Source organism: Sporomusa sp. GT1 (assembly GCF_014634905.1).
GTDB classification, from domain to species: Bacteria; Bacillota; Negativicutes; order Sporomusales; family Sporomusaceae; genus Sporomusa; species Sporomusa sphaeroides.
The window spans coordinates 115,343-346,028 of record NZ_BMBX01000002.1; the positions used below are offsets into that span (position 1 = coordinate 115,343).

At 48.7% G+C, this 230,686-nt stretch carries 183 protein-coding genes, 1 pseudogene, 1 riboswitch and 1 other annotated feature (1 of these 186 only partly in view); of the genes and pseudogenes, 125 read left to right on the top strand and 59 right to left on the bottom strand.

Annotated elements, in window-relative coordinates; all coding sequences use genetic code 11:
• On the top strand, nucleotides 1–375 hold the 3' portion of the coding sequence (locus GT1_RS04180; RefSeq protein WP_223226046.1) for a heavy metal translocating P-type ATPase. Its footprint begins 2,061 nt before the window's first position; the window shows 375 of its 2,436 coding nt (coding positions 2,062–2,436); its start codon lies beyond the left edge, outside the window; its stop codon occupies nucleotides 373–375.
• 66 nt (nucleotides 376–441) lie between these two features.
• On the opposite strand, the gene rbr is transcribed toward GT1_RS04180, so the two are convergent.
• The gene (gene rbr, locus GT1_RS04185; RefSeq protein ID WP_075757869.1) at nucleotides 442–1,026 is read right to left on the bottom strand and encodes a rubrerythrin; all 585 of its coding nucleotides are present in this window, start codon (nucleotides 1,024–1,026) and stop codon (nucleotides 442–444) included.
• Nucleotides 1,027–1,292: 266 nt separating this feature from the next.
• On the opposite strand from rbr, the gene GT1_RS04190 reads away from it, so the two are divergent.
• The 21 genes and pseudogenes from GT1_RS04190 (at nucleotide 1,293) to GT1_RS04290 (ending at nucleotide 26,485) form a co-directional block, all read left to right on the top strand.
• A complete protein-coding gene (locus tag GT1_RS04190) occupies nucleotides 1,293–2,222 on the top strand; it encodes a multidrug resistance efflux transporter family protein (protein WP_188397666.1) in 930 nt (309 codons plus the stop codon).
• A 266-nt stretch (nucleotides 2,223–2,488) separates the two neighbouring features.
• Nucleotides 2,489–3,235, top strand: a complete 747-nt coding sequence (locus GT1_RS04195; RefSeq protein ID WP_188397667.1) for a class I SAM-dependent methyltransferase — start codon at nucleotides 2,489–2,491, stop codon at nucleotides 3,233–3,235.
• 38 nt (nucleotides 3,236–3,273) lie between these two features.
• On the top strand, nucleotides 3,274–4,263 hold the full coding sequence (gene nikB, locus GT1_RS04200) for a nickel ABC transporter permease (protein WP_223226072.1): 990 nt from the start codon (nucleotides 3,274–3,276) through the stop codon (nucleotides 4,261–4,263).
• Nucleotides 4,260–5,108, top strand: coding sequence for a nickel transporter permease (gene nikC, locus GT1_RS04205; protein ID WP_223226047.1), 849 nt, complete (start codon nucleotides 4,260–4,262; stop codon nucleotides 5,106–5,108). The genes nikB (GT1_RS04200) and nikC (GT1_RS04205) overlap by 4 nt, the downstream gene beginning before the upstream one ends.
• A gap of 20 nt (nucleotides 5,109–5,128) precedes the next feature.
• Nucleotides 5,129–5,899: an ABC transporter ATP-binding protein gene (locus tag GT1_RS04210; protein ID WP_188397668.1), complete on the top strand. Its 771-nt coding sequence runs from the start codon at nucleotides 5,129–5,131 to the stop codon at nucleotides 5,897–5,899.
• Between the two features lie 32 nt (nucleotides 5,900–5,931).
• Nucleotides 5,932–6,900 (top strand): ABC transporter ATP-binding protein, encoded by a 969-nt coding sequence (locus GT1_RS04215; protein WP_188397669.1) that lies wholly within the window; start codon nucleotides 5,932–5,934, stop codon nucleotides 6,898–6,900.
• A gap of 13 nt (nucleotides 6,901–6,913) precedes the next feature.
• Nucleotides 6,914–8,449: an ABC transporter substrate-binding protein gene (locus GT1_RS04220; protein WP_188397670.1), complete on the top strand. Its 1,536-nt coding sequence runs from the start codon at nucleotides 6,914–6,916 to the stop codon at nucleotides 8,447–8,449.
• Nucleotides 8,450–8,471: 22 nt separating this feature from the next.
• A complete protein-coding gene (locus GT1_RS04225; RefSeq protein WP_188397671.1) occupies nucleotides 8,472–9,164 on the top strand; it encodes a bifunctional 2-polyprenyl-6-hydroxyphenol methylase/3-demethylubiquinol 3-O-methyltransferase UbiG in 693 nt (230 codons plus the stop codon).
• 62 nt (nucleotides 9,165–9,226) lie between these two features.
• On the top strand, nucleotides 9,227–10,186 hold the full coding sequence (locus GT1_RS04230; protein WP_188397672.1) for a hypothetical protein: 960 nt from the start codon (nucleotides 9,227–9,229) through the stop codon (nucleotides 10,184–10,186).
• A gap of 242 nt (nucleotides 10,187–10,428) precedes the next feature.
• Nucleotides 10,429–11,064: a MotA/TolQ/ExbB proton channel family protein gene (locus GT1_RS04235; RefSeq protein WP_188397673.1), complete on the top strand. Its 636-nt coding sequence runs from the start codon at nucleotides 10,429–10,431 to the stop codon at nucleotides 11,062–11,064.
• Nucleotides 11,051–11,461, top strand: a complete 411-nt coding sequence (locus tag GT1_RS04240; RefSeq protein ID WP_188397674.1) for a biopolymer transporter ExbD — start codon at nucleotides 11,051–11,053, stop codon at nucleotides 11,459–11,461. Before GT1_RS04235 ends, GT1_RS04240 begins: the two co-directional genes overlap by 14 nt.
• A 4-nt stretch (nucleotides 11,462–11,465) precedes the next feature.
• Nucleotides 11,466–12,152, top strand: coding sequence for an energy transducer TonB (locus GT1_RS04245; RefSeq protein ID WP_188397675.1), 687 nt, complete (start codon nucleotides 11,466–11,468; stop codon nucleotides 12,150–12,152).
• Between the two features lie 98 nt (nucleotides 12,153–12,250).
• A complete protein-coding gene (locus GT1_RS04250) occupies nucleotides 12,251–12,844 on the top strand; it encodes a class I SAM-dependent methyltransferase (protein ID WP_188397676.1) in 594 nt (197 codons plus the stop codon).
• A gap of 156 nt (nucleotides 12,845–13,000) precedes the next feature.
• Complete coding sequence (locus GT1_RS04255) at nucleotides 13,001–13,660, top strand: redox-sensing transcriptional repressor Rex (protein ID WP_188397677.1); 660 nt, start codon at nucleotides 13,001–13,003, stop codon at nucleotides 13,658–13,660.
• A gap of 678 nt (nucleotides 13,661–14,338) precedes the next feature.
• A pseudogene (gene cobN, locus GT1_RS22495) lies at nucleotides 14,339–18,121 on the top strand (cobaltochelatase subunit CobN).
• 53 nt (nucleotides 18,122–18,174) lie between these two features.
• Nucleotides 18,175–20,178 carry a putative cobaltochelatase gene (locus tag GT1_RS04265; protein WP_188397678.1) on the top strand — a complete coding sequence of 668 codons (2,004 nt, stop codon included), beginning with the start codon at nucleotides 18,175–18,177 and terminating at the stop codon, nucleotides 20,176–20,178.
• Nucleotides 20,179–20,267: 89 nt separating this feature from the next.
• Nucleotides 20,268–21,320 carry an ATP-binding protein gene (locus GT1_RS04270; protein WP_188397898.1) on the top strand — a complete coding sequence of 351 codons (1,053 nt, stop codon included), beginning with the start codon at nucleotides 20,268–20,270 and terminating at the stop codon, nucleotides 21,318–21,320.
• Nucleotides 21,321–21,531: 211 nt separating this feature from the next.
• On the top strand, nucleotides 21,532–22,533 hold the full coding sequence (locus GT1_RS04275) for an iron ABC transporter permease (protein ID WP_223226050.1): 1,002 nt from the start codon (nucleotides 21,532–21,534) through the stop codon (nucleotides 22,531–22,533).
• A gap of 24 nt (nucleotides 22,534–22,557) precedes the next feature.
• Nucleotides 22,558–23,340 (top strand): ABC transporter ATP-binding protein, encoded by a 783-nt coding sequence (locus GT1_RS04280; protein WP_188397679.1) that lies wholly within the window; start codon nucleotides 22,558–22,560, stop codon nucleotides 23,338–23,340.
• Nucleotides 23,341–23,392: 52 nt separating this feature from the next.
• The gene (locus GT1_RS04285; protein WP_188397680.1) at nucleotides 23,393–25,351 is read left to right on the top strand and encodes a TonB-dependent siderophore receptor; all 1,959 of its coding nucleotides are present in this window, start codon (nucleotides 23,393–23,395) and stop codon (nucleotides 25,349–25,351) included.
• Between the two features lie 78 nt (nucleotides 25,352–25,429).
• Nucleotides 25,430–26,485, top strand: coding sequence for an ABC transporter substrate-binding protein (locus GT1_RS04290; RefSeq protein WP_188397681.1), 1,056 nt, complete (start codon nucleotides 25,430–25,432; stop codon nucleotides 26,483–26,485).
• A 2-nt stretch (nucleotides 26,486–26,487) separates the two neighbouring features.
• On the opposite strand, the gene GT1_RS04295 is transcribed toward GT1_RS04290, so the two are convergent.
• The 8 genes from GT1_RS04295 to GT1_RS04330 all read right to left on the bottom strand — a co-directional run bounded on the left by GT1_RS04295 (nucleotide 26,488) and on the right by GT1_RS04330 (nucleotide 36,896).
• The gene (locus GT1_RS04295) at nucleotides 26,488–28,224 is read right to left on the bottom strand and encodes an ABC transporter ATP-binding protein (protein WP_188397682.1); all 1,737 of its coding nucleotides are present in this window, start codon (nucleotides 28,222–28,224) and stop codon (nucleotides 26,488–26,490) included.
• A gap of 80 nt (nucleotides 28,225–28,304) precedes the next feature.
• On the bottom strand, nucleotides 28,305–30,341 hold the full coding sequence (locus GT1_RS04300) for a TonB-dependent receptor (protein ID WP_188397683.1): 2,037 nt from the start codon (nucleotides 30,339–30,341) through the stop codon (nucleotides 28,305–28,307).
• 4 nt (nucleotides 30,342–30,345) lie between these two features.
• Nucleotides 30,346–32,121 carry an ABC transporter ATP-binding protein gene (locus GT1_RS04305; protein WP_223226051.1) on the bottom strand — a complete coding sequence of 592 codons (1,776 nt, stop codon included), beginning with the start codon at nucleotides 32,119–32,121 and terminating at the stop codon, nucleotides 30,346–30,348.
• Complete coding sequence (locus GT1_RS04310; protein WP_188397684.1) at nucleotides 32,093–32,959, bottom strand: ABC transporter permease; 867 nt, start codon at nucleotides 32,957–32,959, stop codon at nucleotides 32,093–32,095. The genes GT1_RS04305 and GT1_RS04310 overlap by 29 nt, the downstream gene beginning before the upstream one ends.
• Nucleotides 32,956–33,981, bottom strand: coding sequence for an ABC transporter permease (locus GT1_RS04315; protein ID WP_188397901.1), 1,026 nt, complete (start codon nucleotides 33,979–33,981; stop codon nucleotides 32,956–32,958). Before GT1_RS04315 ends, GT1_RS04310 begins: the two co-directional genes overlap by 4 nt.
• Complete coding sequence (locus tag GT1_RS04320; protein WP_223226052.1) at nucleotides 33,938–35,512, bottom strand: ABC transporter substrate-binding protein; 1,575 nt, start codon at nucleotides 35,510–35,512, stop codon at nucleotides 33,938–33,940. The genes GT1_RS04315 and GT1_RS04320 overlap by 44 nt, the downstream gene beginning before the upstream one ends.
• Nucleotides 35,513–35,518: 6 nt before the next feature.
• Complete coding sequence (locus tag GT1_RS04325) at nucleotides 35,519–36,043, bottom strand: FmdE family protein (protein WP_188397685.1); 525 nt, start codon at nucleotides 36,041–36,043, stop codon at nucleotides 35,519–35,521.
• A gap of 25 nt (nucleotides 36,044–36,068) precedes the next feature.
• Nucleotides 36,069–36,896, bottom strand: a complete 828-nt coding sequence (locus tag GT1_RS04330) for a class I SAM-dependent methyltransferase (RefSeq protein WP_188397686.1) — start codon at nucleotides 36,894–36,896, stop codon at nucleotides 36,069–36,071.
• A 652-nt stretch (nucleotides 36,897–37,548) separates the two neighbouring features.
• On the opposite strand from GT1_RS04330, the gene GT1_RS04335 reads away from it, so the two are divergent.
• The 11 genes from GT1_RS04335 to GT1_RS04385 all read left to right on the top strand — a co-directional run bounded on the left by GT1_RS04335 (nucleotide 37,549) and on the right by GT1_RS04385 (nucleotide 49,266).
• Nucleotides 37,549–37,686 (top strand): hypothetical protein, encoded by a 138-nt coding sequence (locus GT1_RS04335; RefSeq protein ID WP_188397687.1) that lies wholly within the window; start codon nucleotides 37,549–37,551, stop codon nucleotides 37,684–37,686.
• Between the two features lie 723 nt (nucleotides 37,687–38,409).
• A complete protein-coding gene (locus tag GT1_RS04340; protein ID WP_188397688.1) occupies nucleotides 38,410–40,341 on the top strand; it encodes a TonB-dependent receptor in 1,932 nt (643 codons plus the stop codon).
• A 194-nt stretch (nucleotides 40,342–40,535) separates the two neighbouring features.
• Nucleotides 40,536–41,558 (top strand): radical SAM/SPASM domain-containing protein, encoded by a 1,023-nt coding sequence (locus tag GT1_RS04345; RefSeq protein ID WP_223226073.1) that lies wholly within the window; start codon nucleotides 40,536–40,538, stop codon nucleotides 41,556–41,558.
• Nucleotides 41,516–41,800 carry a PqqD family protein gene (locus GT1_RS04350; RefSeq protein ID WP_188397690.1) on the top strand — a complete coding sequence of 95 codons (285 nt, stop codon included), beginning with the start codon at nucleotides 41,516–41,518 and terminating at the stop codon, nucleotides 41,798–41,800. The genes GT1_RS04345 and GT1_RS04350 overlap by 43 nt, the downstream gene beginning before the upstream one ends.
• A 21-nt stretch (nucleotides 41,801–41,821) precedes the next feature.
• Nucleotides 41,822–43,336 carry an ABC transporter substrate-binding protein gene (locus GT1_RS04355; protein ID WP_188397691.1) on the top strand — a complete coding sequence of 505 codons (1,515 nt, stop codon included), beginning with the start codon at nucleotides 41,822–41,824 and terminating at the stop codon, nucleotides 43,334–43,336.
• A 14-nt stretch (nucleotides 43,337–43,350) separates the two neighbouring features.
• Entirely contained in the window at nucleotides 43,351–44,610 is a 1,260-nt protein-coding gene (locus GT1_RS04360) for an MFS transporter (protein WP_188397692.1), read from the top strand.
• On the top strand, nucleotides 44,591–45,529 hold the full coding sequence (gene nikB, locus GT1_RS04365; protein ID WP_188397693.1) for a nickel ABC transporter permease: 939 nt from the start codon (nucleotides 44,591–44,593) through the stop codon (nucleotides 45,527–45,529). Before GT1_RS04360 ends, nikB (GT1_RS04365) begins: the two co-directional genes overlap by 20 nt.
• Nucleotides 45,530–45,533: 4 nt before the next feature.
• Nucleotides 45,534–46,358 (top strand): ABC transporter permease, encoded by an 825-nt coding sequence (locus GT1_RS04370; protein ID WP_188397694.1) that lies wholly within the window; start codon nucleotides 45,534–45,536, stop codon nucleotides 46,356–46,358.
• A gap of 20 nt (nucleotides 46,359–46,378) precedes the next feature.
• Nucleotides 46,379–47,482, top strand: coding sequence for an SPASM domain-containing protein (locus GT1_RS04375; RefSeq protein ID WP_188397695.1), 1,104 nt, complete (start codon nucleotides 46,379–46,381; stop codon nucleotides 47,480–47,482).
• The gene (locus GT1_RS04380; protein WP_223226053.1) at nucleotides 47,479–48,486 is read left to right on the top strand and encodes an ABC transporter ATP-binding protein; all 1,008 of its coding nucleotides are present in this window, start codon (nucleotides 47,479–47,481) and stop codon (nucleotides 48,484–48,486) included. Before GT1_RS04375 ends, GT1_RS04380 begins: the two co-directional genes overlap by 4 nt.
• Nucleotides 48,487–48,498: 12 nt before the next feature.
• Nucleotides 48,499–49,266, top strand: a complete 768-nt coding sequence (locus tag GT1_RS04385) for an ABC transporter ATP-binding protein (RefSeq protein ID WP_188397696.1) — start codon at nucleotides 48,499–48,501, stop codon at nucleotides 49,264–49,266.
• Nucleotides 49,267–49,447: 181 nt separating this feature from the next.
• On the opposite strand, the gene GT1_RS04390 is transcribed toward GT1_RS04385, so the two are convergent.
• The 10 genes from GT1_RS04390 to GT1_RS04435 all read right to left on the bottom strand — a co-directional run bounded on the left by GT1_RS04390 (nucleotide 49,448) and on the right by GT1_RS04435 (nucleotide 60,242).
• Nucleotides 49,448–51,373: a TonB-dependent receptor gene (locus GT1_RS04390; RefSeq protein WP_188397697.1), complete on the bottom strand. Its 1,926-nt coding sequence runs from the start codon at nucleotides 51,371–51,373 to the stop codon at nucleotides 49,448–49,450.
• An 18-nt stretch (nucleotides 51,374–51,391) separates the two neighbouring features.
• Nucleotides 51,392–52,993 carry an ABC transporter substrate-binding protein gene (locus GT1_RS04395; protein WP_188397698.1) on the bottom strand — a complete coding sequence of 534 codons (1,602 nt, stop codon included), beginning with the start codon at nucleotides 52,991–52,993 and terminating at the stop codon, nucleotides 51,392–51,394.
• Nucleotides 52,990–53,769: an ABC transporter ATP-binding protein gene (locus tag GT1_RS04400; protein ID WP_188397699.1), complete on the bottom strand. Its 780-nt coding sequence runs from the start codon at nucleotides 53,767–53,769 to the stop codon at nucleotides 52,990–52,992. The genes GT1_RS04395 and GT1_RS04400 overlap by 4 nt, the downstream gene beginning before the upstream one ends.
• Nucleotides 53,762–54,703, bottom strand: a complete 942-nt coding sequence (locus GT1_RS04405) for an ABC transporter ATP-binding protein (protein ID WP_188397700.1) — start codon at nucleotides 54,701–54,703, stop codon at nucleotides 53,762–53,764. Before GT1_RS04405 ends, GT1_RS04400 begins: the two co-directional genes overlap by 8 nt.
• 3 nt (nucleotides 54,704–54,706) lie before the next feature.
• A complete protein-coding gene (locus tag GT1_RS04410) occupies nucleotides 54,707–55,540 on the bottom strand; it encodes an ABC transporter permease (protein ID WP_188397701.1) in 834 nt (277 codons plus the stop codon).
• Nucleotides 55,541–55,552: 12 nt separating this feature from the next.
• Nucleotides 55,553–56,524, bottom strand: a complete 972-nt coding sequence (locus GT1_RS04415; RefSeq protein ID WP_188397702.1) for an ABC transporter permease — start codon at nucleotides 56,522–56,524, stop codon at nucleotides 55,553–55,555.
• A 240-nt stretch (nucleotides 56,525–56,764) separates the two neighbouring features.
• Complete coding sequence (locus tag GT1_RS04420) at nucleotides 56,765–57,514, bottom strand: energy-coupling factor ABC transporter ATP-binding protein (RefSeq protein WP_188397703.1); 750 nt, start codon at nucleotides 57,512–57,514, stop codon at nucleotides 56,765–56,767.
• A 2-nt stretch (nucleotides 57,515–57,516) separates the two neighbouring features.
• Entirely contained in the window at nucleotides 57,517–58,323 is an 807-nt protein-coding gene (gene cbiQ, locus GT1_RS04425; RefSeq protein ID WP_188397704.1) for a cobalt ECF transporter T component CbiQ, read from the bottom strand.
• Nucleotides 58,324–58,347: 24 nt separating this feature from the next.
• A complete protein-coding gene (locus GT1_RS04430) occupies nucleotides 58,348–59,382 on the bottom strand; it encodes an energy-coupling factor ABC transporter permease (RefSeq protein ID WP_188397705.1) in 1,035 nt (344 codons plus the stop codon).
• Between the two features lie 278 nt (nucleotides 59,383–59,660).
• Complete coding sequence (locus tag GT1_RS04435) at nucleotides 59,661–60,242, bottom strand: FmdE family protein (RefSeq protein ID WP_188397706.1); 582 nt, start codon at nucleotides 60,240–60,242, stop codon at nucleotides 59,661–59,663.
• 354 nt (nucleotides 60,243–60,596) lie between these two features.
• Here GT1_RS04435 and GT1_RS04440 point away from each other — a divergent pair, with 354 nt between their 5' ends.
• From GT1_RS04440 to GT1_RS04460, 5 genes are all read left to right on the top strand, one after another.
• The gene (locus tag GT1_RS04440) at nucleotides 60,597–61,967 is read left to right on the top strand and encodes an MATE family efflux transporter (protein ID WP_188397707.1); all 1,371 of its coding nucleotides are present in this window, start codon (nucleotides 60,597–60,599) and stop codon (nucleotides 61,965–61,967) included.
• Between the two features lie 301 nt (nucleotides 61,968–62,268).
• On the top strand, nucleotides 62,269–62,793 hold the full coding sequence (locus GT1_RS04445; RefSeq protein WP_188397708.1) for an ECF transporter S component: 525 nt from the start codon (nucleotides 62,269–62,271) through the stop codon (nucleotides 62,791–62,793).
• 126 nt (nucleotides 62,794–62,919) lie between these two features.
• Nucleotides 62,920–64,938, top strand: a complete 2,019-nt coding sequence (locus tag GT1_RS04450) for a TonB-dependent siderophore receptor (protein ID WP_188397709.1) — start codon at nucleotides 62,920–62,922, stop codon at nucleotides 64,936–64,938.
• Nucleotides 64,939–65,217: 279 nt separating this feature from the next.
• The gene (locus GT1_RS04455; protein ID WP_188397710.1) at nucleotides 65,218–67,080 is read left to right on the top strand and encodes a TonB-dependent siderophore receptor; all 1,863 of its coding nucleotides are present in this window, start codon (nucleotides 65,218–65,220) and stop codon (nucleotides 67,078–67,080) included.
• 20 nt (nucleotides 67,081–67,100) lie between these two features.
• Nucleotides 67,101–68,237, top strand: a complete 1,137-nt coding sequence (locus GT1_RS04460) for an FmdE family protein (RefSeq protein ID WP_188397711.1) — start codon at nucleotides 67,101–67,103, stop codon at nucleotides 68,235–68,237.
• Here GT1_RS04460 and GT1_RS04465 read toward each other — a convergent pair.
• The 5 genes from GT1_RS04465 to GT1_RS04485 are packed head-to-tail and all read right to left on the bottom strand — an operon-like array spanning nucleotide 68,224 to nucleotide 73,951.
• Nucleotides 68,224–69,900 (bottom strand): ABC transporter ATP-binding protein, encoded by a 1,677-nt coding sequence (locus GT1_RS04465; RefSeq protein WP_223226054.1) that lies wholly within the window; start codon nucleotides 69,898–69,900, stop codon nucleotides 68,224–68,226. The genes GT1_RS04460 and GT1_RS04465 overlap by 14 nt on opposite strands.
• 2 nt (nucleotides 69,901–69,902) lie before the next feature.
• Nucleotides 69,903–70,745 carry an ABC transporter permease gene (locus GT1_RS04470; protein ID WP_188397712.1) on the bottom strand — a complete coding sequence of 281 codons (843 nt, stop codon included), beginning with the start codon at nucleotides 70,743–70,745 and terminating at the stop codon, nucleotides 69,903–69,905.
• Nucleotides 70,729–71,736 carry an ABC transporter permease gene (locus tag GT1_RS04475; protein ID WP_188397713.1) on the bottom strand — a complete coding sequence of 336 codons (1,008 nt, stop codon included), beginning with the start codon at nucleotides 71,734–71,736 and terminating at the stop codon, nucleotides 70,729–70,731. The genes GT1_RS04470 and GT1_RS04475 overlap by 17 nt, the downstream gene beginning before the upstream one ends.
• Before the next feature lie 8 nt (nucleotides 71,737–71,744).
• Nucleotides 71,745–73,343, bottom strand: a complete 1,599-nt coding sequence (locus GT1_RS04480) for an ABC transporter substrate-binding protein (protein WP_188397714.1) — start codon at nucleotides 73,341–73,343, stop codon at nucleotides 71,745–71,747.
• Nucleotides 73,343–73,951: an FmdE family protein gene (locus GT1_RS04485; RefSeq protein WP_188397715.1), complete on the bottom strand. Its 609-nt coding sequence runs from the start codon at nucleotides 73,949–73,951 to the stop codon at nucleotides 73,343–73,345. Before GT1_RS04485 ends, GT1_RS04480 begins: the two co-directional genes overlap by 1 nt.
• A 499-nt stretch (nucleotides 73,952–74,450) precedes the next feature.
• Here GT1_RS04485 and nikB (GT1_RS04490) point away from each other — a divergent pair, with 499 nt between their 5' ends.
• From nikB (GT1_RS04490) to GT1_RS04540, 11 genes are all read left to right on the top strand, one after another.
• The gene (gene nikB, locus GT1_RS04490; RefSeq protein ID WP_188397716.1) at nucleotides 74,451–75,386 is read left to right on the top strand and encodes a nickel ABC transporter permease; all 936 of its coding nucleotides are present in this window, start codon (nucleotides 74,451–74,453) and stop codon (nucleotides 75,384–75,386) included.
• Between the two features lie 22 nt (nucleotides 75,387–75,408).
• Entirely contained in the window at nucleotides 75,409–76,290 is an 882-nt protein-coding gene (locus tag GT1_RS04495; protein ID WP_188397717.1) for an ABC transporter permease, read from the top strand.
• Entirely contained in the window at nucleotides 76,283–77,068 is a 786-nt protein-coding gene (locus GT1_RS04500; protein WP_188397718.1) for an ABC transporter ATP-binding protein, read from the top strand. Before GT1_RS04495 ends, GT1_RS04500 begins: the two co-directional genes overlap by 8 nt.
• A gap of 20 nt (nucleotides 77,069–77,088) precedes the next feature.
• Nucleotides 77,089–78,033, top strand: a complete 945-nt coding sequence (locus GT1_RS04505; protein WP_188397719.1) for an ABC transporter ATP-binding protein — start codon at nucleotides 77,089–77,091, stop codon at nucleotides 78,031–78,033.
• A 22-nt stretch (nucleotides 78,034–78,055) separates the two neighbouring features.
• On the top strand, nucleotides 78,056–79,681 hold the full coding sequence (locus tag GT1_RS04510) for a nickel ABC transporter substrate-binding protein (protein ID WP_223226055.1): 1,626 nt from the start codon (nucleotides 78,056–78,058) through the stop codon (nucleotides 79,679–79,681).
• Nucleotides 79,682–79,703: 22 nt separating this feature from the next.
• On the top strand, nucleotides 79,704–80,447 hold the full coding sequence (locus GT1_RS04515; protein WP_188397720.1) for a class I SAM-dependent methyltransferase: 744 nt from the start codon (nucleotides 79,704–79,706) through the stop codon (nucleotides 80,445–80,447).
• Nucleotides 80,448–80,814: 367 nt separating this feature from the next.
• Nucleotides 80,815–82,428, top strand: a complete 1,614-nt coding sequence (locus GT1_RS04520; RefSeq protein ID WP_188397721.1) for an ABC transporter substrate-binding protein — start codon at nucleotides 80,815–80,817, stop codon at nucleotides 82,426–82,428.
• Nucleotides 82,429–82,525: 97 nt separating this feature from the next.
• Nucleotides 82,526–83,533 (top strand): ABC transporter permease, encoded by a 1,008-nt coding sequence (locus GT1_RS04525; protein ID WP_188397722.1) that lies wholly within the window; start codon nucleotides 82,526–82,528, stop codon nucleotides 83,531–83,533.
• Nucleotides 83,526–84,392, top strand: coding sequence for an ABC transporter permease (locus GT1_RS04530; protein WP_075757841.1), 867 nt, complete (start codon nucleotides 83,526–83,528; stop codon nucleotides 84,390–84,392). Before GT1_RS04525 ends, GT1_RS04530 begins: the two co-directional genes overlap by 8 nt.
• 12 nt (nucleotides 84,393–84,404) lie before the next feature.
• Nucleotides 84,405–85,340: an ABC transporter ATP-binding protein gene (locus tag GT1_RS04535; protein ID WP_188397723.1), complete on the top strand. Its 936-nt coding sequence runs from the start codon at nucleotides 84,405–84,407 to the stop codon at nucleotides 85,338–85,340.
• An 11-nt stretch (nucleotides 85,341–85,351) separates the two neighbouring features.
• The gene (locus GT1_RS04540; protein WP_188397724.1) at nucleotides 85,352–85,981 is read left to right on the top strand and encodes an ABC transporter ATP-binding protein; all 630 of its coding nucleotides are present in this window, start codon (nucleotides 85,352–85,354) and stop codon (nucleotides 85,979–85,981) included.
• Here the strand turns inward: GT1_RS04540 and GT1_RS04545 are convergent.
• The 4 genes from GT1_RS04545 to GT1_RS04560 all read right to left on the bottom strand — a co-directional run bounded on the left by GT1_RS04545 (nucleotide 85,959) and on the right by GT1_RS04560 (nucleotide 90,806).
• A complete protein-coding gene (locus tag GT1_RS04545) occupies nucleotides 85,959–87,650 on the bottom strand; it encodes a methyl-accepting chemotaxis protein (RefSeq protein WP_188397725.1) in 1,692 nt (563 codons plus the stop codon). The genes GT1_RS04540 and GT1_RS04545 overlap by 23 nt on opposite strands.
• A 44-nt stretch (nucleotides 87,651–87,694) precedes the next feature.
• Complete coding sequence (locus GT1_RS04550; RefSeq protein ID WP_188397726.1) at nucleotides 87,695–88,678, bottom strand: PdxA family protein; 984 nt, start codon at nucleotides 88,676–88,678, stop codon at nucleotides 87,695–87,697.
• 157 nt (nucleotides 88,679–88,835) lie between these two features.
• The gene (locus GT1_RS04555) at nucleotides 88,836–90,347 is read right to left on the bottom strand and encodes a tripartite tricarboxylate transporter permease (RefSeq protein WP_188397727.1); all 1,512 of its coding nucleotides are present in this window, start codon (nucleotides 90,345–90,347) and stop codon (nucleotides 88,836–88,838) included.
• Nucleotides 90,348–90,362: 15 nt separating this feature from the next.
• Nucleotides 90,363–90,806, bottom strand: a complete 444-nt coding sequence (locus GT1_RS04560; RefSeq protein ID WP_188397728.1) for a tripartite tricarboxylate transporter TctB family protein — start codon at nucleotides 90,804–90,806, stop codon at nucleotides 90,363–90,365.
• A gap of 675 nt (nucleotides 90,807–91,481) precedes the next feature.
• Between GT1_RS04560 and GT1_RS04565 the strand changes: the two genes are divergently transcribed.
• From GT1_RS04565 to GT1_RS04590, 6 genes are all read left to right on the top strand, one after another.
• The gene (locus GT1_RS04565; protein WP_188397729.1) at nucleotides 91,482–93,395 is read left to right on the top strand and encodes a sigma 54-interacting transcriptional regulator; all 1,914 of its coding nucleotides are present in this window, start codon (nucleotides 91,482–91,484) and stop codon (nucleotides 93,393–93,395) included.
• 335 nt (nucleotides 93,396–93,730) lie between these two features.
• Nucleotides 93,731–94,453, top strand: a complete 723-nt coding sequence (locus tag GT1_RS04570; RefSeq protein ID WP_188397730.1) for a 4Fe-4S dicluster-binding protein — start codon at nucleotides 93,731–93,733, stop codon at nucleotides 94,451–94,453.
• 2 nt (nucleotides 94,454–94,455) lie between these two features.
• Complete coding sequence (locus tag GT1_RS04575) at nucleotides 94,456–95,082, top strand: hypothetical protein (RefSeq protein WP_075757833.1); 627 nt, start codon at nucleotides 94,456–94,458, stop codon at nucleotides 95,080–95,082.
• A gap of 133 nt (nucleotides 95,083–95,215) precedes the next feature.
• Nucleotides 95,216–96,208, top strand: coding sequence for a tripartite tricarboxylate transporter substrate binding protein (locus GT1_RS04580; RefSeq protein ID WP_188397731.1), 993 nt, complete (start codon nucleotides 95,216–95,218; stop codon nucleotides 96,206–96,208).
• A gap of 34 nt (nucleotides 96,209–96,242) precedes the next feature.
• Nucleotides 96,243–97,112, top strand: a complete 870-nt coding sequence (panB, locus tag GT1_RS04585; protein ID WP_188397732.1) for a 3-methyl-2-oxobutanoate hydroxymethyltransferase — start codon at nucleotides 96,243–96,245, stop codon at nucleotides 97,110–97,112.
• Nucleotides 97,113–97,558: 446 nt separating this feature from the next.
• Nucleotides 97,559–97,780, top strand: a complete 222-nt coding sequence (locus tag GT1_RS04590; protein WP_188397733.1) for a hypothetical protein — start codon at nucleotides 97,559–97,561, stop codon at nucleotides 97,778–97,780.
• 90 nt (nucleotides 97,781–97,870) lie between these two features.
• On the opposite strand, the gene GT1_RS04595 is transcribed toward GT1_RS04590, so the two are convergent.
• Both GT1_RS04595 and GT1_RS04600 read right to left on the bottom strand, forming a co-directional pair.
• On the bottom strand, nucleotides 97,871–99,802 hold the full coding sequence (locus GT1_RS04595) for a cation-translocating P-type ATPase (protein ID WP_188397734.1): 1,932 nt from the start codon (nucleotides 99,800–99,802) through the stop codon (nucleotides 97,871–97,873).
• Nucleotides 99,803–99,804: 2 nt separating this feature from the next.
• Complete coding sequence (locus GT1_RS04600) at nucleotides 99,805–100,224, bottom strand: MarR family winged helix-turn-helix transcriptional regulator (protein WP_075757828.1); 420 nt, start codon at nucleotides 100,222–100,224, stop codon at nucleotides 99,805–99,807.
• Nucleotides 100,225–100,550: 326 nt separating this feature from the next.
• Here GT1_RS04600 and GT1_RS22715 point away from each other — a divergent pair, with 326 nt between their 5' ends.
• Nucleotides 100,551–100,598, top strand: coding sequence for a hypothetical protein (locus tag GT1_RS22715; RefSeq protein WP_376741999.1), 48 nt, complete (start codon nucleotides 100,551–100,553; stop codon nucleotides 100,596–100,598).
• 290 nt (nucleotides 100,599–100,888) lie between these two features.
• Here the strand turns inward: GT1_RS22715 and GT1_RS04605 are convergent, their stop codons facing one another.
• The 6 genes from GT1_RS04605 to GT1_RS04630 all read right to left on the bottom strand — a co-directional run bounded on the left by GT1_RS04605 (nucleotide 100,889) and on the right by GT1_RS04630 (nucleotide 107,585).
• Nucleotides 100,889–101,518: a B12-binding domain-containing protein gene (locus tag GT1_RS04605; RefSeq protein WP_188397735.1), complete on the bottom strand. Its 630-nt coding sequence runs from the start codon at nucleotides 101,516–101,518 to the stop codon at nucleotides 100,889–100,891.
• Nucleotides 101,519–101,571: 53 nt separating this feature from the next.
• Nucleotides 101,572–102,375, bottom strand: a complete 804-nt coding sequence (locus GT1_RS04610; protein WP_075757771.1) for a methyltetrahydrofolate cobalamin methyltransferase — start codon at nucleotides 102,373–102,375, stop codon at nucleotides 101,572–101,574.
• A gap of 75 nt (nucleotides 102,376–102,450) precedes the next feature.
• Nucleotides 102,451–103,272: a methyl-accepting chemotaxis protein gene (locus tag GT1_RS04615; RefSeq protein ID WP_075757772.1), complete on the bottom strand. Its 822-nt coding sequence runs from the start codon at nucleotides 103,270–103,272 to the stop codon at nucleotides 102,451–102,453.
• A 108-nt stretch (nucleotides 103,273–103,380) separates the two neighbouring features.
• The gene (locus tag GT1_RS04620) at nucleotides 103,381–104,808 is read right to left on the bottom strand and encodes an S-layer homology domain-containing protein (protein ID WP_188397736.1); all 1,428 of its coding nucleotides are present in this window, start codon (nucleotides 104,806–104,808) and stop codon (nucleotides 103,381–103,383) included.
• An 80-nt stretch (nucleotides 104,809–104,888) separates the two neighbouring features.
• On the bottom strand, nucleotides 104,889–106,094 hold the full coding sequence (locus GT1_RS04625; RefSeq protein WP_223226056.1) for an MFS transporter: 1,206 nt from the start codon (nucleotides 106,092–106,094) through the stop codon (nucleotides 104,889–104,891).
• 126 nt (nucleotides 106,095–106,220) lie between these two features.
• The gene (locus tag GT1_RS04630; RefSeq protein ID WP_188397737.1) at nucleotides 106,221–107,585 is read right to left on the bottom strand and encodes a uroporphyrinogen decarboxylase family protein; all 1,365 of its coding nucleotides are present in this window, start codon (nucleotides 107,583–107,585) and stop codon (nucleotides 106,221–106,223) included.
• Nucleotides 107,586–107,791: 206 nt separating this feature from the next.
• Between GT1_RS04630 and GT1_RS04635 the strand changes: the two genes are divergently transcribed.
• The 9 genes from GT1_RS04635 to GT1_RS04675 all read left to right on the top strand — a co-directional run bounded on the left by GT1_RS04635 (nucleotide 107,792) and on the right by GT1_RS04675 (nucleotide 118,058).
• Nucleotides 107,792–108,685 carry a LysR family transcriptional regulator gene (locus tag GT1_RS04635; protein ID WP_188397738.1) on the top strand — a complete coding sequence of 298 codons (894 nt, stop codon included), beginning with the start codon at nucleotides 107,792–107,794 and terminating at the stop codon, nucleotides 108,683–108,685.
• Between the two features lie 252 nt (nucleotides 108,686–108,937).
• Nucleotides 108,938–110,119, top strand: a complete 1,182-nt coding sequence (locus GT1_RS04640) for an MFS transporter (protein WP_188397739.1) — start codon at nucleotides 108,938–108,940, stop codon at nucleotides 110,117–110,119.
• 42 nt (nucleotides 110,120–110,161) lie between these two features.
• On the top strand, nucleotides 110,162–112,000 hold the full coding sequence (locus tag GT1_RS04645; protein WP_188397740.1) for an ASKHA domain-containing protein: 1,839 nt from the start codon (nucleotides 110,162–110,164) through the stop codon (nucleotides 111,998–112,000).
• A gap of 372 nt (nucleotides 112,001–112,372) precedes the next feature.
• Nucleotides 112,373–113,992 (top strand): nickel ABC transporter substrate-binding protein, encoded by a 1,620-nt coding sequence (gene nikA, locus GT1_RS04650; RefSeq protein WP_188397741.1) that lies wholly within the window; start codon nucleotides 112,373–112,375, stop codon nucleotides 113,990–113,992.
• A gap of 25 nt (nucleotides 113,993–114,017) precedes the next feature.
• Nucleotides 114,018–114,959 (top strand): nickel ABC transporter permease subunit NikB, encoded by a 942-nt coding sequence (gene nikB / locus GT1_RS04655; protein ID WP_188397742.1) that lies wholly within the window; start codon nucleotides 114,018–114,020, stop codon nucleotides 114,957–114,959.
• Nucleotides 114,956–115,801, top strand: a complete 846-nt coding sequence (nikC, locus tag GT1_RS04660) for a nickel ABC transporter permease subunit NikC (RefSeq protein ID WP_188397743.1) — start codon at nucleotides 114,956–114,958, stop codon at nucleotides 115,799–115,801. The genes nikB (GT1_RS04655) and nikC (GT1_RS04660) overlap by 4 nt, the downstream gene beginning before the upstream one ends.
• A gap of 80 nt (nucleotides 115,802–115,881) precedes the next feature.
• Nucleotides 115,882–116,724: an ABC transporter ATP-binding protein gene (locus GT1_RS04665; protein ID WP_188397744.1), complete on the top strand. Its 843-nt coding sequence runs from the start codon at nucleotides 115,882–115,884 to the stop codon at nucleotides 116,722–116,724.
• On the top strand, nucleotides 116,699–117,526 hold the full coding sequence (locus tag GT1_RS04670; RefSeq protein ID WP_188397745.1) for a dipeptide/oligopeptide/nickel ABC transporter ATP-binding protein: 828 nt from the start codon (nucleotides 116,699–116,701) through the stop codon (nucleotides 117,524–117,526). The genes GT1_RS04665 and GT1_RS04670 overlap by 26 nt, the downstream gene beginning before the upstream one ends.
• 16 nt (nucleotides 117,527–117,542) lie before the next feature.
• Nucleotides 117,543–118,058 (top strand): GNAT family N-acetyltransferase, encoded by a 516-nt coding sequence (locus tag GT1_RS04675; protein WP_075757782.1) that lies wholly within the window; start codon nucleotides 117,543–117,545, stop codon nucleotides 118,056–118,058.
• Between the two features lie 126 nt (nucleotides 118,059–118,184).
• On the opposite strand, the gene GT1_RS04680 is transcribed toward GT1_RS04675, so the two are convergent.
• The gene (locus GT1_RS04680; protein WP_188397746.1) at nucleotides 118,185–119,816 is read right to left on the bottom strand and encodes an L-lactate permease; all 1,632 of its coding nucleotides are present in this window, start codon (nucleotides 119,814–119,816) and stop codon (nucleotides 118,185–118,187) included.
• Between the two features lie 212 nt (nucleotides 119,817–120,028).
• Between GT1_RS04680 and GT1_RS04685 the strand changes: the two genes are divergently transcribed.
• The 3 genes from GT1_RS04685 to GT1_RS04695 are packed head-to-tail and all read left to right on the top strand — an operon-like array spanning nucleotide 120,029 to nucleotide 122,887.
• A complete protein-coding gene (locus tag GT1_RS04685) occupies nucleotides 120,029–120,757 on the top strand; it encodes a (Fe-S)-binding protein (protein WP_075757784.1) in 729 nt (242 codons plus the stop codon).
• Complete coding sequence (locus tag GT1_RS04690) at nucleotides 120,754–122,166, top strand: LutB/LldF family L-lactate oxidation iron-sulfur protein (RefSeq protein ID WP_188397747.1); 1,413 nt, start codon at nucleotides 120,754–120,756, stop codon at nucleotides 122,164–122,166. The genes GT1_RS04685 and GT1_RS04690 overlap by 4 nt, the downstream gene beginning before the upstream one ends.
• A gap of 13 nt (nucleotides 122,167–122,179) precedes the next feature.
• On the top strand, nucleotides 122,180–122,887 hold the full coding sequence (locus GT1_RS04695) for a lactate utilization protein C (RefSeq protein WP_188397748.1): 708 nt from the start codon (nucleotides 122,180–122,182) through the stop codon (nucleotides 122,885–122,887).
• Between the two features lie 89 nt (nucleotides 122,888–122,976).
• Here the strand turns inward: GT1_RS04695 and larA are convergent, their stop codons facing one another.
• A complete protein-coding gene (larA, locus tag GT1_RS04700) occupies nucleotides 122,977–124,272 on the bottom strand; it encodes a nickel-dependent lactate racemase (protein ID WP_188397749.1) in 1,296 nt (431 codons plus the stop codon).
• Nucleotides 124,273–124,526: 254 nt separating this feature from the next.
• Between larA and GT1_RS04705 the strand changes: the two genes are divergently transcribed.
• From GT1_RS04705 to pdxA, 8 genes are all read left to right on the top strand, one after another.
• Nucleotides 124,527–125,888: an MATE family efflux transporter gene (locus GT1_RS04705; RefSeq protein WP_188397750.1), complete on the top strand. Its 1,362-nt coding sequence runs from the start codon at nucleotides 124,527–124,529 to the stop codon at nucleotides 125,886–125,888.
• A 4-nt stretch (nucleotides 125,889–125,892) separates the two neighbouring features.
• Entirely contained in the window at nucleotides 125,893–126,813 is a 921-nt protein-coding gene (locus GT1_RS04710) for a DMT family transporter (RefSeq protein ID WP_188397751.1), read from the top strand.
• 27 nt (nucleotides 126,814–126,840) lie between these two features.
• Nucleotides 126,841–127,641, top strand: a complete 801-nt coding sequence (locus GT1_RS04715) for an AraC family transcriptional regulator (RefSeq protein ID WP_188397752.1) — start codon at nucleotides 126,841–126,843, stop codon at nucleotides 127,639–127,641.
• Nucleotides 127,642–127,765: 124 nt separating this feature from the next.
• Entirely contained in the window at nucleotides 127,766–128,740 is a 975-nt protein-coding gene (locus GT1_RS04720) for a DMT family transporter (RefSeq protein ID WP_188397753.1), read from the top strand.
• Nucleotides 128,737–129,990 carry a Zn-dependent hydrolase gene (locus GT1_RS04725; RefSeq protein ID WP_188397754.1) on the top strand — a complete coding sequence of 418 codons (1,254 nt, stop codon included), beginning with the start codon at nucleotides 128,737–128,739 and terminating at the stop codon, nucleotides 129,988–129,990. Before GT1_RS04720 ends, GT1_RS04725 begins: the two co-directional genes overlap by 4 nt.
• Before the next feature lie 320 nt (nucleotides 129,991–130,310).
• Nucleotides 130,311–131,162 carry a MurR/RpiR family transcriptional regulator gene (locus tag GT1_RS04730; protein WP_223226057.1) on the top strand — a complete coding sequence of 284 codons (852 nt, stop codon included), beginning with the start codon at nucleotides 130,311–130,313 and terminating at the stop codon, nucleotides 131,160–131,162.
• Nucleotides 131,163–131,195: 33 nt separating this feature from the next.
• Nucleotides 131,196–132,479: a four-carbon acid sugar kinase family protein gene (locus tag GT1_RS04735; RefSeq protein WP_188397755.1), complete on the top strand. Its 1,284-nt coding sequence runs from the start codon at nucleotides 131,196–131,198 to the stop codon at nucleotides 132,477–132,479.
• A gap of 7 nt (nucleotides 132,480–132,486) precedes the next feature.
• Nucleotides 132,487–133,506, top strand: coding sequence for a 4-hydroxythreonine-4-phosphate dehydrogenase PdxA (gene pdxA / locus GT1_RS04740; RefSeq protein ID WP_188397756.1), 1,020 nt, complete (start codon nucleotides 132,487–132,489; stop codon nucleotides 133,504–133,506).
• A gap of 221 nt (nucleotides 133,507–133,727) precedes the next feature.
• Here the strand turns inward: pdxA and GT1_RS04745 are convergent, their stop codons facing one another.
• Nucleotides 133,728–134,609 (bottom strand): DMT family transporter, encoded by an 882-nt coding sequence (locus GT1_RS04745; RefSeq protein WP_223226058.1) that lies wholly within the window; start codon nucleotides 134,607–134,609, stop codon nucleotides 133,728–133,730.
• A gap of 230 nt (nucleotides 134,610–134,839) precedes the next feature.
• On the opposite strand from GT1_RS04745, the gene GT1_RS04750 reads away from it, so the two are divergent.
• Nucleotides 134,840–135,865: an ROK family protein gene (locus tag GT1_RS04750; RefSeq protein WP_188397757.1), complete on the top strand. Its 1,026-nt coding sequence runs from the start codon at nucleotides 134,840–134,842 to the stop codon at nucleotides 135,863–135,865.
• A gap of 188 nt (nucleotides 135,866–136,053) precedes the next feature.
• Here the strand turns inward: GT1_RS04750 and GT1_RS04755 are convergent, their stop codons facing one another.
• The 4 genes from GT1_RS04755 to GT1_RS04770 form a co-directional block, all read right to left on the bottom strand.
• Nucleotides 136,054–136,497 (bottom strand): universal stress protein, encoded by a 444-nt coding sequence (locus GT1_RS04755; protein WP_188397758.1) that lies wholly within the window; start codon nucleotides 136,495–136,497, stop codon nucleotides 136,054–136,056.
• Between the two features lie 59 nt (nucleotides 136,498–136,556).
• Nucleotides 136,557–139,658: an efflux RND transporter permease subunit gene (locus GT1_RS04760; RefSeq protein ID WP_188397759.1), complete on the bottom strand. Its 3,102-nt coding sequence runs from the start codon at nucleotides 139,656–139,658 to the stop codon at nucleotides 136,557–136,559.
• Nucleotides 139,655–140,782, bottom strand: coding sequence for an efflux RND transporter periplasmic adaptor subunit (locus tag GT1_RS04765; protein WP_188397760.1), 1,128 nt, complete (start codon nucleotides 140,780–140,782; stop codon nucleotides 139,655–139,657). Before GT1_RS04765 ends, GT1_RS04760 begins: the two co-directional genes overlap by 4 nt.
• A gap of 335 nt (nucleotides 140,783–141,117) precedes the next feature.
• Nucleotides 141,118–141,732: a TetR/AcrR family transcriptional regulator gene (locus tag GT1_RS04770; protein WP_188397761.1), complete on the bottom strand. Its 615-nt coding sequence runs from the start codon at nucleotides 141,730–141,732 to the stop codon at nucleotides 141,118–141,120.
• 309 nt (nucleotides 141,733–142,041) lie between these two features.
• Between GT1_RS04770 and GT1_RS04775 the strand changes: the two genes are divergently transcribed.
• From GT1_RS04775 to ade, 3 genes are all read left to right on the top strand, one after another.
• Entirely contained in the window at nucleotides 142,042–142,791 is a 750-nt protein-coding gene (locus GT1_RS04775; protein WP_075757798.1) for a GntR family transcriptional regulator, read from the top strand.
• 146 nt (nucleotides 142,792–142,937) lie between these two features.
• Nucleotides 142,938–144,326 (top strand): NCS2 family permease, encoded by a 1,389-nt coding sequence (locus tag GT1_RS04780; protein WP_188397762.1) that lies wholly within the window; start codon nucleotides 142,938–142,940, stop codon nucleotides 144,324–144,326.
• Nucleotides 144,327–144,344: 18 nt separating this feature from the next.
• Nucleotides 144,345–146,108 (top strand): adenine deaminase, encoded by a 1,764-nt coding sequence (gene ade, locus GT1_RS04785; RefSeq protein ID WP_188397763.1) that lies wholly within the window; start codon nucleotides 144,345–144,347, stop codon nucleotides 146,106–146,108.
• 206 nt (nucleotides 146,109–146,314) lie between these two features.
• Here the strand turns inward: ade and GT1_RS04790 are convergent, their stop codons facing one another.
• A complete protein-coding gene (locus GT1_RS04790; protein WP_188397764.1) occupies nucleotides 146,315–148,246 on the bottom strand; it encodes a sigma 54-interacting transcriptional regulator in 1,932 nt (643 codons plus the stop codon).
• A gap of 202 nt (nucleotides 148,247–148,448) precedes the next feature.
• On the opposite strand from GT1_RS04790, the gene GT1_RS04795 reads away from it, so the two are divergent.
• The 5 genes from GT1_RS04795 (at nucleotide 148,449) to GT1_RS04815 (ending at nucleotide 152,810) form a co-directional block, all read left to right on the top strand.
• On the top strand, nucleotides 148,449–149,612 hold the full coding sequence (locus GT1_RS04795) for a UxaA family hydrolase (protein WP_188397765.1): 1,164 nt from the start codon (nucleotides 148,449–148,451) through the stop codon (nucleotides 149,610–149,612).
• Nucleotides 149,613–149,628: 16 nt separating this feature from the next.
• Nucleotides 149,629–149,919, top strand: coding sequence for a UxaA family hydrolase (locus GT1_RS04800; protein WP_075757803.1), 291 nt, complete (start codon nucleotides 149,629–149,631; stop codon nucleotides 149,917–149,919).
• A 67-nt stretch (nucleotides 149,920–149,986) separates the two neighbouring features.
• The gene (locus GT1_RS04805) at nucleotides 149,987–150,952 is read left to right on the top strand and encodes a 2-keto-3-deoxygluconate permease (protein ID WP_188397766.1); all 966 of its coding nucleotides are present in this window, start codon (nucleotides 149,987–149,989) and stop codon (nucleotides 150,950–150,952) included.
• Between the two features lie 224 nt (nucleotides 150,953–151,176).
• Nucleotides 151,177–151,899 (top strand): transposase, encoded by a 723-nt coding sequence (locus GT1_RS04810; protein ID WP_255430407.1) that lies wholly within the window; start codon nucleotides 151,177–151,179, stop codon nucleotides 151,897–151,899.
• Nucleotides 151,900–151,973: 74 nt separating this feature from the next.
• Entirely contained in the window at nucleotides 151,974–152,810 is an 837-nt protein-coding gene (locus GT1_RS04815) for a site-2 protease family protein (protein WP_188397768.1), read from the top strand.
• Between the two features lie 56 nt (nucleotides 152,811–152,866).
• On the opposite strand, the gene GT1_RS04820 is transcribed toward GT1_RS04815, so the two are convergent.
• Complete coding sequence (locus tag GT1_RS04820; RefSeq protein ID WP_188397769.1) at nucleotides 152,867–153,697, bottom strand: class I SAM-dependent methyltransferase; 831 nt, start codon at nucleotides 153,695–153,697, stop codon at nucleotides 152,867–152,869.
• 426 nt (nucleotides 153,698–154,123) lie between these two features.
• Nucleotides 154,124–154,268, top strand: a riboswitch (FMN riboswitch).
• Between the two features lie 113 nt (nucleotides 154,269–154,381).
• Here GT1_RS04820 and ribB point away from each other — a divergent pair.
• A complete protein-coding gene (ribB, locus tag GT1_RS04825) occupies nucleotides 154,382–155,029 on the top strand; it encodes a 3,4-dihydroxy-2-butanone-4-phosphate synthase (RefSeq protein WP_188397770.1) in 648 nt (215 codons plus the stop codon).
• A 150-nt stretch (nucleotides 155,030–155,179) separates the two neighbouring features.
• Here the strand turns inward: ribB and GT1_RS04830 are convergent, their stop codons facing one another.
• The 3 genes from GT1_RS04830 to GT1_RS04840 all read right to left on the bottom strand — a co-directional run bounded on the left by GT1_RS04830 (nucleotide 155,180) and on the right by GT1_RS04840 (nucleotide 159,766).
• Nucleotides 155,180–156,922, bottom strand: a complete 1,743-nt coding sequence (locus tag GT1_RS04830; RefSeq protein ID WP_188397771.1) for an ABC transporter ATP-binding protein — start codon at nucleotides 156,920–156,922, stop codon at nucleotides 155,180–155,182.
• A complete protein-coding gene (locus tag GT1_RS04835) occupies nucleotides 156,900–158,699 on the bottom strand; it encodes an ABC transporter ATP-binding protein (protein WP_188397772.1) in 1,800 nt (599 codons plus the stop codon). The genes GT1_RS04830 and GT1_RS04835 overlap by 23 nt, the downstream gene beginning before the upstream one ends.
• 110 nt (nucleotides 158,700–158,809) lie before the next feature.
• Nucleotides 158,810–159,766, bottom strand: a complete 957-nt coding sequence (locus GT1_RS04840; RefSeq protein WP_188397773.1) for an AraC family transcriptional regulator — start codon at nucleotides 159,764–159,766, stop codon at nucleotides 158,810–158,812.
• 226 nt (nucleotides 159,767–159,992) lie between these two features.
• Between GT1_RS04840 and GT1_RS04845 the strand changes: the two genes are divergently transcribed.
• The 6 genes from GT1_RS04845 (at nucleotide 159,993) to allD (ending at nucleotide 166,907) form a co-directional block, all read left to right on the top strand.
• Complete coding sequence (locus GT1_RS04845) at nucleotides 159,993–160,772, top strand: amino acid ABC transporter substrate-binding protein (RefSeq protein ID WP_188397774.1); 780 nt, start codon at nucleotides 159,993–159,995, stop codon at nucleotides 160,770–160,772.
• 122 nt (nucleotides 160,773–160,894) lie between these two features.
• Nucleotides 160,895–161,380: a DUF134 domain-containing protein gene (locus GT1_RS04850; RefSeq protein WP_188397908.1), complete on the top strand. Its 486-nt coding sequence runs from the start codon at nucleotides 160,895–160,897 to the stop codon at nucleotides 161,378–161,380.
• 206 nt (nucleotides 161,381–161,586) lie between these two features.
• Nucleotides 161,587–162,840 carry a C4-dicarboxylate transporter DcuC gene (gene dcuC, locus GT1_RS04855; RefSeq protein WP_075756934.1) on the top strand — a complete coding sequence of 418 codons (1,254 nt, stop codon included), beginning with the start codon at nucleotides 161,587–161,589 and terminating at the stop codon, nucleotides 162,838–162,840.
• Nucleotides 162,841–162,889: 49 nt separating this feature from the next.
• Nucleotides 162,890–164,194, top strand: a complete 1,305-nt coding sequence (locus GT1_RS04860) for an amidohydrolase (RefSeq protein WP_188397775.1) — start codon at nucleotides 162,890–162,892, stop codon at nucleotides 164,192–164,194.
• Between the two features lie 116 nt (nucleotides 164,195–164,310).
• Complete coding sequence (locus GT1_RS04865) at nucleotides 164,311–165,540, top strand: aminopeptidase (protein ID WP_188397776.1); 1,230 nt, start codon at nucleotides 164,311–164,313, stop codon at nucleotides 165,538–165,540.
• Between the two features lie 287 nt (nucleotides 165,541–165,827).
• The gene (gene allD, locus GT1_RS04870; protein WP_075756936.1) at nucleotides 165,828–166,907 is read left to right on the top strand and encodes an ureidoglycolate dehydrogenase; all 1,080 of its coding nucleotides are present in this window, start codon (nucleotides 165,828–165,830) and stop codon (nucleotides 166,905–166,907) included.
• 168 nt (nucleotides 166,908–167,075) lie between these two features.
• Here allD and GT1_RS04875 read toward each other — a convergent pair whose 3' ends face one another.
• The 3 genes from GT1_RS04875 to GT1_RS04885 are packed head-to-tail and all read right to left on the bottom strand — an operon-like array spanning nucleotide 167,076 to nucleotide 171,170.
• Nucleotides 167,076–168,710: a PucR family transcriptional regulator gene (locus GT1_RS04875; protein WP_188397777.1), complete on the bottom strand. Its 1,635-nt coding sequence runs from the start codon at nucleotides 168,708–168,710 to the stop codon at nucleotides 167,076–167,078.
• The gene (locus GT1_RS04880) at nucleotides 168,689–169,549 is read right to left on the bottom strand and encodes an alpha/beta hydrolase (protein ID WP_188397778.1); all 861 of its coding nucleotides are present in this window, start codon (nucleotides 169,547–169,549) and stop codon (nucleotides 168,689–168,691) included. The genes GT1_RS04875 and GT1_RS04880 overlap by 22 nt, the downstream gene beginning before the upstream one ends.
• Nucleotides 169,542–171,170, bottom strand: coding sequence for a PucR family transcriptional regulator (locus GT1_RS04885; RefSeq protein WP_188397779.1), 1,629 nt, complete (start codon nucleotides 171,168–171,170; stop codon nucleotides 169,542–169,544). The genes GT1_RS04880 and GT1_RS04885 overlap by 8 nt, the downstream gene beginning before the upstream one ends.
• A gap of 141 nt (nucleotides 171,171–171,311) precedes the next feature.
• On the opposite strand from GT1_RS04885, the gene fdrA reads away from it, so the two are divergent.
• The 4 genes from fdrA to arcC all read left to right on the top strand — a co-directional run bounded on the left by fdrA (nucleotide 171,312) and on the right by arcC (nucleotide 176,888).
• Nucleotides 171,312–174,311, top strand: coding sequence for a DUF1116 domain-containing protein (gene fdrA / locus GT1_RS04890; RefSeq protein WP_188397780.1), 3,000 nt, complete (start codon nucleotides 171,312–171,314; stop codon nucleotides 174,309–174,311).
• A 112-nt stretch (nucleotides 174,312–174,423) separates the two neighbouring features.
• Nucleotides 174,424–175,155 carry a DUF2877 domain-containing protein gene (locus GT1_RS04895; RefSeq protein ID WP_188397781.1) on the top strand — a complete coding sequence of 244 codons (732 nt, stop codon included), beginning with the start codon at nucleotides 174,424–174,426 and terminating at the stop codon, nucleotides 175,153–175,155.
• A gap of 2 nt (nucleotides 175,156–175,157) precedes the next feature.
• The gene (allE, locus tag GT1_RS04900) at nucleotides 175,158–175,943 is read left to right on the top strand and encodes a (S)-ureidoglycine aminohydrolase (RefSeq protein ID WP_188397782.1); all 786 of its coding nucleotides are present in this window, start codon (nucleotides 175,158–175,160) and stop codon (nucleotides 175,941–175,943) included.
• A gap of 9 nt (nucleotides 175,944–175,952) precedes the next feature.
• Nucleotides 175,953–176,888, top strand: coding sequence for a carbamate kinase (gene arcC, locus GT1_RS04905; RefSeq protein ID WP_188397783.1), 936 nt, complete (start codon nucleotides 175,953–175,955; stop codon nucleotides 176,886–176,888).
• A 192-nt stretch (nucleotides 176,889–177,080) separates the two neighbouring features.
• Here arcC and GT1_RS04910 read toward each other — a convergent pair whose 3' ends face one another.
• Entirely contained in the window at nucleotides 177,081–178,739 is a 1,659-nt protein-coding gene (locus tag GT1_RS04910) for a PucR family transcriptional regulator (protein WP_223226059.1), read from the bottom strand.
• 427 nt (nucleotides 178,740–179,166) lie between these two features.
• Between GT1_RS04910 and allC the strand changes: the two genes are divergently transcribed.
• From allC to GT1_RS04945, 7 genes are all read left to right on the top strand, one after another.
• Complete coding sequence (gene allC, locus GT1_RS04915) at nucleotides 179,167–180,402, top strand: allantoate deiminase (protein ID WP_075756945.1); 1,236 nt, start codon at nucleotides 179,167–179,169, stop codon at nucleotides 180,400–180,402.
• Between the two features lie 41 nt (nucleotides 180,403–180,443).
• Nucleotides 180,444–181,802 (top strand): allantoinase AllB, encoded by a 1,359-nt coding sequence (allB, locus tag GT1_RS04920; protein ID WP_075756946.1) that lies wholly within the window; start codon nucleotides 180,444–180,446, stop codon nucleotides 181,800–181,802.
• Between the two features lie 19 nt (nucleotides 181,803–181,821).
• The gene (gene allB, locus GT1_RS04925) at nucleotides 181,822–183,174 is read left to right on the top strand and encodes an allantoinase AllB (RefSeq protein WP_188397785.1); all 1,353 of its coding nucleotides are present in this window, start codon (nucleotides 181,822–181,824) and stop codon (nucleotides 183,172–183,174) included.
• Between the two features lie 23 nt (nucleotides 183,175–183,197).
• Complete coding sequence (locus GT1_RS04930) at nucleotides 183,198–184,592, top strand: NCS1 family transporter (protein WP_188397786.1); 1,395 nt, start codon at nucleotides 183,198–183,200, stop codon at nucleotides 184,590–184,592.
• 222 nt (nucleotides 184,593–184,814) lie between these two features.
• Nucleotides 184,815–186,407 carry an L-lactate permease gene (locus tag GT1_RS04935; RefSeq protein WP_188397787.1) on the top strand — a complete coding sequence of 531 codons (1,593 nt, stop codon included), beginning with the start codon at nucleotides 184,815–184,817 and terminating at the stop codon, nucleotides 186,405–186,407.
• 4 nt (nucleotides 186,408–186,411) lie between these two features.
• A complete protein-coding gene (locus GT1_RS04940; RefSeq protein WP_188397788.1) occupies nucleotides 186,412–186,573 on the top strand; it encodes a hypothetical protein in 162 nt (53 codons plus the stop codon).
• A 205-nt stretch (nucleotides 186,574–186,778) separates the two neighbouring features.
• Nucleotides 186,779–188,848: a methyl-accepting chemotaxis protein gene (locus GT1_RS04945; protein WP_075756949.1), complete on the top strand. Its 2,070-nt coding sequence runs from the start codon at nucleotides 186,779–186,781 to the stop codon at nucleotides 188,846–188,848.
• Between the two features lie 147 nt (nucleotides 188,849–188,995).
• Here the strand turns inward: GT1_RS04945 and GT1_RS04950 are convergent, their stop codons facing one another.
• A complete protein-coding gene (locus GT1_RS04950; RefSeq protein ID WP_304626358.1) occupies nucleotides 188,996–190,411 on the bottom strand; it encodes a DEAD/DEAH box helicase in 1,416 nt (471 codons plus the stop codon).
• 155 nt (nucleotides 190,412–190,566) lie between these two features.
• Between GT1_RS04950 and GT1_RS04955 the strand changes: the two genes are divergently transcribed.
• Nucleotides 190,567–191,571, top strand: a complete 1,005-nt coding sequence (locus GT1_RS04955) for a GNAT family N-acetyltransferase (RefSeq protein WP_188397789.1) — start codon at nucleotides 190,567–190,569, stop codon at nucleotides 191,569–191,571.
• Between the two features lie 85 nt (nucleotides 191,572–191,656).
• Entirely contained in the window at nucleotides 191,657–192,514 is an 858-nt protein-coding gene (locus GT1_RS04960; protein WP_075756951.1) for a 4Fe-4S dicluster domain-containing protein, read from the top strand.
• A gap of 99 nt (nucleotides 192,515–192,613) precedes the next feature.
• Here GT1_RS04960 and GT1_RS04965 read toward each other — a convergent pair whose 3' ends face one another.
• Both GT1_RS04965 and GT1_RS04970 read right to left on the bottom strand, forming a co-directional pair.
• Nucleotides 192,614–194,074 (bottom strand): sigma-54 dependent transcriptional regulator, encoded by a 1,461-nt coding sequence (locus GT1_RS04965; protein WP_188397790.1) that lies wholly within the window; start codon nucleotides 194,072–194,074, stop codon nucleotides 192,614–192,616.
• On the bottom strand, nucleotides 194,071–196,638 hold the full coding sequence (locus GT1_RS04970; protein ID WP_188397791.1) for a PAS domain S-box protein: 2,568 nt from the start codon (nucleotides 196,636–196,638) through the stop codon (nucleotides 194,071–194,073). The genes GT1_RS04965 and GT1_RS04970 overlap by 4 nt, the downstream gene beginning before the upstream one ends.
• A gap of 214 nt (nucleotides 196,639–196,852) precedes the next feature.
• Here GT1_RS04970 and GT1_RS04975 point away from each other — a divergent pair, with 214 nt between their 5' ends.
• The 3 genes from GT1_RS04975 (at nucleotide 196,853) to GT1_RS04985 (ending at nucleotide 201,205) form a co-directional block, all read left to right on the top strand.
• Nucleotides 196,853–198,751, top strand: coding sequence for a [Fe-Fe] hydrogenase large subunit C-terminal domain-containing protein (locus GT1_RS04975; protein ID WP_188397792.1), 1,899 nt, complete (start codon nucleotides 196,853–196,855; stop codon nucleotides 198,749–198,751).
• Nucleotides 198,752–198,930: 179 nt separating this feature from the next.
• On the top strand, nucleotides 198,931–200,238 hold the full coding sequence (locus GT1_RS04980) for a uracil-xanthine permease family protein (protein ID WP_188397793.1): 1,308 nt from the start codon (nucleotides 198,931–198,933) through the stop codon (nucleotides 200,236–200,238).
• A gap of 4 nt (nucleotides 200,239–200,242) precedes the next feature.
• Entirely contained in the window at nucleotides 200,243–201,205 is a 963-nt protein-coding gene (locus tag GT1_RS04985) for a P1 family peptidase (protein ID WP_188397794.1), read from the top strand.
• Between the two features lie 262 nt (nucleotides 201,206–201,467).
• Here GT1_RS04985 and GT1_RS04990 read toward each other — a convergent pair whose 3' ends face one another.
• The 3 genes from GT1_RS04990 to GT1_RS05000 all read right to left on the bottom strand — a co-directional run bounded on the left by GT1_RS04990 (nucleotide 201,468) and on the right by GT1_RS05000 (nucleotide 205,641).
• Complete coding sequence (locus GT1_RS04990) at nucleotides 201,468–202,634, bottom strand: aminotransferase class I/II-fold pyridoxal phosphate-dependent enzyme (protein ID WP_188397795.1); 1,167 nt, start codon at nucleotides 202,632–202,634, stop codon at nucleotides 201,468–201,470.
• Nucleotides 202,631–203,110, bottom strand: a complete 480-nt coding sequence (locus GT1_RS04995; RefSeq protein WP_188397796.1) for an Lrp/AsnC family transcriptional regulator — start codon at nucleotides 203,108–203,110, stop codon at nucleotides 202,631–202,633. The genes GT1_RS04990 and GT1_RS04995 overlap by 4 nt, the downstream gene beginning before the upstream one ends.
• A gap of 49 nt (nucleotides 203,111–203,159) precedes the next feature.
• Nucleotides 203,160–203,369 (bottom strand) — a binding site (T-box leader).
• Nucleotides 203,370–203,469: 100 nt separating this feature from the next.
• Complete coding sequence (locus tag GT1_RS05000) at nucleotides 203,470–205,641, bottom strand: UvrD-helicase domain-containing protein (protein WP_188397797.1); 2,172 nt, start codon at nucleotides 205,639–205,641, stop codon at nucleotides 203,470–203,472.
• Nucleotides 205,642–205,795: 154 nt separating this feature from the next.
• Between GT1_RS05000 and GT1_RS05005 the strand changes: the two genes are divergently transcribed.
• The 3 genes from GT1_RS05005 to fliB are packed head-to-tail and all read left to right on the top strand — an operon-like array spanning nucleotide 205,796 to nucleotide 208,612.
• Complete coding sequence (locus GT1_RS05005) at nucleotides 205,796–207,220, top strand: MFS transporter (RefSeq protein ID WP_188397798.1); 1,425 nt, start codon at nucleotides 205,796–205,798, stop codon at nucleotides 207,218–207,220.
• A 60-nt stretch (nucleotides 207,221–207,280) separates the two neighbouring features.
• Complete coding sequence (locus GT1_RS05010; RefSeq protein ID WP_223226060.1) at nucleotides 207,281–207,670, top strand: YkvA family protein; 390 nt, start codon at nucleotides 207,281–207,283, stop codon at nucleotides 207,668–207,670.
• 30 nt (nucleotides 207,671–207,700) lie between these two features.
• Nucleotides 207,701–208,612: a flagellin lysine-N-methylase gene (gene fliB / locus GT1_RS05015; protein WP_188397799.1), complete on the top strand. Its 912-nt coding sequence runs from the start codon at nucleotides 207,701–207,703 to the stop codon at nucleotides 208,610–208,612.
• Nucleotides 208,613–208,630: 18 nt separating this feature from the next.
• On the opposite strand, the gene GT1_RS05020 is transcribed toward fliB, so the two are convergent.
• Complete coding sequence (locus GT1_RS05020) at nucleotides 208,631–209,878, bottom strand: hypothetical protein (RefSeq protein WP_188397800.1); 1,248 nt, start codon at nucleotides 209,876–209,878, stop codon at nucleotides 208,631–208,633.
• Nucleotides 209,879–210,066: 188 nt separating this feature from the next.
• Here GT1_RS05020 and GT1_RS05025 point away from each other — a divergent pair, with 188 nt between their 5' ends.
• The 14 genes from GT1_RS05025 to GT1_RS05090 all read left to right on the top strand — a co-directional run bounded on the left by GT1_RS05025 (nucleotide 210,067) and on the right by GT1_RS05090 (nucleotide 230,555).
• A complete protein-coding gene (locus GT1_RS05025) occupies nucleotides 210,067–210,393 on the top strand; it encodes a DUF1904 family protein (RefSeq protein WP_075756963.1) in 327 nt (108 codons plus the stop codon).
• 34 nt (nucleotides 210,394–210,427) lie between these two features.
• A complete protein-coding gene (locus GT1_RS05030; protein WP_188397801.1) occupies nucleotides 210,428–212,176 on the top strand; it encodes a sigma 54-interacting transcriptional regulator in 1,749 nt (582 codons plus the stop codon).
• A gap of 336 nt (nucleotides 212,177–212,512) precedes the next feature.
• Entirely contained in the window at nucleotides 212,513–213,721 is a 1,209-nt protein-coding gene (gene dpaL / locus GT1_RS05035; protein ID WP_075756965.1) for a diaminopropionate ammonia-lyase, read from the top strand.
• A 34-nt stretch (nucleotides 213,722–213,755) separates the two neighbouring features.
• Nucleotides 213,756–214,946, top strand: coding sequence for a YgeY family selenium metabolism-linked hydrolase (locus GT1_RS05040; protein WP_188397802.1), 1,191 nt, complete (start codon nucleotides 213,756–213,758; stop codon nucleotides 214,944–214,946).
• A gap of 8 nt (nucleotides 214,947–214,954) precedes the next feature.
• The gene (locus GT1_RS05045) at nucleotides 214,955–216,538 is read left to right on the top strand and encodes an amidohydrolase family protein (RefSeq protein WP_188397803.1); all 1,584 of its coding nucleotides are present in this window, start codon (nucleotides 214,955–214,957) and stop codon (nucleotides 216,536–216,538) included.
• Nucleotides 216,539–216,582: 44 nt separating this feature from the next.
• Nucleotides 216,583–217,935, top strand: coding sequence for a nucleobase:cation symporter-2 family protein (locus tag GT1_RS05050; protein WP_188397804.1), 1,353 nt, complete (start codon nucleotides 216,583–216,585; stop codon nucleotides 217,933–217,935).
• Nucleotides 217,936–217,960: 25 nt separating this feature from the next.
• The gene (gene hydA / locus GT1_RS05055; RefSeq protein WP_188397805.1) at nucleotides 217,961–219,346 is read left to right on the top strand and encodes a dihydropyrimidinase; all 1,386 of its coding nucleotides are present in this window, start codon (nucleotides 217,961–217,963) and stop codon (nucleotides 219,344–219,346) included.
• Nucleotides 219,347–219,349: 3 nt separating this feature from the next.
• Nucleotides 219,350–221,905, top strand: coding sequence for a selenium-dependent xanthine dehydrogenase (gene xdh / locus GT1_RS05060; protein WP_188397806.1), 2,556 nt, complete (start codon nucleotides 219,350–219,352; stop codon nucleotides 221,903–221,905).
• Nucleotides 221,906–221,957: 52 nt separating this feature from the next.
• Nucleotides 221,958–222,335, top strand: coding sequence for a RidA family protein (locus GT1_RS05065; protein WP_188397807.1), 378 nt, complete (start codon nucleotides 221,958–221,960; stop codon nucleotides 222,333–222,335).
• Between the two features lie 87 nt (nucleotides 222,336–222,422).
• Nucleotides 222,423–225,533 (top strand): putative selenate reductase subunit YgfK, encoded by a 3,111-nt coding sequence (ygfK, locus tag GT1_RS05070; protein WP_188397808.1) that lies wholly within the window; start codon nucleotides 222,423–222,425, stop codon nucleotides 225,531–225,533.
• A 12-nt stretch (nucleotides 225,534–225,545) separates the two neighbouring features.
• Entirely contained in the window at nucleotides 225,546–226,877 is a 1,332-nt protein-coding gene (gene ssnA, locus GT1_RS05075) for a putative aminohydrolase SsnA (protein WP_188397809.1), read from the top strand.
• 126 nt (nucleotides 226,878–227,003) lie between these two features.
• Nucleotides 227,004–228,029 carry a molybdopterin-binding protein gene (locus tag GT1_RS05080; RefSeq protein ID WP_223226061.1) on the top strand — a complete coding sequence of 342 codons (1,026 nt, stop codon included), beginning with the start codon at nucleotides 227,004–227,006 and terminating at the stop codon, nucleotides 228,027–228,029.
• Between the two features lie 137 nt (nucleotides 228,030–228,166).
• A complete protein-coding gene (locus tag GT1_RS05085; RefSeq protein ID WP_188397810.1) occupies nucleotides 228,167–229,456 on the top strand; it encodes an amidohydrolase family protein in 1,290 nt (429 codons plus the stop codon).
• Nucleotides 229,457–229,964: 508 nt separating this feature from the next.
• On the top strand, nucleotides 229,965–230,555 hold the full coding sequence (locus GT1_RS05090) for an amino acid synthesis family protein (RefSeq protein ID WP_188397811.1): 591 nt from the start codon (nucleotides 229,965–229,967) through the stop codon (nucleotides 230,553–230,555).
• Nucleotides 230,556–230,686: the final 131 nt, after the last annotated feature.

Consider the following 230,686-nt stretch of genomic DNA (forward strand, 5'->3'; position numbering starts at 1 on the left):
ACAACCCTAAAAGACATGGCAGGCCAATATGGCAGTGTGGCCATGGTGGGTGACGGAGTAAATGATGCTCCGGCACTGGCGACAGCCGATGTGGGTATCGCCATGGGGGTTGCCGGTTCGGATACGGCGCTGGAAACCGCAGATATTGCGCTGTTATCGGACGATTTGAGCAAGCTTTCCTATGTCATGAGACTCAGCCGCAAAACAGTGTCAATTATCAAACAGAACATTAGTTTCTCCCTGGGGGTTAAGCTGCTGTTTGTTGTTGCTACCTTCTTCGGCTTTGTCAATCTCTGGCTGGCCGTGCTGGCCGATACCGGGGCGGCTTTGCTGGTAACGCTGAACGGCATGCGTCTGGTACGTGAGATCAAGTAATTGGAGCAAATAAAACAACCGGCACCCTGATCAGGGTGCCGGTTGTTATTTGGCTGGCTAAGCCGATTAGTAGGTTTCCACAAACACTTCAAAGTGTGCTTGCGGATGGGCGCAGGCCGGGCACAGCTCCGGAGCCTGTTCGCCTGTATGAATATGACCACAGTTGTTGCATTTCCATTGAACGGCAGCAGGCTTTTTGAAGACAGTGCCTTCTACGATGTTGTTATACAGTTTTTTGAAGCGGTTTTCATGGTGTTTTTCCACTTCGGCGATATTGCGGAAAATCGTGGCAATAGCCGGGAAGCCTTCCTGGTCGGCCACATCGGCAAAGGCGGGATACAGGTCGGTCCATTCTTCATTTTCGCCTTCGGCGGCAGCCTTAAGATTGGCTTTGGTGTCACCCCAGGCTACCGGATAGTCGGCCTGGATGTTAACCATTTCACCGTCTAAGCATTCCACCAGAAACTTAAAGAAACGCTTGGCATGTTCTTTTTCGTTATCGGCAGTCTCGGTGAAGATGTTGGAGATTTGTACATAGCCTTCTTTTTTGGCAGTGGAAGCATAATAGGTGTAACGGGTTCTGGCTTGTGATTCACCCGCAAATGCTTTCATCAGATTTTCTGCAGTTTTGGTTCCTTTTAATGATTTCATACGGATCCTCCTTATATTTTGGCACTAAGATGGTAGAAAACCGCCGGAATTCTTATTGCCAGCATGGTTTTCTAGTTAATAATTACTACAAAGTAACCGGAAATCCTGCCGGCAGCCTGAAAAATAATCTGGCAGCCAAACGGGAGGAGAACCAGGGATGGGCAGCGAATCCTTCTGGAATTCGCTGAAAATAGGTTTGCCGGATAAGTTTAGCCGGAGTATCTTGCTGTGATCCTGCAGTTGGCAGCTATAAGGAGTGATCATTAATGCAGGCGATCGTTATTGGGATTGCAGCCTCACTGTTTTTTGCGTCCACTTTTGTACTGAACCGGTCAATGGACCTGGCCGGTGGCAGCTGGATATGGAGCGCTTCCTTGCGCTATTTGTTTACAGTGCCGTTTTTGCTGCTGCTTGTTTTGTCCAGGCAAAATCTGCAGGCATTGTTTGCCGAGATGAGAGCCCGGCCTGGCGCGTGGCTGCTATGGAGTACCGTCGGGTTCGGGCTGTTTTATGCGCCCTTATGTTTTGCCGCCGCCTACGGCCCGGCCTGGCTGGTGGCGGGAACCTGGCAAATCACCATTGTTGCGGGGTGTTTGCTGGTACCGGTCTTCTTTCAGAAAGCGCTACCGCAGGGGGCCGGTCGTTTGGGTTTACCGCTAAGGGAACTGGCGACATCCCTGTTTATTTTACTGGGGGTTGTGCTTATTCAAATGCAGGCGGCCCGCCATACCGCCCTGGGTGATTTGGCGGCAGGTTTTTTTCCTGTCCTTATTGCTGCCTTTGCCTATCCGCTGGGTAACCGGAAAATGATGGCGGTGTGCCGGGGCAAGCTGGATGTGTATCAGCGGGTATTAGGCATGACCCTTGCGAGTATGCCATTTTGGCTGCTGTTGTCTGCTTACGGTACTGTCACCGTCGGTTTGCCGGACTGGAATCAGATAGTACAATCGCTGCTTGTTGCCGTGTGCTCGGGGATTATTGCAACAGTACTGTTTTTTTACGCCACCGACCTGACTAACGGGGACGCTAAAAAGCTGGCCGCTGTTGAAGCCACCCAGGCAGGTGAAGTGGTGTTCGCTATTTTGGGAGAGGTAGTGTTTTTGGCGGCGCCAATACCTTCAGGCTTCTCTTTGGCAGGCATTGCCGTGATCATTGTCGGCATGGTGGCACATAGCATCAATTCTCATAAACAGTAAAAACGGCAATGATGTGTTAATTTAGAATTTTTTCATAATAGGCTATTGCGCTGCCGTCCGGAATACGTTATACTTTTAACAAATGCCGATCCGAAGATTGGTTTTGTTAGTTATAGGACTATTATCAAAGAATTGAATAAGTAAGACATATCCACGAAGGGTAACCGGACTACAGTGTCCTGCCCTTCGTGGTTTTTTATTGCCGGGAGTGTAAAGGATACTGCATTTTATTTTTGAAAATAACAGCAAAAAAGGGGAGAGGCGCTATGTTGGAACAACGTATTGAAACTTATTGGGATGGACGTGCTGACAGCTACAACGAAGTGGTACAACGGGAAATGGCCTGCCGGAAAAAACAGGCATGGGAATCACTTTTGCGTAAGTATGCCGGAGACCAGGATAATCTTAAGGTATTGGATGTGGGAACCGGCCCTGGATTTTTCGCCATCTTGCTGTCCGGACTTAATTATTCGGTTACTGCTGTTGATAAATGTGAGGAAATGCTGAGACAAGCCCGGAAAAATGCGGCATTGGCAGGAAAGATCATAAAATTCCTGAAAGCCGATGTGCATGCCGTTGATTTGCCTGAAGGGAGTCTGGATTTGATTGTATCCCGAAATGTAACCTGGCTGCTGCCTAACCCGCTGGAGGTATATCAGGAATGGCACCGGCTGTTAAAACCAACAGGCAAAGTACTGGTTTTCGATGCCAATTGGCATTTGCGTCTAAGTGATCCGGAACTTCAGGCTGAGCATGACAAGTATGTAGCGTTAGCCATGGCAAAAGGCTACAGGCACAATACTTCACCCGCGCAGCAGCAAGAGAATGAAGCCATTGCCCGCAAGTTACCGCTGACTTATGAAAAGCGTCCGTTATGGGATGAGCAGGCTTTCCGCCGGTGCGGTTTTCAGCAGGTAGTAATTGAAGAAAATATCAGTCCCCTGGTTCATGACGAAATGGAACAACTGCTGTATACGCCCACCCCGATGTTTGCTATTTGTGCTTCGAAGTAATCTGGTTTTGGACTTAGAGACAAGGTGTGAGCCCTTTGGTGGAAGGGGAAAGGGCTGTCAAGGGAGGGGAAGCAAGGGTTGTGCCGGTAAATTTTTTTATTGATCGGGGTATTTCCTTTATTATTTTATTGTTTGGCATTTCCCTGGTGGCTTTTGGCCTCATGGCGCTGGTGCCTGGGGATACACCGGAAATGGTACTGACCTCTATCGGGGTGGAGGCGCCGCCGGAGACTGTAGAAGCCCTGCGGCAACAACTACAGCTTGATGATCCGGTATATATCCGCTATGGGCGCTGGTTATTCCGCGCGCTTCACCTGGATTTGGGCATATCCTACCGGACAGGCTTACCGGTTGCGGAAGAACTGGGCAGTAGACTGGCGGCTACTGTTCAACTGACCTTGGCTTCACTGGCGTTTGCATTGCTATTTTCTGTGCCGCTGGGTGTGCTTACGGCACTGTATCCTAAAACCTGGCTTGATCTAATCGGGAGAATTACGGTACTGACAGGTTCGTCTATTCCGAACTTTTGGCTGGGGCTGCTCCTGGCCTATGTGTTTGGCGTACGATTGCAGTGGCTGCCCATCGCCGGTGCCGGTGGCTGGGAAGGTTTGATTCTGCCGGCAGCCACGTTGGGCTTCGGCATGCTGGCGGCATATACCCGGCTATTGCGAGGCAGTATGCTGGACGCCCTGTCCCAGGGCTTTATCCGGGTGGGCAGAGCCAAGGGGCTAAAGGAAAAGTGGCTTATCGGCCGCCATGCGCTCCGGTATGCCTTGCTGCCGGTTTTGACCTGGTTTGGTATCAGTATTGGGCAGTTATTGGGCGGCAGTGTTGTGGTGGAGACTTTATTTTCCTGGCCGGGATTGGGGCGGTTTGCGGTGGAGAGTATCCAGGGACGTGATTATCCGGTGATTCAGGGGTATGTTCTCTTCTCGGCCCTGGCAGTTGTTACCGTAAATGTAGTGGTCGATTGCCTCTATTCCTGCCTTGACCCGAGGATTCGCTTAGGAGGTGGGCAGGAGCAATGAAACAAAACCTTTGGTCTATGTATTGGCAGCGTCTAAAACAGGATAAAGCAGGTATCTGCGGCTTGCTGATACTGCTGGTTTTTGCCGGTATGGCGTTAACGGCTCCGTATTTATCCTTGCATGATCCGCTGGCAGTGCAGCTTGGCGCCCGGTTGCAAAATCCCAGTGCCCAATATCCTTTCGGCACCGATCATCTTGGCCGCTGTATTTTCAGCCGGGTGGTCTATGGTGCGCAGGTTTCCCTTGCGGCGGCAGGTATTGTGCTTGCCAGTGTGCTTGTCATCAGTCTGCCGGTGGGCATGTTTTCCGGTTATACCGGGGGGATGGCTGATCAAATCTTTATGCGCATTGTCGACACTATCCTGGCTTTTCCGCTGCTGATATTAGCCCTGGCCATTGCCGGTTTTCTCGGAGCCGGCCTGGTTAACGTTATGCTGGCACTGGCGGCTGTATGGTGGGTCAGTTATGCCCGCATTGTGCGCGGTTTGACGCTGGCAGCCAAAGAAAAAGATTTCGTTATGGCGGCCAGGGCGGCAGGGACCAAAACAATACCCATCTTATATCAGCATATTTTGCCGCATGTTCTGGGGACGGTGATTGTGCTGGCAACTCTTGATATGGGAAAACTGATTATGGCGGTAGCCGGCCTTTCTTTTCTGGGACTGGGAGCCCAGCCGCCAACACCGGAATGGGGCAGCATGCTTAATGACGGCAGACCTTATTTTCAGGCGGCGCCGCATGTCATGCTGTTTCCGGGGCTGGCCATTGCCACGGTGGTATTATCCTGTAATCTTTTTGGCGACGCACTCCGGGATGCGCTCAATCCCCGGGGCATGACGGAGTAGGCCGGGAAAGGAATGGGGCTATGGCACTGGTTGTTGAGGATTTACGAACTTATTATTTTCAGACAGGTAAGGTGACTCCGGCCGTTGACGGGGTAAGCTTTGCCGTGTCGCCGGAAAAAACGGTATGTTTGGTAGGGGAAAGCGGCTGCGGCAAATCGGCGGTAGCGTTGTCCCTGCTGGGACTTATTGAGCCGCCGGGAAAAATTGTGACAGGCCGGATCAGCCTGGACGGGCGCAATCTTTTAACCCTGCCGCCGGAAGAACTGAGGTTGTTGCGGGGACAGGATATTTCTATTATTTTTCAAAACTCGTGTTATTCGTTAAACCCCTCGCTGACCATCGGCATTCAGCTTGCAGAGACGGTACTGTCACATCGGGAGGTCAGCCAGTCTGCCGCTAAGGAAATGGCTGTTGATGTTCTGCGGCGTGTCCGTCTGCCCGAACCGGTTAAACTATGCAACCGTTATCCCTTTGAGCTAAGCGGTGGTATGCAGCAGCGGGTAATGATCGCCATGGCGCTGTTGCTGAAGCCGCGGTATCTGATTGCCGATGAGCCAACCTCTGCATTGGATATCACTACCCAGACCCATATTCTTGACGAATTAATGGAACTCAAAGAGCAGTACGGTGCAGGCATGCTGTTCATTACCCATGATTTGGCGGTAGTTGCCGAGATTGCCGATGAAGTGGCAGTCATGAGGCAGGGAAAGATTGTCGAATACGGATCAGTCTTTGAGGTGTTTCAAAATCCTGCGCACCCCTATACCAGGCAGTTATTGCAAGCCGTTTAAGTGCAGGGATGATTGCTTGGAGGTGAAAAAATGTGAGTCAGCCTTTATTGAAAGTGTCTAACTTAAAAAAACATTATATCGTCCGGGATTGTCTTTTTGCCAAAAGGAGAGTACTGGCGGCGGTAGACAATGTTTCGCTTGCGGTTGGCCGCCGGGAAACCCTGGGAATTGTGGGCGAAAGCGGCTGTGGCAAAAGCACTTTGGCACGCTGTCTTGTGAGTCTGGAGAAAACCACAAGCGGTCAAATTCAGTTTGACGGCGTAGAGCTAACTACCGCCGGACGGGAAGAACTGCGGCAGCTGCGCCGCAATTTGCAAATTGTCTTCCAGGACCCTTATGCGGCGCTCAATCCACTCCGGACGGTGGGCGAGAGTATTATCGAGCCGCTGCTCAATTACCATCCGGGGGATAGCCGGGAACTGGCGGAAAAGGTAGAACAGCTGCTGACTGTGGTAGGACTTAAACCGGAATACAAAAGCCGCTATCCCTATCAATTCAGCGGCGGGCAGCTGCAGCGTGTGAATATTGCCCGCGCCCTGGCGCTCAATCCGGCTCTGGTGGTATGCGACGAGGCGGTATCCAATTTGGACAGCATTGTGAAAACGCAAATTGTGGAGTTACTCCTGCGGCTTCAGGACGAATTTAACATGTCGTATATTTTTATTACCCATGACCTGCATGTGGTCAGGCGGATAGCCGACCGTGTGGCCGTTATGCTGGGAGGGAAAATTGTTGAAGTATTACCTGCCGGCGAATTAGCTGCGGCCATTCATCCGTATACCCGTTATCTGCTGTCATCCACGCTTTCCGGCGACCCTCGAAGACGGCGGCAGCGCAAGCAGGGGACTCTGCTTACCGGGCCGGCAGGCAATGGCAGCGCCGTCTCCGGCTGCGCGCTGCAACACCGGTGTCCGGAGTTTTGCGAGCAATGCCGTGTCGAGGAACCGCTCTTAAGAACCATTGGTTCCATCCATCAGGTGGCCTGTCATTTAATTGGATAAAGGAGGAGATAGCTTGTCAACAACAGCGATGCAAAAGAAAATGTGCTTATTCGTACTGCTGGTATTTGCGTTAACCGCACTGGCCGGCTGCGGCGGCAAGCCGGCCAGCGCCCCGGCCAATACCACCTTAAAGGTGGGGTGGGATTTTGAGATGCCAATTGCCGACCCGGTTAAATCAGGGTATTTTCTGGTTCGGAGCGGCATTATGGAAACTTTGGTTGCGGTGGATTTTGACGGCAGGCTGGTGCCGGGGCTGGCATTGGAGTGGCAGGCCATTGACGCCACCGCCTGGAAGTTTACGCTTCGGCCAAATGTGAAATTTCATGACGGTTCCCTGATGACTGCCAAAAGTGTCAAGCTGGCGGTGGAACGGTTTGCCGAAACCGCTAAAACCATTCCCCTTGACAGTATTGAGATTGTTTCCGACCATGAAATTCTTATAAAAACCCGGAAGCCTGTGGTGGCATTGCCTGCTTATCTGGCTACGCCGGAGGCGTCAATCTATGGCGAGAAAGCCATGGTGGACGGGAAATTTATCAGCCTGATCGGCACCGGCCCCTATAAATTCATGCAGGTGGCGCAGGACAAAAGCATTGTCACCGAAGGGTTTACTGAATATTGGAAGGGTGCACCGCACATAAAGCAGGTCATTAACCGTCATTATCCTGATGCTCAAACCCGGTTCATGGCGCTGCAGTCCGGTGAAGTTGACTTCATCCGCAATGTCCTTCCGGCCAATGCCAAGCTGCTTCAGGACAAGGCCGGCTATCAGGTGGCAGTCAGCCCTGTGGGGCGGGTGCGGGTCATCTATTTTAATACTGAGCAAGCCGGGCTGGCCGACCGGGAGGTGCGTCTGGCAATCAACCATGCTCTTGACCGGGAGGCTATTGTTAAAGACGTTTTGGGGGGATATAGCAAAGCCGCCGCCGGGATGTTCCCCGACAATCTGCCATGGGGCAATCCTGCCATCAAAGCCGGTGAACATTCTGTCGCCACAGCCAGGACCTTACTGGATAAAGCAGGCTGGGTGGACAATGGCAGCGGTATCCGGGAAAAGCAAGGCAAAAAACTGGAATTAAATCTGATTACCTATAGCAGCCGCCCGGAGCTTCCCGATATAGCCCTGGTTGTCCAGGCACAGCTTGCCGCTGTGGGCATCAAGCTCAATATTCAGGTGGCTGATATCGGTGCTGTGGAAAAAGCCATGGCATCTAAGAATTTTGATATGGTGCTGGTGGCACGCGGACTGGCCTTTACCCCGGACCCGTCCATTGCCTTTGAGGATTTCCGTTCAACCAGCATGTCGAAATACCGGCCCAACTACGTGAATAAGGAACTGGACAGCTTGCTGGAAGGTGCTTTAAGGGAAACCGACCCAGCCAAACGTCAGGCTGATTATTATCAGGCGCAGGAGATTATTGACAAGGAGATTCCGGCCATCTTCTTGAATTATTATGTACATGTGGATGCGTATAAGAAAACATTGCGGAATTTCCGTATCCATCCCACGGAAGCTCATGTATTGACAAGTGATTTGCAATTTCAATAATATAAATGGGAGGCGACATTCCATGATACAAGAGGACAAGCTTTATAATGTATGGTGGCAGAATCGCACCGAGGGCGAGCAGCAAATGGAAGACCGGCATCTGCGTGGCTGGCGGGAAGTGATTCACCTGATCCAGGAACAGGATCTGTCCGGAATGACGGTACTAGATTTTGGCTGCAATCAGGGCGGCTTTTTGCGGCACCTTTACCAGGTCAAGCCGTTTAAGGAGGGCATGGGCATTGATTTGGCGCAGGAATCGATTGCTGTTGCCAACGCGCGCAAAGGGGATTTGCCGTTAACCTATGTTGCGACAACTACGCCGGAACAGTTTGTCAACCGGTTTGACCTGGCTGTCAGCCAGGCTGTTATCTACCTGATTAAAGACCTGAAAACCCATGCCTGGAAAATCAAGCAGCTGTTAAAGCCGGGCGGGGTCTATTATGCCACCTACACGGATTTGAACGATAATCCCAGTTTGCAGCGTTTTACTGAATGGATTAACCGGAACAGTCTGGTAGAATCCAATGCCCATACCCTGGATTTTATTACCCGGACTTTTGCCGCCGAGGGATTCCGGGTGGAGCTTCAGCGCCGCAGAACACAGGGATTTATTGACATTTCCCGTGAAGAAGACGGCTTTTTATGTATTGCCGACAAAATGAAGGCATCTTATGAGCAGTCGTATATCTTCCGGTTTGTATTGACGGAGAAGTAGGCAATCCACCCCTGGCAGGTGGCCGATGATTGGAGGATATGATATAAACGATCATGCTCACTATGGATATAATGTTAGCATTAACCGATGTTCTTTCTATGTGGAAAATAGCTCTGCCGGCCATGTTCCTGGGGTGTTATTGCGGTGTTGTGCTTAGAACCGGCAAGTTTTTCCGCTTTTTCAGCAAACTCACGCGGCCGATGACCGCCCTGGGGAAATTGCCGGAAGCACTTGGACCGTTTTTTATGTTATGCTTGTTAAACCGTTTTGCCGCCAATGCCATGCTGGCCGATTTTGGCAAAAGCGGCGCGATATCGAAAAATACCCTGATGGCTGTGTATGTAATGGGCTCACTGCCGACAAGCATCTATTTTTCGGTTTTCTATTTTAGTCCTGTTCTGGTTACCTCACTGGGGTGGGAGCTGGGGCTGTCGTTTTTTTTCATCAATATTGGGATAAGCTCCCTTGCTACCATAAGCGGCTTTGTCTGGAACAGGCTGCTGGCCAAGAAAAACGGGGCAGATCAGTGGCAGGAGCAGCAGGAAAACTGCGCCGCAGCGGCAGATGAGACTGACCTGATTGCCGCAGGCAGAAAAGCCTTCCAGCAGTTCTGGGATATTGCCGTGGTGTTTATGCCCATTACCCTGGCCTTCGGCTTCCTCATGCATACAGACTTTATTAAAGACCTGATAAGCGGGCTTGACCCGTTCCTGCGCTGGTTTAAGCTTACGGCTGCCGGGGTGCTGGTCATTATCGCCGGGATACCCACCATGATTGCCGCCATTGGTGTGGCCGGAACCTTGCTGCACAGTGGGGCGCTGGCTTCTCAGGATGTTATCTTTGTCCTGCTGGTCGCCTCGTTTTTTCATAATGTTTACTATGGTTTATCGCAGGTATTGCCTGCTAACCTTTCTATTTTTGGCGCTAAAAACGGGACCACGGTTACCCTTGTGGGGACAGGCATTTATCTGGCCATGGTGGTAGCGGGGGCCGGGCTTGCGCTGTATCTGAAAGGCAGTTGACAAAGTGGTATTTTTTTCAGCTGATTTGTCTTGTCAAACCAATAAGAATTATGTTATTATTTTAACAAATGCAGCTAAGAAAGCTGTGCGGTAACTATTTTAAGTAAAGTGGCATACTGTGAACCAATAACCATGAAGGTATTACGGTTAAGAACCGTAGTTCTTTGTGGTTTTTATTTTTTGGGGGTGGCGCTTGAGTTATTTGCAATAAGTTTGAGTATAAGATAATCTGTGGAGGTATTATGGAACTTATTATTAGCAGCATTGAGTTATTCAAAAAAGGCGGTCTGGTAATGTATCCGCTGCTTGTATGTTCGCTCATGGTCGTAACCATTGCTGTTGAACGCTATCTGTATTACCGTAAAGCGGCTACAGACATCAACATACTGTTGACTGAAGTGACGCCCAAACTTGACAAATATGATTGGACGGGAGCGCAGTGCGTGTGTGAAACTAGCGGCGGTGTAACGGCTGCCATGCTGGCGCGTGGTTTGAGCAATATTCACTTTGATGCCTGTGATTTAGAAAGTACCATGACCGGTTTTGCAGCTCAGACTGCTTCTAAACTAAGAGAAAAGCTTGGTTATCTTGATACCATTGTTACTTTGGCGCCGCTTTTGGGTTTACTAGGTACCGTTGTCGGGATGATTTCATCCTTTAACATCATGACAATTCAGTCAGGCCAGCCGCATGCCATTACCGGCGGGGTGGGCGAAGCGCTCGTGGCTACCGCAGCCGGGCTGTGTGTAGCCGTTATGGCACTTATTGTACATACCTGTTATACTCACTGGCTTGATCGGATTATTACCGGCATGGAGCAGGGCGGTACCGTATTGACTGAGGCTAAGAGACGGAGTGACCGACGTGAAACTGCGTAGTCTGAGAGTAGAGCGCCAGCCCAAGCTGATGATTATTCCGATGATTGATATTATTTTCTTTTTACTGGTGTTTTTTATGATGAGTACTTTGTACATGGTGGAGCAACGGACCTTGCCTGTTAGTTTGCCCCAGGCTTCGGCAGCGCAGGCAGATGTGGCGAAAAATGTCGCGATTACCATTGCGCGGGACGGTGCGGTTTATGTTGAACAGGAACAGATTCCGCCTGAGCTGTTTAAAGTCCGTATCCAAGCCCAGTTAGTCCGCCAGGCAGATTCTGCGTTTGTTTTGCGGGCAGATAAACAAGCCGAATATGGCAGGGTTGTCCAGGTTCTTGACGAGCTTAAGGCGCTGGGTGTGAAAAAAGTAGCCGTAGCTACCGAACAGGCACAGAGGTGATGTTATGCCAGAACAGTTATATTGGCGGCGTGCCCTGATGGTTTCCTGCTTTATTCATTGTTTGATTTTTGTCGGGGCCGGCTGGCTGGGAACCAGTGTATTCAGCAAAGTGGCAGAACCTGAGTATATTGAGATGGAACTTATCAGCAGTGTGACTGCCCCGGAGCAGGCTGCCGCAGTACCGGTGGCTATGCCGCAGGAGGCTAATACTGCCGTTAAGCCCACGACCCCGGTTGACGTTCGTCCGGTAGTTGCCGCTCAAAAGCCGGTAGCAAATGTGGCTGCCAGCGAGGTTGTAACCGAAAGCTTTAGTCCGGCAGCCGCAGCGGCTGCGCCGGCAGGCACCGGTTCAGGCGAGGCGGCGCCTGCGTTGGCTGCGTCCGGGACCGGCGTATCGGCTCCGGCACCCAGAAGGATATCAGCGCCACAGATATTAAGCAAGGTTGAGCCTGCCTATCCGGATGATGCCAGACAAGACGGATTTACCGGCACCGTGGGCGTAAAAATTGAGGTGTTGGCAAATGGCCGGACCGGAGAGGTTCGCCTGGCGCGCTCCTCCGGCCGGGGCTCTATGGATGAAGCAGCCCTGCAGGCTGTCCGTAAATGGCGGTTTGTTCCTGCCAAGGACGAAGGCAGCGGACAGGCTATTCGGTGTTTTACTACATTGGCGGTTGTGTTTAAGCTGAGATAAGTAAAGCCTTTCAAAGATGGTTATACAATTACTATTTGTCCCGTTGCTTGTCAAGAAGCTGGAAGCAGTCCCGGGGGCGTTTAGGAGAGTGAAGGTACATGAGTAACGAATGCGAGTTTTTTAATAAGATTGCTGATAAATGGGATAATACACGAGCAGTGGATGTTGACAAGATTGCCGGGCTGGTAGCAATGATTGACTTAGAGCCCGGGTTTGCGGTGCTGGATGCCGGCAGCGGCACAGGTGTACTGCTGCCTTTCATCAAAGAAGCGGTTGGCCCTGCCGGACAAATTACGGCAGTAGATTTTTCCGCCAATATGCTGGCTAAGGCTAAAGAAAAATACGGCCACCTTGGTGATATTACTTTTGCTGTTGTCGATATTATGGAGTTTGTACCTGAGAACGGTTTATTTGACGCTGTAATATGTTTTAACTTTTTTCCGCACATCAAGGATAAGCAAGGGTTCATGACTCATATGCAAAGTCATCTGCGGCAAGGCGGATTTTTGGTCATCATGCACGATATTTCCAGGCAGCAAGTCAATGCTATCCACAAGGACAGTGAGGCTGTCAAGAATGACCGCCTGGCGTCGGGAGAAACGGTAGGCTCCTGGCTGACAACTGCCGGATATCAAGTGACACAGATAGTTGATACCGGGGATCGTTATTTTATTAGAGCGGTGAAACCTTAGTTTAACCGTGATGCATAAGTTGGAAATTTATGTATTGCAGCATCTTTTTAGAAAAAAATTATAGGTATATAAACGTGGGTATGAAGCCAACGGTAATTTGCCGCGGCTTCATGCCTTTTTCTTTTATTCAATCAAAAAAGTAAAGGAGATGATTGGGTGACTAGAGCACGGGAAACTGTATCGAAAAACACAATTGCAAGAATGGTAGTATACTATAATACTTTAGAAAAAATGAAGGAAGAGGGGGAAAGGATTTGCGCTTCTACCCGGCTTGGTCAGCGTACCGGCATTGCTTCGCCGCTTATTCGCCGTGATTTAGCCTGCTTTGGTGGTTTTGGCAAAAAAGGAGTCGGTTATGAGGTGAACTTTCTCTTGTCCTGGATTAAAGAAATTCTTGGTTATAATACGGAATGGAAGGTGTTATTTGTCGGTGCAGGTATCTCTTTAAAGGGAATAGTAAACTCGTATGGCTTTTTGCCGCCTGGCTTTAAAATTGTTGCTGTTGCTGATTTGGATAAAAACAATCATGGTTACAAAATTCCTGAACTTAATGTAAAAATACAGCCGTTAGAAACCTTGTCCAGCTTAATAAAACAGCAGGATATATCCATTGGACTTGTTAATGTGCACCCAAAGCAAGCGCAAAAAGTGGTTAATATTTTAGTTAAAGCAGGAATAAAAGGAATTGCCAATTTCTCACCTATATCGGTATTTGTGCCAAAACATATTTCACTCAGCCAGATCAATGTAAGCTCTTGTCTCAGCCAATTGTCATATAATCTAAGTGACAGATTACAGGAAAGCATCCTTGTTTAGGGCAGAGCATTAGGCGGTTTGTTTATTCTTTTGCTGGCTAGAAAACTGGAACGGTCTTAAAATATTGGCACTGCATTAGAAGCAATTTCTCTATTTTTTGCAAAAAGCTCAACAGATGAATGAAAGTAATCTCTGATAAAGCCACTACCGTTTGCTACTTATCTTTTTATATTGACAGAAAAAACAAGTATGTGTAAACTATAACATAGTTAGTAGCTGAAGCTGCTATTACGGTTGCAGAAGATATCAGTGCTAAGGGTATTTTGGTAAATAACCTGGGAACATTGCGTAACTTGACCATGAAGGTTATTGTCTCAGAGATGGGACTGTAATTTTCGTGGTTTTTTTGTTGGGTTTCTACGATTAAAAACAGCTAAGTTAGGGAAATCTGCACCCTATTCAGGCAATAATTGAAAAATAGTGGGATTGTTTTAGCCATGAAGGTAAACAGCACCCGCAGCAAGCGGGTATGTTTATTTGTTATGGCTATTTTTTATCCGGTATAAGGGTTTTGCGACGACTGCTTTTGCAAGTTTGTAAGGTCATAGTAATAAGGGGGAGATGTGGGTGAAAATCGGAGCTGTTATGTGGGCAAGCTATATGCCGGCCTTAGCGGCGGCGGTGAAAGATATCGCCGGCCTTGAGCTAAGGATGTGCAGCATTCGTGAGTTAGAAGCTATGAATTACCGGCAGGCCTTTTTTGATTATCTGCGCTTAGAAGCTGATGTACTGTTTTTGTTTCCTGCCACTAGTGGTGTGTGGGAAGAAATCGCTAAGGAAGTCGGCGACTTAACCAAGCAAAAGCCGGCAATCGCTTTTGGTTATGATCCGGCCCTTCTTGTTTATAATACTGTTGGCGCCAATGTGGCCTTAACTGTACAGCATTATTTAACCTTAGGCGGCGTAGGAAATGCCAAAAATGCACTTTTATATATTATGAAAGAAGTGCTGGGTGCCAATGTTGCCGTGTTAGCGCCGGAAGAAATTGCCTGGCAGGGGATTTTTTATCCTGGCAGTGAGCGTTTATATATAGATGCGGTGGATTTTATGGAGAACTGCCCCGCCTACCGTCCAGGCAGGCCGACAGTGGGCATACTTTTTTACCGGCATTTGTGGGTTAATCATAACACCGAGGTGATTGAAGCGCTTGTACGGGAATTGGATGAAATGGGGTACAACGCACTGCCTGCTTTCAGCACCGGACGGCAAGATGTCGAAACAGGTTCGGAAGATAATGCTTTTGTCATACATAACTATTTCATGATGAATCACAAGCCGGTGATTGATTGTTTAATTAATCTCCAGTCCTTTCTGCTCGTTAAACAAGGCGAATCAGAGCGAACAGCCAGACCTGGCGGTGATGCTTTACTTCGATGTTTGGATGTACCCATTATCAAGGGGCTGCTGACCTACAGTAAAACAGAGACAGAGTGGCGGGCTGATCCTTATGGGATTTCCGGTCCCACTATGGTGATGTCGGTAGCCATGCCGGAGTGCAATGGTGTTATTGAACCTATTGTCATTGCTGCGCTGAGCCGGGTTGAGGAGCAAAGCATCGGCGGAACCCTGGATTTTTATCTGCCCATTCCGGGGCGGATTAGGTATTTGTGCCGGCGGATAAAAAAATGGATTGCGCTTAGGGTGAAGCTGCCGTCAGAGCGGAAAGTGGCCATTATTTTGCATAATAGTCCCTGCCATGGTACAGAACTGGCGGTTGGCGGCGCCGCCAACCTGGATTCCCTCGAGAGCGTGGCCCGTATTATGTCAGCTATGCGGAGCGCCGGCTATTCTGTCAATAATCTGCCGGAATCGGGCAAAGAGATTATTGACCGCATCATGGAAACAAAGGCCATATCGGACTTTCGCTGGACGCCGGTTGAAGAAATCGTGGCAAAGGGCGGGGTTATCAAATACCTGAGTGAAAGTGAATACCGCCGATGGTTTGATAAGTTTCCGGCCAAGGCGCAAGCTGCCATGATTGGAACCTGGGGTAATCCGCCGGGCGAAGAAAAAGACGGTGTGCCTGCCGCCATGGTTTATCAAGGGAAAATATTGATTACCGGGGTGGAATACGGCAATGTCGTTATCTGCTGTCAGCCCAAACGGGGTTGTGCCGGGCCGCGCTGTGACGGTCAGGTCTGTAAGCTGCTGCATGACCCGGAATGCCCGCCTACCCACCAATATGTCGCCACCTACCGCTATTTAGAAGATATGTGGGGCGCCGATGTCCTGGTACATGTCGGCACCCATGGCAATCTGGAATTCCTGCCAGGCAAATCAGTAGGACTTTCAGAAACTTGTTTTCCGGAGCTTGCTTTAGGGACAATCCCTCACCTGTATATCTACAACACAGATAACCCGCCGGAAGGGACAATTGCCAAACGGCGTGGCTATGCAGCGCTTATCGGGCATATGCAGACCGTTATGGTGGAGGCTGCAACTTATGGACAGATAGCAGACCTGGAGAGCTTTTTAGATCAATACATTGAGGCAAAACATACCGATCGCGCCCGCAGTCATGAACTGGAGCATCTGATTATGGACAAAGCGGTGGAAGCCAGGCTAATGGAAGATATCGGCCATAACCATGATGATTTTGCCGGAGTAGTGGAAAAATTGCATGGGCTGATCACCAGGCTGAAAAACCGGATGCATCAAGACGGCATGCATATATTTGGTGACATTCCCGCAGGCGAGCGCCGGGTAAGCTTCATCCAGGCAGTACTTAAGCATGATGCCGGCGACCGGGGTACCTTGACCCGCTTGGTGGTAGACCTCATGGGTCTTGATTATGACCGGGTAAAGGACAACCCGCATGAGTGGCATGAAGGGTTTGGCAAGAATTATGGCGCATTGCTGGATGATGCCAACAGCTATGTCAAGGAATTTGTCCGGAAATTGCTGGTTAATTGATTGATATTGCAGAGAGGTGGCAACATGGCGGTGAGTGGTGTAGACATTAAATTGCTGGCGTTGGCTAAAGCGGTGATGGGAACTCATTTGGTCAATCTGCCAAAAGTTGAAGAGCTGGGGTACTGGCAGGAGAAGATAAAGAACATTGATGCCAATTTAACTGCATCAAAGGAAATAGACAGTTTATTGCATGGCTTTGACGGCGGCTATATTCCCGCAGGACCGTCAGGACTGATTACCAGGGGGCGGGCTGATATTCTGCCGACAGGGCGGAATTTTTACAGTGCCGACCCTGAGCGGATTCCGACCAAGGCGGCCTGGAAAGTGGGACAGAAACTAGCCGATGCCTTGATTGCCCGGCATGAGCAAGACACCGGGCGGGTGCCGGAAAACTGCGGCATGGTGCTGTTTGCGACTGACTGCATGTGGACAGACGGCGAACAGGTAGCCCAAATTCTGGCTCTGTTGGGAGTAGAACCTCAATGGATTGCCGGTGGGCGGGTAAAAGGATTTCGCATTATCCCACTCAAAGAACTGGGGCGGCCACGGATTGATGTGACACTCCGCATCGGTGGTGTGACCAGGGATTGTTATCCGGGAATTATCGAATTTCTGGATGAGGCAATCCGGGCGGTAGCCGGGCTGGATGAATCCTGTGAGCAAAACTATGTACGCAAACATGCGCTGGAGCAACTGGAACAAGCTGGGGCAAATACCCCTGAGGCGTGGGAACAGGCCACAGCCCGGATTTTTGGCAGCAGGCCCAATACCTATGGCGCGGGAGTAAGTCTGGCAATCCATGCGTCAGCCTGGAAAACCGAGAACGACTTAGCCGATATCTTCATTGCCTGGAGCGGTTATGCCTATGGCAAAAACCGCGGCGGCCAGTCGGCGGCCGAACAGTTCAAGCGTCAACTGACCACCGTGGATTTGACTTACAACAAGGCGGCTACTGATGAATATGACATTTTTGGCTGCTGCTGTCACTTTTCCTACTACGGTGGTTTGACGGCCGCCGCCCGGACGCAGACCGGCGGGGAAGTTAAGACCTACTTTGGCGATACCCGCGACCCGGAACGCCCGGCGGTTACCAGTTTGTCAGAGGAAATCAACGGTATCGTCAGGACCAAGCTATTAAATCCTGAGTGGATTGACAGCATGAAACGGCACGGCTACAAAGGCGCCGGCGATATGGCTAAGCGCGTTACCCATGTATATGGCTGGGAAGCCACCACCGGCGAGGTTGCCGACTGGGTGTTTGATGATCTGGCCAGGACCTATGTATTGGATCAGGAAATGCGTGAGTGGTTTGAGGAGAATAATCCCTGGGCAATGGAGGAAATCAACCGCCGTTTGTTAGAAGCGGCTGAACGGGGATTATGGGAGGCTGACCCCGAAGTGCTTGACAATTTGAAAGATACCTATATGGAGATTGAAGGCTGGATGGAAGAACGGATGGGCGATGTAGCAGGCGATTATCAGGGGGGAAGCGTGGATATTATTACGGCCGATGATGTGCCGGCGTGGAAAGCAAAGCTGGCTAAATGACTAACACATTGCCGGTGCCGTCCATGTACCGATAATGAAGTTGAGGCGAGAACATGAAAAAATTAAGTAAACAGCGTAGAATTATATATCCGTTTGCGGCCTTAGCCGGGCAGGAAAATTTACAACTGGGACTGCTGCTGCATGCGGTAAACCCCCGGCTGGGCGGGATACTCATCAGGGGTGAAAAAGGCACTGCCAAGTCGACGGCTGTTAGGGGATTGGCGGAAATACTGCCAGATATGGAAGCTGTGGCAGGCTGTCCGTATCATTGCGACCCGCAGGATACCGGCAAAGCCTGCGGCGGCTGCCGCAGCCGAGCGGCAGAGCCGCAGATTTTTACCATGCCTGTGCCTGTTATCGACATCCCGGTATCGGCTACCGAAGACCGGGTGGTTGGCAGCCTGGATTTTGAACAAGCCCTTAAAGCCGGCCGGCGGGCATTTATGCCTGGCCTGATGGGAGAGGCTAACCGGGGCATTATCTATATTGATGAAATTAACCTCTTGGATGATCATATTGTGGATGTGCTGTTAGATGCGGCTGGCAGTGGTATTAATGTAGTTGAACGTGAGGGGATCAGCATCACCCATCCGGCAGACTTTATCCTGGTAGGAACAATGAATCCCGAAGAAGGTGACCTTAGACCGCAGTTATTGGACCGTTTTGCCTTATGCGCAGAGGTTGCCGGCTTGACAGACCGCGAGGCGCGGGTGGAGATCATGAAACGCCGGGAAGCTTTTGAGGCAGATCCGGCTGCTTTCCGTGAGGCCTGGCAGCAAGAGCAGTCGGCTTTGCGCGCGCAGGTGATTACAGCCCGAAAACTGTTGCCTGAGATCACATTGCCGGAGCAACTATATACAAAGATTAGCCGGCTGTGTATTGAAGCGTATGCAGCCGGCCACCGGGCTGATATTATGCTGGCGCGGGCTGCGGTTAGCCTGGCGGCCTGGCGTGGACACCGGGAAGTGACAGAAGAAGATGTGAATGATATTGCGCCCATGGTGCTGGCGCACCGCCGCCGTGAACCGCCGGAAGAATCCGCAACACCGCAGCAGCAGGAACAAGAACAGCCTGCCCCGGCAGAGAAAGCGGATGAATCGCCGGAGGCGCAGGATAAACAGTCTCTACCGCCGCCTGCTGTCCGGCAAGAGGAGGCGCAGCAGGAAGATACCGATGCGGACAGGGACAGTAACGGTAAAGCCAAGCCGTCCACCGAGATGGTCTTTGCCATTGGCAGGCCTTTTGCCATCAAACGGATTACGATGGATAAAGACCGCCAGGCACGCCGGGGCTCCGGCCGCCGTTCACGCACCAAAACCAATGCAAGTGTTGGCCGCTATGTGCGCAGTACCAGCCGCCGGGAACGGGACGATCTGGCTATTGATGCCACCATTCGCGCAGCGGCCCCGTTTCAGCGCAGCCGTAAGCAGAATGGCATGGCACTGGTTATTGAAACAAATGATATCCGTGAGAAAGTGCGGGAGAAACGCATTGGTAACTTTATGCTGTTTGTTGTGGATGCCAGCGCTTCCATGGGGGCCAGACAACGGATGATTGAAACCAAAGGCGCTATTTTATCCTTGCTCCAGGACGCGTATCAAAAACGGGATAAAGTAGGTATGGTGGCTTTCAAGGGCGACCAGGCCGAGGTGTTATTGCCGCCAACTAACAGTGTGGAACTGGCGCAAAAGTGCCTGGTGGAAATGCCGGTCGGTGGCAAAACGCCGCTGGCGGCAGGGCTGATGAAGGCGCAGGAAGTGGTCAGGCAGCAGTTGAAGCGCAGTCCTCATATGTGTCCCATTGTCGTTATTTTGTCTGACGGCAAGGCCAATGCCGCCATGGCGGCGGATAAGCCGCTGGCCGAAGCGTACCGGGTGGCTGAGAGTATGCGTGAAGAATTCAATAGTAAATATATTGTTATTGATACTGAAAAAAAGGGACTGCTGTCCTTTGGTAAGGCTCAGGATTTGGCCGCCCATCTTGGCGGGGAGTGCTATACTATCGAACAGTTAAAGGTTGACAGTCTGGTGGATATTGTTCGGGGAGCGTTAGCTTAACCTGATATTATTTGGTAGGGGAGATAATTACTGTGCACAATCATAAACCAAGAAATTATCCGTTTTCTGCTATTGTTGGTCAGGAAAACATGAAAAAAGGGCTGATGCTCAATGTCATCAATCCCCGTCTGTCCGGCATACTCATCCGCGGTGAAAAAGGAACAGCCAAATCAACGGCTGTCCGGGCGTTAGCCGAACTTTTGCCGGAAATTGAGGTAGTCGCCGACTGTTCTTATCATTGTGACCCGGATCAGCCGCTGACCTATTGCCCTGAGTGCCATGAACGCTATGAAAATGGGGAAGAACTGCCACGGGCTAAACGGCCGATGAAGGTGGTCAATTTGCCGGTATCGGCGACAGAGGACAGGGTTGTAGGTACTTTGGATATCGAACATGCCATCAAATATGGCGAAAAGAAATTTGAACCCGGTGTGCTGGCTGAGGCCAACCGGAGCATTCTGTATGTCGACGAAGTTAATCTTTTGGACGACCATATTGTGGATGTGCTTTTAGATGCCGCCGCTATGGGGGTTAATACCGTAGAGCGGGAAGGTGTGTCATTTTCGCATCCGGCCCAGTTTATTCTTGTCGGTACGATGAATCCGGAAGAAGGTGAGCTCAGACCGCAACTCTTAGACCGGTTTGGTTTGTGTGTCACCATTGAGGGAATTGCCGATCCGGAAAAACGGGTAGAGGTTATCAAACGCCGCACCGCTTTTGAAGATAATCAGGAGGAGTTTGCCGCAGCATGGGAAGCCGAGCAGGGGAAACTCCGGGAAAAAATGGTGGCGGCGCAACGGCTTTTACCTGCAGTCAGCTATGATGCCGAAGTCCTGTATAGTATCGCCGATATTGCGATTCAGATGGGGGTAGACGGCCACCGGGCTGACTTAGTCATGCTGAAAGCCGCTAAAGCGCTGGCAGCATTACATGGACGGAATAAGGTTGAGCAAGCTGATGTTGCCGAGGTAGTTGAGCTTGCGCTTATGCACCGCATGCGGAAGAAGCCCTTTCAGGAAGTTGGTTCCGACCGGAAAAAACTGCAAGAGGTTATGTCACATGCGCATGCCCATAAACATCCGCATGAACATAGTCATAGCCACAATCACCAGCACACCCACCACTTCAAACCGGCACGCTAGGGGAGGGGTGGTGAAGAAGTTCGGAGAGCGAACATTCACTGTGCCCAGGACAGTTTTGTAAGATCGGTTTGCAGGTGTATACAGATAAGCAATCAAAGGGAGGTGGGGAGTTCTGTCAGAACCACACAGCAACTATTCTTGTGCCGATACAGCAACACTCAAAGCTATATATACCAGGCAGACAGGAAAAAAATATTTTATTATTGCAACTTTGTTTTTGCTGCTGACAGCACTGGTCGTGCTTTCTATTTCGATAGGTACAGCCTCCATCAATGTTGGCGATGTAGTTAAGGCTATCAGCAACAAGCTGTTTCAGACCCGGTATGAATATGCTAACAGTCTGGCTGATACGATTATAATGGAAATCAGACTTCCCCGCGTACTACTGGCTGTCCTCACCGGTATCAGCCTGGCGGGGGCTGGTGCTGTTATGCAAGGTATTCTTCATAACCCGCTGGTAAGCCCATATACTTTAGGAATGTCAGGGGCAGCATCATTAGGCGCAGCTGTTGCCATTGTATTGGGAAAAGGGTTATTTGGGAGCAGTTTTGCTAGTTTAGGTCCCTGTTTTATTGCTTTCAATGCCTTTGCCTTCGGTTTTATTACGATTTTCGTTATTATTGGTTTTGCCCGAATGAAAGGCAGTTCGCCGGCGACATTGGTGCTGGCCGGGGTTGCCTTAGGATACATTTTTTCTGCAGGGGTATCGGCGTTAAAGTATTTTTCCAACAATGAAGCGTTAAAAGATCTTGTAATTTGGCTTATGGGAGGTATGTGGGGAGCAACCTGGCAAGCGGTGGGATTGTTAGTGCCCCTTGTGAGCATTTGTATGCTGATTTTGTTGAGCTATGCCTGGGATATGAATGCTCTTTCGGCTGGTGAAGCCGTAGCAGCCAATCTGGGGGTAAATATAAAACGCCTGCAGTTCATCTGTCTTTCGGTGGCAACGCTGGCTGCTTCAGCCACAGTGGCCTTTACCGGTATTATCGGGTTTATCGGGTTGGTTGCGCCCCATATATCCCGGATGATTATTGGTAGTGATAACCGCTTCTTACTTCCCTGTTCCTGTATTATGGGTGCACTCATCCTGCTTTGTGCAGATACGGTAGGCCGGACGATTGTTTCACCGGTGGAGATTCCGGTAGGCATTGTGACCGGTTTACTGGGAGGTCCGTATTTTCTCTATATGCTTTTGAGGAAAAAAGTTTACTGAAAATCCCAGATAAAGGTGGATGCCATGAATATTGCTGTACACAATGTCTGTTTTTCCTATAATAGTCATCCTATATTACAGGATGTCAGTTTAACTGTGCAACAGGGGCAGGTTGTCAGTATCGTTGGTCCTAATGGAGCTGGAAAATCAACGCTGCTAAAATGTATGGTTCGATTATTGAAGCCGCAAGCCGGGATTGTACATTTAGACGGTGAGGATATTGCCAGGAAGAACTCACGCAAATTAGCTAAAGCCCTAGGCTATGTTCCGCAAAACACCAACGATGTTTTTTCGTCCACTGTACTGGAAACGGTATTAATGGGCAGAAAACCGCATGTAATCTGGGAAGTGGGTGATGAGGATTTTCGGGTGGTTACGCAGGTTATGAATTTTTTAGGAATAGCGCATTTGGCCGAAAGACCGCTTAACCAGCTAAGCGGCGGGCAAAAACAAAAAGTATTTGTAGCGCGTGCGTTAGCCCAGCAGCCTGCGATATTTCTATTTGACGAACCGACAAGCAATCTTGATGTCAGACACCAACTGGAGGTTTTTGCAACTATTAAGCAATTGGCTGAGACCGAGCAGCGGACAGTTATTGTGGTTGTACATGACCTAAATCTGGCAGCCCGCTTTTCCGATACCTTGGTAATGCTGAAGCAGGGGAGCATTTATGCGGCGGGAAAGCCAGAGCAAGTGCTTACTGAAGACAATATGCGGGAAGTGTATAATATTTCTGCCGCTGTTATTGAGACTAAACACGGTCATTATGTGATACCAATTGAGCCGCTTGGAGAGCCGGCAGGTTAAAAAAAGCAAGATAATCGCGCTTATAAACGTTGAAAATGATGGAGGAGAAATAATGAGAAAGAAATGGGAAAAGAACAGTTTGGCCTTAGCATTAACAGTAGGTTTGGCACTGTCATCTTTGAATCTTGTATCGGCAGCAGCAGAAGAGGAATACAACTTTGCTTTGGAACAAGTGGTAGTTACCGCTACTAAAACAGAGAAGAAGGTAAAAGAAGTGCCGGCAGCGGTAGAAGTTATTACCAAAGAGGAAATGGATAAGAAAAATATTAAAAGAGTGGACGATGCGCTGAGAAGTATTACCGGTATCTATGTGCGCCAAAGCAAAGGTGTTATGGGCAATACCGATATGATTGGCATGCGGGGATTTGGCAAACAAAAACAAGTGCTTGTCATGATCGACGGGCAACCCATTAATGATGGATATAATACCGGGGTTAACCTTGCTAATATTCCTACCGACAATATTGAGCGAATTGAGGTAATCAAAGGCTCGGCATCTGCGCTGTATGGCTCTAACGCTATGGGTGGTGTTATTAATATCATTACCCAAGATAAAGCCAGGCAAGAATCCGCAGTTCGCCTCGGTATCGGAGGGCAGGGAACCGGTAGTCAATCTTTTTATACCAGCGGCAGTAGCGGTAACTTTGATTATTTTATTACAGCGCAAAAAAGTTCTGTTGATGGTTATGTCATTAATCCTAATAAACCTCAGGACGGCGACAATGGAATGAAGCGGGAATTATATAACGGCAAACTGGTGTATCACGTGGATGATAAGAGCAAAGTAAGCTTGTATGGAGGAAGCAACGATTTTAAATATTTCTACACCGGCAATAAAGACCACGGCGAAACAAATGAAGACAACTGGGGCTTGAACTATGAAAATCAATTAAGTGACACGAGTTCTTTAAAAGTAAGTTATGGAGAAAAGAAAGTAGATTATTGGTATGTATCCAGCAATAAACATACCAGTAACCCTTCTAAGACTACTCAGGGAGAAGTGCAGTATAATTTTCAACAAGGGGATAAAGACCTTATAACGGTTGGCTATTCGCGCAGAGCAGAGAAGGGAGATTCTTTTGCCAGCAATGTGGATATTGGGGGAAAAACGGAAACCCACTCGTTCTATATCCAGGATGAACATAAGATAAGCAATAATACTACCGTTTATTTAGGTGGACGATATGATGACTGGCGCTTCTATGATGGGTATACTTCTTCTGCCGGAACTACTACACGAACACCGGAAACTAAAGCAAATAGTTTCAATCCTAAAATAGGCGTAGTTCATCAGATGAACGATAAACTTACTCTCCGTTCTTCTATCGGCAAGGCATTCCGGGCACCCAATATATATGAATTAGCTAAAGACTGGGAAGATCACAGCAACAATACTATTTATAAATGTAATCCGAATCTGAAACCCGAAGAAGCTACAAATTATGAGATCGGCTTTGATTATCAGGCAGATAAGACGGTATTGGCTCAAGTAAATATTTTTCATAGCGATGTATCTGATGCGGTCGATCAAAAAACATCTAAAGTGGCAGGCACACAAGTCAAACAATTTATCAATTCCGGAAAGTCAAGAATCAACGGATTTGAAATTGGATTAAATAAGCGTTTTGACCATGCCTGGAGCAGTTTTGCTAATTATACATATACTGATGCAAAAGTAATAAGCAGCGATGTAGCTCCTGAAAATGAAGGACATCAAATTAGTGGTGTTCCCAGGCAGTTATTTAAAGTTGGTGTTAATTATGAAAAAGACCGTTGGCAAGCTGGCCTGAGCGGTAATTATGTGAGTGAGACCAATGACCCTGTTAAACGAGGTAAAAGCGGGTACGGCTACTATGGATCTTATTTTACGGTAGATACTAAAGTATCCTATAAGATGACACAAGACACAACGATTTCTCTGAGTGTGGACAACGTATTCGATCGAGAATATTATAGTTATTATCTGACTCCTTCCCGGACGGTTTATCTGGAACTGGCCCACAAATTTTAGAGATTATCGTTGAAGCATTTATTCAGTCTGGAACTATTGTTCAATTGGGACATCAGAACCTTGGAAAGGATATAAAAAATGACTAAGAAAACACTCTGGACAGTTCTGATGATGGTTATGGCTGCCATGCTGCTGGCCGGCTGTAACCGGACAGAGATGGCTAAACAATCTGCCGGCTCTCTGGCAACTGGTGCAACAATCAAAGATTCAGCCGGCAGGGAGATCACAATCCCGGCAAAAATGGAACGAGTGATTGTCCTTAATTCTTCGACCTTTAATATGATTACAGCCGTAGGCGCTGCCGATACCGTTATCGGTGTGAATGACAGTACTCAGCAATTAGAGCCTGCGGCAGCCAGTAAGGCGGTTTTTGGGACATTCCGCCAGCCTAATGTGGAAAAGATTATTGAGGCAAAACCGGATGCTGTAATTGGAGACAGTAATATGAATCCGGCGCAGATAAAGCAACTGGAGGGCGCTGGGATTAAAGTGTTTTTTTTCGATTTTTATCTGCCCTCGATATTGCCAGACCAGATTCTTACATTAGGGAAACTGTTTAAGAAGGAAGTGCAGGCGCAAAAGTATGTTGATTTTATCATAACGTACCGGAAGCTTATTGAAGACAGGGTAAAAGACATTAAACCCGAGGATAAGGTTACTGTGTATTTTGAGGGTTATAATGATTACGGCACTGTAGCGCGGGGCGCAGGTGGCGATGAAATGGTTACCAGAGCCGGTGGACTCAATATTGCCGGCCAGGAAAATGTAAAATACCCAAAAGTCAGTGCAGAATGGGTGCTGCAAAAGAATCCACAGGTTATTGTAAAAACGGTTTCCGGCAACACTAAGGCAATGGGAGAAGGACATACAGACAATACAGCCGTAAAGGCCATTTATGACAATGTAATCTCCCGGCCTGGCTGGAGCCGGTTAACTGCAGTTAAGAACAACAAAGTAGTATTACTGGCATCAGATATTGGTACCACTCCGGAGGGCAGTATTATTGGGATGCTATATATGGTAAAAGCCATGTATCCCGATAGATTCACGGATATTAATCCATATGAAATTTATAAACAAATGAAAAAAGAGTTTTATCATATTGAGGCCAATGGGATCATTGTATATCCCTGAATTTACGCAATTGTATCAGGCAAATTCCCGTTAAACTGGGCGGCGTACAGGCGGGCATACAATCCTTCATTTTTTAGTAATGCCATATGTGTGCCCTGCTCGATAATGCCTTCATCGGTAAGCACCACAATCCTGTCCGCATTCCGGATAGTAGCCAGTCGGTGAGCAATTACCAGAGTTGTCCGGTCGCGGGATAACTTGTTCAGCGCCTGCTGAATCACATATTCCGCTTCATTATCCAGGGCGGAAGTGGCTTCATCCAAAATGAGGATGGGCGGGTTTTTCAAAAACATCCGGGCAATGGCAATACGTTGTTTTTGGCCGCCGGAAAGCTTTACTCCCCGTTCACCAATGTAGGTATTATATCCCTGTTCCAGTTCTGTGATAAATTCATGAGCATTTGCTTTTCTGGCAGCCTCGATAATTTCCTCATCGCTGGCATTAATCCGTCCATAGGCAATATTGGCCCGGATAGTGTCATAAAACAAAAACACATCCTGCTGCACAATACCAACATTTTCCCGTAATGATTTTTGTGTTACTGTCCGGATATCCAGACCATCAATCAGGATAGAGCCCTGCTCCACTTCGTAAAAACGGGGAATCAGGCTGCACAGGGTTGTTTTGCCGCCGCCGGATGGGCCGACAAACGCTACCGTTGTCCCCGGTGGCACTGTTAAACTGATATTTTCCAGTACCTGTTTCTTGTCATTATAACGGAAAGTTACATTTCTGAATTCAATTTTTCCTTTGACATTGCCTAACTGCCGGGCGTCCGGCGCATCGACAATATCCGGTTCCAGATCCATAACTTCTGTAAATCGCCGGAAGCCGGCCATGCCCTTTTGATACATTTCCGTCAGCAGCGCAATCCGGCGGATGGGATTGAAAAAGAGGGCAATATAAAGTAAGAAACCAATAAATTCACCGACTGTCAGGCGCCCAAGATAGATAAAGCCGGCACCGGCGATCAGCACCACCAGATGAATCAGATTGGTCATAAAATTTATCCCGCTGTGGTATGATCCGAAAATCCGCAGGGCTTTTTTCCGCACAGTAAACACATCGTTGTTTCGCTGCATGAATTTTTCCTGCTCATAGGCTTCATTCGTATAGGCTTTGACCAGCCGGATACCGGTAATGCTGTCTTCCACCTGAGCGTTGATATCTGCTATGGTAAGCCGCATAGCCTGAAAGGTCTTCTTTAACTGCTTGTTGCGCACCAGGGTAAACCACAGCAAAAACGGTACAAACAAAAATGTAATCAGACTTAGCTGCCAGTTGATGGTGAGTAAGATCAGAAAGCTGCCAAGCATGGTGACACAAACAATAAAGAAGCCTTCCGGGGCATGATGGGCAAACTCCGAAATCTCAAATAAATCATTGACTACTCTTGACATAAGATGGCCTGTCCGGGTATTGTCAAAATAGCGGAATGAAAGCTTTTGCACATGTTCGAATAATTCCCGCCGCATATCATATTCTATTTTGGCGCCAAGTACATGCCCGTAATATTCAACAATATACTGGAGTCCGAAGTTCACCAGGTACATAACCAGCAAGCCGGCACCGGCCCACAGCAAGAGGGCAATATCCCCGGCAGGCAGAATATCGTCAATTACCTGCCGCACGGCCAGGGGAAAGACCAGATCCAGGACTGACATAAGAACCGCACAGAAAAAATCCAGAAAAAACAGCGGTAAATGCGGGCGATAATATAAAGCAAAACGACGCAGCATACTTTCTCCTTCCTGCGCAAAAGGTCAGGAACGCCATTAACGGTGCAAGGCGTTCCTGATCTTTTGCTGCTTAACTGAATTTAAAACCCGATTTGATAGGACAGGCTGTAATTTCTTCCCGGCATAGGGAAGCCGTCTGTTTGCTCATAATCGGTGTCAAACAGGTTATTAACGGCCAGGGCAACGGTTTGGTCCTTTTTCATAGTATATGACATGCCCAGGTTGAATACCGTATAACTGTCTGTCTTTGTATTCCGGGCCGGCTTGATTCTTTGTCCGTCCAGGGCGGCCCGGAACCCCTGATAGTCATTGTAGCGCAGCCCCAGGTTCACAGTTCCTTTCGGGATGCTGTCAAGCTTTGTACCGGTTGGGTCAAAGCGGTCGCCGCTCTTCTTGCCATTTTGGGTGGTATAGCTGAAGATCAATCCCAGGTTTTTTGAAAACTGATAATCATTTGTCCATTCCAGTCCATGGATTTTTGCGTTGCCCAGGTTGTAGGGAGGCGGCTGTGAATTTATGCTGCCACCCATATAAGATGTTACATAATTGTCAATATCATAATAGAAGCCTGTGACCTTAGCGCCGAATCTGTCGTCAAACTGCTTTTGCCAGCCCAACTCATAGGCCATGCCGCTTTCTGTATCCAATACACCCATCTTTTTTTGCCAGTCGCTTAGAGTAAATTTGCTTGCGTCTCCTCCATAATTATCGTTTACGTATTTATTGTAATTGTCACTCCCTGTCGCGAAATAATTACTCGCCCATTTCGAAAACTCAGACAGGGGAGGGGCCTTAAATACCTGGCTGGCGCTGGCATACACCGATTCATTGGATGCCAGCTTATAGGTTACATTCAGCTTGGGGCTTACCTTCGATTTATCCGCATAATTAGTTGATGTGAGCGTATTGTCGGCTTCAAAGTGGTCATAACGCAAACCTAACCCCAGCAGCACCCTGTCGTCCATTTGCCAGTTGTCCTGAATGTAATACCCGTTAAGCTCTGTTTCAAACCGGCTGGTGGTGGTTTTATATTTCAGCTCTCTGGAATCCAGGCCGAAGGTCAGCTTATGGTTTCCCAGCTGGCGGCTTTGCTGCCAGTTATACCCGGTATTTTCCGTCGTCATAGTTGAAATACTTGTTGACTTCAGAGTCCGGAGATGATCGGTCCGGTCCTGGACATTTTTATACAAGCCCAGCTTCCAGTTGCCTTCATAATAATTTACAGAATAGTTCCTGGTATCAAACTCCCGGAAGCTGCCGTCCAAATATTGTTGCGCAGGGGCCATATTGTTGGAGGGAGCTATCGGCACTGTCGGATAATGAGGATTCCAGCCGTTAATGTTATTCGGGTTTGCATTGTTGCCAACCAGGGTTCCTTCTTCCCGGTGGCTGTCGGTTATCGCTACCGACAGCCGTTGGTTGTCGGTAAAACGGTATGTCAGATTCAGATTTATATCATCACTGTCCTTGAAGTTGTTGCGGTAAAATCCGTCGCTTTCCTTCTTGTCGGCGCTGACAGACCAGGAAATTTTCCTATTATCGGTGGTCCCCTGATTGCTTATACTGGTTTTCCTGTCGCCATAACTGCCAAAGCTGGATTTGAGATAGGTTTTATTTTCGCCCGGCGTATCGGTTGTCACAATATTGATGACCCCGCCCAGGGTGCCGCCATATTGCGCCGAGCTGGCGCCCCGGATAATTTCGATTTTTTTGACATTGCTTACCGGCAGCGAGTCCCACTCCAGTGCCCGTCCCCGCATTATCGGGCCCTGGCTGTCTATTACATTGCCGTTGATGGCTACCAGCACCCGGTCGCCGCTTACGCCGCGCAGGGTCACTGTTGTTCCGCCCTGCGGGCTGGTAGTTACTGTTATACCCGGTACATCCTGCAGCAGATCGGTGATACTGTTGATTTGCCCGGCATCAATTTTGTCTTTGATATTCAAAGAGGTGACTTTGGTTGCTTCGCCTTCCCCTACAAGCTTGCTATCGGTAATTACAATTGTTTCCAACGCGAAATCGGGGACGGTTTCCTCCGCATATGCCCAGGGAGAAACCTGTAAACAGACCGCCAGGGCTACCAGTAAAGCTCTTTTTTTCTTTATTTTTTTTAACATTTTTTCATCTCCATATTGCTTGATAAGGCATGCTTCCTTCTGCTACCAGCTTCCGGGTATACTGCTGCACCGGCCTGGTAAAGATATCCACTGCATTGCCCTTTTCGATGATACTACCCTGATACATAACACAGACTCTGTCGGCAATTTTTTGTGCGACTGCCAGGTCATGGGTAATATACAGCATGGCAAACCCTTTTTGATTTTGCAGTCCCTTTAACAGCCGTAAAAGATTTGCCTGAGTAGAAGGATCCAGCATGGAACTGATTTCATCGGCAATTAACAGCGCCGGTTCCATGACAAGCGCCCTGGCCACCGCCACGCGCTGCCGCTGCCCCCCGCTTAAGGTATGGCATCTGCGGGCTAAAAAGCTCTCATCATTTCCAGGGAGCTGGACATTGAGCAGGGCAGCGCCGACAATTTCCCGTAGTTTTGCAGCAGAGCCTGCTTGCCGCAAAATATCCAGAGGTTCACGGACAGCCTGTTCCACCGTAAACTGTTCGTTAATGGCTGAATAGGGATCCTGAAAAACAATCTGGATACCCTGTTTTTTACGGGTAACACTGTTAAGCGTTACTTTTTCCCCCTCAAATATGACTTCACCGCTGTCAGGCAGCAATACTCCGGCAAGAATACTGGACAATGTCGTCTTGCCGGAACCGGATTGACCGATTAGCGCAACAATCTCTCCTGACCGGATTTCCAGGGTGCAATTATTGCAAACTTTTAGAGAATTTCCTTTACAGGTATAGGTTTTATTTACCTCTATGCCTTGCAGCAGGGTTACAATCCCGCTACGGTTACAGGCAACCCGGCGCTCCAGTGCGACATAATTGAGATCAGGCTTGTTTGATATACAGCAGTCAATATGCTGATTGCACCGCGCATAAAAAGGACAGCCGCGGTTTGGATTCTGTTCCGTTTCCCCGGGAATACCCCACATATCCCGGTAAGGATTCATTTCCGGCGAAGAATGCAATAAGCCCCGGGTATAATTATGCATCGGGTGGTTCAGAATGTCTTTGGTCAAGCCTTCCTCGACAACCCGCCCCTGGTAGAGGACCAGCAGCCGGGAGGTAAGCTGGGCGACAGTATGGATTTCATGAGAAATAACAATCAGGCCAAAACCATGCTTTTGCTGCAGCTTTGCCAGGAGGTCAATAATTTCTGTTTTTGTCACCGCGTCAAGGGCGTTGGTGGGTTCGTCCACGATCAGCACCTCCGGGCTGCAGGAGAGAGCCATAGCCAGCAGCACACGCTGCCGCATCCCGCCGGACAGCTGATGCGGATAACAGGTTTGACAGGAGGAGGCCAGTCCGACCTGGCGCAAAAGCTGGTCAATTTTTTCCCGGGCGGCAGCCGGCGGCAGAGCAGTATGCCGCCGGAGACATTCATGAATCTGTTCAAATACAGTCAGCACCGGATTAAGAACATCCAGGCTGTTTTGGAAAACAATGGCCAGCTTCCGCCAGCGGTATTGATTCCAACCCTGTTCAGACAGTTGCCGTAAGTCGACATCCCCGTAACATATTTGTCCGCCGGTTATGGCTGCCTTGTCCTGTAAGCCCATAAGCGCCATGGCAGTGGTAGTCTTGCCGCTGCCTGATTCTCCCATAATCCCCAGACTGCCCCCTTTTTCCAGGGAAAAAGAAACCTCGTCCAGGGCCATTACCGTCGTTTCTCCGATGTTATACTGTACAGAAAGCTTGTCAACTGTTAGCAATATCGGTCCCATGGTACACGCTTCTCTCTTAAAGTTTTGAATTAGCCAGCGTTTCACTGGCTCTCGCCAGCATCGCAATGGCAACCACCAATAAGGTAATGGCCATCAGCGGGGCTACCACCCACCATTTCCAAAATTCGGTAAAATATATTCCTTTAAACTGTACCGCATGATTTAAGATCAAGCCCCAGCTTTTGGAGGTCGGGTCGCCCAAGCCCAGAAAAGACAGGCCGGCCTCGGCCACAATGGCGCGTCCGGTCAGGCGAATAATGCTGATAGCGGCCAGAGGCAATATTCCCGGCAGGAAATGGCGGGTTGTCAGATGGGCAAAACCGGCACCGTAGCTGGTGGCTACAGTAATATATTTTTCCTGTTTCATGGATAAAATTTTAGAACGTACAATTCGCGCCGGCCCTGTCCAGGAAAAAATGGCTAAAACCAAAATGATGTTGTATAGGCTGGGACCAAGAAACACTCCCAGCACAATCATCAGGGGTAAGTCAGGCAATACGATCATCAAGTCGGTGAGCCGCATAACCAGCCGGTCAGTCATACCGCCAAAATAACCGGACAGTATACCGATGAGACAGCCGCCTAAGCCGGCCAAAAGCGCTGTTCCCAGTCCGACAAAAATACTCAGGCGGGCTCCATGGCAGATCTGGGCCCACAGATCAATTCCCAGTTCATCGGTTCCCAGCCAGTGCCGGCTATCAGGCGGCTGCAGGGCGTTTCCGGACGGCAGGCTATGCGAGTGAGGGGACAACCAGTCGGCAAACAACCCGGTTAGCAGCACAAGTGATATAATGATAAGTGCAAATTGTCCCGATAATGATAATTTTCCAATAATTTTGCATACGCTTTGGAAGAATTGAGAACCCCGTTTCAGCTCAGTCATGTGACCCTCGGATCAAGTTTTTTATACAATATATCTGCGATTAGATTCATGGTAAGCACACTGACGGCAAAAAACAAAAATATACCTTGAATCAAAATATAGTCCCGCATCATTACCGACTCCCGCATAAGCTGGCCTACACCGGGATAATTAAACACATTTTCAACCAGAATGGCGCCGCTGAAAACTGTTCCCAGGCTTAGAAATACCCGGGTAATAACAGGGATTGCCGCATTGCGCAGGGCATGGACAAACAATATCCGGCTATGAGAAAGCCCTTTGCCTCTGGCAGTGCGCATGTAATCCTTGGACAGTACGGTAAGCATGCTGCTCCGGGAGATCATATAAAAGCCGGACAGGCGTGCCAGAACCAGGGTAATAACCGGCAGCATGGCATGATGCACCAGGTCAAGGGCTTTGTGGACAGGTGTGGCAAATGACACAAAAATACTCATTCCACCGGATAATGGGAACCAGCCAAGCCAGGCCGCACCGGCAAACAACAGCGCCAGGCCGATGAGAAAAACGGGAATTTCTGAAAAGCCGATCATAGAAAAATACAAAAACCGGTCAATACTGTTGTTGCGGTTCCAGGCTGAAATACTGCCAAGGATAATCCCCAGCATACAGCTTATCAGCAGTGAGACGACAACAAGCGAGATGGTCCATACCGACCGTTTCCCCAATAATACCAGCACATCTTCGTTATAATACAGGCTGTAGCCGATGTAACCGTGCAGCAAGTTGACAAGATAATCGGTATACTGGGCTGACAGAGGTTTGTCCAGTCCGAAATAGGCTTTGTATCTGCTCAACTGCTCCTCGGTATAAGCCACGGTTACTTCATCGGCTTCGCCTGTCAGAAAGGTAAAGGGATCACCGGGGAGCAGCCGGGGCAGAAAAAAATTCAAGGTGATGATACAAAAAAAAGTAATCAGATACTCGCAAAATTTCTGCAGTGGCTTATTGTTAAGCAGCTTACTGGACGGCAAGGTACGAAAGTTTGTTATGAGAGACTTCATGATGATCAAACATATACCTCCAGTTGCCATACTTTGCAGGCCGGTACACAATATAGCCGGTCGTATTCATGAGCGGTATTTGCGGTATTTCCTCCGCGATTTCCTCCTGCAGTCTGAAAATCAGCAGTTTGCGTTTTGCCGGATCTATTTCCACCAATTGTTGCTCGCATAAGGTACTAATGGTTTCATTGCTGTAGCCACGTACCCCGCGGGACGACGGACTTTGATCCGGGGATTGTGCAACATAGGCCGTTCTCAGTAAATCGGCATCGCCGCCCCAGCCACCATGACCGTTGATAATCAGTTCATAATCACCGCTGATAACCGCCGCATCGCGTGTTTTGCCGTCCACGCTCCTGACGACAAGCTCAATCCCCGCCTGGGCAAGGCTGATCTTCATTAGTTCGGCAATTCTTGCTTCCCCGCTGGAGATGAGGAGGTTGAAGGTTAGTTTTTTCCCCTGCAGCAGTTCTTTAGCTTTTTCAATGTTGAAATCATATTGCCTGACATTCTGGTTATACCAGATATGGCTTGCCGGCAGATAACCGGCACTTGCCGGGATCGCCGCTCCCCGCGCAACTTTATCAACCAGCTCCTGACGGTTAATCGCATGGGCAAAGGCTTGCCGCACCTGCTTATCTTTCAGTTCCGGGCGCTTTTCCATATTAAAGAGCAGCCGGTACCCCCAAAACGCCGGGTTTTGCTTAATGACATATTCTTTATTATTTTCATACCTTGCCAGTAAATCCGCCGTTACGGCAGTCAGGTCGATTTCGCCCTTGTTAAAGGCCAGCATACTGTCGCTGACAGGAATAAACTGCAGCACCTGCACTTGCGGTTTTGGGCCCCAGTACCCGGCAAATGCCTCAAATTTGTAGGCGCCCTGCTCTTTATGGTACTCTTTCAGGACATACGGCCCGCAGCCGATGACTGCTGCCGGAGCGGTAAATTTTTTCGGATCATCAACTTTTTCCCAGATATGCTTAGGGATGATTCTGACAGTTCCCAGCCGGCCCAGGATAGTGGCATTGGGCTTGGTCACGGCAATTTTTATTGTATGATCATTTATCGCTTCCGCCGATTCTACAATTGTTTTGCCGTCAATCTCCAATTCATTGCTGACCGGAATATGTTTTGCAAAATATTCCAAAGTAAATTTGACATCCTGTGCGGTCAGGGGGCTGCCGTCATGCCATTTGACCCCTTGGCGCAGTGTGAAAGTGTATATCTTGCCATCCGGCGATAATTCCCATTTTTCCGCCAGCCAGGGAATATACCCTTGTTCTCCCCGCTCCAGCAGACTGTCAAAAATCAGGCTCATTTTAAACGTACCCGGCCCCCGGGGATAGTGGGCATAAGGCGAGGGAAGGCCTGAGTCGCCGCCGCTCAGATTAATGACCAGCGGTTTGTTGGCGTCGGCTGCGGCGCTGTTATTTTCACCGGCGCCGCAGCCGCCTGCCAGCAGCATTGTGCAAAAGGCTATCGCCAGTACAACTGCTTTACGCAACCGGCTTTTCAAGTCACGGTACATAGTTTTTTACCACCCACGGCTGTATTCGGCAAAACAATCCTGGCAAACCTTTTTTCCTGTCTGCAGCCTGATTTTGTGTTCCGGTGAGCCTTCGTTGCATTCTTCACATAAGATAGTACTAAACAACCGGGCTTTTTCCGGTACTGTATATTTTGGGGTTTTGAATTCGAAAATTTCGCCGGCCGGTGCCTCCAGCAAATAGGCCTGGCGTTTCTCCCGGTCCATATCACCTCCAAACGGTTTTAATACCAGCCGGACACTTTCACCGGTAGCACGATTGTAAAAGCTGTACGCCTGTTTGCCGGTGCTGCGGTACAAAAGATTCCCTTTGCCCATAGTGCAGCCTGTGATTACCTGAATGGCATCAACACCGCAAGCGTCATTTTCGGTAACGCACACCACTTCTTCATCCTCTGAAAATGCAATTCCTAATTTTTCCCTGGCAGCTTCGCAGGCTTTGAAGCCTATCGCCAGCCCCGGACACTCATGCCCGTGAAACTCCACACATTTCTGCCATTCCTGCTTGTTCACAAAATCCTCTCCCTTATGGTAATTTTTATACCTTCCAGTATAACCAGGCAGTCCTGGACTGCACTTTTTCCGTGACAATGCCATTGACCGCGAGGTCGTCCAGGTATTGGGCAATTTTGTCATCGATCCCCTCGACTGTCTGGGTTGCCTTGTACATGTGTTTTAACTGGTGGCTGTAGAGTTCGGCGGCTTTGGTCAGCGGCCAGGCATGTTCAAACTCATTGTCATGATAGGTTACTTCCGGATAATAGCCTGACAGCCACAGCAGATTAAAGGCGTGGTATATCGTTTTACCCCAGCGGTTATCCGGCTCTTGACCATACACCACCCGGTACAGCCTGTCTCTTAATTCATCCTCCCGTTTGACAAAGCTGCTTAAAAAGCAGGCTCCCTTACTGGCCCGGCACATTTTCAGCAGGCTGTCGCTGCTGCTGATTCCGGGACACATGGAGGCAAATACCAAATCATATTTGGTCTCCCAGCCGTGCTCTTCCAGGGTGAGCGTTTCCCAGGGAGACAGTTCGAAGCGCACATTATCCACCGCTTGCTGCCGGGCGTTCTCACTGGCATGTTTCAGCATATTCGGGGAAATGTCCATCCCGGTTACCTGTTTGGCCCTTTTGGCAAACTCCAGGGTATATTTGCCCGGACCACAACCGATGTCCAGAATTTCCGCATTTGCGGTCAATATGTTTCGGGCTGTTAAAAACTCAATAACCTGTTGGAGCCGCTTTCCGTTTTCATCCCTGCCATGCTGATTAAACTCGTCGGCCCGCATATTCCAGAACTCTTGGGTCGCGGCCAATTCAGACAAATCCTTTTTCCAGGCTTCGGCAAAATAATTAATATTCATCGTTCACCTTCCTCCAGTATTTGTGTTCGTGAAATAACGAACATACATTCCCTTGCCTGTTTCTTCATAATCTTTTTCCTATACTAATATTCCGATACCAAACAAGGTTTTCCGCCATAGCAAAAAAATGGTATGAAACCCGGAATAATACTTATCCAGCATGGTTTCATACCACATTCTTTTGCTATGTTGTTGTGTGTGATTTACGCAATTTACGGAAATATGACATCTGCCATATTTATGGATTTTCACAATCCATCCTCACATTTAAAATCTTAGCATTTTCAAGGAGTTCTGTAAAGATATTTTTTCATTTTTTGTTATTTTGTGACAAATTTACCGGTGGTTAGAAGCTTTCCTTTGACAGAAATCGTGATAGTGTTATGAGAAATGCGGCCTTGGAACCAATATTCAAATAAATGTTTATGTTGTACTATTTGAACGAAAATAGTATAATAAAGAATATAATAAAAATTTAGAAAATAATAGTAATGGCGGGTGTGAGTAAGGCATGAAGCCTTAAAAAGGAACAAAGCGTCCTTTTTAGCTTCATGCCTTTTTGTTTTGGAGGAAGTCATGTTTGCTCTAGGAAGGGGGTGGTTGACACAATAAAGTGAAATATTTCACTTTGGGAGAGAAGGAGGTGATAACCTTGCTTGAACATACAAGTTCAAGTGCCGGATTTGTTGGTATGCTTTTGATAGTAGTAATGTTTGCTGCTTTTTCCCTATTGCGGGTGTGGTGCTTTACTGATGCAATTTGGAAATTGTTTAATCGTCAGCGTGATTAACTAAATTGAATACAGCAAAGCTCTTTTGTTGTTTATTCGCAGGCGGATGGATGACAAAAGAGTTCCTGCAAAGCAACCCCCCGGAAAATCCGGGGGGTTTGCTTATGAAATATATATATGGGAAGAGGAGGGCTAATGAGGGAGGTCTAGAATTTTTTCGAAAAGACGTGGGCCAGCGATAACTTCCTTCGTTCCCGCCTAGCTGTATTGTCATATTTGCGGGGGAACTGTAAAAAAATGTGCGCTCTGTAAAAAAAATGTTGACATGAGAAATTTTTTTTGCTAATATGTGGATCAAAGGAATAATTGAGTTTGGATCTGAAGATCATCTCCTGCAATTGTATTGTTGAAATAATACAATTGAGGTGATGTTTTTTTTGTCTTGTACTCTTCTTCAGGAAATTGTTAGAACCTAACAGACAATATCGACTATTTGCTGATAGGTTTGGTTTTTGTGTAGTAGTATTATTATATGGTAATGAGTTTTTGGTTTGAAGGCCATCTGATCATCCGCCGGTATGATATCCGGCGTCTGGTCTGATGGCTTTTTTTTGTAAAACGGTTCTTGCCGATCTAACAGGATTTTTTTTAGTTAATTGACGTTAGGAAAGAGAGGGGAAACGGAAAATGGGCGGAAAGCACTTCAAGCGCTCATGGGCATTTGCTATTATCTTATCGTTATCCAATTCATACTGTTTTGCTGATGAAAATCCTACTTTTGACTTGGATCAAGTTGTCGTGACAGCCACCCGGAATGAAGAAAAGGTAAAGGATGTTGCTGCCAGTGTATCGGTCATAACTTCTGCCGACATTGAAAAATCGGGGGCAACGAATATTGCCGAAGTATTGAAAAAGGTGAGCGGGTTGTTTGTTGTCGATTTATACGGCAATGGCAATGATGTGCGCATAGGGTTGCGCGGTTTTCAGGGTGTAAATGCCAATCAGAATATTCAATTGCAGATTGACGGCATACCCGCTAACGACCAGAGTCAGGGCTTCAGCGTTGCGCTAAGTAATATTAACCTTGATAATATTGACAGGATTGAAGTTGTCAGGGGGCCGGGCTCGGCACTCTATGGCTCCAACTCAATGGGCGGAGTCATCAATATCATCACAAAAAAAGGCGGCCTTGACAGCAAAACCACGCTGACTGTAAATAGCGGCAGCTTTAACAGCCGCGATTATGCCTTTAGCCGTTCGGGGCAGGAGAATAACCTCAGTTACGCACTGACCTATCGGCAGCAGGAAGGCGACGGTTACCGGCGCAACAGTGACTACGATAATAAATTATTCCATTCCCGGTTTGATATTGACCTGGGAAAAAGTCAGACAATCGAATTACTGTTTGACCACAGTGATCGCTACTTTGGCTTACCGGGAACGCTGACCCAGGATGAATATGACCGCAACCCGCGCATTGCCTCAACTCCTGACGACTACCGGAAAGTGAAAGAAGACCGCATTGCCATCGTTCACAACGCGGAGATCGGTCCGGATGTGAGTCTGAATAATAAAATTTTTTATAGCAAGGTAAAGCAAAACATCCGGATGGATTATGATATCCCACCGCGGAATGAGTACGTTTATCATCTCAACGACAGTGACGGCAAAACACTCGGCATAGAATCACAGCTAAACTTTAAACAGCAAATCGGCAGGACGGAGCATGATTTCATTGCCGGCATCCTATACAAGAAAGAAGAATTGGCCAGAGATTATTTCTATGAAGTCATGGGAGTAGCGCGCCCAACGAGCAATAATACCTTAGAGCGCAGAACAACGGCATTTTTCGTTCAAGACCACTTCGACCTTTCACGTCAGGCTTCCGTAACGCTGGGATTACGCCGGGACAATTTTGATTATGATTATAGTGATCATAAAAATACCCATAATAATTATTCCTCATCCACTGATGCCCTAAGCCCCAAACTGGCAGTGAACTATAAAATATCCGACAAAACCAGCGCCTATGCCAGCATTGCCAAAGCCTTTAAGCCACCCAGCAATCCCAAACTGCTTTTTACTGACAAACTAGAACCCGAGAAAGCCTGGAACTATGAGATCGGGCTTAAATCGTCACCCAATGAAAAAGTAAATTATTCTCTGGCAGTATACAGAATGAATATCGAAAATCTAATTGTGCTGAACCCGGTTGATTTGTTTAGCAGCCTCAACGCCGGCAAGGGGCACCACCAGGGCGTAGAATTTGAGATAGAGCATATGTTTGATACCAACTGGTCTGCCGTTCTTAATTACAGCTATACACAAGCCAAATATGATAAGTATTCCTACGAAGACGATTATGGAGCTTTCCATATAGCCGACGGTAAAAAGATTGAGGAAGTGCCAAAACAAATGGTTGTGGCCGGCCTGCGCTATGACGACAGGCGCAAATTCCAGGGAAACCTGTCCTTACGCTGGCTGGACAAGCAGTATATGGATCCGATGAATACCGCGCAACTTCCCAGCTACGCCGTAGTCGACCTGGGACTGAAAAACAAGCTGGACTCGCATGTGACGCTCAGCCTGAGCATTCTCAATCTATTTGATAAAAAATATGCTGAAAATGCGCACTTTAACTCAGATATCCGTGAATATGGGTATTTGCCGGCAAACGGGCGAAGCGTCTGGCTGGGCCTAACCCATCAATTCTAACGGTCCTTAAGAGCTCTAAGGAATAGATATCAGCAGAAAAGGAGGGATTTTTATGAAAAAGTTCACGCTTAAATTACGTGCATACCGTATGGCCGGTTGCATGAGCCATCATCCGGATGCTCTATAATTTTTCGTGTGCAGGCGGTCTGTAATACAGACTGCCTGCTTTACTATTACGGTTATGAGGTGTAATGATGTATTTGCCTGACTACCCTTTACAACTGGGTGTCTTCGTGACAAACCGATGCAATTTTTCCTGCAGTTATTGTATTATGGACGCTCAGAGCACGGTTGATGCCCATACGGAATTGAGTACAGAGGAGATATTTAATATTATTGATTTGGCCGTTCAAGCCGGCGTATGGAATATGGATTTCAGTGGCGGTGAACCATTGTGCCGGCCTGACTTCAAAGAAATAGTCGGCTATGCGCTTAGGAAAGGACTTGAGGTTTCACTGGTGACCAACGGCAGCCTGTTAGACGAGGCGACGGCCTGCGATTTTTCCCAAATGCAAAGGGAAAAGCCTTTGCGAATAAGAATCAGCCTGGACGCCGCCCAGCAAGAACTCAATGACGGCTACCGGTTTGCGGGCAGCTATGCGGCAGCCCTGCAGGCCCTTAATAATTTGCAAAAATATGGAATACTGCCTGAACTGTCAACCGTTTTTCACCGGCGCAACCAGCATAACTTTCCAGACCTCCTCAACTTTATGGCCGACAGAAAGTTAAAAGTCATTCACATTAACCCGCTGATGGCTACCGGACGGGGCCAACAACTGCGGGATTTAGCGTTGCCGCTGCCAGATTTCAAAAATATTATGCTGCAAAAAGAGGGTTGGGAGCAGACCTACGGGATAACCATAAAAGCCGATACACCGCTAGACTTTTTAGTCAATCCTGAAAAAGACAAGAATTTAGTGCAGCGCTGCCTGCTCGGCTATTTTTTTCTCGGCATCCATGCCAATGGCGATATTTATCCATGCCCCAATATGATGGATATTCAACTAGGCAATATTCGCAGCGACGACCTTATCAGCCTATGGCGTAAAGCTCCCTTCCTCCAGGCCGTCCGCAATACTGACCTATTAAAAGAAGACTGTGCGACCTGTCAATATAAATTGCGCTGCGGCGGAGGCTGCAGAGCTTTAGCCTGGCAAGAAAGGGGAGATTATCTATGTCCAGATCCGTATTGCTGGATAGCAAACCCTGCCGGATAACCCCACCTTCCGTGCGGATTAAAGAAGAAGCTGATAAAATAATGTTTCATTCAGGAGATTTGTTCTTGCTGATGGAAGAAAGTGAAGCCGCAGTATACCGTATGTGTGACGGAACAATCACGGTAAAGGAGATGATTGCGCAGCTGGCCACCAAATATGATACCAGTGAAAGCGAAGTCAGTGCGCAATTGGAGGCTTTTTTAGACGATCTGGCGGCAAGAGACCTGATCAGCTGGAATTAAAAGTGCTAAGTAGGTGCTATTATGGCAGAACTGCCGACAAAGGCTTGGGTGGCTCGGCTCATTCTCTTGTTAATCGTGACACTGTGCCTGGGGTGTGCCGGCCAAGACGTGGACGGAGGGCTGCGGCTGGGAATTGCTACCGATATCGGCGGTCTCGATCCGCTGGCGTCTAACAGTTCTCACAGCGCGGTAACGTTGGTTTTCGACACGCTGATAAGAAAAGACGGCAGCGCTTACCGACCGGCATTAGCGACTGCTTGGCAGGCGGACGCAGGGCAACTGGTCTGGAATTTTACCCTGCGTTCTGCTGTAACTTTTTCGGATGGTACGGTGCTTGATGCCCACTCGGTAAAGTTTTCTCTTGATCGCTATTGTTGGCTTAGGCAAGGCAAAGGCGGTTTGGCTGATGTTATTGCCAAGACAGAAGTTCTTGGTCCGACTACAGTACGAATTACCTTGAACAGGCCTTATGCGCCGCTGCTGGACGATCTGTGCCGTCACTCATTGTCCGTGATATCACCTGATTGTGTCGAGCCACCTCACAATATACAAGGAGCATGGGCCAGGGTCATTGGCAGCGGGCCATTTGTGCTGATGTCAAATAAGCCCAGACAACACGCGGAGTTTAGCCGCAATGACGTTTATTGGGGAGAAAAGGCAAGAACAGAGAAACTGTTGCTGCGCATTATTCCAGATGAAGAAAGCCGGGCGTTGGCGCTGGAAGGCGGGCAGATTGACATGATTTACGCCAACTGGGACGGGCATGGCGCTACATTGACCTATCGCCGCGCCCAGTCACTGGCGCAAAAAGGCTACAACGTTATAACCGGCGACAGCTCGATTAATAAGCTGCTTGTTTTCAATACCGTTACCGGCCCGTTGCGCCATGACGCCGTCCGCTCGTATTTATACGAGGTCGTACGCGGGAAAACAAGTGAGCTGGTAACCGGACTACTGGCACCGGGTGAAGGAAAAATTGCTACAGGCCTGTTTGCTGCAGGCATTGACTGGCCGGAGGGCAGCCTGCCCGCCCCCCGGCGAGTAGCCAAACCCGAACAAATGCCGACAAAACTGCGCTTTTTGGTATGTTCGTCCGAACCGCATGATTTGGCGATAGCGCAATTAATCCAGGCCTATCTGGCGGAAGAAAATATCAGTCTGTTTATTCAACAGGCGGACAGGGCCTCGTTCTGGGAATTTGTCGACAAAAAGGAGTATGATCTGACCCTGCTGGCAACGATGGGGGTGCCGTACGACCCCTGGGGGATGCTCACTTGGGGCTTTGCCGGCGAATCGGCTGCAATTTATTATACGCCGGAGCTGGCCCGCCAGATTGAGCTGCTGCAGCATACGACACAGCAGCAGCGGGCCGAAGTACAAACAAATATTAATAAACTGCTCAGCGCCAGTTACGCCTTTGTGCCGCTTTATCAGGAGATAAACTTTGCGGTAGTCCGCCCGGAAGTTATACCGTTTACTTTGTTACCGGGCCAGGCTGTTTTACTCCCATGGGAGAAGATGGGAATTAAAGAATAGTAGCGAGGCTCATCATGCAATGGCTGATTTTACTCAAGATAAATTTTGCTTTTCGGCGGTTATGGCTTTCTCAGTGCATTAGCAGTATCGGCGATTGGTTCAATCATGTGGCCATGATTAATATGGTTCTGCAACTGACCGGCACCGGGCTGTCTGTCGCGTTTATTATTGCCTGCCGGACAATTCCTTTGCTGCTGGCGGGGCCGTGGCTTAGCGCCTGGATCGACCGCCTGGATAAAAAGCGGATTATGGTAGCTGCCGATGTCCTCCGGGCCTTATTCGTCTTAGGCTATTTATTTATCCGTGAGCCCGACGATTTATGGATCGCCTATAGCCTGAGCGGCTGCCTAGCGTTGGGGACAGTTTTATTCGATGCGGCGAGATTAGCCTATATGCCGCAGATTGTGGCTGCAGAAAAGCTGGTTACAGTCAACAGTATTTATAGTTTTACGTTTGGCGTGACAATTGCGTTTGGCGCACTGGCCGGCGGCTGGATTGTCAGTCTGCTGGGAAACAACAGCGCTTTCATTGTTAATGCGGCTACGTTTATCGTGTCTGGTTTGCTGATAAGCGGCATAACAGGTAAGTCAGTCCCCAATAAGCGGCAAGCAGGCAAATGGGTCGGCACGGAACTGGCAGCCACTTGGCGGTGGCTCAGAGGCAACCCGGCGGTTCTATTATTATTGGCGACAGATGCCAGCTTGGCAATAAGCAGCGGCATCATGAATGTGTTACTGGGCATTTTTGCTTTGCAGGTTTTTTCTGCCGGAAGCTTGGGCTTGGGGGTATTTTACCTGGCTTTGGGACTGGGGTTCATAGGCGGCAGCCTGGCAATAATGGTTGTCAAGGCCAGGTATAAATCCGTTAAAGCCAGCTGGACGATAATGAGTTGGGCGTTGATGGGTATCGGGGCTGCTCTGGCTGGTTTCAGTCAAAGCTTCAGTCTGTTTGCTGCAGCAGGCATTTTAGTAGTCACCTATATTTTCCAAGGGATTTTCGGCGTATTGTATAATACCCTCCTGATGCTGTTTGTTCCAGCAGACATCAGGGGCAAAGTATTTGCCCTGGATAAAATAAAGCTGGCGGTAATTATGAGCCTATCGGCCTTAGGCGCCGGTTATATGCTTGAAGTTATTTCACCCCGGGTATTGGCAGCAGCAAGCGGGTGTTTTATTATCCTGTGCGGCCTTATCTGGACTGCAGTGTTTAAGTTGCACCGGTTATGGCTGACGGCTGAGGAAGGGGAAGAGCAGCATGTCAACGTATCTGTTTGAAAAAATTGCACATTTTGCAGCCGTTATTACAGGTATCTCCATAATTGTTTTTTTGCTGCTGGCCTTGAGCCCCGGTGATCCGGCCCGCGTACTCCTGACTGCTGCGGGGCTGGAGACATCGGCGCAAAATATCCAGCAAATGCGGGAAGAGATGGGGCTTAACAAACCTTTATGGCAACAATATTTTGTTTGGCTCGGTAATGTTGCAGCAGGCGACTGGGGAAATTCCTATCGCGACGGTCAGCCGGTGCTCCAGGAAATTCTGGATCGGTTTCCGGCAACCTTGCAACTGGCTGTCTGCAGTGTTGGGGTTGCCTTGTGTCTGGCAATACCGCTGGGAATTACCGCCGCTCTCTGGCAGGATAAGCTGTTAGACCATATAAGCCGCTCCCTGTCGCTGTTGGGCTTAGCCATGCCCGGATTTTTGCTGGGGTTGTTGCTCATTTATTTTTTCGCTGTCAAGCTGCGGTTTTTTCCCGTAACCGGCAGCGGCAGTTGGCACCATTTAGTACTGCCGTCATTTACTCTGGGACTGGGACTGGCAGCTGTATACAGCCGTTTTCTGCGCGCCAGCTTACTTGAAATTTTGGGGCAGGACTATATTGTGGCGGCACGCGCCAGGGGAATACCCCGTCGCCGGTTATGGTTCAACCATATTTTGCGCAATGCCGCTTCGCCGTTTTTAACCGTCGCCGCCCTCAACTTCGGCTATTTATTGGGCGGCTCCGTTATTATTGAAAAAATTTTTGCTTGGCCGGGGCTGGGGAAAATGGTGGTAGACGCAATTTTTGATAGGAATTATCCGGTAGTCCAGGGGTATGTACTGTTTTGGGCGGCATGCTTTGTTACGCTTAACTTGCTGGTTGATCTGGGCTGTGCTGTCATGCGCCCGCATGCGCAATTAGAAAGGGACAAGTAGGCTCATGGAATCTTTTAAAAGCAACCGGGTGCTGTTGGCCGGCATTTGCCTTGTAGTATTTTTTTGTTTGCTGGCAGTGCTGGCGCAGGTTATCGCTCCTCATGACCCTTACCGCATCGACTTGCCCAATAAACTGGCCATGCCGGACGCTTTCTATCCGCTAGGTACAGACATTCTGGGAAGATGTGTGTTGTCAAGACTGGTGTACGGAGCGCAAACAACGCTGCTGGGGTCTTCATTTATTGTTCTTTCTATAAGCGCCCTAGGTCTGTTGCTTGGGATCGTTGCAGGCTATAACAACGCTTGGACCGGAAGACTGTTGTCCGTGGTCATGGATATTTTTCTCGCTATTCCTGAACTTGTCTGGATGTTAGCGATCGTCGGCTTATGGGGTGTCGATTTTTCTAACCTGCTGCTGGCGTTAGTCCTGTCACACTGGGCGGTTTATGCCCGGGTTACCCGAAATATGGTTTGGGAAATCAGCAGGCAAAACTATGTGCTTGCGGCTAAAACTTTGAACACCTCCCGGCTAAAAATACTTACCCGGCACCTAATGCCCAATATTTTTCCCCGCCTGCTTGTCCTGATTACGCTGGACATGGGCAAGTTTATTTTAGCTATTGCCGGTTTTTCCTTCTTAGGTCTGGGGGTTCAGCCGCCATTGGCGGAATGGGGAGCCATGCTTAGTGAGGGAAAAGGTTTTATTGAGGACAATCCTCAGCTTATTATGGCACCGGGATTTTGCATTGTGGCGCTGGTTACCGGGTTTACGCTCGTAGGCGAGGGGTTGCGGGACTGCTTGGATCCCCGTCAGTGGCAAGGCAAATAAAGATACGAGGAAGGATAGTTATGGAGGATATCATTTATAGGCTAAGCAAACTGGAAGGACCGCTTCATACCGATTCGGCCAGCGGTAAACAAGTAAAACAATTAATGCTGTCGCCGCTGGGTAAAACCATACGGGAGCTCTTGCCCCAATACCGGCCCAGGTGTCGTTTATTTCCGAGCGGCGCCGTGATTTTATCCGACGGCTCGGTAACGACCTGCTGCCAGGATGCCATAGGCAGTAACACTTATGGTAATATTTTTACAACAGATGTAACTTCGCTTTGGCAAAAAGCTGCCGACATTGCCGAAAAAGGTCTCTATGAGCTAAGCGCCTGCCGGCAGTGTATCGGCACTTTCGGCTTGTCATCGCTTATTTCCCGGCAGCAGGACTATGCGGCTAGGCAGCGGCTTGTTGCCGGTTGCCCTGCTGAGCTGGGCCTGGAAATTATGAGCAGTTGCAATTATCAATGTTGCATAGCTGCCGAACTGCATCACCACCGGGCTACCTCTAAACTAAATTTGCCGGAGCTGTTTGTCAGACTGGCCCCGCTTTTGCCTAACCTACAAAAACTTAAGCTATTTAATTATGGCGAGCCGCTTCTTAATGACAACTTATGTGAATTCATACGCAACTGCAGATCAGTTGCTCCCGCGTTGACCATGACGCTGGCAACCAACGGAATGCTGTTGAATACCGCGACTGCCATCTGTCTTATTGAAAATCAGTTAAACCAAGTGATTGTTTCTGTTCATGGCGGTCCGGGAACCGAAAATATGCTGAAGTATTCCCGGGTTGGCGCCGACTATCTCCGGGTGCTTAATAATGTTGCAGACCTCATTAAATTAAGAATAGCCCGCCGCAGCCAACTGCCAAAAATATCGCTGCGCGCCATTTTATTCAACTGGAATGATTCTGAAGAAATAATGGATGTGTTTCGTCAGGACGCAAAAAAGCTCGGTCTCGAAGCCACTTGGGGTAATGTAAATACTGATAATTATCACTGGATACTAGACGGAGATCGCGAGCGGCGGGAGCGGTCATCCTCCCGTTTCATGCCGGGCAGTCCTGCTTTGATAGACCTGATAGGTCGCAAAGAGTTCTCGGTCAGGGAGTTCTGGTCATGAGCGGCAGCCGCAGCACCGCCCATGCGGCTATGGTAGCTCCTGCCGGAGAGCTTGTCCTGGAGGTTGCGCAGCTACGCACTGAATTTTGTACAGTGTCGGGGACGCTACGGGCTGTCAACGACATCAGCTTTTCTCTTGCCGCCGGAGAAGTCTTAGTTTTAGCTGGTGAAAGCGGATCAGGCAAAAGTGTGACAGCATTATCCATTTTAAATTTGATTGCCGCGCCGGGGAAAATAGCCGCCGGAAAAATTATGCTGGGTAAGCAAAATATCTGCAATCTGCCGGAATCGTCCATGGAAAAAATTCGTGGCAAACAAATCGGTATGATTTTTCAAAATCCCTTGTCGGCATTAAATCCCTTGATGAGAATTGGCAGTCAATTTGTTGAAACGCTTATGGTACACAACCCGATTGCCAAAAAAGAAGCCCGACAACAAAGCACCGAGTGGCTGCGGCGGTTAGCCCTGAATGAACCCGAACGGATCATGGCAAGTTACCCGTCGCAATTGAGTATTGGCATGTGCCAGCGCGTAATGATTGCGATGGCTTTGGCGCTGCAACCGCAGCTCCTGATTGCCGATGAGCCAACCTCGGCATTGGAGGTAACACTGCATGCCAAAATCATTAAAGAAATTGAGCTCTTGCGGCAGGAATACTCAGCGGCGGTGCTGTTTATAACCCATGATTTAAATCTGGCCGCAGCATTGGACGGCTCGCTGGCAGTTATGTATGCTGGTTCGATCGTCGAGTACGGTAATGTCCGAAAAATATGCGAACAGCCCCGGCATCCGTACACCGAAGGCTTACTACAGTCCAGGATCATTCCGGGAAATCCGGAGGTGGCATTCATTCATGGAATGCCGCCGTTGCTCTGTAATCTCCCTGCTAACCAATGCGCTTTTGCACCGCGCTGCCGCTACCGGGAGGATATTTGTCAAAGGCAAAAGCCTATACTGCGACGGTTAGCTGCCGGGCAGGCAGTAGCGTGCCATTTGGCATGCTGACAGGTGATTTTTATGGTCATATTGGAAGTGAAAAATGCCGTTAAGTGGTACCGCCCGGGCTTGTTTCCCGGCAGCGGCACAAGAGTTAAGGCTTTGGATAATGTATCGCTGAGTGTCAGCCGTGGAGAAAGTCTGGGCATTATTGGCGAAAGCGGCGGCGGGAAAAGTACGCTGGCCAGGATAATGATTGGACTGGAGCAGCCTGATGACGGTCAGGTTTTATACTGCGGCAAACGTTTGGAAGAGTTGAGTAAGGATGAAAAAGCAGATTTTCGCCGAGATGTACAGATTGTTTTCCAAGACACGGCAGGTGCCTTTAATCCGCGTATGCGAGTAATTAGTATTATGAAAGAACCTCTTGAAAACTATTATCCTGGGCAGAAGAAAAGCTATCTGATAAGGATGAAACGGTTATTGGAGCTCGTTGGCTTGCACCCTGATATTTTAGGGTCTTACCCTCATCAACTAAGCGGGGGGCAGCGACAGCGCCTAGCTATCGCCAGAGCCCTAGTTTCTCAGCCTAAACTATTGCTTTGTGATGAAGTCATTGCCAGCCTTGATATTTCTTTACAGGGGCAAATTCTTATGCTCCTGCGAAAGCTGCAGCAAAGCGGTTTGACGATCTTTTTTATATCGCACCAATTGCCGCCGGCATGCTATCTGGCGGACATAATCGCAGTCATGTGCGCAGGGCGGATTGTCGAGATGTTGCCCCGAGAAAAATTATCGGTCGCACAGCACCCTTATTCCCGGTCTTTATTGGCTTCTTGGCCTATTTGACGGCAGTTTCCGGTGCAGGTCAGCAGTGTATTAACGTGACAATAATACAGCAAAGCTCTTTTGTTGTTTATTCGCAGGCGGATGGATGACAAAAGAGTTCCTGCAAAGCAAACCCCCCGGAAAATCCGGGGGGTTTGCTTATGAAATATATATATGGGGTGAGGGGGACTAATGAGGAGGCCTAGAATTTTTGCGTTAGTTCAAGATAGGCAACACGCCCAGGTGCATAGATATTAAAAGTACCAACGCGCTGGAGATATTCTCTGTCAAAAATATTATCAACAGATAAGGATAAGCTGGTATCTTTTGTCATAGCATAATTAAGCTTTACGTCGGCAACAAAATGGCTCATAAAGCCAACAGTATTTGCTTCATCTTCATATGCTGTACCAATGTAGCGTCCCAGTAAATTAGTTGTCCATTTATCTTTTGCGTAAGTACAGCCAAAGGTCAGGGTATCCATGGGAACTGTCGGCACATGGTTTCCTTTATAATTAACATTGTTTCTGGTGAGCTTGGTAAATTTAGTATCATTATATGTGTAGTTAACAAAGCCGCTTAATTCGGGAGTAAACTTGTGTTTTACCTCTACTTCAAAGCCGAGTATTTCCGCATCGCCTTGTTCCCAGCGTGATTTACCCTGATAAATTAGATTTTCTACATTATTTTTAAAAACAGCAAGCTTGGTTGTTGTCTGGGGGGCGGCTGTTATATAGGCGCCTATTTCATAGGAAGTAAGTATTTCTGGTTCCAGTTCCGAATTTTTCTGCAGGTCGTTATAATCAAATGCTACATTCATGAGCGTTGGGCTGTTCAAAGATTTACCGGCGGAAGCATATAAGGTTACTTTATCATCTGCTTTATAATGAACAGAGGCTTTTGGTGATACCTTACTTATCTTTCTGTCGGCAATTATTTTGCCGTTATTTACGGTGTCGCTGGTTTTCCATTCATCATAACGGGCGCCTAAATAGAGGGTGCTTCTGGGGTTAAGCGTAATTTCATCCTGCAAATAAACCGCATTGGTTTTAGCAGTGGCGGCAGTTGTTTTGACTCCCTGCAGATCGTACTGGGACCCTTTGTCTTCTTTGGCAGCAACACCGATAGTCAGCAGGTTTTTATCATTAACTGCCCAGTTTAAACTTACATCAGCCTCCTGTGTTTTTACAGGGGTGGAACTATAATTGGTTCCGACTCTTTGCCAATATTTTTTATAGTTTTGCTCTCCCAGGTGTATTTTGAGTTCTTTGGTGTCATCCAGCTTTTTTTCATAAGTAATGCCGGTGAGTTCTACTTTACGCTGGCCCCTGTCCTTGCCGCCTTCGTAATAGCCATAGGTGTAATCGCTTTCTGTACGCAATAAGGACAGGCGTTCGCCTTCGTTGAAATCATACATTAATTTTATGCCGGTATTTTCTGTTTCGGTGGCAAAATCCCCATAACGGTTTTCACCCGGCTTTTGCTCCGGCTGATTCACATAACCATCGACTTCCCGTTTGGCATAACTGAGATTATAGCGGAATTTATTATTATCACTGTGCCCGCTGGTAAAGAAGGAGCCGGCAGTCGTACCGTTGCCGCCAAACCCGCCTTTGATGATGGTCTGGGTTTTTGCGTCCGATTTGGTAATGATATTAATAACGCCACCCATGGCATTGGAGCCGTACAAAGAGGAAAATGATCCTTTCGTGACTTCTATTCTGTCAATTAATGCAATGGGAATATTGTTCCAGTTTGCGCCACCGGCATAGCCATTATTCAGCGGAATCCCATCCAGGAGTACCAGTACCCGGCTTTGCGACATGCCGCGCAGCGAAATTTTAGTTCCCATCATACCTTGCGATTCTTTTACATACAGGCCTGGTACATAATGCAGTGCCTGATCAAGGGTTTGAATATTTGCTTTGGCTAAATCATCGGCGGTAATCACCGATACGCTGGCAGGAACATCCTTGATGTTTTTTTCGGTCTTGGTGGCGGTGACAACCACTGTGCCCAGTTCAAATTCGCTGGTATCTTCCGGTGGTGCGGCCAATACTGCCGAATTGGTCAGCAGCATACCTGCCAGAGCGGTCATCAGGGCTAATTTGCGATGTTTTCTTTTCATATATTTTGTCTCCTTTCATTATGGTACAGTTTTTTGCAGGCTGTACCAGGTTTCTTCATTAAGAATGCCGTACATCGGGCTTACCTTCCAGCCTGTCAGAGCAGCGTTATGCGGCTGGATGAAGCTATCCCAGTAGAGGGGTATGACCGGCAGGTTGTCCGCATAATACTGCTGCAATTCAGCACTGTATTTTTGGTACTCACCCTGGTCCAGAGCAACATTCATCTTGTCAACAATATCGCGAAACTTAGCATCCTCAACCATGGCCCAGCCAATATTGCGGGCATCAATATAGCCTGATCCCATACCTGCCCACATCATCATGCCCCAGGGGGTGGTGCGGGATAGCAGACTGATGTGAGATTTATCCTTGCTGCTGATTGTCTGGTATACGGTGGCATCCACTGTTTTGAGGGTAAGTCTGACACCGATGCCGGCAAAGTATTTTTGCAGAAGCTCTGACAGCCGGATGTTTTCCGGGATGTCGTTTCTAACCAGCAGTTCAAAGGTGAGCGGCTGACCGTTTTTTTCTCTGGCACCGGTAGCATTCAAATGATAGCCGGCTTGTTCCAGCAGGAGATTAGCCTTGCCGGGATTAAATTCCAGCTGGCGGGTGGCAGCAAATCCCCGTGTGTCGCGGGGAACGAAGCCGGCAGCAGGCACTGTGCCGTTATTGGCGGCAAACAAGCGAACCAGCTCGTTGTAGTCAATGGCATAAGAAAGGGCGGTACGAAGCCGGGGGTCGTTGACTACAGGTCTGGTGACATTGAAGATCAGGGCTTTGCTGACACCAAGATTGGGAATGTTCACTAGTTTGAGTTTCGGGTTCTTAGCCAGGTTGGCGGCATAAATAGGGTCGGTTCCGGCCGAGTAGGTATAAGGCAGGTCGATCTGGCCATTTTGCAGTGCCATATAGAGGGCGTCGGGATTTTTAAACAGCCGGACTTTGATTGAGGTAATGGGCGGTGCCTCCCGGTAATAGGCATTGTTGGCTCTGAAAGTGATGATGCCGGCACTTTCATCGAAGCTTTCAAATATGTAGGGTCCGCAGCCAATGGCGGCTTTGGGGTCATTATAGGTTGCCGGATTGTCCACTGCGGCAAAGATATGTTGCGGCAATGTCCTGAGCACCAGCAAATTGACAAGGAAGCGGGGAGCTGGCTGGGAAAGAGTGATGACCACTGTTTGATCATCAGGCGTTGTGATTGACTTTATTAAGGAAAAATGGCTTTTATACTCTACGTTGTGTTTTGTGTTATACTCGATGGAGAATTTTACATCAGCAGCCGTTACCTTGGTCCCATCATGCCAGGTAACGCCGTCCTGGAGGTTAAATGTCCAGGTTTGACCGTCGGTTGTGTTCCAGGATTTGGCTAAGTCGCCGACAAACTGACCGCTTTCATTCAGCTTGACAAGCCCTTTGTGGGTGAAGATTGAGCGGAAGATACCGAAGTAATAATCTTCGATGCTGATGGCTTTCACTTTCATGGTTGTGCCAATGGTCAGCATAGGTATAGCCTGGCCACCGGTGTTCACCGTTTTATGATTATGGCTGCAGCCTGTCAGTAGGGACGTCAAGATAAGGGTTATGAATAACCCTAAGGCAGTAGCATATTTCATGGTATTCCTCCCGTGCATTGCTGCAGTATTGAGCGGCGCAGAGCCAGCAGGCTGCCTGACTGTGGCAGGATGTCCGCCGGGTGGCCGGCTGCCACAATTTTGCCGCTAACCATGATGGCGGCTTGGTCGGCGCAGGCTTTGACGACATCAGGATCGTGAGAGATAAGCAGCAGGCTTAGAGCGGTTTGGTTTTGGATATCTTTTAACAAGGTGAGGATTTGGGCCTGGACAGATAAATCCAGCATTGAGGTAGGTTCATCAGCAATGATTATTTCAGGCTCCAGTCCCAGTACTCTGGCAATGGCTATTCGCTGTGCCTGGCCGCCCGAGATTTGCCAGGGATATTTGGGCAGTATATCGGCCGATAGCTGGGTGAGTGTTAATAAATGTTCTATTTTGTCTAAGCCTTGACGGCGGGAGTTGACTATCTTATGGGCAAACAGGGGTTCAAGCAGGGTATCAAGGATTGTTTGCCTGGGGTCAAGTGACAGGGTGGGCTGCTGAAAAATCAGTTGTATTTTGCGGCGAAATGGCTGCCAGCCTGAGCGGGCCAGACCGGTGAGTTTGCTTCCCTGGTATCTGATTTCGCCGGCGGTTGGCCGGAGAAGTCCGGTTATTAGCTTAGCGACAGTGGATTTGCCGCTCCCGCTTGTCCCCATAAGTCCGAAGGTCTTGCCGGCGGGGAGCGTAAAGGAAACATCCTGCACGGCATAGGTGGTGGTTTGCCTTAACCAGCCTTGCGAGAAATGTTTGGTTAATCGGTTTATTTCAAGCATGCCAGCACCTCACTGATGCGTAAGCTTTCCGGGGCTCCAGCGGGGGATGGGCGGTGAGACAAACTTTCTTTGCAGCGCTATTTAATTTTTGCCGGAGAGAGCATCTTTCAGCAAACCGGCAACCGGCAGGCAGGCTGCTCATATTTGGCGGAGAACCGGGGATGGGAGTAAGGCCGTGGGCGGGATGGGAATTCAGCAATTGTGAGGTATAAGGATGCAGGGGGGTTGTCAATAGTTCTTCAGATCGACCTGTCTCCACGATTTCCCCGGCGTACATGACGGCTGTCAGGCAGCAGGTGGCAGCTACTTCTATATCATGGGTAATGAGCAGCAGGGCACTGTTTTCAAATATCCGGTGCAAGAGCAGAACATTCTGGTTGCGGGTTTCCAGGTCCAGCCCCTTGGTGGGTTCGTCGGCAATAATCAGTTTTGGGCGGCTGGCCATAGCTGCGGCCAGTAAGACCCGTTGTGCCATGCCGCCGGATAGCTGATGAGGATAGGACTGGTAGATTGTTTTGGGATTGGCAAACCCGGCAGCGTGAAAAAGGTCAAGCACCTGGTTGTATACCAGTTCTTTATTACAGCAGGGATTGACTCGCCGGACGGATTCGTCGACTTGGAATCCGGCTGTTAATACCGGATTAAGGCTGCCAAGAGGATTTTGCGGAATTAGTGATAAATCTTTGCCGCGAATGTCTGACAGCAATTGTTGTGATAATGGTGTGTTCTCCCAGGCAAGCTGTCCTTGCATGCCGGCATTGTCCGGCAATATGCCGGCTACGGCTGCTGCTAATACCGACTTGCCGCAGCCTGTTTCCCCGATGATTGCCGTTTTTGATTTTTTAGCAAAGCTAATAGTTACTGTATGTATTGCCTGGATAGACAGTACACCAACTGCGAAAGAAACTTGTAAATTGTTGATACAAAGCAGCATTTTTTATTCCTCCGCCAAAGGCTGAACATTATTTTCGCGTGATCTTTTTTCCAGATAAAATCCCAGTAATGTAAAACTTAATGTCGAAAATGCAATACATAGGCCTGGCGTCAAGTACCAGTTCCATAAATTATTGACAAAACCGCCACGATGAAAAGCGTAATAAAGTACGCCGCCCCAGCTCAGCGACAACGGATCTCCAAGGCCGATGAAACTCAGAGCTGCTTCGCTAAGCATGGCCTGGGCGACTGCCAGGATAAATTTGGCGGCAATAACTTCCATAACATTGGGGGCAATATGCTTAAGTATGATTTGATGCCCGGGAATACCCAGCACCCGCAGGGCTTCTATAAAGGGTAAGTCCCGAAGCTGCAATACCCGGGCCTGAACTACCCTGGCTGTTGAGCACCAGCCTAACAGACCAATAATGATAATGATATTTCCAAGACTTGGTCCAAGGTAAGCGGCCAAGGCAATCATCAGCGGCAATGCAGGGATAAGCAGGACAATATCAATAAGGCCATTTAAACCATGCGCCAGCCAGCCCCGGCAGTAGCCGGCCAGAATACCGGCAGCGGCTCCGATGCCGGCTGCCGTGATGGCGGCTGCCACACCGACTAACAGCGAGACGCGACTGGCATAGATCAATTGGGTTAAGATATCATGGCCAATATCGTCGCATCCCAGGAGATGAGCAGCTGAAGGCGCCATAAATGGTGTGAACCGTTCAGCCGGCGAATAGGGAGACAGTAAGGGCGCGAATAAAGCAGTCAATGTCAGTGCTGACAAAAGCAGCAGACCACATAGAGCCGAAGCAGGCGGGCGATTGAGTGACATGAGCAGCCTCCGTCAGGATGAATGAGAAATACGGGGATCCGCAATACAATAAGCAAAATCTGCCAGTGTATTGGCAACAACTACAAATATAGTAACCACCAAAAAGCAACCTTGCAGTAAAGGGTAATCGCGGTACACCGCCGCCTCATACAGGAGAGTACCCATGCCTGTAATGGAAAAAACAATTTCGATAACTAAAGCGCCTGACGCAATAAAACCGATATTTAAAGCAATCAGGCTTAACAAGGGCAGGCAAGCGTTGCGCAGCAGGTGAACGGTCAATATTCGAAAAGATGATAATCCTTTGACAGTGGCATAGGTAACAAAATCTTCGTAGCGGTGTTTAACCGTGCTATTGCGTATAACCAGCAGCTTAGATGAGGTGGCTGAAAGCGTAAGTGCTGCTATGGGGAGTGTTAAATGCCAGAGTGCATCACCGATATTGGCTAATGTGGAGCTGCTGCTGCCTGAGGACAGGCCGCCAAGCGGAAACAACTGCAGGTTAAAACTGAACACAGTCAGCAGCAGCATAGCAATAAGAAACTGTGGCAGTGAGTAAATGACCAGCGAACTGCAGGTTATTACTTTGTCTAGGGCTGAACCGGCCTTCCAGCCGGCAGCCATACCAAAAAACAGCGCCAGCAGGCTGGAGAATGCTACTACCGGAAAGATCAGGGCGAGTGTCCAGGGTAAATGCTGGCAGATAATTTGGGTAACAGGCTGACGGTAATGATAGGAATAGCCTAACTCTCCCTGGAATAGTGAGTGCCAGTAAGCCGAGTACTGCTCAGCCAAAGGCTTATCCAGGCCATGCTTGCTTCTTATTTCGCCCAAATCAGTCTCAGCTATGGCAGCATCCTGCCCGAGCATAATTATAAACGGATCACCTGGCATTAGGCGGGGTAAAGCAAAATTAACAGTTAAAATGACAAAGAGGGTAATAACAAGGCGGCAGGTTTTTTGTAACAGCAGATTAGTATCCATTACAGCACCTAAAAGTACCCTTTCTTTTCTAAATGACGCTATATCAGTAATTCGTTTAGGGGTAATAGTACGGACAATAAAAACCATGAAAGTAAGCCGCACCTTATCATTGCGGCTATAACCTTCATGGTTACATTATTCGTATAGCGGCTATTATCCTTATGTAACCCGTCATGAGCTACATAAAGTAATTTACCTTCATTGATAATATTTGAGAGGCCTGCTTTGGTTGCTGTCCACTCAAGAATTGCAGACAGGGCAGCCTTGCATACGGAAGGGTTTTTCTAAATGTGCCTGGCCAAGGAGTTCCCGGTTGTTGAAAATGTCCAGCGTAGGACCATCGGCGAGCACTGTACCGGCGCTTATGACTATGGTACGGGTGCACAGGTCCAGCACCAGATCAAGGTCATGGGTGGCAATTATTTTTGTATGCTCGAAGGTTCTGAGCAGGTTAATTAATTGGCGGCGGGCCAGCGGGTCAAGGCCGGCGGTAGGTTCGTCCATGACTAGGATGGAGGGTTGCATTGCCAGGACGGCAGCAATGGCGACAGACTGTTTTTGTCCGCCTGACAGCCGGTAAGGGGGACGGTCTTTCAAATGCAATGCTCCTACGGTATTTAAGGCCGTTGTTACCCGGGAAGCCACCTCGTCTGGCGGCAGTTTCAGGTTTAGCGGGCCAAAAGCAACATCGTCATAGACTGTGGGCATGAATAACTGGTCATCGGAATTTTGAAAGACCATACCGACTGAACGGCGGATATGGGGTAAGGTTTGTTTGGTAACAGGGTAACCGCCAATATTAATCGAGCCTGAGGCAGGAAAGAGCACACCAATTAAATGTGACAGCAGGGTGGTTTTCCCTGAACCGTTCGCACCGACAATGGCAACAGATTCACCATGGGTGATGCGGACAGACAGGCCGCGAAGCGCCTGGGTCTGGTCAGGATAGGTGTAGGTTACATCTTTTAGTTCGACGATATGATGGCTCAATGTCAGACCCCCATAAGTAGTTTGCCCAAAAGCTGTGGTATGTTGAAACTGCGGGCGCTGAGGCAGAAGACTATCCAGAAGGCAAGATAGAGAATATCGGCTGCATATAAAGTGGAGCTGTGCATAAGGCGCACTTCACCGTCGAAGCCCCGGCACAGCATCGCCTGATAAATACGGTTGGCCCGGTCAATAGAGCGAAGCAGAAGCTGACCCAGGAGCGACCCCCAAGCCCGGAACCGGATTCCGTCTCCATGAAAGGAACGCAAGCTGTAAGCCTGAATACTGCGGACAAATTCTTCAAGCAAAACATGCAGATAACGGTACATGAATAGGATTTGAACAACTATAATTCTGGGAATGCCAATTCTGGTAAGTGCCAATCCCAAGGCATTCATGCCGGTGGTTGCCACCAGAATAAGGGCGGCTGTTACGGTTAAGTACAGACGGATGGTGATAGAGGCAAACGACAGCCAGCCGCCTGTTAGTACGAAAGAGCCAAGCTTGCTAACCGGTGTATGGTCAAGCAGTGGATTGAAAATACCTATGAATATGATAAAGGGAGCTACTAACAGCAAGCGTTTACATAGCGGCCAGAGCGGCAGGCCGCCAAGCGAAACAAGAACCGCCGGAAACAGGAAAAAAGGCAGAAGACCGCTGATTTCGTATTTGGGAAAGGAAGTAACTGTAATAATAAAAACAAGTGTGGCAATTAATTTAACAATGGGATTGAGACGATGAACAGGTGTACTTTTCATGGCAAGTGTGTCAAGATACCGTAAATCTATCCAGTTGGCTTCGATCTTAATCATAAAACATCCTTTGGGGGGTTAATGTTATTTGACAAAACGCTGCAGGCCTTTGCCAATAACGAAGGCAAAAGTCAAAGTAAGGAGAGAGCCGACAATTCCGGCTACCGAAGTGCCGGCGTCTACAGCAGGCCAGGCAGAAGCCTCGTGCGCGTTGGTTTCCGTGGCGACAGGCTGTTCGTCTTGCTTAAAGTTGTAGTCAGGGAGGAAGGCGATTTTTTCCTGTAGCTCGGCAAGGACCCCGTGAATTCCGTCAGGTGCTTCTAATTCATCCGTGCCTGTGACACTGGCAATTGACCACTCCAATCCATCAGGGGAGTTGGAGGCAAACCAGGATAAAGCCCCGCCGGTAATCATGGCGGCAATCAGCAATGTGACGAGAACCGGTTTGACAGCAATATTGCCCAGGCGTTGGCCTTGGGCCGTTCTTGTGAGAATTTCCGGAGCTTCTTTGGCTACAAAGAGGATTACTGCTGCGGTAACCAGACCTTCCACAAGGCCGATGGCCAGGTGAATAGGCTGCATAAGGATGACAAAAGCGCTGAAGGGTAAATTGGAAATGCCGGAAAAGACGGTATCCAGAACCACGCTGAAAGCGCCCAACTGGAGGCTAATGACGGCAGCTAAGACAGCGGCCAGACATAACCGGCCTTGCGTAAGCTGTTTGCCTGCAAGCGGTTTGTAGATAAACGGATAGGCAATAAAGCAAGGGAAAAAGCCGAGGTTAAAAATATTACAGCCAAGCGCCAAGAGGCCGCCGTCAGCAAAAAACAGAGCCTGAATGGTTAGAACAGAAGCGATGGTTAAAAAGGCGGCGTAAGGGCCTAACAAGATAGCCAACAGGAGGCCGCCGCCCAAATGGCCGCTGGAGCCTGTCGCGGGTATGGTAAAATTAATCATTTGGGCAGCAAAAACAAAAGCTCCCAATACTCCCATCAAGGGAATTTTGCGTTCATCAATATCCTGCTGTACTTTTTTGGCAGCATAAGTAGCCAAGCCGGCGGTAGCTGCCCACATAGCCCCGCCAACGACCGGGGAAATTAATGCGTCTGCCATATGCATGTTTAATCACTCCTAAAATAAATTTGATAGATTATCCGATTAGATGGTTACGGTTACCAACAAAAAAAGACTACTAAGAATCCCCAAGCATTGCTGTTGGGATGAGACTTTCGTAGCCTTGTTTCAATGGTATGAATTTGATGAAAAGTGACACGCCATACCGATTCTTCAGAACCTATGTATCGTCATAGATACATTGCGCGAATATTTTCACTAATTATGGTTATTCGTTGTAGTTCAAATTATTCCTGCTAAGGAAGCTGATTATTTGTAATTTTTCACGCGTGTTGATGATCCGGGCATTCCGGGCAGAAAAAATCAGCGCCGCGGCACTTGGCGTGGGAAATAAACACAGCTTCGCCACAGGCGGAACATTGTACTGACCTAAAGGAAAACGTCTGGCTGTTAGGCGGAGCAACACTGTCCTTGCAAGTGAACAGGTTTTCCGCCGGTGCTGATAGTATGTACTGCATGAGCGGCGTTTGCCATTCATAAAAACGTGCTTCCTCGTCCGAAGAGGCAGTGCCGGCGGCTACTTTCTCCATCAGTTCAACGAAATCCGGCCCGGTACGAGTGAGAGTACCGGGCTTTAATGTAATGCAAACAGCTCGCCCCGGGATAGCCACAATAAATTTGTGTTTCCCATAGTCCTTGACGGTTAGCGTGCGCTTTCCGAGCGTGCAGCCTAGTACGGTCTGCAATGCGTCAGTGCTGCAGTCTGCCGTTCCAACCTGAGCAATGATTTCGTCATGTTCAGATGGAGACAGCCTGGCTTTTGCCAGCAGCGCCGCCCGATAGCCAACTGCCAGTATGCAGCAGGCATGTCCGTGAAAACGTACTGTATAATCCCACATATCCATTTGCTGTAACCCCTCCACGTCAAAAATAAAGTTGCGTAAAAACAGGTTCTTACAAAAATATTAAATTGTTTGAAATTGATTGTCAACGGTCGGAGCCCTGATTGACGATAATTAGATTGTTTGCTAGAATTAAACTTGGAAAAGACACAATGAATGTGAAAGCTTCGTACTTTATTACAGTAAAATATTGCACGCAAACAAAGTCATGACGATGAGAGGCATTTAATGCGTATGGTCATGGCTTTTTTTATCCTAACAGAAAGTATAACTTTCTTAAAAGCAGGATAAGGGCAATATCGGCTTGAGGGCCGATTTGGGAATAGCGGGCGAGCAGCCCTATAGGGACGGATGCGGATGAACGGCAAAGCGACAAACGGGTCAACGGTTTCTTTCCGGCAGATTATGACCATTACCTACCCGGTTGTGTTTTCGATGTTTTCGCTAAATATTATGATTTTGGCCGACAGGGCTTATATGGCTCACTATGACCTGACTCAATTTGCAGCTATGATGCCGGCCGGTTTTTTTGCCACTGCCGTTGCCAGCCTTTTTAGCGGCATTACCGGCTATACTTCCGTGCTTGTCGCCCAGTATTACGGTGCCGGCCGGTATCAGGACTGTTCGGCAGCTATGTGGCAGGGGATCTATATTGGCGTTGCTTTTAGTCTGCTGCTGCTATTGTCTGCGCCATTTCTAGCCGGCATATTTTCTTTTATGGGCCATACCGGGGATTTATTGCGCTATGAACGACACTATTTTTTCCTCATCATCGTCGCCGGCTGTGTTCAGCTTTTTTCTGTTGCTATTTCCAGCTTTTACCGCGGCATCGGCGATACCAGGACAACCATGTATGTAGGCATAACGGCAAATGCCGTTAATATTGTGCTGGCCTGGCTCTTTATATTTGGACACGGCGGTTGGCCGGAGCTGGGCATAGCCGGGGCGGGGACCGCCACAATTTTAAGCTGCCTTGCCAGTTTGTGTTTATATATTTTGCTGCTAACAAGAAAAAAGGACAGGCAGTTGTATCGGTTGCTGGCCAACAGCAGCTTACGTGTCCCGCTGCTGCGCAAACTCGTTGCTTTTGGGCTTGCAGCCGGAATTCAGGCTTTTGTGGATACAGGCTATTTTAGCCTGTTGCTGCTGATTATTGGCAAAACCGGAGAATTTGCGCTGACTTGCGCCAACATTGCGTTTACTATTGAAGGGATCTCGATATTGCCGGTACTCGGCCTTGCCGCAGCTGTGGGAATTATCGCCGGTCAGGAACGGGGGGCCGGCAGAGTTAATACAATTGCCATACTCACCCGCAAGGGCGTACTCATCGGTGTCTGCTTCAACCTGCTGTTAATTATGCTGTATAACTTATACCCGGAAGCGCTTATTGCGCTAGTTGTCGGTGATCAGTCCGGCGCAGAACTGGCACGGATCAACAGTACCGCCGTGCCGCTTGTGAGGCTAATCTCTGTGTGGCTGGTATTTGACACTGTCCATTTAATTATTGGCAGCGTGCTGCAGGCCATGGGTGATACGTTATTTCTGATGTATGTGTACGCTGTCGTTCCTTTTGTATTTTATATTGTGATTCCTTACTTTGTCTGCGTGGCGGCCGGGCTGCCCCTGTTTTGGCTATGGCTTGCGCTGGCGGTTTACTCCAGCCTGATGGCGCTTATTGTGGCGTTACGGTTTTTAGGCGGCAAGTGGCAGGAAATACAGGTTATTTGATGGCTGATTCCGTTATCCTTTGTGATGAAGGCGAGATTGTTGTACCCTTTTGCGAAACAGATCAGATAGAACAACTTGTGAATTATGACACAAAATTCTCTTTTTTTGCAAAAATACAGCAGGAATTATCATAAGCCAGGCGAATATATGCACTGTACAGCGCTGTTCGACCTGAAGGTCGGGATTTTCAGATCATAAATGACAATAAAATAACCACTGTAACTATACGCCAAGAAGGCTTTCCCAAGCGGGGAGCCTTTTTGGCGTATAGTTTTTTTGTGGCAAGAAAGGAGGTAAAGCTATGAACCAAGTCCGGAAAATAGTTCTAAGCTCGGCTTTTATTGCATTCGGCATCGTTTTGCCGGTGGCTTTTCACTTTACGGGAATAGCAGGCTCAATATTTCTGCCCATGCATATACCTGTTTTGATTGCGGGGCTTTTTCTGGGAGCCAGGGCCGGGCTGGCCGTGGGAGTGCTCACCCCTATTATTAGCTCGCTGACAACGGGAATGCCGCCCTTACTGCCCATGATGCCCGCCATGGCAGCCGAGCTTGGCGCTTTTGGCCTGATTGGCGGTTATTTTTACAAAACCAGAAAAGTGCCGCTCTTAGTTTCGTTGCTATCCGCCATGGTCCTTGGCAGACTGGTATCTTTGGTCATGAATTATGGACTTGTTCTCTTTCTCAATCTTGGGATCGATCCTATTTATTATTTCAGTGCATCTGTTATTAAGGGTCTTCCCGGAATTATCATCCAATTTATTACAGTACCTTTCTTTATCAAAAAGCTTGAGGCTGCCGGTCTGCAAAAGTATAGGATGCGCTAACCGCGCGCACTAACGGCAGCAACGGCTTGAAAAGGGGCGGGTTTTGATACTCAAAGCCGGGTGAATGGTTAAGTTGCTGTTCTGGATGTTATGTAGCATAAATATAAAAGAAAGAAGGTAACATACGTGAAAAAACGGAATCTTATTTCTGCTCTTTTGGTAGCTTCCATGTTGACGGCACTCCCGGTTTATGCCGAGGAGCAGGTGCCAAGCTACGACATGGAAGAAATCATAGTAACCGCTGACCGTGACAGTGTTGATGCTTCAGAAGTAAATGTAAAAATAGTAAACCCCGGTTCGGTAAAAAGTGTACCTGATTTATTGCGACAGGTAACAGGCATCAATATCAATGCCCGCTCCTCTTACGACTCTATTGGCAATGAAGACCATACCGTAAAAATGCGCGGCTTCAATGCCAGGCGGTTTACCGTACTTATCGACGGTCGGCCAATTAACATGTCCGGCGTTATGGGCGGGACGCATGTCAACTGGAACAATATTCCCATTGACAACATCGACCGCATCAAAATCATTAAAGGGGCTAAAGCGGCGGCTCATGGAAATGTGGTAGGCGGGGTTATCAATATTATAACGAAAGACTACAAGGAGCCCAGCGGGGAAATAAACATCGGAACCGCTGAAAATGGTGGATACCAATACCGGTTGAATTACGGAGCGACCCAGGACGATATCACCTGGAATTTTTATGTTAACAAATTTGGCAGCGACGCTTTTTTGCGCAACAACGACTATGATGCCGAACAATATGGTTTAGCTGTCAAGTACAAATTTAACAATGATAACGACAGTATCAAATTTTCCGTCGATAAAACTGAGGAGCGCCGCGGCCGGATCATTGCAAATCACCCCGGCGTCAGTTATCCTTATGACCCTTCCTATCCGACAGTGCCGACTGGTGAAGGCTATAACCCGGGCTCGTATGTAGACAGAGATATGTATACCTATAGCACCGCCTGGCGTCACAATATGCCTAACGGCTTTTTTGACTTATCGTTTTGGAAAAATGACGAAAAGCTGCGCGATGTCAGATACACAAGCGGAGTAGTAACTTATGATGCCGTTACCCCTTCTGACCAATCGAGAGGCTGGTTACTTACAGGGCAATACGCGCCAGGAAAGCACACCTACGGCTATGGCATAGACTACAGAAATATGCGCTACGGCAAAGGCTGGTACAATATAGGGAGCGGCTCGCCTATTTACCCGTCGCAAAAGGTTGATTTGCTGGGAATTTATGTTGAAGACACATGGCGGCTTAATGACCGCTGGACAGGCAATATCGGCCTGAGATATGATAAAATGGACGGCGGCGGCGATACTCCCCCTTACGGTTCTATGAAAGTATTGGACTATAATGAAAGCGGCATCTCGCCCAAAGTCAACTTTTCTTTCCGCAACAATGACAGCACGATCACTTTCCTTTCGGTAAGCCGCATTTGGCGGGCTCCGTCCATGCCGGAGTTTTACTGGTGGTCGCGTCAGGGATTTCCCAGCGGCAATATTCCCGGCGGCAATACTGTCGGGCTGAAGCCTGAAAAAGGCTGGGGATATGAAATCGGCGTCGAGAAAAAGGCATCAGAGACATTTACTACTAAGCTAACAGCTTATTATCAGGATCTTGACGATTACATTAACTTTGTTCACACCGCCCCATTCTACTGTTATAATATTCCTGATGTGAAAATCTGGGGACTGGAATGGGAAAATACCTATAAGTTAAACGCGAAATCGGAAATTTACCTAAATTATACCAACCTGCATACCCGTAAAGACGGCACGCTTGGGGGCGATTGGAGCGGCAAACCGGGCTCGCTTGATTATAACCCGCGGCATAATATTGCGTTAGGCTATACGTATAACAGCAACCCGTGGCTGCTGAACTATAGTGTAAACTATCGGAGCAGCCGGACAGCTTATATACCGGCGGCCGGTGCTTACAACGCTAATAACGAGATTTATCTGGGCGGTTATGTAGTGCATAATCTCTCGCTTACAAGAAATCTAGACAAAAACTCGTCCATTACGGTATCTGTTGATAATCTTTTGGACAAAGATTATGCCGAAATCCACGGTTATCCGATGCAAGGGCGGATCTTCAGCGCCAATTACCAGCTTAAGATTTAAGATAATTTTTCTTGAATATGCCCTGTGGCTAATATTATTTATATTTACAAAAATATTCGAATAATGTAAAATATTAGCGAGAAGAGTTGTGAAAACTCATTACAAAGTCATAGTGAAAATGTAAGCATTAACCTAATGTAGACTTGAGGTATGAAGCCGATAAAGGACAGATCCTTTGTTTGCTCATACCTTTTTAATTTTTATCCTGGTAGTTTACTGCTGCTATGGCTTGCTGTGGCTGATGAACAGCTGACAAATCGATAATGGGAGGAATAATGATTGGTAAAAAACAGACCAAAGATGCGGAAGGATATTGCAAAGACGGCAACTTTGCTGGTAGCCGGTGTAATTATGATGACATCGCCTTTTATAGCTAGTACGGTTTTAGCCAGTGAACAGACTCCCGAGTATGAGTTGGATAATGTTGTTGTTACAGCGACAAAAACACAAAAGTCATTACGCGATGTTTCATCGTCAGTCAGTGTTATTACCCGGGAGATGATTGTGCAATCGACAGCCAAAAATGTGGCAGAATTAGTTACGATGCTTCCAGGGGTAGCCCTCGAAAGCCGCGGCGGTTTAGGAGGAATTAATGGTATTTCACTTAGAGGTCTAAACGGTGGACCGGGATCGCAAAAGCTTCTTCTGCTTATGGATGGGCGGCCGGCCAATTTTTCTTATGACGGATCGATCAATTGGAATACCATACCGCTTGATGCCGTGGAAAAAGTAGAAGTTATTCGCGGGCCAGGCTCGGCATTATATGGTGCTAACGCTCTTGGCGGTGTAATTAATGTAATTATGAAGAAACCGCAAGGCTCCTCGCTCACTACTTCGGCTAAGTTTGGTTCTTTCAACACTTCTGCTGAATCTATGATTTATGAAAATGGCAATGACAAAACTGGTATTAGAGTTACTGCCGGGCAGGAAGAAACTGATGGTCACCGCGCTAACGGTGACTATGATGGCCAAAACTACACATTGTTGTTGACACAAAAAATAGGCGAGGACGCAACCTGGTCTTTACGAAGTGGTTATACGAAGACAGATCGCGGCATCTCCGGTTCCAAGAGCAGCCCGGGTAATTATTATCGGGATCGGGGTGAATATGTATATGGTGATTTAGAATACAAACAGCAATCAGAAAATTTGAATAATACAATTCGAATTTACCAGAGCGATTCGAAGACAGAATCAACCAAAACAGCCAGCAGTGTTCTGAGCTCTAAAATGGAGGATAGCCTTCTGGGGGTTATGCTACAACAAGATTTTAGAGTAAATCCTAAGCAAACTGTAACTTGGGGTGCCGATTATCAACGACATACTGCCGATGAATTATTAAAGGCAGAAAGCTATAGTGCCGATGTAGCAGCTATCTATGTGCAGAATGATCAGAAATTGTCTGATACTGTTAATTTGACCTTAGGAGCAAGGTTTGATCATCATTCTGTTTTTGGCAGCCAGGCAAGTCCTAAACTTGGTTTGAATTACGCTCCCAGTCAGGATGTTTTATGGAAAATTAATGTTGCCAAGTCTTTCAAGGCTCCCAGTCTTGCCGACCTATATAGTACAAGTAGCAGTGCTCTAGGCAACCGGGATCTCAAACCTACGGAAATGTGGAGCTATGAACTGGGTTTTGAAAAACAACTTGATCCCGAATCATTCATATCAGTCGTTCTTTATAAAAGTGATGCCAAAAATATGATTATTAATGAACGCCAGAGTGATGGTACGCGGCAAAAGAAAAATGTTGGTAATATAAAACCTCAAGGCGTTGAATTTGAGTTCAAACATAAAGAAAATGCCAATATTGATTGGTTTTTCAACTATACCTATTTGGATGTAGGTGATATGACTTATCTGGCAGCTCGGCATAAAGGCAATCTTGGCATAGCTTATTATAACCAGGCACTAAAAGTCAGTCTTGCCCAGCAGTTTGTGGGGAAAAGTTATGGCAAGGACTATAGCCAAAATCCTATAGATGGTTATTCAGTAACCAATCTCAAAACAACATATTCTCCGGGTAAGTCCTGTACTGTCGAACTGGCGGTAGAAAACCTGTTTGATAAACAGTACGAAATATACAGTGGTTATCCTATGCCGGAACGGAATTATACTGGGACTGTTACCTGGAAGTTTTAAAAAAAGGAGAGTGGCCTAGTGTGAAGAAAAATATCCAGTACGGAGTTCTTAGCCTGGTTACCTGTCTGTTCCTTATCTCGCAGGCAGGCATAGTCTGCGCTGCCCAAGCTTCGACAAACTATACTTTCTGGCATAGTACTGCCGAACAGGCGGCCAAAGAAGCCTGGCGTTTACTGGGAGGTAAACCGGCGGAGGTTGTGGTGCTGACAAATGCCGGCTATGCTGTTGTGAATGGTTCGACTACCGAGGGCTGTCTGGACGGACTGACCAAAGCCAGCGGCGCTACTGTCGGCAAGGCAAATTTGCTGGAGGTGCATAGTTCCCGGGATAAAGCACTATGGTTTTTATTTTTTGATAAAAATACCGGACAAAGTGCCTATTGTGAAGTAAATCCGCAAGCTGTCCCTGCTGATCTTAATCAGGGGAAAAAGGTTGCAGCCGTGCCGTCGGCCAAGCTGTTTGCCAGGATAGCAGCCGCGAATATTGGTGCAAATCAAATTTTTGCTAATCCGGCAGAATGGAATGCCAAGGTGCAAGCAAGGATTTTTAACGGCAATGAGTTTGCGTTGGTGACCCTGGCAAACGTTGCTGCCCATGGCGCGCCATATGACTTTGTGAAAGCAGCTTTATACCATGACCATCTTTGCCCTGGCGTCAATAGCGGCTATCTTATTGCCAATTACTTGAAGAAAGAGCTGCCATTGCGGTCGGCCGATGAAAAATATTACATAATCTCAGTGCCTGTCTGGTGCAAGGAAGATGCTTTGCAGACGGTGCTCAATACCACTCCGGGAAAATCCGGCATGGCTGTACTGCCAATGGATGAGCAGCTCAAAGCCCGGCTAATTCCTGAGGCCAAAAATCTGGCAGGTATTTATATCCGGTGGAATGATAAAAGCAAAACCGGCGCCGGGCTTGTCCTGGCATTTGACTTTGCCCGGGCCAACAGCATTGGCAACATTGACAACAATCAGGGATTCCCTTGGGAAAGTAAGGTAAAGTTGGATTTATTCCTGCTTGACTACTATGATAAGCCGGAGGTGTTTGTCAGTACAATTAAAAAGTTTGACCTGAAGGCAGGCGATAAACCGGATACCCTCGCTTCACCTGGCGTCAATGTGCTGAATAAACTTGGTTTGCTCGTTAGCTCCAATTGATGCGGGCAGCCATTGCCAGCAGCTTTTGGGTATACTGATGAGCCGGGGCGGCAGTAATCAGATGAGCCGGTCCTTCTTCAACGATTCTGCCATGTTGCATAACCGCCAGGCGGTCACTGATTTTTCTGGCCAGCGCAATATCGTGGGTAATAAACAGCATGGCCAGGCCACGGGTTTCTTGCAGGTTAAGCAGCAATTTAATTATTTTTGCCTGAATGCTGGCATCCAGGGCGGAGGTAGGTTCGTCGGCAATCAGGATCTTCGGGTGTAAGGCTAAAGCGCGGGCAATGACTACCCGCTGCGCTTCACCACCGCTTAACTGATGCGGGTATTTATGGAGAAAGGCGGCATCTGCCGGCAGTTCAACCTCGGTGAGTAGTTTTTTAACAGCCTCCAGTCTGTCGGCTTCTGCCCCGATATTTTGGATATCAAGCGGTTCCTTGATAAGCTGACAGACTGTCAGGCGATGGCTGAGCGCCTCTTGAGGATTTTGAAATACCAGTTGAATTTGTTTATAAAAGTCCTGGCTGCGTTCTGTAATCCTTGTGCCATTAAGGCGGATGTCGCCTGTGGTGACAGGTGTAAGTCCCATAATCGTTTTGGCCAGCGTGGTTTTTCCTGAGCCGCTTTCGCCAACAATGGACAATGTTTCGCCTTCATACAGGGTGAGGTTTAGTTCTTTTACGGCTTCCTGTTCATCCCAGGTTTTACTAAGGTTTGTTATCTGCAATACAGGCATAATACCGCCGCGGTGACAGGCCAGGCTGCGCCCGCCGGTGAGGGTGAGCTCCGGTACGCTGGTTTGGCAGCTTTCCAGCCGCTGCGTGCAGCGCGGCTGAAACGGACAACCGGGGAGATTGTGCTGCATGGTGCCGGGAATGCCTTGGAGGTCTTTTACTGTCGTCATGTTGGGGTAGGCGCGGAGCAGACCGCGGGTATAGGGGTGGCGCGGGTCTGCCAGCACTGTTTTAGCCGGCCCCAGCTCAACAATCCGGCCGCCATAAAGCACGGCGACCGTATCGGCCAGTTCGGCGGCGGTAGCAATATCATGGGTGATAAGAATGACAGCGCGTCCGGCGGCGGATTGCTTTAAGAGGGTGGTAATTTCCTGTTTGGTAAGCGGGTCAAGGGAGGCGGTTGGCTCGTCCAGCAGCAGTACTTCAGGATTATTGACAAGCGCCATGGCAATGAGTGCCCGCTGTTGCTGGCCGCCGCTCAATTCATGCGGATAGGAGGCGGCCTGTCTGCCGCTAAGTCCGGCAGCTGTGAGCGACTGCAGGGCTGATTGACAGGCGGTGGATTTATCCATATCATTGTGCAGCATAACTGTCTCGGTTATTTGTTCGGCTATTGTGTACATCGGATGCAGGGTATTGCCGGTATTTTGAAAAACCAGGGAGATGTCTTTGCCTCTGATACGGCATAGCTCAGTTTCCGATACTGCCAGTAAGTTCTGATCCCGAAACAGGACTGCGCCTGTGGCGCTGCCGGCGCAAAGTCCGGCGACAGTGAGGGCCAGCGAGCTTTTGCCGGCACCGGATTCTCCAATGATCGCCAGCGTTTGCCCGGCAGTGACGGTGATGTTAATAGCTTTTAATATGTCTCTTTTGTCATAACTGACATGGAGATTTTTAATTTCAAGAATATTTTTTGGATGTTCCATAATTACCTCTTTTCCGGACGCAGGCGGGGGTCAAGAGCTGTTTCAAGCGCCAGGCCGGTAAAAGCGAGCCCGGCAATAGTGAGTGACACGGCTAACCCGGGTGGCAGCAGCCACCATTGCCATACGTCCAGGTAGGTGAAGGCCAGAGCCTGCTGCATCATTTTTCCCCAGCTGATAAGATTGGGATCGCTGATTCCCAGGAAAGACAAGCCTGTTTCCATGAAGATGGCCCGGCGGGCATATTGAATAAAGAGGGCAGTTAGTGTAGGGCCAAGCTCAGGGAATACATGTTTTCGCAGCAGATACTGTTCACTGGCGCCGAAGGTAGTGGCGGCAGCATAACTGGCTTTGGTTTTCAGGGACAGTGTCTGCGTTCGTATAATGCGGGCGCCGCCAGGCCACAGAAAAGCAGCCAGTAAAGCCATTAACAGCAATACGCTGGGGCGCAGATAAGCAGCAAACAGAATAATGACAATAACCGGCGGAATGACCAGCCAAATGTCGATAAGGCGCAGGATGGACCGGTCGCAAAGGCCGCCGTAGAGAGCGGCCAGCACCCCTGCAAGCAGGCTGAAGGCTACCGCCAGCAGCGCCGTACCCCCGGCAATGGCAAGCGAGGTGCGGGCGCCGTAGATAAGCTGTGACCAGATATCCTGCCCTACCTCATTGGTTCCCAGCCAGTATTTGGCGCAGGGCGGGTGGAAAATATCGCCTGTATAATCAGCAGGCATATAGTTGGCAAGAACCGGAGCCAGCAGGGCGGCAATGAACGCTGTAAAGAGCAGGGATAGCCCCAGGCGGCCAAATTTGCTGTCTGCCAGCTCAATATCATACCGGATATGCATGCTTGGTCCTCCTTGTCTTCGGCGGTGCCGAGGCTATGCGTGGATCAAACCGGACGCAGAGCCGGTCGGTGGCAAAGTTAATCAGCAGCACCAGGATGGCGGCTAAGAGTAAGATCCCCTGCAACAGCGGATAGTCCCGGGTAAGGACCGCTTTATACAGTAAAGAGCCCAGCCCGGGGTAGGAAAAGACTGTTTCAATAAATAAAACGCCGCTGATTACATGGGTGAAGCTAAGTCCGGCGGCGGTAAGCATGGGCAGCAGCGCCGCCCGCGCTGCATGGCGATAGCGGATGCGGCTGTCCGGACAGCCCTTGGCCCGTGCCGTCCGGATATAGGGTTCCCCCATGATGCTAACCATCGCTCCCCGGGAAAACAAGTAGGCACCTGTCAGCCGGACAAGTACCAGGGCAGTCAAGGGCAGTATCAGATGCCTCATAATATCGGCAGCCAGACTCCAGCCGGTGAAGCCGCTATAGGGAGTAAGCGCACCAGATAAGGGAAGCCAGGCCAGCCAGACACCAAAAATCAGCAGCAGCAATATTCCGGCAAAAAAGTCGGGAAAGCCGCTGATAAACATCATGAGTCCCAGTATACAGCCGTCGCGCTTACTGCCCCGCCGGTAGCCTGATTCAATCCCCAGGAAGCTGCCCAGCAGGGTGGAAAGCACAAAGGCTAAACCGGTCAGCAGCAAGGTCCAGGGCAATACTCCGGCAAGCACACTGATAACAGGACTGTGGTAGAAATAAGAATACCCGAGATCAGCACGCAGCAGCGCCGCTATGTAGGCAGCAAATTGCTCTGACCAGGTCTGGTCAAGGGCAAAACGCTGAATGAGCTCAGCTTGCATTGCCGGCGTCATAACCAGTAATGCTTCATCACCATAGATGGCCTGCAATGGGTCGCCAGGCAGCAGCCGGGGCAATATGAAGTTAAGAATGAGAAGAGCCGTTAACGCAATAATGTAGTCAACGGCTGTTTTAATAGTAGGCATAGTAACCTCTAGCGAACAAATGACATTTTGTTAAGGGGGATGGGAGCGCCTGAGCCGATACCCTGTTTGGTAAAATACAGCTTGGCGCGATTGCTGTAGGCGTAGTACCAGGTGGGGTAGTACAGAGCCAGAGCCGGTATATCGGCGGCAAAGGCGGTTTGTATTTCAGCAAAAAGCTGTTTGCGGGCTGCGGTGTCCATCAGCGCAGCCTGCTTTTCCAGTAAAGCTTTTAATGTTTCGTTTTTATGATAGCGGGCGCTGTTAAAGCTTTTTCCGGTAATTATATTGGACAAATAGTCCGGATCGGCACCAAGGCCGCCGTGACCGTTTAAGGCCAACTCAAATTTGCCCTCATTAATCCGGCTGTCCAGTGTCTTGCCTTCTAAAGCGCGGAGATTGACCTTGATGCCAAACTGCTCCAATTGTGCTTTAATAAATTCTCCCTGGCGTTCGCCCGGAAAGCCGGAGGCACGGGCAGTTGCGCCAATAAGCAGTTCGACCGCCAGCGGCTGTCCGTTTTGCTCCCAGTAGCTGCCGCTTTTATGATAGCCAAGCTTGGTAAGCAGCTTGGCCGCGTCATCCGGGCTGTAACGGTAAGCTTCAACCGCCGCCGGACTGGCCCACTGGCTGTCAGGCGGAATGAGGCCGGGGTTGCCAGGCAGCGCCTGTCCGCGCAGCGTGGTGTCAATTAGTGCCCTGCGGTCAATGGCATAGGCCAGAGCCTGGCGAAATTCGATATGATTAAAGGGCTCCTTTTGATGATTAATGACCAGCTTTGCCATCCAGTCATGCGGCATGGTCAAAATGTTAAGACCTGCCTGTTCCAATGGCTTGACCAATTCCGACGGAATCTGGGCGATGTCAATCTGCTGCTGTTTTAAAGCAGCAGCCGCCATTTCAGCATTCATTTTTATGAACTTTAGCTGCTTAAACTTAGGTTTACCCTGATAGTAGCCATCGTAGGCTTCATATAAGTATGAACCTTGTTCTTTGTTGTAATCAACAAGTTTAAACGGACCGGAGCCAATAAGCGCTTCCTTTTCCCGGAATTGAGCCGGCTCAGTAATGCTTTGCCAGATATGCTTAGGTAAGATGGGAATGGTGCCGGCGACTTGATCCAAAAACGGTGCATGCAGGCGCGACAGGGTAATCTTTACCGTGTGGCTGTCTGCTGCTTCAACGGCTTTAATCATGCTAATGTTAGTTGTTTGATAAGGGAATTTTTTCAGATAGTCAAAGGTAAACAGGACGTCATCTGCTGTGACTTTTTTGCCATCATGCCAGGTGGCTGTGTCGTTTAACTGAAAAAGGTAAGCATTCTCATTTTCGAGATAGGACCATTTCGCGGCCAATGCCGGCACATAACCGTTGGCATCTTTCCATAGTAAAGTATCAAAAATCATACTCATACGGATATAGCCGGGACCTCGGGAATAGTGCGCAAAAGGTGAGGGAAAGCCATAATCGCCGGTATCATCAGCAATGGTATAGATTTGATTGTGGCCTTGTGAGACGGTGCCTGCCGGTGATTTGCCGCAACCGAGCACCGGCAGGACAAGCAGTGCAGCCAGCAGTGTTAAGAGCAGGCGTTTACAGCCGGTCAACATTACCACCCCCGGTTGTATTCTTCGGTGCAGGCCAGGCAGGCAATTTTGCCGTTCTTCAGGCGGGCGCGGGCTTCCATGACTTTTTCGCCGCAGTATTCACAGTTGACTGAGTTGAAAATTTGAGCCTCTGACGGCAGCTTGAGCTCTACCTCTTGAATTCTGAAGATCTCTTCAAACGGTGTATTGAGCAGACGGCTGGTACGTTCAGACTGAAGCTGTTGCCAGGCGGCTTCCTGCTCAGGCGTGGCCTCGCCGCTGAATACGGCAGCCTTAATAGCCTCTTGTTCCGGTGCGAGCGGTACCATTTCACCGGTCATGACGATGCGTACGGCCTGACCTGTCGTGCGGTTGCCGATAGTATAGGCTTGTTTGCCATGATCTTTGTAAATCAGATTGCCTTTGCCGATAGTGCAGCCTAGCAGCACTTGGATGGCGTCAATGCCGCAACCGTCTGATTCGACAATGGCAACAAGCTCTTCATCAGCAGCACGTTCTGCTGTGAAATGTGCCAGGGCAGCTTTAGCGGCCAGATAGCCGATCGTTAGTCCCGGGCAGCAGTGTCCGTGAAAGTCGATAGCCTTTTGATAGTCTGCGGGGCGATTGTTCATGGTAATACCTCCAATGTTTTAATTTTAAAAATTAAAAAAAGGCATAAAGAATTGAGAGGGAAGTATTTTCCCAATCAAGGCTTCATGCCTTAAACTTCAAAAATATATAGTAATTCTGACAAATATATTATCCCGTACCGGAAACAGGCTTGTCAATAGGATTTCTGAGCAAAAAGTCGAATTTAAGATAATTTATACTATCTATTGACACACAAAAGTGAATTTTGTTACAATCAAGACAATAAGCAGCTGAAGCTGCCAATACCGTAGGAAATACGGCTGGTTACTTTAAAATCCGGAATAACTTAATATAAACAGGGAGCATAGCCATGAAGGTTTCGCGCAGAGCGTATCAAAGCGTATCTTTGTGGCTTTTTATATTAATTAAGTAAGAACCATGAAGGTTGATTATAGATACACATCATTATGTGCTTCTATTCTTGAGCCTTCTTTTTTATTATCCATAAGCGGCAGACTGCCATTCAGGAAGGTGACAGGTATGAAAAAATTCAAATTTATTGTAAAACGGCTGCTGCAGATTATCCCTATGCTTATTATCGTAACGGTTTTAGCCTTTGCGTTAAGCAATATGTCGTCCGGTGATGTGGCTGAGATAACTTTGCGCAGTCAGGGCTTGGAGGTTACGGAAAAAAATATTGCCGCCGTGCGGGAAGAATTGGGGCTGAACGCGCCGCTGCCGGTCCAGTATGGCAACTGGCTGATGAAAGCTGCTGTTTTTGATTTTGGCATATCTTTTCAAACCCAAAAACCGGTTGCCGATGAGATACTGTCAAGATATCCTGCAACTCTTAAGCTAGCCATTGCCGCCATGCTTATTTCCGTACTGCTGGCGATACCGATAGCCCTTATTTCCGCCCGTTATAAAGATTCGCTGCTTGACCATTTTTTCCGGGTTTGGTCTACGGTCAGTGTCACCATACCGGATTTTTGGCTGGGATTGATGCTGTTATACATTTTTGCGGTTCAGTTGAAAATTGTTCCGGTTGTTTCCGGCAGCAAGCTTGAAAATATCCTGCTGCCGGCCTTTACGCTCAGTGTGCACTATGCGGCGATCTATACCAGAATGCTGCGCAACAATCTCATCGAAATAAATAATTACGATTATGTGCGGGCGGCACGGGCCAGAGGGCTTAGCAAAAATGCCGCCTTGCTGAAGCATGGCCTGAAAAATGCGGTACTTCCCTGTATAACCCTTATCGGCGTGGATTTTGGCAAACTGCTGGCAGGTCAGTTTGCGTGTGAAACTATCTTTTCCTGGAACGGTATCGGAAAATTCGCCATCGAAAGCATTACGCTCAAAGATTTGCCTGTTATTCAGGGCTATATCATGATTGTTGCCATAACATATATTGCCATAAACCTTTTGCTTGATATCCTCTACCTTTATATCGATCCGAAAATACAACTCAAATAAATGCTCCTTTTGTCTGGAGGGAATGATCATCACTTTACACAACAGCATATTTGTCAAACTGAAAAAACAAAAGCTGGCAGTACTGGGCTTATTCATCATCAGTGTTTTCACGCTGGCAGGTATTTTTGCACCCATCCTGTCGCCGCATGATCCTTATGCCGTAGATCTTACCCAAAAGCTGCTCAAGCCCAGTGCCGAATTCCCGCTGGGTACCGACCAGCTTGGCCGCTGCATCCTGTCACGCTTAATCTATGGAATCAGGACAAGTCTCACCACGGCAATTTTGGCTACGGTTTTGATGTTATTGATTGGCGTCCCGCTGGGGATTATGGCCGGTTATGTGGGAGGATGGCTGGATAACGCCATTATGCGGCTTGTCGATATTGCGTCAACCTTTCCGTCAAGCCTGCTTGCCCTGGCGGTTGTGGGCGTGCTGGGACCCAGCACTGTTAATATCATGCTGGTTTTCGTTGTACTCTGGTGGGCGCCTTTTGCCAGAATTGTGCGCAGTATGGTTATCAAGCTTAAAGAAAAAGAGTTTGTACTGGCCGCCATTGCTGCCGGCAGCAGCCAGACCTCCATCATTTTAAGGCATATTACCTTAAATTCCATCTCCCCGATTATTGTATTGGCCACTCTCAGAATTGCTGCCGTTATTATGCATATTGCCGCCTTTTCGTTTATCGGGCTTGGCTCACAGCCGCCCATTGCCGATTGGGGTGTTATGCTGAGTGACAGTAGGCAGTACTTAATCTCATATCCATTAATGCTGCTGTGGCCCGGGCTGGCTATTATGCTGGCGGTGTTTGCCTTCAATATACTTGGCGAAGGCCTGAATGATGCTCTCATGCCGGCTTCGGGCTATACAGCGGCAGCAAAGGAGGTCGAAGAACAACATGACTGAGCAGCCGGTTCTGTCGATAAAGAACCTTAAAACTTACTTTTATTTGGAAGAACAAGTGGTGAAAGCTGTAGACGGGGTTAGCCTTGATGTGTACTCAGGCCGGATAACCGCTATTGTCGGCGGTTCCGGCAGCGGCAAATCGGTTATGTCGTTGTCTATCCTTAATCTGGTTGACAGTCCGGGAAAAATTATTGAAGGGGAAATATGGCTTAACGGGATTAACCTCAGGGATTTGCGGGAAAAACAGCTTTTGCAAATAAGAGGCAAGGAAATATCTATGATATTTCAGGAACCGACCAGTTCCATGAATCCGGTGCTAAAGGTAAAAAGTCATCTTTTTGAGGTAATCCGTAGCCAAAAACAAAAAATAAGCAATCAAGAAGCTGTAAGCATGTGCAAAGCTGTGCTTACCCGCGTCGGGTTAAAAAATACTGAGCAAATTCTGGAAAGCTACCCTTTTGAGTTAAGTGGCGGCATGTGCCAAAGGGTGATGGTAGCCATGGGGCTGCTGGCTCAGTCCAAGGTACTGATAGCCGATGAGCCGACTTCATCGCTGGACCTGACGACCCAAGCCGCTATACTGGAAGAATTGATGAACTTAAGAAATGAAGGCATGGCTGTTATTTTGATAACACACGATTTGGGAGTTGTTGCGCAAATGGCAGATAATGTGTATGTAGTAAAAGACGGCAAGGTAGTGGACAGTGGAACAGTGTACGACGTGTTTGAAACGCCAACCCATGAGTACACAAAATCGCTGCTTGCTGCAATTTTTTAACTGTGAAAATGGGTGAAAGCATGAATTTATTTGAAATCAAAGGCCTTTATAAATGCTATAACACAAAAGCAAAGCCCAGGGTATATGCGGTGCATGATATCCATTTAACCATTAGAAAAGGTGAAATCCTGGGACTTGTCGGCGAATCAGGCTGCGGTAAAAGCACCCTGGGGAAAATGCTGTTAAAGCTGGAGCAGCCGACCAGGGGAAGAATTATATTTAATCAGCAGGATATAACCGATTATTCCTTCAGTCAAATGCGAAAAATCAGAAACCGCATGCAGATGATTTTTCAAGGTAACGCCAATGCGTTTAATCCGTATTTTACGGTAGAGCAAATTATCAGTGAACCCCTTAATAATTACAGTTGCGAAACACCGGCGGCAAAAAGGGCAAAAATCGTTGCCATGCTGGAGAAGGTAGGGCTTAACCAGACCTATCTGAACAGATACGGCCACGAAATGTCCGGCGGACAGAGGCAGAGGGTGGGTATTGCCAGGGCTTTAATTCTGAATCCGGAATTTGCCGTATGCGACGAAGCCGTTTCCAGCATCGACTATGCCCTGAAAAATCAAATCTTAATGCTGCTGACCGGCCTGAAGCAGCAACTGGGCCTTACGTATCTGTTTATTTCCCATGATATAGCCGCAGTCAATAGGATATGTGACAGGGTTGTTGTCATGTATCTGGGCAATATTGTGGAAATTATCCCCAATATAAATGGGCAAGCACGGCATCCATACACCAAAGCGCTGCTGGCCGCAACTCTTATTCCCGATCCCAGGCAGCGGGAAAAAAACAGAGTGCTGTTTAAAGAGGCGGAAGAATTAAAAATACCGGAGAAAGGATGTGTTTTCCAGAATCGTTGTTTTGAGGCGCAGGCAGTCTGTAAAGCCGAGCAGCCAGCGTTAGTGTCAAAGGATAGCAAACATTATATTGCGTGCCATCTTTATCAGCCTCATTAATTTTTTGCAAGGAGAGAAGAATTTGAACAAGAACAAATATGTAACAATCATGATTGCCTGTCTGCTGTGTGCCGGTTTACTCTTTGCCGGCTGCGGCAAAAGCGATTCAACTGCAAGTAAGCCGGGAGAAGAGAAGGCCAAGGAAGTTGTTGTTGCCATCTATCGTGACGGCGCTATTGATAAACTGGATGCTGCCAGTTATAACGGCCCGCATTTTTTGTACAAAATGGTGTATGATGGTCTGGTGGAAGACGGCGGCGAGGGAAAAATTCTGCCGCAGCTGGCCACCGGCTGGGATATCTCGCCGGATGGGAAAACCTATACCTTTAAGCTGCGTCAGGGGGTAAAGTTTTCTGATGGAACTGATTTCAATGCGGCGGCAGTCATCTTCAACCTGAAAAGATGGGTCAATAACGACCGTCATGCCATTTTGACAGCAGTCAATGTGGAAAGCATGGAAGCGGTAGATGATTATACCGTAAAAATTGTGTTTAAAAACGGTTCGTATCCTATTTTGACAGAACTGACATACCCGCGTCCGGTACGCTTTTTGAGCCCTGCTTCCATTACTAACGGCGAGGGGAAGGATGGCGGCCAATTTACCAAGCCTGTCGGCACCGGCCCGTGGATGGTGGCCTCCTATACAAAAGAGCAGGAATTTACCCTTGTTCCCAACCCCTATTACTGGGGTGAAAAGCCTAAGATCAATAAAATTACATTTAAGGTAATAACCGATGGACAGGCCAGAGCGTTAGCCCTGCAAAGCGGTGAAATTGACCTTCTCGGCGGCGACCTTATCGGCAAGATTCCGATGGAAACGCTGTTAGAGCTGAAAAAAGCGGGTAAATTTGCCATACACACCAAGGAAACTATGTCTTCCCACTTTATTGCGTTCAATCAAGCGGTAGAAGCTTTCAACGATAAGAATGTCCGTTTGGCCATGAACTATGCCATTAATAAACCGAGCATCGCAACAAACCTGTTTGATAATATTGGTTCCGGGGCAAATGGTTTGTATCAAAAGGGCGTTCCGTATATTACCGACAAAAACAATTACGGATTTTCCAATGATAAGGAAAAAGCCAGGCAATTGCTGGAAGCTGCCGGCTACAAAGATACCAACGGTGATGGCATTCGTGAAAAGAACGGCAAGAAACTGGAGTTTACCTTTGTATTATCAACCGGAGAATTCCCGGAATGGAAGCAAATGGCGGAGTTTGTCCAGTCTGAATTCTCCGCTGTCGGCATAAGAGTAAACCTTAAGATTCTGGATAAAAACGGCTACGAAGATGCGACGATGAACACCAAGGCCTTTGATTTAGCGCTGATGAGAACTTCTTCCGATTCCTGGGTGCCGCACGGCTCACTGCTGGAGATGTTCTCCATTCTTTCCAGCAGCAAAGCGGCAAAGGTATGGTATGATAAAGAGTTATATGACAATATTATCCAAACCTTACATACTCTTGACGCAGCAGAAAGGCAGAAGAATTATGATAAAGTATTCAGCTTTATCAGTGAAGAAGCACTCACCATTCCTATCTACTATCCAATCACGTCCTTCGCTGTTAATAATGATAAAATAAAAGGATTTGAAATCGGCGTTAACAGCTATGCACCGGTCGAATGGCAAAAGCTTGACGTAAAATAAGCAATAGCAGAGGTGAAACAAAATGAATCCGGAACAAAAACTGCTCGAAAACTGGACAGACAGCTCCAATAATTACAGTAATCTCATAAAAACAGAGTTGAATTGCTTTAAAAAACAGGCATGGACAGATATTATCCTGGAGAATGCCGGGAAAAACAAAACAATGACGGTGCTGGACATCGGCACCGGACCAGGCTTTTTCGCAATCATCATGTCTCAGGCAGGGCATCAGGTGACGGCTATTGATTGTACTGAAGCCATGCTTAATGAAGCCAGGGCCAATGCCAAAAACGCCGGCATAACTGCCGACTTCAGAGTATCTGACGGACAGAAGCTGGAATTTGACAATGAGAGCTTTGATCTTATTATCAGCCGGAATGTCGCCTGGACCTTACTTGATGTCCGGCAGGCATACAGTGAATGGAAGCGGGTATTAAGGCCGGACGGTAAAATCATAATATTTGACGCTAACTGGAACATAAGATTATTCGATGAAGAGTATATGAAAAAATATCAGGAGGACGAACAGGAATATATCAGATTATTTGAGGAAGCGCCTCCGGGGTATACGGCTGAAATGCTTGATTACAGAAAGAATATGCCAATGTGCAAGAGAATCAGGCCGCAATGGGATATTAACACCCTGATAGAGCTTGGTTATAAAAAGATTTACTGCGAAACAGATATTGGTGACCGGGTTTATGATGAAAAGGAAAGGATCATAAACCGTTCTACGCCCATGTTTATGCTGGTTATTGAAAAGTAGTTTTAAAGACCGGCCTATGTTGTGTTAAAATTCACAAAAACAATTGACGATTTGTAAATTTTTCTGTAAAATAAAATTGTAAATGATGATTTGAAGTCATCCACCCTTTTGCAACGCCGGATAGCCGGTTCTGCTTAAGGTTAGAGAAGTTACTGCAAGTGGTTGCACCACATCTAATAGTATGGTTTGAAGACCATGAAGGATAGTCTCATGAGGAGACGCTTCTTCATGGTTTTTTATTTTCCTGAGGGCCGCTACAAGCACAAGACTTTTAAAAAGGAGGAGACAATGCTTTGAAGGTGGACGTACTGTCGTACGCTATGTAGCTCAAGGAAAAGCCCAAAAATAGTATGCGAGGAGAGAAAACATGAAGAAAAAACTGTTTGCCGCATTGTGCATGATGGTGATTTCCCTAGTTGCTTTGGCCGGGTGTGGCGGTAAAACCGGTGAAAAGAATGCCAATGCCGGCATGTCCGGCAAAGACAGCGTTATTATTGCCATGGATACCGAATCAGAACCTGCCGCCGGCTTTGATCCGATTATGGGGTGGGCTGCCGGTGAACATACACATGATCCTTTATTTCAAAGCACCTTATTGATCACCAAGGATGATATCACCATTGGCTATGACCTGGCCAAAGAGTACACGATTTCCCCTGATGGACTTACCTGGACCTTTAAAATTCGTCCTGATGTAAAATTTACTGACGGCAAGCCGCTTACCGCCAAAGATGTTGCCTTTACCTATAACCAGGCCATGAAGCAGGCGACAGATACCGATTTGTCCATGTTAAAGTCGGTGGAAGCTGTTGATGATACTACCGCAGTATTTCATTTGAATACCCCTTATTCCGCTTTTGCGTATATTGCCGCTGTAGTCGGCATTGTGCCCGAGCATGCCTATAATGCCGCAACCTATGGCAAAAATCCCATTGGTTCCGGCCGGTATATCTTAAAACAGTGGGATAAAGGCCAGCAGGTCATTCTGGAGGCCAATCCCAATTATTATGGTGAAAAAGCGAAAATGAAGCAAGTCACCATTGTCTTCATGTCAGAAGCCGCAGCATATGCCGCAGCGAAAGGCGGCCAGGTGGATGTGGCCTATACAGCTCCTTCTTACACGGTTAACCCGATTAACGGCTATAAAATTCTGGCTTTCGATTCTGTGGATATTCGCGGCATCAATCTTCCCTGTGTTCCGGCAGGCAATAAAACAGCCGCCAGGAAAAATGGAGAAACTCTGCCTGCCGGCAATGATGTTACCGCCAACCTTGCTATCCGTCAGGCGATAGCCCGCGCCGTTGATCGGGATGCTTTGGTGAAAAATGTTTTATACGGCTATGGCTCTGTTGCTTATAGCGACAGTGTGGATGAGCCCTGGGAAAATGAGGCCATGAAGACAACCTATGACCCGGCCAAAGCAAAATCCATTCTGGAAGCCGACGGCTGGCGGTTAAATGCCGACGGTATCTATGAAAAGCAGGGGCTAAAGGCAGAATTTGACCTGCTGTATATTGCTTCTAATTCTGCCCGTACCGGTATTGCCATGGCGGTGAAAGAAATGCTGAAAGAAGTGGGCATTAAAGTAAATCCGGTAGGTTCAAGCTGGGACAAAATTGCTACCATGGCTTATGAAACCCCGCATGTATTTGGGGCCGGCTTGCATTCCCCTGCCGGTATCAAGAGTCATTATTATACAGGCAAGAACTATGCTTCGTATTCCAATAGCGCGGTGGACAAGCATATCGAGGCTGCTTTAGCTGCCACCTCGGTGGAGGACTCGTACCAATACTGGAAAAAAGCTCAATGGGACGGCGTGAGCGGTGTTACTCCGGCAGCTGATTCCCCCTGGGTATGGCTTGCGGAAATCAAACATATTTATTTTGCCAAAGAAAATCTGAATGTGATTGACAAGAAAATTCATCCCCATGGATATGGCTGGACAATTGCCAACAACGTGGATCAATGGTATTGGAATTAGTGTAAAGCTCTGATGCCGTTCCTCTCTATGGCATAGAGTGCAAGTGCCTTGCTTGTCCTCTGTGCCATAGAATTATTATTTTAAACGAGGTACTTTTATGGATTCACAAGCCTGTTACAGCATTTTGAAATATGTGGGGAAAAGCCTGATTAAAGTGATTTCCCTGTTAATCGCCGTGAGCCTGCTTTCTTTCATCCTGGTTTCAACATCGCCGGTAGACCCGGTCCGGGCATATGTGGGTGAAGTGGGCATGGTAAATATGAATGCGGAAAGTTTGGCCAGGCTGGAAGCCTATTTTGGTTTGAACACACCGCCGGCGGAACGGTATTGGAACTGGTTTTCAGATTTTGTCCGGGGAGATATGGGATTATCCTTAGTTTACCGCCAGCCTGTTGCCGAGGTTATTGGGGTTAAGTTCATGAACTCGCTGCTGCTCATGCTTACAGCGTGGTTCTTTTCGGGTATTTTGGGATTTATCCTTGGCATTATTGCCGGTTTGTATCGTGGTACCTGGATCGATAATTTGATTAAAGGATATTCCCTGCTTATTGCCAGCACGCCGACCTTTTGGCTGGCGCTGGTATTGCTGATGGTTTTTTCTGTTTGGCTGCAGCTCTTTCCCATTGGCCTGAGTGTGCCGATTGGGATGAAGGCCTCGGAGGTGACCATTCTTGACAGCATCAAGCATTTGGTGCTGCCGGCGTTGACGCTGAGTGTGATCGGAGTTGCCAACATTGCGCTTCACACCCGGGAAAAGATGATTGATATTATGGCGGAAGATTATATTCTGTTTGCCCGGGCACGGGGGAAAACCAGATTTTCCATTATCAGGCATCATGCGCTGCGCAATATTATGCTGCCTGCCATAACCTTGCAATTTGCTTCTATTAGTGAGATTTTCGGCGGTTCTGTCCTGGTGGAGCAGGTTTTTTCCTATCCCGGCCTGGGGCAGGCAGCAGTTGCCGCCGGCTTAAGCGGCGATGCTCCTTTGCTGTTAAGCATTGCGGTGATTAGTGCCGCCCTGGTGTTTACAGGCAATCTGATTGCCAATCTCTTATACGGTTTCATTGATCCCAGAATAAGGCGGGGGAATATGCATGGATAATACAATCGCCGTTACCGTTTTACAGAAACACACGCCAAAACGTTTCAACCAACGCCGTCTGACCATTATATACTTGACTTCTGCTGTTGTTTTTTTGCTGGCTATTGCGATTATCGGCACTCTGGCAGGCGAGGCGGCAATAACGACGAATTTCACCCAGAAAAATATATTGCCGAATATAGCTCATCCCTTTGGCACCGACTGGCTGGGCCGGGATATGCTTGCCCGCACCCTGAAAGGCATGTCCATCAGTATTTTCATCGGACTGCTGGCTTCGGTGGTCAGTGCCCTGATTGCCGTTATTCTGGGAACGGCTGCCGCTACTTTAGGAAAAAAGGTGGATGCCGTCATTACCTGGTTTATCGACTTAATTATGGGTATTCCCCATCTGCTGCTGCTTATTCTTATCTCTTACGCGCTCGGCAGAGGCACTTTTGGCGTTATTGTCGCTGTGGCCATAAGCCACTGGCCGGTATTGACCCGGGTAATCCGGGGGGAAATTCTGCAATTGAAAGAAGCCAATTATATCAAAATTGCCGGTAAGCTGGGTCAGAGTAAAGTTAGTATTGCGATAAAGCATATGGTTCCTCATATTTTTCCGCAATTTTTAGTTGGTTTGGTACTGCTTTTTCCCCATGCCATCCTGCATGAAGCGGCCATTACCTTTTTGGGCTTTGGCCTGCCGCCGGAGCAGCCGGGTATTGGCATGATTCTGTCGGAAAGCATGCAGTATTTATCGCTGGGCATGTGGTGGCTGGCTCTTTTCCCCGGCTTGGCACTCTTACTAACGGTTCTGCTGTTTGACTTACTGGGCGGGAATATGCGCAAGCTGATAGATCCCCATAGTGCCCAGGATTAAGGAGGTAGCACTGTGACTTGCAGCAATGATAAACACATTCTGGAAATAAATAACCTTTCTATTGCTTTTACGCAATATGAGCAGGGGCTCAGGCAAATTGATTTACAGGTCATTCATAACTTGAATGTCTCAGTGCATGAGGGAGAAATTGTGGCCGTGGTAGGGTCCAGTGGTTCGGGGAAAAGCCTGTTGGCCCATGCGATATTAGGAATTTTGCCGGCTAATTGTACGGCTGTGGGTAATATTGCTGTTGACGGTGAGTTAGTGGACGCAGCCCGCATCCGGGAACTGCGCGGCAAAAAAGTCGTGCTGGTTCCGCAAAGTGTAAACTATCTCGACCCGCTGGAGAAGGTGGGCGCGCAGGTGCGGCGGGAGCGGCAGGAGGAAGCTGTCCGCAAAAGACAGGAGGAGCTGTTTGCTTTTTACAAGCTGCCGGCAAATACCGGGGAACTTTATCCTTTTGAACTGTCAGGCGGTATGGCGCGGCGGGTTCTGCTTTCCACGGCGATGATGGAAAATCCCCGGCTGATTATTGCCGATGAACCGACGCCAGGTCTTCATCTGGCAGCAGCCAAAAATGCCATGCGGCATTTTCGTGAATTTGCCGATAAGGGCAACGGCGTGCTCTTAATTACCCATGATATTGAATTAGCTTTGGAAGTTGCCGACAGAATCGCTGTTTTTTATGCCGGCACCACGCTGGAGGAAGCGCTGGTAACGGATTTTCAATCCGAGGATGCCCTGCGTCATCCTTATACGAAAGCACTCTGGCGGGCTTTGCCCCAAAACGGTTTCCAGCCCTTTCCCGGTAATCAGCCTTATGTGAAAGCCATGCCAGAGGGTTGTCCCTTTGGCCCCAGGTGTTCGCAGTTCACGCCGGAATGTGCGGGCGAGATCCCGCAGCGGCTGCTGCGCTGCGGCACAGTCCGCTGCATTCATGCAAAGTAGGAGGGAGACGCGTGCTGTTAGAAGCAAAAGATATAGCTTTCGGGTATAAAAAGAATACAACTATTTTGGCAAACTTCCGGCTTACGGTGGAAAATCATGAGCGGGTGGGTATTGTGGCTCCCAGCGGTTTTGGCAAAACGACGTTATGCCAGATCTTAGCGGGTTATATAAAGCCGCAGCGCGGTCAGGTCCTGCTGGACGGCCAGGACATTCACCGAATAAAAGGCTATTGCCCGGTGCAGATGATCTGGCAGCATCCGGAAAAATCGGTAAATCCCCGTCTGCGCATGAAGGAAACTCTTGCCGAAGGGGATGAGCTTGAAGAACGGGTTATTGATGGCCTGGGTATCGAACGGGCGTGGTTTGACCGTTTTCCCGGGGAATTGTCCGGGGGAGAAATGCAGCGGTTTTGCATTGCCAGGGCCTTGGGGAAACGGACGCAATTTCTCATTGCCGATGAAATCAGCACCATGCTGGATCTGATTACCCAAAGTCAAATATGGAGCTTTCTGCTGCAGGAAGTTGCCAGGCGAAACATCGGCCTCATTGCCGTAACCCATAGCAATGCCTTGCTGGAACACATAGCCACCCGGCAGGTGACACTGGCGCCAGGCTGTTTTATAACCGGAAGCGCTGAATAGAGTTTTGTAATTCTTGCGACATTTTTGCCAGGAAGCCGCTGGAAGCGGCGATTTCTTCCATAGAGGCAGACTGCTGTTGGATAGCGGCCGAAACAGTCTGGGTGTGGCCGAAGGTATCCTGGCTGATCCTGTCGATGGTGCGGACCGAGCTGACGATTTGCCCGCTGCCGCCGGCCATCTCCTGAACAGCCGCGGAAATTTCCCGGATTTGTGCCGACATACCGTGGATACCGGTAGTGATTTCATGAAAATTCCTGCCGGCTGTGCCAATGACTTCTGTGCCGACATTGACTTCCTGGTTGCCGGATTCCATGGCAACGACAGCCTGGTTGGTATCTGCCTGAATTTCACTGATCAATGCGGCAATGTGTTTGGCGGCTTCCTGTGATTGTTCGGCCAGTTTCCGCACTTCTTCGGCAACAACGGCGAAGCCTCGTCCCTGTTCACCGGCCCGGGCCGCTTCGATGGCCGCATTTAAGGCCAGCAGATTAGTTTGGCCGGCGATGGAGGAAATTGTGGCAACGATTTGACCGATTTCCTGGGAGTGGTCGCCGAGTTTGGCTACCACCCGGGCCGACCGCTCCACCGTAACTTTGATGGAGTTCATTTGTTCAATAGCGGTATCAATGGCTTTTTGGCCTTCCAGGGCAGCGCCGGCGGTTTGTTCCGAACTGGCGGATACGGCATTGGCACTGGCGGCGATTTGCTGAATACCTGCCGACATCTGTTCGACAACGGCTGTCGTTTCATTGATGGCGCTGAGCTGTTGTTCAGCACCACAGGCCACATTGGTAATGGCGGCGGCGACCTGATTGACGGCTTCAGCCGATTGCCCGGCATTGGCAGTAAGTTCTGAGGAAGCAGCAGCCACCTGCCTGGCATTTTCCTGCACGGTTGAAACCACGGTCCGCAGATGGGAAACCATGGTTCCGAACGCTGTTTGTAATTCGCCGATTTCATCCTGACGGTTGACTTGTACCTGTTGCTGCAGATTGCCGTCGGTAATATTCCGGGCTGTATCAACCAGGGCAGTCAGCGGCCGGGTAATGGCCCGGGCGCTGAGAAAGCCGATCAGGATACCGAGAATAACCGATAAAAAGCTGAGGGCAAGAGCTATGGCCTGGGTGGTTTGAATGGTTTTTATCATGGTATTGAAAGCCGTGTGAATATGTTGTTCCCTGAAATTGATGTATTCACCGGTCTTGTTTAGCAGGGCAACGGTAACCGGTGTTAAGTCGGCTTCCATTATCTGGATGGCTTCGGCCTCTTTATTGAGCTGCCGTAAAGGAATGACTTTCTCGCCGGCAATGCGGTCAAAGAGTTCGTTCAATGCTTTTAATTCAGCAACCAGCTGCTGGTCTTCCTCTGTTTTGGCATTTGCCAGCAAGTCTTCTTCCAGTTTGGTGTTCTCAATACTCAGCCGTTGATAGTTAAAGAGCATTTCCTGGGTTCCTGCCGCGATAAAACCGCGGACCTCGGCAGCCTGGGTAGCGATATTAAACGCAACCTTACTGGTTGTCAGCAGCATTGGCAGGGAATTCTCCTGACTTTCTTTCAGCTCCTGTGTGACCTGATTGATTTGATAGCCGGTAATTCCAAAGCCAATGGCATTGATCAGGACGACCAGCAGGAAAAACGCAATGGTTTTAATTTTTAAACCCATGTTCATAATTTATACTTTTCCTCTCTCTTAACGGTACCGGTGCACCTTGCCTACCCGGCCAGTCGGGCGGCAATCAACACGGCCTGCTCGGTCGCAGTCGGATTGGCGAGCCCAAAGCCGGCGATATCAAAGGCTGTGCCATGAGCCGGGGTGGTGATGGCATACGGCAAACCGGCGGCAACCGTCACGCCAAACTGGAAGCCCAGCAGCTTTAGGGCAATCTGCCCCTGGTCGTGGAACATGGTAACTACGGCATCATAATGCCCTTTAAACGCGTTAATGAAAATAGTATCCGATGGATAGGGACCCATGACGTTTATGCCTTCCGTCCGGGCAAGCCGGAGGGCAGGGGCGATGATGTCAATCTCCTGGCGCCCGCACAGCCCATCCTCGCCGGCATGCGGATTTACGGCGGCAACAGCAATGCGCGGGTCCTGAAAGCCTGCTTTTTGCAGGGTTTGATGGGCCAGACGGATGGCTGTCAAAATGGTGTCAGTAGTTAGACTGGCACATACCTGCTCCAAAGGGATATGGCTTGTGACCCGTGATGTCCAAAGGTTTTTTAAGACATTCATCTCACTGCTCGGGCCATGCCAGTCCAGATAATGGGCAAATAGTTGCTGTTCATCCTCAAAATCATAGCCCCCGTATTGCAGTGCTGCCTTATTTAGCGGTGCATAAACAAAGCCGTCAAGAGCATCCCGGCGAAGCAGGTTTATTGCCGTAACCAACATGTCACCGGTGATTTTTCCGGAAAGTTTGTCAATTTTCCCTAAGGTTATAGTAGCAGGATCAAGGTTTCTCTGGTCTAATACAGGAAGGCCGTTGTCCCAACTGGCCTGAGAGATATCATCAATTACAACAACCGGAAAGTCTGTTTTTGCAATCTTTTTTCCCATTTCCAGCACCCGCAGATCGCCAATCAAGACTGGCCGGCAATACATCCGCAGTTTAGCAGTGCTGCATAACTTGGCAACAAGTTCCGGCCCGATGCCTGTTGCGTCACCCAGTAAAATACCTAGCAGTGGTTTCATGACAGTATTCCTCCTCATTTTATAGAGTTAACTATTTGTTAAACAACAGGAACTGAGATCCCATGCCCGGATGTCAGTCCCTCTTGTTTTTTTGCTGTTTAACCATCCTGGTCTGTTAGCCAGGTTTCAGTATGGTACATTGTTCAGTGTCTGTAAGCTACAGGTCCTTTTTTGTAAAGCAGGTTCTACCAAATTTAATACATGGCGGCACAACGAAGAAGAGCAGAATGGCAGTTAAAAATGCCAGTGAAATGGGCTTATCAATAAAAATCATGGCATTGCCGTTAGAGATATCAAAAGCCTGCCGCAGCGATGTTTCCAGCCGGGGAGTCAGAATGAAAGCCATTAAAAACGGAGCTACCGGGTATTTGTAACGGTTAAAGAAGTAGCCGACAATGCCGATGGCAATCATTATCCAAATGTCAAAAAGACTGTTATTGACAGAGTACGCGGACACAATACAGATTACAATGATAATCGGGGTCAGTATGGCGGGAGGGATACGCAAGGCGTGGACCATCAAAGGAATGCTGAGGGCTGCGATGATCATGCAGACAACGTTGCCGGTGTACATGGAGGCAATCAGGCCCCAGGCAAGATCGGGATGGTCGGTAAACAGCAGCGGTCCCGGTGTAATGCCCCACATCATTAGGCCGCCCAGCAATATGGCTGCTGTTCCCGAACTGGGAATTCCCAAAGACAGCAAGGGCGCAAAGGCGCCTGCCGCTGCCGCATTATTGGCCGCTTCCGGAGCGGCGACGCCTTCCAGCGCGCCTTTGCCCATATTTTCCTTATTTTTGCCGGTACGTTTTTCCAAAACGTAGGCTAAAAAAGAGGCGGTTGTTGTGCCTGCGCCCGGAATGCAGCCGACAAAAGTTCCCATGAAGCTGCTAACCATGGTTGGCCGGAAAATTTGCTTGATTTCCTTCCAGTTAAGATAGTTGCTTTTCAAAGAAAGTTTTTCTGTTGTTTTAAATTGGTAACCGGTTTTGTTCAGCGCCATGGTAACAATTTCGTTTACTCCTAAGAGGCCGATAACCAGGGGGATAAAATCGATACCGCTTAAGAGTTCATTTACACCAAAGGAAAAACGGGGCATAGCAACAGCCAAGTCCAGTCCTACTGTTGCCAACAGAATTCCCAGGCAGGTGGAAAGCAACCCTTTGCGGGGATTGTCGCCCAGCAGCCAGGCAATGGCCATAATTGCCAGCAATATAACCGACGTCATTTCGGCCGGTCCAAAAGCCAGCCCCACATTGGCAAGCATGGGACCCATAAAGGTAAGGATGACAACACCGATAAACCCGGCGACAAAAGAAGACCAGTTGGACACCGCCAGTGCTTTGCCGGCCTTGCCCCTCAATGTCAGCTGATAGCCGTCCATGGTGGTCATTACTGCCGGAGGATCGCCCGGGATGTTGATTAAGATGGCTGTGAAGGAGCCGGCAAACATGGTTGAATAGTACAAAGCGGCCAGCATAATAATTGCTGTGGTTGGATCCATTTTGAAAGTCAGCGGCAGGAGCAGGGCCACGCCCATAACCGAACCGATACCGGGCAAAGCTCCGACAAACATGCCCATAACGGCGCCTGCCAGTGCGGCCATCAAATTCTTTTCCGTCAATGCGAGCCCAAAGCCGTTCAGCAAATGAGAGAATATTTCTTCCATAGTGTAAGCTCCTTTTTACAATAATGATTTTATCAGGCCGCCGGGAAAGGGCACTTGCAGCCAGTATTCGAAGATTCCCCAGATGAGTCCGGTCGCTATCGCGGCAAGAGAAACGGCAAAAGTACGGGAATAGGAACCCTGGGTGATCAGCCAGAGGACCAAAAACAAAAATACGGTAGGCAAAAATCCAATTATACTGACAGATATCGTAAAAGCAATCATGGCGGCAATCGGCAGAATTGCTTTTACATCTACCGGTTCTGCTTCTTTATCATAATTTTGTGCTTGTACAGCAGCGAGAATGCATGTTACTATACCGATAATCACCGGGATAAATCCCGGGCCGGGACCTTTATTTACCCAAAAGCCATAATTAAACCAGCCGGAATATGCCCAGAATCCTCCGACAAGACCGCAAAGAATTGCAATTACCCGATCCGGATTAAGAGCAATTTTCATAATCCTCTCCTCCTCATAAATAAAAGTTTTTTGATATGGATGAATATTTTGAATACTCACCTCCTCAGTATGCTGATACGGGGACACTCAGCCTATACCAGTTGCACAGTTTTCAGCTTTCAGCTTTCAGGATAATACACCGTGTATAGGCGTGGATTAAATACAGTAATACTCATTGCTTATGCATAAACTATGCCGAATTCAGAATAAAAAGAAAAAACGTGAATTTACTGACTTTTTTTGCAAATACAACCCGGTTTGTACTTGTTCAAAAGGAACTTCTCTGTGTTTCAATGAAACGTATTGTTCTATTTGTTGCAAATTAAACACCTTGCCAGTAACGACGAAATAAACGGCCTTGGAGGCAGAGCCACTGGCAGTTATTCATCGCGGAGCCATTCGCCGGCTTGCAGCAAAGCTCTCCAAAAAAAATTATCGACAAGGATTTGTAATTTTTTTACCGAATTACAGAATTATTCCGGAAATTCTGACAGATGAAAAGTTTGCCTGGAACAAACACTGTAACTTACGTCCCGGTGGCTGTTTCGCAGATAGATGCTTTTGCGTAGTTTACAACAATAGAACAAATTTTTTTGCGATTATTAGTGGAAATTTGACGTTTTATGTCAAATTCCTACTGGGTGAGTGTTAAGGAGCAACTTAATGAGGTGAAAAATGGCTAAAATCACTTTTATGGTTCCGTACTCAGATATTTTTGAGGACATTCAGGAGGTTTTTACCCAGCAAAACGATTGTAACTGGACAATTGAGCTTTTGGCTATTGACGGGGTACCGCGGCGGATTGATTATAAGAAGCTCAAAACCGATGTTGTTGTCGCCCGGGGGATGACTGCCTCTATGGCAGAACGGGTTATGGAGGATATTCCGGTGATTCGTTTGCCTGTCAGCGGCTATGATGTTATCCGTGCGGTTTTGGAATGCCAGACCCGGTATAAATCGCAGCGGGTGGCTATTGTCGGCACGGAAGACATGGTGTATGGCGCCCGCAGCATCAACGAGATCACCGGGATCGAAATTGTCACCAGTATTGTGGATAATGAGGAAGCTGCGCGAAAAAGTTTAACTGCCCTTAAAAAAGACGGCATCACTATAGTCTGTGGCGGGGTTGTGTCAACCTGTATTGCCGAACAAATTGGCCTGAAAACTGTTTTCATAAAAACCGGGCGGGAAGCTATTTATCAGGCTTTGATTGAGGCCAAACGGACCTATTTTGTCAAAAAGCAGGAACAGGAGCGAAGCGAAAGATTTCGCACCATCCTTGATTATGCCATTGAAGGTGTGGTGGCTGTAAATGAACAGGGCAATATTAATCTAATCAATGCGTCCGCAACGGAAATAACCGGGCTGGAGGGTAAAATGGAAGGTAAACCGGCAGATAAGGTTTTGCCGGAATTGCGCCTGGGCAGGGTTTTGGCAACTGGAGTGGCCGAAGTCGGCGAAATTAAAACCTTGGGAGACAGGCAGGTAATCATTAATAATGCGCCCATTGCCGTAAAAGGACAGGTTGTGGGAGCCATTGCCACCTTCCAGCCGGTTTCCAGCATTCAGGAACTGGAAGGGAAAATCAGACGGAAAATTTATCCCCAGGGGCACAGTGCCAAGTTTTCCTTTTCTAATATTTTTGGCAAAAGCAAGGCTATTGGGCGTGCGATTGAGATAGCCAAAGAATACAGCGCTGTTGACTCTAATGTGCTTATTGTCGGCGAAACCGGAGCCGGTAAGGAAATGTTTTCTCAAAGCATCCATAGTGCCAGTGACAGAGCGGCCGGTCCGTTTGTAGCCTTTAATTGCGCGGCTTTGCCGGAGAATCTGCTGGAAAGCGAGCTTTTTGGCTATGTCGGCGGAGCCTTTACGGGAGCCGCCAAAGAAGGTAAGGCAGGCTTATTTGAACTGGCCCATAAAGGAACAATCTTTCTTGATGAGATATCGGAAATTTCGATTAAAATGCAGGGGCGCCTGCTGCGGGTATTGCAGGAACGGGAGATCATGCGCCTGGGCGATCGTAAGATCATTCCGATAGACGTACGGGTCATAGCGGCGACCAACCGGGATTTGGGGGAAATGATCCGGGAAAAGGCCTTTCGCCCGGATCTTTACTACCGGCTGGATGTCTTGGAACTGCATGTTCCGCCCTTGCGGGAACGGACGGGGGATGTACTGCAGCTGTTTGAATATTTTTTGCACTCCTGCTGCTCGCGTTTTGGCAAGCCTGATAAGACGATTGAGCCGGCTGCGCAACAATTGCTGGACCGGTATTCCTGGCCGGGCAATGTCCGGGAACTGATGAATATTGCAGAGCGCCTGGCGGTAATTGCCTACAGTGACACGATCACCAAAGAGGATGTTTTGTCCGCCTTTAACCCGGAAAAAGATGCTTTGGCTGCCGGCCTGGAGGTAAATGCGGCAAAAAGCAGTGAACCATCACCGTATACCGCTAAATCTAAGCAAAAACTGGATAAAGCCATCCTGCTCGAAGTGCTTCAGGATGTAAATTATCATTACGCTAAAGCTGCAGCCAAACTTGGCATCAGCAGGACGACACTGTGGCGGTGGCTAAAGGAAATGTAACATGGTGAACAAATAGAACAAAAGGTTGCAAAACAGCAGGCTGCATAATCAGTTTATTAAGACAATTTTGTAAATTAAATCAATATAAACATAAGACGCCGGGCCATTACCCGGCGTCTTATGTTTATATTTTTACTATTGGCACGGATTTTGCAATCCAATGCTATTGAGTCTGCGGACTGATGATGACTACCGTAGGGTGAAATCGGTCTTAATGCGGAAAAAACAGGCCAGTAAGCTGCATACGTTACTTTTTACTAAAGGAGGCGAGCCATTTCGGGTAAAGTTGTTGCAGAGCATGTGGTCATAAATTTTTTTAAGGAGGAGTTGTTACAATGGAAATTAACAAAGAAACATGTGTCAACTGTGGTTTATGCATAACAAAATGTCCTGTTTCGGCTATTGTGAGAGACGCAGCAAAGCAAGTGCTGATTGACTTTGATGAGTGCGTGGAATGTGGAGTGTGCCAGCGTTTAAGGGTTTGCCCGACAGATTCTCTTTATCAGCAGGAATTAACATGGCCCCGGACCATCCGGAGCATTATGAGCGATGTACTCACCATTGCCGAGGAGTCCCAGATATCCGGCCGCGGCACCGAGGAAATGAAGACCAACGAGGTTACAGGGCGCTTTAAAAAGGGCTGGCTCGGAATTGCTATCGAACTGGGCCGCCCGGGTGTTGCCACCCGCATGTATGATGTGGAAAAAATTGCAATGGCTGTTGCCAAAGAAAATGTTGAATTTGAAAAAGAAAACCCGATTACCAGTATGATGTCCGATACGGCTACCGGAAAGTTTAAGGACGAACTGTTAAATGAAAAAGTGCTTTCCGCCATTATTGAATTTGGGGTGAGGGAAGAGAAAGCGCCGGTAATTTTGCAAATTCTTAAAGAAGTGGCGCCGGCCCTTGATACAGTGTTCAGTCTGGATATTTGCTCCAAGGTTACCGGCGATGGCGTTATTCCTCATGTAAAAATTGTTGAAGAGGATGGAATGTGGATGTCGCCAAACGGTAAAGTAAATATTGGTCTCGGCAGGCCGCTAGTGAGGGAGGAATAGTCATGACACATACACTTCACCGGGTAGGAAGCAGAGAGAGTTTGCAGGGAGACTGGGTGTTTCTCTGTATGCCCAGCAAGGATATTAATCACGAGGAATCAGGACCCAAACTTAGAAAATTTTTGGAATTATGTTTGAAAAATGACTGCGTGACTTTGGGCGATTGCAGAAAAGGCAATGAATATCACCAGCTCAGCCGGGAAAATATGCTCAATAATGTGGAAGACCGTGCTGTTGTTACCGCAACCTTTAATAATAAAGATGCAGTAATTGACATGATTGAAGATTTGAAGCAGGCGGATTTGGGGCTTTCCATCGTGATTTCCGGCTTAGTGGACGAGGTGGGGGAATGCTGCTCGAAAACAGGTCTTAAACCCCATACCGTGGAACATTCTCTGGGAAGATGGGGAAAAAGAGAGAAACTGCCCCCGCAGGAAATACTGGAAATTGCAACTATGTGCGGCCATGCTATGGTATCGGCAAATTTTATTATTGAAATGATTGAAAAAGTGAAAAAAGGAAAAATAACGGCTCAGGCGGCGGCAGATGAATTATTTAAGCCCTGTATGTGTGGTATATTTAATACAGACCGTGCGGCAAAGCTAATCACAGAAATTGCAAAGCGTTAGGACATTGGTTTTCTTGGAAGCCTGTTTTATCCGACGACTTGCGTCTGTGGATAAGGGCGACTAACCTTCAGCCGGGGTTCAAACCCCGCCTGAAGCTAAGTCTGCTTTATAAATATTACAGAGGAGGATTGACATGAAAAAGTGGTTGGCAGTAGTAGTGGCTTGTCTTATGTTGGCTGGTTTGGTGGCAGGTTGCGGCTCGCAGGAAAAGGCTCCGGACAAGCAGGCAGCGTTTGCGCTTAGTAAAAACGCGGAATTTATTGTCCCGTATGCCCCCGGTGGCGGCAGCGACCTTTTTGCCCGTACCCTGGCGGAGATTATCCAGAAGAACAAGTTTGCTAACGAAGCGGTGATGATTGTAAACAAACCGGGTGGTGCCGGTGCGGTAGGTGATGCGTATACCTTTTCCAAAAAGGGGGATAGTCATGTAATTACTGCTTATGTTTCCGGACAAATGACCTCCAATCTGATGAATAAAACAGCTGTAAGCTATGATAAGCTGACGCCCATAGCAAACCTCGCACTGGACGAATACTTGCTTGGAATTTTGTCAGATAATTACAAAAAATTCGGAGAAATGCTTGCTGCGGCAAAAGCTGCTCCCGATGAAATCACTATAGGCGGTTCGGGAAAAGGCACTGAAGATGAGTTGTGCGTCGGGCTTCTTAACAAGTACACAGGAGCCAAGTTTAAGTATGTTCCTTTCAACAGCTCCGGGGAAGTCATGAGTGCCATGCTGGGCGGCCACATAAAAGCCGGCATATTTAATCCCAATGAATGCAATGCCCAGATAGCCGCCGGCAAAGTAGCCACAATAGGCGGGTTCGGCGTAAAGCGACTGGACGGTGTGTTTAAGGATACTCCCACCTTTGGGGAGCTTGGCTATAAAGATGTTGTATTCCAACAGTTCCGTGGTATAGCAGGACCTCCCGATATGTCGCCGGCAGCGGTGAAATTCTGGGTGGAAACATTCAGAAAGGCAACTCAGACCGAACAGTGGAAAAAAGACTATCTTGCTAAAAACGGTTTAACCGAGCATTTCCTGGAGCCGGAAGAATATAAAACGTTTTTGGCCGGGGAAAACCAAAAATATGCCGACATCCTTAAAGATATAGCCGCCCAGTAATAAGGATTTTCTATCTGCAGGCTGTTAGTAAACAATGAAAGGAAGAAACAAATTGGCTAAAAAAACCATTCTGGATTTTCAAAACATGGTCAGCAAAGGGGAAAAAATTGTTTATTTGACCGCTTATGATTACCTCACTGCCAAGATGCAGGAAAAAGCGGGCGTGGATATGATTCTTGTCGGGGATTCTCTGGGGATGGTTTCCCTGGGCTATGATACTACTTTTCCGGTAACCATGGATGATATGATCCGTCATTGCCAGGCCGTTCGCCGGGGTGCTCCCAATACCTTCATTATCGGTGATATGCCGTATATGTCTTACCAGGCTTCCGATGTGTCAGCCATCGAAAATGCCGGCAGATTTATTAAGGAGGCCGCCTCGGACTGCGTTAAGCTGGAGGGAGGCGGCGCGCAGATTTTAAACCGCATTCAGGCTATAAGCGGGGCCGGCATACTTGTCATGGGGCATATCGGTCTTACACCGCAATTTATGGGCCAGATCGGCGGTTACAAAGCGCAGGGAAAAACGGCACAGGCGGCAATGAGTCTGATCCGGCAGGCCAAGCTTATTGAAAAGGCGGGCGCCTGCAGTATTTTGGTGGAAGGAGTGCCCACAGCTGTTGGCAAAGCCATTGCGGAACAGGCGGGAATTCCCATTCTCGGCATAGGCGCAGGCTCCTTTACCCATGGGCAATTGCTGATATACGCCGATATGGTCGGTTTCTATGACAATTTTACCCCGAAGTTTGTTAAGAAATATGCCAATATTGGCGAAACTCTGACAAATGCGTTCCGAGAATACACAATGGAGGTACGGGAAGGCCAATTCCCGGTGGATACTGAGCATACCTACAAAATGGATGAAAAAGAGATTGCAGAGCTGGAAAAGCTTCTGGCCGAATAAATAAAACAGTCTTGCTGTAAAGGCAAGGACCCGGTAATCTTAATAATTGTTATCGGCAACTATACAAGGGGTTGTGTGAAAGCTTGGTAAAGCTATCCCGCAACCCTGTTTTACTGGTTTAAGTCCGGACTATAACCACCCGGCAGGTGACGCTGTTGCCAGGGAAGGTTGACTTTGCTTTTCCGTCCGGGGCTCGGGGAATTGATCATCTGTTGTAATTTTCGAAGGAAATTTTGTGAATATTGGTTAAATGGCATATTGTATAATGAGGAAAAGTACGTTATAATATGAACAAATACAGTAATGAATACTGTAGCAGTTTCTTTCACCTTATAAAAACTAAAAATAGTATTGTTGGTTTGAAACCACGGTTAACACAGCTAAGAACGGCTGGGTTTTATCGTGGTTTATTATTTTTTAATTCTAATTGGAAAGGAGGTGTCTATATGTGTCAGGTAAGCGCTCAATTTACTATTACCAAGCAGGGAAATGTTGATGCCATGCAAACTTCGCTGCTAGCGATGGAAACCGTTCAGGATGTTAAAGTTGCTAAAGACGTACTTTTCGTATCATTTAATCATCACAAGCATACCGAGGATTCTATTGCCAATATTATTAAAGCCCACGGTTTTGAACTGGAGTCAGTTGCCCAGGGTCATCATGTATAAGGTACTGTTTGAACTATATAAATAAAGTAAGAATAAGCTTCAGGTGAAGGTTTAACTTCATCTGAAGCTTATTCTTTGGTTGTTTCAAATTTATTTCTGCCGCAGCAGGCGGGCGGAATTGAGCACAACTAAGATGGAGCCAACATTGTGTACAATGGCAGCCAATACCGGGCCTAATAGACCGAAGGCAGCAAAAATGATGGCAGCCAGATTGATGATATTGGCCACGATGATGTTTTGCCAGATGGTGCGGATGGCTTTGCGGCCTTTCCGGATGGTCTCAGGCACTTTGTTCAGATCGTCGGACAGTAAGACAATATCTGCCGCCTCGACGGCAATATCGGTTCCCGAGTAGCCCATGGCAATGCCGATATCGGCTTTGGCCAGGGCGGGCGCATCGTTGATGCCGTCCCCGATCATAGCTACCTTACCGCCGGCGGCCTGATAGGCTTCAATATATTTCGCCTTATCGGCCGGCAGCAAATCACCATGGACAGTGGGGATATTCACCTGGGTGCCAATGGCGTTGCCTACCACCGCGGCATCGCCTGTCAACAGCACTATGTTGCCGATGTTTTCACGGCTTAAGGCCGCAATAGTGGCTTTGGCGCCTTCCCGCAGCGGATCATGGATAATGATAATTCCGGCAACCGCCCCGTCGGCTGCGACGATAACCGCCGTGCCGCCGGCTTGCTGGTGCTCAAGGCAGTAGGCCTGCTGCTCCGGCGTGAGCGGCACCTGTTTGTTTTTCATTAGCAATTGGTTTCCCAGCAAAAACTGCCTGCCGTCTGCTTCGGCAATGATGCCCTGCCCGATGGCCGGTTCCCAGCAGGACGGTTCCGCCAGCGGGATATTTTCTTTTTCCGCCGCCTGGATGATGGCTTTGGCCAAATGATGCTCGGAGCGTTTTTCAATGCCGGCGGCAATGGCCAGCAGGTCGTTTTTTTGCCAGCCGTTATAGCAGCAAAGGTCTTTCACCGACGGTTTGCCTACTGTAATGGTGCCGGTTTTATCCAATAAGACGGTATCGATGGTTCCCAGCTTCTCTAAGCTTTCGCCGCCTTTGATCAAAATGCCGCGGCGGGCGGCCGCGCCAATGGCGGCTGCTACTGCGGTAGGTGTGCTGAGCAGCATGGCACAGGGGCAGAAAACAATCAAAATGGTTACACCCCGGACAATATCGCCTGTCACCAGGTAGACCAAAACGGCAATTGCCAGACTTAACGGCACAAACCAGTTTGCCCAGCGGTCAATGATCCGGGCGCTGGGGGCTTTGCTGGCCTGGGCTTCTTTCACCATTTTAATGATATGTCCCAGTGCCGTATCCTGTCCGACTTTGGTGGCCACCATTTCGACAGCCCCCATGGTTACAATGGTTCCTCCGAACACATCGGCACCGTCACGGCGTTCCACCGGTATGGATTCACCGGTTATCGTAGCCTGGTCAACCGTCGCGTACCCTGCCAGCACCTTCCCATCCACCGGAATTTTTTCTCCCTGTTTTACCAGCAGCCGGTCGCCGATCTTTACCAATTCGGCGGCAATTTCCCGTTCGCTGCCATTTTCCAGGAGCCGGGCTTTTAAGGGGGCTAATTCTGCCAGCTTCTTTAAGGCGGTATTGGATTTTTCCAGCGTAATGTGTTCCAGCATTTCGCCGATGGTCATGATCAGGGCTACTTCGGCGGCAGCAAAATATTCGCCGATGGCAATGGAGGCGATGATGGCGATACTTACCAGCAACCCTACTTTGGTGTCGCCGCGCTGGTAAATAGCCACCACTGCTGTTGCCACAATCGGCACGCCGCCGATGAGGGCCGCCAACAGGGCCGTGTCTACTCCCCAGATGGACGGCAGCCATTCAAACCAATAGCCGATTAACAGCAGGGAAGTGGCGGCAATTACCAGACAATCGCGCAGGTGACCGCCTGCACCGTGCTCGTGTGTATGACTGTGCGAGGTGTCGGTCGCCTGCCGGGGACCATTGGCCTCAGTTTGAGGTAAAGCTCTCTCTTGCGCAGACATGCCTAAAACGCCTCCTTGTTAATTTTTTTAAGTATGCTCAGCAGCTGTTCGTGCTCTTCGTTGGACAGCACCGAGAGAATTTGTTCGGTCAGGTCGGCATGATACTGATGATGCTCGGCAAATGCCTGCTGGCCTTTGGGGGTTAATGTAATTAAATGGACGCGCCGGTCTTCTTTGACTGACTGCCGCCGGGCATATTCTTTCTTTTCCAGCCTATCCACCGTGACGGTAGTGGTTCCGGTTGTCACTCCCAGATGCTGTGCCAGGCTTTTCATATTCATCTGCCCATAGCGGCCCAGGACTTCAATGGCGTGGGCTTCGGAAACCGTCAAATCACTTGTCTTTATCACCGAATTTTCCCACGAAGAAAACCCGTCAAAAAAGGTAAACAGCTCATGGGTTAGTTCATCTACAGAATTCATATGAAACCTCCTCTAGGTTCTGATTGTCATAGTCTCTAATTATTTGATATTCAAACTAATAATATAATCTCAGGTTGTTTTTGTCAATTAATTTTTATGGGACAAGGAACCTGTCCCCTTGTCCCACATGTCCCCTTGTCCCACAAAAAAAAGCCGCCCTCATAAAAAAGGCGGCACGGTGACTGATAAAAGCCAGCGACAACATTTTCCTGTTCGCTCTGGCAGAATATGTTATAATTGGCGTAACAGGTTGTACAGGAGCGGTTAGCCACTTCCTTTTGGTAAAAGGAGGTGGTAATGTGTCAACATTTGAGGCAATGTACTTAATGATTGCATTTGCAACACTTGTTGTGCTCATGATAAAGCAGAAATAACCGCCTCCTGCTAAGTTTGCGGTTATTTCCTGAATAACTCCAAATCGGGCTAACCGTTTCCGGTTAGACAACCTGTGGGCTGACGTGTTAGAGCACGTCAGTCCTTTTCTTATATTATATCCATAGGAAGAAAAATATGCAACCAGCCAGGAAAAATCCTGTTGTGGGACAAGGGGACATGGGACAAGGGGACAGGTCCCTTGTCCCTAAATACGGATGCACGATTTCGATCAGAGAAACTAATTTATAAGAAACTATAGATAGATGACAAACTAGAATCTTTTTAGGCTTTAATTAATATTGGAAGCCTTTTTAGACATTTCCACCGCATCGTAGGCATTTTTGCAATACCCGTCAGCGCCGCACCATTCGGCGACATTAAGATCAACCGGTCCGCCGCCTACCAGAACGGTTGCACTGGTACCGGTAGCTTTCACCGCAGCTACTGTTTCTTTCATGACATCAAACGCAGTTGTTAATAAGCAGAACATGCCAATTACGTCAGGTTTATTGTCTTTTATTGCTTCAACAAAAGTTTCAATCGGAGCATCAACACCGATATCCACTACCTTAAAACCGTTGCAGCTCAGAATCGTAGAAACAATATTTTTACCAATATCGTGGATATCGTCCTTTACGGTACCCAGAATGACGGTGCCGATCGTTTTATTATTCCCGTCGGCAGCAAGGGCAGAGCCTAAAAGTGCGGCTGCGTTGGAGAACACTTCCGCAGACATGATTAGTTCTGATAAATAGTAATCACCGGCTTCATACAATTTACCTACGCCTTCCATGCCTTCCTGTAATTGCTTGAGAATCTCAACCGCCGATATACCGGCTGCAAGTTGCTCATTTACTGCTGAAATTACTAAATCTTCCTCTAACTCGGTCACCGCTTTTACTAAATCCACTTTTTCCATTACGCATTCCTCCGATTTCTATTGATATAAATTGCCTGCAACAGTCTGGCTTGTTATTCGTAAAGCCCTTTTCTGTGAGCTTTAAGATAATTTTTACAATACTTGTCATTGCCCAGTAACGCTTGCCCCGCATATACCACACCCATCATGGCCTTGTCTGTTGGGTTTAATATATAGCCGTCCATTCCCACTGTCATGGTTTGGACTACGAAAAGGCGGTTAAGCACAGCCCGGTTAGGAAATCCGTAGGATATATTGCTTAAACCACAGGTAAGATGTACTGCCGGGTATTTTTTCTTAATGGCATAAATGGCATCCAATACTGATTTACCATATTTATCATTGGTGCTTAATGGTTTGATCAGAGGATCAATATAGATGTCGTCCTGCTGAATACCTTCTTTCTCCATATCATCAATCAGTTTGCTGGCGATGCGCAGGCGGTCTGCGGCAGTTTCCGGCATACCGGCGTCTTCAATACAGAGAGCCACAATTTTAGCGTCAAACTCTTTTACAAGCGGCAAAACCGCCTTATAGCGTTTTTCTTCGGCAGTTGTGGAATTAATCATCCGTTTGCCGTTTACCGTCTTAGCAAGGGTTAGACCGGCTCTCAGGGCATTTTCATCCGGACTGTCAATGCAGAGAGGCAGGTCGGTAACTGCCTGGATAGTATTTACCAGCCATTCCATGCATTCAATTTCCTGACCAACCATAGTGCCGCAGTTTACATCAAGATAGTTTGCGCCGGCAGCTTCCTGCTGGACGGCGACCTCCTGAATATAAGCTGCATTCCTGGTTTCAACTGCTTCCCGGATTGCTTTGCGGCTGGTGTTAATAAGTTCTCCAATGATTAACATTAAGCTTGTCTCCTTCAATCAAGTATTATCGGCACACTTTTTTCTTGTATTTCTCTTTTTGAGTACTCATCTGTGTTAAGGGGAAAAGGTTGCTATTTTCTCCAGTTCGGCAGCTGTTGCTGTCAACTGCTCCATGGTAGCAGAAATTTCTTCCGTTGACACCGCTTGCCGCTCGCCTGCATTGGCAATACTTGAAATAGCTTCTACAATCATTGACGTATCCCGTTGAATTTCGTTTAGAATTACTCTAATGTCCTTTGCCGATTGAGCACTATTGGCAGCCAGCTTACGAATTTCATCAGCAACGACAGCGAATCCCCGGCCTTGTCTGCCAGCTCTGGCGGCTTCGATAGCAGCGTTTAAACCAAGCAAATTGGAACTTTCTGCTACTTCGTTGACAAAATGAAGAATATCATTGGTTTTTTGGATTTCGGCAATAACAGACTGGCTGCTTATTTTAACTTTTTGTAAATCATCTGACAGACGGCAAGCGCTGGCTGTTAATTCTTGTGCGGTAGCACTTACTTCTTCGACTGTGGCGGAAATGGATGCGGAAGCGCCGTGTAATGTATCCTGAAGGTTGAGTGATGTTCCTATACCGATAGTACCGGATAGTTCGCCATCGTCTTCGATGATTGGTTCGACAATTAATTTTAATCTAGTGCCATACAGTTCCTGGGGGAGTATCACTTCTTGCCGTTGGCGGTTAGTCAGGCAGGCCGCCGTTGTCTTACCCTTGGCCATAAAATCTCCTACTTTAATATCTATATGGTAAGTCTGTGCCGGAATAAATGCTAAAACAACGGCATCTTTGTCGGTAATGACAACGTGACTGTCATATAGATTCATGCGAAGATAGGTATGGGCGGAAAGAACAATTGCATCAAGTTTTTTCATAGGTTAATTGCCTCCAAATACATAGTAAAAAATATACTGTTACGGCGGCTATGTGAAATTGCCTATAAGTGTATTTGTTACTACAAGCCTGCCAAACTATAATCCTTTTTAATAGAAGAACTCAAGTTTCATCATGTAGGTTTTGTCTAAACGGTCGGACGGTAAATTGGTCAAGCCTCTATTTTTAATTTTGAAATCTTGATATTCAAGTGATACCAGAACATTTTTGGCAATTACATTTTGATAAGCTAAAAATAATACTTTTTCATTATCAGTTCCATGAGTAAAGACACTATATGGCTGTGTGGGGTCGGCTACGGCTGTAACGTCGAATGCGCCTGCACCGCTGGGAATAGTACCTGCGTCAATATTGCGATAGGATACCATCCAGGCATCTGTCCCGACTTTGGCAGGATTAACAAGATTTACAGCAGGGTATAGAGCGGCTGGTCCCTGGCTGTTGCTGACCTGCACAGCCCAGCCTTTTGGATGCTTGGGCAAATTGGTCGCGCCGTCCAGGGTTGTGCTTACATAGTCTCCTAAAAGCGTATATTTTCCAAACTTGTATTTCATTCCCGCAGTCCAGCCCTGGGAACTATCAAACCTGCCCGTATTGGTGTTGAGGGTTCCGGTCCCCGCCGTAGTGCTGGTGCCTTCAACATCTGCCGCATAATAACCGGCTTTCAGATTAAGATTATCAGCGAGTTTGAAATCGACTTCGCCTGTGGTCAGCTGATTAGCATCATTTGTGGCAGAGGATTTTATATTCCCGGTCCAGCCGCGGAAACTTACATCTCCCCATTTTTTGTTAAGATACACGCCATCTACATTGCCGGCTTTGCCGAAGATACCATTGGTATAAAAATCGAGGGCAGACCGGCCGATGCGAATATTGTCCAAACCAAAGGTATCTTTGGCGCTTACGGTCATTAAATCAAGATTGACATCAGAACCGGTGGAAGACTCGGCATCGCCAAATTTGTTGCTGGTGCTGGTCGAAATACGTCCTGCCCAGCTAATATTGTCATTCACATTACCCCAGAATTTAAAGCGCTGGCGAAAATCGAAATGGTCTGCACCACCCAATTTTTTGCCTCCCCGGTTAGAATCATTTTGCACAATACGCATACGGGTTTCGCCGCCAACCCATGTATTTGTCTTTGTTTCCACCTTGGTGACTCTGGCGCCAAGGCGGTTTAACTCAGCCGCGAATTCAGAGGACAATTGATCAATCAACTCTTGGTTACTTTCGCCGGCAGTATCGAATTTCTCCATAGCCTTGGCTGTAATAAAGGCAAATTCGTAGCGGCTGATGGTTTTATCCCCTTTGAACGAGTTGTCCCCATAACCATCGACAATTCCGGCCTGTGCAAGCTTTTCCACAGCATCGTAAGCCCAATGGCCTGCCGGTACATCGCTAAAGGATTTTTCTGAGGCTGCATAAGCAGGCATAGGTATGATGGGAGTTCCCGCCATTGTAATACCCAGTAATGCCAGTGGTAAGATAGCCAGCCATTTTTGAGCCGTTTTCTTCATGTTGTACTCCTCCTCAAATCAATTAAATACATTGTGATGACCAAGGGGGTTGTCTTACTTTACGCCAGCACAGCCATAGACTAGATGGCTTTTTCCTCCATCTTGAGCATGGAAACCAAAATTAAGCCTGCCAACGAACCTGCTGCAATGATATACCAGGTTGAGAAAAAGCTGCCGGTAGCATCGATTGTCCAGCCGATAACCATCGGCGAAATCATAGCGGCAAACTGGTAAATAAAGTTGGTTGAGCCGATGGCTGTTGCGGCCCAGGCTTTGCCGGCGACATCGGTTACCAGGATATTTAACGGCGAATTGACAAGATAGGAAACATAACCGAGCAGGAAAGCCATTACCATCAGCACTGTATAGGATTGCAGGTACCCGAAAATAATCGTGAGCGGAATTTGAATTAAAAATGACCAAAAAACAAGTTTTCGCATGTTGCCCAATTTTTTCACCAAAAAGGCGGATGACGGCGGTGCTAAAACGCCCCCGATGCCATATACAACCATGATCATGCCGCCGGCTTTGGCTGAAAAGCCTAATTGTTTAAAATAGGCGTTCGCCCAGGTAGCCAGGCCAATTTCCGCCCACATCAGGCTAAATCCCATAGCGGCAAGGATCATCAGGTTTTTAGTAGTAAATACAACCTTCAGGCCGCCAAACGGATTACCGCTGCTTTTGACGCTGTTATCAGCGGTACGGACAAAGCAGGCAACCAATATCCCGATCACAATACTGGCTATGCCAAAAACCTGCATGACGCCTTGCCAGCCAATCGACTGGTTGATTATCGGCACCAAAAAATTTGGCAGCAGCAGCCCCAGCGATGGCGCGGCCATCAGCACTCCCCAGGCCACTGCCCGCTCGTTGGCAGGAAACCACTCTGTCAGTGCCCGGGAAGCCGCTGACATAACCGCACCGGCGCCAAGTCCCATTGCAAACCGTAACCAGAATCCCTGATTATAGTCGACCATATATTGCATTAAGAACAGCATAGCTCCGGGGAGTACCAACCCTCCCGCCAATATCCAGCGAGGCCCGAGGCGGTCTGACAGAATGCCTGCCGGCACTTGGGTCAGGATATAGCCGAAATAGAAGGCGGTCATAAAAGAGCCGGCCTGTGCCGCGGTGAACTGAAATACTGGTCCTACTACCGGAATGAGTGGCGGCCAACTGAAACGGGACATAAAAGTAAACATAAAACTCGCAAATGCCAGCAGCAGGATTATCCAGCGAAAACTTTTGCCTGACGAAGATTCAGCTTGCATATTGGTCGTACTCATATATTCACCTTGCTTTCTGGAAAATTCCGATATTCCTGTCAATGAATTTCCATTTATGTTTAAAGCATCATGGCAGAGGAATGAAAGAATAATAATCCATTCCTCCACTATGAGATTGTGCCAGCGTTAAAATGCCCAGCTCCATAACCAGTTAAAGGCCATACCCTCGATGGTTTCCCAGGGCTTCCGGATCAAAGCTTCATCCCCGGCAATGCCGCCCAGCTCAGCCTTTTTTACCTCCCAGGGCGTAAGCACCGGCTGCTGGCCTAATCCCGGTATTTCACTGCTGACAGGCAATGGCAGCTGCCGCTTGGGTTTGATGTTTTTGTCATACCAGCCATACTTCATGACAGCATCAACCATGGCCCGTACATTTGCAGGTTTTGCATTTCCCGGAAGATAACATCCGCCGCCCATCATATAGCCGCTGCCGCCGCCGAGCTTTTCACACAATAGTTTGACTCTGGCATCAACTTCTTCCGGCGTGCCAAGAATAAACATCCGGCTGGGAATACCGCCGGCAATACACATATGATGGCCGAAGTCTTCCTTGGCCTTAAAAATATCGCCCTGGTCATCAATATCGCAAAGTACGGTGCCTTTTGGCAGCTCCAGCATATGATGCCAATGCTTGCCCCAATCGCCTTCCATATACAGCCTGATTTTATAGCCGGCGGCAATAATCATTTCCATGGTTTTCTTGAAAGAAGGCCAGTAAAAAGTGTCAAATTGTTTGGGTGACATAAATGTCGGCTTATGAGTAGGCACAAATATCGGGTACCGGCGCAGCGGATCAGCGGTCGATAAGGCAACCCGGGCCATAATCGGCGCCAATATGTCGCAAGCCTCCAATACTTTGTCAGGCTGCCGGCGGATATCGCGCAGAATGCCGGTTAACCCGCGCAAAACGTCACCAAGGGCATCAAACGGAGCCAGGAAAGCTCCTGTCATCGGTTGAGGCATACCGCATTGATTTTGTAATTGAATGGATCTGTTGCGCATAATTTCGGCATACATGTTCTGGGCCATCCCGGCTTTAAGAAAGGCAAAATGGGAGCGGGCAGAACCTTTGTCCAGCTCGCTGAAGATTCTGGGAAAAAACCTCTCCAGCATGAATTGTCCCGGATTGGCAATTAGCAAATCATATTCATCTGCCAGCATATATTCCGCTTCGGAAAATTGAATGGCAACATGCGATTCCAGATCGCGGCCAGGGAACTTGTAGGTTTTCGCGCCTAAAGTATCATGAAGCGGTGCCCAGAAGCGGTTATTCCGCAATACGTCAAACTCGGGAAAATCACGGATAAAATCCAGTTCACTCTGCAGCCATTTTTGGGGATCATAAATGACTTCTGGATTGCTGGCAGTATACGATTCAGCGAAGTTATTACTGCCAATGGCAATGGGAATCCGGTCAACCGGCTCCAATGCAAGGGCGGCTTGATATCTGCCCAGCCGCTGTTCAAAAAGCTCATTTAGGTCTATGTTCATTTCAACATTTCTCCTTTGTTAAATTATCAGTCTCATAATTTTGAGGAAGCCGCGATCGCAATTAAATTCTAGGACAATTATGAATAATTGGTCAAATTCTTAAAATTCAATAACTATATTCCAATTTCGAATCAGTAACTTATTTGCCATTGTTATGCCAGTGTTATATGATTGTAGTAAATATACATTGCATTGGAGATAGTGATATGGATATTAGGCATTTAACCGCATTTGTCACTGCAGCTAAAAGTCTAAGCATCACCGAAGCGGCAAAACGGCTTTATATTTCCCAATCGTCCTTAAGTAAGCAGATTTCCGAACTGGAGCAAACGATTGGGGTAAAACTGTTTATTCGTCATTATCGCTCGTTGGAATTGACAGCAGCCGGCAAATATTTACTTAAAGAAGGTGACAGCCTAATTCAGAAAGCCAATGAGATTTTGAATAATACCCGGCAGGTACAGCGCGGCATGCGTGGAATCCTCAAAATTGGCTGTTTTACCAGCCAACTGCCATTTATGCCTGAGGTCTTAAAAAAATTCTATACACTCTATCCGCAGATTAAATTGGATATTCAAATATATCCCTTAAAAACGATCGAAGAATTATTGATGCGCAATGAATTGGATTTCGGCTTTATCACTAAACTGGGGCAGCAATTAGAATATCGCCAGTTTTGCTCACAACTGGTTTACCGGCTGCCTTTAGCCTTTGTGTTGCCTGTCAACCATCCTTTAGCGGCGGAATCCGCCATTACACCGTCGGTTTTAGCTAAAGAGTCTTTTATGGTGCTTTCGCAAGAGGAACCGCAAGATGGCGTGAACTGGCTTATACAGTTATGCCAAAGGCATGGATTTACGCCACAAATTGCTTTTAAGTCCAATCATTTTGAAAGTATACTCTGGCAAGTCGGAGCCGGAATGGGAGTTTCCTTTACAGCCAAGCATCCGAAAATTTCAATACCTGAAACAGTTTCTGTGGTTGATATATTAGATGAAGATGCTTTTCGCAATACCCTTGTTATTTGGAAAAACACAAATTCCAACCCGGCCATACCGCTTTTTTTGAAAGTGCTTACATCGATTGCATGTATATCATAAACATTGCTTCAGCAGTAGAGTTTAGTTCCATTGAAACTTAATCATAGTTATCCAATAGCTAAGACCTCAGATGACAAAACAAGCAATCTAACATATTTAGTTAGATTGCTTGTTTTGTTTTTATGGAGAGGTTGTCTGTTTTATGTAATATGAAAAATTTGAATAATATTTTTGAAATTTAAGAATTTGACGAATTGCGCGACAACGATTTAGGATTGAATTAGGATAACTTTATTTAGTAGGAGGTTTAGGATGAACACCGACAATAGCTTTAGCTCCTATCGCTGGGTAATTCTCGCACTTGTAGTTGTTTGTTTTTGTGCCACCTTCGTTACCCGTTTTACCTGGCCACCCCTGATAACAACCGTCGCTCCTGTGCTGAAACTGAGTATGGCTCAGGCAGGCTCTTATATGAGTGCTTTTTATATCGGTTATCTTGTCACGCAAATTCCGGCTGGCATTATTGCGGACAAGTTTGGTGTACGCGTGGTGCTGGCTGTCAGTCTGATGCTTGAGGGGGTTTCCACTTCGTCCCTGGCATTTACCGGTAATTATGAGGCAGGCTTTGTGCTGCGGATCATTGCCGGTCTGGGAGCCGGTGCTGTGTACGCTTCGGCCGCCAGAGCACTGGTGGAATGGTTTCCGGCAAGAGAACGCGGCAGAGCTTTTGGCCTGCTTATGGTGGCTCCTTCAGCCGGTATCCTAATTTCAAATTTTTTGGCGCCTACTCTTAACCAAATGTTTGGCTGGCAAGGCGCCTTTATGTCGGTGGGAACAATAACCTTTGTTGCAGGTGTGTTTGTTGCATTATTTATGCGTTCGAATGCGCCAAGGGAAAATGAGAAGGGATCATTGACAGCCGGCTTTACCTTTATCTTTCAGCATAAAAATTTGATGCTGACTTGTGTGGCTGGGTTTTGCTTAATGTGGCTGCAGTTAGCTGTGGCAACCTGGGCAAATGTTTATATTAAATCAATCGGCTTCACCGTAAAGGAAGCCGGTGCAGTCATGATGTGGTATGGAGTTGGCGGTGTTTTGTCACCGATTGTGGCCGGTTTCTTGTCTGACCGGTTAAATAACAGGCGGGTAATTGTTCTGGTATCACTGGCGCTTACCATTCCGTTAACCCTGTGGTTCGGCTATGAGACTTCACTGACCGCATTGTATATACTTAGCTTCTCCGCTGCTTTTGCCTCTTATCTGGCAAACCCCATGCTTAATGTAATGGTTGCCAATTATGCGGGGGTTCAATGGGCTGCTACCGCTAGCGGCATAGCTAACTTCCTGTACCAGATTGCCTCTTTAATTAGTCCGCTTGTTCTCGGGTTAGTCATTGACTGGACAGGTAACTTTAGCTGGGTGTGGTGGATTATGGCCTTGGGTCCGGCTGCCGGCTTTATCGTTATGTTAAATATCAAAGAAGAGCAGACTTAGCCGGCAACATGGCAGTAAGTGTTGCAGAAAAGAGGTAAGTAAATGGAAAAGGCGGCCAAAACCTTTACTTTAACGATCAAAGACAATGACAGTGTGCTAAGCTGCTCGTCAGCTTCCACCATAATGCGGACTTTACTTGACGGCGGCCTATTTATAGAAGCCAACTGCAATGGCAGGGGTTCGTGCGGGCGCTGCCTGGTCCAGGTCCTTGAGGGCCGGGTAGCAGACCGTGACGGCAATGCGGTGCCGCCAGGTAAAAATAATATGTATTTAGCCTGCCAAATTTACCCACTGGCAGATGTAACCATCTGTTTGCCCCGCCTGGAAGTAAGTCAAAAAGCACAAGCAGCCCAAATCCCGGTAGAGGTTACTAAAGCGCTGTTAAAAAAGATTGTGCTGGCACCGGCGTATCCCACACTTAGTAAGCATTATTCCTTCCAGGCAATGCTCAGGCAAGCGCTGGCAACAGCAGGGGCGGCTGCCGGAGGCTGTGACAATATAACCGTCCTTAGAAGCCTGCAGGAGGCAGTGGCAGCAAAACCCGAGCTGATTACCCTCACTCTCCTGCAGGAAGAGGTAATAGCCGTTGAAGCCGGAGACACATCACCGGCCTTGTTTGGTGTTGCCTTTGACATAGGCACAACAACAGTTGTTGGCCTCTTGGTTGATCTAAACACCTATAAAGTAGTGGCCGTATGCTCAAAAAACAACCCGCAAGCCTCCAGGGGAGCGGATGTAATAACAAGGATACAAGCCGCCTGTGAGTCGGCGGAAGGCTTAGCGGGTCTGTCCCAGCTTATCAGAAGCTGTATGAATGCCATTATTCACGAGCTTTGCAGCCAAGCAGGCATTGAAAGTAGCCATATTTACGCTGTAACCATAGCAGGCAATACTACGATGACACATCTCGTACAGGGAATATCTCCGTCAACCCTTGTGAAACAACCTTACGCCGCCTTGTTTAACCATTTGGCCCCGCTTTGTCCCAACGACATTGATATCGGGATAAATGCCTGGGGCAAAGTCCTGATATTACCTAATGTTGCGAGTTTTATCGGCTCTGACACAACGGCGGCCGTCCTGGCGGCAGGGCAAGATCTTGACGCCGCCCCGACACTGCTGGTAGATTTAGGGACAAACGGTGAAATGGTCTTACATGACGGCCAAGCGATGTATGCCTGCTCGACGGCAGCCGGTCCGGCTTTTGAGGGAGCGCATATCCGTGATGGCATGCGGGCGGCGCCAGGAGCTATCAGTGATGTCAAAATCACAAAGGATCAGGTTATAAGCACCGTGATTGGCGAGGGAAAACCGGCAGGGATTTGCGGTTCAGGTATGGTAAAAGCCATAGCGGAATTTATTAAAACCGGGATTCTGCATACCAGCGGGCGTTTCAATCAAGCGGCGATAGCAGCACTTCATCCCGGCTTGCAGCGACGGTTCAGGCAAAGTAATAACGAGTGGGAATTTGTCCTTGTTGCAGGGGCTGAAACGATGAACGGCAAGGACATTGCCGTGACCCAGTCAGATATTCGCCAGATTCAGCTTGTCAAGTCCTCCTTACGGACAGGAATTGAGTTTCTGCTGACAAAGCTAAATAATAAAGCAGAAACAGAGTACCGCATTTATCTGGCAGGCGCCTTTGGCAACTATATTGATATCGACAGTGCATTACTTATTGGTATGCTGCCGGCAATCAAGAAAGCGTCGATACTATCTGTCGGTAACGCCGCCGGTACCGGCGCCGTAATGGCGCTATTGTCTGCCGATAACCTGAAGCGCTGTACGGAAATAGCAGACAGGATCGAATACGTGGAACTGGCTTCCCAGCCAGGCTTTCAAAACAGATTTTTGCAAAACCTGGCTTTTCCCAAAAACTGAGTGGGACAAGGGGACAGGTCCCTTGTCCCACTAAAATAAGTCCGAGCCGTTAGGCGAAACGGCTGGACTCTATTGTTTGTAGGATATAATTTCATTACTGACAGCGCGGTATTACTATAGAGATTAATAATTTTTTCACTATTTACAAAAAAGCGACATCATTGTACAATTATTGTGAAGTAAGAGTCATGAAGGCTCTTGTCAAGCTAAGTGCAGCGCAGGTCTTTATCCATAGGAGACAGTCCCAATAGCGACAGACAGGCATGAAGCCGTTGGCGGACATATATTGAGTCCTCCTCTGGTTTGCATGTCTTTTTATTTGCCAAAAGGAAGCTTATGTTGACGTATAAGAGTAAGGGAGAGGTAAAAAGTATGGCAGCTACCAAAAAACAGTCCAACAGGTTCAGTCAGTTTGCAGCACTGGTTATTTCCCTAATTCTGCTGGTGAGCCTGGCAGCCGGCTGTGGTTCGCAGACAAGTAAGGAGACGTCTAAAGAAAAGGTATTGAATTTTTCCTGGGCGAAAGACGTTGGTCCCTTGAATCCGCACCTCTACAGTCCGAATGAGTTGTTTGCGCAGGCTATGGTTTATGAACCCCTGGTGCAGTACACCGGCAACGGAAAGATTATTCCCTGGCTGGCTGAAAGCTGGACAGTATCGCCTGATGGCAAAGAATACATATTCAAGCTGCGTAAGGATGTAAAGTTTTCTGACGGCACTGTGTTTAACGCGGCGGCAGTCAAGAAAAATTTTGATGCCGTGCTGGCCAACGGCAAGCGGCATGACTGGCTGGCCTTTGTCCGGCAAATCAAGGAAACACAGGTTATTGACGACAGCACCTTCAAGCTGGTGCTAAAGGATGCCTATTACCCGGTATTGCAGGATTTGGCGCTTATCCGCCCCATTCGTTTCCTGTCGCCTTCCCAGTTTCCGGACAGCGGCAATACTGCCGAGGGCATTAAGCAGCCGGTTGGCACAGGCCCCTGGATGCTGAGTGAGTATAAGCAGGGCGAAATGGCGGTATTTGTCCGCAATCCGCATTACTGGGGGACTAAGCCGAATGTGGATAAGCTGGTAGTAAAAATTATTCCTGACAGTGAATCAAGGGTGGTTGCGTTTGAGAAGGGTGAGCTTAATCTGATTTATGGTAAGGGAAATATCAGTATTGATGCCTTTAAGCAGCTGCAGGCTTCGGGAAAATATGAAACCAAGCTGTCCGGGCCGCTGGCAACCCGGGCTTTGGCCGTTAACTCCAATAAAGGCGCGACCAAGGAGCTTAAGGTGCGCCAGGCCATTCAGCATGCGGTGAATAAAGAGGCCTTTATTAAAGGCGTTCTCTTTGGTACCGAGCATAAGGCCGATACCCTGCTTGCCGCGAATTTCCCGTATTGTAATCTTGGTTTGCAGCCGTATGAATATAGTGAGGCTAAGGCTAAGAGTCTCTTAGCGGAAGCCGGCTGGCAGGAAGTCCCGGGCAGGGAGTTCCGGGAAAAGGACGGACAAGTGCTGGAAGTGGAGTTTTGTTTTCCCAGTACTGATGCCATTCAAAAATCCCTTGCCGAAGTGCTTCAGGGCGACCTGAAGAAAATCGGGATGAAGGTTAAGCTGACTGCCGAGGAGCCGGGAGCCATCTTTCAGCGTCAGAAGGACGGCAACTTTAATCTGATTTCCAACGATACCTGGGGTGCGCCTTCTGATCCGCATAGCTTGGTAGGTTCGATGCGCGAGCCGGTTCATGCCGATTATCAGGCACAGTTAGGCCTGCCGATGAAAGCGGAAATTGACAGGAAGGCTTCAGCAGTGCTTGTCAGCACCGATGAGGCCAAACGGCAGGAACTGTACCGGGAAATCCTCACCACCCTGCACGAACAGGCGGTGTATCTGCCGCTGTCTTACCTGACGAATATTGCTGTATACTCTAAAAATATAACCGGTGTTACCTTCATGGGCAGCCAATATGAAATTCCTTTCGATAAAATGGAGCTTCAATAATTCTTAAGAATAGAGGTTAGCCGGCATGGTCTCGTATATTGTCAAACGCCTGCTGAGCCTGATACCTGTGCTTGTGGGTATTTCGCTGATTACTTTTCTTATCCTGCGCCTGACGCCGGGTGACCCGGCGGAAGCCTATTTGCGATTATCACAAATACCGCCGACAGAGGCGGCAGTGGCGGCGGTCAGGACCGAACTTGGTCTTGACCGGCCGCTGCCGGTTCAGTATGGGGATTGGCTGGTAAAGGCGCTTACCCTTGATTTTGGCAGGTCTTATGCGACACATAGGCCTGTGTGGGATGAAATGATGCTGCTTGTACCGGCCACCGCTCAACTGGCCGGTGTATCGCTGCTGATTACCCTGATAATCAGCATACCTATGGGCATTTTTTCGGCATTGTATAAAGACGGCTGGTTTGATAATTTTTGCCGCCTGCTGGCCTTTACCAGCGCCTCCACCCCCAATTTCTGGCTGGGTTTTTTACTGATGTACTTTTTCTCGCTCAAACTGGACCTGCTGCCTACTCTGGGGCGGGGATCGTGGGAGCATTTTATTTTGCCGGCAGTAACCTTGTCCTTTGCCTATATTGCCACCTATATCAGACTGCTCAGAACCAGTATGCTGGAGAATCTCGACCAACAGTTTGTTCTCTATGCCCGGGCAAGAGGGCTGAAAGAAAGCTGGGTGATTGGCCGCCATGTACTGAAAAATGCCATGCTGCCTGTTGTGACAGCGCTCGGGATGAGCATCGGCCATTTGCTGTCCGGTTCGGTAATTGTGGAAAGCGTGTTTGCCTGGCCGGGAATTGGCCGGTTTTGTGTATCGGCTATTCTGAACCGGGATTATCCGGTAGTGCAGTGTTTTGTCCTCATGATGTCCTTCATTTTTGTTATTGCCAATCTGCTTGTTGATATTGCTTATGCCTGGCTTGATCCCAGAATCCGTCTGAAAGAGGAATCGCAATGAGGCCAATATCTGCCGCTTTTTTTCGTAATTTTGAGGTCAGGCACACTCTGACGGCACTCGCGCTGCTGATTATATTGTTTACTATCCTGCTGGCTGTTTTTGCGCCGGTTTTTGCGCCGCATGATCCGAATGATGTTGCTTTAGAAAGAAAATTAATGCCGTCTGATGAAAGTTACCTGTTGGGGACAGACCATCTTGGCCGCTGTATTTTGTCCCGCCTGATCTATGGGGCCAGAGTTTCCCTGGGAGCGGCTTTTGCCGTTATGTCGGTTACGCTGTCCATTAGTACTGTGGTAGGCGCCGCAGCCGGTTTTGCCGGCGGCCGGATTGATGCGATTATTATGCGGCTGTGTGATATATTTTTGGCCTTTCCCAGTCTGATTCTGGCGCTGGCCCTGGTGGGGGTTATGGGTCCGGGCTTGCCGAACGTGATTTTGGCGCTGGCGTTGTCCCAGTGGGCCTGGTATGCCAGAATGATTCGGGGGATGGTGCTTAGTCTGAAGGAAAGGAACTATGTCCTGGCGGCTAAGGTGGCCGGAACCGGGCGGGTGGGCATTATCGCCAGGCATATTTTGCCGAATATCCTGCCGCAAATTGTCGTGCTGGCAACCCTTGATGTGGGCTGGGTTATTCTGCACATTGCCGGTATGTCCTTCCTGGGTCTGGGGATTCAGCCGCCTACGCCGGAGTGGGGGGCAATGATCAATGACGGACGCCCGTTTTTACGGGGTTATCCTGCGCTGATGGCGTATCCGGGGTTGATGATTTTAAGTGTGGTTATGGCCTTTAATCTGCTGGGAGATGCTTTCAGGGATATGGCCGATCCCAAGAGAAAACGCTAGTAGCCTGTCAGTTCTAAAACGGTAGAATAAGTATTCACTGGATTAGGGCTGACAAGCTACTCAGAAGGGCGGAACTGTGTATGGCAAAGCAGCCACTGCTTTCAGTGGAAGATCTGGAAATTGCAATCAGACAAAAAGAACAGCTGCTGCCTTTGATCCGGAAGCTTAGTTTTCAGATAGCCAAAGGTGAGATTTTTGGTCTGGTAGGCGAAAGCGGTTGTGGCAAAACCATGACCTGCCTCTCTATTTTAAATCTGTTGCCTGTTGGTATTATGCGGACAGGCGGGCAAATCCGGCTGGGCGGTACAAGTCTTGACAGTCTGACTTCCTCTCAGTGGCGGGAGCTGCGCGGTGACCGGATTGGACTCATCATGCAGAATCCCATGAGTGCCTTTGATGCCATCCGTACCATTGGTGATCATTTTATTGAAACACTTTTGTCCCATGGCAAAACAGACACCCGGGAAGCCAGAACAATTGCGATAGAGTATATGACCAAGGTAGGCTTGCCGGAGCCCGGCTTATTGCTGCGCCAATATCCGTTTGAGCTAAGCGGCGGTATGCTCCAGCGGGTGATTATTGCCATTGCGCTGGCGCAGCAGCCTGACCTGATTATTGCCGACGAGCCGACAACCGCTTTGGACGCTACTTCGCAGGTTCAGATTCTCGATTTGCTGGCCGGGGTGCGGCGTGAATTTGGCACAAGCATTTTGCTCATTTCGCATGATCTGGGTGTGATTGCCCGCCTGGCTGATGAAGTTGCGGTGATGCAGGCCGGCCAGTTTGTTGAGCAAGCCGCGGTTCAGGAACTATTTGCCCATCCCCGCCATCCTTACACCCAGGCGCTGCTGAATGCACGCAACAGCATCAGCTTAGCACGCAAACGGAGGTTAGCCAATGTCAGCAGTACAACCGCTTCTTGAATTGCGGCAAGTCAGTAAACATTTTCATGGCGGCGGCATTTTCAAACAGGGCAGGCGGGTGCAAGCCACGAAGGCGGTATCGCTTACTTTAGGGGCAAAAGAGTGCCTTGGCCTTGTCGGTGAAAGCGGTTCAGGCAAAAGTACCCTGGGGCGGATTATTCTGGGGATTGAGAAACCGGAAGCCGGGGAAGTGCTGTTTCAGGGCATTAATCTCTATGGTAAGGATAAAGCAGCCATCCGGGCGGTGCGGCGCGACCTGCAGGTGGTTTTCCAGGACTGCTTCAGCTCGGTCAATCCCCGGATGACAGCAGGCGAAAGTATTGCCGAACCGCTGAAAAATTTTGAAGGCTTAACCTACCGTCAGACTTTACGGACAGTGGGGGAGCTGCTGGAGCTTGTCGGTCTTAAGGCTGAGGATGCCTTAAAGTTCCCGCATCAGTTCAGCGGCGGACAATTACAGCGGGTGTGCATCGCCAGGGCCATTTCTCTGCGGCCGAAGCTTATCGTTCTCGATGAAGCTGTCAGCAGTCTGGATGTATTGGTGCAGGCGCAGATCCTTGAGTTATTGTCTGCTTTGCGGGAAGAGCTGAGTATGTCGTATGTTTTTATTTCTCATGATCTGGCGGCGGTTGCCCGTCTGGCCGACCGGCTGGCAGTCATGCAAGCCGGGGAAGTTGTGGAAAGACTGGAGACGATGGAGGACATTCATTGTCTTACCCACCCGGTGTCTTTGGCGCTGCTGGGTGCAGTTTTACCGGCCGAACCTGTGAGCCGGGCCGGTGGTATGGATGCAGGTACTTGAAAAAGGAGAGGGTCGCATGGAGATCAAATATAAGGATTGGACGATTCGCAAAATAGCGGCAGACGATAAGGAAGCCGCACTGGCTTTTATTATTCCCATGCTGCATGAGGTGTACCCCAATATACCTGACGTAGCCGTGCGCTGGGATCTCTCCCATATGGAGGAAGCCTATATGCTGGCAGACAATACGGCCATGTTTGCCGCTTTTGACCAAACCGGGAAGGTTGTGGGGACAATTGCCATCAGGCCATATGATGACAGGCTTGATAAGGTCAAAGGCTGTTATGATGTGCCCAGGACGGCGGAATTATCCCGCTGTTATATTGACAGCTCGCTGCGCCGCCAGGGGATTGCCGGGAGGCTGCTGGCTGTCATGGAGGATTATTGCCGCAGTGTTGGATATACGGCCATCTGTCTGCATACCCACCGGTTTTTGCCGGGAGGTTATCCCTTCTGGTTAAGTCAGCAGTTTATTATCCGCGAACTTGGCAACGACCCCTTGGATACGGTTTATATGGATAAAAGTCTTTAAACAGTGCAATAGAAAAAGGATGTCTCCGTAGGTTATATGCTACCTACCGGAGGCATCCTTTTATTTTGTGTGCCGATACAAGGCCCGGCGCGGGCAGCCGTCATACAACGCTGCGACGCTGGGGCGCTATGGAATCATCCATGCCAGCACATAGGCTTGTAAATAGGTCATTATACCGATAATTACGGCAAGCACCAGCGAATGCATGACAGTAAAGCTGAACAGGTCGCCTTCCTTGCCGACAAGTCCGGTAGCGGCGGTGGCTACGGCAATGCTTTGCGGTGAAATCATTTTACCGGTAACGCCGCCGGAGGAGTTGGCAGCTACTGTCAGTACAGGGTCAACACCCACCTGCTGGGCGGTTACCGACTGCAGGTTGCCAAACAGGGCGTTGGCAGAGGTGTCCGAACCGGTTAGAAATACTCCCAGCCAGCCGAGCCAGGCTGAAAAGAAGGGAAAAAATGAACCTGTGCCTGCGAGAAACAGACCAAGGCTTGAGCTCATGCCGGAGTAGTTCATAATATAGGCGAGGCCCAGCACGGCGGGAATTGTTATTAAGGGTTTGGTTAATTGCTTGAAGGTTTTTCCAAAAATACGGAAGAACTGACCGGGCCCCACTCCCAGCAGCAGAGCTGAGAGGATACTGGCAATGAATAAGGCGGTTCCTGCCGCACTCAGCCAGTTGAGTTTATATACGGCTGCCATGGGGGTGGGAACTTTGGCAATCGGTGCCACCTGAATAACGGCATTGTGCAGGCCGGCCACATAAACAGAGAGTGTCGGTGCTTCCAGTAATGCCTTTATCGGTTTCAGGCCCCAGAGAATAACCATAACGGTAAGAATGATAAATGGTCCCCAGGCGGTAACCAGTTCCCCGGTAGAATAGGAAGGCCGGGTGGCGGCGGTTGTACTGCTTTTTTCCTCACCGGGAAAACGCCAGATTGTAGCCGGTTTCCATGTTTTGAGGAAAAGGGTCAGGCAAAGAATGGCCGCCAGTGAGGAGAGGATATCGGGCAGTTCCGGACCGAGGTAATTGGAGGACAAAAACTGTACAACAGCAAAAGAAATACCGGCTATCAGGCAGGCTGGCAGCACTTCCATAGCAGACTTCCAGCCTGCCATCAGCACGATTAACCAGATGGGGATAATGGCTGACAGGAAAGGCAATTGGCGGCCAACCATCTGGCTTATCTTCATGGTATCAATGCCGGTAACCTGCCCGGCAACAATGATAGGGATGCCGATACCGCCAAAAGCAACCGGTGCCGTGTTGGCTATCAGGCAAAGACCGGCGGCATACAGCGGATTGAAGCCAAGGCCGACCAGCATTCCTGCCGAGATGGCGACAGGGGTGCCGAAACCGGCCGCACCTTCTAAGAAAGCGCCGAAAGCAAAGGCAATTAAGAGTGCCTGGAGGCGACGGTCGTCGGTTATGGTGGCAATGGAATTTTTAATAATGTCAAATTTCCCGGTTTCTACCGTCATGTTGTAAATGAATATGGCAGTGATTACAATCCAGAAGATAGGAAAGATGCCGTAAGCGATACCCATGATGGTTGATGTAAGCGCGGTGGTAAACGGCATCTTATAGACCAGTACGGCCACCAGAAAAGCCGTTATCATTGCCGCAATTCCCGCTATTTGTCCGGGAGCGCGGCGAATGGCCAGCAGGTAGAAGATTACGATAATGGGAATGGCTGCCGCGAGGGTCGATAAAGCGAGATTGCCCAAGGGCAGATACTCTTGCGTCCAAGTCATATGGTTATTTCCTCCCTAATAGGCTATAGGATTATTTTGGTGTATGTATGCTATTATTTGCAGCCACAGAGTAAAAAAAACAGGATAATGATGGATAAAATGCACAAACTATAGCAGGGTTTGTTAAAAGATACTATTGGAAGATAACTTAAGAATTTTAATGTGGAAGATATACTGATAGATAATCTAACGTGATGGGGAGGTTCCAAGGAATGAAAGCATCTATTTTTATTACCTGTATTTGTGACAGTATGTATCCCCGGGTTGGCGAGTCCATGGTGCGTGTTCTGGAAAAACTCGGGGTGACCCTGGATTTTCCGCCGGAACAGACTTGCTGTGGCCAACCGGCGCTAAGCAGCGGTTATTGGGACTATGCCAAACCGATAGCCGAGACCATGCTTGCGGCTTTTGCGCACAGCGAGTATGTGGTGGCTCCGGCCGGTTCCTGTATTACTGCTGTCAAGGAATACTATCCGGTCTTGTTTGAAAAGAATTCAACACAGTATCGACAGGCTCAGGAATTAATCGGGAAAATTTATGAGTTTAGTGAATTTGTCGTTAAAGTATTGAAGCAGGAAGATTTGGGGGCGCGTTTTCCGCACCGGGTAACCTATCATTCCAGCTGCCATGCCCGGAGATTTTTACATACCGACCAATATATTCATACCTTGCTCCGGAACATAAAGGACATAGATTATGTGCCTATGCCGCATGAAGAAGCCTGCTGTGGCTTTGGCGGTACCTTCTCGATAAAATTGCCGGAAATATCGGAAGCCATGGTGGATGAAAAAGCCAAACACATTCTGGAAACCAAAGCCGATGTCCTTGTCGGTGTGGATTTAAGCTGTCTGATGAATATTGACGGCAGGCTGAAAAAGCAAAAGTCCAATGTACGTGTTATGCATATTGCTGAATTGTTAGATGAGGGGCTGAGAACATGAGTGACAGGCCGGTGCTGCACCTTCGCGACAGGGCAGCCAAAGCGTTAAAGGATGAACAGATGCGTCAAGCTGTCCGCAAAGCGGTGGATCGCTTAAGCGGCAACAAGGACAAGGCAGCCCGCGAGCTCCCCAATTGGGAAGAGTGGCGGGAACAAACCCGGTTGATCCGTGAGCATACCGTGGACCACCTTGATTATTATTTGGCATTACTGACCAAAAATATAAGAAAAGCAGGCGGCAAGGTTCACTTTGCCTCCACCGCCGGAGAGGCCCGGCAGCTTATTGCCAAACTGTGCCAACAGTATGAAGCAAAACATATTGTAAAGTCCAAATCTATGGTTACGGAGGAAATTCACCTTAATTCTGCCCTGGAGGCGGCCGGGATGGAGGTAGTGGAAAGCGATCTGGCGGAATATATTCTGCAGTTGGCCGGAGAAACGCCATCCCACATCATTGTGCCTGCCATTCATAAGAACCGTTACCAGATTGCCGAACTATTTTCCCGGGTAAACGGTGAGAAGGTAGAGCCTGATACGCCGGCGCTTACCCGGTTTGCCCGCAAAGTTTTGCGTGACAAGTTTATGAATGCCGATGTGGGGATTACCGGCTGTAATTTTGCTGTTGCCGAAACCGGCTCGATTACCCTAGTTACCAATGAGGGCAACGCCCGTTTAAGCACAGCACTGCCTAAAGTCGTAATCACTGTTATGGGGATGGAACGAATTGTCCCGACCTTTGAAGATTTGGAAACCGTTTTGTCCATGCTGCCGCGCAGCGCCACCGGACAGAAAGTGACCAGCTATGTTTCGGTGATCAACGGCCCGCGCCAGCCTGGTGATATTGATGGCTGTGAACAGTTCCACCTGGTCATAGTGGACAACGGACGTTCACGCATTTTGGCAGATGAGGAATACCGGTCGGCACTGCATTGTATTCGCTGCGGTGCGTGCTTTAACGTCTGCCCTGTATACCGCCAGATCGGCGGACATGCCTATGGTTCGGTTTACGGCGGTCCCATAGGTTCGGTGATTACGCCGCTGCTGGAAAACGATATGGTCTTTTGGGGTGAACTGCCCTATGCCTCTACCTTGTGTGCGGCTTGCACCTTTGCCTGTCCGGCTAAGATTCCGCTGCAGGAGCTGCTGTTTAACCTGCGGCAAAAACGGGTGAGCGCCGGCCATACCGACGCGGTTGAAAAATTTGCCTTTGGTATGTGGAAACGGTTTTTCAAACTGCCCAGTACCTATAAATTCGCCATGAAGGCTGCTTCCCTGGGGCAGAAGCCACTTGTCAAAAACGGCTATATCACCGCCGCATTGCCCATCCTGGCAAATTGGACCAACTCACGCTATCTGCCGGCAGCCGCTGATAAAACCTTCCGGGACCGCTGGAAAAAACGCGAGAAGTAGGTGAGGTGATTTTATGACAGATATACAGGAAGACCTTTCGCAGGAAAACATGTTTTTGCAAACCGTAGCTAACGCTTTAGGACGTAAAACGGTTCTCACCGAACTGCCGGAACGGCAGGAAGCCGGACCGCCTGCTTTTTGGCGGGAGCAAAAGTTTGAGGAAGATCAGCCACTGGCACTCTTCAAAAGCAACCTGGAGGCCTTGACCGGCAGGGTGGCTATTGTCCGGAACGGTGCGGAAGCCACTAACCAGATAAAATTGTGGCTGAAAGTACTGAATGCCAAATCGGCAATTCTCTGGGATCACGCCAAGCTGCACGAATATATCGATAGTACACGGCTGGGTGTTAAAACGGCTTTCTGGAACCGTGACACTTCGCGGCGAGAACTGATCGAACTGGCAGAACAAGCCGATGTTGGCATCACCTGGGTCAATTACGCCATTGGCTACACCGGCACGGTAGCTTTGTTTAACGGGGAAAACTCCGGACGCTCGGTAAGTCTGCTGCCGCCAACCCATATTGCGGTTATGAACAGGTCGGATATTGTTCCCACCATGTCTACGGTAATGAGAATTTTGCTGGAGCGGCGCGGGCAGGGAGCTTTGCCTTCGGCAATTGACTTTATAACAGGTCCCAGCCGGACCTCTGATATTGAGATGGATTTATCCATCGGGGTGCATGGTCCTTTTCGCATGTGGGCTGTTGTTATCGACGACTGAGCCAACAAGCCGTGAAAATAAAAAAACGCCGGAGCAGACTGAGTTTGCTCCGGCGTTTTTGAGTTTGACGGAAAGTATAGGGGATTTGATTAGCCCTGCAGCAGCGGTACTGTATTGGCAGCATGCGGCATGACCGTAATGGTGTAGTCTTTGCGGTTAAGCTTTTGTTCGGCGATGGTCAGGGCTTCTTCCAGGGTAGTGACGGCAATTAGGCCGGCCTTTTCCATGAACTCCTTGTTTTGCGGCAGGGTAACAATAATATGCGGCACTTTTTTGGCCATAAGTCCGGTTTTGAGAGCAATAAAGCCGGGGACGGTAAAGGCTTTGCGCAGGGCAATTTCCCGGTCATAGAGGGATTCGTAGTTGAACCAGCCGCTGAAATCAGGCGGTTCCATAATATCACGGCATTCTAACAGGGCAATGATAACCCCATCGTCCTTGACAGCCATGATGGCGTTTTCGGTGGTTTTTGTCCCCTGATACAGGTTGATATCTTTGGGGAAGCCACCGGCAGATGCAATGACCAGGTCGGCTTTGGCGGTAATGGGCACACCAAAGATTTCTTCCACTGTTTTGCAGCCTTCCAGCCAGGCAGTATAAGGATGTCCGGCGACAAAGCGGGCAAATTGTCCTGTCGGGGTGAAGACGGCGTTGAGCAGAAAGGTATGTTTGAGCATGGCAGCCATTTCGCTCATGTCTTCATGCATGTTGTTGCCTTCCAGCTTACCGGACATGCAGTTAGGGTTGACACCCTGGCCGATAACCTCATGCAGGCAGAAGGTGTGGTTGCCCTGAATGGTGGAATAACCGGCAACACCCGGCACAATGGCTTTGCGGCCGCCGCCGAAGCCGGCCATGGGGTGATAGATAATACCGCCGGTCATAATGACTTTGTCGGCATTGACGACATGTTTATTGATATAGGTTTCCACGCCGCGTGAGGTTTTGCCGGTATAAACAAAATCTTCGGCAGCCGGCGCGTAGCTTTGAACAATCTGAATACGGCCTACTGTTTCCTCGCCGTAGACCTGGACATTCTCCTGGTCGGTGTGGCGCCGGTGCGAGCCCAGGCTGACAACCAGCTTGATATCACTGTCAGGTATGCCGGCCTGGTTCAGTTCATTTAGCAGTGCGGGCAGAAAGCGCGGATAGCTAATCCATTGGCGGGTGATATCACTGGCAATAATGACAACCTTATCCCCGACCTTAACTACTTCCGGCAGTGGCGGGGAGTCGATGGGCTGAGTTACGGCGGCTTTTACCGCTGCCGGTACATCGGCAATGGCTTCGACAGCTTTCCCCTCGATAACGTGAATCACCTGTTTTTCCGGCAGGGCAATCGAGACTTCCTTGTCACCCAAGCCGAGAACAAAATCTTTTAGCATGTTTACTCCTCCATATGAAACATATATAATGTAAAATTAAGCATAAAATATTACATTTGAAAACATTGTTTTATTCTAGGCAGAAGCAAATATTCCTGCAAGGAACATAAGGGATCTGCTAGAATTAACTATATACTGCCGTTTTTCGGCCTGGAGGAAACTGGACGGGGCGTTGGATTGGTGCTATTATATTGATAAGCTTAAGGCTTGGCACAGGCCAGGTCTTTTCTTTCTTTGTTTATTGAGGTGACTACGTGAACCAGACAAGATCTTTGCGGGACAAGACAAGGCAATTTCTTTTTATCTTTTTCCCGATATTTATTGCGCAGCTTTCACTTACGGCGACAGGCTTTTTTGACACCATCATGGCCGGCCAGGTAAGTCCTTATGATTTGGCAGGAGTTGCTATCGGTACTAATCTGTGGCTCCCGGTATTTACGGGTATCAGCGGCGTTTTGGGCGGGCTTACTCCCATCTTAGCCCAACTCCATGGCGCCGGACGGAAAGCGGCTATGCCTTTTTATGTCATTCAGGGCCTGTATTTGGCCCTGATATTGGGGCTGGTCGTCATCGGCGCGGGTTCGGCAGTGCTGCTGCCGCTGCTCAATACCATGGATTTAGAAGGGGCTGTGCATCGGATTGCCTTTCACTTCCTGTGTGCACTGGCAATTGGTATTGTTCCTTTATTTGCTGCAGCCGTGCTGAGAAATTTTATTGATTCCCTGGGGTATACCCGGGTCACCATGCTGATCACCCTGTGTGCCGTACCGATTAATATTGCGCTGAATTATCTGCTGATTTTTGGGAAATTCGGTTTCCCTCAGCTTGGCGGTGTAGGCGCAGGTTATGGTTCTGCCCTGACTTACTGGTGCCTTCTTATTATCAGTATCGGTGTTGTACGCTATGTAGAGCCGTTTAAAGGCTACCGGATTTTTGCCGCTTTCCCCGGCATTTCATTTACCGCCTGGCGGGAATTATTAGTTGTCGGCTTGCCGATCGGACTGTCGATTTTCTGTGAGGTCGCGATTTTTTCGGTAGTGGCTTTATTAATGAGTGAATATGGTACGGCAGTTATCGCGGCCCATCAGGCAGCCATTAACTTTGCCGGGGTAATATATATGGTGCCGCTGAGTATTGGCATAACCTTAACCATTGTGGTGGGGTATGAGGCAGGGGCGCGCCGTTATCATGACGCGAGGCAATACAGTTATCTGGGGATAGGAATTGCAGTTTCTGTCGGAATTATTTTTGCTGCCGGTTTATTTGCGTTTAATAACCAAATCGCAAGGTTATACACCGAAGATCCGGCCGTACTGGAGTTAGTCCGGAATTTCCTCGTATATGCCATCTTTTTTCAGCTTTCCGACGCCATTGCCGCCCCTATTCAGGGAGCCCTGCGCGGGTATAAGGATGTTAAGATAACGCTGCTGATGGCTATCATATCGTATTGGTTTATTGGTATGCCGGTGGGATATTTTCTGGCAAACTATTCGCCCCTCCAGGCCTATGGCTATTGGGTTGGGTTTATTGTCGGCCTGGCTGTCGGAGCGGTGGTGCTGCTCTTACGCTTAATCCGTCTGCAGAAAAAATATAATAAACTAGCGACAAAGGAGTAAAAAAATGGGTGCTTTACAATCAAACCTGCTGCTGCTCCTGGCGGCCGCCATCTGGGGGCTGGCCTTTGTAGCCCAGCGGGTAGGCATGGACCATGTTGGTCCGTTTACCTTCAATGGAGTCCGGTTCTTGCTGGGCAGTCTTTCGTTACTGCCAATGCTCTTTTACTATCGTAATACAACGCGGCAAACTACTGCCGGCAATTCCGGGGACGCAGTACGGGCGGGGATTCTTGCGGGCTTAATCCTGTTTACCGCCGCCTCGCTGCAGCAAATTGGCCTGATTTATACCACGGCAGGCAAGGCGGCCTTTATTACCTGCCTGTATATTGTGCTGGTACCGATCTTAGGCTTGTTTCTGAAGCAGTATGTTAGTCTTACTACCTGGATTAGCGCAATGCTGGCGATTATTGGTCTGTATCTGTTATGCGTGAAAGAAAGCTTTTCCATTGCTTATGGTGACCTGCTGCAGCTGGTGGGGTCTTTGTTCTGGGCCATACATATCCTGCTTATCGGTTATTATGCCAACCGGATTAATGTATTGCTGCTGTCATTTTACCAGTTTGTTACCTGTGGCGTACTCAGTCTGGGAATTGCACTCTGGTCTGAAACAATAGCTGTTGAAGGACTTACCGGGGCACTGATTCCTATTCTGTACGGCGGTGTTGTCTCTGTCGGGGTAGCTTATACGCTGCAAGTTCTCGGCCAGAAATATTCGCCGCCGTCGCATGCCGCCATTATTCTGAGTATGGAAACCGTTTTTGCGGTCATTGGCGGCTTCTTTCTGCTGGGAGAGCGCTTAGGTTTTCAGGAAATGCTGGGATGCGGTCTGATGCTGGCAGGTATGCTGTTAACCCAGCTGCAAAGTATTCAGCAGCCTGCCGCGGAAATAGTCATGACTGAGGAAACAAGCGGTAAGACAGGTTGACCGGAGCTGAATTATGGGGGTGTTGTCATGAACGGCGTTCGTTTCTACCGGGATGCCGATTTGCCATTCTTTGAATTAAAATTATGTGATGCCAGTTATCTTTGTTATAAAAAGCATTCTCATGAAGAATACTCTTTGGGGATAGTGGAGCATGGCAAGAGTTCTTTTTGGTGTGAAGGCAAGGTTACCGAGGTTAGCCCCAAGACCACGGTGCTGATTCCGCCGGGGCTGATACATTCCTGCAATCCTGACCGTCAAGGCCGGTGGCAATACAAAATGTTCTTTATTGAAGCAGGCTGGATGCAGCGGTTTTTGACAAGTAAAGGCATAGCTGTTTCCAACCGGCCGGTGGTGAGCGATATGACGACACTCTCCGCCCAGCGTGCCCTGCATACCCTGCTCGAGTCCTTGGCGCAGCAGGCAAGCCCGCTGGAAAAGGAAGCAGGCGTAATGGCCCTGTTTGAACAGGTGGTTGGGAGTATGGAGCCGGTGGGCAATTGCCGCAAGGTAATCGAAGTGCCCAAACTGAAAATGATCAAGGATTATCTGCACAACAACTATTTGAAGAAGATTACCTTGGAAGAACTGGAAACCGTATCAGGCTTGAATAAATTTGCCATTATTCGTGCTTTTAAGGAAGAATTCAATATACCGCCCCATACCTATCAAACACTGCTGAGAATCAATTATGCCAAGAAACTGCTGCGACAGAACCGGCAGATCGTGGAGGTGGCCTGTGAAGCCGGTTTTTATGACCAGAGCCACTTTCATAAGGTATTTAAGAGCCATACCGGCGTGACACCGGAAAAGTACCAAAGGCTGAAATAGCCATACGTCAATTTTTTACAATACGCCTGCTGCTTTTGCCTGGTATGCTGGTCTCATGCGTTATCTAAAAGCATGTTTTCGGTGACGCCAGATGGGGTACCAGAGTAAAAATCAGGAGGGTATTATGCAGGAAAATACAAGCAAGACACGGCAAAAGGTCAGCCTGCGGGATAATCAATATATTATGGCTAACCTGCTGCTGCTTATAACCGTTTTATTTTGGGGTGTATCTTATGTAAGCATCAAAATTACGGTGGCCGAAGTACCGCCGGTCACTATGGCTCTTATCCGGTTTGCCATCGCCTCGGTGCTGCTGGTGGGGCTGCTTAACCGGTTTGAGCCTGGTGCCAAAGTCGCCAGGGCCGATATTCCGCGGATGGTATTGGCAGGCTGTCTGGGAATTACACTGTACTTTTATTTTGAAAACATTGGCGTAAAGCTAACAACGGTAGTCAATGCCTCGCTGATTGTGACAATTATTCCGATTTTGGCCATTTGCCTGGATATACTGTTTTTCGGCGCCAGGGTTTCAGTGCTTAAACTGGTCGGGATAGCCATTGCTATTGTCGGCATGTATTTTTCGGTAACAGCCAACGGCCAGCTGGATTTCAACTCTGCCAATTTCATTGGCAATCTATTTGTTCTGGGCGCGATGTTGTCCTGGACCTTTTATACTCTTGTTGCCAAGTCGCTGCAAAATAAGTATTCCGGCATGTGCATGATCACCTATCAAACGGTGATAGGCACAATACTCTTGCTGCCCTTGTCGCTCACCGAAGTTAACGAGTGGCAGGTATTTTCACTGACCGCTATGGGGCATATTTTATTTCTGGCAGTGTTTTGCTCGGTGGTCTGTTATTTATTGTATATGTATGCGTTAAAACATTTGGATGTTGCCATTACAACCCTGTATCTTAATCTGGTTCCTGTTGCCGGGGTACTTGGCGGCTATTTAGTCCTGGGAGAAAGGGTGCTGCCCATTCAGCTTGCCGGTGGTGCAGTAACGCTGCTGGCTATTTGGGTTATGAATTTTGAGCGGTCCAGGCAAGCCGTTAAAGCAGATGAATTCATACATACAGCAAAGGAGAAACAGGCATGATTTCAGTGAAGAGGCTTGAAGAAAATTTCCGTAGATTGAGTGCCATCGGGGCACAGGCAGGCGGAGGCATTACGCGCCTGGCGTTCAGTGATGAAGATTGGGAAGCCAGGAATTATATTCGTGAGCTTATGGAAGCAGCCGGGCTTGCTGTCCGGGTGGACGCTTTCGGCAATCTCATTGCCCGCCGGGAAGGGCTTAACCCGGCGGCGCCTGTGGTTATGCTGGGGTCACATATTGACAGTGTTCCCAATGGCGGCAACTATGACGGGGTGGCAGGCGTGCTGGCGGCGATTGAGGTGGTCCGCTGCCTGGAGGCTGCAGGACAATCGACAGCGCATCCCCTTGAGATTGTCGTTTTCATGGCTGAAGAATCCAGCCGGTTCGGTATGGCCACCCTTGGCAGCAAGGCATTTTGCGGCAAACTTTCATTGGCGCAGTTAGAGCAGTATACCGACAAGCAGGGTGTGACACTGGCCCAGGCTATGCGCGGGCGGGGGCTTGCACCTGAAAATATCGGACACGTGCGTTATGACCAGGCAATCAAAGTCTTTTTGGAATTGCATATTGAGCAAGGCAAAGTATTGGAAACCATGGGTAAGCAAATTGGCATCGTCACCGGGATTGCCGCCCCTACCCGCCTGAAGGTAATAGTAACAGGCCAGGCCGATCATTCAGGCGCCACGCCCATGAATATGCGTCAGGACGCGCTGACTGCGGCGGCTGAAATTATTTTGCTGGTGGAAAAACTGGCAGGTCAGGAAGGCCATAACGGCACGGTAGGTACGACCGGGATGGCAAAGGTTGAGCCAGGGGTCATGAATGTTATTCCCGGACGGGTCGAACTGGGCATTGACCTTCGCGGCATTTCGGCGGCCAGCAAACGGCAGGTGCTGGGGGAACTGACGGCAGGCATTGCTGAAGTACAAGCCCGGCGCGGTGTCGATATGGAGATTATTACGCTTACTGACGAAAAGCCTGTGGAAATTTCCCGGGAAATAGTCGAATTCCTGCAAAATATAGCAGAGGAATATGGTTATGCCAACATGCTGCTGCCAAGCGGTGCCGGACATGATGCCATGCATGTGGCGGAAATGGCTCCAACCGGCATGGTGTTTGTCCCCTGCAAAGGCGGCATTAGCCACAATCCGGCCGAATGGGCCAGCATTGACGACATTGCCGCCGGTGCCCGAATATTGCTGGGTGCGGTGAGGAAATTGGCCGAAAGCACGGAGACAGACAATCTGGGTTAGTGTTTTCGACAAGCCTGGACGGACAAACTCCGACCTTGTTTGGTGCTTACCTGCCCGGCGCGCGCTTGCCCCATTTTGTCAAAAAAAGGCTATAGGGCTGGGAATTTGCGCAACTTTATAGAGATAAGCAAGACCGTGTAGGTGCCCTGCTGGCAGGGAATACACGGTCTTTTCAATAGGTTGGTTTTATATAGCAACAAGATTAAGATTTTTTGTAATAATAAGCAGGCGATCAGGAAAGTATAGCGAATAATACCATAACGGAGAAAAAAATCTCCGAAGGTAAGGTTAGTGAATATAATCTCCGAGGTGGTTTGATAATGCTATTTTCTAAAATTCGGCTACAGCATAATCGTTTTACAGCCACGCAAAATAAAATTGTCCAATATCTGCAAGCGCATGCGCAGGAAGCCCTGACCCTGCCAATCAATGAATTTGCCGCTAAATGCGGTGTGGGTGAAGCGACGGTAATACGCTTTTACCGGCTGCTGGGCTATAAAAATTATGCCATGTTTCGTGTTGCCCTGGCTAAGGAGTTAGCCGCAGAAACCGATATACAGCCGATTTATGAGGAAGTGCAGGCCCATGACGGGTTAACTGACATCATTCGTAAGGTTGCCGATTCCACCACTCAAGGGATTTCTGACTTGAAGCAGCAGCTTTCGGCAGAGGCGCTGGCAACTATTGAACAGCAGTTGCGCCAAGCCGCTGTTGTTCATGTCATTGGCTTGGGTGCCTCCGGTGTAGTGGCCCAGGATGCCAGGCAAAAATTTATGCGTCTGGGCTGCAGGGTTATTGGGTATTCCGATTCCCACCTGATGATGATTGCCGCATCAATTGCCCGGCCGGACGAAGTCTTTTTTGCCATTTCCCACTCAGGCGAGACAACAGATATACTCCGTACACTGGCGCTTGCCCAAAAACGCGGCTGCTTTACCTGTGCTCTGACCAGCTCCATCGACTCCGGCATTACTCAACTTGTTGATGCGTATTTATTAAGCTGCACCTGTGAAACGAAAATGCGTTCAGATGCTATGATTTCCCGCATCGTTCAGCTTGTCGTCATTGATATTTTGTATGTTATGATGGCGCTGCAAATTGGTGAGCCGGCTATCGCGGGAGTAAATCAATCGCGTACAGCCCTGCGGCAATATCGTAATCAGTCTGACTGAACTGCCATATCATCATAATAAGGAGGAAGCGATTTGAAAGCAACAAGCAAAGGGATGATCGTTATCGCCGACGACCTGACTGGTGCCAACGATACCGGGGGACAGTTCGCCCGGCAGGGCATGCATACGGAGGTGCTGCTGAATGATGCGGCGCTCAATGCCACAGCCACGGCCGATATTATCGTAGTTGATACAAACAGCCGCGCCGTTCCCGCCCCGGAAGCCTATGCAAGGGTACAGCAAGCCGCCCAAAAAGCGGTGGCAGCCGGATTTGGCCAATACTATAAAAAGCTGGATTCGACCCTGAGGGGCAATGTTGGCATGGAAATTAAAGCTATTCTTGACTTGAACCTGCATGATTTTGCCCTGGTTATGCCCGCTTTCCCCAAAAACGGGCGCATAACTGTGGGGGGCAATTATCTGCTCAATGGCGCGCCGCTCTCCACTACCGAAATTGCCCGTGACCCGAAAACCCCTGTTTACGAAACCATGCTGCCCGAACTATTGCGAAAGCAGACAGGCTTCAAGGTCGGTCATATTGATTTTGCCGATATATCGCAGGGACAGGAAGGCATTGTACAGGCCCTGCGCCGGCATCTGAATGACGGTTGCCGGATTATCAGCTCAGATGCCTGGCAGGACGAGCACTTTCTTATTGTTGCACAGGCGGCAGCCAGCCTTTCTGAAAAAATCCTCTGGTCCGGGTCTGCCGGACTTGCCGAAGTGCTGCCGCAGCTGTTTCATTGGGCGGCAGAACAAGAAACCCGCCAGCCGGCTTTTGTTATTGCCGGCAGTGTAAGTTCTGTGACGCGCGGTCAGGTAGAACAGCTGGTGGCTTCCGGCTATGAGATGATTGAACTGGAAGTTGCCGGGTATTTGTCCTGGCAGGCAGGCCAGCCGCATCCGACTCTACAGCAGGTGCAGCAGGCCCTGTCCGCAGGCCGGCGCATTGTTCTGGTCTCCGGTTACAAGGCCGACACGGTGCAGCAGACACAGGCTGCCGGGGAAAAGCTGGGTATGTCCCTGGTGCAGGTCGGCGAAAAAGTGGCCCAGATTCTTGGCTGGATTGGCGCCGAAATATTGCGGGCGCAGGATATTTCCGGAGTGGTTCTGACCGGCGGCGATACGGCTGTGGCTGTATGCAACGCCCTGGGTGTCACCGGCATCCGCGTTCTGGAAGAAGTGACGCCGGCTATTCCGCTTGGTGCCATGACCACCCGGGAGGGGAAACAACTATTGGTCGTTACTAAAGCCGGAGCATTCGGTGCGCCTGACGCACTGGTAAAAGCAGTGAAAAAACTGGAGCAAAGAAGGTGATTAGCTAATGGGTAAAGAACAGCTTCCGATTCTTGCCATTACGATGGGTGATCCGGCCGGCTGCGGCCCGGAAATTATTGTCAAGGCACTGGCAGATCAACGAATCTACCAGATATGCCGGCCACTGGTGTTTGGTGATGCCGGGAGAATGGCTATGGCGGCCGGGATTGTGAACAGCCTGGCGAAAATTCATGCCACCGCTGAGCCGCAAAACGTGTTGTATGAATACGGTACTATTGACGTACTTGATTTTGCCAATGTACCGGCCGACCTGCCTTTTGGTCAGGTAGACGGCCGTGCCGGTCATGCGGCTTACCAGTATATTGAAGGTGCCATTAGGCAGGCTTTGGACCAAAAGGTGGCTGCCATTGTTACGGCGCCGATCAACAAAGAGGCGCTGCACAAAGGCGGACATCACTTCCCGGGCCATACAGAAATACTAGGTGAGCTCAGCCAGACCAACGATTATGCCATGATGCTTTCCAGCGACGACCTTAAGGTCATCCATGTTACTACCCATGTTTCCATGCGGCAGGCAGCCGATTTGATTAAAAAAGACCGAGTTCTCAGGATCATCCGGCTTGCTGACCGTACGTTGCGGCTGCTCGGCCTGGAAAAGCCGCGCATCGCGGTAGCCGGTTTCAACGCCCATGCCGGTGAAAATGGCCTGTTTGGGCGTGAGGATATCGACGAAATTCTTCCCGCCGTGGAAGCGGCGCAGCAGGAGGGCATTGCCGCCAGCGGCCCCATCCCGCCGGACACCGTTTTCTTCCGGGCAGCCAAACGTAAAGAGTTTGACATCGTAGTCGTTATGTACCACGATCAAGGCCATATTCCTATTAAGCTTCTGGGCTTTGATTCGGGTATCAATGTGACCGTCGGGCTGCCGTTTATCCGGAGTTCGGTTGATCACGGCACCGCCTTTGACATTGCCGGCAAAGGGATTGCCGACAGCGGCAGTATGACGGCCGCCATCGAATTTGCCGCCAAGGCAGCTCAGGGCCTAGCCGGACAAACCGACGCGTGACTGAATCTCACCTCACAGCTCTGGCAGCACTGAACCATGTAAAAGCGAAACAATAAACAGCGGAAGCAGGCCCCGGTTTGGGGTGCCTGCTTCCGCTTTATGTTATGCCTCAGAATAAAGGGAGTGGGAAGCAAAAAAGAACGTCCCCTTGCTTCCCTTGCTCCTTCAAACAAAAGGAGTGATTATTTGCTTTTTAAAGTAAATGGTCACTCCTTATTTTTTTAGTTAGAATGTCCCTGGGACATTGCATTCGGCGGCTTTAACGCAGGAACTATATACCTGACAGCGATTGCCGTTAAGATAACACCACCACCAATAAGTGCCCAAAAGCCAGGGGTCTCTCCTAGAATGAAAAAGACCCATAACGGATTGAGGATTGGTTCAATCATCGTAATGATCGAAGCCTCCAGAGCACTTACCAGCTTTATAGCAATTGAGTATAAGACATAGGCCAGGCCAAGTTGAATACATCCTAATGCGAGGAGAGCCATCCAGCCTTCCATTCCGGGGGAATCATCAAACATAAAGGGTAATCCGCAGATAAAAGTAAGTACATTGCCTAATAAAACGGCACCAAAGGGGCTCCCGTCTTTTTGCTGGCGCATACATACAGTCATAACGGCCATCGCCACACCACTGCCTATAGCTAGAATGTTACCCATGAAACCGCCTTCTGACATCTTATCCTGGAAAAAGAGCACCATACCGCTAACTGTCAGGACAATGGTCAGCCAATCATATCGATTCGGCCTTTCATTTAAAAAGATTGCTGCCAAAATGGCAACAAAGACCGGACTGGTGTATTGCAGTAAAATGGCATTGGCGACAGTTGTCATTTTAATGGCTGTCACAAAAGTCATCAACATAATCGCATACGCTAATCCGCCGGAGACCAAAACCCAATTCCAGCGGATCCTGGTATGTCGAAACGCAATAGCAATGACAACCGCAGCAAAAGCACTCCTGGCACCGGCTATCGCCAGCGGATTCCATTCAATCGACTTAATGACAAAGCCGCTGGTACTCAATAAAATGGCGGTAACTACCAGTAAAATGATACCTTGTAAACGGCTGGACATTGCATTTGGACTTAAATAGTTCAAGAGATTACCCCCTATTAAACGTGTCGTAAAAAGTTCCCTGGTGCTGCTTTTGTTGCTGGTCCGGAAAAACATGTTTAAGAAATTACTATTAAATTGTATAGTAAATATATGGTTTAGTCAATACTTATAATAACTGATATAATAATGTTATTGTGCTAAAATAAATGATAGGAATATCACATAACTGTTTGGAGCCGGCTACACGAGTTTCATTTACAAAGGAGAGTATTATGGCGCAGCTTACTAGTAACTCAGCTCAAATAAAATGTATTAACGTAGAACTTGTTAAAACTACGCTAAAAAACCTAGCGACTGGTACAAAACAAGATGTTGCTAAGGCAACAGGTTTAAGTGTAGCAACTTGTAATACTATACTTAATGAATTGGTAGAAACGGGAGAAGTTTTAGCAGACGAACTAGCACCGTCTTACAGTGGGAGGCCTGCCCGACAATATACATTTAACGCAAACTATTCTCTAATAGCCTGTATCTATATGTATAATAAGAATGGCACACATACTATCACTTATACAGTAGTAAATCTTAAGGGGGAAATTCTTGAAGAACACTGTGTACAAAAGAAAATTTCTTATGAAAAAATTGAAAATGTAATTGATGAATTGCTTGAAAGATATACCAACATCAAAGCGGTGGGTATTGGCGTGCCCGGGCTTGTTAATCAGGGCGTCGTTGGCGTTTGTGATATTGATGAACTGGTAGGTATCCCTTTGGGGTTGCTATTAAAAGAAAAGTATCTGTTGAAAATCACAATTGGCAATGGCACGAATCTCACCGCTTTGGGTTTTTACCATAATCAGGGGTATCAGGAAGAAACAATTGTAACCATACACTTTTCCAAAAAGAACTATCCGGGGGCAGGAATTATTGTTGATGGTCGTATACTGCAGGGAAGTACTGGCTTTGCCGGTGAGATATCATTTTTACCTTATGATTGTTCAAGGGAAGAGCAACTTAAGCAATTAAATAGTAACGAGGGATTTATCCCGCTGGTCGTTAAGACAATTTGTTCTTTTATTGCAGTAATTAACCCGTCGTCTATTATGATGGTAGGTGATCTATTTGCAACAGAAATGCTGGATGAAATTCGCGCTAGTTGTCTAAAATTCATTCCCCAAGAACATATGCCGTCTCTTTTCCTATCCGCAAGTTACCATGAGGTATATATGAGGGGTCTAATATTTAAAACACTAGAAAGTTTAACCTATAATATAGAATTGATAGAAAAAAAGATCTAGCGGTCAGTGTGCGGACATGATCAAGTTTTTGACAGTTAAATCATGTAAAAGCGAAACAATAAACAGCGGAAGCAGGCCCCGGGGTTTGGGGTGCCTGCTTCCGCTGTTATGTTATATTTCAGGGAATAGTATCAGAGATACCTGAGGGAAACCTTATAAGGCGTAGCGGCGCGTGCGGATGAAAGCAACTATTTAATAACCAAAACCGGGCATGGGGCATGATGGAGAACGTAAGTGCTGACGCTCCCCAGGAGCAAGCCGGAAATCGCGCCTAAGCCCCGGCAGCCGATGACGATAATATCATAGCCGTTTTGCGTGGCGAAGTCGGTAATGGCAGTGCGTGGTTCGCCAAGCTCGTTGTGGGTTTGAACGTAAATGTCAGCCGGGACTTGTTTGCTTGCTTCTGCCAGGATTGTTTTAGCATAGTTTGCGGGATCGGTAGAAGCGTTGGGCGGGATTTTGGCTCCCTTGACCTGGTCATACAGAGGGACTTGCTGCGATAGCACCGATACATAAAGAATGCTGATTTCAGCAGCAAGGTAACGGGCCAGCGTCGCTGCATGGGACAATGCCCTGAGCGCGTGGCTGGAACCATCCACCGGAACTAAAATTTTCTTATACGGAACTTCCATAATGATCAACTCCTTATCAATATAGTTAGTAGACCAAAGGTTTCCTGACACCTGACAAATCAAACAGAATGATTGGCAGAACCGGCATTTAAGGAATTTTTCTTATCCATAGTAGGCTGGGCTTTGTACCAGGCGGCATACATGACCGGCAGTACCACTAAGGTTAAGATAGTGGCGCCCATTAGCCCTGCCGCAATGGCGACAGCCATCGGGCCCCAGAAGATGCTTGAAACCAGGGGGAGCATCCCTAAAATCGCTGCTGCCGCAGTCAGAAGGATAGGGCGTAGCCGGATGACGGTGGCATCGATAATGGCGTCCCAGAGAGGTTCGCCGGCTTCCAGCAATTGGTCAATCTGGTCCATTAATATAATGGTATTGCGCATAATAATCCCGGCCAAAGCCAAAATTCCCAGTTGTACAACAAAGCCCATCGGACTGTTGGTAAAAAACAATCCGACCGCTACGCCGATAATGCCCAGCGGTGCCGTAAGCAGCGTCAGAATCATTTTGGGAATGTTTTGCAGCTGGATCATTAGGAGAATCATGATCGCAATGATCATGGCCGGTATCGGTTCTGACATGAATTTTGCGGCCCTAATGCTGTCTTCTTTGCCGCCGTCATACTCGATGCTGTAGCCAAACGGCAAACCGGCGCGCAAATCCGCCAGCTTGCTATAAACCTGTTCCGCCACATCATCCCCGGTCACGTCGTCGGAATTCAATTCCGCCTGTATCCAGATCATCGGCTTCAAATCACGCCGGTAGATCAAACCGTCCTCCGTCTCGAAACGGATGGTGGCGATCTGATCCAGCGGGACATATTGTCCGTTGCCGACCGGAATATTAAAATCTTTTAGATAAGCCGGATCATTTCTGTCCCGGGCGGCAAACCGCAGCACCATACTGACTGTTTTGTCGGTTTCCCTGAATTGGGTGATCTCTGTCCCTGACTGCTGCATCTGGAGCGCACTGGCCAGCGCCTGCGAGGTAATTCCCAGCTTCCGGACCTTATCCTGGTCGATATCCAGATGCATAATCTTACTTTTTTCGCTCCATTTCAGGTTTACATTCCGGGTATGGGGATTGGCGGCCATCACCGTCCGTATTTGTTCGGCAATGTCCCGCACCTTGTCCAGCTCATAGCCTTTTACCCGCAGCATGACCGGATAGTCGGACGATGGGCCGTTGTTGATTACCTTGGTGTGAAATTGCACATGGGGAAATTCCTTGATTAATACTTCGCGGTATTTCGTCTGCAGTTCGTCCCGGGCTTTGGCATCGGTGGCCACAATGATAAATTCGGAAAAATTCGGTTTGTTGGCAGTCGGCTCAAAGCTTAATACAAACCGGGGAGCGCCTTCACCTACATGGTAGGTATAATAGGAAATTTGCGGATTGTCTGCCAGTTTCTGCGCAAACTCACGGGCAACGGCATCGGAATTTTCAATGGAAGAACCTTCCGGCAGCTCCAATTGGATAATCAGTTCCGGCCGGGTGGAAGCAGGAAAGAATTGTTGTTTTACCAGCCCCAACAAACCGATGGAAGCGATAAAAGCACCTGCTGTGGCAATTAGTACAGTCTTTTTATGGGTCAGGCACCAGACTAACAACCGGCGGAATTTTTGATAAAATTTTGTATCATAGGGATCATGTTCTTTTTCCCCGTTCCCTTTCGGTTTAATTCTGATAAACAAATAGCCTAACAGCGGTGTGGCGGTCCCGGCCACCAGCCAGGAGGTAAGCAAGGCGATGGTGACAACCATAAAGATGCTGGCACAGTATTCCGAAGCGGTCCCGGCGGCAAACCCGACCGGGATGAAGCCGGCGCAGGTGACCAACTCGCCGGTTAAGCGGGGATAAGCCGTGGACGTATAGGCAAAGCAGGCGGCGTTAAAGCGGCTCCAGCCTTGCTCCAGCTTAACCACCATGGCTTCAATGGTAATAATCGCGTCATCCACCAGCAGGCCCAGCGCGATAATCAGCGCGCCCAGGGAGATCCGCTGCAAATCAATGCCGAACAGATTCATGAAGGTGAACACAATGGCGATGACCAGCGGAATACACAATGCCACGATGATGCCGGAACGCACTCCCAGACTGATAAAGCTTACGATTAAGACAATAACAATGGCTTCGCCCAGGGATTTTACGAATTCATCAATAGAGCTTTCCACTACTTTGGGCTGATTGACGGTCTGGTGTATTTCCAGGCCGGCGGGCAGTTCCTTTTTCACCTGTTCGATCGTCTTTTCAATATTTTCCCCCAGGACCAGCACGTTGCCGCCTGGCTCCATCGCCAGGGAAATGCCGATGCCGGGTTCCCCGTTATAATAAAATTTAGGGTCGGCGGGCTCACTGTAGGAGCGGGTAACGGTCGCGATATCACCCAGGCGGAAGGCGCGCCCGTTCGCCTGAATGGGAGTATTCTGAATATCCTCCAGGTTTTCAAACATGCCGGTAATCCGTAAATAAATATTGTCAGAGGCCGTTTCCAGCATGCCGGCTGCCGACATGGCATTTTGTGCCTGCAGCGTGGTGGTGATTAAATTGGGATCAATCCCCAATTGTGCCAGCTTGCTGTTTTCGATTTCGATATAAATCTTTTCGGTTTGCACGCCCAGGAGGTTCACTTTTTTTACACTGGGAACCCCGAGCAGAATCCGCCGGATTCTTTCCGCCTTGGCGCGCATGTCTTCATAGGTATAACCGTCGCCGGTCAGGGCAAACACCACACCGTACACTTCGTCAAACCGGTCGTTGAACTGCGGCGGCAGGACCCCGGAGGGGAAAGTGCCGGCGATGTCGCTCACCATATTGCGCACTTCCAGCCACTTGTTGCGTACGTCTTTTTGCAGCACCGTGTCTTTTAAATGAACATAAATCACCGTGACTCCCGGAGTGGAGTAGCTTTTTAAATAATCAAGCCCCGGCAGGTCCTGCAATTTCTTCTCAATTTTGTCGGTAACCTGCTCCTCCATCTGTTGGGCTGTGGCTCCCGGCCAGGCAGCGGTAACAATCATTTGTTTGATGGTAAAGTCCGGGTCTTCCATACGGCCCAGGTTTTTATAAGAGACAATACCGGCGATGAAAAAGAGAATAATAAAAAAATAAATGAACTGTTTGTGGTTAAGGGACCATTCGGTCAAATTGAAGCCTTTCACAGCGAATCACCGCCGATGCTTACTTGCTGTCCTTCGGTCAGTTTATGTACCCCGGCAATGACGATCCGCTCACCCTGGCGCAGGCCGTTGAGTACCTGGACGGTGTTGTCCTTGCCGTAATAACCGGTCTGAATGGAGCGCAGGGTTACGGTTCCGCCCGCAACTACCCAGACAGCGGGGGTGGGATTGCCGGTCTGATAGACAGCCGCTACGGGTATGTTTATGACCGGTTGTTCTGAGTTGCCGGCTACGGCTACGGTAGCGGTCATGCCCAGCTTTATTGCCGGCGGCGGGTTGATCAGACTGATACGCACTTTAAAAGTGCGGGTGATTGGGTCGGCCATCGGAGAAATTTCTCTTATCCTGCCTTCTGCCGTTACAGCAGGCAAAGCCCAGAAGGAAACCTGTATTTTTTCCGTATTGCGCAGTTCTTCAAGCCGGTTTTCCGGTACGCTGATTTCCACTTCCCGTTCGCCATCCTGCACAACGGTAACGATAACCTGGCCGGCGCTGACTACCTGGCCGATTTCGGCGGAGATGCCGGATACAACGCCCGGTTTATCGGCTTTTAACAAGGTATAATCCAGCTGATTGGCACTTTGCTTGTATTGTGCTGAGGCTTGGCGCACCCCGGCAACGGCTACATTATAAGCGTTGGCATACTGGTCATACTGGGACTGGCTGATAGCGCCGCCTTCCAGTAGTTCCCGGTAGCGGTTGAGGTTGCTTGCGGCTAATTGCAGTTGCGACTCGGCCGAATCCACCTGAGCGGAATAGTTACTTACTGTTTGCACAACGTCCTTGGCGTCAATTTGCAGAAGGACGTCGCCGGCCTGTACTGTACTGCCCAACTGCACATTTCTTGTGATAATTTTGCCGTTTACCTGAAAAGCGAGCTGACTTTCATAGCGGCCGCGCACTTCGCCGGAGTAAGTATACCTCTGGGAAACACCGGAGTTGCCGACAACGGCGGTGCGTACCACCGGAATTTCATTGACGACTGCCGGTGGGCGAGGCTGTCCTTGCCAGAGTGCGCCGCCGAGAATACATAAGCCGGCGATGGCTGCGAACACATAATATAATTTTTTTCTGGGAATATTGGTTGGCCAAGATGGTAATTGCATGCTTTCACTCCTTAGTTTAAAAGGTTATATACTGGGAAATGACTGCTTCGAAAAACGGTATCTTTCCGGCAAAAGAAGGGGAGGAGGGCGGGTCGAGTCCTGTTGCCCCCGTATTTTCTGAGTTATAAGCGGGATTTTCCGGCGGATAGTTTGGCGTTGATACAATTTATATGCCTCCTTCTGTAAGGGGGATAGACTTATACTCCGGTGACAAAGTAGTTTTCGCCCATTATTTAAATGCGTTTAATTAATGGGTTTGAAAAAACCGCTCAATCCAGATTTTTCTGGCAAGCGGGATTTTCGGGTAATGATTCAATTGTGGTTGACTTGCATGATTACAGCGAGATATGGATATTTCCCTCTTGTAGGCCTACTGTCTTTTCGACGAGAGATTCCGCCATTCGCAGACGCAGGGACAAGAGTTCCCGGGGTTGCTTTTCATAGAGGCCAGCAATTAAAAAGTCTATGATAAGTAGGATAAAGCTCATAGCAGTCTGCGGATGGGCGACCTTAAAGACCTGACGGCTTCGGCCTTCTTCGATAATATTCAGCCCCAGAGGCGTGAGCATGAGCGTGACGCCTTTGGTTAGTTTATTCTTAATATGCAAATTCTGCTCATGATGTATAGTGTTAAGCAGTTCTTCACCGTGCGCACGGACATTTTTAATTACGGTACTGATCATAAATCCCAGTTTTTCCGCCGGGGAAGCAGCGGAATGAGTCATGTTTTTAATTTCGGCAAGGAAACAAGCTACATGACGGTTAAGCAGTGCTTCCAGAATTTCCTCTTTGGACTTAAAGTAGTAATAAAACATGCCCTGCGTAACACCCATTTCTTTGGCAATGTCACTGACAGTTGTTCCGAAATAACCCTTAGCTGTAAATAAATATTCTGCTGTATCTAAAATTTCGGTAATTCGAATTTGCGGATCTTGCGGAGGTCTGGCCATAAAATATACCTCAATTGCTTAATTATTTAAATGCATTTAAATTATAAAGCCTGTTATGAATTTTTTCAAGGATTAATTTTCCACCTGCGCATTTTAGGGTCGAAGCGAGGGGACGTTCATTTTGCTTCGCTTGCAACGTTCGCAGTTTGCGACAAGATGCTACACCTGCGAGGTTTTGGGGTAAGACCTGTCTCCTCAAAAAATATTAGATGATTATTGCTATTTTGTAAGGGAAACGATATAATTTGTAAAGAGGTAATACCTCATACGTATAGAGGGCTATCCTATGAAAATTATGCAGGAGGGCTTATGGAGATCAGGCGGGTAAAAAATCGTTCTCTGAATGAGGAAGTAAAAGAAGCCCTGTACCGGTACATAAAGTCTATGGATATACAGAAAAATAATAAGCTTCCCCGCGAGGAAGCGCTGGCTGAAATGTTAGGGGTAAGTAGAATTACCATCAGGCGATCCCTGACTGAGCTGTCCCACGAGGGGGTAATTTTTCGAAAACACGGAATCGGGACCTTTGTCAACGCCGACGCCCTGCAGATTAAGATCACCTTTAATCCGGCTCAGGAATTTGAAAAGCTGATTAGAAATAGCGGCTATAAGGCAGAGGTGGAACTGGTAAATATCGAAATTAAGCTTGCAGGCTATAATGGCTCGAATAAATTGCAAATTGATCCTGAAGATGAAGTGGTAATAGTAGAAAAAGTATTTTATGCTGATGGAAATCCTGCAATATATTGTATTGATAGATTTCCCCGGAAACTGATCGAGGGAGATATCTCCCCCAACGACATTAAACTGTCGATTTTTGAGTTTTTAAAAGCCAAGGCAGGCAAAATAGTAACCAGAGACATCGTAGAAATATCCACTGCAATGGTAACAGAAGATGATAAGCTGGCGGCTTACATGAATAGTGTGAAGCCCAAAGCCTTTTTAGTATTTGAGAGTGTGAATTTTGACCAGGACAATAATCCGGTTTTTTATGATACTGAGTATTATGACACAGATCTTATTCGGTTCAGTTCTTGTCGGCAAAAGGATATTTATTAAAAAAATAATAGCTGAAGTTGGCAGAGTAAACAATTTCGGCTATTATTTTTTTATATAATATAGAGGTAATACCTCATACGTATGCTGTGACTGCTTCTGCCTTGCTTTTACATTATTATAAATTTTTTAGGAGGTAACGGTATTATATGGAACTTAGTACATGTAGCAACAAAGGCTTGCTTGAACGTATGTTTAAGCTTGCGGAAAAGGGTACCAATGTTAAAACGGAAATCCTGGCAGGAATTACTACCTTTTTAACCTGTGTGTATATTGTCGCCGTTAATCCGGCTATTCTTGCCAACGCCGGCATGGATACCAAAGCTGTGTTTTGGGCTACCGCACTGGCGGCAGGCTTAGGCTCTATCTTCATGGGGTTATATGCTAATTTTCCCTTTGCATTGGCGCCGGCCATGGGCTTAAATGCCTATTTCGCTTTTTATGTTGTCGGGGTACTCAACCTTTCCTGGCAAAATGCATTAGGCTGTGTATTGATCTCCGGGATTGCTTTTATCATTTTGAGTTTGTTTAACATTCAGGAAAGAATTGTTAATGAAATGCCTCACTGTATAAAAAATTCGGTAGGTGCAGGCATTGGATTTTTTATAGCGTTTATCGGCTTAGCTCAGGCTGGAATCGTGGTCTCCAATAAAGATACTTTGCTGCAAATGGGGAATTTAGGTAACCCGGGGACTTTGCTGGCATTACTGGGCATTGCTTTGACGGCTGTACTCATTATTAAACGAATCAGGGGCGCTATACTAATCGGGATATTGGCTATCACCGTTGCCGGCTTTTTTGTCAAGAACCCGGCAACAGGCATGAGTTACACACAATTGCCGGCAGGCGGCATGCTGGCCTTTGATAATCCTGTTCAGGCCTTGGCTCCCACTTTTGGACAATTATCTTTTGCCGGTATGTTTGACAGCTCAGGCATTGTGCTGCTGGGAGTGCTTTTTGCCATCTTCAGCTTCTTATTCGTCGATTTATTTGATGGTATCGGCGTTCTTGTCGGGGTATCAGCCAAGGCCGGTTTTTTAAATGAAAAAGGGGAACTGCCTAATGCCGGTAAAGCGCTTTTTGCCACCGCCTGCTCTGCCGCCGGTGGAGCGGTATTGGGTACAAATACGGTTTGCATTTATGGAGCGGAAAGTACAACCGGGATAGCCGAGGGCGGCCGCACCGGCCTTGTTGCCGTGGTGGCCGGAGTTCTGTTTATTTTATGCCTGTTCTTTTCGCCGGTATTTCTTATGATTCCGGCTATCGCGACTGCACCGGCCCTGGTCATGATCGGGGTCTTTATGATGGAACCGCTCAAATCGGTGGATCTTCAGGACTTTGCCATAGCCTTCCCGGTATTTTTGGCAGTCATGATTATGCCCTTTACTTATAGTATTGCTCATGGAATTTTATTTTCCGTATTAGGCTACACCCTCGCGCAGGTCGCCGCCGGCAACAGGAAAAATATCAGCGCCACGGTATGGGTGTTAACGGTAATCTTTATTATTTATCTGACCTTAGAAATAGTACTAAAATAGATACAAGAGGTGCAGGCAATGAGAACTTTTGAAGAAATTAAAACAACCGTTGAAGCCGGTTTGGGGAGAATTCCCTGTGATTTGAAGCTGGAAAATGTTCAATTGGTCAATGTGTATTCTGCCGAAATATATCCTACCGATATATACATAAAGGATAAAAGAATTGTTTCCATTGAGCCCAATATTGATTTGGCAGCCAAGGAGGTAATTCCTTGTCAGGGGCAGTACGCCCTGCCGGGTTTAATTGATACCCATATGCATTTTGAGTCAACCTTATTGTCGCCGGAAGCTCTTGCGGCGGTAATGGTTCCCCAGGGTACTACCACGATTTGTGTTGATCTTATGGAAATTGCCAATGTTGCCGGTGCTGCCGGCATTAAGACCATGCTGCAATCCATGTCACGGCTGCCTTACCGGATGCTGATTGAAGTATCCTCACGGGTTCCCACTGCGCCAGGCCTTGAAACTACGGGGGCAGTTTTGGGGGTAGCAGAGGTTGAAGAAATCTTAAACTGGGAAGAAAGCTGCAGCCTAGGTGAGATAGACCCTTCGAAAATATTATTTGTGCAGGATGAGTATTTGCAGAAGATAGCAGCAACGCTGGCGCGGCGAAAAGTTGTTAACGGCCATGCTATCGGACGATTGGCGCAGGAGCTTAATGTATATGCCAGTGCCGGTGTATCTGACGACCACGAATGTGTTGATTATGAAGAATTGCTGGCCAGAATACGCCTGGGCATGAAAGTCATGGTCAGGGAAGGCAGTACGGAAAGAAATCTGGAAAAACTAATGACCGGAGTAATAGCCAACGGCCTGGATTACGATAATTTAATTTTCTGTACCGATGATAAGCATGCCAGTGAAATCAGAGAAGAAGGACACATTAATTATAATATCAATAAAGCGGTGGCTCTCGGTGTGCCGTTCATGAAGGCAATGCAAATGGCGACAATTAATGCAGCCAAGCATTTTAGAGTGGAAGATGAATTAGGCAGTATAACTCCCGGCAGACTGGCAGATATCCTGCTGGTCGAGGATTTACAGGACGTAAAGCCTGTCAAGGTAATTTTTGAAGGTAAAGTAGTTGCCGAGGCGGGTAAATTATCGGTGGAATGTCCGCCGGGGCAATATCCGCAGTGGATTAAGGAAAGTGTTACCTTTAAGCAGGCAATTACCGCACAATCCTTTGCGGTCAAGGCTAAAACCAATCAAGCCAAAACAACCGTTAATGTCATCGAGCTGTGTGATGAGCAAATTATTAATGAATGGGGCCGGACGGAGCTTGCCGTTGAACATGGCGTTATTGGCAATGCTGTGGCACAGGACATTCTGAAGCTTGCGGTAGTCGAAAGATATGGCAAGACCGGCGGGGTAGGCGTAGGTTTTGTTAAAGGCTTTGGTTTAAAGAAAGGCGCTTTGGCCTTTTCCACCTCACATGACCACCATAATATTGTCTGTGTGGGAACAAATGATGCTGATATGGCTGTGGGGGTTAATGCTATCCATGAGATGCAGGGCGGACTGGTTGTGGTTGATAATGGCAAGGTAATCGCCAAAATGCAGCTGCTTATCGGTGGCTTAATGAGTGAAAAATCCGCAGATGAGGTCCTGGAAGAAATTGAAGCCATGAATATGGCGGCCAGGACATTAGGCTGTCCGCTGCCTGCGCCCTTTATGACTTTAAGTTTTATTTCCCTGCCGACCGTTCCCAAGCTGGGCTTAACAGATAAAGGACTGGTAGATGTTCTGGCGCATAAGCTGATTGCTGTGGAAGCTGATTAATCGGGTTACTTAGGCACATTTTTTTAAACAAAGGAATGAAAGTTAAATAGGCTCTAAAAAGCCAGGACTGATATTCGCCTGAGAGCGGATTTCAGTCCTGGCTTTTTTTGTTTAACAGCATGTATGAGCTTTGCGCGGACAGCCGTTATACAATGCTGCGCTGCTGGCGCTTACAGATAACGGCCGCCTGCGTCTAAGCTGCCATACTACTTTAGCAGACGGTCTAAGGTATATCTGGTAACTCCCAGCTGTTTGGCGGCTTTTGATTTGTTGCCGCCGCAGGCTTTGAGTGTATCGACGGCTAATTGGTGCTTCATAGCTTTCATACTTACAGCCGCCAGGCTGTGACCGGCAATTGCCGCAGGAGCAGCCAGCGTTTTTGCTGCTGGCAGTCTGACGCTGTCGGTGTCAAGTTCTTTGAGGGAATCCAGCAATATATCCATCGTGTTTCCGGTTTCTTCATATGTCAATACCAGACGTTCCATAGTGTTGCGCAATTCTCGGACATTGCCGGGCCAGGGATAGCGAATGAGCGCATCATGGGCTTCCGGCGGCAGTTCAATGGCGCTGCGGCCATATTTTTCCGCAAATAAACTCAAAAAATAGTTGGCCAAAGGATAAATATCGGCAACTCGCTGCCGCAGGGGCGGAATGGCGATGGTCAGCACGTTAAGCCGGTAAAATAAATCCATTCGGAAAAGCCCTTCAAAGGCTTTCTGTTTAAGCGGGACATGGGTAGCGGCGATGACTCTGATATCTACCGGCATCCAATTGTCTGACCCCAGCCGCATGACTTGCCGCTCCCCCAGTACGCGCAGCAGCCTGGCTTGCAAACCGAGCTCCATATCGCCAATCTCATCGAGAAACAGTGTGCCGCCGTGGGCCAGCTCGACTAAACCCGGCTTGCCTTCCTTGCGGGCGCCGGTAAAGGCTCCTGCCACATAGCCAAAGAGCTCGCTTTCCAACAGCTGTGGCGGTAAAGCCGAACAGTTGACGGCGACAAACGGACCGCTGCTGCGGCTGCTTTCCTGATGGATGCTTTGGGCAAACAGTTCCTTGCCGCAGCCGCTTTCCGCCTGGATTAGCACCGTTCCGTCGGTTAAAGCATACCGCATGGCTTTATCGATGGTTCGCTTCATTTCATGGTCCCAGGCCATAATATCGCTAAAGGAATATTTGGCAAACAGGCCTTTGGCATGAAGTGTAAGGCGGATTTTTTGCTCAGTTTTTTGGATCCGGCCGGTTTCCTGAAAGGTGGCGACAGCTCCTTCTACCTTGCCGTTGACCTTAATGGGAATTTTGCTGGTAACAATCATTCCGGAAAGCGTGCTTTGCAGCTGGTCCAATTCCGCTTTGCCGCTGATGAGTATATCAGGCAGTTTGCTGTTGGCGATAAACTGGGTAATGGGTTTGCCAATTGCCTGTGCGGCATTGCTGTTGAAAATGGTTTCTGCCGCCGGGTTCATGACTGTGATGTTGCCGGAGTCGTCAATGGCTACCACACCGTCATGAATAAAGTGTAATATAGTGCGGAGCTGTTCTGCCGATTTTTTTTCTTCTGTCTGGACCTGGGCAATTCGGCGAGCTTCTTCGATGGCTTCATAAATCGATTCCGCGCCTGATACGATGAGCCTGACCTCAGGCACATTCAGATTTAGTTTGCTGATAACCAGGGTATCGCCAACCAATATGTCCACCGGGGTTTGCAGCAGTTTTTTGTGCAAGCAGGCCTGGGCTGCCTGCCAATCCGGGTTTTCGGTGCTATTTAGGGTTAACAGTTCAAGCGATTTTATTTGCAACATTTGGCTGATTGCCCGGCAGCCTCTGACTACATTGTGATAGCCGATTACCCCGATGGTTTTATTTTTTCCGATAAGGTCGCTGAGCGTGTGCAAAATATCATAGCCGGTTACCTTTACCTCCACAACCGGGAGGTTAAGATTTTCTTGAATCAGACTGGCGGTGCCGCCGCGGCTGATAATCACCTGGCAGCCCTCGGCCGCAACTTGTTGGGCGCAGTCCAGCCCTTCATCCAGCAGGCCTTCAAAGACTTTTACGTCCGGGTAAGTTTCGGTGCAAATTTCACGGGCCAGTGTCGCTAAATTGGTATATGGAGCAATAAAGGCAATGCGATTCACAACAGTTCCTCCTAGTTAACCAAAGCATGTCTCGTTTTTATAGATATGTTCAATTTTTTATTAAAATATGTTCAAAAAATTAGCACTTACTTCTTTGTAATTCAACAAATAGGGCGAAAATCCTGTTGGCATGAAATTTGCATATAAAATATTATGTAAAGGAATTCTTGCTGTTACTACTAGATAAAGGAGTGCTAATTACATGAACTTTCAAGGATTTGTACGTCCTGACGGGACGGTAGGCATTCGCAACCATGTTCTTATTCTTCCTTCCGTTGTGTGTGCCAACCGGGTGGCACGCGGTATTTCACAGCAGGTAGCGGGAACAACCTGGGTTGAGCATCAGCACGGCTGTACTCAGCTGGGCGCCGATGCGGAATTGACAGCCCATGTGCTGGTCAGTCACGGCACCCACCCCAATGTATATGGTGTTGTGGTTGTCGGACTTGGTTGTGAAACCATCCGGGCCCAGAATATTGCTGCCGCCATCAAGGAAAAATGTCCATATAAGCCGGTTCATCTGGTTATTATCCAGGACGAAGGCGGCTCGGTAAAGGCTACTGCCGCCGGCGTCAGCGCGGCAACAACTATGGTGGGCGCAGCGGCGCAGCTTCAGCGGGAAGCTATTGATGCATCCAAACTTATTTTGGGAACCGAATGTGGCGGTTCGGATGCCTATTCCGGCATATCTGCCAATCCGGCCCTGGGTTTTGCCAGCGATCTCCTGATTGACGCAGGCGGCAGCGTGGTTTTGGCCGAAACCACCGAAATTATTGGTGCCGAGCATATTATTGCCTCCCGGGCGGTCAATGAGGAGGTTGCGAAAAAATGCTTCGCAACTATCCAGGCCCGCGAAAAACTTGCTACCGATATGGGAGTGGATATGCGCGGCGGGCAGCCGACACCCGGCAATATTGAAGGGGGCCTGTCCACGATTGAAGAAAAATCGCTTGGCTGTATTTACAAAGCCGGTTCCAGACCGCTGCAGGATGTCATTGGCTATGCGGCACCTGTCACCCAGAAAGGACTTGTATGGATGGATACGCCGGGACAGGATGTGGAACAGCTTACCGGCATGGTGGCCGGGGGCTGTCATCTGACAGTTTTCACTACCGGGCGGGGAACCTGCTGCGGTTCACCGATTTCGCCAACCATCAAGGTTTCGACAACCACACAGCTATTTGAACGCATGAATGATAATCTTGACTTGGATGCAGGCCCGATTGTTGACGGTAAGGAAACCGTTGACCAGGTTGGCCGCCGGATATTCCAGGAAATCCTTGATGTGGCTTCAGGCAAACAGACAAAAGCGGAAATTCTCGGCTTCAATGATTTTGCCATATACCGGTTCGGACCTACGATGTAAGAGAGGAGTGGATAAGATGTCTAAAATACAAGCCATTATTATGAAGCCGAAAGATAATGTGTGCACGGTGGTCGAAGCAGTTGCCGCCGGCACGGAAATTACCGCCAGCTGCGGGGAGATCAAGAGTACTACGCAAGTGCTCAATAACATTCCAGCCGGCCATAAGTTCGCCATCAAAGCCATCGGAAAAGGAGAGCCGGTGATTAAGTACGGTGAAATCATCGGTCTTGCCACCCAGGATATTGAGCCAGGTCAGCATGTTCATGTTCACAACATCGAAAGCTGCCGGGGACGAGGCGATAAATAATCCTGCTGTAGCAGGAGAGCCTGGCTAATGAGTTTCATATAAAACATTGAAAGTGAAGGGGAAAATTATGCAAATTAAAAAGACGATTGAACGGGTTCCGGGCGGAATGATGCTTATCCCATTATTGTTGGGGGCGATCATTAATACCTTTTTCCCCGCGGCCGGTAAAACTTTCGGATCCTTTACCAATGCCTTGATGACCGGGTCTCAGCCCATTCTGGCAGTATTTTTTGTCTGTATGGGGGCTACGCTCAACGTCAAAGCCACCCCATATATTCTTAAAAAAGGCGGCGCCTTGTTAGGTGCTAAAATCTTTACCGGCACGGCCCTGGGTTTTCTGGCTGCGGCTTTGATCCCGAACGGCTTAATGGTGGAACACGGACTATTGGCCGGTCTGTCGGTTCTGGCAATTGTAGCTTCCATGAATGATACCAACGGCGGGCTCTATATGGCTCTGATCGGGCAATTCGGCAGAAAAGAAGATGCTGCCGCCTATTCTGTCATGAGTTTGGAATCAGGCCCTTTCTTCACGATGATTGCCCTGGGGATGGCGGGAGTAGCGGCTTTTCCCCTGCCAACGCTGATCGGCACTATCCTGCCGCTGTTAGTTGGTATGCTGCTTGGCAACCTTGATGAAGAAATGCGTGATTTTCTGGGCGGCGCTGCTCCTATTATGATTCCGTTTTTTGCTTTTGGCCTTGGCAATTCGCTTAATTTGACTACCGTTTGGAAGGCCGGCCTGCTTGGACTATTAATGGGTGTGGGTGTTGTTGTCATCACCGGCACTGTCCTGATTATTGCCGACAAGCTCACCGGCGGTACCGGTGTGGCAGGCATAGCCGCGGCTACCACTGCCGGCAATGCCGCAGCGGTTCCGGCAGCCATTGCCGCAGTGGATCCGCGGTTTCTTCCCGTAGCGCCGTCAGCCACGATGCTGGTGGCCACCTGCGTAATTGTTACGGCAATTCTGGTGCCGATTGTCACAGCCTGGTATGCCAAACGGGTAGCGGCTCAAACGGTACCACAGCCGTAATATTGCCCTGGCTTATAGAGTACGATTTATTTAAAATCTCTTGCTGAGCTTGTTCAGGTAACTCGAATTGAGCATCCTGAACAAGCTCTCTTTTTATTGCCCGGGAAGCGTGGGGACGTTCATTTTGCTTCTTGGCTGATTTATGATACAATAAAACAAAAACAGGAGAAGAGAGTATGGCAAGATGTGCAAGAGAAAAAAGTGTCAGCGGGATCTATCATATCATGATGCGCGGGATAAATCGTCAGGATATTTTTCTTGATGAGGACGACCGTTGCCGTTTTTTAGAAATTATAAAGCGGGTCCAGGAAAGCGGGAGTTGCAGTATTTACGGATATTGCTTGATGAACAATCATATCCATCTCTTGTTGCAGGAAAAAGAAGAAGAATTGTCGATTATTATGAAGCGTATTGGTACGAGTTATGCGTGGCGGTATAATAAAAAACATGATCGAGTGGGGCATGTTTTTCAGAATCGTTTTCAAAGCGAGCCAGTTGACACAGAAGCATATTTGCTGGGCGTTTTAAGGTATATTCATAATAATCCTGTAAAAGCAAAACTGGTTGCAAAACCTGAGGATTACCAATGGAGTAGTTGTCAGGCCTATTATCAGGGGCAGGATTCTTCCGGTTTGGTCAATACTCCGTTTGTTCTATCTATATTAAACGGCAACGGGGAGGCGGCCATAAAGCAATTTGCCGATTTTATGCACCAGGAAAGTGCTGATCAATTCATGGATTTCAAGGCAAAACAGCGAAAGAGCGATGATGATTTGGCTCAAGCAATTAAAGAACTGTTAAATGGACAGCCAATTGAACTGTTGCAAACTATGGATATAGCTATGCGTAATAAAATAATCAGGGAAATTAAAGAACTGGAAGGCGTAACACAACGGCAAATAGCCAGGGTAACCGGGATCCATCAAAGTATAATTTTTAAGGCATGAATTTTGCAAAGCGAAAGGAAATAGATTAATTATATAAAAAATAAGATGTTTGATTAACGAAATGAGGTTAAGCAATGAATAGAGAACCTGACATGCTTGGAAGTACGGACGATTCCACACCACCGCCGAAACCGCCGTGGTACAGGCGAATCGGATTAGGCGGGGTAGTTACGGCCCTGTTTGCCATCTTGAAGTGGAAGAGTATTTTAAGTTTTCTTCAAGGAATATTTTTTCTGTTAAAATTTAGTAAGTTTGGGGTTGCTACTTTATCCATGGTGGCAACGATTGGCGTATATGCCTGGTTTTATGGTATTTGGTGGGCAGTCGGTTTTGTTTTGCTTATTGCGGTCCATGAGTATGGTCACATGTTTGCCGCCAAAAGGCAGAATATCCCGGTAACCGCACCTGTCTTTATCCCGTTTTTAGGAGCGCTGATTGGCCTTAAGGAACAGCCGAAAGATGCAGCGACAGAGAGTATCATTGCCTATGGCGGTCCTGTATTTGGCTTTTTAGCTACCGTGCTGGTGCATGCGGCTGCCTATGTATTTCAGTCACCGCTGTTGTTTTCTCTGGCTTTTACCGGTTACTTCCTCACCCTGTTTAATCTTATCCCGGCCTCGCCGCTTGATGGCGGACGGATTGCCGGGGCCGTGTCTCCCTATATCTGGTTTTTGGGGATTCCCTTGATTGTAGTTCTTATTTGGTTTACTTTTAGCCCCATCTTATTTCTGGTGTTGCTCGCCGCAGTTCATCGCGCCTGGGAGTTCTGGAAGCACCGGAATGACGCCTATTACCACACCAATCCAGGATTTCGGTTTAAGATGGGAATAGGCTATCTGGTATTAATGCTGCTGAGCGGGATATTAACCTATGAAGCTCACCTTACGGCAGAGGCGCTGCGACCGCGATGATCTGTGCTGCTGCTTGCTTCGGGGTGACATTATGAAAAAACAAATTTACAGCAAATTTATTTTTCTAACAGTATGGCAATAGTAAAATTATCTTCCTGATAAGAGCTGCCCGTAACATCACCAAATACTTTGCATACCTTAAAGCCTGCGTCATTTGCCTCCTTAATCAACGCTTCTTTTGTAAAATAACTATTCCACAAATAGTAAGTGGCTGTCTCTCTATTAGAAATAATAGAAATTTGCTCCAATGTAACATTGTTAGAATATTTATAGCACCCATTTAAGGCAACGTATTTATCTTCGCGCCAAAAACCGCCGTTATGGCAAATTTCCCATGTTTTCTTTTCTTGAAAATGGTTGTACTTAGCTGCTGAAAATACATCCAGCAAGAACTTCCCACCAGGTCGTAGATGATTAAATACCTTTTGCATAGCAATTTGTCTGTCCGTTGTTGACAATGCGCCATAATCGCAATATATCATTATTGTAAAATCAAAAACCTTGTTCAAATCCATATGCAAATAGTTTTGATAAAGATACGTAATGTCTAAACCCTGCTCAAGTGCCGAGTTTTGCGCATAATCTATTGACCGCTTTGAAAAATCAATCCCGGTTACTTGATAGCCCGCTGTTGCTAACCTTTCAGCATATATGCCAGGACCGCAGCCCATGTCAAGCAGTAACGGGAAATTTGAAGGTGGTACAATTTCTTTTATCCACGCAGCTGATTTGTCTATAAACGTTAATTTTCTGCTTGCGCCTTCAAATTCTGGGTCAAGGTGAGCTTTGAGCATTTGTTTGGAAATGTGCTCATCATTCCAAAATGCAACTTCTGATTTGGTATAAAGAGGGGGTTTTTCTAAAACCCTGCTAATGCTGTTGAACATAATTGTTTTCTCCTTATAATTGGGCAAAATAAAAAGCCGTAGATTTTATTCTACGGCTCATCTCCTAAGGTGAAGAAAAGTTAAGAGTAAAATAAAATCAAACATTAGGCACAAAAACTAAACTGTCAAAGCAGTTAGTTCTTAACCTATAGAATTGATTTTATCTACTCTTTTCCAGTCATACTTATGCCCTGATTTTATGACATCTGGTACGCCGGATGTTCATCACCTGCTCATTACATTTTATAAATTAACATTACAATACATAGCGGTTTCTGTCAAATGTAATCCGCACGAAGCATGGGGACGTTCATTTTGCTTCTTGTTAGTGAAACATGTCAACAAAAGAATAGTTAGGTACCTAATGAAAAAAAGAATAAGAAAAAGTTGACAAAAATAGATGTGCAAGTATACTTGGGTATAGCGACTTATTCTCAGGGCGGGGCGCAATTCCCCACCGGCGGTGTATCAGGATACTGATGAGCCCGCGAGCGCTCTTTACATATAAAGAGGACAGCAGAACTGGTAAAAGCCAGTGCCGACGGTATAGTCCGGATGAAAGAGGATAGGCAGTCAACTAGTTTTCTCATGAATAAAATCTGCAATTTAGCATGGATGGGAGCCGTTGTCTGTCTGGTATGCCCTGATTCAAGTAAGTCCGACTAGAAATTAGGAGGAGATACTGTGAATCAAAATTTGTTAGCTCAATTTGGTGATGAATTCGAAAGGGTAGAGGCTGCGCTTGATGCCTTGCGCAGCGGGCGAGGGGTTTTAGTCACCGATGATGAAGACCGGGAAAACGAAGGGGATATCTTTTTTGCCGCCGAGTCTTTGACGAATGAGCAAATGGCCTTGCTAATCCGTGAAGGCAGCGGGATTGTGTGTTTATGTTTACCGGAAGAAAGAGTTCAGGCCTTAGATTTACCGATGATGGTGGAAGTGAACACAAGCAGCTTTGAAACTCCATTTACTGTCTCCATTGAAGCGGCAAACGGAGTTACTACCGGTGTTTCCGCTGCAGACCGTGTAACTACTGTAAAAGCAGCGATTACTGACCCTGTAAGACCTGAGGCGCTACGGCGTCCCGGACATATTTTCCCCTTGCGGGCCAAGCGCGGAGGTGTACTGGAAAGACCGGGTCACACAGAAGCTAACGTAGATTTGATGAGAATGGCCGGTTTAAAACCTTATGGTGTATTATGTGAACTAACAAATGCCGATGGTACAATGGCAAGGCTGCCTGAAATCGTGGCATTTGCCGGGAAACGCAATATGCCAGTGGTTGCGATAAGCGATATTATTGCTTATCAAAGCAAACAGCATACTGGCTGATTTCGGCAGGAAAGATTTATTTATAGAATTAGGAGACATGTTGCTGACATGTCTCTTTTATTTTTTCTGAAGGCCCGCTCCGCATCCTTGCGGACGCGTATTCCGCTTCGCCTTCTTGGGGCTGTTTCCTTGCCTTGGCCGGTATATCTTTTATAATGACCAAGCCATATTTTGCGTTTGAATCATAACCATATTACGATATAAGCCGTCTTGTTTTAGCAAAGCATCTGGTTGGCCTTGCTGGGCGACATAGCCGTCAGACAGAACAACGATCTTGTCGGCATTGGCGATGGTTCTCATACGATGGGCAATGATCAAAACCGTTTTATTTTTAATGAGCTCTGCCAAAGCCGCCTGAATCTTTGTTTCATTTTCCACGTCCAACGAAGCGGTGGCTTCATCCAATAAGATGATGGGCGCATCTTTGAGAATTGCCCTGGCGATAGAAATACGCTGGCGTTCGCCGCCTGACAATACGGAACCATTCTCGCCAATGACCGTATGATACCCCAGCGGCAGACGGGATACAAACTCATCACACATAGCCAGCCTTGCTGCTGCTGTTACTTCTTCATCTGTTGCATCACGTTTTCCCAGGCGGATATTTTCCATGACAGTGTCATTAAATAAGGTGACATCCTGAAAGACAATCGCATAATGTTTCAGCAAAGCCTCCGGATCGATTGTCGTTATATCCCGGCCGCCAAGCCTAACCGTACCGGAAGTTGCATCCCAGAAACGTGCCGCCAGTTTGGCAGCAGTACTCTTGCCGCCGCCGGAGGGACCTACCAGAGCTGTCACTTCGCCTTGTCTGGCAACGAAGGAAACATCCTTTAAAACCGGTTCAGCGGTATTGTAAGCAAATGAAACATGGTCAAATTCGATGTCATAGCCATTCAGTCGATAATCTTTTTCACCACATTGCACAGGCTGTGCTGCCATTTCCTGCATTCTGGCAATAGGAATTTCCGCCATAAAAATTTCAGCGACATTTGCCAAGGTTTCGGACAAAGGATTGTACAATCTTGATGCCGTAATCAAAAAAATCAGGTATGTCAGCAAATCGGTTTTTCCTGTAATTAATAATTCACTTCCTACCAATATTACCGAAGCCAGGCCAAGCCTGAGCACCGCCTGCGCACTGGTCACAAAAGCGCCCAGTGTCAGTTCTGAATGAATATGCGCCTGTTCTGCGGCATCCAGTTTTTTGTCCAAGCCTTCCAGATACCGTTCTTTCATGTTGCAGGCCTTGATATCCTGGATGGTTTCAAGGCATTCCTGAATACCATCGGCACAAATTCTTTTGGCTTGATAATGCTTAAGCTCGGCCCGGTTCTGCAGATATTTTGAACCAATAATCATCAGAAAGGCTGCCGGGATAACCCATAATACGGCAAGTCCCATACGCCAATCCATATACAAGAGGCCAATGGTAATGACAAGTGTGGAAAGCATAGCCCCAAACAATTGGGGAACAGCATGGGAAAAGGCATGTTCCAATGCCGCGCAATCCCCCATAATGGTATTCGTTAAATCCGCCAAATCTCTTTTGCCAAAAAAGGATAAGGGCAACTGACGAAGTTTTTCCGCCAAATGAATCCTTCTTGCCGCGCTTTCCGTATAGGTGGAAAGAAATACGCTGGAATACTGCCAAAACTGGCACAGGTATAAAACAACAAACACTACGCATACAAGCAGCGCATATTTTAGCAGGTTTGGTGTTGCGGTGCTTGTCCCCAGCAGCGGCTGTAACAGTTCATCCAGCAACATGATAAAAAGCCCGACAGGGAGCAGCATGCTAAGATCGGTCAAGGCACTATATAAACTGCCTTTGATTAAATCCCGGGCTCCTCTTTCGCTGAGAGCAAATTTATTTTGCAATAATGTAAGCATGTCCTACCGCCTTTCCGACTTTCCAGGAAACGGAAGTCTGATATTCCTGCCACATGCTGGCATATACACCCTGTTGTTTTACTAAATGTTTATGAGAACCCTGTTCCACAATCTTGCCCTGTTGCATGACTAAGATACAATCCACATTTGTAATGGAAGAAAGGCGATGGGCAATCATTAATACCGTTTTTCCTGCCGTCAGGTGTTCGAAGGCTTTTTGAATCTGATACTCATTTTCCGGATCGGCAAAAGCAGTGGCTTCATCTAAAATAATAATCGGTGCATCTTTTAAAATGGCTCTGGCTAACGCAATCCGCTGTTGTTCCCCGCCGGAAAGATAAACACCGCCAGTTCCCACAACCGTATCAATTCCCTGCGGCATCTTAGCCAAAATATCATCACACTGGGCCAGATGGGCGGCAGAAAGAGCTTCTTTTCGGCTTGCCTCCGGTTTGGCCGCACAAATATTTGCGAGCAGACTGGCTTTGAATAACTTGGTATTTTGGAATACAAAAGCGACTTTTTGCATCAAATCTTTTTCTTGAATCTCCCGTACATCAATTCCACCGATGCTAACGCTGCCCTCAGTTACATCCCAAAAGCGCGGGACAAGGCTGGCCAACGTGGTTTTACCGCCGCCGGAAGCACCTACCAACGCATAGGTTTTCCCCTGAGGCACTGTAAAACTTACCTGATCAACCGCCGGCAGCTGATTGCCAGGATACGTAAAGGTCACATTTTCAAAACAAATGCCGGTATCTTTCATTGATCCCTTCAGACTGCCTGCTGTAAGCGTTTTAGCCTGGATAATTTCATATACACGGCCAACCGCCTCTTGTGCCACCATGATACTTTCGCCCATACGCATGATTTTACTCATCATGGAAATGCACAAAGGGACAAACAGCATATAGAATATAAGATCCAAAAGGAATACTTGATAATCTGCTGCTGTCAAGCTAAATAATATACCGATAGGAATCAAAAGCAGGGAGGGCAGGTTAATCGTGATGATAAAGCCAACAAAAGGTACACGGCATGATAAAGCAAAATCTGAGGCGAACTTCCAATATTTAAGAATTGATTCGTGGAAACTTTTAAAAGAATAAACGGTTTGCTGAAAGACCTTGACAACCGGAATTCCCCTGACATATTCAACAGCCGCCGTATTCATTTCCTCAAGGGCATTCATGTAGTGGTTCATACGGTCAGCTCTTGCGCCGCCCATCATAGTTTTTAAAAAAAACAGGCTAAGAAGCGGTGGCAATAAGCAAACCAGACCCAGCCGCCAATCAAAGATAAAGAAAACTGCCAAAATTGCTAAAGGCATAACGATAGCGCCAGACATATCAGGCAATTGGTGCGCTAAAAAGGCATGTGTCAAACCGGCATTATCATCAATGATTTTTCTCAGTTTGCCGCTGGTATTTGTATTAAAATACCCTAGCGGTAAATTTACAATTTTATGCATAGCCTTTTTACGCATATTTTTTTCAACGCGAAAAGCAGCTAGATGAGAGCATAGCAATGCTGCAAAATATAAAGCAATACTGAGAACGGCAAAGCCTACCGCCAGCCAGCCAAACGTAGCTGTTTGCCCAGCCTGGGCAAAATCCGGCAGCACTCTTAATAGATCGCGAATCACGAACCATATGCAGATAAAGGGAACTATCGACAGTACGGAACTAAGCCCTGATAAAATCCAAGACAATATAAGCAGTATTCGGTAACTGCCGGCAAATTCAAACAATCTCGCAACCAAGGTTTGAGCAGTCACAGGTATCCCTCCCTAAAAAAGAAGTCTGCTGCATCTTTGCAACTGATTTCTATTTTAAAGAAGATGCCGGGGAACTAATACTCCATATAAATTGTTTTAGCTCCATTTAGTCAATGCGATTTCCGGTAAGCTGAAGGAGAGACATGCATAACAGCCTTAAAGGCGCTGGCAAACTTACTGGAATTTTCATAGCCGACGTTACCGGCAATTACCGTGATGCTGTCTTGCGTCTGTAACAGCATAGCGGCTGCTGCCTGCATGCGATACCTCCGTATATACGTATAAATAGGCATGCCGTAAACTGCTTTAAAACAAGAATTCATGGCAGTGAGGGATATATCGAATCGTCTTGATAATTCCTCTAAGGTAAAATGATATTCGATATGCTGTGTTAACAATTGTTTGATTTGTTTGATCTTGTTTACCTGGCTTTTCTGAAAATACGGACGATCTTCGGCTTGTGACGAAGCATCAATGACACTGAGAAAAAGCAGCAATTCCAGCACCTTTAATTTGAAATAGCCGTATTTTATTTCATCGGGAATGGTATAGAGTTCCGAAAAGATATGCCGTATCGAATCTTTGGCCCGGATGATAAAACAGCGGTCGCCGGCACATAGTTTATCGCGCAGGGCATATAAATCAATTGAAATATCCTTTAATACGGTGGGAATCATGGTAGCGGCCTGTTGGAGATCAATAAGGATTGATACGCCGTGATAATGTTCCAGAGGGAAGGTGGCATGCATAACCCGGTTACTCATCAAAGGATTGACAGCAAGATCGCCTGCACTCAAATACGTGTACAGGCCGTTGATAAATTCACATTCAAACCTTCCTTCGCGGCAATGGTTGATCTCCAAGATATCCCTGTCTTCCAAAATGTGCTGAGGGCATTTACCTGTATGAAAATCGTTGTACGCCAGACTGACACCGGGGAAAACCTGATAACTGGTGATACTTCCTGTTCCTTCGGCATTCTCCAGTTCGTAAACGGTACAACCGTCTGACTGCCTGCTTATTTTTATATCGGCACAATATAAAGCGTTATCCCGTATTTGTTTCATAACAGCACCTGCTTATTGATAATAATAATCAATTACATAATACGCAACAAAATGCTTTTTGTAAAGCTATGCTTGGCATTGCAAGATAGCGAGAATATAGGAGATAGTTTGTCAAAAAAGCAGTAAAACTTTTATTTCTGTATCAATTTAACCCTTTCGCATTTTATTAAATTAAAGTAAAATAGGTTTATAAATTTAAATAGATTAATATAGGCGGAGGGTTTATATGAAAAAAGCAATTATATTGGTAGTAATGCTGATGTTAGCAGGGATGATGTTGGCGGGGTGCGGCAGCACTGAAACGAAAGCGTCGGTAAAAAAGATTGTCATTGGTTTGGATGACAGTTTTCCGCCAATGGGCTTTAGGGATGATAAGAATAACATAGTTGGCTTTGATATCGACATGGCAAAAGAAGTTTCGAAAAGACTAAAGCTGGATGTAGAGTTTAAAGCGATTGACTGGAGCACGAAAGAGTCGGAATTAAACGGCAAGCGGATTGATGCTTTGTGGAATGGGATGAATATTACGGAAGAGCGCAAAAAGAATGTATTGTTCAGCGATCCGTATATGGAAAGCAAGCAGCTCATCTTTGTGCTTACCGGTTCGCCAATTAAAAGCTCTGCCGATCTGGCCGGCAAAGTGGTGGGTGTGCAGCAGTCGAGTATTGGCGACGAGGTAGTGACCAAGGATGATCAACTGAAAGCTTCTTTAAAAGACTTCAAAAAATATCCGGATTGTATTTCCGCATTTATGGACCTTAAATCAGGGCGGCTCGACGCTGTCGTGACAGATGAAATACTTGGCAGATACTATATGTCTAAAGAAATGGGCCAATATGTGGTGATCGAAAAGCCGCTGGGCGAAGTAGGCAACTATGGCGTTGGCTTTAGAAAAGAAGATAAAGAACTTCGCGACAAGGTGCAGACAGTGCTGAATGAAATGAAAAAAGACGGTACTTCCGCCCAAATCTCGCAAAAGTGGTTTGGCGCAGATATTGTGAAATAGGGTCATGAGGCTAATGGCGGTTCCATTAGCCTCAGTTTTTTATTGTACTCCTATTGAAATCCCCCAAGCTCTGGTATATAATGTAATTGGGCATATGCTCAATTAAGGAGGCCTGATGATTGGTGCCAAGACAGCGTTGTTGCGGTTTGGTTGACGAAGAACCCTTATGCCGGAAATTTACTCCCGACAGGGAGAACGGCCAGAAGCCGATTGTTGTTCAGATAGAAGAGCTGGAAGCCATTCGCTTAAAAGATGTCAGGGGTTTTGAGCAGGCTGTTTGTGCATCAGTCATGGGACTATCCAGACCCACATTTCAGAGAATTTTACAGTCTGCCAGGATCAAGGTGGCGATGGCACTAGTAGAAGGGCGGGTCATTATTATTGAAGGAGGGAATTATATTATGAAAAACCGGGTGTTTGAATGTGTAGAGTGTAAGCATGTGTGGGAAGAGGCTCCCTGTACGGACGGCGGTAAACACGGATATGAGATTGCCTGTCCCACATGTGGCAGTATGAAAAAAATGAAGCTGGACAATGGCGTAAAACATGCCTGTGGTGGTGGTCAGCATCAGCATGGTCATGGTGGTGGCTGCTGCGGCGGGCACTGATTCCGGGCTAACGTATGGGAAATAACCCAAGCAGCCTGCCGGTTTAAAGGCAGGCTGCTTGGGTTATTTTGCATACCTGAGGGTATTGATTTTTTTCCCAACCTGTTTAAGTTTGCAGGATAAGAGTGTCTGGGTGAAGAACATTTACAGCTATGTTATCCTTTCTCAGGTGTAATAATGAATAAGTGGAAATGGGGGAATTTGCGATGATTTGGTTAGGCGCTATCATTGTTTTATTGACGTTTGCAGCAATCATTAAGCGGTATGAGACGAGAATGGTTTTATTTGTTTCCGGTCTTCTCATGGCGCTGCTTTCGGGAAAGCCGCTTGAGGCTATTGATGCCTTTGGCAAAGCCATGGTTAACCCCACATTGGTTACGGTTATTTGTACCGTTATGGGGTTTGCGTATGTCATGAAATTAACAAAATGCGATGCTCATTTGGTTCACTTATTAGCAGGCGGGTTAACAAAGTTCCGGGCTGTTTTGATTCCCGGCACAGTTATTATAACCTTTGCTATTAATATTGCTTTACCCAGTGCCGCCGGCTGCGCTGCTGCCGTTGGCGCGATCATGATTCCGGCTCTGATTGGGGCCGGGGTTCATCCGGCTATCGCCGGCAGTGCCGTACTGGCCGGAACCTGGGGCAGTACGTTAAGTCCTGGCGCTACTCATAATCCCTTTGTTGCCAAACTGGCCAATACCGATGTTATGACAGTAATTGCCGTATTAACTCCGGCCGATTTAGCGGCTTTGGCAGTTGTTGTGATTACTTTGACGGCAGTTGCTTATATCCGCAAAGAACATCATGTTGAGGGACAGTCGGTTATTGACGGTAATGATTTAGGAGAATTCAAAGTCAACATCATTAAAGCCATGGTGCCGATTGTGCCATTAGTGCTGCTGGTATTAGGCAGCAAGCAGGTGCAGGTTATTCCTGAGGTCACCGTGCCTCAAGCCATGCTGTTTGGCGTAATCCTTGGTTTTGTTGTTACCTGGGTCAATGCCCAGGAAATTTCCAAGCAGTTTTTTGCCGGTATGGGGGATGCTTTTGGCAGTGTTGTGGGTATCATAGTGGCAGCTGCCGTCTTTAACGAAGGCATGAAGCTTATTGGGCTTACCGGTGCTTTGATTGAAGCTATGAAACATTCGGAAAGCATTGCCAAACTGGCTGCCACCTTCGGTCCGTTTATTATTGCTGTCCTTTCCGGTTCCGGTGACGCCGCCACATTGGCGTTCAACGGTGCCATTACGCCGCATGCGGCGCAGTTCGGTTTCGGCATTATTGAGATGGGCCAGCAGGCTCAGGTGGTTGGTGCGCTGGGACGATCCATGTCGCCGGTTGCCGGAGCGGCTATTGTATGCGCCGGTTTAGCCAAAGTCAATCCGATTGAATTGACCAAACGCAATGCGCCGGCCATGGTGCTGGCCGCGATAACGACCATGCTGGTGCTGCTGTAGCGCAGACTGCTGCAGCCTTAAGCATTATATAAATTTTTTGGAGGAGTTTATGGGAATAAATTTTGTAGCGCTAGCTGAAAAACTAACCGAGAAAACCATTGCCAGGCGCCGGGACTTTCATAAATATCCTGAGTCTGCCTGGACGGAATTCCGCACAGCAGCCATAGTGGCCGATACGCTGTCGGCGCTGGGGTATCAGGTATTTGCCGGTGATGAAGTTATTGATGCCCAGGCGATGATGGGCGTGCCGGCAGCAGCCGAACTGGAGCGGCATGCCAAACGGGCGTTGGAGCAAGGGGCAAATCCGCAGTGGGTTGATAAGCTGCAGGGCGGTAAAACCGGGGTTATCGGTGTGCTGACCTGTGCTAAGCCCGGGCCTACGGTTGGTCTGCGGTTTGATATGGATGCCAATGATGTGGTGGAGGCAGAGGATGTGAGCCACCGGCCGTTCAAAGAAGGCTTTGCCTCGGTTAACCGTGGGGCTGCGCATGCCTGCGGCCATGACGGTCACACCGCTGTCGGTTTAGCTGTTGCCGAGATATTGGCTTCTGTCAAAGAACAGCTTAGCGGTACGATTAAACTTATTTTCCAGCCGGCCGAGGAAGGGGTACGGGGTGCCCGGGCGATGTCAGTCAAAGGGATAGTCGATGATGTGGATTACTTTCTGGGTCTGCATCTTGGCTTCAATACCAAGCAAACCGGCCAGCTGGCTTGCCGCATTGAGGGCTTCCTGGCTACCACTAAGCTTGACGCCATATTTACCGGTGTTCCCGCCCATGCCGGCGCCGCGCCGGAAGCAGGCCGCAACGCCCTGTTGGCAGCGGCTGCGGCAGCGCTTAACCTGCATGCCATTGCCAGACACAGTCAGGGACCGACCCGGATTAATGTTGGCCAGCTTGAGGCCGGAACCGGCCGCAATGTGCTGCCGGCCAATGCGATTATCAAATTAGAGACGCGCGGCACAACCAGCGCTCTCAATGAATACATGTTTACCGAGTCGCAGCGGATTATCAAGGCTGCTGCCGACATGTACGGCGTACAGGTGGAAACCCGGGAAATGGGCGGCGCGGCAGGAGCTGAGAATGACCTTTGCCTTGTGGAACGGGTGGAAAAGGTTGCCGAAGGACTGGGTATTTTTAAAGAGATTATGCCTAGCTGTTACTTTGGCGCCAGTGAGGATTGCACTTACTTTATGGAACGGGTGCAGCAGCGCGGCGGCAAGGCAGCCTATATTATGATTGGGGCGGCACTGGCTGCCGGACACCATGATTCACGGTTCGACTTTGATGAAGCGGCATTAACTGAGGCGGTGGCATTGGTGAGTGCGGCGGCGGCAGATTTGCTGCAAGCGTAAGCAGTAATAGGATTCAAAGACCTGAACTTTGTCATAGGTTCAGGTCTTTTATTCATAAGATCATAATAAAGTGAGTAATATATTGTTATCTCTGTTTGCAAGAGAAAGGAGCCATAATGGATAATAAAGTTTTAGAGAAATATGCGCAATTGGTAGTCAAAACCGGAGTTAACATTCAACCCAACCAGACGCTGGTCATTACCTCACCGATTGAATGCGCTCCGTTTGCCCGGGCCATTGCCACGGCAGCTTATGCGTCAGGTGCGCGGGAAGTAGTTATGAACTGGAAAGACGAGCTGTCGGCCAAGATTAAATTTCTGCATGCACCTGATGAGATTTTTGATGAATTCCCTGAATGGCAAAAGGATTTTTACCTGTCCTATGTAAGAAAAGGGGCCGCCTTTGTCAGTATTGCGGCATCAGACCCTGAGCTGCTGCAGGAGGTAAACCCTGAAAGGGTGGTAAGGGTACAAAAGGCCAGCAATATAGCGCTTAAGGAATACCGTGAACATACCATGAGCAATAAGAATGCCTGGAGCGTTGTATCGGTGCCCACCCTTGCCTGGGCCAAGCGGGTATTCCCCGAAGTGGCAGACGAGGAGGCTGCCCGGCAACTGTGGACAGCCATCGTGAAGGCGGTGCGGGTGGATACTGCTGATCCGGTTGCCGCCTGGCAGGAACACAGCCGGGCCTTGAAACAAAGTATGAATAAATTAAATGCCCACAAATTTACCCTGCTGCATTATACAAATTCACTGGGAACCGATATTAAGGTGGAATTGCCTGATGGGCATATCTGGCTTGGCGGGCCGGAACACACCACCGCCGGTATTGAATTTGTTGCCAACATGCCGACAGAAGAAGTATTCACCATGCCGAAAAAGACAGGGGTAAACGGCATTGTTTTCAGCGCCAAGCCCTTAAATTATAATGGTACACTTATCGATAACTTCTCACTTACTTTCAAAGAAGGCCGCATTATTGACTGCACAGCCGGCCAGGGTCTGGAAGTGCTGAAGAAGCTGATTGAAACCGATGAAGGCTCTCATTATCTGGGGGAAGTGGCGCTTGTACCACATAATTCGCCGATTTCCAATTCCAATATTTTGTTTTATAACACTCTGTTTGATGAAAATGCCTCCTGCCACTTTGCCATCGGCAAGGCATATCCCATTTGTATCGAAAATGGTGTGTCCATGAACCCGCAGCAATTGGAACAAGCCGGCGTAAATGATTCTATGGTGCATGTTGACTTTATGATCGGCACCCCTGATCTTGAGATTACAGGCATTACGGCAAACGGTGAGACAATATCTGTGTTTAAAAACGGTAATTTTGCCGGTTAAGTAAAAAGGCGGGCTTGCCCCACGCGCTCACAATGGCAGGAGAACTCTGCGTCATTGCGAACAGGAAGCGGGGTAAGCCCGTCTTTTTGCGTCTGCCGGAAGGTATGAGTTTTGCGCGCAACACAAGGTCCGGCACGTGCGGCCGGGAGGCCTTTTGTTTAAAACAGACAAATCAAGCCGGACAAATTGGCCTGTGTGGATGATGCAAAAAAGCCGTAAGAAAAGTACAATTAAGGAAAAGCTATTAAGGTCAAGTGATTAAGAAACAGAAGGGGTGTTATTTTATTATGAGTCAACAGGAAATGGTCTTAGTAACCAAAGCAGAATTGCATCAGTTGATTAAAAATAAGGTAATGAAGGCTGGTTTGCCTGAGGATCATGCGCAGGAGGTTGCTAATCATTTAGCCTATGCCGACAGCAGAGGTGTACATTCCCATGGGGCTGTGCGCGTGGAATATTATTCAGAACGGATAAACAAAGGCGGCAGCAATGCAAAGCCGAATTTTTCCTTTAGAAAAACCGGTCCGAGCACCGGCATTTACGAAGGGGACAATGCGGTAGGAATGGTTGTTGCCACAAACGGTATGATTGAAGCCATCAAGATGGCTAAAGAAACCGGAATTGGTTTTGTCGGCATGCGCAATCTGGGGCACTGCGGCACGCTCTCCTATTTCCTCAGAATGGCTACCGACGAAAATATGATTGGTATGTCCATGTGCCAGTCTGACCCGATGGTAGTGCCTTACGGTTCCGCCGACCCGTATTTCGGCACAAATCCTATCGGTTTTGCCGCTCCCTGTGCCGGTGGTCCGCCCATTGTATTTGATATGGCGACTACCGTAGGGGCCTGGGGCAAAATTATCGATGCCAGATCTAAAAACAAGGCAATTCCCGACACCTGGGCGGTAGATAAAACCGGACATCCTACCACCGACCCCTTTGCCGTTGCCGGTCTTGTGGCTATTGCCGGTTCCAAGGGATACGGCCTGATGATGATGGTTGATATCTTGTGCGGCTCCCTGCTGGGCATTCCGTTTGGCGGTCATGTAAGTTCGATGTATGCCGACCTTTCTGCCGGTCGTGAACTGGGACAAATCCATCTGGTAATCAATCCGGAGCATTTTATCGGTCTTGATAATTTCAAAAACAATATACGCAAAATGGTGGATGAGATTCATGCACTTCGCCCGGCTGCCGGTTTTGACAGGGTGCTGGTTCCTGGTGAATCTTCCGAAAAGAAAGCTCAGGATTATGAAAAGAACGGCATTCCCATTGTAAAAGAAATTTATGATTATCTTGTCAGTGATGACATCCATTTCAACCGTTATGAGGGAAAAAGCGCTTTTGCTTCCGATACATTAGACTAAACGCATAACGAGCAGGTAAAAAGCCCGGGGACTATGAAGGTTTTCTTCATAAGTTCCCGGGCTTTATTTGTCTGTCGGTGCGGGCGGCCGTCATGCAACACTGCGACGCTGGCGCTTAACCTCCGCTTATGCACAACGGCCACCCGCGCCTCAGGACTGTTGACGGTCTCACGATTCGGACAACAGCAGGGCCAGCCGGAGCTGCAGGGAAAAATCCGGGTTGGAGAGCGGCGTGTCTAATATTTCATTTAATCTGGCGATCCGGTATTTTACTGTGTTGCGGTGGATATAGAGGGCCCGGGCCGTTTCGGCGATATCGCCCTGACAATCCAGGTAAGTTTGCAGTGTTTGCCGGAGGATAACCTGTGTTTCCTGCTGGGGGTAGGCCAGCGATTTTAACACACAGGTACAGAAGTGGCGGGCATGGTCCTGCGGGACAAAACGCAAAAGCTCCGCAACATCCTGGGAAAAATAAGTGCGGAAAAATGCTTTTTTACCCTCCCGCCTGCATTGGTGATACACTTCTTCGGCCTCAATGCGCGAGAAGGCCACAGACTGAAGCGAATTAACCGGATTCCCTGCGGCACAGGAAATGGAAACAGAGAGATAGGTGGTCATTTGCTCGCTAATGAAGGCAATGGCATTTTCCAAGTTTTCGACAGGACTTTGCAAGAGTACTAATATTTTTTCACTTTTGTGGGAAGAAAAGAAAAGAGCGGTTTTACCCAGAATTTCAGTATGGCGTTCCAGCCAGTCGTACACAAGGGAATACAGGTCAAACCGTGCAGAATGCTGCTCCTCCACCAGATCGTCAATTCCTAAAACCAGGAATTGATAGTAATCGGAAGCAATCAAACCAAGATCGCTGCCCTGCCCCAGAAAAACGGCGGTGTCAATATTGCTGGCATTATGGGTTAGCCGCCGCAAAACATCCTCGCGCATTCGCCGGTGCAGTTCTTTAAGCTTTTGGTTTTTATACAGGGAAAAAGCGATGGCGGCGGCAGTCTGCTCAATGACCAGATAGGAGAAAGGATAAGGGATTTTTTCTTTTTCCAGCACAATCAGCAGGTGGGGGTGGGCAGAAGCGGCCCAAACGGGAAAGAACCATGCGGTAAACGGATGGGGGGCCTGAATATAGAGCGAAGAGGGTATGGCGGCGGCCGGTGAGTCTTTCAGCTTGTCAGAGCTTTTTATGGCAGCCAGCGTCTCTTCCATTTCACCGGTTTTTGTACCTCTGGGCAGGGAAGTGTCAATGATTTCAAAAAAGGGATCTGTTAAAAATACTGTCTGCCGGATTGTGCGGCTGAGATGGGTGAGAATTGTGGAAATCGGGGTGTCCTTGACAAGCATCTGGGAATATTCATGCTGGATTTTCAAAGCGCTTAGCAGCTGCTGGTTTTCCACATTCCAGAGATAGGAAAGGAGATGATGGCAGGTTACACCCAGTGTCCAGGAGTTCGGAATCTGGATCAGGGGGAAACCAAGCTTATCGGCGGTTGCGAGAATAGAGGGCTCGAGGCTGTCGATAAAACGGCCCAGTTTCACGCAGATTCCGGCAATAGGGACCCGGTTCAGATCCTCGATCATTTGACAGAAGCCGGCCGGATCATCCTTAAAGGCCATGCCGGTTGTTATCAGGAGCGAATGGGGTTTGATAAAATGGGTAATGTCCGGCGTCTCCGAAATATCGGCGCTGTCCACTTTGCGTGACAAATCGGCAGACCGGTTCAACACCAGCATTTGCGAGAAAGGTGCATTTGTTAAAAGTTCGGCAATAGAAGTCATACTCTCTTTTCCAGCCATTCTATTATTTCGTCATAGGCTAATCTGCCTGCTTCATCGTTAAGATCCCGGTCAAAGTCGTGGACTTCTTTGTAGATGGTTATCAGGGTTGAATCCGGAATCAGCTTAAGCAGCGATTTGCTCATCCGGTATGGCACATCGGGGTCTAAGGTGGCGGCGGCCAGAATTGTCGGCGGCAACGCCCGGAGTGCTTCATCTGTTAATGAGTATTTTGCCGGATCTTCCGGCCCGCAGAGGTAGGTTAACCAGGTGCCTTCCTGTCTGGCTTTTATATACAGCGAAAATCTCTCAGCCATCGGGCCGGAGGTCACCGGGCCGTCTGCAATAATGTTAGCAATGTATTCATCCGGTACTTTGGCTAACTGGTTATAATGCTTGCTGGGGGTGGTGAACTGGCTATCGGTAAGCCTGGCATAGCCGTAAAAGCTTATAATGGCTGCCGGCAGCCGGGCTTTGTTTTTAATCAGCCTGTCACACAGCATAAAAGCAAGATAGGCTCCTGCCGATCTTCCCATTAGCACATAGTTGTTATTGTTTAACTTAAATACACTGTCGGTATTGTTCAAATAGAAGGAAAGCATAGCGAAAGCTGAGGTAAGAATCTGGTCCAAACTGGATTCCGGCGCCAAAGGATAATCTAACGCCAAAAAGTCATAGCCGGCCTGCAAGAATTTGTTGATATACAGTTCCGGCAGGTCGTCTCTTACCCCATAGAGCAGTCCGCCGCCGTGCAAATAGATAATTGTTGTGTTCTTGCTTTTATTTTTTGCCCGATGCAGGCTGGCATGCAGTTTTATATTTTCTGCGGTTATCAAGCTGAAAATTTCTGTTTCATTCATGCTTTTTTCTCCCGTCAATTAGTTTAAACAGTCTGGCCGCTATTTGAATCTGCAGCAGTTCCTCCGGGTTAGCAAAATCGACGTTTAGTATATTCTTTATTTTGGCGACCCGGTATCTTACTGTCTTCGAGTGCAGAAACAGCTTTTCCGAGGTAAGAAAGTAGTTTTGATTGGTGTCCAGAAAGGTTTGCAGCGTATCAAACAGCAGCGGATAGTGGTGCCGGAAATTAGCTATTCGGGGAGATATGAACTTCTCAAGATCGTCCAGGTTGTTTGAGTCCAGGAACAGTTTATAAATTCCCAGCTCTTCGTAGGGCAATATGTTATTGGAACCATGGAACAGCCGTAATATCTTTTCCGTATCCAAAACCTCTCTGTGGGCTTTTAGCAGGCTTAGTTTTTCTACTTTCGAGCTGAGGCTTACATTGTAATAAAAATGGGCAAACACATTGCCGGCAACCAGTGAATTCATTATTTTTTCAATGGCGGGCGGGGTAAGGCCGGCTTTCTCATCGTTGAAATTGAATACAAATACCACGGTATCCAACTTTTCCAGAAACGCTATGTCCTTGAAAATAGTTTTGAAGGTAAGCCAGATTTGTCTCAGCGTCTGGGGCATGAGATCTTTATCCACATTTTTCTTTTCGTCCCGGGGATAAAGCTTGATAAGCACTACCTGATAGTACTTATGTTTTTTTATATTAAGGGATTCCAGCACCTCGTCAATATCCTTTTCCTCATACAGCCGGTCATTCAGCAAGTCGTTGATAATGTTATTTTTTTGTTGAAATAGATTTTGGGAGATTACATATTTTTTTAATAATTCCATTTGCAGAAACTTAACGCCATTTTCTATTACCATGAAATCTTCTGAACTAATTTGTTCCGGCAACTCGTGGATAACCAGTTCATAGTCGTCATAGCCGAGATGGGGTATATGAACCCTGATCTGCTTGCCGGCTATGGGGGGATTGGTGCTGTTATATATCACATCTTTACGTTCATATTTAAAATGCATATACTTCTCAGTCAGCACTTCTCTGGTACTTACTACTGTTATGTCGGCAAGCCCGGGGTTGGTGCTGATTTCAATCCCTTTTGTCGAGTTAATAAGGCTGACATCACGCAGGATCATTTTTTTAAACTCCCGCAATATTTCGTCCATTGACGGCATTTTCAGCGCCAGCTTGGTCAGCTCGCTATGCACTTCATAGTACTTGTTCAGCAGGTTCATATTTTTATTGACTATGGGTCCTAATATTTCCAGGATGATGGCTTCATATTTTACATCCTTGTTAATTTGGATTAAAGGAATGGCATGTTGGTCACAAAGCTCAATAATTTTGTCCGGTATGTGAGTAACCAGTCTGTCGATTTTAATTATGAACGCGCTGATGCCTACATTATGGAGCTTCTCGAAAAATACTTCCAGCTCGCTCTCGCTCAAATGCTGCAGGGCAAAAAAACTGGTAAGGATTACTTCGCCATAACGCCCCCAGTTCGCAATATCAGTGGCCTCAAGTACATTGACGCCGGTTATTTCGTTTAAAACTCCGCTATTGCCGGCGATTAATTTTGCTCCATAAAGCATTTGCATATTTAATATTTCTTTAATGTTCATTTTGCTGCTCCTTTTTTGTCCTTTGAGGATAAAAAAAACGCTATTTTTATAATTTTTATGCCAATGATAATGCAAAAAAAAAATGTTATAATGACAGTGATTTAGTTAACAAAATATTAACACAATAAAGGGGAAATGGAAATGCTCTTTACGGTAATTAAGAAAAATAGTTACCAGGATTCTATTAATCTTATGTTACTCACAAATTCCATTAATACTATTGCCGGTATAACAAAATGTTCTATCATGATGGGAACTGCCGCCAATAAGGACATCCTTAAAAATGGCGGACTGCTTACTGCTGAAGGGGAAGCTGCGGCTCCCAGCGATATGATTATTGTAGTTGAGACTGCCGATGAAAAAATTGTTGAAACCGTTCTCAGTGAAGCAGATAAGTTCTTGAATGACCTGGCTGTTAAGAAAAAGAGCACAGGCGCCCTTAGTGTAACCAGCATAGACGCGGCATTGGAGGAAATGCCTGATGCCAATGTAGCGCTGTTTTCCATACCCGGCGAGTACGCTGTTGAGGAGATTGAACAAGCTCTTGATAAAGGCTTGCATGTGTTTTCCTTCACCGATAATATTGCGCTGGCAGATGAAGTGAGACTTAAGCAAAAGGCCCATGAAAAAGGGCTGATGCTGATGGGGCCTGACTGCGGCACCGGCATCATTTCCAGCATTCCCATAGCATTTACCAATGTCGTCAGACCCGGCAACATCGGCATCGTCGGTGCCTCCGGCACCGGCATACAAGAGGTTACTACCATCATCGACAGACTTGGCGGCGGCGTTGTGCATGCCATCGGCACAGGCGGTCGTGACTTAAGCGAAGAGGTCAACGCCATTACCGCCCGGGATGCCATCCTGGGACTGGAGCATCATGATCCTACCGACGTAATTGTAGTTATCTCCAAACCGCCGGCCAAGAAAGTCCGGGATGAAATTGTAGAACTGCTGCATAGTCTTAGCAAACCGGTAGTCGCCATATTCCTCGGCGAGAAACCCGACCACCATGAAGGCAATGTATATTTGGCGCATACGCTTGAAGAAACTGCTATGATTGCCGTAGACCTGGCCAAGAACAAACCGGTTAAACCCAACTATATGGAAGCCATCACCTACGAAGTAAAGACTCCGCTGGCACCGGAAAAAACCGTAAAAGGACTGTATTCAGGCGGTACGCTGGCTGCCGAGGCGGGAATGCTCATCGCCGAAGCCCTGGAGCTTGGGAAATTAACCAAACAAGAGGGTTATATCCTTAATGCCAACGGCTACCAGGTCATGGATTTGGGAGATGACATCTATACCCAGGGCAAACCCCATCCCATGATTGATCCGGAAATCAGGATTAACAAGATCAGAGAATATGCCCAGGACGCCAACACCGGTGTAATTCTCCTGGACTGCGTATTGGGCTACGGCTCGCATCCCGATATGGCCAAAGCTTTATCACCAGCTATCAAGGAAGCTATACAAACATCCAGGGAAAATGGGCGGAAACTCTATTTTGTCGCCACTGTTTGCGGCACAGAGTATGATCCGCAAAGCTACCAGGCAGCAATAAAAACCCTGAAAGAATGCGGTGTATTGGTTGAGGAAAGCAATGCCAAGGCAGTAAGGCTTGCCCTCAAATTAAAGGGGATAGACTACAAAGAGCAGGATAAGCACGTAGTCGCAAAACAGGGGGAAAAGAAAGTACTGCCTGAAATCAGTGACAGTGTAATTGACCTCTTAAACTCCAAACCCCGCATTGTCAACATTGGTCTTACCAGCTTTACCGATTCTATCTTTGCCTATGGCGGCAAAGCCGTGCAATATGACTGGAGACCGGCGGCAGGCGGCGATAAGCGGCTTATCAAGATCTTAAACGCGCTGGCGAAAATTGAAGAAATTGAAGCAGCCAACAATGAAGTTATTGACAGGATGAAAATCTCACAGCCCTTCCTGGTTGATGTAGTGCCGGCTAAATCAGTAATCGGCATCTTAAATGACAAAGTACTCTTGCACGCCGGACCCCCTATCGAATACAAGGACATGACCGGTCCGGGACAAGGCGCTTGTATTGGTGCCGTATTATTCGAAGGCTGGGCCAAGGATGCAAAAAGCGCCAGACAACTGCTGGAAAGCGGCGGCGTGAAATTCTCACCCTGCCATCATGTAAATGCCGTAGGCCCGATGGGCGGCATTACCTCAGGCAACATGCCGGTGCTGGTAGTTGTCAATAAGCTGGATGACTCCGTCGGTTACTGTATCATGAACGAAGGCATCGGCAAAGTGCTGAGATTCGGTGCTTATTCAGAAGAAGTCATCAATAGATTAAACTGGATGAGAGATACGTTAGGACCGGTATTATCCAAAGCGCTGCAGCGCAAAGAGGGCGGTCTGAACCTGAACGTACTCATTGCCAAAGCCATTACCATGGGTGATGAATTCCACCAGAGAAATATAGCTGCCACCCTGGTATTCCTGAAAGAAATTACTCCGTTAATTACCGAGCTTGACATTGACCAAACAGAAAAATATGAGACAATAAAATTCCTGGCCGATACTGATCAATTCTTCCTGAACATCATGATGGCGGCAAGCAAATCCATTGTCGACTGCGCCAGAAAAGTTACCAGCGGTACTGTGGTTACCACCATGGCCAGAAATGGACGCAATTTCGGCGTAAGAATCAGCGGTATGGGTGACGAGTGGTTTACCGCACCGGTTAACACCCCCAACGGACTGTACTTCACCGGCTATTCGGAAAGCGATGCAAACCCGGATATTGGCGACAGTGCCATCACTGAAACGGTGGGCGTCGGCGGTATGGCCATGGTTGCGGCTCCGGGGGTTACCCGCTTCGTCGGTGCGGGCGGTTTCCAGGACGCGCTGAAAGTATCCAACGAAATGGATACCATCTGTATTGCCAATAATTCCAACTGGAGTATTCCCACCTGGGATTTCAAAGGAGCCTGCCTGGGTATTGACGCCAGAAAAGTAGTTGCAACCGGTACTACGCCGCTCATCAATACAGGCATAGCGCATAAAAACGAGGGAGTAGGCCAGATCGGGGCCGGCACCGTGCGTGCGCCGCTGGCTTGCTTTGAAAAAGCAGTCATTGCCTATGCGAAAAAACTAGGGATAGACGTTGAATAGGGATGAAGTGAAATATCACAGAGAGGCAAAGAGCAATCTCTTGCCTCTCTATCTAAAAAATGTCAGCATAGGTAAGGTACATAGCAAATTCAACAGCGGGCTCAATCTGCAAATGGAGGATCATTTGCTGTATATTGGCTGCTGCGGCAGCCCGTTATCCGCCTTTGGGCTGAATATCGATGAAGCGAAACTGCGGCAGCTGCTTGCCGCTGTCAGAATCGGGGATTTGGTCCGGTACAAAGAGGATGTGCTGATTTTTTACAGCATCCAGGGGACCATAACCCTTGCTTGCCAAGAGCTGGCAGAAGTAGATTTAAGGCTTCCTGCCATAACCTGCACCAGGCAAAAAATCGCTGACAGCCGGCTGTATAACTATTTGGCGGCAATGGAGTTTGAGCCATTTATCGGCATCGATTTAGACGAACAAGCCGGCCGGCATGTGGAGTTATTACAGAGCGCTGACAAAACAGACGGCAACGCCAATTCCCGGGTTATCCGCTTTTTTGCCGGCAGAGGCAAAGGCTTGACGCCCAGCGGTGATGACCTGCTCATCGGCTTTACCCTGGCACTGCTGCTGTTTGGCCCGTTTCCGGCCTGGAAGCAAGCGCTGGCCGGGGAGGTTACCGGTGAGAGAACCACCTTGATCAGTGTGGCCTATTGCCGTGCTTTACTGGCAGGGTATGCCAGTGAGCCTTTTATCCGGCTGGTAAAGCTGCTGGATACTGAAGAACTGGCTGCAATCGAAAAAACCATCAAGGAAGTACAGGCCTTTGGCCATACTTCCGGCAATGACACCTTGTTCGGTTTTTTCTTAGGCTTAAAATTTATAATTCACGGAGGTTAATAATGAGCTATCTTAATAATGTTGTCGGTTACAGAAAAGATCTGTTAACAAACCGGTCAGTGGTTAAGAAAGATAATTACGTATTGCTTGATCCTGATGGTTTGGTTAAGAATGTCATTCCCGGTTTTGAGAATTGTGATGTCACCGTTCTCGCTTCACCCAAGATCGGCGCAAGCTTTGTCGATTATCTTGTTACCATTCACGCCGATGGCAAGAATGAACGCGGTTTTGGTGAAGAAGGCATTGAAACCCTGCTTTATTTGATTAAAGGCAGTCTGGAGGTTAAAGCAGGGGAGCAGTCTTACTCCTTAACCCAGGGCGGCTTTGTCTATTGTCCTCCCGGTACCAAACTCTATTTCCAGAACAAAAGCGGCAAAGTAACCAAGGCATTTCTGTACAAACGCCGTTACGACCGTCTGGAAGGCTATGAACCTTATGTCGTCACCGGCAATGCCAATGAAATGGAATGGATAAAATATGAAGGCATGGAAGATGTGCTGATTAAGGATTTCCTGCCCAAGGAACTGGCTTTTGACTGCAACTTCCATATCCTGAGCTTTAAACCAGGTGCTTCTCATGGCTATATTGAGACCCATCTGCCGGAACATGGCGCTTACTTCCTGAGTGGACAGGGTATGTATAATCTGGACAATGACTGGGTGCCTGTGCAAAAAGGCGATTATATCTTTATGAGTGCCTATTCGCTGCAGGCCTGCTACGCTGTAGGGCGTGACGAGGAATTTTCCTATGTGTATTCCAAAGATTGCAACCGTGATGTAAGAATTTAGGAGGTTTATATGAAGAAACAATTAGTTATCGCTTTAGGCGGCAATGCATTGGGCAATACTCCTGACGAGCAGAAGGAAGCCGTCCTGGCTGCCGCCGGGCATATTGCCAGCCTTGTTAAAGATGGCTATAAAATCGTTATTGTGCATGGCAACGGGCCGCAGGTCGGAATGATTAATCTGGCCTTTGAACTGGCATACCAGCAAAATTCAGAGGTGTCGGTTATGCCCTTTGCCGAGTGCTGCGGCATGAGCCAGGGGTATATCGGGTTTCATTTACAAAATGCCCTGCAGAACACCTTTGTTGAACAAGGCATTACCACCCATGTTTCCACAGCCATTACCCAGGTTATTGTTGACCGGCATGATCCGGCTTTTCAGAACCCGACCAAACCGGTTGGTCTGTTTTACTCAGAAGCAACGGCTGAGAAGATTGCCGAGGCGAGAGGCTACACCTTTGTCGAGGATTCCGGCCGGGGCTTCCGGCGGGTTGTTCCGTCGCCTGAGCCGGTGGATATCAAGGAAAAAGGGACGATCCGCTGCCTCATGGAAAACGGCGATGTTGTTGTTGCCTGCGGCGGCGGCGGAATTCCCGTATATCGCGAAAACGGCAAATTAACCAGTGTCGACGCAGTTATTGATAAAGATAAAGCAGCCGCCAAACTGGCTGAAGTAATCAATGCCGATACCCTCATTATCCTGACAGCGGTTCCCCGGGTTGCCATCAACTTTGGCAAACCGGAGCAAAAATGGCTGGAGCGCATCACTGTTGCCGAAGCCAGGCAATATATTAAAGAGGGGCACTTTGCTCCAGGGTCGATGCTGCCCAAAGTCGAAGCGGCTATCAAGTTCGTTGAATCCAACCCCGGCCGGGAAGCCATTATAACCTCCCTGGAAAATGCTTACCAAGCGGTCACGGAAGATAATGGCACGGTAATCTGCTCCTGATTCTGCCCAAATAAAATAGGACACCCCATAACCGGGGTGTCCCACTGCCTTAACGTACTTTGGCTTAGCAGCACAGCAGCTGACAATAGCATACAGCAAGTCATCCAGCGAGAGATTAGGGGGCTCATACCTATTCCCCGGCCTCTCGCTTATTTTGTCCATTTTTTTGCCGGACGCTTACCATTACGCCCATTAGCGGAGTTTTTGCCGGCGGAGTTTGCGCTGGCGGAGTGCCAGCCGCAGGCCAAAGAGAAACTCTCTGTTGCTGAAATCCAAATCGGTTATGTCATGGATTCTTTCCAGCCGGTTGGTAAGCGTATTGCGGTGAATATATAATTCCTTGGCCGAATCGGTTAAGTTTTTATCATATTCCAGGTATTTTTCCAAGGTTTTTACAAGCTCGGTACCATGGAGTGTGTCACTATTTTCTAGTTTAGCCAGGGTTGCTTCATAGACATGGGTAAGCAGGGAAGCGGTATCCGGATTTTCCAATAAGGCATAGCTGGCAATTTCATAAGGATAGGTAATATGCCCGCCGGCTTTCGTGATACGGCCTAAGTTCAGGCAGGTCAGAGCATCCTGGTAGCTTTGGCGGACAGAGCGGATATCGGTAACGGCTGTTCCCACACCGATGGAGATGATTGCGGTATAGTGCTCTTTGAAGGCTTCCAGCAACTGGGTGTATATTTCCGGGTCAGGCCTGGTCAGTGTACCGGTGAAAGCAATTAATACGATAATTTTGCCTGTTCGTTCGGAAATTAAGGATAAAGGATGTTGGGCACTGACTAACTGCTGGGTTGTTTTGTACAGGCGGGTAGCCATAACCGGCAGGTTTACGTCTCCTTCGCTTTCATTTATTTCAATGACTGAGCACTCCAGCAATTTGGCTTTGGACAGCTTGGAGGTGGCTAAGGTTTCGGTAGTGGTTTGATTGGTCAGGTCGCCGAACAAAATATGTTCGAGAATATCCCGGGAATAAAGGCGGTGGCTCTCCGATACGGCTTTCTTTTTCAGGAAGTCGAGAGCAGCCACAGTGCAGGTGTGTTCCAGCGCCATGCAGTTTATGTCCAGAAAGGCATCGGTGGGCTGCAGGAGGGAGATATGGCCGAAAAATTCATTGTCTGACATGATGGCCAGCGAGGTTAGTAACAGCTCATAGCCTTCTACCGTCACCTGCTGGGTATAAGGGGTTTTGGCCTGGGACAGCTTGGCCTGCAGATACTCATTTTGAGTAACCTGGTTTAACAGCAGCTTGTCCAGCTGCTTAAAAATCCTTTTATCCACTCCGGGAATACTTTCCGGCAGCCAGTGGCTGAGGACCGAACCATGGATATCATAGCAGCCGACAGGACATTGGGTAAGCTTGCCCAGGCAGGCGATAATGGCATTCAGTCCGCCGCCCTTAATGGCTACATTGGTAAGGGTTTTGTGTATCTCATTGGAGCGGCCCAGTAAGTAAGATTGGCGTGCGGCAATGCTGCTGATAATTGGATTCAGGATTTCAGACAGAGACAGCGTTAACGGCAGTTCGATGATCGGCAGGCTCAGCTCGTCGGCCAGAGCTTTTATGATCAGCGGCACTTCGGGCAAAAAGCGCTTGGTCTTAATGGCCAGGCCGGCAATGCCGACTGCCGCAAGTTCGCGAATGAGCTGCTCTTGCAGTACCGGGTCGTCTTTAAAGGTATAGCCGGTGGTTAATATTAAATCACCGGGTTTGGCCCAGTTGGCTATATCGGGTGCGTCCATTATGTTTGTTGACAAAATAATATTATTCAGGCCGTTGGCACCGGCAACCAAGTTGACCGACTGCTCCTGGAAAAGCTGCAAAACATCTTTGATGGTGAGATGCATGATCATCCCTCAGTTCTGTTTAATGTTGCTATTTTAGTCAAGTAATAAGTCTGTTCGACAAAAAAATGTAAAATTCCTTGCCGGATATGGTACAAATTACCTTTAATGGAGTTAAAATTTGCTGTAACGCCAGTGATGATGTACTGTCAATATACTACCCGTCTGCCGCATTCTTTCATGCATGCACACTGCCGGAGAGAACTATGCAATATGCACAATTATCGCTGCTTTATTTGCTAAGTATGCACTGGTGGAAAAGTAGAAAAATTCGGTATAATTCTATTAGCTAAAAGGAGTGAATTTACAGAAAAATGTCAGCAGGGGGGATGTAACCGCGAAAAATATGAAAGATTATAGGTAAGAGGATTAACTTTCTAGTACAGATGGTAATTCTACTGCCCACAATTAGCTATGACGGAGGAGAAGCATGAGCACGTTTGATTTTGGACAAGAGACCGAGAAGCTTTTAAAGTGGCTGGGAGAATTTGGCAAAGATCCCGAAGGGGGAGTCTCACGTTTCCTGTATAAGCCTGAATGGACGGAAGCGCAAAGAAACTTAGAAAAATATATGCGGCAGGCAGGGTTTGCCGTGCATTATGATGATGTCGGCAATTTGTTTGGCCGGCTGGAAGGGTCAACATATCCGGAGGAAACCATTCTGACAGGTTCTCATGTCGACACCGTCAAAAACGGCGGGTTATATGACGGTCAATTTGGGATTATTGCCGGAATTGTTGCGTTGGAGTATTTAAAAAGAGAATACGGACAACCGCTGCGCAACATTGAAGTGGTGTCCATAGCCGAAGAGGAAGGCAGCCGTTTTCCGTATGTTTACTGGGGCGTCAAGAATATCTTAGGTATTGCCAAACGGGAAGACGTGGAAAACATGGTGGATTTTGACGGCATACCGTTTACGGAAGCTATGCGCAAAGCCGGTTTTGCTTTCCGGCCGACAGAACGTGCTGTACGCAAAGACCTGAAGGCCTTTTTGGAGGTTCATGTAGAGCAGGGCGGCGTGCTGGAAATTGAAAAAAAATCGGTAGGTATTGTCGGGCATATTGTCGGACAGCGGCGTTTCACGATCGAGATTACCGGCCAGGCTAATCATGCCGGCACAACACCTATGGGCTACCGCAAGGATGCGCTTCATGCGGCCAGCAGCATTATCTGCGCAATTATGGATATAACGAAAGGCTATGGCGATCCGCTGGTTGCCACCGTAGGCAAAGTGGAAATCGAGCCTAATATTGTCAATGTTGTACCAGGCAAGGCTTTGTTTACGTTAGATGCGCGGCATACTCATAAAGATGTTTTGGTCAGGTTTACTGAGGAAGTGACTGCGGCAATGCAGGAAATTGCCTCCCAGGCAGGTGTGGGAATCCACATTGATATGTGGATGGATGTTGATCCGGTACCGATGGATACCGGCATCGTAGAAATTATGAAACAACAATGCGAAAAAGACGGCTTGAGTTACAAAATGATGCATAGCGGGGCAGGGCATGATTCCCAGATTATGGCGCCGGTAATACCGACCGGAATGCTGTTTGTGCCAAGTCACAAAGGCCTCAGTCATTCACCGTTAGAATATACCGATCCCCGCGACTTGGCGCAAGGGGTAAAGGCTTTGGTCGGGGTTTTATACGAGTTAGCTTATAAATAAAAGTTTTATAAGGGAAGCTATTTTTTAAAGGGGGGTTTGACATGTTTGATCTGGTTATTAAAAATGGCAAGGTAGTAACAGCAGACAGAGTTTTTGCGGCAAGTGTATGTGTCAAGGCAGGCAAGATCGCAGCCATCGTTGAACCGGGTACTGATGTTCAAGCAGACAAAACGATTGATGCTCAGGGCAACTATGTTTTCCCGGGAGCTATTGACAGTCACGCCCATTTGAATGATCCCGGCTACAACTGGCGGGAAGATTATTCTCACGGTACAGCCGCGGCCGGCGTGGGAGGCTTTACCACCATCGTTGATATGCCGCTGCAAAATGAGCCGGCGCTTACAGACGGACAAATTTTTGACAATAAGCTGGCGCATGTTTCTCCTAACGCGTATGTGGACTATTGCTTTTGGGGCGGACTTGTAGATTACAATCTGGGTACACTGCACGAACTGGATGATAAGGGTTGTGTTGCTTTCAAATCCTTCATCGGTCCGGTTTCACCGGATTATGTGTCCTTGTCCATCGGACAGGCCAAGGAAGCACTGGAAATTTTGAAAAGCGCCGGTGCGCGTGCCGGTTTCCACTGCGAGGATTATTCCATAATCAAATGGGAAGAAGCACGGGCCAAGCGGAAGGAAAAGAATGACTGGCGGGATTTTCTTGATTCCAGACCGGTTATTGCCGAACTGATTGCCACCCAGAATATTATCAGTCTTGCCAAAGAGCTTGACGCCAAGGTTCATATTTGCCATGTAAGCCATCCGCAGGTGGCGCAGGTGATCAGAGAGGCTCAGCTTGACGGTGTTGATGTTACGGCGGAAACGTGCGGACATTATCTTGCTTTTTCTGATGAAGATGTAATTAAAAACGGCAGTCTGTTCAAATGTGCGCCCCCGCTGCGCGAAGCTGCCGCAATTGAAGGAATGTGGGAATATGTAAATAACGGCACCTTAAGCTGCATCGGTTCCGACCATTCCCCGTGCGAACTCAGCGAAAAAAGCGAGGAAGCCCATGGTATCTTCGGCGCCTGGGGCGGAATCAGCGGCATCCAGAATACCATGCAGGTGGTTTTCAGCGAAGGTGTGGCCAAGCGGGGCTACTGCCCCACCATACTTGCCAGGTCCTTAAGTGAAGGCCCGGCAAAGGCTTTCGGCATATATGGGAAAAAGGGTGCCATTGAAGTAGGCTTTGATGCCGATATTGTTATCCTGGATCCTAAGCGGGAATGGGAGATTACTCCGGAATCGCTGTATTATGTGAATCAGATTTCGGCGTTTGTCGGCTTAAAGGGCGTGGGTCTGCCTGTCTGCACGTTGGTCAGAGGCCAGGTTGTGGCAGAAGACGGCAAGCTGGTTGGCCGCAAAGGGTTTGGTGAGTTCGTTAAAAAAATCAAATAATGAATAAGGGGTGAACTGTGTGAGTAAACGGTATGATGTAATTATCAGGAACGGGGTTCTTGTCTGCCCGGAAGGTGTAAAAACAGCCGATGTTGCTGTTTGTGATGAAAAAATTGTGGAAATAGCCGCAGAAATAGCCGGGGATGCGAAAGAGGTTATTGATGCAACCGGAAAATATGTATTTCCCGGAGCGACCGACGGCCATGTGCATTTTAATGATCCGGGCAGAACCGAGTGGGAAACCATCACCACCGGCAGCAGCGCTTTAGCAGCAGGCGGCGGTGTCCTCTACTTTGATATGCCGCTGAATTGCAGTCCCTGCACGCTGGACGCCAAAAATTTTAATGCCAAGCTGGCGGTGGCACAGAAGGACTCGCTGGTTGACTACGGCTTCTGGGGCGGATTTACTCCTAAGAATCTGGACAAGCTGGAAGAACTTGCCGAGTGCGGTGTAATTGGCTTTAAAGCATTCTCGTGCTTTAGCGGTATTGATGAATTTGAAAGAGCAGACGATTATACCACGCTTGTCGGCATGGAAAAGTTAGCCAGGCTCGGGCTGCCGCTGATGGTGCATTGTGAAAATGCCGAAATTACCAGAGACTTGACGGCGCTGGCTCTAGCAAATAATAAGACCACGGTGCGTGATTATTTTGCCGCCCGTCCGCCCATTACGGAAATAGAAAATGTTTCCCGCATGATTTCCTTTGCCGAGGAAACCGGCTGCAAATTAATCATTGCCCATATCAGCACCGCAAAAGCCGTTGAGCTTGTTACCCAGGCAAGAATGAGAGGCGTTGATGTCTGCTGCGAAACCATCGGACATTATCTGATTCTTACCGATGACGATGTTGAGCAGCTGGGTACTGTGGCCAAATGCTCGCCGCCGATTCGGAATACTGCCAACCAGACCAAGCTGTGGGCGAAACTGTTGAATGATGAAATTGCCTTCGTATCTTCCGACCATTCGCCCTGCGATCCCAAGCTGAAGGATGGGGAGTTTCTGAAAGTCTGGGGCGGCATCTCAGCCTGCCAGACCACGCTTTCATCCCTGCTCACCCATGCCTACCATGCCAGAAAGGTTCCGCTTGCCGATATTGCAAAACTGACTTCGCAAAATGTGAACGAGATCTTTGGGATTCAAGGCAAGGGGAAAATTGCTGTCGGCTACGACGGGGACTTTGCTCTGGTAGCATTGGATAAAGAATTTACCCTGAAGGCCGGGGACCTGTTCTATAAGCACCAAGTAAGCCCATATGTCGGCGACACCTTCCGGGGGACTGTGACGCAAACCATTCTCCGCGGAACTACCGTTTTCAAAGACGGAAAAATTGTGTCAAAGCCTATCGGCAAACATGTAAGACCTAATAAATAAAAAAGGAAGGTGTGGTTTTTACGATGAGTGCAAATACAGAATATAATCAGCCCCAGGCGGGCCAACAGGATATGGGGGTGGATGAGTCACTAAGTCCGAAGGCCGAATCAGCCAGAACGGTAGGCCCGGTAGACTATATGTTTATGTGGCTGGGAGACGGTGTTAACTTAGGCAATATGACGCTTGGCGCCAGCCTGGTTGTGGCCGGTATCGCAACCCTGAATATTTTTCAGACCTTTGCGGCAGCCATCATTGCTATTGGTATTATCTCCGCGGTTTTCACCCTGAATGACAGGGTCGGTTACCGGACAGGAATCCCCTATGTTGTGCAGCTCAGAATGTCTTTCGGCATAAAGGGCTCGATTGTTTCCTCCCTGCTGCGCGGTATTCCGGCCATCGTTTGGTATGGCTTCCAAAGCTGGATCGGCGGCACGGCCTTAAATGAAATTGCCAAGATTGTTACCGGTGGCAGCTTTGATAACATTTTTGCCTGCTTTGTGGTGCTGCAACTGGTGCAAATTGTGCTTTCTCTCTATGGGTTCCATGCCATTAAGTGGGTGGAATCGGTTATATCCACCGTCATTATGGTGGCGCTGGTCTATGTATTCTACGTTCTTCTGAGCTCCCACAGTGCTGTTATTGTGGAAAAATGGGTTCACGCTAAAGGTACCTGGGGTTTACCGTTCTTCGCTTTCATCATGATGTTTATGGGCAATTATGCGGCTATCTTTTTAAGCGCAGCCGACTATTCACGGGAATTAAAAACAGGTATCAGTGATGCCAAACGCGGGTTCTTATACTTCTTCCCCATAGTAGTAGCTTACGGCTTCGTACTTTGCATAGGCGCCATGCTGGCTTCCGCAACCGGTATCTCCAATCCGGTGAAAGCGTTTGCCATCGTAATCAACAACTCGTATATCACCTTCTTTGTCTCCGCCTTTATTGTTATGGGTGCGATTGCTGTAAATATGGTTGCCAATATTATTCCGCCGACCTATGTTATTACGCTGATTACCAAATTAAATTACAAAGTGGCTGTTACCATATCCGGCCTGCTCGCATTGGGCGCATGCCCGTGGGTGCTTGTACAGGATTCCTCGGCAGAGGGTCTGGGGATGTTCATCCTCATATACTCCGCGTTTTTAGGACCGATCGTTTCTATCATCTTAATTGAGTATTATATATTGAGGAAGCAACAGGTAAATGTAGCCGACCTGTATAAGGAAGACGGTCCGTTTGCCGGCTATAACCCCAGCGCCATTTGGGCCATGCTTATCGGTGCCGGTGCTGCCTTTACAATGGTTGAACTGGCTTGGATTATCGGTTTTGTTGTGGCAGGTATTGCTTATCTTCTGTTAACGAAATATGCCTTTAAAGATTCAAGCTTTAGAAAAGGAACCATATTCGAAAATAGCTAACAGGATTTGGTTTTATTCACAGCCTGGGGCTGGGGGAAACTTAGCGATAAGTTTTCCGCAGTCCCTTTGTATATACAATCAATGGTTGGGCAGGGACCAGTGCCGGAAAATATGTGGCCCGGTGTGCATTGTGCCTATTAACTATTTGTTTATTCACTGGCAGGCTTGATGTACGGTGGTTTTGCCGCAGGTATAACCGGTGATGAGAAAGGTTGGTGTATTATGTCAATTAATATAATGCAATGGTTTGCCGCCTTGCTGCCCATTCTGGTGCTTTTAGTGCTGCTGCTCCGGTGTAGATGGGGTGGTGATGAGGCGGCATCCGCAGGGCTGTTGTGCTCCATACTGACTGCCTATCTGGTTTTTGGCGGCGGGGCGGATATGATTGCTTTGGCTGTTGCCAAGGGAATGTGGTATTCCCTATCCATTATTTTAGTGGTCTTTCCTGCTTTAATTATTTATGAAGTATCACGGGAATCAGGCGCTTTTGCAGTAATCCGGGCCGGGATGCAGCAGTTTACGCCAGATAAGGTACTGCAGGTACTGGCTGTCGGCTGGATTTTTGTCGGCTTTTTGCAAGGGATTACCGGTTTCGGCGTACCGGTAGTTGTGGGAGCGCCGCTTCTGATCAGCATGGGTGTCAGGCCGTTAACCGCGGTGCTGATCACTCTCTTAGGTCAGGCGTGGGGCAATACCTTCGGAACGCTCGGCATCGCCTGGGATGGCCTGGTCAGTCAGGCGGATATGAGTGATCCGGCGGTGTTCAAGCAGGCCATTTTATGGTCCACCGGTATGCTGGGTGTTGTTAACCTGATTGCCGGGCTTTTAATTGCCGCTTTGGCCGGTGGTTACAGCGGTATGAAACGCAATGCCGTTACTGTAATCCTGCTGGCTGCGCTGCAGGGGGCAGGACAGATGGGCCTGGCTTTGCTCAATCCGATGTTATGCAACTTCGTGGTTGTATCTTTATCATTAGGCTTAATCTTTGCTATCGGCAGACTGGACTATTACCGTCAGCCGGCAGAACTGCATGACCCGGCCGAGGAAAAGCAGGAAGAGCTTGTTACCGGCAATAAAATGAATATCCAGCAGGCCTTTCTTCCGTATTTCTTTTTGATTGTTATTGCGGTGGTCGTCCTCTTAAATGACAGTATCAAGAATTATCTCGGGCAGTGGACTCTGGCATTATCTTTTGCCGGAAAAACAACCTCGCTGGGCTTTGAGACCCATAGTTATCCGGCCTATGCCCCCCTGGCGCCGCTTATTCACTCCGGAGCATTTTTGCTATTGGCGGCCATCATTGGTTATCTGTGCTATCTGCAGTGGGGGCATATCCAGACAGGCGGCATGCAGCGCATTATCCAAAATTCGCTGAAGAAAACCATACCTTCCGCCATTGCCGTTATTGGTTTGATTGCCATGTCAAAGGTAATGGATGAGACAGGCCAGACTACGGTGCTGGCTCAGGGGGTTGCCTCGGTAACCGGTGGAATTTATCCGATACTTTCTCCCTTTATCGGGCTTTTGGGCACCTTTATGACCAGCAGTAATTTGTCTTCCAACATATTATTTGGCGGTTTTCAACAGCAGGTGGCGCTGATGCTGCAGATCGACAAGGCACCGCTGTTGGCGGCCCAGACGGTGGGCGGCTCTATTGGCAGCATTATTGCTCCCAGCAAGATTCTGCTGGGGACAACCGCAGCCGGGATTCTGGGCCGGGAAGGCGAAGTTATCAGTAAGGTTTTAGTAGGAGCCCTGCTGCTTTGTGCGGTATTTGGCCTGGTTGTCTTCGCATCATATCAATTTGGGTGGTGAGTATATGCAACAGTTGGCGTCATTCCTGCCGGTATTAATTCTTGTTGCCTTTCCGTTATTGTATTTTGGCGGTCATCAGGCGAGCAGCCTGGTTTCTCTGGCAGGAATATTGGTTTTGTTCCTGGGGATGTCGGGGCCGCTCCTTAAACGCATGAAAAAATCATGAGGGTGAGAAAATGCAGCAATGCTATTAGCATGCTGTCACTCACAGGCAAATATTTTTAATGATAAATGGCTGCATGCCTGTGAAATATTCTCAGGTATGTGGCCGTTTATTTATAAGGCATAATAGTCCGGGCAGCTGTGCAAAATGTACAGGAAGTTTTGCTAGTTAAATCTACTTTAATTGCATTGGATTGGAGAGTGACAGGATGAAGTCTGGTAGTAAAGTTACGGGAACGTGGAAACAGGAAATGCTGGGGACAATTGCCAAGAAATCGGCCCTAATATTATTCTTAGTCATGACTGGTTTTCTTTTATTTGCCGGCATGCTGGTTAAGTCACACACGGAACAAGCTTTCAGTAAGACTATTGAAGATAACATGGTTTCCCAAAGCTTAGCGGTTGCTAATCTGGTTAATGGGTTTTTCAGTGAGAAAGGTTTGCTTGTTAAAGGAATTACTACCAACCAAGCTATTGTCAATTATCTTAAAACTGCCAATTCACGGGAGGAGGCAGTAAGCAATCCGTATTACAGTGATGTGCTGAAATCCCTGGAAGCCATAAAACAGACCGATAAAGATGTCGCAATGGTCTGGGTAGCCAGCGAAAAGGGAAATTTTTTAGTTGGCACAGGCAATGTTTTATCAAAACCGGATTTTAATTTGCATGAGAGGCCCTGGTACAAACCGGCTGTTGCCGCAGGCGGAATTTATTATACCGACCCATATATGGACCAGATATTTGGCAAGGTAATTCTGAGTGTAATGATCCCGGTAAAGGATGGTCCTAATGTTTCCGGTATTGTGGCAATTGACTTATTCCTGGATGCTTTGCCGGGAATCATGCAATCCTATAAGATCGGGGAATCCGGGTATGCCATTTTGGCAGCCCCTGATGGGACGATTATTTATCATCCGAATGAAAAATATGTGATTAAGGAAAACCTTGCCGCGATGGAAGGTGCCTTGGGTGTAATCGGTAAAAAAATGATTGCCGGTGAAAAAGGATTGCAGTCGGCAGTTATTGATAATGAAGAGCAATGTATTGGCTATGCTCCTGTGCCGGTTGCCAAATGGTCGATAGCTACAGTAACAGCCAAAAAAGAAATATATCAGCAGTTTAATGCATTTTTTACGCAAATGACTTTCTACTTCGGCATTACCATTATTATCTTAGTAAGCTTGATGTATTTTGTATTGCGGTACATGTTGAGAGAGATTCCCTATTTATCAGAAGTAGTTAAGATCATTGGTACCGGCGACTTTACTTCCCGGTTGCGTGTCCGGTCTGCCGACGAACTAGGGGCAATCGCTCAGGAAATGAATAAAATGCTGGATTCCATTTGTCACATGATTGAAAGTATGCATGAGGTGGCCGGCAAATTGGCGGCTTCCAGTGAAGACCTTTCTACCAGTGTAAGTCAGTCTGCCCAAGCCGCTAATCAGGTGGCAGTATCTATAACCGAGGTAGCAGGTGCTGCGGAAAACCAGGTTAAGGCTGTCGATAGTACCGCTATGGTGGTGGAGCAGCTGTCGCTTGAAATCCGCAACATAGCCAGCAGCACCGACCAGGTAGCGGCAACCTCCGCCCAGGCTGCCGGCAAAGCCAAAGCCGGAGCCGATTCGATTGAGCAGGCTGTCAGTCAAATGATCCTGCTGGAACAGACGGTTAACAACTCTGCCGGCGTAGTTACTAAACTTGGTGAGCGTTCAAAGGAAATCGGGCAGATCGTTGATACCATATCAGGGATAGCCGGTCAGACAAATTTACTGGCGCTAAATGCCGCCATTGAGGCTGCCAGAGCCGGCGAGCAAGGCCGCGGCTTTGCCGTAGTTGCCGAAGAAGTTCGCAAACTGGCGGAACAGTCACAGGATGCGGCGAAAAAGATAGCTGAACTAATCAGTGAAATTCAAGGAGATACCAATCAAGCTGTTGTTGCCATGGTTGAAGGTACTCAGGAGGCCAAGATTGGAACCGCGGTTGTACAGACTGCCGGGAGTACCTTTGGGGATATTGCCGCTTTAGTAACCCAGGTATCCGCCCAGGTAAAGGAAATATCGGCTGCAATTCAGCTGATGGTCAATGACAGCAGGCACATTGTGTCGTCTGTGCAGGAGATAGACAGTCTTAGTAAAGCGGCTGCCGGGGAAGCGCAGACAATTTCCGCGGCAATTGAGGAGCAATCGGCATCTATGGCGGAAATGTCCATGGCAAGTCAGAGTCTGGCTGCCATTGCCCAAAGCCTTAAGGCAACTGTCAGTAAGTTTAAGGTTTCATAGTAAACTTAGCATTCAAATGTGTATCCCAAAACGGTAATTTTATAGGCAAAACAAAGGGGGGATTGCGGCGTTAATGTTGCAATCCCCCCTTTGGACTAATTCTTTTTGTTGGCATTATAGCTTATGCCCAGTCACTCGATAGTTTGCCTATTTCCTAAAGCCGCCCGATTTATAGCGGGGCTTGCCACTGGGCGCGCCTTTTCTATTTTCCGGCGGTTTTCTTCTGCCGCCGAAAGAACGGGAGCGCAGGGGGGCTTCTTCGGTAATTTTGATAGGAGTAGTGTCAGGTTCTTTGGTAAGTAGTTTGAGTGCTGCTGATATTAGGGCCACGGAATCTGTTTCGGCCAGCAGGTCTTCAGCCCGGCCGCGGTAAGACTCGAGGTTTCCTTCTTCAATTTGATTAAGCAGTTTTTCCACAGCCAGCCGCTGCTGGCCCTCAATGGCTTCACTCAGGGTAGGTACAGGCATCCGTACAATCTTGCGCTTGGTGAGCCGTTCAATAGAACGCAGGTGCTCAAGCTCCCGGGGGATGACAAAAGTCATGGCTGAGCCGGTTTGGCCTGCCCGGCCTGTGCGGCCTACCCGGTGGACATAGCTTTCCGGGTCTTGCGGGATATCGAAATTATATACATGGGTAACGCCGCTGACATCAAGACCCCGGGCAGCTACGTCGGTGGCTACCAGGATCTCAATCGTGCCTTCGCGGAATTGTCTGATGACGGCATCCCGCTTGGGCTGGGTCAGATCACCATGAATGCCTTCGGCAGAATAGCCGCGTTTCTTTAAGGCTTCAAACAGTTCGTCCACCCGGCGTTTGGTGCGGCCGAAAACAATGGCAAGTTCAGGGGACTGGATATCCAGGAGCCGGCAAAGAACATCAAATTTCTGCCTGTCCTGCAGTTCCATATAATACTGCTCGATGAGCGGCACGGTGACTTCCTTGGTTTTAACGCTGATGAGAGCAGGCTCTTTCAAAAATTTTTGCGCCAGGTTTTGTATTTGTCTGGGCATAGTCGCGGAAAAGAGCAGAGTTTGCCGGGAGTCCGGGGTGGCGCTTAAGATTTTCTCAATGTCCTCAATAAAGCCCATGTTGAGCATTTCATCAGCTTCGTCCAACACCACCATTTTAATATCGGTCAGCTTAATGGTGCGGCGCTCCATGTGGTCCATTAACCGGCCGGGGGTTGCTACAATAATTTGCGGCTTACGCTGCAAGGCCTTAATTTGACGTTGAATATCCTGGCCGCCGTAGATGGGCAGGGTGTTAATGTTGGAGAACTGGCCCAGCTTGTTCATTTCTTCAGCTACCTGAATGGCTAATTCACGGGTAGGCGCCAGGATAATTCCATAGGTGGCGCCGGTAGAGGTTTTAATATTCTCCAGTAACGGGATACCAAAAGCAGCCGTTTTGCCTGTGCCGGTTTGGGCTTGTCCGACTAAATCCTTGCCGGATAATACTAGGGGAATAGCCTGTGCCTGTATGGGGGTCGGCTCTTCGAAGCCCATATCACTAAGAGCGTGAATGATTGTAGCACTAATACCTAACTCTTTAAATTTTTCCAATATGTATAGCCTCCTTTATTTTCACTGCGGCCTGTACCTTCACCAGCGGCTTGGTACAAGCCATTTTTTCTTTAGTATCGACAGTTTGCAACCGGTTGTATACACCCGGCCGCAGTGCTAAAATAGGGTATAGGGAATGAGGTGCAGCATTTATTATGGAAATAAAAATCATTACCGCTAAGCAGACGTGGGAGTTGCGGCAAAAAGTTTTGTGGCCTGATAAAGATATTTCCTGTGTACAATTACCGGACGACAATGCGGGAACACACTATGGTTTGTATGACGGCGGCCGCCTGATAGCGGTGGTTTCAACCTTTGCGAAGCAGGGTGAGATTCAATTCCGCAAATTTGCCACAGACCAGGCATATCAGGGGCAAGGGTATGGCACAACTTTGCTGCAGCATGTTATTTGCGCGGCCGAGGCCGGCGGTGCCACGGCTATATGGTGTAACGCCAGGCTGGATAAGACGGCGTTTTACCAAAAATTTGGGTTGGAAAAAACTGCTGAAGCATATGAACGGGACGGATTACAGTATATCATAATGCGGAAACAATTGGTAGCTGTCAGGCTTAGTGAACGGCTGGAACAGCAAATTAAGTTTATTGTCGAGGTAGATAAACTAAAAAACATTTACCGCAAGAACCTGGTCATTGGCAGTGAACGACCCGAAACCGATGCCGAACATTCGTGGCATTTGGCCATGATGGCCATGCTGCTGGCAGAGCATGTTACCTCCTGCCGGATTGATGTGCTGAAGATTATCAAAATGGTACTTATTCATGATATTGTGGAAATTGATGCCGGCGATACCTATTGCTATGATCAACAGGCCGGGCTGGATAAAGCCGCCAGGGAACAAGCGGCAGCCGACAGGCTGTTTGGGCTTTTGCCTGCCGGCCAGAGCCAGGAATTGCGGGCCTTATGGGATGAGTTTGAACAAAAGCAAAGTCCGGAGGCCCGTATGGCCGACGCTCTGGACAGATTGCAGCCGTTATTGCTGCACTATCATACAGGCGGAAAATCCTGGCAGGAAAATGGCATCAACGCCGATCAAGTCAGGGAACGCAACCGGCAAACCAGGGGAATTGCGGCAGAATTAGGCTTGCTTGTCGAGCAAATCATTGAGGATTCTGTCGCCAAAGGCTATTTGCCAAAATAGGCCCGGACAGCGGGTATAGTTGGAAGCCGCCACCGGTGCTTAGCACCGTTATGGCGTAATATTTCTTGGGAGAGAGGTTTAGACAATGGCAACAAAACCGGATTATAAACGTTACGGATTTATTCCTCAGCGTCAGCAAGGCTTGCTGCTTATGCGGCTGCGTAACCGGAGCGGTAATCTCACGGCAGCAGATTTGCGCAAGATGGCTGAACTGGCTGAGCGATTTGGCACAGGCGAAGCCCACGTGACCATCAGGCAGGGAATTGAGATTCCCGGTGTAAAAGAAGAAAGGTTTGAAGAGGCGCGCCAGGCTATCCTGGACGCCGGGCTGCTTCCTGCGGTTTGCGGGCTGCGCGTGCGGCCGGTGGTGGCTTGCCCCGGCACCGCTACTTGTCCCTATGGCTTAGTGAATACGCGGGCGCTCTCCGACCAATTAGACCGGCAATATGTTGGCAAAGACCTGCCGGCTAAAACTAAACTTGCCGTCAGTGGCTGTGCCAATGCCTGTACCAAGCCGCAAGCACATGACATCGGCTTTAGAGGCGCGGCTGAGCCGGTAATTGATCAGGAACTGTGTGTAAAATGCGGTGCTTGCGTAAAACGCTGTCCGGCGGCAGCCATGACCCTTGATGACGATGGTTTAGCCATTGATTTGGATACCTGCCTGAGCTGCGGTGTTTGTGTTGCCACCTGCCCGAAGCAGGCGTTGGCCTATACACAAGTTGGCTACCATATATATATCGGCGGTAAAGGCGGCCGCTACACCAATACAGGCGAATGTATCGCCACTTTTGTGGCAGAAGAAGAAGTCATACCGTACCTGGAAGCCATTTTGGCCGCTTATCAGGAACTGGCAGACAAAGGTGAGCGGCTCAGCAAAGTGGTGGCCCGAGTGGGCTTAGCAACAGTCAAAGCTAAGATTGCAGATAAGCTGTCCGGTTAATCTCCGGTAAATAAAGAAAACACGGCTTTAAGAAAGTTATACTTTCTGTTAGGATAAAAATATTAAACGAGTCCTATTCCGGCGCGGAATAGGACTCGTTTAATTATCTTGTATTAATTTTTCCAGCCGGTAGGAGAGCGACCGGCGGGACAGACCCAGATAGGAGGCGGCGGCCGATTTGTTGCCATTGTGCATTTCGAGAGCCGCGACAATGATTTGGTCCACATAATCATCCAGTTTAAACGGACTGGATGGGAGAAAGACCGGAGCATTCGGTATAAGGGTATTGGTCTGGGGGCCGGAACGAAGCGGTTCGTTGCTGGCTGTTATCTTTAGATGCTTGGCCCTGAGTTCCGTATCATCAAACATAAAGACCGACCATTCAACGACATTCTGCAGTTCACGGATATTTCCCGGCCAGGAATGGTGAAGTAAAATCTGGACAGCTTCGCTGCTCACAGAGCGGAAGCGCTTACCCTTTTGCTTGGCAAAACGATGGAGAAACATTTCGGCAAGCGGCACAATGCTATTGCTTTGCTCCCTGAGAGGGGGGATAAAGATTTGCCCCACATTCAGGCGGTAGTACAGGTCGCGGCGAAAGGTGCCTGCTGCGACGGCCTGGGACAGGTTGCGGTTGGTAGCGCATACGATGCGCACATCGGACTTGATTTTTTTCAGGCCGCCCACGCGGTAGTACTCTTTTTCCTGCAGCACCCGCAGGAGTTTGGCCTGCATTTCCAGCGGCATTTCACCAATTTCGTCCAAAAATAACGTACCGCCTGCTGCTAGATCCAGCTTGCCCTTCTGGCCCTTGGCAAGACTGCCGGTAAAAGAACCTGCCTCATAACCAAATAGTTCACTCTCAAACAAACTAGGGGTCAAAGCCGCACAATTAATGTCCACAAAGGGGGCGGCAGCCTCCTCGAACTCGGCATAATGGATGAGTTTGGCAATCATTTCTTTGCCGGTGCCTGTCTCGCCCTGGATTAAAACCGGGATAGACCGGTCGCGGTGATACATGAGGGCCTGGGCGTAGATATTTTGCATAACGGTACCAAAGAGACCGATTTCGCCAATTCCTTCAGCTTTGGCTGCCAGCATGCGCAACCGGGAATTCTCTTTGGTGGTTTCCAGGGTGGCGGCTTGCACCTCCTGGTCGAAGTGGTCGGTGAGGCGCCGGTTTTCGCGCAATAAGCCCTGATGTTCGGCTACCTTTTCGATAATAATGGATAGCTCCTGAATATTGATAGGCTTCAGCAGGTAGTCGAAGGCGCCCATGCGCAAGGCTTCAATGGCAGACTCCATGGAACCATGGCCGGTAAACAATACAATGTCGGTATAGGTGCCGCAGGGCATATCTTTAATATGTTTCAGTAAATCGATGCCGGACATGGCAGGCATTCTGATATCTGTTAAAATCATTGGGAAGCTTCCGGCTAAAAAGGCCGCCAGCGCTTCCTCCCCATTGCTGCATTCGGTTATTTCATGTCCATGCCGGCGCAGAAATTTGCCGACCGACGTACGGCTGCCGGTATCGTCGTCTACTAACAGGATATTCAACAGGCATCCTCCTCTTTTAGGTTATCCGATGCTTCAATCAGGGGAAAGGCCAGCCGGAAGGTGGCCCCGCCGTTCTCATTATTCATGATGGTTATCTGGCCGCCGTGAGAGGTAACCACCGATTTGACAATAGCCAGTCCCAGCCCCATCCCATTGTTTTTGGTCGAAAAGAACGGGGTGAATATTCTTTTGCGCAGTTCTTCGGTAATGCCTGTGCCATTATCGGAAATCTGCACAATGATTTTATCGTGCAGCAGTGTTTCGATTTCAATTTCTTTTACCGGCTGCTCTAAACCGGCCAGGGCGTCGATGGCATTACTTATCAGATTGAGAAAAACATGCTCCATATGTGCCAGTGAGCCGTACATTTCCAGCGGATCTTCGGCAAGCTTCAGCGTTAGGGATATATCGGCCGCGCCTGCTTGCGAAAAGGTCATTTTGACTGCATTGGTGATGGCGCTTGTGAGGCTGAAACGTTGATTGGTACTTTGCTGGCTGGTGCGGATAAGGTCGCGGATATAATTGATAATATTGGCGATTCTGGCCGACTGTTCGGAGATGGTTTGCACATCTTCCAGGAACTCTTCCACCTGGTAGGTCTGACCATCCTTGTACCACATTAAGATACTGTCGGCAGTTACTTTGATAGAATTAAGCGGCTGATTAATTTCATGGGCAATGCCTGCCGCCATATTGCCTAAAAAGGCCAGTTTTTCGGTCCGGCTGATTCTGTTTCTGGCAGCCGAGAGTTCAGCCTCAGCCTCTTTCCGGTCAGAGATGTCGCGGGAAATGCAGAGCCCGACAAGTTCCTCGTTAAGGGCAAATATGTGCGCATTCACCTCTGAGGGGATGGGTCTTTGGTCCTTGGTTAAATGATCAAATTCAAAAATAGCCTGCCGTGAGGTCAGTAATTTCTCCATGTGCGAGGTGGCGGCAGCCTTTCCCTGGCCTGACATGGTGTCCAGCATCGACAAAGATAGGAGTTCATCGCGGCTATAGCCCAGCCGGCGGCAGGCAATATCATTTACTTCGATAATTCGTCCGGGCAGGCCCTGGGGAGTGATTTTCCAAACAAAAATGGAATCCTGCACACTGTCAAACAATTGACGGTAACGCTTTTCCACAGCTCTTCTCGTAAATATTTCCTGAGCCAGTGTAGCATTGGCATTGGCCAACTGGCGGGTTTGCTCTTCGATGTTTTTTTCCAGCCGCCGGTAGGAGCGCTGCAATGCCTTGTCGGCTTCCTTGCTGTCGTGAATATCCAGGCAGCAGCCAATATACCCGGCAAAGGAGCCATCCGGGGTCTGCCGGGGGATACCGATAAGCTGAACCCAGCGGTATTCGCCGTCATGGCGCAGCATCCGGCACTCATAGTCAAATTTTTCCCGGTTTAGCGGTTTGTCGGGCTCTTTCTCCTGGGGATGAAGGCGGCAGTCCCAGGAGATATCGCTGCCTTCTTCCCAGGTCAGGCCGGTATATTCCTGCCACTGTTTGTTGACAAACACGCAGCGGCTTTCCCGGTCCTCCATCCATACCATGAAGGGAATATGGTTGGCCAGGTAGCGGAATAACTCCTGGCTTTCGCACAATGCCTGTTCGGCCTGCTTGCATTCGTTGATGTCGGTCATTGTGCCAATGATGGCCGGCTTGCCGCCGATTTCAAAGTAACTGCTCTGGACCTTTACATAGCGGAGGCCGCCTGTCTGTGACAATAATCTGAGCTCATAGGTAACAGGCTCTGTTTGAGTGGTTAATTTTTGGTGGATAATTTCATGCACTGAAGCCCTGTCATCCGGGTGGATATAGTCATACACGTTGGTGATGGCCAGCAGCTGCGCGCGGGAGTACCCGGTGATGGCAGTAAAGCCCTGGCTGACATATACCAGTTTGCTGCCTTGAATAACATAGATACCTGTCAGTGAGCTTTCCACTAAACTGCGGTACTTGACTTCGGCTTCGGCCAGCAATTCGGTAAAGCTTTGATGGCTTTGCAGATAGATGATCAGCCGGTGCAATAGTATTGTGCCGGCGATATGGCCGATAATTATGAGCAGAAAAATGTAGCCCCAGGAATTCAGGCCTGTGCCGCCGTTTATTGCCGGAAAAGAAAGATATACATAGGCCAGTGAGCACAGGCAGGCAAACAGGGCTGCCTGTACCAGCTTCCGGCAGGTAAGCCGGTTGCCGAAGCGTTTGAGCATACAGGCTGTAATGAGTCCGCAAAAGGGCGAGCCCATTGCCCAGGGAACCCAGTCGACACTGCCAATGGCCAGGAAAATGGCAGTGGTGGTTAGGCCGACCAGTGCGGCTTCAATTAGCCCGACATGCACAGCCGTCAGCAAGATGGCAACCATGCTGAGGTTTGCACCAAAGCTTTCTTTCTCCAATAGAGGGATGGCGGCAATAAGGGCCAGCAGCGAAAAAAGGAGCAGTCCGGGAAAATTGATTCTGGTGGTTGTACGGTAAATTGCCAGGGGAAACCAATGTAAAAACAGCAACAGGATGGCCGCCATCGCGCCGATATTCTCTAATAATTGCAAGAGTGCAATTACTATATCTGTCATTCATAACACCTCAATATGCTTCTATTCGCGGTCATTCGTCAGATTCCTTGAGAAAATTGGCGAAATATAGAAATTGTATATCAGCCAATCTTGGCGCAATCAAGAAATAAGAATTGTCGCAATTTGCAGAAATGTATACTTTGACTTACGAATCTTGCTGTAATATAATAACAGTGCAATAGTGATAAAAATAACGTACTCGCAGGTGATTGTTTTGAGTAAAGACATTTTATTAACCAGGGAAGAACTGTGTGCCGGCTGCAACAAGTGTATAGCCAAATGTCCGACAAAAGCCAATGTCGCTTATGAACTTAATGGGGAAAACAAGGTCAGGGTGGATCAGGAACGCTGTATTCACTGTGGGGAATGCCTGGATGTGTGTGATCATAAGGCCAGGGATTTTACCGACGATACGGAGCGCTTTTTTGCCGAGCTTAAGCAAGGGACAAGCATCTCGGTCATTGCCGCACCGGCTGTGCGTTTTAATTTTGGCAATTATAAACGCTTGTTTGGGTATCTGAAATCCTTGGGAGTCAAGGTGATTTATGATGTATCCTTTGGCGCCGACATTACCACCTGGGCCTATCTGAAAGCCATCAGAGAACAACAGCTGCGTTCGGTGATTGCCCAGCCCTGTCCGGCAATTGTCAACTATGTTCAGAAATTCCGGCCTGAACTTATAAACAGTCTGGCGCCTATTCACAGTCCCATGATGTGTACGGCTGTTTACTTGAAACAATATAAGAATGTCCAAGACAAGCTGGCATTTTTATCACCCTGTATCGGTAAAATTGATGAGATTCATGAAAAAAACACCAACGGCTTAGTGCATTATAATGTAACTTATGCCAAACTGGAGCAGTATCTGGAGAAAAACGGAATTAACCTGGCTAATTATCAGGAAGCCGACTTTGAAGACGCAGGCTGTGGTTTGGGCTTGACCTTCAGCCGGCCAGGCGGTCTCAGGGAAAATGTTGAATTCCATGTCAAGGATGCCTGGATACGGCAAATTGAAGGGCCGGGGCATGTGTATCATTATTTGGATGAATATGCCCGGCGCGACCGGCAGGGTAAGCCTGTCCCGCTGCTTGTCGATGTGCTTAACTGCCTGTGCGGCTGTAATATTGGCACAGGCACCAATAAGGCTATTGCTATTGATGATATCGACTATAAAATGAATGAGCTTAAACAAGCCAAGATAAAAGAGCAGAGCAAACATAAGCTGTTTAAGAAAGCCTACGCTTTATTTGAGCAGTTTGACAAAGAGCTGCGGCTAACGGATTTTGTCCGCCGGTATGAGGATAAGTCGGTTGCCACGACTGCGGTGAATGCACAGGTGCTGGAGCCTGTTTTTGCCGAACTGCATAAGCCGGATGAGACCTCACGCAGTGTCAACTGCTATGCCTGCGGCTTTGGCAATTGCCGTGATTTTGCCGCCGCTGTGGCGCAAGGCATCAATCATGTGGAAAACTGTATTGACTTTAACCGCAAAGAAGTGGAAATCGAGAAAAAACTGCTGGCGAAGAGCACCGAGGAAGTTCAGGATATGCTGGTTAAGACCAAGACCCTGGCGGAAGAGCGTGAACGTTCCGGTCAGGAACTCCGTGAACGGGTAAAGGATATTCTTGACGCCATCAATGAAGTTTCGCTTGGCAGCAGTGAAAATGCCAAGAGTATTGAGAACATCAGCGGGGAAGTGCATTATATCTTCAAAACAGCCACCGAGCTGAGAGACAGTGTCTATGAAGTGGAAACCAAACTGACTGAATTCACTCAAGCCTCAGACGAAATTGTGGGTATCGCCGGTCAGACTAATCTTTTGTCGCTGAATGCCAGAATTGAAGCGGCGCGGGCTGGCGAGCAGGGCAAAGGCTTTGCCGTCGTGGCTAACGAGGTTGGCGTGCTGGCGGACAGAACCAAAACGGTGGTTACCTCGACCAAAAGCAGTGAAGGCGATATCAGGCAGCAGGTAGTTAAAATCATCAGTATTTCCGACGAATTGGAACAGAAGATGGAAACAGTCAATAATGAAATTACCAATATTTCAGCAACTGTGCAGCAGGTAACTGCCAAATGCCAGGAAATTGCCGCAACAACGGCAATGCTGAGATAAATGGATTGAGAGCCGGCATCCGGAACCTTGCGCTTAAGGTTCCGGATTCTTTTCTTTCAATACAAAGCCCGGCACAGGCGGCCGCTATGCAAACGGTGAAAGCAGGCAGAGCAGGGAAATGTTAACAAATGGAGAAGATAATAACAAACAAACCGGGAAACCAGACGGGGAGGATAACCTTGGAAACTGTAAAATTTAAGTATCTGCTGGATGACCATCTGCCACCTGCCGAAACGGCTGTGTATGGCTTGCAGTGGTTTTTGGTCACGGTTCCCTGCATTATTATCCTTGGGGCCATTGCGGGCGGCATTGCTGACGGTGATTCCGCTGCCGGGCAACTACGGTATCTGCAAAAACTATTTTTTCTCACAGGCCTGATTATGCTGGTGCAAGTGCTGCGGGGGCACCGGCTGCCGCTGATTGTGGGCCCGGCTGCCGTGCTGTTGAGCGGTATTGTGGCCATCCAGTCCACCACCGGTGGAGCGGCTTATTTCTCTATGGCGTTATGTGGCTTGGTATTGGCCGGCTTGAGCTGGTTTAAGCTGCTGCATCGCCTAAGCCGGTTGTTTACGGTGCGGATTGTCGGGATTGTGTTGCTGCTGATTGCGTTTACCCTGCTGCCGACAATTCTTAATCTAATTACGGCAGGGTCGGATAACCCATTTACCCAGCTGGCCTTTGCTATGATTATGATTCTGCTGCTGTTGTTAGGTCAGCGAATATTGCCTGATATCTTAAAATCGACTTTGGTAGCCTGGGCGCTGTTGGTTGGCAGCCTGGCGTATTACACCTTGGTTGCCGGTGCCTGGCCGCAGACAGCGCCGACGCCGGCTGCGGCCGGTGGCTGGCAGTTGGCTGTTGCCGGTTTTCAATTTGACTCTGTGGTTTTTATCTCTTTTCTCTTTTGTTTTTTGGCACTGACAGCCAATGATCTGGGCTCAATTCAAAGTATTGCCGGCTTACTGGGGGTTACTGATGCCGCCAAACGCAGTAATGACGGCTTGTTTGTGACCGGGCTGGGGAATGCGCTTGCCGGCTGCATGGGAGTTATTGGTCCGGTTAACTATTCACTCAGCAGCGGTATTATGCTTGCTACCGGCTGTGCTTCCCGTTTCCCTCTGGCGGTGGCTGCGGGCGCGCTCATCATTGTCGCATTTATACCGGCCATTATCGGGGTTTTTTCTTATGTACCGCCGGTTGTAATCGGCAGTCTATTATGTTTCATTATGTGTTCGCAGGTGGCGGCAGGGATGCTGGTATTGGGCAAAGATTTGGAAACATCAGGGTTTGAGACCGGTATGATTGTAGGCTTGTCGCTGATGCTTGGCACCCTGGCGGCTTTTTTGCCCGCCCAGGTGACCGCCGCTATTCCCGCAGTTGTCAGGCCGCTGGTCACCAACGGCTTTGTTGTCGGCATTACGGCGGCTCTTTTACTGGAACATGTGATATACGCCCAGACGGGTAGTAAAGCAAAGCAAAGGCGGTAACAGCATGGTAAAACTAACCGATATTCCTGGCATCAAAATAGGGCATGCCCATGACCTGGCAGCCCCTACCGGCTGCACGGTCATCCTTTGCCCTGAGGGCGCAACCGGCGGGGTGGATGTGCGTGGCGGCGCACCCGGTACCCGTGAGACCGACCTCTTAAACCCGGTAAATTATGTGGATAAGGTGCATGCGGTATTGCTGGCAGGCGGCAGTGCCTTCGGCCTGGATGCGGCGGCCGGAGTTATGCAGTATCTGGAAGAACAAGGTATTGGTTTTGATGTCGGTGTAACCAAAGTGCCGATTGTCGCCGGTGCGGTGTTGTTTGATCTAACCTGCGGCAGCTATCTGGTCCGCCCGGACAAGGCGATGGGGTATGCGGCCTGTCTGGCTGCCGGCACTCAGGCTTTGAGTGAAGGCTCGGTGGGAGCCGGGGCGGGAGCCACTGTTGGCAAGGTGTTTGGCCTGGAGCATGCGATGAAGGGCGGGATCGGTGCCGCCTGTCTGACTGCCGGTGAGCTGATGGTGGGAGCGATTGTCGCCGTTAACTGTCTGGGCGATGTGGTTAATCCGGCTGACGGCAGTATCGTGGCCGGAGCGTTTCAACAAGAACCGTTTGCCTTTTTGCGCTGCGAGGACGGCATGTTGGCCAACGCGGAGCAAACAGGCAGCCGTTTTGCCGGCAATACCACCATTGGTGCGGTTGTCACCAATGCCGTCCTGACCAAGGCGCAAGCGACCAAGGTGGCGTCAATGGCGCACAATGGCTATGCCAGAACCATTCGTCCGGCCCACACCCTGTTTGACGGTGATACGATATTTGCCATCGGCACCGGACAGGTGACTGCCGATATGAATGCCATCGGCGTACTGGCGGCAAGAGCGGTGGAACAGGCTGTGCTGCGCGCGGTGACTCAGGCGGCAGCCTTGGCCGGGTTTAGGTGTTATCAGGATATCAGCCGTGAGTAACCAAATAAAAGGCGAGATTGCAGACCAATGTCTGCAATCTCGCCTTTTTAGTCCTAACAGAAAGTATAACTTTCTTAAAAGCAGGATAAGGGCAGCATCGACTTGCACTGTCGCCAAAGGCTTGGCGCAAGCCGTGTTTTCTTTATAATTTTACCATACCCTGGTAAATCCCGTGACCCTCCGGCCATTGCCGGGAAAAGCGTTCCACAGGAGAAAAGCCGGGCGGTATTCCGTTAAAAATTCGTACTCTGCCTCAGTAGTACTACAGCCGTTGTTTCACAAACCGGCCGATTCGTTCCAAGGCTGTGGTAAGGTTATTGATGGAGGAAGCATAGGAGCAGCGGACAAAGCCTTCACCGCTTTCGCCAAAGGCATCGCCGGGGACTACGGCAACCTTTTCCGCTTTTAGGAGCTCTTCGGCAAATTGTAGTGAGCCTAAGCCGGTTTCTTTGATGGAAGGAAAGATATAGAAGGCGCCTTTGGGTTCAAAGCAGCTTAGCCCCAGGCTGCGCAGACCGTCGACCATCAGTTGACGGCGGCAGTTGTATTCGGCCACCATTTTTTCCATATTGACTTTGCCGTTCCGGAGAGCTTCGACGGCGGCAAGCTGGGCAGTGATGGGGGCGCAGAGCATGGTGTATTGGTGGATTTTGTTCATGGCGGCAATAAAATCAGGATTGGACAGCGCATAGCCGATACGCCAGCCGGTCATGGCATAGGCTTTGGAAAAGCCGTTTAACAGAATTGTGCGGTCACGCATATCAGGCAAACCGGCAAAACAGGTATGGGTTCCCTCATAGGTCAGGTCGGCATAGATTTCGTCTGAAATAACAATCAGGTCATGCTTTTTAGCAAATTGGGCAATGGCACTCAGTTCCTGTTTGGGCATAATGGCTCCTGTCGGGTTGTTGGGATAACCGATCAGGAGGGCTTTGGTGCGGGGGGAAACCAGCTTTTCCAGCTGTTCTACGGTAACGCGGAATTCATGCTCCATGCTTGTCGGTACAGGCACAGGGGTGCCGCCGGCCAGCAGGACACAAGCCTTGTAGGAAACATAACAGGGTTCAGGGATGAGGACTTCGTCCCCCGGGCTGAGGATGGCCCGAATGGCCAAATCGAGCGCTTCGCTGACGCCGACAGTAACCAGCGCTTCTTTGCGGGGGTCATAGCTAACCTTATAGGTATCATATATAGTTCGGGTAATTTCTTCTCTAAGCTCCAACAGGCCATAGTTGGAGGTGTAAGCGGTATATCCTTTGTGCAGGCCGTGGACGCAGCTCTCTCTGATATGCCAGGGAGTGACAAAGTCAGGCTCGCCGACACCCAGGGAAACGACGCCTTTCATTTCGGCGGCAATGTCAAAGAACCGTCTGATGCCTGAGGGCGGGATGGCTTTAACGGTAGGTGAGATTCGTTCATCCCAGTTCATGGTGACACCACCAATCGATGGTCTTCTTCACGGTCATCAATAATAACACCGGCATATTTGTAAGGTTTGAGCATAAAGTGGGTGGCGGTGCTGAGAACACCGTCAATGGTGGATAATTTGGTGGCTACAAACTTGGCGACTTCTTTCAGTGATTTTCCTTCTACCATTACACTGAGGTCATAGCCGCCGGACATGAGATACAGGCTGGTAACCTCGGGAAACCGGTAGATGCGCTCGGCAATGGCGTTAAAGCCCACTTCCCGCTGGGGAGTGATTTTAACCTCAATCATGGCGGTTACTTTGTCGACACCGGCTTTTTCCCAATTGATGATGGGATGGTACTTGACAATGATTTTTTCTTCTTCCAGCTGTTTAATTTGTGAAGCTACCTCTTCTTTTGAACGGTTGAGGATGGCTGATAATTGTTCCACCGGCTGGGCACAGTCTTTTTCTAAAAGCTCCAATAATTCTCTCACAGTAAATCCTCCTAATTTATAATTTGTGAAATAAAAAAATCCCGTCCTTGAAAAGGACGAGATTATTGTTCCCGCGGTACCACCTAAATTAGCCATACGGCTCACTTGATCCTGTTAACGCCAGGCACGGTAAAGCTTACTAAGTTTCAGCCCACAGCTCAAGGGTGGCTTTCCCAAAATTGTCTTCCGCCGGTTTTCACCCTAGCCGGCTCTCTGGTGGGTAAGACAGTTTTGCTACTTTCCCTATCATCACGTGTTCCCATGTTAAGTTTTTTATAGAATAGCATAAAAAATGGCTGAGAGCAAGCAAAATGTTAAGTTTTTTTAATTTTCTTACGCGATCCGGTCATGGGTATAATTTAGCCTTTCAGCAAGGGAGTAAGCCTTCCCTGATGGAAAATGTGCAGGTAATACATGGCCCGGGACATGGCGACATAGAGCAGCTTGGCATCCTGATAATCGGCAGTGAATTTCCTGTCAGAAGCATTCCAGATAATAACACCGTCAAACTCCAGTCCCTTAGCCAGCAGTATGGGGGCGACGGTGATGCCGCCATGGTAACTCAACTCGCTGCTGGTAATCAGGTGGAGATTGGCAAGCTGGGCAGCGGTGGCTTGCAGCCCCTCATAGAGTTTGTGGCTGTCGGCTTCTCCTTTGGTAAGGATGCCGATAGATTTACAGCCCAGGCTTTGAAATTCTTCAATGGTCTGGATGGTTCGCTGCAAGGCGGTCAGGGCGGTGGGGGCCTCTTCAATAACCGGCTGCCGGCCGATCTCATAGACCGGAATGGCCTTAGACCGGTCGGCAGGCACGACCTTGTTGAACAACTCGACAATTTCTTTGGCTGAACGATAGCTGAAATTGACTTCATAGTAACGGCATTTGGCTTCGGCAAATACCTCTTTTAAAAGTGACTGCCAGCTGGTAAGTCCCCGGTCGGTATGGATGGCCTGGGACATATCGCCCATGATGGTAAAGGAGGTATTGCGGGAAAGCTTGAGGAGGATGAGGTATTCCAACAGGTTGATGTCCTGGCCTTCGTCAATGGCAATATGGTCAAACCTTTCCACATGGTTGAAGCCGTCCAGCAGGTATTTGAGATAACATAGCGGTGCCAGATCGTCGCGGTCGACCTGGCCGGACTCAAGGCTTGCCAGGGTGTGAACTGTCAGTACATCGACGTTAATGCCAGGCGGTTTTACCTTGCGCCAGGCGGCTTTGTCCTGCATAAGTCCGGCATAAGCCGGTAATAATTCCAGAAACGGCCATTTGGTAAAATGCTTTTTATCAAATGCTTCACTTTCGGCAGCATAACGGGCTGCCGTTTTTTCGTCGGCGTGTGCTTCGCCCCGTTTATAGCGTGCTTCATAGACTTCCACAAAGTTTTTTAGCCGGAAGCGGATATATTTTTGCAGGGATTGCAGCCGTTCGTTATAGGGAACAGAGGCGCCTTCCAGAACTTTTTCCAGCTGTTGTTCCCTGGTAATGGTCAGTTGATTGTCAAACAGGCTCAGTTCTTTCAGTTTTAGGCAAAATTTTTCTAACCGTTTTTCCAAAAATATGTCCATTACCTTGATAAACTCAGGTGTGCCTTTCCACCTGGCTGCGGCGGCAAGCTCTTTGTTAGCCGGCGCTGTCTGGCTGATAACCGGAGCAAGCTGCATAATGGCGGCCGCCATGTCGGAAAACGTTGTCTGGTTGACATCCTGGGCATCAATTTCAGGCAGCAGGTCGGAAATATAGTCTAAAAAGATTTTATTGGGAGCCACAATGACCAGTTTTGCCGGGTTGAGCTTTTCATTGTACAGCAGGTAGGACAAGCGGTGCAGGCCGATGGTGGTTTTGCCTGAGCCGGCTACCCCCTGAATGATAGTGACTTGATTTAGCGGTTCGCGGATAATCTGGTTTTGTTCTGACCGGATGGAGGTAACAATATCTTTCAGGCGGTCGCCGGCACCCTGCAATAGCCGTTCAAGCAGAAACGGGTCGGCAATCAGCGATTCTTGCTGCCGGGACATGATTTTGCTTAAAATGTTGTCCTCCGACATGGAGATAAGCTGCCGGTCTTCAATCTTATACTGGCGTTTGAGGCTGACATCACCGGTGTAGGTGTAGCGGCCCAGTACTTCATAGCTGGCGCGTCCGTCCTGGGCTTCGTAGAAAATAGTGGATACCGGATCGCGCCAGTCGAACACCAGGATATCCCGGACACTTTCAATATCCAGTTTAGCCACTTTTGTCCGGCCGATGTAATACTGATCAAAAGTCCCGGCCCCGTCTTCCCGGAAATCCACCCGGCCAAAATAGGGACAGTCCAGTGCCTGGGCGATATCGGCAGCTTTACGTGCATGGTCGCTCTTCATGAGGGAGTGGACATAGGCGCTGACTTCATCTTTGGTGGACAGTGACTTGTTAATTTGGTGCACCCGGTTGTCCATATCGTTTTCCAGATCTTTAATAATCTGCTGCATGTTTTTGATGGTTTCGGATAAATGCTGTTGTTCATGGAGAAAATCAGGATGATTGCTCATGGCTGTTTACCTCGCGTTCGCTTCTTCAGTACCTTAACATTGTGTTTCAGGTCTGCTAAAATAGTATAGGACGATGGTATACTATTTAGCAAGTGGTTTTGTCATGTCTGGTAATTTAACAGGTCTGTATACCGATAATGAGAGGAGTAGCCGCGTGCAAGAAAGGCTGCAAGGTTATAGCTATTATAAATGGCTGATTTTTGGTGTTGTTGGCACCGGAACGTTCATGTCCACCCTGACTGCATCGATTGTTAATGTGGCTTTGCCGCCCATTACCACCGCGTTACATAGCAATATTGCCACAGCCCAGTGGGTGGTAACTGCGTATTTGCTGGTGATTACCAGCCTCTTGCCGCTGATGGGACGGCTGGGTGATGTACTGGGGCGCAGTAAACTGTTTGGCTATGGTTTTGCCGGCTTTACGGCAGCCTCATTATTATGCGGGACAGCCAGTTCCATTGGGATGCTGACCGCCTTTCGCGTGCTGCAGGCCATTGGTGCCTCTGTGTTAATGGCTAATGCCATGGCCATTGTCACCAGTTTTTTTCCGCCCAACGAACGGGGAAAGGTGCTGGGAATGATTGGCACTATCGTGGCGTTGGGCAGCCTGTGCGGACCGGGCTTAGGCGGCCTGCTGGTGGAAGCTTTTGACTGGCATGCTATATTCTTTGTCAATATTCCCGTAGGTGTGCTCGGTTATGCCGGAGCACGGCTGATTTTGCCTGTTGACCGGGAGCGGCGGCAGGAGACGATCGATTATTTAGGTGCCGCCCTGTTTGCGGCAGGCATGGCCAGCTTGCTGCTGGCCCTGAATAATGGCACCGAGTGGGGTTGGCTTTCGCTGATGACACTTGGCTGTATCCTGTTTTCCCTGGTCCTGTTTGTGCTGTTTATCCGGTATGAAAAGCGTGTAGCGCAGCCAATGCTGGAATTATCGATATTTAAGAACCGGGATTTTTCCACAGGCAATTTGGCAGGACTGCTCTCCTTCATGGCCATGTTCAGCAGCAGTTTGCTGGTCCCGTATTTTCTGCATGATATAATGGCTTTTTCGCCGGGCAAGATTGGCCTTATTATGTCGGCCTTTCCTTTGGTTATGGCGGTGGTTGCACCGCTCAGCGGTATGTTGTCAGACAAGGTCGGCCCGGTGGCGTTAACCACCTCGGGCCTGGGAGTGCTGGCAGCGGGGTTGGTGATTACGGCAAATCTGCAGGCTGGTTCGGGTTTGTGGTTGATTTTAGCTTCCCAGGCACTTATGGGCTTGGGTAACGGTTTGTTTCAGTCTCCTAATAATAATAGTGTGATGAGTGCTGTCGAGCCCCGGCAGTTGGGGGTGGCCGGCGGCATCAATGCCCTGGCGCGCAATTTTGGCATGGTCTGTGGCACCGCTTTGGCGGTAGCTATTTTGGAGCATCAGCGTATGGTCAGCCTGAGCGGGCTTAGCCAGCCAACACCGGCGCAGCAGGCGGCCGCTTTTATGGACGGATATCAGGCGGCGCTGTTTGTCGGTGCCGGCCTGGCTGTCGCCGGGATGCTGATTTCCTGTAAGCGGGCCGGCAAGCCGGTGTCAGGGCAGTGAGAACTGGTTTTAAGCAAGGCCGGTGGATTGCGGGAATTTTGCTGTTAGGTTGGTGATAGTGTGAATAAGGGAGCACGCCTGTTTCAGTTTGGAGTCTGGCTGAAGCTTTTGCGGGATAATGGCATGATCTTATACTATGCCTGGCGGCATCCCCTGACTCCTAATTATCTTAAAGGCATATTGGCGGCGCTGGTTATCTATTTGCTTAGCCCGATTGATCTGCTGCCCGATTATTTGCCTTTGCTGGGCATTGCCGATGATGCTGCCCTGGCTACCGGTGCGCTGCTGTATTTGACCAGGCTGCTGCCTGCGCCGGTATTGGCGGAAAGCAGGCGGCAAAGTGAAAAATGGGGCAGACGGATGCCCTATATTATTGGCATCCTAGCCATAGCCGCCATCGGCTGGATTGTTTTGGTAATAGCCCTTTTCCGTAAGGTTTTCTTTGAATAGTGTAAACTGTATACAGGGATAGTGAGAAGAGTGTTTATTTACACCGATATAGTAGCGCAATTTTCCTGTCAAATGTGTGGCGCCTGCTGCCGCAATCAGTGGCAGGTTACCCTGAGTGAAACCAGCTACCGGCGAAATGAAGCGCTGTTTGCTGGCACCGGGCGCCAGGCCGAATTTGATCAGGCGTTTATCAGGCTGCAGGAGCCGGCAGGGTATGGTGAATATGCCTATATCGCCAAACAGGCCGGCGGCGGTTGCTGGTTTTTGGATACCGGCAACCGGTGCCGGCTGCATCGTGAGGCCGGTCACAGCCAGCTTGACGCTGTCTGCCAGACCTTTCCCCGCTACCCCATGAGCACGGCGCGGGGGATTGAACTGACGCTCAGCTTCAGCTGCCCGGCGGTTCTGAAACTGGCTGACCGGGAGGCGGCGCTGAGCATTGTCAAAGCGGAGAAACAGCCAACCGCAGTAGCCGATGACAGCTATGCGGTTGCGGTGTACCCTGTTCAGCAGCCGGCCAGGAAGCCGCTGCATTATTACTTTGAACTGGAAACCCATTTTATTGATATCCTGCAATACCGGGGGTTGCCGCTCAGTGAGCGGTTAGACTTTCTTGCCGATACCGTTAATGCGGTAAATGGCTTAGCCCAGGATGAGACCATCGGGAGAGCGCTGACAACCTTATTCCGCAGCAATTATGATTATTTGGACAGGCTGGCTGTTGCCCGGACGCCGTCTGTGACGGCGCCCGGAGCCGGGTTGCTTGAGAATTTTCTGGTGAGCTTTGTCTTTAAAAAGCCTTTTTATATTTACGGGCTGGACAAGACTCTCCATTTGCTGCAGCGCATGTGGCAGCAAATTGTGAATGCCGATGATATGACGGCGGTCATTAGGAAACTCGAGTTTCAATATGGCCATGACCGCAAGGTATTGTTGGGTTAGCCGGGAAAACCAGGGCTGTTACCTTGTATGCAAGGTATAGTTGTTCAGCACAGTTCCGTTTTGGTCGATGAATTTGATTTGGATGGGCTTGTTGAAGTTCAGGGATAACCGGTCAAGGGGAATCATTTTGTTGGTGACAGAGGGGAACCACATCCGGTTATCTGACGGGCTCTTGGTTCTGACACTGACAGTCAGGTCGTTGCCTGTCTGCACAACCCTTTCGATGGCAATGCCATAGCCTTGGTCGGCTACCGAGCCGATATGGGCGTACAGCACCAGCTGCCGGCCAAAATCAATGTCGGCGGCTTTTTCGATAATTGCATCAGGGATGCCGAGCGGATTGGCCGGATCAGGCTTTGCCAGCAGAACTCCCAGCTTCATATTGGCCGGGTAGCCGCTTTCCCGCCAGCTCCAATCGGTATAATTGCTGTTAAGGTACAAGATCCGCTCGCCGACCGGCACCACCGGCACGGCCGTGACTGAGGTCCGGTAACCGAACAGGCTGGCCGGACGATAGGTGGCAGGATACTGGCTGTTGCCGATGCCGCGGATGGTAGTAATCACCCACCTGGCACCGCTGCGTTCCAAATCAACTTTGAAGGTTTGGCCGCTGGTTTTTACCTGGACAACCGCCTTGTTGCCGGCTACCGATAATAAGCTGAAACGGTCTTTGACTTTGTCAAAGCCAAAGATGCCGGCATTGTCTCTTACCACCTCCACCGGATCACTGGAATGGATACCGCCGCTGACTATGGTTTTAACGCTGGTAATCCTCCATTGGTCCCTGGTTTTGCTTAACAGGACCTTGAAGGTTTTGCCGCTGGTGGTGTGCACGAGAACGACTGCTTCGGTTGAAGTGCTGGACTGCAGGGTAAAGTTATCACGCCGGGCATCAAACCCATAGGTTGCGGCGGCTGCTTTAACCACTGCCACCGGTGAGCCGGAACCCTTGTGCTGCTCGGTGGGGCGGTCACGGTCGCGGTCTTTATCGCCTTTCTTATTGGGCTGTTCCTTATTTGGCTGCTGCTTATCAGGCTGTTCTTTGTTGGGGCGTTCCTTATTCGGCTGTTCCTTAACAGGGGCGGGAGTTTTGCTTTCCTCAACCGTGGGGGCAGGTGCGGCAACCTGGGGGTTTTCGGCAGCATAGGCCGTGGTTATGGGGAGGCCTGGCAGCAAAGCCGAGCTTACAATAGCGGCGCCGGTAAGCGCGGCAAGTAAGCGTTTGTATTTTCGCTTGGCACTTTTTCTGCGGCTGGTGTGCTTCATAACATGCTCCTTTCATTGCAAGGATTTGATAGGATTTTTATTATTGTCTGCGAAACTGTTTGAGAACAATCTAAGCATTTTATGGCTGATTATCCAGTTAAGTTTTTATCCCGCCAAAACCTGTGATCTTGACAAAAATAAAGTCCGGGTACTAAGCTAATAGTAAAACGATCAAGGAGGAAACCACTATGCCGCAACTGATTATCAAAGGCATGAATATCGAAACAATTAAACAGCTAAGCAAGCCGCTGGTTGACGAGTTGACGCAGATTATCGGCTGTCCGCGTGAATATTTTACTATCGAGGCCGTACAGAGTGTTTTTATCCAGGACGGCCAGGAACAGCCGATTACTCCGTTTGTGCAGGTGAACTGGTTTGACCGGGGGCAGGCAGTGCAGGATCAGGTGGCGCAGGCTATTTGCCGGCAGGCACAGCGCGCCGGCAGCCCGCAGGTGGAGACTTTTTTTGTAGTTTTAGAGGAAAGCAGGTATTACGAGAACGACAGACATTACTAAGGCGTCTTGGCGCAGGACAGGGGAGGCTGGCCGGATGAAACAGTCGGAATTGCAGGAAATCCAGGATACTGTACGGCAATATGCCCAGATCATTTCCCAGGTTATTAAGGTCGATGTAGAGATTGTTGACAACTGTTTGGTACGGATTGCCGGTACCGGGATCTATCAGGACCGTATCAACGAAGATATGTCGGCAGAAGGTTTGGTGTACAAGCAGGTGCTGGCGACCGGTGAGCCGCAGGTTATTCAAACGCCGGGAGAGCATCCGCTCTGCGTGTTATGCCCCAAACATGGCTGTTGCAGTGAAGAAATGGAAATGTGCACCCCGATCAAACTAGGCAGCGAAATTATCGGGGTTATCGGTCTGATTTGCTCCACCCCGGAACAAAAACAAAATCTGCTGGGAGACTTTGAGACTTACCGCCAGTTTTTGCTCCAAATTGCTGAATTCATTAGTGCCAAGGTGTATGTGCAGCGGGAAAACGAACGTTACCAGGCCATGATGCAGCTCCTGAGCCAGGTTGTCGACGGGGTGGACAAAGGGGTGCTGGTGTTGGATTCTCACGGCCGGATAGCCCACAGCAACAGCACTGCCGTTAAACAGCTGCTGCTCAGGCCGGATACGATGCAGCAGGCCATCGGTATTGAAGCCACCGGCGACTCTTTGTTAGGGGTTGAGGAATATAAGGTTACTGTTGGCGACAGAACCTTTAAACTCATGGGTGAAATGCTGCTGCTGGAACCGGCCTTGGCTCCCTTTGAAAGAATTTTTATCTTCAACGAAATGAAAAAATTTAAGTCAGGCATTTATGGCCTTACGAATGTAGGTCCCCATGTAAGTCTGCAGAATATTGTCGGTTCGTCGGAGGCTATTTGCCAAGTCAAAGACAAAATTCTTAAAATTGCCGACTCTAACTCTACTGTGCTTATTACCGGCGAAAGCGGCACAGGCAAGGAGTTGATTGCCCGGGCAATTCATGCGGAAAGCAGCCGGCATGACAAGCCGTTTATTGCTATAAACTGTGGCGCAATTCCGGACACACTCTTGGAAAGCGAGCTGTTTGGCTATGTGAAGGGCGCCTTTACCGGCGCCGACCCGCGTGGTAAAATCGGGAAATTTGAGCTGGCCAACAAAGGGATTATTTTTCTTGATGAAGTCGGCGATATGCCGCTATATTTGCAGATTAAGCTTCTCAGGGTGCTGCAGGAGCGCAAGCTGGTAAGGATTGGTTCCAACCAGGTGATTGAACTGGATGTGCGGGTAATTGCCGCCACCAATCGAAATCTTAAGGCTTTGATCAGAGAAAATAAATTCCGCGAGGACTTGTATTACCGCCTGAATGTTATTCCGATCGAAGCGCCGCCGCTGAGGAACCGGCTTGAGGACATTCCTGCCATAGTGAACAGCATGATTGAAAAGTATAGCGGGTTGTTTAACAAAGCGATTAAGAAGATTACCCCGGAGGCCTTGGCTATATTAATGCAGTACTCCTGGCCGGGCAATGTGCGGGAAATGGAAAATACCATAGAGTTTATGATTAACATGGCTGATGAATCAGGCCTGCTGACAAAAGATACCTTGCCTAAGAATGTGATGGAGCTGGCCGAACCGGTGGCCGTGGATGCCAGCCCTTCTATCCGCCCATTGCGGGAAATAGAGCGTGAACATATTTTGCGGGCCGTTAAGGTGTATGGCCCAACCACCCAGGGCAAACAATTGGCAGCCAAACAGTTAGGTATCGGTATTGCCACTTTGTACCGTAAACTAGAAGATATAACATAATCTGAATTTTTTATCAATATGATAAAAATGACGGAAAACGACAGAACAAACCATTATCAAAATGATATTTTTTATCATTTTGATAATGGTTTGTTCGCTGTTGTGCCAGGAAAAGAAGATGGCAAAGGCTAATTTACTGTGTCATTGCGGTAAAAGTATGGGATATTTTCCAGGTGCCTGCAGGGTGCCAACAGGCTTAAACAGCGGGGAATTTATTGTGTTAATTATGATGGATAAAAAAAATCCAATCTAATCATGCTAACAACAGGAAGAATTGGCATAAAATTTGCAATTAATGTTAGCCAGAAGCATGTGAAAGAGGTGTAATTTACAGACATGGAAACTAAAATTAAATGGGCAGCTAATACCAGGCTGGGAGGCAAGGCTTCCACCCATTTTCTAAGTCAGCAGGAAATTGAGAAGGTCAAAAAATTTCATCAGAGCTTTCCCGAATACAGCCGTACTCCGCTCCGCAATCTGAGCAATTTGGCTAAATACCTGGGGGTAGCCGGTGTTTATGTTAAAGACGAATCTTACCGGTTCGGCCTAAATGCGTTTAAAGTACTGGGGGGCTCCTTCGCGATGGCTAAGTACCTGGCACAGCGTTTGGGTAAGGATATCGCCGACCTGGATTATGCCACCCTGACTTCTGATGCCGTGCGGGCTCAGTTGGGAGAAATTACTTTTGTTACCGCCACCGACGGCAATCATGGCCGGGGTGTGGCCTGGACTGCCAACCGGCTCAAGCAAAAATCAGTGGTGTTTATGCCCAAAGGCTCCTCGCTTACCCGTCTGGAAAACATCCGGGCCGAAGGTGCGGAGGCGTCTATTATTGAAGGCAACTATGATGATGCCGTGCGTTTGGCTGCTGAAAATGCCGAAAAATACGGCTGGGTGGTAGTACAAGACACCGCCTGGGACGGCTATGAAGAAATTCCTGCCTGGATTATGCAGGGGTATGGCACCATGGCCGCGGAAGCAGATGAGCAGCTGGCCGAATATGGGGTTGCGCAACCTACCCATGTATTTTCTCAAGCCGGCGTAGGTTCACTGGCAGGCGCCGTACAGGGATATTTTGCCGAAAAATATGGCGCAGATTATCCAACCACTGTTATTGTCGAACCCGACCTGGCCGATTGTTTGTATAAATCCGTGCTGGCTAATGACGGCAAACCGCATGCGGTAACCGGCGATATGCCGACAATTATGGCCGGTCTGGCTTGTGGGGAACCTAACACCATCAGTTGGGAAATACTCAGGGATTACAGCCATATGTTCTTCTCCTGTCCTGACTGGGTAGCCGCTAAAGGCATGCGTTTGCTAGGCAATCCGCTTGCCGGCGACGATAAAATAATCTCCGGCGAATCAGGTGCAGTACCGGCAGGCCTGTTGGCCCAGCTGCTGCTTTGCCCCTGCCTGGCGGAAGCCAAGGCCAAACTTGGTCTTAACGAAAAATCGCAAGTTCTCTTGATTAGCACCGAGGGGGACACCGACCCGGACAAATATCGCAGCATTGTTTGGGATGGCGAGTATCCAAGCTTTTAGGGAGCCGTTACATATTAAGAATGGAGTGATAATCATGATGACCAAAGCAAGAGAAAACGCCCTGGTGGCTTTATGCCAGGAATTAATCCGTCAGCAAAGTTACTCAGGCGAAGAAGATAAAGTAGTAAACAGTATCGAAAACGCGTTTAAAGAGCTGGGTTTCGATGATTGGACTGTCGATGACTACGGCAATGTAATCGGCCATATTAAAGGCAGCAAGCCTGGTAAAAAAATCTTGTTTGACGGTCATATCGACACCGTACCTGTTCCTGATGACTCCAAATGGCAGCATGCTCCCTTTGCCGGTGAGATTGCCGATGGCCGGATCTATGGCCGGGGCGCGTCCGATATGAAGGGGTCTGTCAGTGCCATGATTGCCGCCGCTGCCTTCTTTGCCCAGGACACCAAACGCAATTTTGCCGGTGATATCTATGTGGCAGGCGTCGTTCACGAAGAAATATTTGAAGGTGTTTCCGCCCGCTTGATCAGCAAAAATGTAAATCCTGATTATGTGGTTATTGGCGAAGCCTCTGAGCTTAACCTCAAACGGGGGCAGCGCGGCCGGGCCGAAATTGTGGTGGAAACCTTCGGTAAACCTGCCCATTCAGCCAATCCCGACAAAGGCATCAACGCCGTATATAAAATGGCCGGACTCATTGAACGTATCCGCGGGCTTGAGACTACTTCCATGCCGGTTCTGGGCAAAGGTATCCTCGAACTGACTGATATCAAATCCAGCCCATACCCTGGCGCTTCGGTTGTACCTGACCACTGCCGCGCTACCTATGACCGTCGCCTGCTGGTTGGTGAGACCAGAGAATCTGTCATTGCCCCCATTCAAGAGCTCATTGCCAAGATGGAGCAGGAAGACCCTGAGTTTAAAGCCAAAGTTTCCTATGCCGTGGGTGTAGAGAAATGCCATACCGGAGAAATTATCGAAGGCGAACGTTTCTTCCCCGGCTGGTTGTATGACGAGCAAGACGAATTTGTTCAAGCTGCCTACAAAGGATTGAAAGAGGCCGGCATTAACCCTGAAATCACTCAGTATTCCTTCTGCACTAACGGCAGCCACTATGCTGGCGAAAGAGGGATAAAAACCATTGGTTTCGGTCCGTCCAGAGAGAATCTGGCCCACACTATTGACGAGTATATTGAAATTGAACAGCTGGTTAAAGGGGCCGAAGGCTTTTATGGCATCATGAAATCAGTATTAAAGCCAGAGTAGGTGAAAACATGCGAATACTTATAAAAAACGGTATGGTCGTTGACGGCACAGGCGCAAAAGCCTTTGCCGCCAGCGTAGCCATTGAGGGTGAAAAAATTACCGCCATCGGTCAAATCCCGGAGCAGCCGGGCGACAAAGTGATTGATGCTGCCGGTTTGGTAGTTGCCCCCGGTTTTATTGATACCCACAGCCACTCAGACTTAAAAGTGCTGGTGGACCCTTATGTTGAACCTAAAATCCGCCAGGGTGTCACCACCGAGGTGCTGGGGCAGGATGGCATATCTATGGCGCCGTTGCCTGAAGAGTATATCAGTCCCTGGCGCAAGAACCTGGCCGGACTTGACGGTGACAGTGACGACATCGACTGGACCTATGAAACCACAGCAGGCTATCTGGCACTCATGGAGCGCCAGGGGGTTGGTCTAAACCAAAGCTATTTGGTGCCCCATGGCAATATCCGCATGGAGGCCATCGGTCTTGGCAACTGTCAGCCCAACGCCGAAGAAGTCAAAACAATGTGCGCTATCACCAGACGGGAAATGGAAGCAGGAGCCTATGGCTTATCAACCGGTCTTATCTATATGCCTTGCGCCTATTCCGAGACTCAGGAAATTATTGAAATGTGCAAAGTGGTGGCCGAGTATGACGGTGTGTTTGTGGTTCATCAGCGCAGCGAAGCCGACACCATCCTTACTTCGATGGAAGAGGTTATTGAGGTGGGCCGCCAGTCAGGCGTAAAAATTCATTTCTCTCATTTTAAAGTGTGCGGCAAAAAGAACTGGCAGTATATTGACCAGGTCATTGAACTTCTGGAGCAGGCACAGGCCGAAGGCATCCGGGTATCGTTCGACCAGTATCCGTATGTGGCAGGCAGCACCATGCTGGGCGTTATTTTACCGCCCTGGGTGCATGACGGCGGCACTGACAAATTATTGGAACGCTTGCAGGACGCTGAGCTCAGACAAAAAATGATTTATGATATGGAACACGGAATACCCGGCTGGGATAATTTTGTTGATTTTGCCGGCCTTGATCAGATTTTTGTTACCAGTGTCAAAACCGCTGCCAATCAGGACCTTGTAGGAAAAAATCTGGTTGAGATTGGCAAAATCCGTGGTAAAGATCCATATCAGGCTACTTTTGACCTCTTATATCAGGAAGAAAATGCTGTGGGCATGGTAGATTTTTATGGTAAGGAAGAACATGTCATCCGTTTCCTGACCCGTCCTGAACAAAATGTCTGCACAGACGGCCTGCTGGCCGGCAAGCCCCATCCCCGCGTGTTTGGCTCTTTCCCGCGGGTTTTAGGCAAATATGTACGCGAGGAACAGGCGTTGCCGTTAGAAGCGGCTATCCACAAAATGACCGCAAAGCCCGCAGAGGTTTTTGGCTTTACCGGCCGGGGCCGCCTGGTGGCGGACTATTACGCCGATATTGTCGTATTTAATCCGGAAACAGTAAACGATCAGGGCACATATATAGATCCTGTCCAGTATCCGGTAGGCATTGAGCATGTTCTCATCAACGGCAAGCAAGTGATTGAGAACGGGCAATACCATAAAGTGCTGGCAGGGAAAGTACTTCGCAAGTAAATGCGGCGCATTAAAATTGCGAATATTTAAAATGAGGTGTAAATATGGAAAATAAAGTAGCTCCAGTTGATGAAATGCTGCCAAAAGGCCAGTTGTTTACTTATGGATTGCAGCATGTTATGGCCATGTACGCCGGTGCTGTCGCAGTACCGCTTATTATCGCCAATGCATTAAACCTGCCGCGTGAACAAGTAATTTATCTCATTCAATGCGACTTGCTGGTGGGTGGGATTGCTACTCTGATCCAGGCGCTGGGCTTTCTCAATATGGGGATTAAAAGCCCGATTATGCAGGGCGTATCCTTTGCCGCTGTCGCACCGATGATTCTGGTGGGGCAAACCCACGGTTTGCCGGGAATTTTTGGCGGCACGATTGCCGCCGGTTTGATCGGTTATCTGATAAGTCCCTTTTTTAGCCGGCTCATCCGCTTTTTCCCCCGGGTGGTAACAGGCACCATCATTACCCTGATTGGTGTTTCACTGCTGCCGGTTGCCGTGCGCTGGGCCGGTGGCGGCAATGCCGCCGCACCTACCTTTGGCGATTTGCCCAATATTGGCCTGGCCTTTACCGTGCTGGCCATTGTTATTATCCTGTACCGTATGCTCAAAGGCTTCTGGAGCAATATTGCCGTGCTTCTGGGGCTGGTAATCGGCACAATTATCGCCATTCCGCTCGGCATGACCAACTTTGCGCAGGTTTCAACAGCCTCCTGGTTCCAGCTTGTTACCCCGCTTGCCTTTGGTATGCCGATCTTTGATATAACCGCCATTGTTGCCATGACCCTGGCGTTCCTGGTCATCATGACCGAGACCACCGGCGACATTATTGCCGTGGGCGAGATTGTCGACAAACCGGTCACGCGCGATGATTTGACCCGCGGTTTGCGCGCCGACTCGTTTTCCACCTTGCTTGGCGGCATCATGAACACTTTCCCGCATTCGGCTTTTGCTCAAAACGTAGGCCTTTTGGCCCTGACAGGTATCAGAAGCCGCTATGTCGTAGCCGCTGCCGGCATCATCTTAGCCGCACTTGGCCTGTTCCCTAAAGCGGCCGCCATAGTTGCCGCCATCCCTAATCCGGTGCTTGGCGGTGCGGGTATTGCCATGTTTGGTATGGTAGCCACCAGCGGTATCCGTACCCTGGCGAAAGTTAAGTTTGAAGGCAATCACAATGCCATGATTGTAGCCATTAGTTTGGGAGTCGGTCTTATCCCGTTGGCTGCTCCGACTTTCTATCATAAACTGCCGCAATTTGCCCAGTTAATTCTGCACAGCGGCATTACGGCCGGCAGCATTGCCGCCATCGCGCTCAACCTCTTCTTTAATGAACTTGGTACCAAAACTGCTGATGCTGAGCCTGTTGACTCGGAAACGGAATTCAGCAATGACCATAGCTAATTACGGGAAAGGGGAGTAAGTAGATATGGGAATTGTGCTCAGGGGCGGAACAGTCATTACCGCCGATAGTGAGTACCTGGCCGATATCCGGATTGAAGGCAGCACGGTCAGTACCGTCGGTCAAGGCCTTGCCCGGTCCGGTGATACCGTGATCGACGCAGCTGGCTGTTATCTGCTGCCAGGTGGTATTGACCCGCATACTCATTTCGATTTGGATGTCGGCAGCACCAGGACCGCCGACGACTTTGCCAGCGGTACGCAAGCAGCCATCGCCGGTGGTACAACGACAATAATCGATTATGCTGCCCAAGCGCGGGGCGGAACACTGCACGCCGCACTTGCCGAGTGGCATGCAAAAGCTGACGGGAATTGTTATGCCGACTATGGATTTCACATGGGCATTACCGACTACAATCCTGCTGTTGCCGACGAAATGTCGCAAATGGTTGCTGCCGGTGTGACCTCATTCAAAATGTATCTGGCCTATAAGAGCTTAAAGGTTGATGACAAAACTGTCTTCCAGGCTTTACGGCGCAGCCGCGAAATCGGGGCGCTGGTGGGGTTTCACTGCGAAAACGGTGATGCTATCGACATGCTGGTGCAAGAAGCCATCGAAGCCGGTAATACTTCTCCCCGCTATCATGCCCTGACAAGACCGGCAATCGCCGAAGCGGAAGCCACTAACCGGGTTATTGCCCTGGCTGAAATGGCCGGCGCACCGGTATTTATTGTTCACCTTACTTGTAAGGGAGCATTAGAAGCTGTTATCAGAGCCAAATCCCGGGGCATCGCCGTGTATACCGAGACTTGTCCGCAGTATCTGCTGTTAGATGAGTCCTGTTATGCCGCCGACGGTTTTGAGGCTGCCAAATATGTTATGTCGCCGCCGCTGCGTACACTTACCGACCAGGCTGCACTATGGAACGGATTATCTGCCGGATTCTTTGATTGTCTGGCCACCGACCACTGCTCGTTTAACTACCAGGGACAAAAAGAGCTGGGACGACAGGATTTCAGCAAAATTCCCAACGGTGGCCCGGGTGTGGAACACCGGCTGGCGCTTATCTACACCTATGGCGTATTGACTGGTAAAATCACCCTGCAGCAAATGGTCGCACTTACCTCGACCAATGCTGCCAAACTGTTTGGCCTGTTTCCCCGGAAAGGAACCATTGCCCCCGGCAGTGATGCCGACATCGTGGTTTGGAATCCTGATGCGTCCTCAGTGATTACCGCCGCTGCCCAGACGCAGCGGGTGGATTATACCCCTTATGAAGGGTGGCGGCAGCGTGGCAGAGCCGAATATGTATTTCTGCGAGGCCGCGAAGTGGCAAAAGGCGGCACCATCCGCCAAGAGGCGCTGGGAGAATATCTTAGCCGCAAACCTTTCCCGATCAGAAGGGAGGATTAATTTATGTATACTTTTAGGCTTAACGGCCAGGAAACAACCGTTGACCAGGATATAAACCTAATGGAATACCTCAGAGATTACGCCCGGCTTACTTCGGTAAAAAACGGCTGTGGCGAAGGCGCCTGCGGCGCGTGCATGGTATTGCTCGACGGAAAAGCCATGCGGGCCTGTATTTTGACCACAGCTAAAACCAACGGCAAAACCCTGCTGACAGTCGAGGGCTTGTCGGAGAAGGAAAAAAATATCTATAGCTGGGCGTTTGCGACCGCCGGTGCGGTCCAATGCGGTTTCTGCATTCCGGGAATGGTCATCAGCGCCAAGGGGCTGCTGGACAAAGTGCCTGACCCGAGCCGCGCTGAAGTAAAAAAAGCGCTGCATAGCAACCTGTGCCGCTGTACCGGGTATGTAAAAATCGAACAGGCGGTGTTGATGGCTGCCAAAGCCCTGCGTGAAGGCTTTGAGCCGCCGGCCAGCACCGCCTACCGGGTGGGCGAAAGAATGCTGCGGGTGGATGCCAAGGAAAAAGTGCTGGGTACTGCCGAGTATATTGACGACATGTATCTTGACGGTATGCTGCACGCCGCCATCTTACGCGCCCCCCGGGCCCGGGCATTAATTAAAAAAATCGATATTTCGGCGGCACTAGCCTTGCCGGGCGTGGAAGCCGTCATTACCGCAAAGGATATTCCCGGCCGCCGCGAACAGGGCCACATCATTCCCGACTGGCCGGCCTTTATTGCCGAAGGCGAAGAAACCCGCTATATTGGTGATGCGCTGGCCGCTGTGGCCGCCACCAGCAAAAAAATAGCCCAGGAAGCTGTTAAGCTGATCAAACTGGACTATGAAGAACTGAAACCGCTGACTTCGCCGCGGGAGGCTCTGGCTGAGGATGCGCCCAAGATTCATGCCAAGGGCAACCTGCTGGCCAAAACCGTGCTTACACGCGGCAATGTCGATGAAGCTATTGCCAAAGCCAAATATGTGGTAACCCAGCGGTATACCACGCCGGCAACCGAGCATGCCTTCCTGGAACCGGAAAGCTCAGTTGCTGTGCCTAATGCCGACGGCACCCTGACAGTATATGCCGGCGGACAGAATGTTTACGACGATCACCATGGTATTGTTTCCCTGCTGGGTGTCGGGGACAGTCAGGTGCGGGTCATGGCTAAGATGATCGGCGGCGGCTTTGGCGGCAAAGAGGATTTGTCCGTACAGCACCATGCGGCGCTGCTTGCCTGGCATACCAAGAAACCGGTGAAAAATACCTTAAGCAGACAGGAAAGCATTAATGTGCATCCCAAACGTCATGCCGCAGAAATGACCTTCACGACAGCTTGTGACGAAAATGGCATACTTACCGCCATGAAAGCCGAGATTATTGCCGATACCGGTGCTTACGCCTCCTTAGGCGGACCTGTGCTGCAGCGGGCCTGCACCCATGCCGCCGGGCCGTACATAATCGAAAATGTCGACATTGTCGGCTTGGGCGTATATACCAACAACCCGCCTGCCGGCGCTTTTCGCGGCTTTGGCGTAACCCAGTCCTGCTTCGCCATGGAATGCAATATCAATATGCTGGCCGAAAAAGTCGGGATTTCTCAGTGGGAAATTCGCTGGCGTAACGCCATTGAACCAGGCAAGGTACTTCCCAATGGTCAGATTGCCGACGACAGCACGGCGCTGAAAGAGACTTTGCTGGCTGTTAAAGAAGTCTTTGAATCCAGTCCGTATGCCGGGCTTGCCTGTGCCATGAAAAATGCCGGCATTGGTGTTGGCCTGCCGGACATTGGCCGGGCTAAAATCAGAATCGAGAATGGTAAAGCTGTCATCCTGACAGGCGCCAGCTGTATCGGACAGGGGCTGATTACCGTCATGACCCAGATTGCCTGCGAGACAACCGGCCTGGACGACGAGCTGTTTACCTATATTATGCCAGACACGTATTTGACTCCCAATGCCGGTACCACCACCGCCTCCCGCCAGACGGTATTTACCGGTGAAGCCATACGGCAAGCGTCCCTGCTCTTCAAGGAAGCTCTGGCAACAGCAACCCTGGCAGAACTGGAAGGCAGGGAGTTTTATGGAGAATTTTCCGGCATTACCGATCCCATGGGCTCAGATAAGCCCAATCCGGTCAGTCACGTAGCCTACGGCTATGCCAGTCAGGTGGTTATTTTGGACGACGAGGGCAAGCTGGTGAAAGTGGTGGCCGCCCATGATGTCGGCAAACCCATTAACCCGACAGGCGTTGAAGGCCAGATTGAAGGCGGTGTTGTTATGGGACTGGGCTATGCCCTGACCGAAGACTTCCCGCTCAAAGACGGCGTGCCGATGATCAAATATGGCACACTTGGTCTGTTCCGCGCCGGCAATGTGCCGGAAATTGAGAACATAATCATCGGCAAAAATGAAGCCGAATTAGCCTATGGTTCCAAAGGTGTAGGGGAAATCACCACAATTCCGACAGCTCCGGCAGTTGCCGCCGCCTATTACCGCAAGGACGGTAAACTCCGCCCGGATCTGCCGCTGGCAGATACCCCCTACAGCCGCAAAAAATAAATTGCGCAACACAACTACTATATAACCTAAATCTTAAGGAGGTAATTTTACCATGAAAAAAGTTGTTAACACTGAGAAAGCACCGGCCGCCATCGGCCCATATTCCCAAGCTATTAAAGCCAACGGTTTGATCTTTGTCTCCGGCCAGCTCCCGGTTAATCCGGCGGATGGCAGCATTCCAACCGATGTGGAAGCCCAGGCGAAACAATCCCTGGAAAATGTGGCTGCCATCTTAGCCAGCGAAGGTCTTACTACCGATGATGTGGTTAAAACCACCGTGTTTATCAAGAATATGAATGATTTTGCCGCTATTAACGGCGTATATGCCCAATATTTCACCAAAGATTTCCCGGCCCGCGCTTGCGTGGAAGTGGCGCGTTTGCCGAAAGATGTGCTGGTGGAAGTAGAAGCCATCGCCTTGTGCAAATAAAGATAGAGCCCTACTGTTGACAGCAAGGTTGCCGCGTAACAGCGCGGCAATCTTACCCCGCCATATTATTATTAGGAGGAATAGTACATGGGAGATTTAATGAGACCTGTCCCCTTGAAGGAGCTTGTTGCCCGGATTTTTGAAGAATATGCGGCCGAGCGCGCGGTTTTCGGACTGCCTGCCAGCCAGTTTTTCCAAAAAGATAATAATAAAACCTTCTCGCTCTTTGGTGAAACCATTGAAACCGCAGTAGGACCTGCAGCCGGCCCGCACACCCAGCTGGCCCAAAATATTGTCACTTCCTACCTTGCCGGTGCTAGGTTTATTGAGCTCAAAACCGTGCAGGAGCATGAGCCGCCGGTTGCCAAACCGTGTATTGATGCCGATGATGAGGGTTTTAACACCGAGTGGTCCAGTGAGTATCCTGTGGAAAAAGCCTACGAAGAATATATTAAGGCCTGGGTATTGCTGCATCTGGTGGAAGAGTCTTTTGGACTTGCCAAAAGCGGCAAACGCTCCTTTATTTTTAACATGAGCGCAGGCTATAACCTGGAAGGCATTCAATCGCCGCGTATGGACGCCTATCTTACCGATATGCGGGACGCTTCCCGGCATCCGTACTTCAAACAATGTTTAGCCGAGATCGGCGAACTGGTTGCCGACGGCAGCTTCTTAAAAGGCACCGGCTTTGAGTTCCGCCTGCCGGCACTGCAGGGCTTGCCTGAGCGCATTTCCCCCAATGTCTGTCAGTCCATTACCTTATCGACAATGCATGGCTGCCCGCCTGCGGAAATTGAGCGGATTTGTGTATATATGCTGACTGACAAGAAAATTGATATGTACGTAAAGCTCAACCCCACCCTTTTAACCTATAAAGGTGTCCGGAACATATTAGACAGCATCGGCTTTGATTATATTGAACTGTCGGAAGAAGCCTTTGATCATGACCTGCAATACACTGACGCTGTCCCGATGCTCAAAAGACTGAAAAAAATCGCTGCCGACAACAACCGTTTCTTCGGCGTTAAGCTGACCAATACCTTGGGTTCGGTCAACTTCAAGGGCAAACTGCCTGGCGGCGAAATGTACATGTCAGGCCGTGCCCTCTTCCCGCTGGCCATTAATCTGGCCGCCAAAATATCGGCCGAGTTTGACGGCCAGATGCCCATCTCCTTCTCCGGCGGCATTACCGAACACAATGTGCGCGATGTATTTGCCACCGGTATTAAACCGGTAACTCTGGCGACAGAGGTGCTCAAACCCGGCGGCTATGCCCGGATGGCAGCCATTACCGCCAGCCTGGAGACGGAAAAAGGCTGGGAATTGGACAACATTGACGTAGCAAAGCTGAAAGATTTGGCCGCCAAAGCTTTGACTGCCGACTACTCGCAAAAACAGTACCGCGGCTATACCAAAGTCTTTATTAATAAAGAGCTGCCGCTGTTTGACTGCTATGCCGCGCCCTGTAAAACGGCTTGTCCCATCAACCAGGATGTACCGGAATACATCCGGCTGGTAGGGGAAAAGCGGTATACCGAAGCACTGGCGCTCATTTATGACAAGAATGCGCTGCCCGGTATCACCGGCACTATCTGTGACCATGCCTGCCAGTACAACTGTACCCGTCTGGACTATGAAGGCTGTGTGCGCATCCGCGAGGTCAAGCGACTGGCTGCAGAACAAGGCTGGGAAGAATACCGCAAAAACTATGCGATGCCCAAAACGAAAAATGGGGTGAAGGTGGCTGTTATGGGCGCAGGCCCGGCAGGTTTGGCCTCCGCGTTTTTCCTGGCCCGCCAGGGCTTTAGCGTAACCGTGTATGAAACCCGTGAAAGTGCCGGCGGCACGGTGAAGCATGTGATTCCTCATTACCGCATCAGCCGTGACACCATTGAGCAGGATATCGACTTTATCAAAGAGCATGGGGTGGAATTTGTCTTTAACTCCAGCCCTGAGCTTACTCCGGCCCAGCTCAAAAAACAAGGCTACGACTATGTCATTGTTGCCGTAGGTGCAGGCGCCGACAAACCCTTCCAGCTTAAAGCCGAAGGCGACAAAAAGCCGCAGATCATTACGGCGCTGAATTTCCTGGCCCAGTTTAACAAAGACGCAGCCGCTCTTAATTTAGGCAAAACCGTTGTGACAATTGGCGCCGGCAATACGGCCATGGATGCCAGCCGCACCGCCTTGCGGATTGCAGGGGTGGAAACCAGCTCTATCGTCTATCGCCGCTCCATTAACGAAATGCCTGCCGACCATGCCGAATACAACCTGGCTGTAGGCGACAACGTCGATTTTAACTTCCTGGTTAACCCGGAAAAAATTGATGCCCAGGGCAACCTGGTCTGCCAGGTTATGAAGCTGGGTAAAGCCGATGCCAGCGGCCGCCGCCAGCCTGAACCTACCGGCGAATACAAAGTCTTTACAGCCGATACCATCATCATTTCTATTGGCGAAGACATCAATACCGCTTTGCTTGCCAAACTGGGCATTACCAGCAAAGACCAGCACCAGACGAACATGGAGAAGGTATATCTGGCCGGTGACGCCCGCCAGGGTGCTTCCTCCATCGTAAGATGCATAGCTGACGGCCGCAAGGTAGCTGATGCCATCTGCAAGCAGGAAAATATTGAACCGGCACCCAATGCCGGCAAACAAGGCAAAGCCAGCTGTGAACAGGCCAAAGCTATTGCCGCCAAGAAATTCGGCCTGACCTATCCTTCAGACCTGCCGGCCGAAGGCCCGGGCAAGGTGGACCCGGCGACAGGCGACAGGGAATTCAATCGCTGCGTCGAGTGTAACTATATCTGCAACAAGTGTGTCGAGGTTTGCCCCAACCGCGCTAACCTGGCGGTTCGCATCGATAATGGCTTTACTAACTACAGCCAGATTGTCCACCTGGATGCCTTCTGTAACGAATGCGGCAACTGCGGCGGCTTCTGCCCGTGGGACGGCCGTCCATACACTGACAAAATCACGGTATTCAGCCGCCGGGATGACTTTGACCACAGCGAAAACAACGGCTTCCTGGTAGACGGCAATACAGTAACCGTTCGCGCCAACGGTCAGGTTACCGAGCATAAGCTGGAAAACAATCAGCTTAAAGCAACAGGCAATGACACCTTTGACCATATGGCCCAGGTATTTAATTACCTGTATACTAACCGGCCGGCGCTGTTCGGCCGCGTAGAGGAATAAGGGGGGACAATTGTGCTAGTATTAAAAAACGCCACAGTTGTTGAATTTCAGCCGGCTTCTATTCAATCCGGCGTAGATATTGTCATCGACGGCAGCAAGATTGCTGCCGTCGGCGTGGGCGCCGCTGCCAACTATCAGGCCGACCGCGTGCTTGATATGCAAGGCAAGCTGGTTATGCCAGGCATTGTTTGCAGCCACAATCATTTCTACTCCGGCCTGGCCCGGGGCATCACCGCCAATATTGCTCCCAGCCCCGATTTCGTCTCGGTGCTGAGAAACCTCTGGTGGCGGCTGGATCTGGCCATTGACGAGGAAATCCTCTATTACAGCGGGATGGTATGCTCGCTGGAAGCCATCCGCTGCGGCACCACTGCCGTTATTGACCATCATGCTTCGCCGGCCTTTCTCAAAGGCTCATTGAAAACACTTAAAAAAGCCTTTGAAGAAACCGGTCTGCGCGGTATTACCTGCTATGAAACCACCGACCGCAACGACGGGCTGAAAGAAGTGGAAGCCGGCGTTCAGGAAAATGTCGATTTTGCCAAGCTGTGCGAAAGTGACAAGCAGGCAACCGGCGGCAATCATCTGGTAGAAGCCATGATTGGCGGTCATGCTCCTGTTACCATGCCTGACAGCGCCCTCAAATTAATGGCCGATGCCGTGCGGGAAACCGGACGCGGTGTTCACGTCCATGTCGCCGAGGACCGTTATGATGTGTCTCACAGCCATCATATGTATGGCAAAGATGTCATTGTCCGGCTCAATGACGCCGGGTTAATTAACGATAAGGCACTCCTGGTGCATGGCGTATACCTGTCAGATGCGGACATTGAGATCATCAACGCCAAAGACGCTTTCCTGGCTCACAACGCCCGCTCCAACATGAACAATAATGTTGGCTACAGTTCCAAACTGCCTATGTACAAAAACCTGGTACTGGGAACTGACGGTATGGGCAGCGATATGTGGGAAGAAATGAAATTTGCCTTCTTCAAGCATAAAGATGCTGCCGGCCCCATGTGGCCTGACAGTTATCTGAAGTTCCTGTTTAACGGCAACGAGATTTTGAAGCGCTACTTTGCCGCCGACTTTGGCCGGGTTGCTCCCGGCTGCAAGGCAGATTTGACTGTGCTTGACTATCAGGCGCCCACACCGCTTGTGCCTGGCAACATTGGCGGACACATTGCCTTTGGCATGGACTCCCGCGATGTAACCACCGTTATTATCAACGGCAAGGTTGTATTGGAAAATAGACAGTTTGCCTTTGATGTCAGTCCGATTTATGCCAACGCCCGTAAGGCGGCCCAGCGTCTGTGGGACAATATGGATAAACTGCCCCGATAGCCTTATCAGGTTGATGAATTCCTATAATTTGCTTCAAGCTTAAAACCTTTCCGAGCAGTGAGCCAGGATTTTCCGGCTCACTGTTTCGGTCTTTTATATAAGCCCAATGGAGGAAGATACATATATATGGCAATGCGTAAGGTACGGGTAGAAGAGGCTGTTGGTATGGTGCTGGGCCATGAACTCACCAAAATTGTTCCCGGTGAATACAAAGGACCGGCGTTTAGAAAAGGGCATATTATTCAGCCTGAAGATATTGTTCATCTCAAAAATATTGGCAAAGACCATATATTTCTGTTTGAATTAGGACCGGAGGAACTCCATGAGAATCAGGCCGCACTCAGGCTGGCCCAGGCGGCGGCCGGGCCGGGAGTTGTGCTGGACACACCGGGAGAAGGAAGGGTTAATCTTAAGGCGGCTGTTAACGGAATCCTGGAGGTTAACAGCGCCGCTGTTACGGCGATCAACATGACTGACAATGTGGCGCTGGCTACCCTGCACGGCGGTACGGTGGTGGAAGCTGGTACCACGGTTGCCGGCGCCAAGATTATACCGCTGGTCATTGACGAGGAGCTGATACGGCAGGTGGAAGCAGAAGCCCGGGAGTATCGGCCGGTGGTTGCGGTAAAACCAATGAAAAATAAAAAAGTAGGGATCATCGTTACCGGCAATGAGGTCTTTTACGGCCGCATTACGGACAAATATGCAGCTGTCTTTGCCGGGAAAGCCGATACCTATGGCGCAACGCTTGTAGGCACGGTCTACCAGCCTGACGATAGTGACAGGATTACGGCCAGCATCCTTGATTTCAAACAGCAGGGGACCGATATTGTTATTGCAAGCGGCGGCATGTCGGTTGACCCTGATGATGTTACGCCTGATGCTATCCGTGCAACGGGAGCCAAGGTTGTTACCTACGGCACGCCGGTATTGCCTGGTGCCATGTTTATGCTGGCCGAGCTTGACGGCATGACCATCATGGGGATGCCGGCCTGCGGCATGTATGCGCGGACAACCGTGTTCGACCTGGTATTCCCCCGCCTATTGGCTGATATTCCCGTTACCAAGGCCGATTTCGCCGCCTTGGGACACGGCGGGTTGTGCAAATCCTGCAAAGAATGTGTATATCCGCATTGCCCGTTTGGCAAGTAACCCAATTGGCCGTTTATAACATATGCTGTCATTAATGTATGTTTTATCAGTAATTTTCGCTATTAGTCTATATATATGAAATAGCAGCAATTGTATATTTGCATTATAATTGTATAAGAAAGGATTGGTAAACATTAATGGCAGAAAGCATAAAAATTATAAAAGGCAATATCGTTTTTACTCCCGGTTTTGGGCAGCTGGAAGTTTTTGAAAATAGTTTTATACTTATCGAAGGCAAAACGGTTAAAGGGATTTATCGTGAGCTGCCGGCAGAATACACCCATATGGCTGTAACCGACTACCAAAATGCATTAATCATTCCCGGCTTTGTCGATTTGCATTTCCATGCGCCGCAGTTTGCCAACAGAGGCCTGGGGCTTGATCTCGAACTTTTGCCCTGGCTGGAAAGATATACGTTTCCGGAGGAGGCAAAATATACAAATATAGCCTATGCGCAAGCGGTTTATAAGCAGGTGGTCACAGAACTCTGGAAGTGGGGCACAACCCGGGTGGCGTGTTTTGGCACCATTCATAGAGCAGCTACGGCCAAGCTGCTGGAGCTATTAGCACTGGCCGGTCTTGGCGGTTATGTCGGCAAAGTAAATATGGATAGAAATTCACCTAGTAGTCTCATTGAGACTACCGCACAATCACTGGCCGATACCGAAGACTATATCAAAGCTACTATTGACAGGTACGAGCTGGTCAAGCCGATTATAACGCCGAGATTTGTGCCTACCTGTTCGCCGGAATTAATGACCGGTATCGCCAAACTGGCCCAAAAGTATAATTTGCCGGTCCAATCCCATTTATCAGAAAATGCCGGTGAAATTGCCTGGGTTAAAGAGCTTCACCCCGAATGCCCGAACTATGCCGGTGTATATCACCGGTTCGGATTGTTTGGCCAACAGCCGACCATTATGGCTCACTGCATCCATAATGATGATGCCGAGATTGCTTTAATGGCAAAAAGCAAGGTATATGTCGCCCATTGTCCCTATTCGAATAATAACCTGGCAAGCGGGATAGCTCCTATCAGGAAGTATCTTGATAACGGTATCGCTGTAGGTTTAGGATCAGACGTAGCCGGCGGTCATGAGGTATCCATAGCCAGGGTCATGACTATGGCGGTACAGGTTTCCAAGCTGAAATGGCTGGCAACCGATAAAAGCGAGAAGTTTTTTACCATACGGGAAGTACTTTATCTGGCGACAAAAGGCGGGGGAAGCTTCTTCGGCAAAGTAGGCAGCTTCGAAGCAGGCTACGAGTTTGACGCCCTGGTCATTGACGACAGCAGCCTGGAAGTCCCGGCCGGCAGCCTGCGTTCTATCGAAGACCGGTTAAGCCGGTTCATTTATATTGGTGATTATCACAATATTGTTGCAAGGTATGTAGCTGGCGCTAAAATTGAACAGCCGCAATTATAGCAACACCGTATTTCACATCTGTTTTTACGCTGGCTGCTGTAACCGGCTGTTTCAAGTGTACAGAAGAAATGTCCAGATCGTGTGCAGGCAGCATGGTATATAAGTTATCAAGCTGACGATAAGTTCCATATTGACTTGTGCCTGCTTACCAGGATGCAGATGAGAGAATATATTTGATGAAAATTCCTAAACTCATCTTCCATTAACTTACTGAATGTGAGTTAACCTTGTAATTTAGGGCAAAAAGACGTTATTTTTTTCATTTTTGCAATAATTTTTTTAATTTTAAAAAAGACTACTTTGATGCAGGTTTAAAGATTGTCCAGGTGTCATAGTTTTGCATTTTTGCAAAACTATGACACCTGGATTTGTTGTTATCAGGCGCAAAAACCTTATTATATATAGTAATTTTGTAAAAAGAATGAATTGGCACACTAATTGCATTAATAAGTAGTAAGTGTGCGCGCTATATGTCCGGACGCGGACTTAAAAAAGGAGAGTGGCTAAAATGGGAGCTAACATCAAAAAGATCGTCACACAAAAGGAAACCATCTATTACGATGGCTTTAAGGGAGTGGAAAAGCCGATAACCCGGGTCGTCGTTGCCGCTGTTATTGAGAATCCCTGCGCAGGTAAATATGTGGAGGACCTCTCTGAGCTTATCGGTATTGGCGAAGAGCTGGGTGGCAAGCTGGCGAAAATTGGCCTTGAGACATTACCCGGTGCAGTGGAGAACTATGCTAAGGGAGCCATTATTGGCACCAATGGTGAGTTGGAGCATGGCGGTGCCGTTCTTCATCCCAAATTGGGCTATACCATGCGCAAGATTATTGACTTACCCTGCAGTGCCCTGATTTCCTGCAACAAAAAGGTTGCAGGTCCTGGCGCTACCATTGATATCCCGCTAATGTTCCGTGATGAGGCTGCCATCCGCAGTCATTATGACACAATTCCGAACTTTGGTATTCCGGGTGCTCCGAAAGCCGATGAGATGGTTGTTTTGATTGCCATGACCGATGGCGGCCGTCCGCATCCACGCTTGGGCGGACTGACCCTGGAAGAATATGAGAAGAGAAAAGCTGAAGCCGCCAAAAAGTAATAAGCGCAACAGGTCAAACCTGGCAGGAGAGTCTAGACTTAAAGGAATGACTGCAGTTGCAGGCTCTCCTCCCAATAATCATCACATAGCTAAAGAGATAACAGAAGCACAAGGATAACATGTGCGTGAAT

Coding starts and splice junctions, on each gene's coding strand:
- rbr (WP_075757869.1), bottom strand. CDS start 1,026: ATGAAATCATTAAAAGGAACCAAAACTGCAGAAAATCTGATGAAAGCA.
- GT1_RS04190 (WP_188397666.1), top strand. CDS start 1,293: ATGCAGGCGATCGTTATTGGGATTGCAGCCTCACTGTTTTTTGCGTCC.
- GT1_RS04195 (WP_188397667.1), top strand. CDS start 2,489: ATGTTGGAACAACGTATTGAAACTTATTGGGATGGACGTGCTGACAGC.
- nikC (WP_223226047.1), top strand. CDS start 4,260: ATGAAACAAAACCTTTGGTCTATGTATTGGCAGCGTCTAAAACAGGAT.
- GT1_RS04210 (WP_188397668.1), top strand. CDS start 5,129: ATGGCACTGGTTGTTGAGGATTTACGAACTTATTATTTTCAGACAGGT.
- GT1_RS04225 (WP_188397671.1), top strand. CDS start 8,472: ATGATACAAGAGGACAAGCTTTATAATGTATGGTGGCAGAATCGCACC.
- GT1_RS04230 (WP_188397672.1), top strand. CDS start 9,227: ATGGATATAATGTTAGCATTAACCGATGTTCTTTCTATGTGGAAAATA.
- GT1_RS04235 (WP_188397673.1), top strand. CDS start 10,429: ATGGAACTTATTATTAGCAGCATTGAGTTATTCAAAAAAGGCGGTCTG.
- GT1_RS04245 (WP_188397675.1), top strand. CDS start 11,466: ATGCCAGAACAGTTATATTGGCGGCGTGCCCTGATGGTTTCCTGCTTT.
- GT1_RS04250 (WP_188397676.1), top strand. CDS start 12,251: ATGAGTAACGAATGCGAGTTTTTTAATAAGATTGCTGATAAATGGGAT.
- GT1_RS04265 (WP_188397678.1), top strand. CDS start 18,175: ATGAAAAAATTAAGTAAACAGCGTAGAATTATATATCCGTTTGCGGCC.
- GT1_RS04270 (WP_188397898.1), top strand. CDS start 20,268: ATGAAAAAAGGGCTGATGCTCAATGTCATCAATCCCCGTCTGTCCGGC.
- GT1_RS04280 (WP_188397679.1), top strand. CDS start 22,558: ATGAATATTGCTGTACACAATGTCTGTTTTTCCTATAATAGTCATCCT.
- GT1_RS04285 (WP_188397680.1), top strand. CDS start 23,393: ATGAGAAAGAAATGGGAAAAGAACAGTTTGGCCTTAGCATTAACAGTA.
- GT1_RS04290 (WP_188397681.1), top strand. CDS start 25,430: ATGACTAAGAAAACACTCTGGACAGTTCTGATGATGGTTATGGCTGCC.
- GT1_RS04295 (WP_188397682.1), bottom strand. CDS start 28,224: ATGCTGCGTCGTTTTGCTTTATATTATCGCCCGCATTTACCGCTGTTT.
- GT1_RS04300 (WP_188397683.1), bottom strand. CDS start 30,341: ATGTTAAAAAAAATAAAGAAAAAAAGAGCTTTACTGGTAGCCCTGGCG.
- GT1_RS04310 (WP_188397684.1), bottom strand. CDS start 32,959: ATGACTGAGCTGAAACGGGGTTCTCAATTCTTCCAAAGCGTATGCAAA.
- GT1_RS04315 (WP_188397901.1), bottom strand. CDS start 33,981: ATGAAGTCTCTCATAACAAACTTTCGTACCTTGCCGTCCAGTAAGCTG.
- GT1_RS04320 (WP_223226052.1), bottom strand. CDS start 35,512: ATGTACCGTGACTTGAAAAGCCGGTTGCGTAAAGCAGTTGTACTGGCG.
- GT1_RS04330 (WP_188397686.1), bottom strand. CDS start 36,896: ATGAATATTAATTATTTTGCCGAAGCCTGGAAAAAGGATTTGTCTGAA.
- GT1_RS04345 (WP_223226073.1), top strand. CDS start 40,536: ATGTATTTGCCTGACTACCCTTTACAACTGGGTGTCTTCGTGACAAAC.
- GT1_RS04350 (WP_188397690.1), top strand. CDS start 41,516: ATGTCCAGATCCGTATTGCTGGATAGCAAACCCTGCCGGATAACCCCA.
- GT1_RS04355 (WP_188397691.1), top strand. CDS start 41,822: ATGGCAGAACTGCCGACAAAGGCTTGGGTGGCTCGGCTCATTCTCTTG.
- GT1_RS04360 (WP_188397692.1), top strand. CDS start 43,351: ATGCAATGGCTGATTTTACTCAAGATAAATTTTGCTTTTCGGCGGTTA.
- nikB (WP_188397693.1), top strand. CDS start 44,591: ATGTCAACGTATCTGTTTGAAAAAATTGCACATTTTGCAGCCGTTATT.
- GT1_RS04370 (WP_188397694.1), top strand. CDS start 45,534: ATGGAATCTTTTAAAAGCAACCGGGTGCTGTTGGCCGGCATTTGCCTT.
- GT1_RS04375 (WP_188397695.1), top strand. CDS start 46,379: ATGGAGGATATCATTTATAGGCTAAGCAAACTGGAAGGACCGCTTCAT.
- GT1_RS04380 (WP_223226053.1), top strand. CDS start 47,479: ATGAGCGGCAGCCGCAGCACCGCCCATGCGGCTATGGTAGCTCCTGCC.
- GT1_RS04385 (WP_188397696.1), top strand. CDS start 48,499: ATGGTCATATTGGAAGTGAAAAATGCCGTTAAGTGGTACCGCCCGGGC.
- GT1_RS04390 (WP_188397697.1), bottom strand. CDS start 51,373: ATGAAAAGAAAACATCGCAAATTAGCCCTGATGACCGCTCTGGCAGGT.
- GT1_RS04395 (WP_188397698.1), bottom strand. CDS start 52,993: ATGAAATATGCTACTGCCTTAGGGTTATTCATAACCCTTATCTTGACG.
- GT1_RS04400 (WP_188397699.1), bottom strand. CDS start 53,769: ATGCTTGAAATAAACCGATTAACCAAACATTTCTCGCAAGGCTGGTTA.
- GT1_RS04405 (WP_188397700.1), bottom strand. CDS start 54,703: ATGCTGCTTTGTATCAACAATTTACAAGTTTCTTTCGCAGTTGGTGTA.
- GT1_RS04410 (WP_188397701.1), bottom strand. CDS start 55,540: ATGTCACTCAATCGCCCGCCTGCTTCGGCTCTATGTGGTCTGCTGCTT.
- GT1_RS04415 (WP_188397702.1), bottom strand. CDS start 56,524: ATGGATACTAATCTGCTGTTACAAAAAACCTGCCGCCTTGTTATTACC.
- cbiQ (WP_188397704.1), bottom strand. CDS start 58,323: ATGATTAAGATCGAAGCCAACTGGATAGATTTACGGTATCTTGACACA.
- GT1_RS04430 (WP_188397705.1), bottom strand. CDS start 59,382: ATGCATATGGCAGACGCATTAATTTCCCCGGTCGTTGGCGGGGCTATG.
- GT1_RS04435 (WP_188397706.1), bottom strand. CDS start 60,242: ATGGATATGTGGGATTATACAGTACGTTTTCACGGACATGCCTGCTGC.
- GT1_RS04440 (WP_188397707.1), top strand. CDS start 60,597: ATGAACGGCAAAGCGACAAACGGGTCAACGGTTTCTTTCCGGCAGATT.
- GT1_RS04445 (WP_188397708.1), top strand. CDS start 62,269: ATGAACCAAGTCCGGAAAATAGTTCTAAGCTCGGCTTTTATTGCATTC.
- GT1_RS04465 (WP_223226054.1), bottom strand. CDS start 69,900: ATGGAACATCCAAAAAATATTCTTGAAATTAAAAATCTCCATGTCAGT.
- GT1_RS04470 (WP_188397712.1), bottom strand. CDS start 70,745: ATGCATATCCGGTATGATATTGAGCTGGCAGACAGCAAATTTGGCCGC.
- GT1_RS04475 (WP_188397713.1), bottom strand. CDS start 71,736: ATGCCTACTATTAAAACAGCCGTTGACTACATTATTGCGTTAACGGCT.
- GT1_RS04480 (WP_188397714.1), bottom strand. CDS start 73,343: ATGTTGACCGGCTGTAAACGCCTGCTCTTAACACTGCTGGCTGCACTG.
- GT1_RS04485 (WP_188397715.1), bottom strand. CDS start 73,951: ATGAACAATCGCCCCGCAGACTATCAAAAGGCTATCGACTTTCACGGA.
- nikB (WP_188397716.1), top strand. CDS start 74,451: ATGAAAAAATTCAAATTTATTGTAAAACGGCTGCTGCAGATTATCCCT.
- GT1_RS04495 (WP_188397717.1), top strand. CDS start 75,409: ATGATCATCACTTTACACAACAGCATATTTGTCAAACTGAAAAAACAA.
- GT1_RS04500 (WP_188397718.1), top strand. CDS start 76,283: ATGACTGAGCAGCCGGTTCTGTCGATAAAGAACCTTAAAACTTACTTT.
- GT1_RS04505 (WP_188397719.1), top strand. CDS start 77,089: ATGAATTTATTTGAAATCAAAGGCCTTTATAAATGCTATAACACAAAA.
- GT1_RS04515 (WP_188397720.1), top strand. CDS start 79,704: ATGAATCCGGAACAAAAACTGCTCGAAAACTGGACAGACAGCTCCAAT.
- GT1_RS04520 (WP_188397721.1), top strand. CDS start 80,815: ATGAAGAAAAAACTGTTTGCCGCATTGTGCATGATGGTGATTTCCCTA.
- GT1_RS04525 (WP_188397722.1), top strand. CDS start 82,526: ATGGATTCACAAGCCTGTTACAGCATTTTGAAATATGTGGGGAAAAGC.
- GT1_RS04530 (WP_075757841.1), top strand. CDS start 83,526: ATGGATAATACAATCGCCGTTACCGTTTTACAGAAACACACGCCAAAA.
- GT1_RS04545 (WP_188397725.1), bottom strand. CDS start 87,650: ATGAACATGGGTTTAAAAATTAAAACCATTGCGTTTTTCCTGCTGGTC.
- GT1_RS04550 (WP_188397726.1), bottom strand. CDS start 88,678: ATGAAACCACTGCTAGGTATTTTACTGGGTGACGCAACAGGCATCGGG.
- GT1_RS04555 (WP_188397727.1), bottom strand. CDS start 90,347: ATGGAAGAAATATTCTCTCATTTGCTGAACGGCTTTGGGCTCGCATTG.
- GT1_RS04560 (WP_188397728.1), bottom strand. CDS start 90,806: ATGAAAATTGCTCTTAATCCGGATCGGGTAATTGCAATTCTTTGCGGT.
- GT1_RS04565 (WP_188397729.1), top strand. CDS start 91,482: ATGGCTAAAATCACTTTTATGGTTCCGTACTCAGATATTTTTGAGGAC.
- GT1_RS04570 (WP_188397730.1), top strand. CDS start 93,731: ATGGAAATTAACAAAGAAACATGTGTCAACTGTGGTTTATGCATAACA.
- GT1_RS04575 (WP_075757833.1), top strand. CDS start 94,456: ATGACACATACACTTCACCGGGTAGGAAGCAGAGAGAGTTTGCAGGGA.
- GT1_RS04580 (WP_188397731.1), top strand. CDS start 95,216: ATGAAAAAGTGGTTGGCAGTAGTAGTGGCTTGTCTTATGTTGGCTGGT.
- panB (WP_188397732.1), top strand. CDS start 96,243: ATGAAAGGAAGAAACAAATTGGCTAAAAAAACCATTCTGGATTTTCAA.
- GT1_RS04590 (WP_188397733.1), top strand. CDS start 97,559: ATGTGTCAGGTAAGCGCTCAATTTACTATTACCAAGCAGGGAAATGTT.
- GT1_RS04595 (WP_188397734.1), bottom strand. CDS start 99,802: ATGTCTGCGCAAGAGAGAGCTTTACCTCAAACTGAGGCCAATGGTCCC.
- GT1_RS04600 (WP_075757828.1), bottom strand. CDS start 100,224: ATGAATTCTGTAGATGAACTAACCCATGAGCTGTTTACCTTTTTTGAC.
- GT1_RS04605 (WP_188397735.1), bottom strand. CDS start 101,518: ATGGAAAAAGTGGATTTAGTAAAAGCGGTGACCGAGTTAGAGGAAGAT.
- GT1_RS04610 (WP_075757771.1), bottom strand. CDS start 102,375: ATGTTAATCATTGGAGAACTTATTAACACCAGCCGCAAAGCAATCCGG.
- GT1_RS04615 (WP_075757772.1), bottom strand. CDS start 103,272: ATGAAAAAACTTGATGCAATTGTTCTTTCCGCCCATACCTATCTTCGC.
- GT1_RS04620 (WP_188397736.1), bottom strand. CDS start 104,808: ATGAAGAAAACGGCTCAAAAATGGCTGGCTATCTTACCACTGGCATTA.
- GT1_RS04625 (WP_223226056.1), bottom strand. CDS start 106,094: ATGAGTACGACCAATATGCAAGCTGAATCTTCGTCAGGCAAAAGTTTT.
- GT1_RS04630 (WP_188397737.1), bottom strand. CDS start 107,585: ATGAACATAGACCTAAATGAGCTTTTTGAACAGCGGCTGGGCAGATAT.
- GT1_RS04635 (WP_188397738.1), top strand. CDS start 107,792: ATGGATATTAGGCATTTAACCGCATTTGTCACTGCAGCTAAAAGTCTA.
- GT1_RS04640 (WP_188397739.1), top strand. CDS start 108,938: ATGAACACCGACAATAGCTTTAGCTCCTATCGCTGGGTAATTCTCGCA.
- GT1_RS04645 (WP_188397740.1), top strand. CDS start 110,162: ATGGAAAAGGCGGCCAAAACCTTTACTTTAACGATCAAAGACAATGAC.
- nikA (WP_188397741.1), top strand. CDS start 112,373: ATGGCAGCTACCAAAAAACAGTCCAACAGGTTCAGTCAGTTTGCAGCA.
- nikB (WP_188397742.1), top strand. CDS start 114,018: ATGGTCTCGTATATTGTCAAACGCCTGCTGAGCCTGATACCTGTGCTT.
- nikC (WP_188397743.1), top strand. CDS start 114,956: ATGAGGCCAATATCTGCCGCTTTTTTTCGTAATTTTGAGGTCAGGCAC.
- GT1_RS04665 (WP_188397744.1), top strand. CDS start 115,882: ATGGCAAAGCAGCCACTGCTTTCAGTGGAAGATCTGGAAATTGCAATC.
- GT1_RS04670 (WP_188397745.1), top strand. CDS start 116,699: ATGTCAGCAGTACAACCGCTTCTTGAATTGCGGCAAGTCAGTAAACAT.
- GT1_RS04675 (WP_075757782.1), top strand. CDS start 117,543: ATGGAGATCAAATATAAGGATTGGACGATTCGCAAAATAGCGGCAGAC.
- GT1_RS04680 (WP_188397746.1), bottom strand. CDS start 119,816: ATGACTTGGACGCAAGAGTATCTGCCCTTGGGCAATCTCGCTTTATCG.
- GT1_RS04685 (WP_075757784.1), top strand. CDS start 120,029: ATGAAAGCATCTATTTTTATTACCTGTATTTGTGACAGTATGTATCCC.
- GT1_RS04690 (WP_188397747.1), top strand. CDS start 120,754: ATGAGTGACAGGCCGGTGCTGCACCTTCGCGACAGGGCAGCCAAAGCG.
- GT1_RS04695 (WP_188397748.1), top strand. CDS start 122,180: ATGACAGATATACAGGAAGACCTTTCGCAGGAAAACATGTTTTTGCAA.
- larA (WP_188397749.1), bottom strand. CDS start 124,272: ATGCTAAAAGATTTTGTTCTCGGCTTGGGTGACAAGGAAGTCTCGATT.
- GT1_RS04710 (WP_188397751.1), top strand. CDS start 125,893: ATGGGTGCTTTACAATCAAACCTGCTGCTGCTCCTGGCGGCCGCCATC.
- GT1_RS04715 (WP_188397752.1), top strand. CDS start 126,841: ATGAACGGCGTTCGTTTCTACCGGGATGCCGATTTGCCATTCTTTGAA.
- GT1_RS04720 (WP_188397753.1), top strand. CDS start 127,766: ATGCAGGAAAATACAAGCAAGACACGGCAAAAGGTCAGCCTGCGGGAT.
- GT1_RS04725 (WP_188397754.1), top strand. CDS start 128,737: ATGATTTCAGTGAAGAGGCTTGAAGAAAATTTCCGTAGATTGAGTGCC.
- GT1_RS04730 (WP_223226057.1), top strand. CDS start 130,311: ATGCTATTTTCTAAAATTCGGCTACAGCATAATCGTTTTACAGCCACG.
- pdxA (WP_188397756.1), top strand. CDS start 132,487: ATGGGTAAAGAACAGCTTCCGATTCTTGCCATTACGATGGGTGATCCG.
- GT1_RS04750 (WP_188397757.1), top strand. CDS start 134,840: ATGGCGCAGCTTACTAGTAACTCAGCTCAAATAAAATGTATTAACGTA.
- GT1_RS04755 (WP_188397758.1), bottom strand. CDS start 136,497: ATGGAAGTTCCGTATAAGAAAATTTTAGTTCCGGTGGATGGTTCCAGC.
- GT1_RS04765 (WP_188397760.1), bottom strand. CDS start 140,782: ATGCAATTACCATCTTGGCCAACCAATATTCCCAGAAAAAAATTATAT.
- GT1_RS04770 (WP_188397761.1), bottom strand. CDS start 141,732: ATGGCCAGACCTCCGCAAGATCCGCAAATTCGAATTACCGAAATTTTA.
- GT1_RS04775 (WP_075757798.1), top strand. CDS start 142,042: ATGGAGATCAGGCGGGTAAAAAATCGTTCTCTGAATGAGGAAGTAAAA.
- GT1_RS04780 (WP_188397762.1), top strand. CDS start 142,938: ATGGAACTTAGTACATGTAGCAACAAAGGCTTGCTTGAACGTATGTTT.
- ade (WP_188397763.1), top strand. CDS start 144,345: ATGAGAACTTTTGAAGAAATTAAAACAACCGTTGAAGCCGGTTTGGGG.
- GT1_RS04795 (WP_188397765.1), top strand. CDS start 148,449: ATGAACTTTCAAGGATTTGTACGTCCTGACGGGACGGTAGGCATTCGC.
- GT1_RS04800 (WP_075757803.1), top strand. CDS start 149,629: ATGTCTAAAATACAAGCCATTATTATGAAGCCGAAAGATAATGTGTGC.
- GT1_RS04805 (WP_188397766.1), top strand. CDS start 149,987: ATGCAAATTAAAAAGACGATTGAACGGGTTCCGGGCGGAATGATGCTT.
- GT1_RS04810 (WP_255430407.1), top strand. CDS start 151,177: ATGATGCGCGGGATAAATCGTCAGGATATTTTTCTTGATGAGGACGAC.
- GT1_RS04815 (WP_188397768.1), top strand. CDS start 151,974: ATGAATAGAGAACCTGACATGCTTGGAAGTACGGACGATTCCACACCA.
- GT1_RS04820 (WP_188397769.1), bottom strand. CDS start 153,697: ATGTTCAACAGCATTAGCAGGGTTTTAGAAAAACCCCCTCTTTATACC.
- GT1_RS04830 (WP_188397771.1), bottom strand. CDS start 156,922: ATGCTTACATTATTGCAAAATAAATTTGCTCTCAGCGAAAGAGGAGCC.
- GT1_RS04840 (WP_188397773.1), bottom strand. CDS start 159,766: ATGAAACAAATACGGGATAACGCTTTATATTGTGCCGATATAAAAATA.
- GT1_RS04845 (WP_188397774.1), top strand. CDS start 159,993: ATGAAAAAAGCAATTATATTGGTAGTAATGCTGATGTTAGCAGGGATG.
- dcuC (WP_075756934.1), top strand. CDS start 161,587: ATGATTTGGTTAGGCGCTATCATTGTTTTATTGACGTTTGCAGCAATC.
- GT1_RS04860 (WP_188397775.1), top strand. CDS start 162,890: ATGGGAATAAATTTTGTAGCGCTAGCTGAAAAACTAACCGAGAAAACC.
- GT1_RS04865 (WP_188397776.1), top strand. CDS start 164,311: ATGGATAATAAAGTTTTAGAGAAATATGCGCAATTGGTAGTCAAAACC.
- allD (WP_075756936.1), top strand. CDS start 165,828: ATGAGTCAACAGGAAATGGTCTTAGTAACCAAAGCAGAATTGCATCAG.
- GT1_RS04875 (WP_188397777.1), bottom strand. CDS start 168,710: ATGGCTGGAAAAGAGAGTATGACTTCTATTGCCGAACTTTTAACAAAT.
- GT1_RS04880 (WP_188397778.1), bottom strand. CDS start 169,549: ATGAATGAAACAGAAATTTTCAGCTTGATAACCGCAGAAAATATAAAA.
- GT1_RS04885 (WP_188397779.1), bottom strand. CDS start 171,170: ATGAACATTAAAGAAATATTAAATATGCAAATGCTTTATGGAGCAAAA.
- fdrA (WP_188397780.1), top strand. CDS start 171,312: ATGCTCTTTACGGTAATTAAGAAAAATAGTTACCAGGATTCTATTAAT.
- GT1_RS04895 (WP_188397781.1), top strand. CDS start 174,424: ATGGAGGATCATTTGCTGTATATTGGCTGCTGCGGCAGCCCGTTATCC.
- allE (WP_188397782.1), top strand. CDS start 175,158: ATGAGCTATCTTAATAATGTTGTCGGTTACAGAAAAGATCTGTTAACA.
- arcC (WP_188397783.1), top strand. CDS start 175,953: ATGAAGAAACAATTAGTTATCGCTTTAGGCGGCAATGCATTGGGCAAT.
- GT1_RS04910 (WP_223226059.1), bottom strand. CDS start 178,739: ATGCATCTCACCATCAAAGATGTTTTGCAGCTTTTCCAGGAGCAGTCG.
- allC (WP_075756945.1), top strand. CDS start 179,167: ATGAGCACGTTTGATTTTGGACAAGAGACCGAGAAGCTTTTAAAGTGG.
- allB (WP_075756946.1), top strand. CDS start 180,444: ATGTTTGATCTGGTTATTAAAAATGGCAAGGTAGTAACAGCAGACAGA.
- GT1_RS04930 (WP_188397786.1), top strand. CDS start 183,198: ATGAGTGCAAATACAGAATATAATCAGCCCCAGGCGGGCCAACAGGAT.
- GT1_RS04935 (WP_188397787.1), top strand. CDS start 184,815: ATGTCAATTAATATAATGCAATGGTTTGCCGCCTTGCTGCCCATTCTG.
- GT1_RS04940 (WP_188397788.1), top strand. CDS start 186,412: ATGCAACAGTTGGCGTCATTCCTGCCGGTATTAATTCTTGTTGCCTTT.
- GT1_RS04945 (WP_075756949.1), top strand. CDS start 186,779: ATGAAGTCTGGTAGTAAAGTTACGGGAACGTGGAAACAGGAAATGCTG.
- GT1_RS04955 (WP_188397789.1), top strand. CDS start 190,567: ATGGAAATAAAAATCATTACCGCTAAGCAGACGTGGGAGTTGCGGCAA.
- GT1_RS04960 (WP_075756951.1), top strand. CDS start 191,657: ATGGCAACAAAACCGGATTATAAACGTTACGGATTTATTCCTCAGCGT.
- GT1_RS04970 (WP_188397791.1), bottom strand. CDS start 196,638: ATGACAGATATAGTAATTGCACTCTTGCAATTATTAGAGAATATCGGC.
- GT1_RS04985 (WP_188397794.1), top strand. CDS start 200,243: ATGGTAAAACTAACCGATATTCCTGGCATCAAAATAGGGCATGCCCAT.
- GT1_RS04990 (WP_188397795.1), bottom strand. CDS start 202,634: ATGAACTGGGATGAACGAATCTCACCTACCGTTAAAGCCATCCCGCCC.
- GT1_RS05000 (WP_188397797.1), bottom strand. CDS start 205,641: ATGAGCAATCATCCTGATTTTCTCCATGAACAACAGCATTTATCCGAA.
- GT1_RS05020 (WP_188397800.1), bottom strand. CDS start 209,878: ATGAAGCACACCAGCCGCAGAAAAAGTGCCAAGCGAAAATACAAACGC.
- GT1_RS05025 (WP_075756963.1), top strand. CDS start 210,067: ATGCCGCAACTGATTATCAAAGGCATGAATATCGAAACAATTAAACAG.
- GT1_RS05030 (WP_188397801.1), top strand. CDS start 210,428: ATGAAACAGTCGGAATTGCAGGAAATCCAGGATACTGTACGGCAATAT.
- dpaL (WP_075756965.1), top strand. CDS start 212,513: ATGGAAACTAAAATTAAATGGGCAGCTAATACCAGGCTGGGAGGCAAG.
- GT1_RS05040 (WP_188397802.1), top strand. CDS start 213,756: ATGATGACCAAAGCAAGAGAAAACGCCCTGGTGGCTTTATGCCAGGAA.
- GT1_RS05045 (WP_188397803.1), top strand. CDS start 214,955: ATGCGAATACTTATAAAAAACGGTATGGTCGTTGACGGCACAGGCGCA.
- GT1_RS05050 (WP_188397804.1), top strand. CDS start 216,583: ATGGAAAATAAAGTAGCTCCAGTTGATGAAATGCTGCCAAAAGGCCAG.
- hydA (WP_188397805.1), top strand. CDS start 217,961: ATGGGAATTGTGCTCAGGGGCGGAACAGTCATTACCGCCGATAGTGAG.
- xdh (WP_188397806.1), top strand. CDS start 219,350: ATGTATACTTTTAGGCTTAACGGCCAGGAAACAACCGTTGACCAGGAT.
- GT1_RS05065 (WP_188397807.1), top strand. CDS start 221,958: ATGAAAAAAGTTGTTAACACTGAGAAAGCACCGGCCGCCATCGGCCCA.
- ygfK (WP_188397808.1), top strand. CDS start 222,423: ATGGGAGATTTAATGAGACCTGTCCCCTTGAAGGAGCTTGTTGCCCGG.
- GT1_RS05080 (WP_223226061.1), top strand. CDS start 227,004: ATGGCAATGCGTAAGGTACGGGTAGAAGAGGCTGTTGGTATGGTGCTG.
- GT1_RS05085 (WP_188397810.1), top strand. CDS start 228,167: ATGGCAGAAAGCATAAAAATTATAAAAGGCAATATCGTTTTTACTCCC.
- GT1_RS05090 (WP_188397811.1), top strand. CDS start 229,965: ATGGGAGCTAACATCAAAAAGATCGTCACACAAAAGGAAACCATCTAT.